Raw genomic sequence first — 193,472 nt, 5'->3', positions numbered from 1 at the left:
GAAGTCACGAACCCCCGCCAGCTGACGGACCATCAGCCGAGCACACTCCAAAACAGAGCTCTGACCAGCAGCGATAGCGAACTGCGACTGGAGTACTAGTCGTCCAGCCCCTCAGCCACCCGCTGCTCCCGGAGTTCCTTGATCGCGCGGCGCCGGGCGAGCCGGTGTGTGCGCCGGATCTGCGCCTCCTGGTAGCGGCGCCGGTCCTTCTCCGTTTCCGGGATCACCGGCGGGACGAACCGCGGCCTGCTCCCCGCCAGCCCACAGAGGCGAAACGGCCCGCAGAAGAACAGACGGATCGTCACGAATTATCGAGGCCAGCGGCCTGAGCACATGTGGAGATGCTCTCGCGACAGGCGCTGCGCCAGGTTCCGTTCGGCCCATTTTCTTTCGAGCACTAAGGGTGTCACCAGTTCCAGGAAAAGTGGCTCATTTGGCAGCAGGAAGTGAAATACTGACAGGGATCCTGCATGATGCCCGCAATGATTCACGAGTGACATTCTCAAGAGGTAGAGGTCGTGATGTCTTTCTTCATACTCGGTCCCCTGAAGGTCAAAGTCGCCGATCAGGAGCACTCTATTGACACCGCGCCCGTGCGAGCCACACTGATTGCACTCCTCCTTGAAGAAGGGCTTCCGGTGCCCATCCCTGTCCTACTGAGAAGAATATGGGAATTCCCACCAAAAACGGCGGCAAACAATCTTCGATTACACATCTCCCGCCTGCGTGGGCAGCTCAGCTTAATTGATCCGATTTTCCGAGCGAAGATCACTACTATACGCGGCGGCGGTGGCGAAAGCGGAGGGTACCGCTTGCATATCGGTCCGGATGAACTCGATTTCACCCGCTTCCAAAGGACAGCCACTCGCGGTCTACATGAGCTCCGTTCAGGCTGCACCGAAAAGGCTCGTTCTTCTCTAACTCAGGCGCTGTCCTTGTGGCGCGGCCCGATCGGTCAGGGGTGCAGCCTGTCAAGCCGGGCCAGGGCTCAGTTCGACGCCGCCGAACAATTGAGGAGCACCGCTCGAGAAAGCCTAATAGAGGCACTAATCAACCTGGGCCAGTCGGCAGAGCTCATTCCAGAAATCCGGAAGATACTTGAGCTGGAACCGCACCGGGAAAAATCCTGGGAGAATCTCATCCGCGCGTACTACTTGAGCGGAGACATCGCCAAAGCCTTGGACGCCTGGGAGATCGCCGTCTCGACCATCGGAAATCAGTATGGCCTGGATCTTTCACCAGACATCCAGAGACTTCACTTGGCTGTACTCCGCAGGGACACCGAAACGATCCGCGCATTCGGAAGTGCACTCACATAAGCAGTGAATGCCTCAGGCGCCGGCCGCTCTGGAGCGTATACGTTCCAGAGCGGCCGGCACCTGAGGGCGCACCTCTCAGAACCTGGAAAAAATAAAACAACAGGCTATGAGGCATGCGGGTGAATTTTCTGCGCTTTTCGACATTCGCCTACCTAGTACTCGCGACAGGGACGCCCGCTTATCACTTTCCCGAGGATTGCGCCGAGTGGCAGATATCCGTGGTGTCGCGAATCGACACTGTTCACTGGATTATCACCCAGCGCCACGAATGACCCCTGTGGCACTACCTCACCCTGCACTCGACTGCGGACCTGAGGCGGCACTAATTCTCCTGGCACGGCTGCGACTCTCTTAATCACCCAAGAGTCCTTGCGGACGTAGTCGGCAGTCACATGGGGTTCCCACGATACAATCTCATAAGGTCGCGCCTCAGCCTGTAGCTGAGCCAAGGTTCTAGGCTGACTGGCGAGAACCACGATATCCCCGGCCGCGATTCGCGATTGAGGCACCCGGCGGGCCAACACCCTGTCACCGGGGTGAAATGTCGGCAACATGCTGACGCCAGATATCTTGACGCTGATGAGGCGCTTACGCAACCAGAACAGTAAAGAAGCAGCACACGCTCCTGCTCCAATGGCACACCACAACAATATCATTGCTGCACCTCTGAATATTCATCCCGATATCCCTTGGCTTGGATGGCAAACATACGAGCATAGAGGCCACCGAGAGCGACAAGTTCATCATGGGTTCCTCGCTCTGCAATTTCCCCCTCTTCAAGAACCACTAAGAGGTCCGCGTCCCGCACCGCGCCAAGTCGATGCGAAATCAAGATGCTCGTCCGACCCTGGCGATGCTTCCTTAACCCTACGTGAATTTCATACTCGGTCTCAGCATCCAGACCGGAACTAGGCTCGTCGAGTATGAGAAGATCGCGAGAGCCTCGCATATAAGCTCGAGAAAGCGCAATTCGCTGCCACTGCCCACCAGAAAGTGTGACGCCGCGAGCGTTTCCTAGCACCCCACCCGCAAAAAAAATCCGGGAAAGCAGAGTATCGTAACCGTGAGGGAGGGATGAAATGAGATCGTGAGATCCCGCGCTGATTGCAGCCGCAGTCAACGCTTGTTGATCCTGTGACCGCGACAAGTCACCCAGCCCTATATTCTCGCCTGCCGAAAGATCATAGTTCATGTAGTCCTGGAAAACTGCCCCTATACGCTCCCGTAGCTCATTGGGTTCCATTTCCCGGAGATCGACACCATCCCAGCGAATCGCCCCTCTATTAGGGTCGTACATCCGACACAGCAGCTTTATCAGCGTACTTTTACCTGCTCCGTTGCGGCCGATCAGGCCCAGAGTCTGTCCGTGCGGAACGACGAGGTTCAAGCCACGTAGAATCCAGGGCTGCTCCGCAGAGTATCGGAACCATACATCACGGAATTCTATCCCCTGGGATAGCGGTGTAGTTGGAGATGGATTACTCGGCACTGGAAGATCCGGTTCACTGTCCAGGATCTCCAGGAAGTGTTTGAAAAGCAGGAGTTTCTGATGCACTTGGGCAATTTCCCGGAGCAAAGCAACACTGGCTGACTGCACCCCAGCGATCGATGAGATCAGCAGCGAGACATCCCCGATAGAGATTCGACCACCGGCCGCCGCAAGGACCGCCCACAGCAGGGATCCACCGGCGAACAAAGCCGTCGCGCAACCCGTCAGGGCCTGGACAGCAAGTTCACTTCGGTCCAGCCGGGAGGTCTCGTGGTTAGCCTTACGACGTTCTATGAGCATCCGGGTGCGAAGGTGTGTCCCGGTACCGAACAGCCGTATCTCCTTGGCTGCCTGGACACTGGTCAGCAGGTCACGGTAAAAGATCTCCCTGCGTTCCACTGGGCCAAGTTCCCACTGTAGTGCGGCGCGCCTCCTTGCCAACCACAGTTGCGCGCCGAGAGCGGGGAGCGCGGACGCGAACACAAGGATCGGCATCCACGGGGAAAGTACAAGCAATGAACCCAGGAAGCCGATAACCATGACGGTAGTACGCACGATGGATAACGCGCCGGCCACTACTGCTCCGGGGGTGGTACCGCCGTTCTGCAAGGCGAGACGCAGGCGGTCCAGGAACTCGGGTTCCTCAAATCTGGCAAGTCCTACGAACCGTTCGGTGGTCAGAAACAACTGGTCCTGGGCGAGCAGCCCTACCCGGCGCTCGGTCTCCTTGTTCACGTACACCATGACATGCGGCAGTAGTCCCGTGAGGAGGCCGATGCCGCCCAGGGCACACCCCAGGATCGCGGCCCGGTCGACGTCCGTTTCTCCGCGGCCAAGCATGTCCAGCAGGAGTTTGGTCACCCAGGCCAGAGCAAGCGGCACCATCGCACTGACGATGGTGGAGACGAGGTACAGACCGATCAGCCACTTGCCGGCCTGCCAGGTCATCCTGAGGGCACGAAGGGTGCTCCGCATTTCAGGCGGCCTTGGCGGGCATCAGGTTCAAGTCCTCCACCAGGGTGCCGGCGGCTGTCACGGCACCATCGGAGTTCAGCAGAGCGAAGGCTGGATACCCTTTCACGCCAAGCGCGGCCGTGACTGCTCCGCCGTACTCTTCCGTAACAACTCGGGCCACTGGTGTGAGCTTGTCCCGTTTCCCGGCCACGTGCTCCGAGTCGCCGACAACGACCGCGAACACCTGGTCCTTGCCCCCGGGGAAACTCCGTGCGAGCTCGAGAAATGCTGGAAGTCTCTCGTCACAGGACGAGCATCCATAAGCGAACACTCCGACCAGAGTCGCCCCCGTGGCCAGGTCCGCTTGTGATAGCGCTGTGCCGTCAACGGTCACGGCGTCGAAAGCCTCAACCGTCTCGCCCACGTCAAGCATTACTTTCGGACCGGAACCCTGTGACCGGTTCCGCTGGGACAGTAGATCGGTGTGTTCCCGGAGCCTGCGCACAACGCCGAAAGTGAAGGCCAAATTGAGGACGCCCAATGCTCCGACCAGGGCAACCAGTGGGTACAAGTAGGACATAGCAACCTCTGTTAAGTAGTGAGCTGAAAAGTTCCGCGATGTTGTCGGTGCGCAGCGCCCCCTGCTGATGACAGCCGCGCAGAGCCTCGCTGTCACAACTCCCGTCGCCCCATTGGAGCGGTCAAGCTGACTGTCATCAGCCCGCCAATGACCGCGTCGGCCAACAACTCAGGATTCGCGCGCGACGTGCGACGACCCGGCGGGGTGCCGAAGCGTTGGCAGAATACCCGGCGGCTGCGTCGAATAACTCGGCTGATTGCCACGGTGAATGCGCTCAGCAGGGAACACGCCGGAGAGAGAAGGAGCCAGCTCCGCAGCCTGCGTGCCGATGAGGGCGACCGTGGCTGCTTTCGCTACCGCCACGGCCCAAGTTGCGGCCTTGGGTAGCAGTCTGGGTAGCCGATCGCCCACGGCATCAACGAAGTCGGCGGGCCGCGGCCTCGTACGAGCTTTGCCGATGAACGAGGCGAGGACGGCGATGTCGATGGATGCCCGGCACTCGATGTGCACGTCGTCGCTGTCATCGGGCCACGTCCCGGTGCGCGAAGGCGAGGGTCAGCAATGGCGCCGGCAGCACCGACAGCCAGGCCCGGTGTATCTCGCCCCACCGGGGACTGCCGGGGTAGGGCCAGACCTCTTCCACGTAAGGCAGCGTGCTCATCGCGATGATGAGGAGTGCGGCCGCTCCGATCACCGCGGCGATCCGTTCGGGCCGTTGCCGCACGGCGACGGCGGTGCAGGCCAGGCCGATGAGCAGGCTGACGGCCGCCTCGGTCACCAGTCCCGGCGTCTGCATTTCCGTGCCGTCGGCCAGTCGGGCCGTCAGAAGGAGCAAGGTCCCGGCCCAGGCGGCGGCAGCCGCACCCGCAACGAGCAGCGTACGGATCCACTGCCTCAGCCAGCGGGGCACCGGGGCCACGGCGGTGGTCACCGCCGCTGCGTCCACCAGGGCGAAGCCGGCCGCAGCACCGAGCAGCACTCCGGCCATGCGCAAGGTGACCATGGCGTTCGCCGGTTCCACCGTGGAGCCGGGCGTCGTCACCAGCGCCAGCCCGAGCGACACCACGGCCGCGGCGCTGACGGGTACCCAGTCGATGGCCCGGATCAGCGGTGGGACGAGGACGCCGGGACGGCAGATCACTCGCATGGAGTCCCCTTCGGTGTCTCGGAAGCGGCTGAGCGGTTCAGATTCAGGAGCGGCAGAGCCTCATCGAGGGTGGTGGCAGGGGCCGTGAGAGCGGTCCAGTTGGCCCGGATACGCTCTCGGGCGCCGGACTGCGCCAACAGCCGGCGTGCGTAGGCGAGTTCGGCCGGACCGTAGTCCACCGCGCCGAGGTCGGAGGCAGGTACCACACGCTCCGTAGGCTTGCCGCTGTCCGTACGGACGGAACTGCGGGTGCTCGTGGCGGGCAGCGGCTCCTCGGTCTGGCCGATCAGCCACAGCGCCACAACGGTCCGGGCCCGGCCCCGGGCATCGCAACCGGATGGCCCTGCGCCGCGCTGAGTTCCCCGCGGGAAGCCGGTTGCCGCCGCGGCCATCTGAGCTGCCAGGGCCCGTCGGGAATCCCGCTCGGCACCGTTGCGCCCCCACGACATCGTGGTGAGGATGTTGCGGCTGGTGACCGTGGGATCGAACGTGCCGGTTCCGGCTCGCTGAGTGATACCGGGCAGGCGGTGGCGGAACGCCGTCGGTACCGCGGCCACCACCGGCCCGACCGCATCCCGCCAGAGCGGAATCCACCCGGCGTAGGAGGGAAACGCGCAGTATCTAGTGGTCTGTAGCGTTTCACAGTGATCGGCACCGGCGGTGACGGAGCGCGTCGACTGCCGGAGGTCTTCGGTGCGCGCCGCGGCGGCCGCGGCCGGGGAGTTCAGGGTCAGAGTGAGGGCGACCGCCACGGCCGCCGCGCTCCCCGCCCCGGGGAGGACAAGCCCAGGATGTCTGCTGCCATGCCGGAGCAGTGCTGCGGTTCCGACAGTCAGTGTCAGCGCGGCGGCATAGAGCAGATGCCAGGCAGGCGGCCGTACGGGGTCGATGGCGAGCTTCGGGTAGGGCACCATCGGCAGCAGCCAGGACTGGGGGAACTGCACCAGGGTCCAGAAGAACAGCAGGATGCACACGGGGGCTGCGAACAGGTGGGGGATCCATCGTCCGACGGCTGCTCCCAGCACCGCCATCAAGGCGACCGGCAGTACGCCGGCCGGGAGTTCACGCACGTCGAAGTGGCCGACCGGACGGCTGTTGATCAGCAGTCCGGCTATCTGCATCCCCATGGCCACCGCGGCGTACGCCATGGCCACCAGCGGGTACGCGACCAGTACGGCGAGCGTGCGGGTCTGCGCCCGTACCGGCAGCGGGTCCGTCAGTTCCAGGGCGTCCGCTCGCCGGTCCCGCAGGATCGCCAGGTTGGCTGCCAGCATCGCGCCGGCACCGATCACGAGCGCCGAAGTGGCCGTGTCCACCCCCTCCACGGACCAGTTCGGCATCTCGTGCCAGGTGGAGACGGTCCGCCCGGTCACCGTCAGCAGTGTCAGCAGCCACAGGAGCGGGCTGCGCAGTGCGATACGCGTCTCGGCCACGACGAGCGCGAACAGCGGTCGGCTCATGCCCCGGCCCTCGCGCCCGTGCCCAGGAACTGCAAGTACCCGTCCTCCACAGTGGGGGCGACCGGGGTCCCGTCAGGCGGGCGCTCGCCGACCACGCGGTACCGGCCGTCGGCCGTACGCCAGAAGACCTGGGCCGCCGCGGGCTGTCTGCCGCTGGCCCAGACCCGACCGCTCGCCGCGTCGGCGAGCTCCGGCGCGGTGCCGTCGAACACCACCTTGCCCTTGCTGAAGACGATGACCCTGTCGCACAGTGCGGCGATGTCCTCCGTCTGGTGCGTGGAGAGCAGCACGGTACGCCCCTGACCCAGGCGCGAGGCCAACGTGCGAAAACGCATGCGCTGTTCGGGGTCGAGACCCACTGTCGGCTCGTCGAGGATGAGGAATTTCGGGTCGCCGATGAGCGCCTGTGCGATACCGAGTCGCTGCCGCATACCGCCGGAGAGTTTGCGGACCCTGGTGTCGGCGGCTTCAGTGAGATCCACCTCCGCCAAGACGCGCTGGACCTCGTCCTTGCGTATGCGCCGGTCGGTGACTTCTTTGAGACGCGCGATGTAGTCCACCATCGCCGCTGCCGTGAAATGCGGATAGAGTCCCGGGTTCTGCGGCAGGTAGCCGATGAGCTTGCGTAATTCTGTGCGCTGCGACCGGCGCATCGGGTCGAGCCCGAGAATTTCCATCCGGCCGGAGTCCGGAGTCAGGGCGGTGGCCAGGCAACGCAGCAGCGTCGTCTTTCCTGCCCCATTGGGGCCGAGCAGGCCGATGACACCTTTCCCGAGTTCGAGATCGAGCCCCTCGATTACCACCTTGGAGCCATACCGTTTGCCCAGTTCCCGCACTTCAACGCTTGTGTTCATATCAAACTTTTCGGTAGACGGTCGTCGGATAGACTCGGGCCATGGGGTGTCGCGCCTTCTACGACGAGGCACGACACCCCATGTTTTACCTATCTAACGAGTGCTCACCGAGCATGCCTCAGCAGCCGCAGCCGCAGCACTCGTATTCGGTCCAGCTCTTGCCATCGCTACAGGTGATGTAGTGCGCACGCCGCCACCACCAGAACGGGCATTCGCCGTCGCAGTAGTTGCGGGCCTCGCTGCACGAGGCCGCCGCGGCCTCCACTTCAGGCACGACCAATGCAACCAGCCTGTCACTGAGCTTCGCGAACATTTCCCCTCCTTTAGGTTTTCTCATCTTCACGTCGAATCATTTCGACTCCGTGAAGATTAACTGGCGATTGCATAGATGTTGCATAGGTTCCGCATTCGTGCGCGCAACCAGCATTCTTCGGCTCCGGACGCTTGCGGATTCCGGTGCTGCCGAAGTTCGGCCAACCCACATTGGTACGGCCGCAGAGCCGTGCATTCCGTTTAGAGCATTACATTCCGCTTTTCGAGGAACTGCACCTCAGCGGCCCGGTCGCCGAAGTAACCCGGAGCGGAAATCACCGTGCCCGCTCCTTCGCCACCCGGAATCGCCCCCTTGATCAAGAAGACCGTGTGGCCCACGGCGACGGAGCCGTGGAGAGATGCCGCATCCACGGCTCGCCCTTCTGTCTCTTCCGTGGACCGGCTCATCGCGCATCGGCAGATCGCCGGGCAATGCCCGAGCGGCCTCGGGCCGACGCCCTCACGCCGAGCGAGGGCTGCACGATGCGACTCCCGGCCGCACCAACTGAGCCACCGCGAGATGCCGTTGCGGCGAGTGAGGGCCCACAGCCCCCCAGCGGTACCGACGGCGTGGGCGCGACCAGGATGAAGAGCATCCGCAGTAAGGCTGCGCCGTCGGCTTCGTGGGGACCGGAGAACCCGGCACCGCGCTGTCCTGGCGGCACGGCGCAGGACACGTGGTGGGCTGCGTTCCTGTTGCCGTAGCGCTCGACGAGTTCGCTGACTTCGATCACGGTGTCGATCCTGCCGGGCGCGGCCGTGTACGGCATCGGCCCGTCGGCGGCAATCCGGAGGGCGCCATTGGTCCGTGGGCGTACTCCCGGAGGTCAATGTCTCCTGAACAGGGAGTGGTTAGTCTCGCGGCATGAATGCCCATTCCGCTCACCCCGCCGTCACTGAGCACTTCGCATGGCAGCTCCGGACTTCGAGGAGGGCATCAGCGATGAAGAAGACGAATTCCCTGTCCCTTGCCGGGGGTTTCTTATACCCCGTCGCGCTGTTTCTCCTGCTGGGAGGCGCGCCGCAGGCCCCGCACGCCGTCCATGCCATCGGGGCGTTGCTGGCCATGAGCCTGCTTGTCGGGGTGCTGCGACACGCGCCGCTGGTGGCCTTGGCCCTGATGCTCATGGGTTCCACCACCGTGGTGCTGTTCACCCACGGATACCCGCACAGCTCGTCCCTCTCCTACCAGAGCCGGTTCCTGTCGTATCTGGCAGTGGACGTCGTTCTGGGCGTCGTCGTCGCCACCAGGTCCCGGCGTACCTCACTCATCGCCGTGGCCGTAACGTTCGCCGTGCAGTTCACGGCCGTCGCCGGTCTCTCGCGCGGACCGCTCGCCCTGACCGGCACCGGCGTGATCGCCCTCTTGGCAGTGGTCACCTCCTGCGCCGTCGGCCAGCTGATCCGCGAGCGCCGCGAGCACGCGACGGCGTGGCGTTCGCAGGCGCTGGCAGATGCGGTGACCGCTGAGCGGCTCCGGATCGCCCGCGAACTGCACGACATGGTCGCGCACAGCATCGGCATCATCGCGATCCAGGCCGGCATGGGCAGACGCGTCATCGACACACAGCCCGCCGAAGCCCGTAACGCACTGGACGCCATCGAGGCCACCAGCAGGGAGACGTTATCGGGACTGCGGCGCACGCTGGTCGCCTTACGCCGCACGCACCCGGACGAAGACCCGGCGCAGACGCCGCTCGTCCCCTCGCCGGGCCTCAAGGACATCGACCAGCTGGCCGCGGCAACCGCACAGGCGGGTGTCCGTGTCGATGTGCACTGGAGCGGAGAGCTTCGGCAGTTGCCGCCAGACGTCGAACTGTCCGCCTACCGCATCGTGCAGGAAGCGGTGACCAATGTCGTCCGTCATGCGAGCGCCGGGTTCTGCCAGGTGACCATCGCCTGTCGGGACGACGCGCTGTCCTTGGAGATCGTCGACAACGGCCGCGGTATGCCGGACAGCACGACGGACCGGGGTTTCGGCATCACCGGTATGCGAGAGCGGGTCCGTCTGCTGCACGGCCGCTTCAGCGCCGGGCCGCGCCCCGAGGGCGGCTTCCGGGTGGCGGCCGACCTGCCGGCGCCCCTGCCCGTCACGGACGGGGCGGCTGCCCGGTGACCATCCGAGTCCTGCTCGCCGACGATCAGCCGTTGGTACGGTCCGGCCTGCGCGTGCTCATCGACGGTACGCCCGACCTGGATACCGTCGGCGAGGCCGCGACGGGCACGGAGGCCGTCGCACTGACCAAGGACGTACGCCCCGACGTGGTCGTGATGGACATCCGGATGCCCGGCATGGACGGGATCGAGGCCACCCGCCTGATCACAGCCGACGCCGGGGCACCGCGCGTGCTGATCCTGACCACCTTCGACGAGGACGACTACGTCTACGGCGCGCTCCGCGCCGGCGCGAGCGGATTTGCCGTCAAGGACATGGCGCTGGACGACATCCTCTCAGCGATCCGCGTTGTCGCCGCCGGCGACGCCCTGATCGCACCCGGTGTCACCCGCCGCCTGATCGCGGACTTCCTCGACCGCCCCGCGCCCGGACCGAAACGCCCCCCACGGCTGGTGAAAGGCATCACCGAACGGGAGCGGGAAGTACTGACCCTGGTCGGCCTCGGCCGTTCCAACAGCGAGATCGCGGACGAACTCGTCATCACGGCAGCCACGGCCAAGTCCCACGTGGCACGGCTGCTCAGCAAGCTGAGCGCGCGGGATCGGGTGCAACTGGTGATCATCGCCTATGAGACGGGACTGGTCGCGCCGCCCCGCTGAGAACTCCGCGTAGCCACATCCCCAGACCGCCTGGACATGTCCCAGCGGCTCTCCGTCCGTCCGTCTCCGGTCAGCACCACCAACCGGGCCCGCGGCCGTCCCCTCCACGCCGTCCGGCCGGTACCGCACCACGAACGATCACGCAGCGGAATTCCCGCCTCGGCACACTAATCTTCCAGCCCCTCAGCCACCCGCTGCTCCCGGAGTTCCTTGATCGCGCGGCGGCGGGCGAGCCGGTGTGTGCGCCGGATCTGCGCCTCCTGGTAGCGGCGCCGGTCCTTCTCCGTCTCCGGGATCACCGGCGGGACGAACCGCGGCCTGCCGTCCTCGTCGACCGCCGCGAAGACCAGATACGCGGAACCGACCTGCTGCGCGGGGGTCGATTCGTTCCAGCGTTCGGCCATGACGCGTACGCCGATCTCCATGGAGGAGCGGCCGGTCCAGTTGCACTGCGCGCTCACATGGACCAGATCGCCGACCCGGACCGGCTCCAGGAACGCCATTTCGTCCATGGACGCGGTCACCGCGGGCCCGCCGGAGTGCCGGCCCGCGACGGCGCCCGCCGCATCGTCCACCAGCTTCATGATCACGCCGCCGTGCACCGTGCCGAGCAGGTTCGTGTCGCTCGCGGTCATGATGTGGCTGAGCGTCGTACGCGACGCGAATGTCGGCTTTCCGGGGAGATCGTCCCCGGGTTCGGTAACGCCCTGATCGGTCATGGCCCTAGCCTAAGCGCCCCGCGCCGGGGCCGTTCCGCCGCTCCCTCTCCGGACATCCACGCAGGTCAGCGAGGTGATGTGGAAGGGGAGCCGGCAGCGTCGGCGGAACCGCCCGCCCGTCCGCCGGAATGATCGCGTCCGATATCACGTCACGCCCCGCTATGCATCAGCTCTGCAACAGGCCCGGCCCGATCCGGTACCCGCCCTGTCGGGCCGGGCCCCGCGGCAGGCACACTCTCCCCTATGAACGAATGGCCCAATGGGTGGTCGGGCGACCAGAGCGGCAACCAGTACGGACGCGGCAGCGGCAGCTCCCAGCCGGAGGGCGCCCGCGCCATGCCGCAGGTGCGGCGGGACGCGGGCCCGGGGCGGCCGCGCTCCGAACCGCCGCTGCCGCCGCAGCTGTCCCCGAACCGGGGGTCCGTGCCTCCGCAGCAGTCGCAGGGCTACGACTCGTACAACAGCGGCTACAACACCGGCCAGGTCTACGGCGACGGCGGCGGGCGCGGTGGCCACGGCGGCGGTCCCGCCGCGACCGGCCGCGGCAGCCGGCCGGCCCCCAACTGGGGCCGCCGCATCAAGTGGACCGTGCTGACCCTGGTCACCGTCTTTCTCGTCACCTCGATCGCCACGTACTTCTGGGCCGACGGCCAGATGCGCCGCGAGGTCGACCTGAGCAAGGTCATCGACCGGCCGGCGGCCGGGGACGGTACGAACTACCTGATCGTGGGCTCGGACAGCCGCGAGGGCATGACCGACGAGCAGAAGAAGGTGCTGCACACCGGCTCCGCCGAGGGCAAGCGCACCGACTCCATGATGATCCTGCACGACGGCAGCAACGGCCCCACTCTCATCTCGCTGCCGCGTGACTCGGACGTGGTCGTCCCGTCCTTCGTCGGCTCCCAGTCGGGCAAGAAGTTCCCCGCCCAGGGCCGCCACACCAAGCTGAACGCCACGTACGCGATGGACGGCCCCGAGCTGCTGGTGCGCACCATCGAGGCCAGCACCCATCTGCGCATCGACCACTACGTCGAGATCGGCTTCGCCGGTTTCGCCAACATCGTGGACGCGATCGGCGGCGTCGAGCTGGACATCCCCAAGGCGTTCAAGGACAAGGACGCCGGCGCCGACTTCCAGGCCGGTACGCAGACCCTGGACGGCCAGCAGGCGCTCGCCTTCGTCCGGACCCGGCACGCCTTCGCGGCCAGCGACCTGGAACGCACCAAGAACCAGCAGAAGTTCCTGGCCGCCCTGGCGCACCAGACCGCCACCCCGAGCACCCTCCTCAACCCCTTCAAGCTCTACCCGACGCTGAGCGCCGGCCTGAACACGGTCATCACCGACAAGGACATGAGCCTGTGGGACCTGGGCCAGATGTTCTTCGCGATGAAGGGCGTCACCAACGGCGAGGGCAAGTCCATGAACATGCCGCTCTCCGGCAACATCGGCAACAACCTCCTGTGGAACAAGACCAAGGTCGCCCAGCTCGTACAGCAGCTGAACAACGACGAGAAGGTCACGGTCACGAGCGACTGATGGGCGGCGGGCGGGTGGCGGGCGGCGGACCGCGCCGCCACCCGGGCCCGGCTCGTGTGTGAGGCGGGGAGGTCAGGATCGCTGCGGACCGCCGTGCCCCGATGCCAGGACCGGCTTCACGGAAGTCGAGGCCGATGTCCTCGATGCCCCTGCCTCCGGCCACATCGGCACCTTTACCTTCATAAATCTGCGTGCTTTACGGCATGTACCACCCTGACCTGCACGAATAGCCCCTTCATGGGGCACTCCCCCAGCTTTTCCCCATGATCACCAGGTCACTCCAGGGACGCCACGGCATCCGCGATCAGAGAACGCGCTGCCGCTCCGCGTGCGATCCCTTGGGAGAGCCGCTCAAACGCTCGGGCATACAGCTCGACCTGACTGGGCTGTGTGAGCGTGGAAGCAGCATCCAACGTGTCCGCGTGCACCCGACCGTCATCGAAGATCGTGAAGGTTGGCATGGGCCACACGGTCCGTTGTGTCGAGAACGGGACGATGCCCACGGCGACGTTCTGAAGGTCCATGACCCCGAGCAAGTGGCCGAGCTGTGCCGCCATGGTTTCGGCGCTGCACAGCCGGTAACGCAACACCGACTCCTCCAACACGAACGAGAAACGGTGTGCACCATTGCTCAGCACCGCGTTACGCCTCATGCGGGCCGCCACGGCATCGCTCACATCATCCGGAGTTCCCCGGAAATCCGCGATGGAGGACAGCAGTGCAGCGGCGTATCCGGGTGTCTGGAGGAAGCCGGGGATCACGTCAGAGACGTAGACCCGGAAGGTCTTAGTTTGTTGGTAGAGATCCCCAGCGGATTCTTGCAGGCGCCGAAGGCCGCTCCGCTGGAGTCGTTTCCACTGCACATGCGCATCGGCGGACTGCCGGTTTGCCGCGATCAAGTCGGGGGCCTGGTCGCCAGCAGCGCAGGCGCGGCACCACGCCCGGATGTCCGCGTCAGAGGGAGGCGTCTTGGCGTTCTCGATCCGGGATGACTTCGACTCCGACCAACCGCACCTGACGGCCAGCTCCCGCCCACTGATCCCCGCGTCCTTCCGGATCTCACGCAGACGCCCCGCAAGATCCTCGCGGGCCTTCTGGACGCGTGAAGAGAGGTGTGGGGGCATGGAGCTGGCTTTCGTCAGACCTCGTACTGGTGGTGCGGGATCGCTCGCTCCCAGACTGCTTCGAAGGCGGCGGAGCACAGCTTCACGGCTTCCGGGTCCGCCGTGATCTCGTCCTCCACCACCACTCCATCACCTGAGAAGTGGTGCACTCGGAGCAGGGTGCCATCGAAGAGCCAGAAGTCATTGCCCGGCAGGGCGACACTCGTAGCCTGCCGCCGTGGCAACCACCGCACTTCCTCGCCCGCCGTGACGTTGGCGCGGGTGACGTAGTGCTCCCAGCGGATGTAGTCCGATACAGGCTCGGAGACCACCCGGGCCCGGCGAATCGCCACGCCCCGGGCCACGGTGTCTGTGATCAACTGGTCGTAGGAGTGCCACCAGGATGCGCGGTCCTCCCAATCAATCCGCTCGCCCAGCTTCCACGCCTCGAACCGGTCCGTCGGGGCGTAGGAGTCCCGCAGTTCCAGGTGAACGGCGGACCGCTCGCACTGGCCAAGCAGCTCAGCGAAGCTGGGCACGCTCGACGGCATCACACGCCTCCCTGATCATCGGAACCATCCGGGCCGGAATCCTGACGATGGCCTCACTGTCAGGCACCGAGCCATTCGCGGGGCTGGTTCCCTCACACTCCGCCTGAGTCTCGGGGTTCGGCTTCCACCCCTGCAACAAGATCTCCTGAGCTTCCGCGTCCGCCCACACGGTGGGGCAGTGGTCCCGGTCGGTGTTGGGATCGATCCCAATGAACTCTACGGCCATGGCAGGCTCCCTGGTCTAGGTACTTGCTCGGGCTTGCACCAGCCTCTTGAAGTGGAGAGATGGCGTCAATACCGCAATGAGCCAAGCGAATTGACGTGCAAGCTCGTGCAAGTTCATGGACCGGCAACTTCCCGTCTCCGTAGCTTCCTTGGCACAGCCAGTTGACAGCCGGAGGCGAGCATGGCGATGACCATCGCGGTCTATCGAGTGACGAGGGACGGCATCACGGAGCGGGTACCAAAGCACGAGGTGACACCCTCTTCTGAGCCCTCGGCCTCGAACCGATTCCCGCTGTGCCACTGCCCCATTCACGCGGACAATCCGTGTGCCCCCGAGAGCGGGCACCACACCCGGGACGGTGTCTGAGCGCAACTGGCCAATCCGCAGGCTCCACGCAACCCTTCTCCCTGGAGGTACGCACGATGAGCACAGCCGTTCAGACCCGCACCCGTGACCCGCAGATCCTCCTCAACGCACTGGCCCATCGAGTACCCCACCTGATCACCGGCACCGAGCCGACGCTGTGGGACCGAGAAATCGCTCTCCTGCTGCGCGACAACAGCGTCATGACCCGTGACACCGCTGAGCGGCTTCTGGGCCAGGCCATCGCGTACACGATCACCGCCATGGAGCGGAAGGGCGTGGACATGGGCGTCGGCTACACGGTGGACGTCGCCGTGCACGCCCTGATCCTGGACACCCCGTTGTACTTCGCGCTGTGCGACGAGTACAACGGCGGCCAGTACAAGCACCACGCACCGCTGATCGAACGGCGCTGCGACGGCACTGTGATGCGTACGGCGGAGATCCTGCGGGACAACGGATTCGCCGTGGACGATGAACTGTGGGCCATGGACGCGGCGGAGTGCTCGCCGTGCGACAACAAGGTGCCCGACAGCCACTAGCAGCGCCCTGTACGGGTGCCCCTGCCCCTCTCCTGGGGCAGGGGCACCAATCCAACCGTGAGACCGAGGACGACAGTTGCCGGCACAGCACAACATCGACTCCGAACGCGAACTCTGGGACACCTTCGCGGAGAGCACCAAGGACAAGGTGCTCGACGCCGACCCTGTGTTCTGTTGGACGCAGTACGCCGGACACGGCCCTGGCCCCGAACTCCTGGGAGACCCGGAATCCGTCCTGGAGATCGGTTGCGGTACGGGGCGGGCGCTCGCCTACCTCACACAACGGGGAGTGAAGGCAACCGGGGTGGACCTCTCCCCCGTCATGGTGGCCAACACCACTGAACGGTGGGGCCCGTTGGGGACACGGTTCATCTGCGCTGAAGTGCTGGACCACTTGAGCAGCACGAAGGAAACCTACGACGCCGTGTACTCGATCTTCGGTGCTGTGTGGTTCACCGACCCGGCCAAGCTATTTCCTTTGATTGCTGAGCGGCTGAACCCCGGCGGTGTGCTGGCCTTCTCCCAACCGCCGGCCATTCCTGGCGCGTACGGACCGCAAGGCATGTACAAGGGCGGCTTTGCAGGCAGGGCCATGTACTCGTACCGGTACAGCTACATGCCCCGGAAGTGGGAAAGTCTCCTGCTCAAGGCAGGGTTCAAGGGAGCGGACGTGCAGGTCTTGGACGCTCCAGAACAAGATCACATTGGGACTCTGATCGCCCGCGCGGTGGTGTCCTGAGTCAGAGCATGCAAGCGAACGAGGACCGCGAAGGGAAATAACGTCCGTGCTCCACGGTGAGGACCTGGCGAAAGACCTTCGGCGTGACCACGGTTTCATCCACGTCGGACGTACCAGGGACGGGGACGCCGTGGTCATGCGCAAGGGCGACAAGTGGACCGTGGTCCCCCTCCGATGGCTCACCGAAGAGGCCGTGGACACCATCAAGGCCCAGGCCGGAGTCAGCCTCGTCTGAAGCGTCGCCGCCAACAGTCGCCGCCAATGGATGAACGCCCCCTGGGTGATCCGGACAGCGTCCTGGACCGACCCGCCACAGCGGGCGGGGCGCCCGGAAACGGCCCGCCGGAGCCCACACGAACGGCCCCCGGCAGCACGCCGGGGGCCGTGTCGTCCGTACAGGTCGCCCCGTCCCCTACGGCAGGTTCCTCGCCATCACGATCCGCTGGACCTGATTCGTACCTTCGTAAATCTGCGTGATCTTGGCGTCGCGCATCATCCGCTCGACCGGGTAGTCGCGGGTGTAGCCGTAGCCGCCGAGCAGTTGGACGGCGTCCGTGGTGATTTCCATGGCGGCGTCGGAGGCGTAGCACTTGGCGGCGGCGCCGAAGAAGGTGAGGTCCTCGGGCTTGCCGCCGGCGGAGATCCGTTCGGATTTGGCGGCGGCGGCGTAGGTGAGCTGGCGGGCGGCCTCCACCTTCATGGCCATGTCGGCGAGCATGAACTGGACGCCCTGGAAGTCGCCGATCGGCTTGCCGAACTGCTTGCGCTCCTGGACGTACCCCTTGGCGTAGTCCAGGGCGCCCTGGGCGATGCCGAGCGCCTGGGCCGCGATGGTGATGCGGGTGTGGTCCAGGGTCTTCATCGCGGTGGCGAAGCCGGTGCCCTCGGCGCCGATCAGGCGGTCGGCGGGGATCCGGACGTTGTCGAGGTAGACCTCGCGGGTCGGTGAGCCCTTGATGCCGAGCTTCTTCTCCGGGGCGCCGAAGGAGACGCCCTCGTCGCCCTTCTCGACGACGAAGGCCGAGATGCCCTTGGAGCGCTTCTCGGGGTCGGTGACGGCCATCACCGTGTAGTACTCGGAGACGCCCGCGTTGGTGATCCAGCGCTTGACGCCGTTGAGGACGTAGTGGTCGCCGTCGCGGACGGCCCGGGTCTTCATACCGGCCGCGTCGGAGCCGGCGTCCGGCTCGCTCAGGCAGTACGAGAACATCGCGTCGCCCTTGGCGAGCGGGCCGAGGTACGCCTTCTTCAGCTCCTCGGAGCCGGAGAGGATCACCGGGAGCGAGCCGAGCTTGTTGACCGCCGGGATGAGGGAGGAGGAGGCGCAGACCCGGGCGACCTCCTCGATGACGATGACGGTGGCCAGCGCGTCCGCGCCGGCGCCGCCGTACGCCTCCGGTACGTGCACGGCGTGCAGGTCGTTGGCGACCAGCGCGTCGAGCGCCTCCTGCGGGAAGCGCGCTTCCTCGTCCACCGCGGCGGCGAACGGCGCGATCTTCGCCTCGGCGAGCGCACGCACCGATTCGCGGAGCATGTCGTGCTCCTCGGACGGCCGGTACAGATCGAAATCAGCGGTTCCCGCCAAGGTTTCTCACTCCCCTGAGAGCTTCTGCCAGTGCTAACTACCGTTAAGTAACCCGGTATGTATGCGGATTCTAGGCGCCGGTGCCGCATCGGGATACGTGAGGTTGCCGACAGCTCCCGGTGAGCGGCCGGGGCCGGTGGCCGGATCTCCCTCCCCGGGCCCGACTATGCTCGGTCAGCGCCGTTTCCCCGTACGCGTCTGGAGCACCCATGGCCCTCAAGATCACCGTGATCGGCACCGGCTACCTCGGCGCCACCCATGCCGCGGCCATGGCCGAGCTCGGCTTCGAGGTACTGGGGCTGGACGTGGTCCCGGAGAAGATCGAGATGCTGGGGCGCGGTGAGGTCCCGATGTACGAGCCGGGGCTGACGGAGCTGCTGCGCCGCCATGTCGCCGGTATCGAGGGCTCCAGCGGCCGGCTCCGCTTCACCACCTCCTACGAGGAGGCCGGGGAGTTCGGCGATGTGCACTTCGTCTGCGTCAACACCCCGCAGAAGCACGGTGAGTACGCCTGCGACATGTCGCATGTGGACGCCGCCTTCGACGCGCTGGCGCCGCATCTGACCCGGCCCGCCCTCGTCGTCGGCAAGTCGACGGTGCCGGTGGGCAGCGCGGTCCGGCTCGCCGCGCGGCTGGCGGAACTGGCCCCGGCGGGCGCGGAGGCCGAACTCGCCTGGAACCCGGAGTTCCTGCGCGAGGGGTTCGCCGTCCAGGACACCCTGCACCCCGACCGGATCGTCGTCGGCGTCGCCAGTGAGCGGGCCGAGCGCCTGCTGCGCGAGGTGTACGCGAAGCCGGTCGGCGCGGGGTCGCCGTTCATCGTCATGGACTACCCGACGGCCGAGCTGGTGAAGACCGCGGCCAACTCCTTCCTGGCGACGAAGATCTCCTTCATCAACGCGATGGCGGAGGTGTGCGAGGCGGCCGACGGCGATGTGGTGAAGCTGGCCGAGGCCATCGGCCACGACGAGCGGATCGGCAGGAAGTTCCTGCGGGCCGGTGTCGGCTTCGGCGGCGGCTGTCTGCCCAAGGACATCCGGGCGTTCATGGCCCGCGCGGGTGAGCTGGGCGCCGACCAGGCGCTGACGTTCCTGCGCGAGGTCGACTCGATCAACATGCGGCGCCGCGGCCACATGGTCGAGCTGACCCGTGACGCGGTGGGCGGCAGCTTCCTCGGCAAGCGGGTCGCCGTCCTCGGCGCAACGTTCAAGCCGGACTCCGACGACGTACGCGACTCCCCCGCGCTCAATGTCGCGGGCCAGATCCACCTCCAGGGCGGGCAGGTCACCGTCTACGACCCCAAGGGCATGGAGAACGCCCGCCGGGTCTTCCCGACCCTCGATTACGCGGACAGCGCGCTGGAGGCGGCGCGCGGCGCGGACGCGGTGCTGCATCTGACGGAGTGGCGGGAGTTCCGCGAGCTGGACCCGGCCGCCCTCGGCGCGGTCGTCTCCGAGCGCCGCATCCTGGACGGCCGCAACGCCCTCGACCCGGAGCTGTGGCGCGAGGCCGGCTGGACCTACCGCGCGCTGGGGCGCCCGCAGGCGTGAACCGGCGTACGGGGCGGGGCACCGGCGAGCGCACCGGTGCCCCGCCCCGCGTGCTCGTCGGCGTCCGCTCTCCGCAGGGGCGCTCCGCCGGCGGGGCGGCCGGTCCGTCGAAGGGCTCGTAGGGCAGCCGCACGGTAGTTGCAATCGCCACCGTCCGGCGGACCGGCGATACGGCGGCCCCGGGCCCGCCGGTCGGGCAGCGGCCCCGTCGGCGGGCCCGGGGCGCCGGTGTCAGCCGTCCAGTTGCTCGATCGTCGCGTGGGACGGACCGCGGCGGGTCTGCTCCTCGCGGGCGACGTCCTCGGCGGCGCGCAGGGTGCGGACCGCGTTCTGCCAGGTGAGCTTGGCGAGGTCGGCCGGTGACCAGTTGCGGTCGAGCAGCTCGCCGAGGAGGTTGGGGTAGCCCGCGACGTCGGCCAGGTCGGTCGGGGTGAAGGGGGTGCCGTCGTAGTCGCCGCCGAGGCCGAGATGGTCGATACCGGCGACCTCCCGCATATGGTCCAGGTGATCGGCGACGTGCGCGGCGGTGGCCTGCGGCATCGGGTGCCCGTCCTGGTAGGCCCGGTGTACCCGCATGGCCTCGGGGGTGGTGTCCAGGTGGTGGAAACCGTGCGCCCGCATGTTCTCGTCCGCGCCGAGGATCCACTCGCCGACCTCGGGGAGCACGAACTTCGGGACGAAGGTGGCCATCGCGATCCCGCCGTTGGCGGGCAGCTGGGCCAGTACGTCGTCGGGGATGTTGCGCGGATGGCCGCAGACCGCGCGGGCGGAGGAGTGCGAGAAGATCACCGGCGCCCGGCTGACGCGCAGCGCGTCGCGCATCGTCTCGGCGGCGACGTGCGAGAGGTCGACGAGCATGCCGACGCGGTTCATCTCCCGGACGACCTCCTCGCCGAAGGCGCTCAGGCCGCCCGCCCGCGGTTCGTCGGTCGCCGAGTCCGCCCAGGCCAGCGAGTCGTTGTGGGTGAGCGTCAGATAGCGGACGCCCAGCTGGTGCAGCGTGCGCAGCGTGGCGAGCGAGTTGTTGATGGAGTGGCCGCCCTCGGCGCCCATCAGGGAGGCGATGACACCGGCCGCGCGGGCGGCCTCCATGTCGTCGGCGGTGTACGCCAGGCGCAGCTCGTCCGGGTAGCGGGCGGCCAGCTGGCGCACCACGTCGATCTGTTCGAGGGTGGCGCTGACCGCGTCGTCGCCCGCGTAGTCGGAGCGTACGTAGACCGACCAGAACTGCGCGCCGACGCCGCCGGCTCGCAGCCGCGGCAGGTCGGTGTGCAGGTGTGCGGACTGGTCGCCGGCGATATCGCGCTGGTCGAGGTCGTAGCGGACCTGCTCGCGCAGCGCCCAGGGCAGGTCGTTGTGGCCGTCGACGACGGGGAACTCGGCGAGGATCCCGGCGACCCGGGGGTCCGGCGTGGTGGCGGTCATCGCTTGCCCCCGAAGCCGAAGCCGGCCGGGGCGGCGACCTTGTTGCGCAGCCGCTTGCCCTTCTCGGTGGCCTGGTCGTTCAGATCCTGCTGGAACTCCCGCATCCTGCCCAGGAGTTCGGGATCGTGCGCGGCGAGGATGCGGGCGGCGAGCAGACCGGCGTTACGGGCCCCGCCGACCGAGACGGTGGCGACCGGCACCCCGGCCGGCATCTGCACGATGGACAGCAGCGAGTCCATCCCGTCGAGGTACTTCAGCGGGACCGGGACGCCGATGACCGGCAGCGGGGTCACGGAGGCGAGCATGCCGGGCAGATGGGCGGCTCCGCCGGCGCCCGCGATGATCGTCTTGAGGCCGCGCTCGGCGGCCCGCTCGCCGTACGCGATCATTTCGTGCGGCATGCGGTGGGCGGAGACGACATCGACCTCGTAGGGGATCTCGAACTCGTCGAGGGCCTGGGCGGCGGCCTCCATGACGGGCCAGTCGGAGTCGGAGCCCATGACGATGCCGACGAGCGGGCCGCCGAGGGGGGTGCCGGAGCCTGAAGTCATTCGGTGATCGTTCCTCGCAGATAGCCGGCGGCGTGCGCGGCGCGCTCGCGCACGTCGGCCAGGTCGTCGCCGTAGGTGTTGACGTGTCCGACCTTGCGGCCGGGCTTCACGTCCTTTCCGTACATGTGAATCTTCAACTGCGGATCACGTGCCATGCAATGGAGGTAAGCCGCATACATGTCCGGGTAATCACCGCCGAGGACGTTGGCCATCACCGTCCAGGTGGCGCGCGGGCGCGGATCGCCGAGCGGAAGGTCGAGTACGGCGCGGACGTGGTTGGCGAACTGCGAGGTGATCGCGCCGTCCTGGGTCCAGTGGCCGGAATTGTGCGGTCGCATCGCGAGTTCGTTGACGAGGATGGCGGGCTCACCCGCGGCGTCCCGGATCTCGAACAACTCGACCGCGAGGTGGCCGACGACGTCCAGCTCGTCCGCGATCCGCAGGGCGAGCTGCTGGGCCCGCGCGGCGAGCTCGGCGGACAGGCCGGGCGCCGGGGCGATCACGGTGTCGCAGACGCCGTTGACCTGAACGGATTCCACGACCGGGTACGCGACGGCCTGGCCGTGCGGCGAGCGGACGACATTGGCGGCCAGTTCGCGGACGAAGGGGACCTTCTCCTCCGCCAGGACGGGCACTCCGGCGCGGAACGGCTCGGCCGCCTCCTTGGAGGATCGCACGAGCCAGACGCCCTTGCCGTCGTAGCCGCCGCGGACGGTCTTGAGGACCACCGGGAGGCCGCCGCCCGCGCCGTCGTCCGGCCACTGCCCCGCGTCGGGGCCCGCCGCACTCCCGGCGAGCCCGGCCGCGAAGCGCGCGACATCGGCGGGATCGGTGACGATGCGGTGCCGTGGGCAGGGCGCGCCGATCGCGTCCAGCTTCGCCCGCATCACCCCCTTGTCCTGGGCGTGCACCAGCGCCGCGGGGCCGGGCCGGACGGGGATTCCGTCGGCCTCCAGCGCCCGCAGGTGCTCGGTGGGAACGTGCTCGTGATCGAAGGTGATCACATCGCAGCCACGGGCGAAGGCGCGCAGCGTGTCCAGGTCGCGGTAGTCGCCGATGACGACCTCGCTCACCACCTGGGCCGCCGAGTCCTGCGGAGTGTCGCTGAGGAGCTTGAACTTGATGCCGAGGGGGATACCCGCCTCGTGGGTCATACGGGCGAGCTGACCGCCGCCGACCATGCCGACTACCGGGAACGTCACGCCCCCAGGGTATCCGCACGGCTGCGCGGCCCCGACCCCGGCTTGGAGGATCCTCCGAGTCCGCACGTTCGAAGATCGTCGAGAAATGACCATCAGAAGCCGTGAGGCCCGGACCGGGCGGAGGAGCCCGGCCGCCCCGCGCGGCGGAGAGGGAAGCCGGATGGAGAGCAGCGGCATACCGAAGAAATCCAGACTCCTGGCGATCGTCGTCGCGATCGCCGCACTGCTGATCGCGGTCTACTCGGTGATCGGCCAGCTGTCCGGACCGGAGGTCTTCGCCGAGGGCGACACCGAGATCGCGGTGACCGCCGGTGAGCACTTCTCGGTACGGCTCGCGGACGACCCCGCCGACGGCGGGCACTGGGTGATCGCCGAACCGCGCCCCGATCCGGCCGTTCTGCAGGCCACCGGCGGCCATTTCGACGCGGACGACCCGCCGCCGTCCGGCGCGGGCGGCTCCCGCTATCTGGACTTCACGGCGGTCCACCCGGGCCGTACGGACCTGCGGTTGCTGCGCTGCCGGCGCTGCGGCACCCCCGACGCCGACGAGGGCGCCCGGAGCCTGAACTTCCGCGTCACCGTCGGCTGACCACGGCGAGCGGCCGCTCCGGTGCGGGATTCCCGGGTGGCGGGCGGCGCCCTCCGGCGCTGGTTAGCATGAGGCAGCGGTCCAGGGTTGACGGTCCGCGGACATATACCCACGACGGGGAGCTGGACCATCGCCATGAGTGAACCGAGCGCGCTGCGGTCGAAGCTGGCGGCGCTCACCCGGGAAGTGGTGAAGTTCGGCGCCGTCGGCGGCGCCGGTGTGGTGGTGAACTTCGCGGTCTTCAACCTGGTGCGGCATCTGACCGAGGTGCCCGTCGTGCGGGCCAGCATCGTGGCCACGGTCGTGGCGACCGGCACCAACTACGTCGGCTACCGCTACTTCGCCTACCGCGACCGCGACAAGCAGGGCCGCACCAAGGAACTCACGCTCTTCCTGCTGTTCAGCGTGGTCGGCCTGGTGATCGAGAACGGTGTGCTCTACGCCGCGACGTACGGCTTCGGGTGGGACAGCCCGCTCCAGAGCAACATCTTCAAGTTCCTGGGCATCGGCATCGCCACGCTCTTCCGCTTCTGGTCCTACCGCACCTGGGTCTTCCGGGCGCTGCCCGCGCGCGAGGCCGTGGAGACCGCCGAGTCCTTCCTGGCCGACGGCGCCGTGCGCCCGCGCAGCGCCTCCCGCAAGTAGCCGCCGGGGCGCTCCGGCCGGGCGTACGCGCCGCGCTCCGCCCGCGAACGGACCCCGCCGCGTACGGCCCCGCGCGGTACGCCGTACGCCTCACACCTCGCTCGGCTCGGCCTCCCGGGCCAGGAAGAGCGCGAAGACCGGCGGATGCTGCTGGAGCAGTTCCAGCCGGCCGCCGTCAGCCTCCGCCAGATCGCGGGCGACGGCCAGGCCCAGGCCGGTGGAGTTGCGGCCGGAGACCGTCCGCTCGAAGACCCGTGAGCCGAGGTCCGGCGGCACACCCGGCCCGGCGTCGGTGACCTCGACCACCGCCTGGTTGCCGGTGACGCGGGTGCGCAGCGCGACCGTCCCGTCCCCGTGCATCAGCGAGTTCTCGATGAGGGTGGCGAGCACCTGGGCGACCGCGCCCGGGGTGCCGACGGCCCGCAGCCCCTTCTTGCCGGAGCGCACGATGGCCCGCCCGGCGCTGCGGTAGGCCGGGCGCCACTCCTCGACCTGCTGCTTGACCACCTCGTCCAGGTCGAAGGCGACCGCGGAGCCGCTGCGCGGATCGCGCGAGTTGGTCAGCAGCCGCTGGACGACGTCGGTCAGCCGCTCCACCTGCCCGAGCGCGATGGTCGCCTCTTCCTTCACGGTGTCCGGATCGTCGGTGAGGGTGATCTCCTCCAGCCGCATGGACAGCGCGGTCAGCGGCGTCCGCAGCTGGTGGGAGGCGTCCGCGGCCAGCCGGCGCTCGGCGGTGAGCATCCGGGCGATCCGCTCGGCGCTGGCGTCCAGGACATCGGCGACCCGGTCCAGCTCCTGGACGCCGTAGCGGCGGTGGCGCGGGCGCGGGTCACCGGAGCCGAGCCGCTCGGCGGTCTCCGCGAGGTCGGTGAGCGGCGCGGTCAGCCGGCGGGCCTGGCGGATGGCCAGGATGACGGCGGCGATGATCGCCAGCAGTGCGACGGCCAGGATGACCAGCAGCGTCCGGCCGATCTCCTCGCTGATCGTGGAGCGGGACTCCTGGACGGTGACGGACTCGCCCCGGTCGCCGTCGACCTTCGACTCGATGACCTCGCCCACCGGACGGTGCCCGATCTCGATCGTCGGCTTGCCGGGCACCTTGATCCGGGCGTACCGCGTGGAGGTGATCTGCTCGGAGAGGATCTCCGGGGTGATCTTCTCCCCGCTGCCCAGCCGGCTCTCCACGATCCCCACCAGCCGGACCGCCTCGGACGCCACGCTCTCCTGGGCGCCCTCCTGGATCGTGCGGGTCTCGACGATCACCAGCGAGACACCGAAGACGGCGATCACCACGAGCACCACGGCGAGCGTGGAGTTGATCAGACGGCGGCGCACGGTGTCCTCCGGGCAGGAATTCGGTGGATCGTTCGGTGCTGCCCGCCCGGTGTCCGGGCCCGGCCCGCCCCGGAGCGGGCCTCAGCTCTTCTCGAAGCGGAAGCCGACACCGCGGACGGTGGCGATGTAGCGGGGGTTGGCGGCGTCGTCGCCGAGCTTCTTGCGGAGCCAGGAGATATGCATGTCGAGCGTCTTCGTGGACGACCACCAGGTGGTGTCCCAGACCTCGCGCATCAGCTGGTCGCGGGTGACGACCCGGCCGGCGTCCCGCACCAGGACCCGCAGCAGGTCGAACTCCTTCGCCGTCAGCTGGAGTTCCTCCTCGCCCATCCACGCGCGGTGCGACTCGACGTCGATCCGTACGCCGTGGGTGGCGGGCGGCTGCTGGGGCTCGGCGGTGGAGCCGCGGCGCAGCAGCGCCCGTACCCGGGCCAGGAGTTCGGCGAGCCGGAAGGGCTTGGTCACGTAGTCGTCGGCGCCGGCGTCCAGGCCGACGACGGTGTCGACCTCGTCGGCGCGGGCGGTCAGCACCAGAATGGGGAAGGAGTGGCCCTCGTTACGCAGCCGGCGGGCGACCTCCAGGCCGTCCATACCGGGCAGTCCCAGGTCCAGGACGACCAGATCGATATTGCCCTGGAGGCCGGCGTCGAGCGCCGTGGGGCCGTCCTCGCGCACCTCGACTTCGTAACCCTCGCGGCGCAGTGCGCGGGCGAGCGGCTCCGAGATGGACGCGTCATCCTCGGCGAGCAGTACACGGGTCATGGCCCGATGGTAGTCCGCCGGGCCGGGGCCAAGTGGCGGACCTGCACAGACGGGCGACAACCGGGCAGGTGCGCGAAGCCGGCGGCCGTCAACCACGGACCCCCGCGGAGGGTTGCCCCACATCGGTGTGAGCGTTGTCTCAGGTGGCGCGCCGGTGCGCGAACCGCACGTATGGTGGGTAAACGTCCATCGCATAACCTCTGGGACCAATGACCCCACAACTGGCGTCATCGGTCCCTGTTGCGTGCAGGACTGGGACCGCCAGTCTTGACACACAGTGACCGACCTGTCGACCGGGTCCGCCGCGCGAGAGCACGGGGGAGGGCGCGGGTCCCGGTGCAGGACTGTCCAGCCGATTCCTCCTCGTGTGGTGTCGGCCCCCGGGACGTGGGGGCGGGCAGGTCTACGCAGGTGCCGGTCACCCCCGACGCGGGCGCGCAGTGCCTCATCGGCGCGTCCCGAGCAGACCAAGGAACCACCATGGCGTCCAGCCTGACGAAGGACGCGGCCCGGCAGGGAGACCCTGCGAACGGCGGCAAGACCTTCTTCGGCCACCCCCGCGGACTGGCCACTCTCTTCATGACCGAGATGTGGGAGCGCTTCAGCTTCTACGGCATGCGGGCCCTGCTCGTGCTCTACCTGATCTCCGGCGGCGGCGACGCCAAGCCCGGTGCGCAGGGCGGCGGGCTCGCCATGACGATGGCCACCGCGTCGGCGATCTACGCCGTGTACATGGCCATGGTCTACCTGCTCGCCATGCCCGGCGGCTGGTTCGGCGACCGGGTCTGGGGACCGCGCAAGACGGTCGCCATCGCCGCGAGCATCATCATGCTCGGTCATCTGACGCTGGCCGTGCCGGGCCAGGCGATGTTCTTCGTCGGTCTGGTGCTCGTCGCGCTCGGTTCCGGCCTGCTCAAGTCCAATATCTCGACGATGGTCGGCCACCTCTACGACGGTCCCGCCGACCCGCGCCGGGACGGCGGCTTCACGATCTTCTACATGGGCATCAACATCGGTGGCTTCGCCGCACCGCTGGTGATCGGCACCATCGGACAGCAGGTCAACTGGCACCTCGGCTTCGCCGTCGCGGCCGTCGGTATGGGCCTGGGCCTGGTGCAGTTCCTGATCGGCACCCGCCACCTCAGCCCGCGCAGCAGCGTGGTCCCCACCCCGCTGGAGGCCGCGGAGCGCGCCTCCTGGCTGCGCAAGGGCCTGATGTGGGCCGCCATCGCCGCGATCTTCTACGGCGTGGTCGTCGCCACCGGGCACTTCACCCTGAACTGGGCGCTCATCCCGATCACCCTGCTGGGCCTGATCATCCCGATCACCGTGCTGACCCGTATCAAGCGGGACAAGGACCTCAGCGAGCACGAGCAGACCAAGGTCAGTGGCTACATCTGGTTCTTCGTGGCCGCCGCCGCCTTCTGGATGATCTTCGACCAGGCCGGTTCGACGCTGAACGGCTTCGCCGAGAAGAACACCGCGGACACGGTCTTCGGCCTGAGCTTCCCCTCCACCTGGTTCCAGTCCGTGAACCCGCTGTGGGTGATGGCGCTGGCCCCGGTCTTCGCCTGGATGTGGATGGCACTGGCCAGGCGCGCCAAGGAGCCCAGCACCACGGTGAAGTTCGCGACGGCGATGCTGCTGATCGGCGCCTCGTACTTCGTCTTCATCGTGCCGATGCAGATGTCGGGGGACGGTACGAAGGTCAGCCCGATGTGGCTGATCAGCGTCTACATGATCCAGACCATGGGTGAGCTGTGCCTCTCCCCCGTCGGCCTCTCGGTGACCACCAAGCTGGCCCCGCAGAAGTACGCCAGCCAGATGCTGGGTGTCTGGTTCCTCGCCGTCACCGCCGGAGACTGCGTCGTCAGCATGCTCTCCATCGCCGGTGCCGATCTCAGCGGGGTGGGAGTCCTGGCGGCGGAGGCCGGACTGGCCGTACTCGCCGGCCTGGCGATCTGGCTGAACCGCCGGAAGATCGTGGGGCTGATGGGCGACGTGCGCTGACGTCACCCACGAGCACCGACCGGGCCCGGCACGCCGTTGCGTGCCGGGCCCTGTGCTGTGCCGTGCCGTGCCGTTTACGGGCTAACGCCGCAGCCGCCGCCACGGGGTGAAGGTGAAGACCGCGCCGCCGAGCAGGATGACGGTGCCGGCGACGAGGCCGAGGGCGGTCAGGCCGCCGTGGTCGCTCGCACCGGTCGCGGCGAGGCTGCCGCCGGTGCCGCCCGCGGCGCCGGACGAGCCCGCCGTACCGCCGCCGGAGACCGTGGCGCCGCCGGAGGTGCCGCCCGACGTACCGCCCTGCTGGGCCGTGGTGTCGAGGGTGAGGGAGACGCCCGGGTCCTTCTCCGGGGTGCAGGTCGTGGTCGTACCGAGGGCGTTGACGGTGAGCACGCCGGGGGTCAGCGTGGCCTTGCCGCTGCCGCCCGGCTTGTAGGTGCCCTGGAGGTCGGGGATGGTGATCGGCTGGCCGGCCTTGATGGGCTGGTCGTTCGTCGGGCCCGCCACCTTGACCGACCCCTTGTCGGCGCCGCCCACCTTGACGTCCATCGACGGTTTGACCGAGTCCTTGGGGATGTCCGCCGGGCTGTCCATGACGGACTTGCCGAACTTCACGGTCAGACCGTAACTGCCGCCCTTCTTCACGGCGTTGATCCGCACCGGCGAGGTCGCCTTCTTGTCGCCGATGGGGGTCTTGCAGGCGTACGGGACCGCCACGTCCTTGCCCTGGTAGGCGGTGCCGTCGGGGTCACCGCCGGAGGAGCCCCCGGCGGAGCCCCCGGTGGTACCGGCCGTCGTACCGCCGGTCGCCGTTCCGCCGGTCGTCCCCGCCGTCGTCGTGCCGCCCGTCGTACCGCCGTCGGTGGACCCGCCACTGGTACCGGCCGTCGTACCGCCGGTCGTCGTCCCGGCCGTGGTGCCCGTCGTCGTACCGCCGGTCGTACCGCCGCCGTCGGTCACCTTGACGGTGACCGCGGGCGGCACCTCCTCCTTGGGTGTGCACTTGGTGTCCGTGGAGATCGGTTTGCTGACGTTGATGTTGTAGAAACCGGGCGCCAGGGTGACCTCGCCCGCCTTCGTCAGCTTCAGCTTGCCCTTCATGTCCGACAGCTTCATCGGGCTGTTCTTGGGGATCGGCGGGTTCTGCCGCGGCCCCTGCATCGCCAGTTCGCCGGTCTGCGCCCCCGCCACCTTGAGCGTGCCGGTCGGCTGGACGGTGTCCGCCGCCAGGTCGAGGATGTCGGGATTCTTCGACGCCCCCTCGACCGTCTTCCACACCACCTCGATCTCGTCCCCGACCTTCGCGGTCGCGGGCGCGCTGACCTCGGCCTTCGTGGTGCCCTCGATCGGCGGCAGCCCCGAGATCGGCGGCGGCAGGCACTCCGTCTTGTACGACACTTCCGCGGCCTGGGCGGGCCCGGCCGCGGCCATGATGCCCGCCCCCGCGAGCATCAGCGCGGCCGCCGAGGCCACACCCGCTCTGCTCCGTTGCCTCATCACGTGGAACCCTTCGACGTCGGTCGTTCGGTGGATGTGGTGGTGGACGTGGTGGACGGTGCGGTGTCCGGGGTGAACCACGGCAGCGCGGCGGCGTCGTCCGGCGTACCGGATCCGGCTGCCGGACCGCCCCTCCGGGCGCCCTGCCCGGTGCCTCTCCTGGCGCCTTTCCCCGTGCGTTTCCCCGGGCCTTTCCCGGAGCTCTTCCCGGTGCGTTTCCTCGTGGCGGACGCGGCGGTACGCGGTCGGCCGGGTGCCGTACGGCGCGGGCGCAGCCGGTCCACGACCGCCATCCCGGCGCGGAACACCGCCGTCGGAACCACCAGGCACAGCAGCACCCAGAAGAGCGTCACGCCCCACGGCCTGCCGACCCCCCACGGCTGCTCCGCGAGGACCTTGCCGCCGTACTTCAGCGAGACCAGATAGTCCCCGTGCGCCCCCGCCGCCAACTCCACCGGCAGCTTGATCTCGGCTTTCTTCCCGGCGGGTACGGTCCCCCGCCACTGCTGGTCCTCCCACTTGGGCGCGAAGACGCCGTGCGCGGTGCCCACCTGGAAGACCGGGTCCCTGGCAGGCTCCGGGCCGAGATTGCCGACCGTGAAGGTCAACTGGCGCTGCGCCGGGGCGCCGAACCAGGTCAGCAGGCCGCTGCCGCCCTCCAGCCGCGGCGGCGCGAGCACCGTCAGCCGGCCGCCGGTGCTCTCCTCGGGCAGCGGCGCCACCGGGTGCCCCGCCACCGTGAACGCGGCGTCCGCGGCGGCCGCTTTGCCCGTCACGGTCGCCACATGCACCACGCAGGGGCAGGGCTTGGGCGGCTCGGCCACCGGAATGCCCGTACGGAACGCGCCGTGCGCATCGGTGGTGACGGCGCGGCCGTCGCCGTTGGCACAGGAGTTGGTGCCGCCGATCATGTTCTGCCCGCAGATCAGCAGGGTGAGCAGCGCCTTGGGCCGCCAGCCGCGCCCGGTCACGGTGACCGTGCCGCCCTTGCCCGCCTCCTTCTCGGCCAGCTGGACGGACGGCCCGGCGGGGGCGGCGAGGGCGGCGGCTGTACCGACGCCGGTGCGGCCGGCACTGTCGGCTCTGTCGGCACTGCGGACGGACACGGCCGTGTCCACGGACGCGGGTCCGGCGGCGAGCGCGGGGCCGGCGGGCAGAGCGGCGAGCGCGAGGGCCGCGCACAGCCCCGCCACGGCCCTGACCGCCCGCCCGGTACGGGCCAGGACCATACGCGCCGTCGGCCGCCCTGCGGGGCCGGGTCCGGGACTCGTCAACTGCCTTACGGTGTAGGCCACTTCAGAGGTATCGACGGTACCGACCGCTCCAGCGGCCCCGGCGATCCCCGCAGCCCCCACGGCCTCAGCGGTCCCGGCGTTCCCGACACCGCGCGCCGCTGGCGCTCCCCCGCCCCCACCACCGCGCGGCTCCGGCCCCACCGGCCCCACCCGGCGCCGATCACTCCGCCGCCGTACGATCCGCAGCCCACCCGCGCCCGCCGCCAGGACGAGCGCCGCCGCGGCTGCCGACGCCCACCACGGGACCGCGGTGTAGGTAGCCGTCGCCGAGCCGTACGCGCCACCGTCCGCCGTCGCGGTGAGCCGTACCGCCACCGAGTCCAGGGCGGGCGGATCGGGCCACTCCTCGGTGCGTTCGACGCGCTGGCCGGGCCGCAGTTCGACCGGCAGCGGGCGGGCCGCGCGGCGCAGCGCCGGGCCGAAGAGACCGTCGGCGCGGACCGCCAGCCGCGGCGTGAGCACCGTGTTGCCCCGGTTGACCAGCGCGTACCGGATGACCGCGGAGCCCTGCCGCGGTCCGCTCACCGCGACGTTCTCTACGGTCAGCGCGGCCAGCCTCGGCCCGGTGACCCGCAGCTGGATCCGTACCCGGGCCTCCTTGCCACCGCCCGCCGCGACGACCGCGCCGGGGTGGTCGCCCGGGGGCGCGTCGCGCGGCACGGTGACGGTGAACGGGACGCTCGCGCGGGTCCGCGGCGGGAGCTCGACCTTCCCGGCGGCGAATGCGATCCAGGACCCGGAGCCGTGTCCGGAGCCGCGAACCGCCCGGTCGCCGCCGTCGGCCCGGTCCGCATCCGCACCGCGCAGCCGGACGGTGACGGGCCGGGCGGAGGGGTTGCTGAGGGACAGCCGGTCCTGCACGACCGTGCCGGGCCCGCCCTCCAGATAGAAGTACGGGTACTCCCGCGCCCCCGGCCGGCCGCCACCGGACGCGGGGGCGGCGGACCACCCCGGCCCGGCGGACGCCGAGAACACGGATGAGACAGAAGAAGCAGCGGATATATACGGTGCGGCCGTCGGCCGGGCCACGGCCGCCGCGGGGCACAGCAGTACGGCGGCGGCCGCGAGGGCCCCGCCCGTGGCCACGGCGCGGGTACGGAACGGCATCGGCGGCTCCTGGCGCGAGGGGGTGCCTCCCCGGCCGTCCGGGCGGGGAGGCGTACGGAGTGCGGTGCGTGCGGTGCGGTGTGCCGGGGCGCGTTCGGCGCCGGCCCACCGCCCGGTGTCACGCCCGCTGGTGGCGGCGGGTCAGCCAGAGCGTGCCGGCCGCACCGGCCAGCAGTACGGTGCCGCCGAGGGTGCCGAGGGCGAGGACGGAGTCCGCCGGTCCGGTCTGCGGCAGCTGTCCGCCGGAGCCGCCGCCCGAACCGCCGCTGCCGCTGCCGCCCGAACCGCCGGCCCCCTTGACGTCCAGGGTGAGCGAGGGCTTGGGGTTGTTGGCGGGGGTGCAGGTCGTGGTGGTGCCCAGGGCCGTGATGGTGAGCGTGGCGGCCGTGAAGGTGACCTTCCCGCTGCCCTTGGGGGTGTAGGTACCGCTCAAGTCGCTGATCTTGATGGGGGTGTTGGCGGGTATCGCCTTGTCATTGGCGGGCCCCGCGACCGGCACCGTACCGCTGTCCGCACCGCCCAGCCGGATCAGCGCGCTCGGCTTCATCGCGCCCGTGCCCAGTTCGACGGGGCTGGACGAGACGCCCTTCTGGAAGGACATGACGAGCTTGTACGCTCCCCCGCTGGGGGTGCTCTTGATGTCGATGGGCGAGACCGCGCCCTTGTTGCCGATCGGCGTCTTGCACTGGTAGTTGACGTCGACGACCTCGGCGTGGGCGGCCGGTGCGGTGAGCAGCACCGCGGATCCCGCCGTCAGCGCCACGGCCGCGGCCAGGCCGGCCGCCCGGCGGGGGCGGGTGCCGTGCAGTTCGTGGAATGGGGTCACTCGGGGTTCCCCTCCTCGCGGGTGAGGCGCCGCCGAACGCCGAACGTTGCTGACGCCACATCAGATTTGGCGCTCAAGGTACGCCGGGGGCCTTGCCGAGGGAAGGCACAGTGCGGCCCGGATCGGCGCGGAGCACCGGACGGCCCGCCCCCGGCCGCCACACGACGGAGCGCGGGCCCGTGGACCCGCGCTCACTTCCCCTCCGGCGCCGCCTTCCGGCCCCCTCCCGCGCCGCCCCTCAGGACGGTGCGGCCAGCTCCGCCCAGACGGTCTTGCCGGCGCCGTCCGGATTACGTACGACACCCCAGTCCAGGCAGAGGCGCTGCACGATGAACATGCCGTGGCCACCGGGGCGCCCGGCGCGGTGCGGGGTGCGCGGCGCGGGCGAACCGGCGCCGAGGTCGCTGACCTCCAGCCGCAGCACCTTGGCGGTGCAGCGCAGCCGCAGCTCCTCCGGCCCTTCGGCGTGCAGACAGGCGTTGGTGACCAGTTCGGAGACAACGAGCAGCACGTCCTCGGCCGCGGCCCGCTGGTCGGCGTTGGCGGCGGGCAGCCAGCCCCAGTCGTGCAGGGCCTCCCGGGCGAAGTCGCGGGCGCGCACCACGGAGCCCCGGGTGCCCGCCAGGCGCAGCCGGCGGACCTGGCCGGCCGGGGCGGCCGGCCGGGGGGCGGCGGAAGCACCGGCGCCACCCGACTCCGGGCCGAGATCGCCCGGTGGGTACGGCCGGGTGGTGCTCATCAGCGCTTCACCTCACCGATTCGCCTTTTCACGGAAAACAGATACCTGACTGATTCGACGGATTCAGATGTCTCCTGCCCGACCGGACCGCGAGAACACCCACTTCTTGGGTACGGAAGTTGTGACGCGGAATACGTGCCCGGAGCTCGGCCCCTGGACACCCCCGGTCACCGTCAGTCGGCGAGTGCCGCTTCGAGGGAGTCGTGCACCGTGAATACCGCCTCCGCGCCCGTGATCTCGAAGACCCGGGCGACCACCGGCTGCATCCCGGCCAGATGGACTCCGCCGCCCGCGGCCTCGGCTTTCAGGCGTGCGCCGAGCAGTACGTTGAGTCCGGTGGAATCCATGAACTCCAGAGGAGCGCAATCCACCACGAGGCGGGCGTAGCCGTCGGCCACACAGCCTTCCAGTGATTCACGCAACAGATCCGCGGTGTGGTGATCCAGCTCACCCGCCGCGGTCACCACCGCGCTGGCACCGTGATGCCGGATCGCGACGTGTAGCCGCCCCCGGCTCGCACTGCCGACCGTCCCGCGGTCCATGCGCGCGCACCCCTCTTGCTGTCTCGGTGACTGTTGCTTATGACTGCGCTCAGCGAACCCTACGCCTTCGTTACGCGCGCGGGTAGCCGAACAATGCGCATATAGCACCAAATATGGACAACACGGACTTGCCATCATCGGGCAAAGCCAGGTAGGCGTAGAAAGACACATTCGAAACGGCCGGCTTTGGAGGCGCCGCACACCGCAGCTTCACATAGAGGCATCGGCAGCCATATGCCGAGAACGATGGAGGAGACCATGTCACCCCGGCTCGACGAACTGCGCACCGAAGACACCCGGCAGCCCGCATCGTCGACACCCCCGTCCGACCCGACCGGGCAGATTCCTTCCCAGCCGATACCCGCCGCAGCGGCCCCGGCGGTAATCCCCGAGCCCGACGCGCTGCCCGAGATCCCGCCCTTCGACGAGGTGGGACCGGTGGACGCGAGGGCCCTGTCCAAAACCCTCTTCGAGCGGCTGGAATCGCTGGAGGAAGGCACCCACGAATTCGCCTACGTCCGCAACACCCTGGTCGAGCTCAACCTCGCCCTGGTGAAGTTCGCGGCCTCCCGGTTCCGCTCCCGCAGCGAGCCCATGGAGGACATCGTCCAGGTCGGCACCATCGGCCTGATCAAGGCGATCGACCGCTTCGAACTGAGCCGCGGCGTCGAGTTCCCGACGTTCGCGATGCCGACGATTGTCGGTGAGATCAAGCGCTTCTTCCGCGACACCAGCTGGTCGGTGCGCGTACCGAGGCGTCTGCAGGAACTGCGCCTGGACCTCGCCAAGGCCGGCGACGAGCTGGCCCAGAAGCTGGACCGCGCGCCCACGGTGAGCGAGCTCGCCGAACGCCTCGGCATCACCAAGGACGAGGTCGTCGAAGGGATGGCCGCGAGCAACGCCTACACGGCGAGTTCGCTGGACGCCCAGCCCGAGGAGGACGACAGCGAGGGCGCGCTGGCCGATCGCATCGGCTACGAGGACCACGGCCTCGAAGGCATCGAGTACGTCGAATCGCTCAAGCCGCTGATCGCCGGACTCCCGCCGCGCGACCGCAAGATCCTCGCCCTGCGCTTCGTCGCCAACATGACGCAGTCGGAGATCGGCGAGGAGCTGGGCATCTCGCAGATGCATGTCTCCCGGCTGCTCTCCCGCACCCTGGTGCGGCTCCGCAAGGGACTGCTGGTCGAGGAGTGACCCACCGCGGTCCCTGCCGGCCCGCCGGCCGGCAGCCGCCCGCGCAGAGGAGGGCCTGCCCCGAGTACCGCTCGGGACGGGCCCTCCTCTGTACGGGCGGCGTACGGCGGCCGCCGCGCCTCAGAGGTGAACCCCCTTGTGCCAGACGTCCGTGACCAGCGGGACGCCGGGGCGGTAGGCGAGGTGGACGTGGGAGGGGGCGTCCAGGAGGACGAGATCGGCGCGGGCGCCGGGGGCCAGCCGGCCGACGTCGGTACGGCGCAGGGCACGCGCGCCGCCCGCGGTCGCCGACCAGAGGGCCTCGTCCGGTGTCATCTTCATGTCGCGGACGGCCAGGGCGATGCAGAACGGCATGGAGCTGGTGAACGACGAGCCGGGGTTGCAGTCGGTGGAGAGCGCGACGGTGGCGCCCGCGTCGAGCAGCGGGCGGGCGTCGGGCCATACGGCGCGGGTGGAGAACTCGGCGCCGGGCAGCAGCGTCGCGACGGTGTCGGAGTGCGCGAGGGCGTCGATGTCGGCGGGGGTCAGATGGGTGCAGTGGTCGGCGGAGGCGGCACCGAGTTCGACGGCGAGCTGGACGCCGGGGCCGTGGCCGAGCTGGTTGGCGTGCACGCGCGGACGCAGCCCCCTGGCCTTGCCCGCGGTGAGGATCGCGCGCGCCTGGTCCTCGTCGAAGGCGCCCCGCTCGCAGAAGACGTCGACCCAGCGGGCGTGCGGGGCGCAGGCGTCCAGCATCGGGCCGGTGACCAGGGCCACGTAGCCGGCCGGGTCGTCGGCGTACTCGGGCGGGACGATATGGGCGCCGAGGAAGGTGACCTCGTCGGTGTGCGCGGCGGCGATGCGCAGGGCGCGGGCCTCGTCCTCGACGGTGAGTCCGTAACCGGACTTGGTCTCCTGGGTGGTGGTGCCCTGCCGGAGCGCCTCGGCGAGGTAGCGGGCGACGGTGGCGTGCAGGGTGTCGTCGGTGGCGGCGCGGGTGGCGGCGACGGTGGTGCGGATACCGCCCGCGGAGTAGGCGCGGCCCGACATCCGGGCGTTGAACTCCGCGGTGCGGTCACCGGCGAAGACCAGGTGGGAGTGGGAGTCGACGAAGCCGGGGACGGCCGCCCGGCCGCCCGCGTCGAAGCCGTTGTCAGTGGCGGGTGCTTTGCTTGACGCACCGACCCAGGCGATGCGGTCGCCGTCGATGACCACGGCCGCGTCCTGGATCAGACCGAGGGGGCCTGCGCCGAGGGAGGGGTCGTTGGTGACGAGCTGGGCGATGTGGGTGATGGCGGTGGTCGGTGTGGCGGTCGTCATCGCGGGGCTGTTCTCCTTCGGCCGCGGCGGGCGCGTCAGCTGCTCGCGCCGCGGAGTGCGGCGATGGCTTCGGCGAGGGCGGTGGGGACGTCGGGCAGGAGGGTGTGCGCGCCGTCCCGGACTATCTGCCGCCCACCCACGACGGTGTGCCGCACATCCGCCGCGGAGGCGGCGAATACGGCCGTCTCGGCGCCCAGCCGGGGCAGTGGCCCCGCGGTGCGTACGGAGTCCAGCGCGATCGTGGTGAGGTCGGCGAGCGCGCCGGCCTTGATGGCGCCCGCGTCGTCCCAGCCCAGGGCGGCGTGACCGTCGGCGGTCGCGGCGCGCAGCAGGGCGGCGGCCGTCCAGTGCCCGCGGGTGCGGGTGCGCAGCCGCTCGTCGAGTTCCATGGCGCGGGCCTCTTCGAGCAGGTCGATGACGGCGTGGCTGTCGCTGCCCAGCGACAGCGGGCTGCCCTGGGCCTGGAGCCGGGCGGCCGGTCCGATGCCGTCGGCCAGATCGCGTTCGGTGGTCGGGCACATGCAGACGCCGGTGCCGGCGCCGCCGAGCAGGGCGATGTCCTCGTGGCTGAGGTGGGTGGCGTGCACGGCGGTGGTGCGGCTGCCCAGGACGCCGTGGTCGGCCAGCAGCCGGGTGGGGGTGCAGCCGTGGGCCTGGTGGCAGGCGTCGTTCTCCGCAGTCTGCTCGGAGAGGTGGACGTGCAGCGGGGCCCGGCGCGCCCGCGCCCAGTCCGCGACGGTGCTCAGCGCTCCGGCCGGTACGGCGCGTACGGAGTGCACGGCGGCGCCGATGCGGGCGTGTGCGCGGCCGTCCTTGAGGGCGTCGGCGCGCTCCGCCCAGGCGTCGGCGGTGCCGTCGGAGAAGCGCAGCTGGTGCCGGTCGGGCGGGGCGCCGAAACCGGCGGAGAGGTAGGCGGTGTCCAGGAGGGTGATGCGGATACCGGCGTCGGCGGCGGCCGCGATCAGCGCCTCGCCCATCGCGTTGGGGTCGGCGTAGCGGGTGCCGCCGGGCGCGTGGTGGAGGTAGTGGAATTCGCCGACGCAGGTGATGCCGGCCAGCGCCATCTCGGCGTAGACGGCGCGGGCGAGGGCGTAGTAGGTGTCGGGGGTGAGCCGGTCCGCGACCTGGTACATCGCCTCGCGCCAGGTCCAGAAGGTCCCGCTGCCGACCTGGACGGTGCCGCGCAAGGCGCGGTGGAAGGCGTGCGAATGGGCGTTGGCGAGGCCGGGCAGGGTCAGACCGCGCAGGACGACGGCGCCGGGCGGCGGCGCGGCGGCCCCGGTGCGGACGGCGGTGATCCGCCCGTCCGCGACGTCCACGGCGACGCCCGGCTCGACATGGGTGCCGAGCCAGGCGTGTTCCAGCCAGTAGACCGCCGGTGGCGGCTGCCGGTCCGGCGTCGGTGTGCTCTGCGGCGTCACGTGCACGCCAGCCCCTCCAGTACGTCGGCGAGTGCAGTGACCCCGGCGACGCAGTCGTCCTCGGCCGCGGTTTCGGCGGGCGAGTGCGAGACGCCGGTGGGGTTGCGTACGAACAGCATGGCGGTGGGGACGGTGCCGGAGAGGATACCGGCGTCGTGTCCGGCCCCGGTGCCGAGCACGGGCACCGGCCGCGCCCGGCCGCCGCCCTTGCCGCCCGCGCCGTCCGCGCCGCCGAGGAGGGCGCGCAGCTCGTCCCGCAGGGCGTGCCGGAACTCCACGACCGGCGAGAAGGACTCGCGGACGACCCGGACGTCCACACCGTCGCGCGCACCGCGCTCGGCCGCCGCCCGCTCGATCTCCTGGACGACCGTGTCCAGGGTGTCCTGGTCGGCGGCGCGGGAGTCGAGCCAGCCGCTGACCAGCGAGGGGATCGCGTTGACGCCGTTCGGCACCACACCGACCTTCCCGAAGGTGGCCAGCGCGCCGGCCAGCCGGGCCCGTTCGCGGGCGGCGAGCACGGTCTCGGCGTAGGTGAGCATGGGGTCGCGGCGGTCTTCGAGGCGGGTGGTGCCCGCGTGGTTGGCCTCGCCGTGGAAGTCGAACCGCCAGCGGCCGTGCGGCCAGATGGCGGAGGCGATGCCGACCGGATCGCCGGAGAGGTCCAGGGCGCGGCCCTGCTCGACGTGGAGTTCGACGAACGCGCCGATCCGGGCGAGCCGGTCCGGGTCCGGGCCGATGGCCGCCGGGTCGTGGCCCGCGCGCTCCATGGCCTGCGGCAGCGTGACGCCGTCCGCGTCGCGCAGCACGTGGGCCGCCTCGGTGGTCAGCGCCCCGGCGGTCAGCCTGGAGCCGACGCAGGCCACGCCGAAGCGGGCACCTTCCTCGTCGCCGAAGTTGACGATCGCCAGCGGTTTGCCGAACTCCGCTCCTCGGCGGCGCAGTTCGTCCAGCGCGGCGAAGGAGGAGACGACGCCCAGCGGCCCGTCGAAGGCCCCGCCGTCCGGTACGGAGTCCAGGTGCGAGCCGGTGACGACGGCGTCGCCCGCCGCCACGTCCCGGTACGTCGTCGCGCCGAGCCAGGCCCATTGGTTGCCGTTGCGGTCCAGTTCGTAGGCGAGTCCGCGGGCCTCGGCCTGGGCCCGGAACCACGCGCGGCAGTCGGTGTCCGCGCCGTTCCAGGCGTGGCGGCGGTAGCCCCCGGAGGAGGAGTCGCGGCCGATCGGCCGCAGCTCCTCCCACATCTCGTGGAACGAGGAGGTCACGCGCCCTCGCCCTCGCCGTGGCCGGCGGCGCCGGCGGTCTCGTTCTCGCCCTCGCCCTCGCGCATCGGGATGCGTACCCCGCGCTCGGCCGCGACCTCGTCGGCGCGCTCGTAGCCCGCGTCGACATGCCGGATGACGCCCATGCCCGGGTCGTTGGTGAGCACCCGGCGGATCTTCTCGCCGGCCAGCGGTGTGCCGTCGGCGACGGTGACCTGCCCGGCGTGCAGGGAGCGGCCCATGCCGACGCCGCCGCCGTGGTGGATCGAGACCCAGGAGGCGCCGGAGGCGACATTGACCATGGCGTTGAGCAGCGGCCAGTCGGCGATGGCGTCCGAACCGTCCTTCATCGCCTCGGTCTCGCGGTAGGGCGAGGCGACGGAGCCGCAGTCGAGGTGATCGCGGCCGATGGCCAGCGGTGCGCGCAGGGTGCCGTCCGCGACCATCTCGTTGAACCGCTCACCGGCCTTGTCGCGCTCGCCGTAGCCGAGCCAGCAGATCCGGGCGGGCAGGCCCTGGAAGTGCACCCGCTCACCGGCGAGCTTGATCCAGCGGGCCAGCGACTCGTTCTCCGGGAAGAGGTCGAGCATCGCCTTGTCGGTGGCCGCGATGTCCCGGGCGTCGCCGGACAGCGCCGCCCAGCGGAACGGCCCCTTGCCCTCGGCGAACAGCGGCCGGATATAAGCGGGGACGAAGCCGGGGAAGGCGAACGCCCGCTGGTATCCGGCGAGCTGGGCCTCGCCGCGGATGGAGTTGCCGTAGTCGAAGACCTCGGCGCCGGCGTCCATGAAGCCGACCATGGCCTCGACGTGCCGGGCCATCGACTCGCGGGCCCGCTGGGTGAAGTCGGCGGGCTTCTGCGCCGCGTAGGCGGCCATATCGTCGAAGTCGATGCCGACGGGCAGGTAGGCGAGCGGGTCGTGGGCGCTGGTCTGGTCGGTGACGATATCGATCGGCGCGCCCTCGGCGAGCATCTGCGGCAGCAGTTCCGCGGCGTTGCCGAGCAGCCCGATGGAGAGCGGTCTGCGCTGGTCACGGGCCTCGACGGCGAGCTGGAGGGCGTGCTGGAGGCTGTCCGCCCGTACGTCCAGGTAGCGGTGCTCGATCCGGCGCTCGATGGCCCGCGGGTCGACGTCGATGCAGATCGCGACGCCGTCGTTCATCGTGACGGCGAGCGGCTGCGCACCGCCCATGCCGCCGAGCCCGGCGGTGAGGGTGATCGTCCCGGCCAGTGTGCCGTGGAACTTCTTCGCCGCGACGGCCGCGAAGGTCTCGTACGTGCCCTGGAGGATGCCCTGGGTGCCGATGTAGATCCACGAACCGGCCGTCATCTGCCCGTACATGGTCAGCCCGAGGGCCTCCAGGCGCCGGAACTCCTCCCAGTTGGCCCAGTCGCCGACGAGGTTGGAGTTGGCGATGAGCACCCGCGGCGCCCACTCGTGGGTCTGCATCACGCCGACCGGCCGGCCGGACTGGACGAGCATCGTCTCGTCCTGCTTGAGCGTGGTGAGCGTGCGCACCATGGCGTCGAACGAGCGCCAGTCACGGGCGGCCTTGCCCGTGCCGCCGTAGACGACGAGCTGGTCCGGGTGTTCGGCCACCTCCGGGTCGAGGTTGTTCTGCAACATCCGCAGCGCGGCTTCCTGCTGCCATCCCCGAGCACTCAGCTCCGTACCGCGCGGTGCCCGCACGGGTCGCGGTCCCGACATGGGCCGTGCCTCCCTGACGTCGATTGGATCGAGCTATTCACATACTGGCCATGCTGAATACGACCAGTCAACAGGGCGCGGGCACGGACTCCCCGACTTGCCTGCCAGGAAAGCGAACGCTAACTTTCCCAGCAGGCAAGTCAAGAGTGCAACCGTCTTGGGGAGGCGATGGCCATGAGCGCACCGGTGGATGCCGAGCGGGCCTGGCAGGATCTGCAACGTATCCGGGTGCCGCAGGAGCGGGTGTACGACGAGATCGAGCGGTGCCCGTCCGGCGGGCGCCGGGCGACGTACACCACGGCCGCGATCATGTGGCTCTACCTCGCCGGCCAGGGTCTGGACCTGGGCCCGGTAGGGGTCTGGCTGGCGCTCGTCGGCTATGTCGCCCTGCTGCTCACGCTGGCCGTGCTCGCCGGCCGCCGGGTCAAGGTCCGGCTGCACCACTCGCGCTACACCTGGCGCTCCTTCGCCGTGTTCTTCGCGGCGGCGTTGCTGGCCGGCGCCACCATCGGGCTCTCGTCCTGGCTGACCACGGCGCTGGCTCTGCCCTGCCCCAGCCTGATCAAGGCCACGCTCTCGGCAGGTGCGTTCCTCCTGTTCGCCGGTCCGGCGAACCGCTGGGCGGTCGGTTCGCTGCGCGGCCACCGGGCTGGGGAACCGCCGCGCGGCCACCACGAGCGGGCGGGCCGATGAGTACCCCCAGCGGCTTCGACGAACTGATCCACCCGGCCACCCGGCTGTCGGTGGTGGCGCTGCTCGCCGCCGCCGAATGGGCCGACTTCCCGTTCGTCCGCGACAGCCTCTCGCTCAGCGACTCCGCGCTCTCCAAGCAGCTGCACACCCTGGAGGAGGCCGGCTATCTGGAGATCCGCAAGGAGGGCGGCGGCCGCAAGCGGCGGACGAGGGTGCGGCTGACGGCCCGTGGCCGGAGCGCCTTCGAGGGGCATGTGGCGGCGCTGCGGGCGATCGTCGAGAGCGCCACGCCCGCGGCGCCGGGCGGCCCGCCACCGGACGACGCCCCGCCTGCGGCCACCGGCACGCCGGCCCCGCAGTCACCGGACACCCGGACGCAGCACCACCGGCACGCGAAGGCAGGACGATGACGACGAGCCTGCGGACGAGCCCCGCAACGACCCCGGCGGCGGCCACCACGCCCCCGGCCCCGCGCCCCGCCGCATCCGCCCACCCCGTCATCCGGGTGCGCGACCTGCGGATGGCCTACGGCGCCACCGACGTCCTGCACGGCGTCGACCTGGACATCCACCACGGTGAGGTCTTCGCGCTGCTGGGCCCGAACGGCGCCGGGAAGACCACCACCGTCGAGATCCTGGAGGGCTTCCGGCAGCGGTCCGGCGGGGACGTCACCGTCCTCGGCACGGACCCGGCGCGCGGCGGCGACGCCTGGCGCGGCCGGATCGGACTGGTCCTCCAGTCCTGGCGCGACCACCGCCGCTGGCGGGTCGGCGAGTTGCTGACGCACTTCGCCACGTACTACCCCGACCCGCGCGACCCGGCCGAGCTGCTGCGCCTGGTCGGCCTCACCGAGCAGGCCGGCCAGCGGGTGGACCAGCTGTCCGGCGGGCAGCGCCGGCGGCTGGACGTCGCGCTCGGCATCGTCGGCCGCCCCGAACTCCTCTTCCTGGACGAGCCGACCACCGGGTTCGACCCGCAGGCGCGGCGCCGGTTCCACGTACTGGTCGAGCGGCTGGCCCGCGAGGAGGGCGTCACGATCCTGCTCACCACCCACGATCTGGCCGAGGCCGAACGGCTGGCCGACCGGATAGCGATGCTGGTCAACGGCCGGATCCGGGCCCTCGGCACACCCGCGGAACTGGCCCGGCAGGCCGCCGCGCGGGCCGAGGTCCGCTGGACCGCGGACGACGGTACGCCCCGCCGCGAGCGCACCGCGGACCCCTCCCGGCTGGTCTGGGAGCTGCACCGGGACGCCGACGGGCCGATCGCCGGTCTGGAGGTCCGGCGCCCGACGCTGGAGGACACCTATCTGCGCATGCTCCACCAGGAGGGCGGGGACGGGTCCGGGGCCGGGGAGAGGGACGGGGAAGACGAGGACGGCGGGCCCGGCGACGGGTCCGGAGAACGGTGCGAGAACGGGGAGGAGCGGGTCGCATGAGGCGGACGAACGTGACGGGTGAGGCCACCGCGACGGGCGGCGAGGCCCGGACAGCTGACGGGACCGGCACCACCGGTGAGATCGGCGGGCCGGGCAGAACCAGCGGCCCGCCCATAACTCCCCCACCCCACCCCGACGGCCCCGATCGGCCCGGCAATCCCGACGGCCCCAATCGGCCCGGCGAACCCGACAGCCCCGACCGACCCGGCGAACCCGACAGCCCCGGCCGGCCCGGCGAGCCCCAGCACCCCGGTCACCTCCACCACCGCAACCGCGCCAACGGCCCCAACCGCCGCTACTGGCGCGCCGGTTTTCAGCGCGGCCGTATCGAACTGGGCCATCTCGTCCACAACCCCAAGGAGATGAGCGGCCATCTGATCAATGTGGTGGTCGCGCTGGCGCTCGGCGGCTTCGTCAGCCGCACCGTGCCGGGCACGCAGGTCCCGATGACCCATCTGACCATCGCGGGCTTCGCCGCCTATCTGCTCTTCCAGGTCGGCCTGCTCAACCTCCCGCAGATCCTGGTGACCGAACGGGAGGAGGGCGCCCTGCTGCGGCTGCGGGCGACGCCCGGCGGCATCCCCGCCTACCTCGTGGCCAAGTCGGTGCTGGTGGTCGTGGTGGCGCTGGGCACCCTCGCCGTCCTGCTGGGGTCCGCCGCGCTCCTGGTGGACGGCCCGCTGCCGCACGGGCTCGGCGGCTGGCTGACCCTGCTGTGGGTCACCGCCCTCGGACTGCTCGCCGTCGTCCCGCTGGGCGCGGCCATCGGCGCCGTACTGCCCAATCCGCGCGAGGCGCTGGCGCTGATCATGCTGCCGTCGATGGCCCTGCTCATCACCTCGGGCGCCGTCTTCCCGATCACTTCGCTCCCCGTGGTGGTCCAGAAGGTGGCCACCGTCTTCCCGCTCAAGTGGATGGCGCAGGGCCTGCGGTCGGCGCTGCTGCCGGACGCCGCACGCGCCGCGGAACCGGCCGGTTCCTGGGAACTGCCGACGGTCGCGCTGGTACTGACCGCCTGGGCCGTCATCGGCTTCCTGCTCGCCGTCCCCCTCCTGCGCCGCGCCACCCGCCGCGAATCCGGCTCCCGCCTGACCGAACGCCACCGCAAGGCGGAGCAGAACGGCGCGGGCGCGGCTTAACCGGTACGGGGGCGGCGATACGGGTCGGCGGTACGGGGGTTGGTGACACGGGGCTTGCCCGCGCTGGGGCAGGCGGTACGGAGCCGAGGACAAACGCCGCCAACCCCTCACCCCCGTACCCCATGGCCCCGTTCCCCGCCCCCAAGTGGTGAAGTGGTGCCATGACTGGCCCCAAGAACGGCCCCGAGGCGGGCCCCGCAACCGGACCCTCGACCGGTTCCCCGACCGACCCGGCCACCCGCACGGACCGGGACCGTGCCGTGCGGGCAGCCGTCGCGCAACGGCTGACCGGCCCCGACGAGCCCGTCGCCGGGCTCCTCGACATCGCCGGTATCCGGCGGTCGGCGGCCGAACTCCGCGCCGCCTTCGACGAGTTCACCGCCCCCGGCACGCCCGTCCTGCACGCCTTCGCGGTGAAGGCCGCCTCGCTCGTGCCCGTCCTGCGGCTGCTCGCCCAGGAGGGGCTCGGCTGCGAGGTGGCCAGCCCCGGCGAACTCGCACTGGCCCGCGCGGCCGGGGTGCCCGCGGCGCGTACGGTCCTGGACTCCCCCGCCAAGACCCCGGCCGAACTGCGCGAGGCGCTGGCCCTGGGCATCGCGGTCAACGCCGACAACCCCGAGGAACTGGCCCGTATCGACGGGCTGGTGGCCTCCGCGCCGACCACCGCGCCCCTCGGCCTGCGGGTCAATCCGCAGATCGGCGGCGGCCGCATCGGGGCGATGAGCACCGCCACCGACACCTCCAAGTTCGGTGTCGCGCTGCGCGACGAGGGCGCCCGCGACTGGGTCGTCCGGGCCTGCCTGGACCGCCCGTGGCTCACCCGGCTGCACGCCCATGTCGGCTCCCAGGGCATGCCGCTCGCCCTGATGGCGGAGGGCGTACGGGCGTTGTACGACCTCGCCGAGGAGATCAACGAGCGGGCGGGCCGGGCGCAGATCGACACCCTCGACCTCGGCGGCGGGCTGCCGGTCAACTTCGATTCGGACACCGTCACCCCGACCTACCGCGAGTACGCCGGGCTGCTCCACTCGGCCGTCCCCGGTCTGTTCTCCGGGCGCTACGGCCTGGTCACCGAGTTCGGCCGCTCGCTACTGGCCAAGCACGGCACGGTGCTGGCCCGCGTGGAGTACGCGAAGTCGGCCGGCGGCCGGCCGATCGCGGTCACCCACGCGGGTGCCCAGGTCGCCACCCGTACGGTCTTCGTGCCGGACGCCTGGCCGATCCGGGTCGCGGCCTACGACGCCGAGGGCCGGCCCAGGACGGGCCCGCCGGTCGCCCAGGACATCGCGGGGCCGTGCTGCTTCGCCGGTGACCTCGTCGCCGAGAACCGCCCGCTGCCCCTCCTGGCGTCCGGCGACCACGTCGCCCTCCTGGACACCGGCGCCTACTACTTCTCCACCCACTTCGCCTACAACTCCCTCCCCCGCCCCGGGGTTTACGGCTATGCGACGGCCCCCGACGGCACCGTCCGCTTCGCCACCATCCGCACCCCGCAGACCCTCGAAGAGCTCACCGCGGAGAGCGGCGCCGCCCACGCCGACGCGCTGCACGGGCTCGGGGAGGGGTAGCGGGCGGCAGGCCCGGACGGGAGGGGAGACGGGGGATCCGGCCGGACCCGCAGGGGGTCAGCGCCGCTTCGCCCCGGCTCCGGAAGCGGCTGTGGCCGGGCCCGGCTCCCGGCCGGTGCCCCGCGCCGCCGGCACGGCCGGGGCACGTCGCCGCCGCGCCCCGCCCGGTGCCGCGTCCCCGGCCGCCGTACCCGTCGTGTGGTAGCCGCGGACGTCCTTGCCCGCGGCGCCACCCCGCCGGACCGGCTCCGTACGCACCCACAGCAGCGCGTCGTGCTCCTGCTCCCAGCGGCCCAGCCACAGCGCCTTGGCCCACAGTCCCAGCGCGGCACCGGCCATCAGCAGCCCGCCCGCCGCGGGCAGCGCGAACGAGGAACCGACCGCCGCCGCGAACGCGAGCAGCAGCCACCAGCGGTGCGCCCGCCGCCAGACCCGGATGGTGACCGACCGGTCCTGGAGGATGACGGCCTTCCCGGCGCGCGACGCCCCGCCCGCCAGCGCCGTGTACCGGCCGCGCCGCACCGCGAACACGGTGAACGCGGCGATCAGGAACAGCGCGGCGCCCGCCAGCACCCCGATCCTTCGCCCGGTCAGCCCCGGCACCAGTGCGCCGATCCCCGCGGCCAGCAGCCCCGGCCACCACAGCCACCCGGCCGGCGCCCGCACGAGCACCGCCACCCGGACCAGCGCGTACGCCCCGCGCCCCACGGCAGACTTCTTCACGACAGACCTCTCACGGCAGACCTCCGCACGCCGGGACAGCCCACGTCCCACGGACGTCGCGGCTGTCCGTCCTACCTGTACCGGCGGCGGAGCGTAGCCAACCGGCATGAGGATTTCCTGAGACGGCGTCGGCGGTATCGCCGGTGTTGACGTGCTGACGGGATCGCCGGCAGCGACAGCACCCCGGCGGCCGGGCGGGCCGCGTCGGCGGCGCGCCCCGGCCGCCTCCTCACTCCACGAACAGCCCCCGCTCCGCCGCCTTGGCGTCGAACTCCTCCAGGCGGGCCTGGGCGTCCGGGAGGGCGTCGCACATCGCCTCCAGGAGGACGCGGCCCAGGAGCATCGGGGCGCACACCGTGTCGAAGGCCAGGCCGGTGCCGACGGGGGCGGGCAGCAGGAGGTCGGTGTGGTGGGCGACCGGGGCGAACACGCTGTCGGCGACGGTGACGACGGTGAGACCGGCCGCGCGGGCGTACTCCAGGGCGTCGATGACCTCGCGCGGGTGGCGGGGCAGGGCGAAGCACAGGAGGGTGCTCGCACCGGCCCGCACGGCGGCGTCGATGCGGTCGGTAAGCAGGGTGCCGCCCTCGTCCAGGAGGCGGACATCGGGGTGGACCTTGCGGGCGAAGTAGACGAAGCCGGCGGCCTGGGCGGTGGCCGCGCGCAGGCCGAGGACCGGGAGCGGCCGGGAGGCGGCGAAGAGGCGGCCGGCCCGGACGACCGGCGACGGGTCGGCGAGCGCCGCGGCGAGGTGGCGGAGGTTGTCGATCTCCGTCTGGACGGCCTGCTGGTACTCGTTGTACGCGCCGGTGGCGTCCGGCTTCCCGGCGGGCGCGACCTCGCGCAGATGGCGGCGGAGCGCCGGGTAGCCGTCGAAGCCGAGCGCGACCGCGAAGCGGGTGACGGACGGCTGGCTGACACCGGCGAGTTCGGCCAGTTCGACGCTGGAGAGGAACGGCGCGTCGGCGGCCCGGCGCACCATGCAGTGCGCGATCCGGCGCTGGGTGGGCGTCAGCCGGTGCCCTTCGAAGAGCTTCTGGAGGCGGGCGGCGGTACCGGTGGAGACGGCCGCCGCCCCGGCCGGGCCGTGATCCGGTGCCGCCCCGGCCGGTTGTGGTGCGGCCGGTTCCGGTCCCGGGCTCGCCGCACCCGCCGTGTACCCGCGCACCGTGCCCGTACCCGGGCCCGTGCCCGCGTCCGCCGCCGTTCCGTCGGCCGCGCCGCCGCCGACGCTGTCCCCGTCCCCGCTCATGGCCTCGTGCCTCTGCTTCCCGGCCCGGTCGGGGCCTTGTCATCTGTCGACCGACTGTACGGAATTCCTGGCCCGCCCCGGCCCGGCGTACGCGTCGGGATCCGGCCAGGCATCCCTCCGAAGGCCCGCGGTCCCGGGACACGAGGCGGGCCACCGCCCCGTACGCACGGCGGGACCCGGGCCGTCCGCGAGGCGGGCCGAGCCGCGTGGTGCCGCCCGTGCGGCGCGCCAGAATGGGTACCGGGGAGGGATACGGGACGGGAGGCGCGATATGTGGACCTTGCCCCACCCGATACGGGCATCCGCCCACCCGATACGGGCCCTGCCCCACCCGCACACCGGAGAGGGCGCGGCGGTGCTGGGGCTGCTCACGCTGGCGCTCCTCGGGACGGTCCTGCTCGCCACCGCCCCGCTCCGGGACCGGCCGGTGGCGGGCGGCGCGCTGGCCGCCGTCGGTGTCTCGGTCTTCCTGGTGGTCGCCGCGCTCTGGCACCACTACCACCGGGCCGCCGCCCGGCGGGCCCGTCCGACGGCGCCGGCGGCGGTCGACGGGCGGTGGTTCACCGCGCAGTCCCTGGCGGGCTTCCCCGGGCAGCTCGCGGGCCCGTCGCGGGCCCCCGGTGCGCCGGACCGGGACCGGTTGTACCTGGCGTGGATCCTCGCCACCCAAGGCCACGACGCCGCCTGGATCGGGCATCGGCTGGGCCTTCCCGCCGAGGTGGTCCACCCGCTGGTCGACGCGGCCCGCGAGCGCCGGTAGCCGCCGGTCAGCACCCGCCACCCGAGCCGGAGCCCCCGGGGAATTCCGGGCCGGAGCCGGACGGCTCGGCGGACGACTGGAGGAGGGTGCGGGCGCCGGGTTCGAGGAGGAGCCGGCCGTCGTCGCGGTTGTAGTCGAACAGCTCGCCGTAGCGGCCCCAGCCGATCGCGGTCTCCAGCTGGTTGCGGGCCTGTTCGGCCGAGAAGCCGCGCCGCAGCAGGTCCAGGAAGAGGCCCTCCCGCAGCGTGCCGTCCTCGGTGGCGACCAGGCCCTGGACGATGGCGCGCACCAGGGGGGCGCGGGTGGCGGCCAGGCGGGCGAAGTGCTCCTTGCTGGTGAGGATGTCCGCGGCGGTGAACTCCCGGCCCTCCTCGGTGATGGCGATCCGGGCGTCGGCGACGGTGGCCAGGCCCAGCAGGACGGTGGCGTCGACCAGGGGCAGCAGATCGTCGATCTCGAAGTTGAGGTCGTCGGCGATCTCCGCGAGGCCGTCCTCGCCGCCGCGCGCGAGCAGGATCTCCAGCAGACCGGCCAGACCGCCCACCGACGCCTCCGGCAGCGGGAGGTCACCGGGGGTGGCCAGGGCGGGGACCGTCGGCGCGGCGGCGGCCTGGACGGCGGCCTCGCGGCCGGTGAGGATCCCGTAGACGGTGTCGACCAGGGCCTCGAAGGCGGGGTCGGTGCGGTCGCGGGGGCGGGGCAGCTCGACGGCGAGTTCGGCCTGGAGGCTCCCCGGGTTGGAGGAGAGCACCAGTACCCGGTCGGCCAGCAGCACCGCCTCCTCGATGTTGTGGGTGACGATCAGGATCGACTTCACCGGTGCGTCATGCCCCTCCCACAGGCCCACCAGCTCGCTGCGGAGGTTCTCGGCGGTGAGCACGTCCAGGGCGGAGAAGGGCTCGTCCATCAGCAGCGCGTCCGGCTCGACGACCAGACCGCGGGCGAAGCCGACCCGCTGGCGCATCCCGCCGGACAGTTCCTTCGGATAGGCGCCCTCGAAGCCGTCCAGGCCGATCAGGTCGATCGCCTTCAGCGCCCGCTCCCGCCGTTCGGCCTCGGGCACGTTGCGGGCCTGCAAGGACAGCTCGACGTTCTGCTGCACGGTCAGCCACGGCAGCAGGGCGAAGGACTGGAAGACCATCGCGACCCCGGGATTGGCGCCGGTCAGCGGGGTGTCGCGGTAGGTGACCGTACCGGCGGACGGGGCGATCAGCCCGGCGATGCACCGCAGCAGGGTGGACTTGCCCGCCCCGGACTTGCCCAGCAGCGCGACGATCTCGCCCTCCCGCAGCGCGAAGCTGATCCCGTCCAGGACCGGCAGGGCCTGGCCGTCGGGGGTGATGAACGTCTTGGTGACGTGCTCGGCCTCGATGATCACCGGGCCCGGAGACCGCGCACCGGCCGTCACCGCCGCACCTCCCGCCGGTCCCGCGCACTGCTCTTCCTCGTGTCCATATGGCCTCCGGTGCCGTCACAGGGCGTAACGCGTTTCGGCCAGCCGGTACAGGCGGCGCCACAGCAGCCGGTTGGCCGCCACGACGTACACGCTCATCACGGTGACCCCGATCAGGATCCTGGGGAAGTCGCCGGTGCCGGTGGCCTGCGCGATGTAGGCCCCCAGGCCGGTGGCGGTCAGGTGGTGGTGCCCGTATTCGACGATCTCGCCGACGATGGAGGCGTTCCACGCGCCGCCGGCGGCGGTGATCCCGCCGGTGACGTAGTACGGGAAGATCGCCGGCAGGATGAACTTCCGCCAGCGCAGCCGCCCGCCCACCCGGAACAGGGTCATCGCCTCGCGCAGGTCGGAGGGGATGGACGAGGCCCCGGCGATCACGTTGAAGAGGATGTACCACTGCGCGCCCAGCGCCATCAGCACGATCGCCCCGGCGTTCAGCGGGATGCCGGCCAGGACGAAGAAGGCGGTGGCGAAGGGGAACAGGAAGTTGGCCGGGAAACTGGCCAGCACCTGCACCACCGGCTGGGCGAACCGGGAGACCCGGGGGTTCATCCCGATCCACACGCCGACCGGCACCCACACCAGCGTCGCCACGACGAGGAGTACGACCACCCGGCCGAAGGTCGCGGCGCCCACGGCGAAGGCGTGCCCGAACTCCGCCAGGCCCGCCGTGTCCTGCACATACGCCAGGGCCTTCCACGCGCCGAAGATCACCAGGGCGGCCAGTGCACCGGCGAAGAAGACGTCCCCCGTCCGCTCGCGCTTCTGGGGGCGGAACAGCGGATGCTCGGCCGGTCCGAACGGCCGGGTCCAGCGGTCCAGCGCCCGGCCCACCGGGCGCAGCGGCCGGCCGAGCCGCTCCGGCACACTGGAGCGCCGCAGCGTGTCCAGCACCACGCTGCGCGGGTGTTCGGCGGCCTCGGACTCCTCGACCCGGAACCGTTCCGACCACGCCACCATCGGCCGCCAGAACAGCGCGTTCACCCCGATCACCAGCACCATCATCACGCCGATGGCGATACCGACCTTGCCGAGGTCGCCCCGGGCGATGGCCGCGGCGGCGTAGGAGCCCATACCGGGCAGCGCGTAGGTGCGGTTGAGCACGCTGATCGACTCGGAGGCCGCCAGGAAGAACCAGGCGCCGCCGAAGCTCATCATTCCGTTCCAGACGAGCGGGATCATCCCGCCCGGTACGTCCAGGCGCCAGAACCGCTGCCATTTGGTCAGCCGCATCACCCGGGCCGCCTCGTCGAGTTCCTGCGGCTGGGAGATGAGCGAGTAGTAGAACGCGAAGGTCATGTTCCAGGCCATCGCCGTGAAGATCGCGAAGACCGAGGCGCACTCCAGCCCCAGCGCGGAGCCGGGGAAGAGGTTGATGAACGCGGTCACCGTGACCGACAGGAACCCCAGCACCGGCACCGACTGGAGGATGTCCAGCACCGGGAGCAGCACCTTCTCCGCCCGCCGCAGCCGCGCCGCGGCGATGGCGTAGACGAAGGTGAAGAGCACCGAGGGGATCAGCGCGGCGAACATCCGCGTCAGTGACCGCACCGCGTAGTACGGCAGGTTCGAGGGGTCCGTCGAGACGAACGACGGCGCGGTGTCCGGCAGGAACGGCGCGTTCAGCGCCGGTGCGAGCCGCAGCAGTCCGTACAGCAGCCCCAGCAGCGCCGCCGCCACCAGCACGTCCACCCACCGCAGGGCCGGGCGGCGCAGCACCGCGCGGGACGGGAATCCGCCCTCACCCGCCATGCACACCAGCCCCTGCCGCGCGCCGCCGTCACATCGCCACGGCCACCCAATCACGCAGAGTCCGGAAACGATGACAGGACGTGCACGCGACCGGCGTGCCGCGGGGCGTGGGTCTCAGCCGTCGGCGCCGGGCGGGGCGAAGACCGTGGCCGAGCCACCGCCGCGTGCGACGTTGAGCAGGTGTCCCTGGCTCATCCGGCTTCCGTAGCCGATGATCCGGCCGTCCAGGACCGGCACCACCAGGTCCCGGAAGTACCGTCCGCCGGTCACCTCGACCACCGGTGTGCCGATCCGCTCCTGGACCAGCCACCCCCGGCGGTCCGCGCTCCCTACCAGCTGCTGCCATGCCTCGGGGGACGTCTCCGCGCCGACGGTCACGGACTCGCCGCGGCATCCGTACGGCGCCTTCAGTACGAACCGCGCGCGCTCCGCGACGGCTTCCGCCGTGCTGACGCCGTCGCCCAGTTTGCGGCTGAACGGTACGAACGCGTCGAGTGCCGCGAGCTGTCGCGGTGTGAACAGGCGCCGGAACCGGGGGTCGGAGAGCGCCGCCAGGCACAGCTTGTTCTCCGCGACCCAGCGTTCCGCGAGGGCATTGGGCACCAGGAGCCGCTTCTTCGTCAGCCGCGCGCAGAAGGTTTCCCAGCTTTCGACCTTCCGCACATTGAGCGGGAAGTACTTCAAGTACCCCAGGCGCAACGCGCTGTCGGAGCCGAGGTCGGCCGGCTCCAGCCCCACCGGCGTACAGCCCCGCCGGCGCAGCTGCTCACTCGCCTGCTGCATCTCGTACCCGGTGGTCGACCGGTGGTGGAACAGCCCGACGCTGCGGCGGTCCTCCTCGGCCACTCCATGGTCGCGGCCGTAGCCGATCAGCCAGTCGGCGAACCATTCGGGCCGCTCGAACGGCGCGTCGGGCACGCCCCACTCCGTCAGCAGCCCGCCCAGCGACGACTGGCGCCAGTAGCGGTTCACCGTGCCCACGGAGATCATCCCGCCGGGGCTGCTCGCGTTGAACTCCAGTACGCGCACCGTGCCCAGGGTGCCGCCGAGCAGATCCAGGCGGCAGAAGTCGACGCGCAGCCGCTCCGGCTCCGGCTCCCGCAAAATCCACCGCCGGAACTCCTGCGGCACGTCCAGGAAGTCCTGCAGCTCCGCGTCGTACGGGTACCGCTGGACCAGGCGTTCCAGGCACCGTACGGCGTTCGTGACCCGCCGCCGCAGTTCGGGTTCGGCCGGCGGATGGACCATGGCGACCCCGGGCATGGCACGGAACAGCTCGCCGCCGGTCCCGTCGGGGGGTGCCGACGCGTCCATCAGCCGGTCCGCCCGGATCCGGGCCCGCACCTCCTGGTGGGCCCGCCGGACCCGTTCCACCCCGGCCGGCGGGTGCTCCGGTGCGCCCGGCATGCCCAGCAGATCCCGTTCGGGGTCCAGCAGCGGAACGTCGTCGTCCACGGCGGCCGGGGAGTCGACCGGCGGGGAGGAGCCACTCCGCGGGGCGGCCTCGTCCCCGTGCGCACGGCGCGTCCTACGGCGGCGGGAGCGTCCCGCGCCGGGGACCGGTGGTGTTGCCGCCGCCGTCACCGTCGTCACCGTACGGCGCCGCGCAGCGGATTGGGGAAAGCTACGTAACGGGCGCTCGCACCGTCGGCGTCGAGCCAGCGCAGCAGGAGATTGGCTTTGGCGGGGATGTGCGGGGCGGCGAGCAGCCGCCGGATCTCGGGGGGATCGCCGTTCCCCGTCGCGTAGTCGGCGAACACCGACCGTGCCCGCCGCCACAGCTCACCGTCGAGTTCCGGATGGCGTTCGCTGATCGCGCCGGCGATCTCGGAGAGGTTGTTGGTCACCAGGCAGTACGTCAGCCGTTCCCAGCCGTGGGCCGCGGTCACTCCGGGGGCAGGGATCCGCGGCCCGAAGCGGCCCAGCAGATCGCGGTGTTCGTCCGCGATGAGCTTGACTCCTTCGTGGTCGCGGAAGAGCGCCTGCACCGGGAGGCCGGCCTCGTCCACGCAGACCAGGACGTTCTGGAGATGGCATTCCAGCACCACGCCGTGCCGCAGGCAGGCGTGGAGCACCGGCGGAACCACGTGGTCGAGGTACCGCTGCCACCAGGTGAGTGCCCGCTCCGGGGTCGTGCCGTCGAGCGGGTTGCCGGGGAAGCCTTCGCTGACGCCCGCCGCGACCAGCGGTGTCACCCCTGGTTCGAGGTGGGTCCACAGGCCGTCGCGCACGACCACGGCCAGCGCCTCGTAGGCGTCCTGACCGCCGGAATCGGCGGTGCGGTAGCCCCGGTCGGCGAGGACGGCCGCCGTCGGCGAGCGCGGCGGAAGGTCGTCGAAGACCGTGCCCAGAAGCTCGTCGATCACCCGCAGCCACCGCAGATCGCGCAGCCACAGCCGGCGGATGTCGTTGGTGATCCGTACGTCCAGGCTGAACTTGCAGAACAGGTCGGAGTCCGGCAGGTACACCGTGCGCAGTGAGGAGGTCGGCACGGCGGGGACGTCGGTCTCCCCCAGCCGCAGCAGGCGCCCGTCGTGGAACGCGGGCAGATCGCCGAGCAGGTCGAGTTGCCAGGGGTGCGCGGGGAGCAGCCGGTAGCCGTCCGGCGGCGGTGTGCCGAGGAGGTCCAGGGCCGAGGGGTCGCCGTCCTCGGCGACCAGGTCGGCACGGACGCCGAGCACGGCCAGCGGGAACCGGGCGTACGCCTCGGGCGCGTAGGGCAGCCAGCTGTCCGGGGCGCCCGCGCCGCGGGCCTTGGGGGCGGGGTGATACCGGTGTCCGGCGAGGAGCGCCTGTTCGGAACGGAGGTACAGGTCCTCGGGCGGACTCACGGACTCGCGTGCGTCCAGCAGGGCCGCGATGACGTCCCGGCTGTCGGTGATCTCGGTGGGGAGCGCGGTGTTGGCGATGCCCGTGTGCAGGCGGAGTTCCTCCGCGACGAGCGCCACGAGAGCCTCGAACGTCAGCGGACGCCAGCCGTCGGCGACGCGCAGGCGGGGCTCGCCGGGGCTGCGCCCGCCCCGTACCCGCAACAGGCGGCCGGTCGCCGGAAGCCGGTAGGTGAGGTGGCCGTCGAGCTCGCTCCGGCACTGTTCGGGCCGCGCCACCTCGCGGATCAGACAGTTGAGGATCGCGGTGACCGAAAGGTCGTCGGCAGAATCCCGGACATCACCCATGGCAGCGCCTTCCCGGGTGGTGCGTCAGTGTTCCTACTGCGTCAGTATCCCTACGTAGTGCCCGACAATCTCAGGCCTAGCACACCGCTATTACTGCGGCAAGGACTGGACTTTGCCACAAATCGCGATCACGAAGTCCGGCGCCTTGCGTCACGGGGTGCCATAAGCCGACGTCAAGGGGCTGTCCATAGGGACTGTCCATAGGGGCTGCCTCTTCATGAATGCCCCGTTCCACACCCCGCGCAATACGTCTTTTACGGTTCGTGACCGCGATTTGCCGCAAAGTCGGGAGGGTACCGACCTTTCGTGAATCCCGACATCGGACACGACTCGCCGCATCCGACGCCGCGCGCCCTTGAGGCGGCCTTCGCCGCCGAACTGGCCGCCGTGCGCCCCGGCCTCTCCGGCGCCTACGCCGACGCGCTGCCCCCGGCGCGCGCCGCCGTCCTCGGGCGCCTGTGGCGGGCGCTGCTGTACGAACCGCTGCCGGGCGTGGCGGTGCGTGACGGGCACCGCGGCAGCGCCGGGCTCGACGACGGCCGGGTGCTGAGCGGACCGCCCCGGCTGCCGCACGATCTCGGCACGCCCGGGGACCGGCCGACGGTGCGGCTGGACGGCCGCGCGTACGCCCATCCGGCCGAATTGCTCACCGCGATCGGGATGCCCGGTGCCGCCGCCCTCACGGCCGAACTGGACCACAGCGTCGCCTCTCTGGCGCTCTCCCTGGCCGGGGCCGCCGATGCCGAGGTGTCCGGGACGGGCGCGGCCGACCGTTCGCTCGCGTACTTCGAGCAGAGCGTCATCGACGGCCATCCGTACCACCCCTGCTGCCGCAGCCGCCCCGGCTTCTCGGTGGCCGACCAGCTGGCCTACGGGCCGGAGCACCGGCCGGTCGTCGGCGTGGATCTGGTGGCGGTCCCGGCCGACCGCTGCCGCGTCGCGGGGCCATGGCCGGCCTGGCTGCGGGACGGTGACCGGCTGCTGCTGCCCGTACACCCCTGGCAGAGCCGGCAGGTGCTGCCAGGACTCGGGCACCAGTTGTTCGCCGTCGGAGCGATCCCCGCCCGCCCGCTGATGACCGTGCGGACCTTCGCCCCGCTCGCCGGGGGACCGCACCTCAAGACGGCACTCACCATGCTGATGACCAGCCAGATCCGGGACATCTCGGCAGGTGCGGTCACGAACAGCACACCGCTGTCCGCGCTGCTGTCGGATGTCGTGGGGCGGCTGGACGGGCGGCTCGGGATCGCCCGCAACCTTGCCGCGGCCTGCGCCGTCGTGGACGGTGTGCCCAGCCCCGACCTCGCCGCCCTGCTGCGCGAGTCGCCGGCCGATGCCGCGCGCCTGCGCGCGGGCGAAACGGTGCTGCCGGTGGCGGCCCTCACCGCGCGCCCGGCCGACGGCGGACCGCCGCTGATCCGCTCGCTGCTGGCCGCCGCCGGGGCCGGCCGGAACACCGTCGACTGGCTGGCGTCCTTCGCCCGGTCGGTGCTGCCCCCGATGCTGCGCCTGCTCTCCTGGGGCGTGGCGCTGGCGGCGCACGGGCAGAATCTGCTGGTCGTCCTCGACGAGGAGGCCCGGCCGTGCCGCTTCGTCTATCGCGACCTGGCCGACATCCGCCTGAGTCCCGCCAGGCTGGCGCACCGCGGGTTCCCGGTTCCGCCCCTCGGCAACAAGGTGATCAGCGACGACCCGGCCGTGCTGCGCGGCAGGCTCTTCGGCCATCTGATCGGGACCACGCTGAGCAGCCTGGTCTCCGCGCTCGCCGAGGGCGACCGGAACACCGAGACGCGGCTGTGGGCCGCCGTCGCCGCCGAGGCGCGCCGCGCCTACGACGATCTGCCCGCCACCGGGGAGAACCGCGCCGACCGTGCGGCGCTGTTCGGCGCGGAACTGCCGGTCAAGGCGCTCACGTTGATGCGCCTGGAAGGAGCGCCGCCGGGTGACCTGTGGGCACCGCTGCCCAACCCGCTCGCGTGATACGGCGTCCGGGAAGTCTCCGGGGCCGGGATATCCCGGGGCCGGATTCCTCAGGACAGTACGCGGCGGCGGAAATTGCGGAGGCCCAGACCGAGAAAGAGCGCGCAGAGGCCCACGAGCGCCGGGTAGACGATATAGAGAGGCATGTGCGAGGTCTCGGTGAAGCCGGCCCGCATTCCCTCGGTGAGGTAGATCAAGGGGTTGACGAGCACCAGGATCTGGAGCCAGTGAAATCCGCCTATATGGACCATGGAGAGCTTGGTCCACTGGTAATAGGTGCCGCCCAGAAAGACCAGTGGCAATACCACGAACCCGAACATGACGCCGATGTTCCGGGGCTGGAAGGTGGTGCCCAGCAGCAGTCCGAGCGAGGTCATGGTGATACAGGCCAGCGGAATCAGCGTGATCACGATCCACCAGTGAATACTCAGCTCCGCGTGGACGCCCGGTGCGTGCACCACCGCCGCGATCGGCAGCACGATGACCGCGGAGATCAGCCCCTGGGCCGCGCCCGACAGCACTCTGGCGATGGCCACCAGCCAGATCGGGCACGGCGCCTGCACCCGGTCCTCGATCTCCCGGGTGTAGCCGAACTCCGTGGACATCTGAATGGCCACCGACTGAATGCCCTGGAACATGATGGCGATCGAGACCACGCCCGGTACCAGCACGGTCGCGAACGCCGATTCACCGGCCCGGCCGCCGCCCGAACCGATGCCCTGGCCGATGGTGGGGAAGACGTAAAGAAAGACGAAAACCAGCAGGAACGGCTGCATGAGGGTGCGGCCCACGAACTCGCCGAAGTTCTTGCCGAGCACCGCGAGATCCCGCCGGATGAGCGCCGCCAGCGCCGAGCGGCTCGACGCCGCCGCGGACCGGGCGGGCCGTACGGTGATACGGCCGTCGGCCGGGCGGGCCGGCACCGGAGGGGTGGCGGAGCGGGCCATCAGTCCCTCAGCTCCTTTCCGGTGAGACCGATGAACACCGTCTCCAGGCTGCTTTCGGAAATCGAGAGATCGACGAGATCGAAACCGCCGGCCTCGGCGCTCGCCACGACCCGGGAGAGAATCCGGTCGTTCCCTTTCACCTGGAGTTCGACGCCGCCGTCGACCAGGCGGGTGCGCACCACACTGCCGATGTCCCGCCGCAGCCGGTCCGCCAGTTCACCGGCGTCACCACTGGTGGCGACCGTGACGACGGTGTCGGCCCCGACGCTCTCCTTGAGCGCGCCCGGATTGTCGAGGGCCAGAATTCTGCCGTGGTCGATGATCGCCACCCGATCGCAGAGATGGTCGGCCTCTTCCATGTTGTGCGTGGTGAGCAGGATGGTCTGGCCATCGGCGATCAGCCGGTCCAGTACGTCCCAGAGCGCCAGCCGGCTCTGCGGATCGAGCCCCGCGGTCGGCTCGTCCAGAAAGAGCACGGCCGGCCGGTGGAATATCGCCCGCGCCACCAGCAGCCGCTGGGCCATACCGCCGGACAGCGCGTACACCGATGCCGCCGACCATTTGGACAGGTGAAACCGTTCGAGGAGTTCATCGGCCTGGCGGCGGGACCGGCGGCTGGGAATGCCGAAGAGCAGGCCGTGGTAATAGAGGTTCTCCCAGACGGTCAGCGCGCGGTCCAGGGTGTTCTCCTGGGTGACCACGGCACTGATCTGCTTGGCGAGCGTCGGGTGGGCGATCACATCGATGTCCCCGATGTACGCGGAGCCGCCGGTGGGCACCACCCGGGTGGTCAGCATGCCGACCGTGGTGGTCTTGCCGGCGCCGTTGGGTCCCAGCAGACCGAAGATCTCGCCCCGGTAGACCCGGAGGTCCAGCCGGTCCACCGCCGCGAAACCCGTCTTGGGGTAGACCTTCGTCAGACCTTCGGTACGGATGACCGTCTCGCGCCCGCCGGATTCCGCCGGACCGCCCCGCGATCCGGATTCCGCCGGACCGCCCCGGGGGCGGCCGCCGCCCACATCCGTTGAAGGTGTCGCCATGGCTCACCCCGCACCTGTTCGCCCCCGCGCTCCACCCATCGTCCGCCGACCGTCCGGGCCGTACAACTCGCCGGGCCCGCACCCGGCCACCGCCCCGCCCCTGCGCCACGGCGGCCGGCGACCGGCGATCGACAGCGGGGGGCCACCCATCCATTGATCACCAACTGCCCCCGGCCTATTGACCTTCCATTCACCTGCGCCGATCCTGCATGAACCCATACAGGCGGCTCGGGGAGGCGGCACCCATGGCAGGTGTGGTGGAACGGCACTCGATCGACGTCGTCCCCGACGAGGAACGGCACGGGCGCCCCTTCAGCCAGTTCACGCTCTGGCTCGGCGCCAATCTCCAGATCACCGCCGTCATCACCGGCGCGCTGGCCGTCGTCTTCGGGGCGAACGCCTTCTGGTCGCTGATCGGCCTGCTGCTCGGCAACCTCCTGGGCGGTGCGGTGATGGCCCTGCACGCGGCGCAGGGCCCCCGCCTGGGGCTGCCACAGATGATCACCTCGCGCGCCCAGTTCGGCGTCCGCGGCGCGGTGGTCCCGCTCGCGCTGGTCATCGTGATGTACCTCGGGTTCTTCGCCAGCGGCACCGTACTGGCCGGTCAGGCGGTCGGCCGGCTCACCCACCTCGGTGAGACGCCCGGCATCGTCCTCTTCGCCGTGGTCACCGCCGTCGCCGCCGCCGTCGGCTACCGCCTGGTCCACGTCCTGGGCCGGATCGCCGGCCTCGTCTGCGCGCTCGCCTTCCTCTACCTGGGCGCGCGCCTCCTCCAGCGCGCCGACCTCGCCGATCTGCTCCACGACCGCGGTTTCGGCCTGCCCGTCTTCCTGCTCGCCGTCTCCCTGTCGGCCTCCTGGCAGCTCGCGTTCGGCCCGTACGTCGCGGACTACTCGCGCTACCTCCCGCGCCACACCTCGGCGCGCGCCACCTTCTGGTGGACGCTGTCCGGCTCGGTGCTCGGCGCGCAGTGGTCGATGGCCTTCGGCGTACTGGCGGCGGCCGCCGCCCCCGCCGCCTTCGTGGGCCATGAGGTCACCTACCTCGTGGGCCTCGGCGGCACCGGTCTGACCGCCGCGTTCCTCTACTTCGTCATCGCCCTCGGCAAGCTCACCATCAACATCCTCAACACCTACGGCGGCTTCATGTCGCTGGTCACCAGCGTCAGCGGCTTCCGCCGCCCCGGGGCGGCCGGGAGCGGCACCCCCACGGTCTCGCCGCGCGCCCGGTCCCTCTACATCGCCGGAATCATGGTCGCCGGCACCGCCGTGGCCCTGCTCGGCAAGGATTCCTTCCTCTCCTCGTTCAAGGACTTCCTGCTCTTCCTGCTGACCTTCTTCACCCCGTGGTCGGCGATCAACCTCGTCGACTACTACCTCATCTCCAAGGAGCGGTACGACATCCCGGCGCTCGGCGATCCGGCCGGCCGCTACGGCGCCTGGAACGCCGGAGCCCTGTCCGTCTACGTCCTCGGCGTCCTGGCCCAGTTCCCGTTCCTCGCCACGCACTTCTACACCGGCCCCCTGGTGGCACCGCTCGGCGGCGCGGACATCTCCTGGCTGATCGGCCTCGCCGTCCCGGCCGCCCTCTACTGGGCCGTCGCCCGCCGCGACACGGCACGGGTACCGGATCCGGACGGCCCGGCGGACGGGCGGGAGGGGGCGGCGGCCCCCGCCGGATTGGGGGGTTAGCCCTACTGACCTGCCACGCTGCCGCCCGTAATCTCAGCAGCATGGCGACACACGACCCCGACCTGAGGAAAGAACTCGACGCGACCCTCCAGACACGCAAAGAGCTGGGGCCGGAGTACGAGTCGGAGCTGGTGGAGTCCTTCCTGGAGAAGCTGGACAAGTCCGTCGACCAGCGGGTGCGGCGGCAACTGGCCGAGCAGCAGATGCAGGTGGCGCGCGGTGCGTCACCGCCCCGGCGCGGCGACGGCCCGGCCGGCGGCGGGGCGGGCTTCCCCGCCGGTGGCTTCGCCGAGCGGTTCGCGGTCGCCACGGTCTCGCTGGTGCTGGCCATCCCGCTGTCCGCGATCGCCGCGGTGAACGCCGGGCTGACCGGGCTGCTCATCTCCTGGGTCGGCATCCTCGGCGTCAACGCGGTGCACAGCGTGGGGCTGCGGAACCTGCTGCGGCCCCGCGCGCCCCGCGCAGACGGCGAGTGGGACTGACCGCACCGGGAGGCCGGTGAGCGGGGGCGGAACGGAGAGAGCGCGGGGCGGCCAGTCGGTCGGGCGGGTGCCCCGGCGCGGCGGCGGGAGCCGGGAAAACAGCGGCGGGAAGGGTGTTGCGGGGACCACCGCACCCCGGCGGACCGGGGGCGGGACGACGGCGGTCCCCGCAAGGGACGCGCACCGGGTCAGGGCCGGTCCCGCGTCCCGACGACCGTGGAGTCCGGGAGCCGCTCCGGAGGTCCGTATCGCCGTGGTCTTCACTGTGCCGGACGAGTGTTAAGCCCGTGCTGCGCGCACGTGACGCTTACGTGCGCCTTGCGCCGACGGCCCGTTCCCTGACGGTTACTTGACACCGGACCGGGTACGGAAGCGCATGGCCCGAACCGGCGCTTCCCGGCGGATCCGGGCGGCGCCGGGCCGTCCGACACGCACCGCCCCGGACGGGTCCCGCTCCCGCGTCCACCGGCGGGCGGGCGACAAGATCGCCTCAGGGCCCCGGCGCCCGGGGCCACGTAAGCCCGATGACTCCATGGCCTCACGGCCCCGTAAGCCCGACGGCCCCGCCGGCCTGTCACCCCGGCCGCCCAGCCGTCCGACCCGAAGGAGACCACATGCCCACGCCCCCGCTGACCGGTGCCGAGCTGGATTCCGCGCTGGCCGGCCTGCCCGGCTGGTCCGTACGGGACGGCAGCCTGACGGCGACGTTCACGGCGGACCGGACGGCGGTGCCCGGCCTGTACGCGGCCGTCGCCGCCGCCGAGGACGACGCCAACCACCACGCCGCGATCCGGATCCTCTACGGCACGGTCTCGTTCGCCCTGAACACCCATGACGCCGGGGGCGCGATCACCGGGAAGGACACCGCCCTCGCCACCCGCATCACCGCGCTCGCCGCGCAGCACGGGGCGAGCCCGGCCCGCTGACACCCCGCCCGGTCCCGGCCGGAGCCGGGACCGGGCGACCGGCGCACCCGGCAACCCCCTACTTGGCCGCCCGCGCCAGAAAGGCCAGCAGGTCCTGGCGGCTCACCACGCCCTTCGGCTTGCCCTCGACCAGCACGACCGCCGCGTCGGCGCCCTCCAGGACCGCCATCAGATCGGCGACCGGTTCGCCCGAGCCGACCTGCGGCAGCGGCGGGCACATGTGCTTCTCCAGGGGGTCGCCGAGCGATGCGCGCTGGGTGAACAGGGCGTCCAGCAGCTCGCGCTCGACCACCGAGCCGACGACCTCGGCCGCCATCACATCGGGGTGCCCGGCGCCCGGCTTGACGATCGGCATCTGCGAGACGCCGTACTCGCGCAGCACCTCGATCGCCTCGCCGACCGTTTCCTCCGGGTGCATGTGCACGAGCGAGGGCAGGGCGCCCTCCTTGTGTTCGAGGACATCGCTCACCCGCGCCGCGGTGCCGCTCTCCTCCAGGAAGCCGTAGTCGGCCATCCACTCGTCATTGAAGATCTTGGAGAGGTAGCCACGGCCGCTGTCGGGCAGCAGGACGACCACCACATCGTCCGGGCCGAGCCGCGCGGCGACCTCCAGACCGGCCACCACCGCCATCCCGCAGGAGCCGCCGACCAGCAGCCCCTCCTCCTTGGCCAGCCGCCGGGTCATCTGGAAGGCGTCCTTGTCCGAGACCGCCACGATCTCGTCCGCGACCGTACGGTCGTACGCGGTCGGCCAGAAGTCCTCGCCGACGCCCTCGATCAGATACGGGCGCCCGGAGCCGCCGCTGTAGACCGAGCCCTCCGGGTCGGCGCCGATCACCTTGACCCGGCCCTCGCTCGCGTCCTTCAGATAGCGGCCGGTGCCGCTGATGGTGCCGCCGGTGCCGACGCCCGCCACGAAGTGGGTCAGCCGCCCGTCCGTCTGCTCCCACAGCTCGGGGCCGGTGGTCTCGTAGTGCGAGCGCGGATTGTTCGGGTTGCTGTACTGGTCGGGCTTCCAGGCGCCGGGCGTCTCGCGCACCAGGCGGTCGGAGACGTTGTAGTACGAGTCGGGGTGCTCGGGGTCCACGGCGGTCGGGCAGACCACCACTTCCGCCCCGTACGCCCGCAGCACATTGATCTTGTCCGTCGACACCTTGTCGGGGCACACGAAAATGCACTTGTAGCCCTTTTGCTGGGCCACGATCGCCAGCCCCACACCGGTGTTCCCGGAGGTCGGCTCGACAATGGTGCCGCCCGGCTGCAACTCGCCCGACTGCTCGGCGGCCTCGATCATCCGTACCGCGATCCGGTCCTTGACCGACCCGCCCGGATTGAAGTACTCGACCTTTACCAGGACGGTGGCCTGGATTCCTTTGGTGACGCTGTTGAGCCGCACCAGCGGGGTATTGCCGACAAGCTCAATCATCGATTCGTAAAACTGCACGGTGGTCTCCGCGGTCGGGGGCACGCTGTCCTGCGCCCATCCGACCAGCCTATTGCCCGTGTCCGGAAGAGGTCCGGTGCGTTGCGTTCCGTGCCCGACGGGGCAACAACCTGTTGTACGGATGCGGAGCACGGAATCCGGGCGCGGAACCGGCGGAGATCCGCCGGGTACGGCTGCCGCGCACGGGCCCCGGGCAAAGGCATCGCGTACGGCCTCCGGGGACGGGCCCGGCTCCGGAGTTCCCGTCGACCGGAGAGCGCCGCGGCCGGCCCGGCCGCGGCGCACGCACTGCACGGGAAGGTGCCCGGCCTATGCCGATGACGATGTCCAGGGCGAGGGTGGCACGGCGGATCGCGACCGCCGCCGCGGTCGGCGGCGGCGGGGTCGGGCTGCTCGGGGTCGCCGCCGCCGGGGTGCTGCTGACCGAGGTCCGGCTGGCCCGCCGCACGGTCGGCAACTCCAGCGACACCCCGCCCTGCGCCGACGGCCGCTACGGCGCCGCCTTCGGCCACCGCACCGACCGGCCGCCGCTGCGGCTCGGCTTCCTCGGCGACTCCACCGCCGCCGGCCAGGGCGTGCACCGCGCCCACCAGACCCCGGGCGCGCTGCTCGCCTCCGGCCTGGCCGCGCTCGCCGAACTGCCGGTGGACTTCCGCAACGTGGCGCTGCCCGGCGCCCGGTCCGACGATCTGGAGCGCCAGGTGGCGCTGCTGCTGGCGGACGGTGACACGGTCCCGGACGTCTGCGTCATCATGATCGGCGCGAACGACGTCACCCGCCGGATGCCGCCCGCGCGGTCCGTACACCATCTGTCCGAGGCGGTGAGCGCCCTGCGCGCGGCGGGCTGCGAGGTCGTCGTCGGCACCTGTCCCGACCTGGGCACCATCGAGCCGGTCTACCAGCCGCTGCGCTGGGTGGCCCGCCGGCTCTCCCGGCAGCTCGCGGCCGCCCAGACGATCGGCGTGGTGGAGAGCGGCGGCCGGACGGTCTCGCTCGGCGCGCTGCTCGGCCCCGAGTTCGAGGCGCGGCCGCGGGAGCTGTTCGGCCCGGACAACTACCATCCGTCGGCGGAGGGTTACGCCACCGCCGCGATGGCCCTGCTGCCGACGCTGGGCGCGGCGCTCGGCCTGTGGCCGGAGGACGAACGGCCGGAGCCTGCCCGCCACGAGGGCATCCTGCCGGTCGAGCAGGCGGCCGCGGAGGCCGCCGCCGAGGGCGGTACGGAGGTCGCCGCCACCCGTACCCCCTGGGCGCTGCTCAAGCACCGCAGGCGCCGTCAGCTGCCGGCCCCGGAGACGGCCCCGGGTCCACCGGTGACGCAGTAGGCGCCCCGCACCCACCGTCCGCCCCCGCCCACGCACCCGCCCCCGCACCCACCGTCCGCCCCGCCGCACACCTACATAAGCGCCCGCTTAGAAAAGAGTCCCGCATCACAGCGCGCACCCCGTGACCTCGGCACTACGTACGGGTAACTTCCCTCACAGTCCGCCCTCTTCCCGCCCTCAGGAGCCGTGATGCCCGAAGCCGTGATCGTCTCAGCCGCCCGCTCCCCGATCGGCCGCGCCTTCAAGGGCTCGCTCAAGGAGCTGCGTCCCGACGACCTGACCGCGAAGATCATCGAGACCGCCCTCGCCAAGGTCCCCGAGCTGGACCCCGCCGACATCGACGACCTGATGCTCGGCTGCGGACTGCCCGGCGGCGAGCAGGGCCACAACCTCGGCCGCATCGTGGCCGTCCAGATGGGGATGGACCACCTCCCCGGCTGCACGGTCACCCGCTACTGCTCGTCCTCCCTCCAGACCTCCCGGATGGCGATGCACGCCATCAAGGCGGGCGAGGGCGATGTCTTCATCTCGGCCGGCGTCGAGATGGTCTCCCGCTCGGTCAAGGGCACCTCCGACGGTATGCCGGAGACCCACAACCCGCTCTTCGCCGACGCCGAGGCCCGCACCGCCGCCCGCGCCGAGCAGGGGGGCAGCGACTGGCACGACCCGCGCGCCGACGGCCTGGTCCCGGATGCGTACATCGCGATGGGCCAGACCGCGGAGAACCTCGCCCGCCTCAAGGGCATCACCCGCCAGGACATGGACGAGTTCGGCGTACGGTCCCAGAACCTCGCCGAGCAAGCGATCAAGAACGGGTTCTGGGAGCGGGAGATCACCCCCGTCACGCTCCCCGACGGCACGGTCGTCAGCAAGGACGACGGTCCGCGGGCGGGGGTCAGCATGGAGGGCGTCCAGGGCCTCAAGCCGGTCTTCCGCCCCGACGGTCTGGTGACGGCCGGCAACTGCTGCCCGCTGAACGACGGCGCCGCGGCGCTGGTGATCATGTCCGACACCAAGGCGCGCGAGCTGGGCCTGACCCCGCTGGCCCGCATCGTCTCCACCGGCGTCTCCGCCCTCTCCCCCGAGATCATGGGGTACGGCCCGGTCGAGGCGTCCAAGCAGGCGCTGGCCCGCGCCGGCCTGTCGGTCTCCGACATCGACCTGGTCGAGATCAACGAGGCGTTCGCCGCCCAGGTGATCCCCTCCTACCGCGCCCTGGGCATCGACCTGGACCGCCTGAACGTCAACGGCGGCGCCATCGCCGTCGGCCACCCCTTCGGCATGACCGGCGCCCGCATCACCACCACCCTGATCAACTCCCTCCAGTGGCACGACAAGCAGTTCGCTCTGGAGACGATGTGCGTGGGCGGCGGCCAGGGCATGGCGATGGTGCTGGAGAGGATGAGCTGAGCCGTAGCGGAGGGTAGGGGCCGGGTGCGAGGAACGAGTGCCCGGCACCTGCCCGCAGCGGAGGCGAAGCGAAGCCCGACCGACAAACCCGTGCGGCTGAGCTGAGCCGTAGCGGAGGGTAGGGGTCGGGTGCGAGGAACGAGTACCCGGCACCTGCCCGCAGCGCAGGCGAAGCGAAGCGCGACCGACAAGCCCGCGAGGATGAGCTGAGCCGCAGCGGAGGGTAGGGGTCGGGGAGAGAAGAGCGGCCGGGCGCACCACACGGCCCCAACTCCCCCTCCGCACACACCCTTCGCTCCCGTCCAGGCACGCACAGCGACCCCGCGTGATGCGCGTCACCCAAGTAACAAGATCGCGACCGAATCTCCCCCAGGATTGTGACCAATCACCTGGGGGAGTCGTGTTCTCGCAGGTCAAAAGGGGGACCCCGGGGCGCACCGGGCCCAAAGCCCCCCTCATTTCAGGACAAAGCGCACTGTGAACGGTCGCCGTCGACCGTCAGGCTGAGGTAGGAAGTCGGGGGACATTCTGCTATCAGGAGTACGCCAGTGAGCGAGCGCGTCGAGGGAACCACAAACAGGTGCGCGCCCCGCGCCTACGGGGCAGTCGAGCGAAGCGGGGAGGACGCATGAGCCTCATCACCCTCGTCCTGCTGGTGGCCGCGGCCCTCGCCGTGGCACTGGGCGCGGCGGCCCTGCACACCGTCCGCGCGCTGCGCCGCCAGCTCACCGACCTGCACGCCGAGCTGATCGCCGCCCGCACGGACACCACCACCGCCACCGCCGGTGCGGCCATCCCGGCCGCCCGCGCCACCCCGGTCGCCGAGACGCCGCTCGCCGATATACGTGCCGCCGTCGCGGACGCGCTGGCCGAGGAGCGGGAGCGCGAACTGGCCGAGGCCCGCGCGTTCTGGGCCGCCCAGGAGGCCCGGGACGCCGCCGACGCGCCGTCCCTGCTCGGCGGGCTGATCGGCATCGGCGAGGAGGGCCCGCTGGACGCCCGCGCGGACGGGCGCGAACTGTCCGAGCGGCTCGACCTGGACCGGCTCGACGGCCAGCCGTTCCTGCCCCGGCAGGCGGACCTGGCCGGTCTGGAACCGCTGCTGGGCCCGGACGCCCTGGAGCCGATGGGCGCGCTGGAGTCCGTCGAGGCCCTGGAGGCCCTGGACGGACCGGAGTTCGGGCCCGTCGAGGAGGCCGAGTCCGCGGAACTGGCCGCCGCCCGCCGGCGCCACCCCTCGCACCCGGAGTTCTCCCCCACCCCCGTCATCGGCGACCACGAGCGCACCGTCGCGCGCCTGGAGGAGCTGTCCCGGCAGGGCACCCCGCTCGCGGACGTGCGCCCCGGCCCGCTGGGCACGCTGGACGTCTATGTCTTCACCGACGGCACCACGCTCTGTCTGACCCCCGGGCACCGCGAGACCGCCGAGAGCGTCGCCGCCGCACTGCGCGCGGGCCACCACCCGGTGCTGCTGGGCGGCTCCGGTGTCTCCGGCGCGTACGCCCTGACCTTCGCCTGGGGCGAGGGCCGCCAGGAGAGCGTCTACATCCTGGCCGACCGCGTCATCGCCTCGCTCTGACCCGGCCGACCGCGGCGCACGGAGCGGAATCCGGCCGTACCGGGCACGCCCGGCCCGCGCTGCCGTACCGGGCCCCGCGGTACGGGCGCCGCGTCGACGACACGCCCTAGCAGCGCTCCGCCGCCTCCCGCACCCGCCGCACGGCCTGGGCCAGTTCCTCGGCGGGGGCCCATTTCGCGTCCTCGGCGGGGGTCGCGTCCGCGTCCCGCAGCGCCTCGACGAGGTCGTGGCCGGCCACCGCGAGCTGGTCGCCGACCGCGAACATGCCGGCGTCCGGCAGCGTGTACAGCGCCCGTCCCGGGGACTCGATCCGCTGCGCGCGTACCGCCAGTTCCCGTGCCAGCGCGAGCCCTTCGGCCGCGGCGCCGCGGCCGAGCGTGCTCTGCGGCAGCGCCCGGAGGCGGTCGGCCAGGGCGTCCACGGCATTCTGCAAAGGCATCACGTCAAGCACCTGGCGAGCCTATGCGCCACCGCGGGGTGGTTGCCAACGCCCGAACGCTCGGGCACGGTGGGCTGAAGGACCCGCACCGACCGCGTCCGGAGGCGCCGATGTCCCAGCTCTTCTCCGAAGAGACCCACCGGAACCTGCTCTCCCGTATCCCCCAGTGCACCGGCCGGGAAGTCGCCGACTGGCTCCGCACCGTTGACGAAGGCCCCGCCCTCCTCCGTTTCGACGAGAGGGTCAGCTGGCTGCGCGGCGCGCACAACCTGGCGTACGGACACGCCAAGGCGATCGTCCACGAGCACGACCTCAGGCGCGCCGCCCGCAAGCGCTGACCGCGCGATGCCGGGCCGGGACGCCGAAGGGTCCGCGGGCGCTCTGCCCGCGGACCCTTCTTACGACCGCTCGCGTGCGGTCTCTCCCGACTCGGCTCGGACGACCCGGTGCCGCCCGGTTCGTCAGTCGCGCAGGATCGAGATCAGCCGCAGCATCTCCATGTAGATCCACACCAGCGTCAGGGTCAGGCCGAACGCCGCCAGCCAGGACTCCTCACGCGGCGCGCCGTAGGCGATACCGTCCTCGACCTGCTTGAAGTCCAGCGCCAGGAAGAGCGCGCCGAGGACCACGCCCACGATGCCGAAGAGGATGCCGAGGCCACCGCTGCGGAAGCCGAGGCCGTCACCCCCGCCGAACACCATGAACAGCACGTTGACCAGCGACAGCAGCACGAAGCCGAGGGCGGCGATCATCACGAAGCGGGTGAAGCGGGCGGTGACCCGGACGATGCCGGTCTTGTAGGCGATGAGCATGGCGACGAACACCGCCATGGTGCCCAGCACCGCCTGCATGGGGGCGCCGTTCATCTTCGGCAGATCGTTGATGAACCCGCTGAGCGCGCCGAGGAAGAGGCCCTCCAGCGCCGCGTAGGTCAGGATCAGCGCCGGCGACGGCTTGCGCTTGAAGGACTGGACGAAGCCCAGCACCATCGCGACAAGGCCCGCGCCGATCGCGAAGCCGAGGTTCTCGGTCAGGAAGAGCCAGCCGACGGTCGCGCCCGCGATCACCGTGCCGAGCGTCATGCCCGTGCGCGCGACGACATCGTCCATCGTCATCGGACGCGTCTGCGGCGTGTACTGCGGCGGTGCCTGGGTGGCGCTCTGCTGGCCCTGGGCGTAGGGATTGGTCGCGTACGGGTTCGCACCGGCGTACGGGGTCGCGGTGGGGCCCCCGGCCTGCGGCGGCGCGTTGAAGCCCGCGTAGCCGGTGTCGCGGCTGAACCCCCGACGCGAGAAGACCGGGTTGCTGCTCCTCATCTCACTCCTCCATGGCCGCCCTGCGCGGCCTTGACGCAAGCGTAATGGCTTGGCAAAGACGCGTCCCTACTTCTCCAGCAGGATCTTCCCCTGACTTCCCGGAACCGCGGAGCGCGAATCAGCTACGTGGAGTACGTACGGGAACGCGCAGAGGTGCCCGGCCGGTCAACCCGCACGGAAAAGCCGGCGAGCCGGCATGAAAAAGCCCACAAATGGCCCATCAGTTGTCCGGAACGCAACCGAAACGCGGCCCGGTCCGTCCTCTCTCCCAGCCGGGCGCATCTCCGGCGGCCGGAGCCGTCGGCGGCCGACGCCGCGGTCGTGAACCGCGCACCGGCACCCCGCCCCCACCTCACTCTTCCGTCACCACGGGTGGCGATCCGGGCGCGAATGATCCACGGGTCGCAGGGCGGGATAAGGCTATTCTGGCGGGATACCAGCAGCGAGAAGAGGGTTGAGGTGCCTGTGCCTGACGTCTCAGTAGTCGTCATTGTCTACAACGACGCCGACCGGTTGCCGACCGCTGTCCGGTCCGTACTGGACCAGACACTCCGGGACGTCGAGGTGGTGATCGTCGACGATTGCAGCACCGACAGTTCCTTCGACGTCGCGCAGCGCCTGGCCGCCGAGCACTCCGGGCGGGTACGGGCCTTCCAGCTCCCGGAGAACAGCGGTGCCGGCGGTGAGCCCCGCAACCTCGGTATCCAGCACACCACGGGGCAGTACGTGATGTTCCTGGACAGCGATGACGTCCTGGAGGTCAACGCCTGCCGGAACATGCTGGAGGCCGCCGAGGAGACCGGTTCGGACATCGTTTCCGGGCTGTGCGTGCGGCTGCACAAGGACACCCGCAACCAGAAGCGCGACGAGTGGTACTCCTGGCTGTACTCCACCACCCGCACCCTGGAGTCCGTCACCGAGCTGCCGGACCTGTTCGTCTGGGACACCCTGTCGACGAACAAGTGCTATCGCCGGGAATTCCTCATCGAGAACGATCTCCGCTTTCCCAAGGGGATGTTCTACGAGGACCTGATGTTCATCGCCGACGCGTATCTCGCGGCGAAGCGCATCACGCTGATCCCCAATCAGGTGTACTTCTGGCACGTCTTCGCCAAGTCCGCCGTGAAGTCGGTGACGAACCGACGGCACGAGATGACGAACTACACGCACCGGCTGGAGATCCACCGGCGCATCGACGCGCTGCTGGAAGAGCGCGGGCTGACCGAGATGAAGCTCGCCAAGGACGTCAAGTTCCTCAAGCACGACCTGGTGCTGCACCTGCGCGATCTGCCCTTCCGGGACGAGGCGTACCGCCGCGAGTTCGCCGAGCTCTCCCGCGAGTACCTCGCGAGCATCGCGCCCGAGGCGTACGAGCGGGTCCAGCCGATCCAGGCCATCTGCGCGTACCTGCTCCAGCAGGGCGACTGGGACAACCTGATCCCGGCGGTCGACACCCTCATCAACCGCGACAAGGTCTCCTCGCCGCTCGCGGAGCACGACGGCCGGATCTACTGGTGCGACGGCCACTTCGACGACGCCTTCGGCCGCTCCGTGCTGGACGTCACCGAGGTCGGCTACCACGAGAAGCCGGTCAACCGGCTCTTCCTGCGCAACCAGCTCACCTCGTTCGCCGAGTCCGGCACCACGCTGTCGCTGGCCGGCCGGATCACCAACCCGCTCGGGGTCATCCCGCCCGGTGCGAAGCTCAAGGGCGAGCTGGAGTTCAGCGCCCGCCGGCGCAGCCTCCAGTCCTTCCGCTTCCCGGTCCGCACGCTGCGGCACGAGGGCGACACCGTCCACTGGGAGACCGCGGCGGACATCACCGCGCGGCTGCGCCCGCTGGGCATCGTCGACACCATCTGGGACGTCCGCCTGGCGCTGGACGTCGACGGGGTGCGCACCACCACCCGGCTCACGGTCGCCGACACCGATCTGTCCGGTGACCCGGTGCAGGTGCGGCCGCGGCTGACCCGGATGGTCGCCGACCACTTCGCGCCGCACGTCTCGGCCAAGGGCCATCTCGCGTTCCGGCTGGTGAGCGAGAACCCCAACAGCGAGCGCGTCCAGGAACTGATCACCCGCGGTGTGCAGGGCAAGCCCGGTGCGCTGGCCAAGACCGGCTACCGCAAGGCGAAGGCACTGCGGAAGACCCTCACCTCCGGCGACAACAAGCTCCGGCTGTACCACGAGGTGTTCAGCCGGCTGCCCGTCAAGAAGCGCACCGTCGTCTTCGAGAGCCACCTGGGCAAGCAGTACAGCGACAGCCCGCGCGCCCTCTACGAGGAGATGCGCCGTCAGGGTCTGGACTTCGAGGCGATCTGGTCCTACAGCGGCTCCCCGAAGGAGTTCCCCAAGGACGCCACCCTCGTGAAGCGGTGGTCACTGCCGTACCTCAAAGCGCTCGCGCAGGCCGAGTTCTGGGTGGACAACCAGAGCTACCCGCTCAAGCTGACCAAGCGCCCGGAGACGACCTATATCCAGACCTGGCACGGCTCGGCCCTCAAGAAGATGGGCTTCGACCAGCCGTCGCTGAAGGCCACGACGCGCGGCCAGCAGGCGGAGCAGCAGCGTTCCCTGGACCGCTTCGACCGCTTCCTGATCCGGTCCGAGCACGATGTACGGACCCTGGCCAAGGCGTTCCGGCTCCAGGAGAAGACGCTGCTGCGGGTGGGCTACCCGCGCAACGACGCCCTGGTCCGGGCCCGGCAGAAGGAAGAGTCCCTCGGCCACCGGGAGCGCTCGGCGCTCGCCGCCAAGCTGGGGATTCCGGACGACAAGACCGTGCTGCTGTACGCGCCGACCTTCCGCAAGGCCGGCGGCCGGCACGGCCGTTTCGAGCTGCCCTTCGACGTGGAGCGCTTCGCCGACGAATTCGGTGACCGCTATGTCCTGCTCGTACGGTCGCATTACCTGAATCACGTCGTCCTGCCGCCGACCGTGCAGGGCCGGGTCATCGACGTATCGGCCCACCACGATGTGACGCCGCTGCTGGAACTCGCCGACGCCCTCGTCACGGACTACTCCTCGGTGATGTTCGACTACGCGCTTCTCGACCGGCCGCTGGTGTTCTTCACCTACGACTACGACGAATATGTGCACGAGGGCCGCGGTACGTACTTCGATCTGCTGGCGCATGCGCCCGGTCCGGTGGTCCGCACCGAAGACGATTTCTGCGAGGCCGTCAAGTCTCTGGATACCCAGGCCCTGGAATACGCGACGGCCCGCCAGGAATTCGTCGCGAAGTTCGGTGAATTCGACCGGGGTGACGCTGCGCAGAGCATCGTCAATCAGTTCTTCGCGCAGTGGAGCCGTTGATGAGCAAGCCGAACGCCGCCGAGCCGCGGGACATCTTCTTCGTCTCCAACAGCCTGAACGAAATGGGCGGCATCACCAGTTGGTCGCACCAGATGGCGCGCCTGTTCAGTGAGCGGGGCCACCGGGTGCACGTCATCGGTGTGGTGCCGGCGCCCGCGGGACGGGTGCACGAACTGGGCGACGACCTGCCGTACCGGACCACCACGCTCTACGCCGCGCATCCGCCGAGCGTCCGGCCGGTGCGCGGGCTGAAGGACAAGCTCAACCTCGTCGAGCAGCGCCGCCGCGCCGCCCGGGAGGCCGGGATGCACGAGCAGGCGGCGAAGCTCAGCGCGCTGTTCCGCGCGGCCGGGCCGGGCGGCGTGCTGATCGTCACCCAGGTGTGGGCGATGGAGTGGGTGGCGCTCGCCGACACCGCCGATCTGACGGTGATCGGTATGAGCCACGAGTCGTTCGCCACCTGCCGCAAGTCGTCCCGCTTCCAGCGTGTCAAGAGGTTCTACAAGAACACCGACCGGATGCTGACGCTCACCCGGGAGGATGCCGATCACTGGATCCGCCAGCGGATGGACAATGTCGGATTCATGCCGAATCCGCTGCCGTTCTTCCCCGAGGTCCCGTCCGACCGGTCCAAGAAGCGCGTGGTGAGCATCGGCCGGCTGCACGAGGAGAAGGGCGTCGACCTGCTCCTGGAAGCCTGGGCGCAGACCGCGCCGCGCCACCCGGACTGGACGTTGCGCCTCTACGGTTCCGGCGAGGAGGAGGCGGCGCTGCGCAAGCAGGCCGCCGAGCTGGGGATCACCGGCAGCGTCGAGTGGATGGGCCGTACCGGCGATGTCCCCGGGGCGCTGCGCGAGGGGTCGGTGTTCGTGCTGAGCTCGCGCGGTGAGGGCTTCCCGCTGGCGCCCATGGAGGCCATGGCCTCCGGCCTGCCGTGTGTGGCCTTCGATGTCGCGCCGGGTGTCCACGAGATCATCACGGACGGCGAGGACGGCTTCCTGGCACCGCCCGGCAACATCGCCGAGCTCGCCCGCCATCTCGACACCCTGATGTCCGACAAGGACCTCCGGGACACGATGGGGCAGGCGGCGCGCGAGAACATCCAGCGGTTCTCCACCGACGAGATCGTCGGCCGCTGGGAGGGTCTGTTCGCGCTCGTGGACCGCTGACCGGACACCGTCCGGTGAGGAGGAGGGGCCCCGGCTTTCGCCGGGGCCCCTCCGCGTATGTCCGGGGGGGCGCGCGCCCGCGGCGCCCGGCCGGCGTGCGGCGCGGGGGCACACCCCGGTGCGGGATTCAATAGAAAATGGTCGTCATATGCCCGCAATGCCCGCGACCGGGCAGGAATTCGGGATTCCGCCGAACTCACGCGCACGTTTGCCATCGATCTGTGCCCGGAGCCGGACTTGAACCGGCACGGCCCGTAGGCCAGCGAGGTTTAAGCTCGCCGTGTCTGCATCCCACCATCCGGGCCAGGGACTCCCAGGCCACCCCAATGAGGGCAGCACGAGCGTAGCCCGCAGCGCACCACGCGGTTCGGCCGCGCATCCCGAGGTTGTCTTATTTTATTGGCAACTGAGGGTGCATCAGCGACCGGTGCAGGCCCCCGACACATGCCTTTCGCTCACCTCCCCGGCGGCGCCCGGGACGAAATACGTGCCCGAATTGACGGAAAGTCGCCGTACGCCCCGCATCCCCGCCGGGCTCCCCGCGGATCCTGCGCCGCGGCCCGCGCGGCCGGTCCGGGCATCAGGGTTCCTCTCCTCCCCAGGGATGACCACGCGGCATGCGGATACGCCCCAGGGATAGCGCAGGACGGGCACAGGGTCTGACGTCCGTGCCGCCTTTCCTGACCCACGATGGGAACAGTCCTTTTCCCGGCCCGCGCGGCCACCCCGGATCGGCTGATCCCTCGTCCGACAGGAGTCCTCCCCCGTGACCACCATCCCCTCCGGCGTCTACACCGCCCCCCGCACCACCGCGGTGGCCGCCCGCGCCACGGATCTCTCCAAGGTCTACGGACAGGGTGAGACCCAGGTGGTCGCCCTGGACGCCGTCTCCGTCGACTTCCGGCAGGCCGAATTCACCGCGATCATGGGCCCCTCCGGGTCCGGCAAGTCCACCCTGATGCACTGCATGGCGGGTCTGGACTCGATCTCCGGCGGCTCGGCCCGGATAGGCGAGGTCGAACTGACCGGTCTGAAGGACAAGAAGCTCACCCAGCTGCGGCGCGACAAGATCGGCTTCATCTTCCAGGCGTTCAACCTGCTGCCCACGCTGACCGCCCTGGAGAACATCACGCTGCCGATGGACATCGCCGGCCGCAAGCCGGACCGCGCCTGGCTGGACCGCGTCGTGGAGACCGTCGGCCTGGCCGGCCGCCTCAAGCACCGCCCCAGCCAGCTCTCCGGCGGCCAGCAGCAGCGCGTCGCGGTCGCCCGCGCACTGGCCTCCCGGCCCGAGATCATCTTCGCCGACGAGCCCACCGGCAATCTCGACTCCCGCTCCGGCGCCGAGGTGCTCGGCTTCCTGCGCAACTCCGTGCGCGAGCTGGGCCAGACCGTGGTGATGGTGACGCACGACCCGGTCGCCGCCTCCTACGCCGACCGCGTGATCTTCCTCGCCGACGGCCGGATCGTCGACGACATGCCCAACCCGACCGCCGACCAGGTGCTGGAGCGGATGAAGGGCTTCGACGCCAAGGGACGCACGAGCTGACCGGCAGCAGCCACCCGCACTTCGGACCTCTCCTCCAGGACTGACTGACTCATGTTCCGTACCGCCTTGCGCAATGTCCTCGCGCACAAGGCCAGGCTGCTGATGACCGTGCTCGCCGTGATGCTCGGCGTGGCTTTCGTCTCCGGCACCCTCGTCTTCACCTCGACCCTCTCCGACGCCCTCAAGAACAGCGCCCAAAAGGGCTACGACCACGTCGACGTCGTCATCCAGCCGCACAAGTCGGACAAGACCTCCGGCAACCCCGGCGCCGCCGCCCTGCTCGACCAGCGGCTGCTCGACCAGGCCGCCCGGGTGCCCGGCGCCGCCTCCGCCACCGGCACCGTCTCCGGCTTCACCGCCATCGCCGACAAGGACGGCAAGCTGATCGGCGGCGGCTTCTCGACCCGCGGCGGCAACTACTTCCCCGGCCAGGACGGCAAGGACGCCCGCTACCCGCTGCGCGACGGCGTCGCCCCGCACGGCACCGGCCAGCTCGCGCTGGACGCGCACACCGCGGACCGGGCCGGCTACAAGGTCGGCGACACCGTCCGGATCTCCGTCGACGGACCGGTCCGCGAGGTCAAGCTGACCGGCGTCTTCACCACCGACGACGGCGCCGTCGCGGCCGGCGGCAGCCTCGCGCTGTTCGACACCGCGAGTGCCCAGAAACTGTTCGCCGCGCCCGGTGAGTTCAGCGAGATCGATGTCCGGGCCGCGCCGGGCACCTCCCAGGACGCGCTGAAGACCGCGGTCGACAAGGTGCTGCCCAAGGACGGCGCCGAGGCCACCACCGGCAAGCAGCTCGCCGACGAGCAGGCCACCAGCATCGCCCGGAGCATGGACAGCATGACGACCGCCCTGCTGGCCTTCGCCGGTATCGCGCTCTTCGTCGGCATCTTCATCATCGCCAACACCTTCACCATGCTGGTCGCCCAGCGCACCAAGGAGCTGGCGCTGATGCGCGCGGTCGGCGCCAGCCGCCGCCAGGTCACCCGCTCGGTGCTGGCCGAGGCGTTCTTCGTCGGCGCCATCGCCGCGGTCGCGGGGCTGGCCGTCGGCATCGGCATCGGCGCCGGCATGCGCACGCTGATGAACGCCACCGGCGCGAAGATCCCCGACGGCCCGCTGGTGGTCTCCCCGACCACCGTCCTCGTCTCGCTGGGCGTCGGCATCGTCGTGACCGTGCTGGCCGCCTGGCTGCCGGGCCGCCGCGCCGCGCGGATCCCGCCGGTCGCCGCGATGAGCAGCGTGCACGCCACCGCCACCACCAAGTCGCTGGTGGTCCGCAACACCATCGGCGCGGTCTTCGCCGGCGCCGGTATCGCCGCCGTGCTGGTCGCCACCGGTATGGCCGACGGCAAGGCGACGATGGCGCTGGGCGCGGCACTGCTGGTGATCGGCGTGTTCATCCTGACGCCGCTGCTCTCCCGCCCGCTGATCGCCCTCGCCGCCCCCGTGCTGCGCGCGTTCGGCATCTCCGGCACCCTCGCCCGGCAGAACGCGGTCCGCAATCCGCGCCGTACGGCCGCCACGGCCTCCGCGCTGATGATCGGGCTCACCCTGATCACCGGCCTGACGGTGATCGCGGGCAGCATGCAGAAGAGCATCGACAAGATGGCGACGTCCGCGCTGAAGGCCGACTACGTCGTCTCGATGGCGAGCATGACGCCGCTCTCCCCCGAGGTGGCGAAGACGCTGAGCGGCCTGCCCGAGGTGACCGCGTCCAGCCCGCTGAGCTACTCCCCGTCCCGTATCGGCACCGACCAGCAGTCCCTGACCGGCGTCAACGGCAAGGACATCGGCAAGCTGACCCAGCTCGACTTCTCCCAGGGCTCCCTGACCGGCCTGGGCGGCGACAAGGCCGTCGTGGACGAGACCACCGCCAAGGAGAAGGGCTGGCGGACCGGCTCCACCTTCCCGGTGACCTTCCAGGACGGCAAGCAGGGCAAGCTGACCGTCTCGGGTGTCTACACGGGCAACCAGATGTTCAGCGGCATCATCGTGGACAACACCGTCCTGGCGCCGCATCAGAAGACCAGCTTCGACAACCAGGTGCTGGTCAAGACGGCGGACGGCGCCACCGACGCCACCAAGGACGCGCTGGCCAAGGCGCTCGGCAAGAACCCGGCCATCGCCATCCAGGACAAGAAGGACGTGTCCGACGGTCTGGCCCAGATGTTCAGCACGCTGCTGAACATGCTCTACGGTCTGCTGGCCATGGCCGTGATCGTCGCGGTGCTCGGTGTCGTCAACACCCTGGCGATGTCGGTCTTCGAACGCTCGCAGGAGATCGGCATGCTGCGCGCGATCGGCCTGGACCGGCGCGGGATCAAGCGCATGGTGCGCCTGGAATCGCTGGTGATCTCGCTCTTCGGCGGAGTGCTGGGCATCGGCCTCGGCGTGTTCTTCGGCTGGGCCGCCGGTGAGCTGGTCAGCGGTTCGCTCGCCACGTACGAGCTGGTCCTGCCCTGGGGCCGGATGGGCCTCTTCCTCGCGCTGGCCGCGGTGGTCGGGGTGCTGGCCGCCCTGTGGCCGGCCCGCCGTGCGGCGCGGCTGAACGTGCTGGCGTCGATCAAGGCCGAGTAACCGGCCGGGGGCGGCGGACGCGGTACGCCCGTCGCTCCCGCCCGTACCGCCAAAGGGCCCCGGGACCACGAACGTGTCGTGGTCCCGGGGCCCTCCGCCGTACGGGTCCGCCCTCAGCCCTGCCAGGCGCGCGCCCGCAGCGGCAGACCGGCCGCACCGCTCTGCGGGGTGCGCACCGCGAGGACCTGGTTGACCCCTATCCGGTTGCGCTCGAAGGAGAGCGCGGACGCGGCCATGTAGAGCCGCCACACCCGGGCCCGTCCGCGCGAGGTCAGCCGGACCGCCTGCTGCCAGTGCTGCTCCAGATTGGCGACCCAACGGCGCAGCGTCAGCGCGTAGTGCTCCCGGATCGCCTCCACGTCGCGCACCTCGAAACCGGCGTCCTCCAGCGCGCTCGTGGTCCGGCCGACCGGCGCCAGCTCACCGTCGGGGAAGACATAGCGGTCGATGAACTCGTCGACCTGGTAGGCGTCCTCGTCCGCCAGCGGCCGGCGGGCGATCTGGTGGTTGAGCAGCCGTCCGCCGGGCTTGAGCAGGGCGTAGAGATCGGCGGCGTACTCGGCGTAGCGGGCCCGGCCGACGTGCTCGGCCATGCCGATCGAGGAGATTGCGTCGAACGGCTCGTCGTGGATCTCTCGGTAGTCCTGGACCCGGATCTCGATCCGGTCGGTGAGCCCGGCCTCGGCGACGCGCTTACGGGCGTAGGCCGCCTGCTCCTCGGAGAGGGTGATGCCGACGGCCCGTACGCCGTATTCGCGGGCGGCGTGCAGCACCATCGAGCCCCAGCCGCAGCCCACGTCCAGCAGCCGCTGGCCCTCCTGGAGGCCGAGCTTGCGGCAGATCAGGTCGAGCTTGTCGCGCTGGGCGTCCTCCAGGGTGGCGTCGCCGCCTTCGCCGGTCGCCCAGTACGCGCAGGAGTAGACCATCGACGGGCCGAGCACCAGCGCGTAGAAGTCGTTGCCGACGTCGTAGTGGTGGCTGATGGCCGCCCGGTCGCGCAGCAGGGTGTGCAGCGGGCCGCGCCGGGGCCGGGCCTCCTCGGCGGGCGGCGCCGGCGGGATCGGGAGGCCGCCCAGGGACAGCAGTTCCTTGGCGGCGGCGCGGATCTCGGGCCGGGCCAGGGCGCGCAGCACAGCGGCGCGCGGCGGCTTCGGGGCGGCGGTGCCGCGCTCCCAGATCAGTCCGGCGAGCAGGTCGAGGGCTTCGTAGAGGTCGCCTTCGACGTCGATGTCGCCGGCGACCCAGGCGCGGGCCAGGCCCAGCTCGCCCGGTTTGAAGACCAGCCGGCGCAGCGCCCGGCGATTGCGGATCACCAGAGTGGGTGCCCCCGGAGGGCCGGACTCGCTGCGGTCCCAGGCGCGGATACGGACCGGGAGCGGGGCTCCCAGTACCTCCTCAGCGAGCTTGGTGAGCCGTCCAGCGGCGTCGGCCATGTCGCACACCTCCGTGTTGACGAGTGGGGCAAAGAAGTTTCACCCACCACGTAACGCCAATTGGGCGCCGATATAGTCCCGTTCGCACGTAAGAGAACAACAAACCCACGGTGGCGCGCCAGAGCGGACACGCCAAAGGGCGCCCGCCCCACGGATGGCGGACGCCCTTCGGGCTGGTCGGAGTACCCGACCGGAGTTTCGGGCCGCGGATAACGGCCGGAAAGTCAGGAAGCCTTGGCCTTCGGCTTGTCACCGGAACCGGCCGCGGCCGCCGGGGCGGGGGCCGGCTTGGCCGCCTCGTAGAACTCCTCGCGGGGGTTCTCCATGGCGCCGAGCGAGACGACCTCGCGCTTGAGGAACATGGCGAGGGTCCAGTCGGCGAAGACCCGGATCTTGCGGTTGAACGTCGGCATCGCCATACCGTGGTACGCGCGGTGCATGTACCAGGCGAGCCGGCCCTTGAGCTTGATCTTGGACTTGCCCACGACGATCATCGCGACGCCCTTGTGCAGGCCCAGACCGGCGACCGCGCCCTTGTTGGCGTGGCTGTAGTCCTTCTGCGGGAAGCCGCGCATCCCGGAGATCACGTTGTCGCCGAGGACCTTGGCCTGACGCAGCGCGTGCTGGGCGTTCGGCGGGCACCAGGCGTTCTCGTTGCCGGCCTTGCGGCCGACCAGGTCCGGCACCTGCGCGTTGTCGCCGGCCGCCCAGATGTAGTCGGTGCCCTGCACCTGGAGGGTGGTGCCGGTGTCCACGTGGCCGCGCGGGCCCAGCGGCAGACCGAAGCGGGAGAGCGCCGGGTTCGGCTTGACGCCCGCGGTCCACACGATGGTGTTGGAGTCGACCTCAAGGCCGTTGTTGAGCACGACATGGCCGTCGACGCAGGAGTCCATACCGGTCTTGAGGTAGATCTCGACGCCGCGGCCCTCAAGGTGCTCCTTGCCGTAGGCACCGAGCTTCGGGCCAACCTCGGGGAGGATCTTGTCGGCGACATCGACCAGCAGGAAGCGCATGTCTTCGCGCTTGACGTTGTTGTAGTACTTCGCGGCGTCGCGGGCCATGTCCTCGACCTCGCCGACGGTCTCCGCGCCCGCGAAGCCGCCGCCCACGAAGACGAAGGTCAGCGCCTTGCGGCGGACGTCCTCGTCGGTCGTGGAGTCGGCCTTGTCCAGCTGCTCCAGGACGTGGTTGCGCAGGCCGATGGCCTCTTCCACGCCCTTCATGCCGATGCCGTTCTCGGCCAGGCCGGGAATCGGGAAGGTCCGGGAGACCGCGCCCATCGCGATGACCAGGTAGTCGAAGGGCAGCTCGTACGCGTCACCGACCAGCGGGGCGACCGTGGCGACCTTGCGGTCCTGGTCGATGGTGGTCACCCGACCGGTGAGCACCTCCGCCTTCGGGAGCACGCGCCGTAGCGGTACCACGACATGGCGGGGGGAGATGCTGCCGGCCGCAGCTTCAGGGAGGAAGGGCTGGTACGTCATGTACGAGCGCGGGTCGACGACCGTGACAGTCGCCTCGCCGTACCGCATCTTCTTGAGGATGCGGCGCGCCGCGTACAGGCCAACGTACCCACCGCCTACAACGAGGATCCTGGGACGCTCCGTGGTGCTCATGCAATCGAGTATCCACCCCCACATGGAGGGTCGCTCGTGAGCCCCTTCACAAGGATCGGAGAGGCATCTGCTACACTCCGCCGCCGCCGTGACCGACGCCATAGCGCCTATGGGGAACCACCTGATCACGCGAGGCGTTGGTGACCCCCGTTGATCAGGGATTGCGGGTGCGCCGACCACTGGACCACTGGCCGGGTAGGGTCGCTCTTAACACGCCCGAAACCACACTTTTCCCGCTCGGACGGGACCTAGGACCTTCGAATGAGGGCCGGAAGGCTGGTTTCTTCGCTCATCCGGCGCCTTTTTCATGTGAAGGATTTCACGAACTTTCTTCCCGGAAGCCGTCTGCCGGGCCCGGGAGCGGCTTCGCACCCGGACCCGGCAGCGGCGTGGACCCCGTGAAAACCCCTAGCCGACGCGGGCGTACATGTTGGGGTTGTAGTACGAGAAGGACGAGACCCGGACGTTCTTCCCCGGCCGCGGTGCCTCCAGGTACTGGCCGTTGCCGAGGTAGATGGCGACGTGGTGGATCCCGTAGGACGAGCCGCTGGACGACCAGAAGACGAGGTCGCCGCGGCGCAGCTGCGAGCGGGAGATCGGCGTCCCGGCGCGGTACTGGGCGTCGGCGACCCGCGGCACCGAGATGCCGGCCCGCCGGTACGCCTGCTGGACCAGACCGGAACAGTCGTAGGAGTTCGGCCCGTTGCCGCCCCAGGAGTACGGCTTGCCGAGCTGGCTCATCGCCCACCCGATGGCGGACTCGGTGCCGTGCCGCGACGGCGTGCCCTTGCCGCTGGAGCCGGAGCCGGCGGAACTGCCCGAGCTGCCCGAGCTGGCGGAGCCCCCACCGGTCGCGCCGGACTTACCGGTCCGGGCCTCGTAGACGTTCCGGTGGCTGGTCCACCACCACTGGCCGTTGCGCTGGTACCAGTACACCCGGTCGGTGGCGTCCCAGCCGGACCGGCCGCGGAAGGTCGGTGAGGTGTTGTGACCGGAGGACGAAGAAGAAGAGGCAGACGAAGACGACGACCCCGACGAGCTGGGGCGGGAGGCGCTGCTGTTGCCGGTGTAGCGGTCGTACTTCGACTTGTAGCTGGTCCAGCGCCATTCGCCGGCGCTGTTCTTGAACCAGTACTTCGTGCCGTCCCAGCCCGCGTGGCTCGGCGCCGGTTCCGCGCTCGCCGTGCCCGCGCCCGTACCGACCAGCACCGCCGCGCCCACCGCCGCGACGACGGCACCGCGTACGGTGCACCGCGGCCGGTGGCCGCCGTACTTGTCGGCGACCCGGGCCCCTGTACAGAAGCCGCACGAGCAGTCGGTCGGCGCCTCCTCGGTGAATTCCGGTATCCGCATGCGTGACCTGTCTTTCCCTGAGCGCTGGCTCAGCTTTCGGATGTCGCGCTGCCGCGCGCCGTATAGAAGGCCACCGTCAAGTCCTTGACCAGGGCCTTCCGTTCGTAGTCGTCGAGTTCGACGAGTCCCCGTGTGGTCAGCCTGCGTACGGTGTCGTCCACCGCGTCGACGACCGAGGTCAGCACGCTGTCCCGGTGCTTGGCGTCGATCGCCGCGATCTGGCGGCGCTGCATGGCGCCCGCCACCTCAGGCGCGTACTCGATGCGGGTGGGCTGCGCGGAGAAGACCTCGATACCGACCGGCCGGCAGTCGGCGGAGAGCATCCGGGTCAGCGCGTCACCGACCGCCTCCGCGTCCCGCAGGGTGGGGGTGGTGGCCGGACCGGGGCGGACGGGCTCGTGGAAGGCGTCCGCCGGGGCCTGCGAAAGCACCCGCGCCATCGCGGCTTCCACCTGTTCGCGCAGGTAGTCGGCGTGGTCCTCGACGGCGAGCAGCGCCCGCGCGGTGTCCTTGACCCGCCAGACGACCATCACGACGGCGCGCAGCTGCGCACCGTCCGCGTCCACGGCCGGCATCGGCTCGCTGCGCCAGTGCCGCAGCCGGACGTCCACCCGGCGGCGCAGCAGCATCGGGCTGATCCACAGCAGGCCGGTGCGCCGCACGCTGCCCCGGTAGCGGCCGAACAAGCTCAGTACCCAAGCGCTGCCGACCCGTCCGCGGGTCAGCCCGCCGAAGGCGAGCAGCGCCAGCGCGGCCGCGCCGCCGACCAGCCCCCACTCCCAGCCGCGCAGCCGGCCCGGTCCCATGACGGGCAGGCCCAGACCGCGCACGAGCTGCTCGGGCATCACGCCGCGCCGCCACAGCAGCGCCGCACCGCCCACGAGCGCCAGCAGGCCGATGGCGATGGCGAGCCAGCCGGACAGCGAGGGGCCGCGCCGCTCGGTCAGGGCGGGGTCCGCCGACGGGGACCGGCGGACCGTTGTCCGCGTTTCGCCGCCGCCCGCCGCTGCCCCGCCGCCTCCGGCCGGCCGTCCGGTGTCCCGGTTCGCGGGCCGGGACGGCTCCCGCCGCGCCCGCTCCGCGGTGCCCCCTTTCGCGCCCGTCCGTCCGGTGCGCGGCGCCGGTTCCTCGGCGCGGCCGCCGTCCACGGGTCCGGGTGCGCCGCGGCCGGTCCGCTCCGCCGTGTCCAGCAGTCCGTTGGCGGCCGCGATGCCCGCCACCGCGACGTCCGCGGCCGCCGGGCCGGCGCCCCGCGCCGCCACCCCGGCCGGCTGGGCCACCGCGCTCCGGACCTGGGTCTCGTCGTCGAACTCGTCCCGGAAGGGCAGCCCGGTGTCCACGTCCAGCAGCGGCACGAGCACCCGCGGCTGCTCCGCGGTGTGGTCCTCCGTCCCGGGGGCGCGCCGCGCCCCCGCTCCCCCGCCGTCCGCTGACCCCTGCGCCGCTCCCTCGCGGAAGAGCTTGTCCATCGGGATGCCGTCACCGCGCCATACGTTGTACGGCCGCGTCGGCTTGGCGGGTGCGGGCGCCGACTCACCCTCGTGCTGCTCGTCGTCGGGTATCGATGCCATCGTCCGCTCCGTCGTCGCAAGAACCGCGGCGAGGCCGTGGGGGCCGGGTAACCGTGCGCAGCCGGGCCGGACGGGACCGGACGGCAGGATGCCCGTGCCCTTCCGGGGCGCTCGGCTCCCGATTGCCTCCACGACCGCGCTGCCCTCTCAACTGCCTTTAGATGTCGCCTTTTGACTGCTCAAAAGATGACTAGAAGTCACTAACGAGATCTTTACAGAGCAAACCGGGCACGCAAGCTGCCAAAGGTCCCGAGATGAAGGGACTTTCGGCCCGAGAAATCGCGCGTTGTCATGCGCTAGGCAGCCGCGGGCCCCACCGCCCGCACGCGCACGCAAAACGCCCCCGGCGTGGCGGCAATCTCCGTCACACCGGGGGCGTTACCCTTCGTCCCGCATTCCGGCCACCGTGCCCCCACGGCGCACCGGACGAACTGCTACGAACTACAGAGACGCAGGTCAGTCCTGCTCTTTACGATCAGCCCGCGCTGCCGCCGCGCCCGGGGCGGCCGACTCCTCCGCCGCTTTGTGGGCGATGCCGTCCACCATCGCCTCCGAGGCGCCACTCGCGTCACGCGCCAGCTCCCACGTGTACACGCCGGCGCGTACATTGCCTGCATGGCTGAGAGCACCGTGACCGTACGGGAAGCCCGCGCGCACCTGGCGGACCACATCAACCGTGCCGAGCAGGGCACGCCTACGGTGATCACGCGCAACGGCGTGCCGGTGGCCGCCGTGGTTCCGATCGCGGACTTCGACGCGCTGGAAGAGGCGGCCGATGTGTTGCTGGCCCGGGAGGCGGAAGCCGTCCTCGCCGAGGACGGCCCGACCGTGACCATGGCCGAGCTGCTGGCAGACCTGTTCGCCGAGCGCGCCGAAGACGCGGCGTGAAGTACGCCTTCCGGTGCACCACCGCGGCCCAGCGACAACTGCGAGCCATCGACCGGCCCGCCGCCATGCGCATCCTCGCCGCACTGACCGCGCTCGGCGACGATCCCTACCGCGAGGACGCCGACGTCAAGAAGCTCACCGGCCCCTCGGGGCTCGACCGGCTCCGGGTCGGCAACCACCGGATCGCCTACCAGGCCGAGGGCGGCGAACTCATCATCCTCGTCGTCAAGGCCGGCGATCGGCGCGACGCCCACCACAACATCTGAGAAGCCGGCCGCCGATGCCCGAAGGCTCCGGGCCTCGGCGGCCGGTGGGTCACGCCTCGTCCAGTGCCGCGTGCCAAGCGATCCCGTCAAGAATGTCGTGCTCGCTGACGACGACCTCCTCGGCGCCTACCCGTTCCATGATCGACAGCAGGACGAGCGCGCCGGCGGCGATCACATCGACCCGGCCCGGGTGCATCACCGGGTTCGCGGCCCGCTCGGCGTGTGTGGAGGTCAGCAGGTCGCCGGTGATCTCCCGGACCTTCGCCAGGGAGATCCGGGAGTGGTGGATGGCCGCGGAGTCGTAGTGGCCGAGGCCCAGCGCGATGGCGGCGACGGTGGTGACGGACCCGGCGAGACCGACCAGGGTGGCGGCCTCGCTCAGCGGGACCGTCTCCTCGGCCTGGTCCAGCGCCGCGCCGATATCGGCCTTGATGGCGGTGATCTGGCCGGGCGTCGGCGGGTCGCTGATCTCGCCGTCCCGCAGCAGATGCCGCTCGGTCATCCGTACACAGCCGACGTCCACCGAGCGCGCGGCCCGTACGGAGCGTCCGCCCAGCACGAATTCGGTCGAGCCGCCGCCGATGTCCACCACCAGGTAGGGCAGCTTCAGGTCGGTGCGGCCGGCCAGTTCCTTGGTGGCGCCGGTGAAGGAGAACTCCGCCTCCTGGCCACCGGTGATCACCTCGGGCTCGACGCCCAGGATCTCCAGGACCCCGTCGACGAACTCCGCGCGGTTCTCCGCGTCCCGGGAGGCGGAGGTCGCCACGAAGCGGATCTTCTCGGCGCCCAGGCCCTTGATCACCGCGGCGTACTCCCGGCAGGCCGCGAAGGTCCGCTCCAGCGCCTCGGGCGCCAGCCGACCGGTCCGGTCCACGCCCTGGCCCAGCCGGACGATCTCCATCCGGCGGTCCAGCTCCCGGAGCTCACCGGTACCCGGATCGACGTCCGCGACCAGCAGCCGGATGGAGTTCGTACCGCAGTCGATGGCGGCGACCCGCTTCACCTGACGTCTCCTTCGGGGGTGTCCTGGCCTTCCGGTGTGTCCCGGCCTTCGGCGGTGTCCCGGCAGGGGGACACGCACGGCCCCTTCTTCCACCACTCCGGCAGCATCGCGAGGGCCTCGTCGCCGAGCGGGTTGACGCCCGGCCCGGCCGCGAGCGAGTGACCGACCAGGACGTGCAGGCACTTGACCCGGTCGGGCATCCCGCCCGCGCTCGGGAAGCCCTGGAGCACCTCGATGGCGTCCCGCCGCCGGACGTAGTCCTCGTGGGCCGCGCGGTAGGCGGCGGCCAGCTCCGGGTCGCTCGCCAGCCGCTCGGTCATCTCCTTCATCACGCCGTTGGCCTCCAGCGTGCCGATCGCGGAGGCCGCGCGCGGGCAGGTGAGGTAGTAGAGCGTGGGGAAGGGCGTGCCGTCCTCCAGGCGCGGCGCCGTCTCGACGACATCCGGCTGCCCGCAGGGGCAGCGGTGCGCGATGGCGCGCAGTCCGCGCGGCGGGCGGCCGAGCTGCTCCTTGAAGGCGGCGATGTCCGCGGCGGTGGGCTCGGTGGGCTCGGTCTGGGGAGGGGGGGTGTCCATGTGCGCTTTCGGTGAGGTCGGTGGGGCGGCGGCGGGCGTTTCGGGCGGGTGGGACGGGCGCTGCGGTCGGGACCGTACTCATGCCACGGTACGCAGGTGACGGTACGGGCTACCCCTTGTCGGCGGTGTCGGTGCCTTCCCACAGATTCTCGTACCAGGGACGCCGCGCCGCCTCCGGCCCCTTGTGCGCCGTGGCGGAGCGGGAACCGTCCTGGACGATATAGCCGGTCTCCCCCGGCATGACGTAGTGCAGATGCCGGCGGGCCTGCTGCCGGACGTACTCCGGGTCCTGCCAGCGGGCCTTCTGGTCCCGCAGCCGGTCCAGCGCCTCGCCCGCCTCCTGGGCCTTGCGGCGCTGTTCGGTGATGTCCGAGCGCTGCGAGATGTACTGCCTTATGGGGTAGGCGAGGACGACGACCAGCGAGCACATCACCAGGGCCAGCAGCGCGGCGCGGCCGGTGAGGCGGTTGCGGCGGGGCGGCCGGGCGCGCTGGACGCGGGCCGCGGCCTGCTCACCGAGCGCCTTGAGCCGGATCGCGGTCGAGAACCGGTCCGCGGGCACATCGCCTCCCCTGGATCGCCGGGCCTCGGGACGGCCGGCTTCCTGACACCTACGCGCCGGTCCGCTTCCGTGCCGAGGTGCCGAACCGTCCGGAAACAGAGCCGTCCCCGGCAACGGTACGGGACCGTCGCCGGGGACGCTTCGAGGTGCCGCGCCGCGGCTCCCTCAATTGGCTCCGGCCGTGCTGAGCCGATCAGCTCGCGGGGCGCGTGCCTACTCGGTTCGCGGGGCGCGCTGTACTGATTCGGTTCGCGGAGCGCTGTGCCCAATCAGTTCGCGGAGCGCTGTACTGCTTCAGTTCGCGGAGCGCTGTACTAATTCAGTTCGCGGAGCGCAGTACCCAATCAGTTCGCAGAGCGAAACCGGGGGAAGGCGGAGCGGCCGGCGTAGACCGCGGCGTCGTCGAGGATCTCCTCGATGCGCAGCAGCTGGTTGTACTTGGCGACGCGCTCGGAGCGGGCCGGGGCGCCGGTCTTGATCTGGCCGCAGTTGGTGGCGACGGCGAGGTCGGCGATGGTGACGTCCTCGGTCTCACCGGAGCGGTGCGACATCATGCACTTGAAGCCGTTGCGCTGGGCCATCTCGACGGCGTCCAGGGTCTCGGTCAGCGAGCCGATCTGGTTGACCTTCACCAGCAGCGCGTTGGCGGAGTTCTCCTCGATGCCACGGGCCAGCCGCTCGGGGTTGGTGACGAACAGGTCGTCACCGACGAGCTGCACCTTGGCGCCGAGCTTCTCGGTGATGACGTGCCAGCCGGCCCAGTCGTCCTCGAACAGCGGGTCCTCGATGGAGACGAGCGGGTAGTCCGCCACGAGCCCCTCGTAGTACTCCGTCATCTCGGCGGCCGAGCGCTCCTTGCCCTCGAACTGGTACTTGCCGTCCTTGTAGAACTCGGAGGCGGCGACGTCCAGCGCGAGCGCGATGTCCTGGCCGGGGGCGTAACCGGCTTCCTTGATGGCCTCAAGGATGAGGTCCAGGGCGGCGCGGTTGGAGTCCAGGTTCGGGGCGAAGCCGCCCTCGTCACCGAGGCCGGTGGACAGGCCGCGGGACTTCAGGACCTTCTTGAGGGTGTGGTAGACCTCGGTGCCCCAGCGCAGCGCCTCGGAGAAGGACTCCGCGCCGATCGGGGCGATCATGAACTCCTGGATGTCCACATTGGAGTCGGCGTGCGAGCCGCCGTTCAGGATGTTCATCATCGGGACGGGCAGGACGTGCGCGTTCGGGCCACCGAGGTAGCGGAACAGCGGGAGGTCACTGGCCTCGGAGGCGGCGTGCGCGACGGCGAGCGAGACGCCGAGGATCGCGTTGGCGCCGAGGGAGCCCTTGTTGTCGGTGGCGTCCAGGTCGAACATCGCCTGGTCGATCAGCCGCTGCTCGGTCGCGTCGTAGCCGACGAGCTCCGGGCCGATCTGCTCGATGACGGCCAGTACGGCCTTCTCCACGCCCTTGCCCTGGTAGCGGTTCGGGTCACCGTCGCGGAGCTCGATGGCCTCGAAGGCACCGGTCGAGGCGCCGGACGGGACGGCGGCCCGGCCCGTGCTGCCGTCGTCGAGGCCGACCTCGACCTCGACCGTGGGATTACCTCGCGAGTCGAGAATTTCGCGGGCTACGACGACGTCGATGGACGGCACGTTGTCTCCTTCATGAGTGTCTGGAGTTCTCCGGCACGAGCCTAACGGCCTCCGGCGCCTTCACTCGCCGTCGGCCCGCTCAGTGGGACGAAAACCCGCGAAAAGAGGCCCAAAGGCCCAGTTCACAGGACGTATGGGCGCAATGTTCGCTGAGCGGGGAAAAGCCGGGAGATGCCGAGGTCGGCGCGGGCCCAAGGGGCGGCCCGGCGGCGGGGACGGGAGCGGGCCGGGCGGACGGCCCCCGGGTACGGCGAAGCCCCGCCGCGGCGCGTGGGGGGGGATGGCGCGCCGGACGGGGCGGTCTCGCGGAAGGGTGGTCCCAGGGACTCCCGGACGGGCGGCTCGTGCGTACCGCCGTACGCACGGACCGCCGCGGTCATCACGAGCCGGTGGGGTCCTCGGAGTTCCCGGTGCGGGGAACGGCTCAGATGCTGAGCTGCTGGCCCGGGAAGATCAGGTTCGGGTTGCCGCCGATGACCGACTTGTTCGCGGCGTAGACGGACTTCCAGTTGGTGCCGTGCGCCTTGGCGATCTTGGCCAGGGTGTCGCCCGACTTCACGGTGTAGTTACCGGTGCTGTTGGACGTCTTCGGGGCCGTCCAGGTCCGCTGCTGCTGCGGGGCGGGGGTGCTCTTCGCCGTGCCCTGCGACTGCTTGCGGGTCTCGGACTTGGTGGTGCTCTGCTTCTTGCTCTTGTACTGCTTGTGCTGGGTGTTGCTGGAGGTGTCGACGTTGGCGGCCGCGCCACCGGAGCGCAGGTTGCCGGCGCCGGCGCAGCCCCAGGCACCCGGGCCCTGCATGGCGAGCAGCTTCTCGGCGACGGCGATCTGCTGGCTCTTGGTGGCCAGGTCGGCGCGCGGGGCGTACTTGGTGCCACCCGCGGCGGCCCAGCTGGAGTTCGAGAACTGGAGGCCACCGTAGTAGCCGTTACCGGTGTTGATCGACCAGTTGCCGCTCGACTCGCACTGGGCGACCTTCTCCCAGGTGGCGACCGAGGCGGCCGAGGCGGAGGTGGCGCCCATCATCGGGACGGCCACCGCGGCACCGGCGACGCCGGCGAGCGTGGCGACGCGGACGGCCTTGGACGGGCGACGGTGCTTGGCCTTGTTCAGCATTCGATCGTTTCCTCACCGACGCCTACGAGGTGAGCTGTCGGGTTCGGGCCATGTGAGTTGCCCGGCCGTGTGTGCTTCACACATGGCTTCACCCCAAGCCGGTTGACCCGCTTTCACGGGCGGGGCCGGCGCTTACCTTGGTTCCCCCGCTCCTGCCTTCGGCGCTTGCGCGTCGACTGTCCTTCGGCCACCGGCAGGATTCGGCGTGTGATCGAAGAGCCCGCTTTGGCGAGCGGTCCTGACCGTAATCAGGAAACCCCGGATGGATCAAACCCCACCTTCTGAGCCAAGTTGACCATTTTTGATCACGACTTGCTTACGTTCTCGCAGGTGGGGCCCGGTATGGAATCTGTGGCCGAGTCAGACGCCGCGCCTCGAAACGAGAGCCATGTCTCACTTTCGCCAAAAGGGGCAAAGTCGCCCTAACTACCTGCTCCATGCCCGAGATCGAGGTGCTGGCCGGGCTGGATGAGGTCCGCGTCGGCGCCGATGACGTGCTCATTGCGGTCGTAGAGGGCGGGCCATCCGCCGGGCAGCTCCTGGTGCTCGGCGATGGCTGACAGGCTGTCACCCGGGCGCACGGTGTAGTCGCCGGCCACCGGGGCCGCACGGTGCGCGTCACCACCGCGCGAGGCATGCCGCCCGGCCGACCTGCCGCCGTCATCCACCTCCCCCGCGACGCCCGTACCCAGTTCCGCCCCGGCATCGCCCGTACCGCCGCGGTGCTTGCCCGTACCGGTCGTCCCGGACGACGGCGCACCGGCCTCCTCCGCACCCCCGCCGCCCGACGGGCCGGTGGAGTGGGACGGTCCGCCCGGCTTCGCCGAACCGGTGGGCTTCGGCGCCTTCGGGGCGTCCGACGGGCCGGCGGAGTCCGGCGCACCGGGGGCCGACGACGACGACGAGGGCGACGTGTCGGAAGTGCCACTGGAAGGCCCGTGGGAGGAACCTCCGGCGGATCCACCGGAGGAGCCCGGAGAACCCGCAGACCCCGAAGAACCCGCAGTATCCGACGAACCGGTTGAACCAGATGTTTCAGACTTTCCGGATTTACCGGATTTACCGGAAGAGTCCGACGTACCCGACGGTGCGGGCCGTGACGGGCTCGCGCTGCCCGGGTCGACGCCCGGCGCGCGGCCGTCCTTCTTCAGTCCGGCCTCCGCGGCACAGTGCGACCAGACGCCCGGCCCGCGGGCGTCCAGGATCGTCTCGGCCACCGCTATCTGCTGGGCGCGGCTGGCGAGGTCGGGGCTGGAGGCGTACGCCGTGCCGCCGTACTCCTCCCACAGGTCCTGGGTCAGCCCGAGGCCGCCGTAGTGGCTGCTGCCCACGGCGCTCCACACCCCGCCGCTCGCGCACTGCGCGACGCGGTCCCAGGTAGCGGTGTCGGCGGCGTGCGCGCCGCTCGCGGCGAACAGGGGCAGCGCGATCCCCGCGCCGGTCACCCCCGCCGTGACAAAGATGGCCGGTGCCTGACGGGGGCGACGGTGTCGGCCGTTCCCGGAGCGCATGCGGTTGCCTTTCGAGCGACGGTGGAGTTGTCCGGCCGGCCGCGGCGGTCGACTGCCGGTACGGCAATTCACCGGTTCGTCGCTTCGGCCGATCGGGTGGTGCGGTCGATCGGTGAAAGGTAGCCGGGGTCACGGGCCGTCACAAGTCGGTTTGACTTCCGCTCCCCGCCCTAAAGGGCGGGGATTCCTGCCACGGTCGTTTGACCGTCTCGGTGGGTTCCTGCTTCACCGCGCTGAGCCGGTACGAGCACCGGTCTTATCCGCGCTCCACAGGCTGACACCGCCAGTCCGGCGGCCTTGGCGACGTTGACCGCCGCGTTGATGTCCCGGTCGAGGACGGCTCCGCATGCCCTGCACACCCAGACGCGGATGTGCAGGGGCTTGGGGCCGTCCTTGACGCCGCATTGCGAGCAGACTTGAGAGGTTGGCTCGAACCGGCCGATGCGTACGAAGGTGCGCCCGTACCGTGCGGCCTTGTACTCGAGCATCCCTACGAACGCCGACCATCCGGCGTCGTGGACGGACTTGGCCAGGCGCGTACGGGCAAGCCCCTTGACCGCCAGGTCCTCAACGGCAACCGCTTGGTTCTCACGGATGATCGTCGTTGAGAGCTGGTGGTGGAACTCCCGCCGTGCGTCGGCCACCCGTGCGTGAGCGCGGGCGACCTTCAGCCGGGCCTTGGTCCTGTTGTTGCTGCCCTTGGTTTTGCGGGACAGGCGTCGCTGTTCCTTCTTGAGCTTCTTCTCGGCGCGGCGCAGGAAACGAGGAGCGTCGATCTTCGTTCCGTCCGAGAGGATCGCGAAGTGCGACAGGCCCAGGTCGATACCAACCTGGGCATCCGTCTCGGGCAGGGCCTCGTCAGGGTCGGTCTCCACGACGAAGCTCGCGAAATACCTGTTGGCGGCGTCCTTGACCACGGTGACCGTGGACGGCACGGAGGGAAGGGCGCGGGACCACTTGACCCGCACATCGCCGATCTTCGGCAACGACAGACGCCCGCCCGTGGTGATCTTCCACCGTGCGTTCGCGGTGAACCTGACGGCCTGCCGGTTGTCCTTGCGGCTCTTGAACCGTGGTGCGCCCATGAGCGGTCGCTTGCCCTTGAGCCCGTCGAAGAAGTTCCGGTATGCGGTATCCAGATCCCGCAGAGACTGTTGCAATACCACAGCCGATACCTCACCGAGCCAACCACGCTCGTCGGTCTTCTTCGCGTCGGTGATCAGCAGCTTCGACAGGTCCCCGGTCTTCGGGAACGGCGCACCCTCCGCACGGGCGGTCTCACGAGCGCGAAGCGCATCGTTGTAGACCACCCGCGAGCACCCGAACGCCCGCGCCAGCGCGGAACGCTGAGGACCGTTCGGGTACACGCGGAAGCTGTACCTGAGCTGCATGATCAGCACCGTACCAAGTTGGCTTATGGCCGAGTATCAGAACATCTGCACTGGCAGATACCGTGTTTTCGTCCTCCATGCCCATTTGGTTTTCGTGACGAAGTACCGGCACAAGGACTTCAAGGACGCGCGCCGCGTGCGAGGATTTTGAGTGCGAGCTGGTGGAGTTCAACGGCGAGAACAACCACGTGCATCTGCTGGCGAACTTCACGCCGAAGGTGACCCTGTCCAAGCTGGTCAACAGCCTCAAGGGCGTGTCCTCTCGCAGGCTCCGCCAGGAATACCCGGAACTGGTCCGGCATTACTGGCGGGCACAGAGTCTGTGGTCCGGCTCGCACTTCGCCGGGCCGGCGGGCGGCGCCCCGCTGTCGATCGTCCGCCAGTACATCGAGCAGCAGAACCACCCACTCCGACCCGCGGGTCAGAGCACTTCTCAGAATCGCTTCACCACCGGACTAAAGCCCGGTGCACTGCGAATAGCCCCGGTAGCGGGGATCACGCGAAGGTCACATCACTGACGGGCCGTCATATGTCTTCCCGCTACGGCCGGGTCGGCTCCGTCGCGGAGCGCGCTCCCTCGGCCGCCTCCGGGGTGAACGCCACCGGCAGGGTCCGCAGCCCGCGCATGATGAGGCCGCCCCGCCACCGCAGGTCGTCCGGGTCCGCGGCGAGCCGGATGTCCGGCAGCCGGGTCAGCAGGGTCGCGAGGGCGGTCTGCCCTTCGAGCCGGGCCAGCGGCGCGCCCAGGCAGTAGTGGATGCCGTGCCCGTAGCCGAGGTGCGGATTGTCACGCCGGGCGAGGTCGAGGGTGTCGGGGCCGGTGAACCGGGCGGGGTCGCGATCGGCGGCCGCGAGGACGACGAGAACGGGGTCGCCCGCCGGAATGGTCCGCCCGCCGATCTCCACGGGTTCGGTCGCGTACCGCCAGGTCGCCAGCTCCACGGCACCGTCGTAGCGCAGCAGCTCCTCGATTCCGGTGGTGAGCAGACCGGTGTCGCCGGCCGCCAGCGACTTCTGGAGCAGTTCTCGCTGGTCGGGCCGGCGGAGCAGCGTGTGGAGGCTGTTGCCTATCAGGTTGACGGTGGTCTCGAAACCCGCGAACAGCAGCACGAAGCACATGGCCGCGGCCTCGTCCTCGGTCAGGTGCTCACCGTGGTCGCTCGCCCGTATCAGCCCGGAGATCAGGTCGTCGCCGAGGTCCGCGCGCTTGCGGTGGATCAGCTCGGCCAGGTACGTCCGTATCTTCTTCACGGAACGGGCGACCCCGCCGCGCGGCCCGCCGCCGTGCCGGATCATCATCCCGGCCCAGTCCCGGAAGTCGTCCTGGTCCTCGCGCGGGACGCCGAGCAGATCGCAGATCGCGTAGATGGGCAGCGGGAACGCGAACTCGTGGATGAGGTCCACCTCGCCCCGCGCCGCGAAACCGTCGATCAGGCCGTCGGTCAGCTCCTGGACGCGCGGCGCGAAGGCGGCGACCCGGCGCGGGGTGAACGCCTTCGACACCAGGCGGCGCAGCCGGGTGTGGTCCGGCGGGTCGATGTTGAGCAGATGCGTCATCAGGTTGGCGCTGCGCTCGCCCGGAATGCCGGTCTTGCTCTTACCGCGGGCGCCCTCGGCGTGGTGCAGCGGATTCTTGGAGAGCCGGGCGTCGGCCAGCGCCTGCCGCGCGTCGCCGTAGCGGGTCACCAGCCATGCCTCGACGCCGCTGGGCAGGGCGGTCTTGTGGACCGGTGCGTGCTCGCGCAGCCAGGCGTACGCGGGGTACGGATCGGCGGCGAACTCCCAGGTGAAGAGCGGGGGCGCGGGCGGCGGCGCCGGGGCGGCGGGGCAGCCTCGGGGGGCGGCGGCGGGGGTGGTGTCGGGCGTGTCGTGCACCTCTCGACCGTAACCGGTGACCGCGGCGGGGCACGTCCGCACCAGGGCGGGGGACGTCCACCCGGCGGGCGGCACCGCACGGCGGCGGGCTCGCGGACCCCTCGGAAGCGCCCCGCCGTCGCATTACCCCGCGTCCACCCCCAGCCCCGCCAGGAAGGCGGCGGCCGGCGGGGACGGGCCGAGGCCGCTCCACACCAGCCGCTCGACGCGCTCGGGGGCCGGCCGGACCCGTACGACGTGCAGCCCGGTCAGCTCGGCGGCGATGGACTCGGGCACCATGCCGACCCCCAGCCCGGCGCGCACCAGCTTCGCCAGGAACTCGACGGTGGTCACCTCGAACGCCACGTCCGCGGCGGCCAGCCCCGCGGCACGGAACGCGTCGTCGCGCTGGCGCCGGGCCGCCGACCCCGCGGTGAAGTCGACAAAGGTCTCCCGGGCCAGCCGCGACAGCCTCGTCCACGCCCGCCCGGCCAGCGGGTGCCCCGGCGGTACGACGGCGACCAGTTCGCCCCGCGACAGCTCCTTCTGCCGTACCCCGGCGGTGCGCGCGCCCGGTGCCAGGCCGATGAAGGCGACGTCCAGCGCGCCCTGTCTGACCTGCTCGATGAGCTGGTCGCTCATCTCCGTCCGCAGGCTGATCCGCACCTGGGGGCAGCGGGTGCGGAAGGCGCCCAGTTCGCGGGCGAGGTCGACGGCGGCGACGGTCGAGATGGCGCCCACCGCGAGCCGGCCGCGCACCTCGCCGGACGCCGCCTCCACCTCGGCGCGGGCCCGCTCGGCGGCCTGGAGCGTCTGCCGGGCGACCGGGACGAAGGCCGCGCCCGCGGCGGTCAGCCGGACGCTGCGGCTGGTCCGGTCGAAGAGCCGCGCGCCGAGCTCCTTCTCCAGCCGGGCGATCTGGTGGCTGAGCGCGGACTGCACCACATGGCAGCGCTCGGCGGCCCGGGTGAACCCGCCCGTCTCGGCGACCGCGACCACGTACCGCATCTGCTGGAGCTCCATCCGCCGATCGTAACCAGGGATCGATCGTGTTCCGCGATGGATGCGATGACAACGATGTGTTGGACTCATCGATCGCCCCGGGCGCAGGCTGGGTGCCGCCCGGCGCCGCGGCGGCGCGGGCGGCACCAGGGAGGACAGATGAGAGAGCCCGAGCGGAATCCGGGAGCGGAGCCGGGTACGCGAGCGGAGGCGGGGACGGGGCCCGGCGGCGGCCCCGGTCGGCTGGGGCGCGGTTTGCTGCTGCTGATGTCCGTGGCCACCGGCCTGTCCGTCGCCGGCAACTACTTCGCCCAGCCGCTGCTGGATGTCATGGGCCAGGATCTGCGGCTGTCCGCCGGCACCGCCGCGCTGGTGGTGACGGTCGCCCAGACCGGCTACGGGCTGGGTCTGCTGCTGCTCGTCCCGCTCGGCGATCTGCTGGAGCGGCGCCGCCTCGCGGTCGCGCTGACGCTGGCGACCGCGGTCTTCCTGACCGTCACCGCGAGCGCGCCGAACGCCGCCCTGCTGCTGACCGGCACCGCGCTCACCGGGCTGACCTCGGTCATGGCCCAGGTCGTCGTGGGGTACGCGGCGACCCTCGCGGCGCCCGCCGAGCGCGGCCGGACCATCGGCACCGTCATGACCGGGCTGCTGCTGGGCATCCTGCTGGCCCGTACGGCCGCCGGGCTGCTCGCCGAGCTCGGCGGCTGGCGCACCGTCTACTGGGTCAACGCGGCGCTGATGCTGCTGATGGCGGTGCTGCTGCGGCTCCGGCTGCCGGCCCTGCGCACCACGGTCGGGCTGCGCTATCCGGCGCTGCTCCGTTCGACGCTGGGGCTCTTCGCGCGGGAGCCGGTGCTGCGGTGGCGGGCCGCGCTGGGCGCGCTCTGCTTCGCGGGGTTCAGCGTGCTGTGGACGGCGCTGGCGTTCTTGATGTCCGGTCCGGTCTACGGCTGGCAGGAGTCGGCGATCGGGCTGCTGGGGCTGGTGGGGGCGGCCGGTTCGCTCTCCGCTTCGGTGGCCGGGCGGCTGGCGGACCGGGGGCTGGCGCACCGGGTCACCGGCGGCGCGGCGCTGCTGCTCCTGGGGTCCTGGGGGCTGCTGGCGGCCGGCGGCGCGGGCGGCGGGTGGTCGCTGGCGGCGCTGCTGGCCGGGGTGGTCGTGCTGGACCTGGCCGTACAGGCGGTGCACATCAGCAACCAGAACCTGATCAACGGGGTCCGCCCCGAGGCCCGTAACCGCCTCAACTCCGCCTATATGACCAGCTACTTCGTCGGCGGCGCGGCGGGTTCGGCGCTCACCTCGGTGGTCTGGAGCGCCGCCGGCTGGGGCGGGGTGTGCGTACTGGGCGCGGGGCTGGCGGCCGCCGTGGTGCTGGTCTGGCTCGCGGAGCGGCTGCGCCACCGGCCCCCGGCCGGGCGGCCCCGCCCGCACTCCGCCCGGCCCGCCGGGCGCGCTCAGCCCTCCCGGCTCCCGGACGCGCAGCTACCGCCCCAGGCTCCGCCCGCTTCCCCTTCTTCGTCCTCTTCATCCACGGCCGTTTCCGTGACGGGCTCCGGCGGCAGCCCCTCCGCCACCCGGATCGCCTCCCGGTAGGTGCGGGCCGCGGCGCGCAGCGCGGTCTCCGGGTCGGTGCCCGCGGCCTGCGCGCGGACGGCCAGCGCCAGCAGTTCGTAGCCGATGCCGTCGCCCGCCGGGACCGCCTCGATCCCGGCCGTACGGGCCCGCGAGGCGAGCTTCGCCGCCAGCGCCAGACCGGGCTGGGCCAGCGGCACCCCGTCGGTCACCGACTCGCGCTTCTTCTCGGCCGCCTTGGTCCGCAGCCAGTGCGCCTTGACGTCCTCCGGGGTCTCGGCGGTCTCGTCCCCGAAGACATGCGGATGACGGTGGATCAGCTTCTCGACGATCCCGCCCGCCACATCGTCGACGGAGAACGGCGCGTCGGGGTCGTCCTGCGCGATCCGGGCGTGGAAGACGACCTGGAGGAGGACATCGCCCAGCTCCTCGCGCAGCGCCGCGCGGTCACCCGCCTCGATGGCCTCGACCAGCTCGTAGGTCTCCTCCAGGGCGTACTTGGCGAGGTCCTCGTGCGTACGGATACCGGTCCACGGGCAGGCGGCGCGGACGCGGTCCATGACCTGGACGAGGTCCAGCAGCCGGGCGCCGGGCAGATCGTAGGAGCCGGGCAGCAGCTCCAGGTCGGGCATGGTCTGCCGGCCGGAGCCGGCCAGCCGGGCCAGGCCGTCGGTCAGTTCGCTCTCGCCGTCCGCCGAGGTCAGCACCACTGCGGTGCGGGCGCCGGACGGGGCCGCCGACGGCGCCGGAGAGGCCGCGGGGAGGCAGTAGTCGACCAGCTCGCGGGCGGTGGGGGTGGCCGCTTCGACCTCGATACCGGCCTCCCGCAGATAGGGCAGCTGCGGATTGTCCGGGTCGGCGCAGAGCACCCGGTCGGCCGTGCGCAGCGCCTGCCACGCGGGCCAGGACAGCAGACCGGGGGCGACCCGGTGGCTGGTGGTCAGCAGGATCAGGCGGCCGGTGGCGGCGCCCTCGGGGCGGGCCGCGGCGCCGGCGTCGGCGGCGTGGGAAGCGTCAGCGTTCACACGTCGAACGTAACGCACCCCACTGACACACCGCCGGGCGCCGGCCGGACCGCGGCCCCGGCCCCGCCGCGGTACGGGCGCCGGCGCGTACGTACGTCGCGGTGGTCACCGGGCGCCGCGGCCCGCCGGGTTCAGAGCTGCTGCGGCTTCGGCGCGGGCGCGGTGGTGATCCACGGGTCCTTGGCCTCGGCGAGGATGACCTGCTTGTCGTCCCATGTGCCGTACCGCGGGTTGACCTCGATGCCCATCGCGCGGGAGGTCTTGGCCAGCGAGGCGGCGAGCTGCTGCTGGCCCTGCGGCTGACGGCGGTCGGCGCCGAGGTGCTTGGCGAGGCCGTCCAGCAGCAGCTGGTTGCGGACCGTGGCGTCGATCCGGTCCGGCGCGACCCCCTGCTGGAGCCACATCACCTTCAGGCGCGCGGGGCCGCCCGTCTGCTCCTCGGCGGCGGCCCGCCACTGCTCCACGTCGCGCCGGCCGACCGTCACCCCGGCGTCCTTCGCCCCGCGCGCCAGCACCTGCTCGAAGATCATGCCGTTGAGGGTGGCCAGGCTCAGCCGGCCGGTGCTCATGATGAGCCGGTCGCCCTGCGGGGACTCGCCCTGGGCGGTACGGACGTCCCGCACCTTCGCCTGCAACTGCGAGACGGTGATCCGTTTGCCGTCCACGATGGCCGCGGCACCGGGGCGCGCGTCGCTGCCGCAGGCGGTCAGCAGCGGGGTCGCGGCCAGCAGGGCGACGGTGGCGGATACGGAGAGCGCTGTCCTACGGCGGAACACTGGGCCTCCCGGCGAAGATCGTGAACAATGCGGCGCGGCGCGGCGCGCCCTGCGGGGTGGTGGTCGGTGCGGACACCCCCAGCGGTGGCTGGAGGCGGGCGGGCTCATCGATCTGGCGTTGATCGATGGTAAGGAGTCCACGTGATCCCGGCCACCTGTTTGGCCAACGAATGCCCACGTGTTGGGGCACGTCGCGCGGTCCGGTCAGGTGGGGACAACAGGCGACGGACGGCCGGCCCCGTGCGGGCGGGCCGCGGTCCGCCGGGTACGCGGCGGACCGCCCCGCGTCCGGCCGGGCTCGTTCAGCCCTCGACCCGGCCGAGCCAGTAGAGGGTGCGCCGGACCTCCGCCGGGAACGCGTGGTGCGGGCCGTGCAACCGCTCGGCGTCGTACAGCAGCCGGGAGAGGGTCTCCTGCGCGGCGCCGCGCTCGCCCTGGGCGAGCAGCAAGTGGCCTATGGAGCGGCGGATTTCGAGCGGGCGTACGGGGTCGTCGGCATAGCGCTCGAAGTGCGGCAGCAGCGCGCGGTACTCGGCCAGCGCCTGCGCGACCTCGCCGAGCTGCTCCAGGCACTGCGCCGCCTCGTGGTGGAACTGGAGCGCCTGGCGGGCCGCGCCCGGACCGGACTCCTTGGCGAACTCCTCGGCCAGCAGCCGCAGTTCGGGCAGGGCGCGGCGGTACTGGCCGTCGTCCATGAGGGTGGCGGCGTACTGCTTGCGCAGGGAGCGGACGACCGGGGAGCTTGCGCCGTGCCGGGCGGCGGCGGCCGGCAGGATGCCGCCGAGGATGTCCACGGCGCGGGTGATGCGGCCCTGGTCGAGCAGGTTCCTGACCTCGTCGACGGCGGCCGCGATGTCCGGTCCGGCGGGTGCGGCGGTACGCGGGTCCGACTCCGGGGGCCGGCGCCCGGAGCCGGTACCGAGGACGGAGGTGCGGGGGTCGGCGAACGGGTGCCCGGTGCCGGAGGTCCGGAAGACCGGGGCGGCGGCCGGGGCGGGCATCGGCGCCTGCCCCGGCACCGGCGTCGCGGCCGGGGGCGGGACCGGCGCCGTCGGCGGCGTCGCGGCGCGCACCGGCCAGGGGGCGTGCGGCTGCCGGAAGGGACGGGTCGGGTCCATCGGGGCGAGGGGGGTCCGCGGGGCCTGCGCGGCGTCCGCGACCGCGGCGGCGGGGAGCAGCGGGGCGAGCGCCTGGTAGACCTCCTGCGCGCCGGCGGGGCGGCCCTGCGGGTCCTTGTGCAGCAGGCGCAGCACCAGCGTTTCGAGGGCCTCGGGGACGTCCGGGCGCAGCCGGCGCACCGGGACGGGCTCCTCGTGCAGATGGCGGTGGAGCACCCCGAGCGCCGTCGGGCCCGCGAACGGGACCTCTCCGCTGAGGAGTTCGTGGAGCAGCACCCCGAGGGCGTACAGGTCGGTGTGCGGGCCGACGGCGCCGCCCATGGCCTGTTCCGGTGCCATGTAGGCGGGGCTGCCGATGGGTGAGCCGGTGTGGGTGAGGCGGGTGGTGTCGGTGTCCAGGGCGGAGGCGATGCCGAGGTCGAGGACGACCAGCGAACCGTCGGGCCGGACCATGACATTGCGTGGTTTGAGGTCGCGGTGCACGATCGGCACCGCGTGCACGGCGGCCAGTACCCCGCACAGCTGGGCGGCGACGCTGACCGCCCACGGCCAGGGGTAGGGGTCGTGCTCGGCGAGGTGGTCGGCGAGGTCGGCGCCCGCCACGTACTGCATGACCAGGTAGAGGTCCTCGCCGTCGCTCCCGGCGTCGTGCACGGTGACGAGTCCGGGGTGGTCGACCTGGGCGGTGACCCGGCACTCGCGGACGAACCGGCGGCGCATCTCCTCGCCGTCGGGGGTGCCCGCCACCCGGTCCGGGCGCAGCAGTTTGACGCCGACCCGGCGGTCCAGGCGGCGGTCGTAGCCGATCCAGACCTGGCCCATACCGCCCTGGCCGAGCAGCGCGGAGAGTTCGTAGCGCTCGGCGATGACCCGGCCGTTCACCGCCCCTCCTCCTTGCGGAGGTAGTCGCTCAGCTCATCGAGCTCGGCCCGTACCCGGTCGATCCGCTGCGGCTGCGGCCGCTCCCGGGCGCCGTCCTGCGGCGGGCCGGACGGGTCCTGGGGAGGGGTGTACGGGTGGCCGGGGGCGGCCGGGCGGTTCGGCCGCGGCGGCGCGGGCGGCCGGGTCTCGGTCCGGGCGTAGGGAAGATCCGCGGCGTACGGCGGCGGGTAGGGCCGGGCACCCCGCCCGTACGACGGGCCGTCACCCCCGTACGACGGGCCGTCACCCCCGTACGACGGGTCGGCACGCCCGTACGGGCGGGGGCCGGGCCCGTACGGCGGGCCGTCCGGCGCGGGCCCCCGGGACGGCGCGGGCGGTTGCGGCGGGCCGTACGGATGCGGGGCGGCGCCGGTGGCGGGCGGCCCGCCCGGATACGCCGCCGCCCCCTGCGGGTACCCGTAGCCGGGGGCGTACGCGTTCCCCTGCCCGGCGGTCCGCACCGCGCGGATGTCGACGACCAGGTAGCGGACGACGGCGGCGGCCAGTTGGGCCAGCAGCACCGCCACCGCGGCATCCGTCCGCCAGTCCTCCTGGGGAAAGCCGCCCGCGACCGCGCTCGTGCCGAGGATCAGGGCCAGGTCGATGCCGAGCAGCCACCAGCCGAGCGGCCGCCGTTCCACGACCGCGGCCCGCAGCAGCGCGACCCAGGCCAGGAACCCCATGGAGAGCACGGCGACCCCCACGAACACCACCCGCAGCAGGACGACCGTCCCCTGCGCCGGGGGGCGGTGCGGCGGATGAGCCGGGGCGGGGCCGTGCATTGCTGCTCCTGGTGGATCGGTCAGGACCGGTGCAGCGGTGTTGCCGCACCGGCCTCGCGCGCGGCCGGCGGGGCGGGCGCATACGTTTGTGAGCGTATATACGACACCGGCGGAGTGCCCGGGGTTGTACGGGACGGGCTGCGCTTTACGCGGACACGGCAACACCCGGCAAGGGGGCCCGGCGAGCGGACCCGGTGAACGGGCACGGCGGACACGGACACGGCAGGGCGGCCGCCGCCTACTCCGGCGCCACCGAACCGTCCGTGAGGCCGTCGTGCAGCGCCTGGACGAGTTGTCCGCCGAGGCGGGCGGCGTGGCGGAGGCTCTCCTCGAACGCGGCGAGGTCGCGGAACCGGCGGCCGTAGCGGGCCTGGTCGGCGAGGGGCAGGCGGGGCAGCTGGAGGCGGCGGACGTCGAGCCGGGTGGCGGTGGAGGCGTAGCTGCTGGCCTGGCGGGTGTTGGCGGTGCCGCGCAGGAACCCGGCGAGGAACCAGGGGTCGACGGCGGCCGGGGCGGGCCGCAGGAGGGTGAGGTTGCGGCCGAGGGCAGCGCCCGCGGTGGCGTCGTCGATGACCCGGGCGACCGCGCCGCCGCCGAGGACCGGGACGACGACATCGCCCGCCCGCACGAGTACGGGTTCCTCCGCGCCGGCGGAGGCGGCTTCCGGGAGCGTGCCGGAGGGCGCGTCGCCGCCGAGCACGTCGTGGTCGGTGAGCACAGCGGGCGCGCCACCGGGAGGCGCGGTGCCCGCACCGCCCGCGCGCATCACCAGGGCGCCGGAGCGGGCGAGTTCACCGACGGTGGTGAGCGGCCAGCGGGCCGGCCCCGGCTCGCCGGTCGCCTCACCCTCCCCGGACCGCCGGGCGCCGTCGGCCGGGCCGGCCTGGGTGGCCGTGTCCGCGAGCGCGGTCGTGCGGGCGAGGGTGGTCGCCAGCTCCTCGCGCACCCGGGCCAGTTCCGCGGGCCCGCCGGCCGCGGCGGGCGGCGGGAGATGCCGGGCCGGGGCGAGATCGACGTCGTCGTCGAGGAGATCGATGGCGGCCAGCGACCGCCGCACTCCCGGCTCTTGGGTGAGGGCGTCGTCGCGGTCGAAGGCCCGCCAGGCGTCCACGGCGACGGCGCGGACCGCCGGCCAGTCGATCTTGTCGCGGCCGGTGGTGGCGGGGGTGGTGGCGAGGCCCGCGGTGTCCACGACGAGGAGACGGGGCGAGGCGGGCGCGCCGCCGCCGGGTTTGCGCAGCACCCACAGGTGCAGGGGAACGCCGTTGGGCGGTGCGGCGCCCGCGGGCAGCGCGATGACCGCGCGCAGCGCGCCGCGGCGCAGCAGGTCGGCGCGGATCCGGCGGCCGGAGCGGCGGGAGGCGGCGGCGGGCGGCATCAGGAGGACGGCGGTACCGCCCGCGCGCAGCCGGGCCAGCGCGTGCTGGACCCAGGCCAGTTCGGATTCGGTACGGGCCGGGAAGCCGTACTCCCAGCGGGGGTCGTAGGCGAGTTCGTCGTGGCCCCAGTTGCGTTCGTTGAACGGCGGGTGGAGCAGGACGGCGTCGGCGGCCGCCGCCGGGAAGGCGTCGGCGCGCAGGGTGTCGCCGGCCCGTACCCGCACCCGGGCGTCGGGGGCGAGCAGCGCGAGGCGGAGCGCGGTGAGCGCGGCGAGGTCGGGGTCGGCCTCCTGGCCGTGGAGGGTGAGGGAGGCGGCGGTCCCCTTCTGCTCCCCGCCCTGCTCCCCGGTCGCCTCCGCGGCCCGCTCCCGGGCGGCGGTCAGCAGTCCGCCGGTGCCGCAGGCCGGATCGAGAACGGTACGCAACGGGCTCGCCAGGGAGGCGAGTTCGGCCATCAGCGCGGCAGGGCCCGGCGGGGTGAGGGTGTAGTGCCGGGGGTTGGCGTCCAGATGGCGGCCCAGCAGGAAGGCGTACGCCTGCGGGGCGCCGTCCGCGGCGGCGAGGTCGGCGGTCGCGCGCACCAGGGCGGCGGAGGGGGCGAGCGCCTGGGGGGTCAGACCGTGGACGGGGTGCCGGGCGCCGAGCCGGGCGGTGAGCACGGAGTCCAGCGCCACGGCGAGCGCGCCGGTCAGTTCGGCGTCGTCGGCGGCGCCGCGCAGCTGCCGCCAGGCGGCCGGCCGGTCACGGACCAGCAGCAGGACGGCACCGGCCTGCCGCAGTGCGGCCGCGGCACCGGCCGGATGTCCGACGAGCTGCTGCCAGACCCGCTCGCGCAGCGGCACCTCGGCGAGTTTCCCCTGGTCGCGCAGCCACTGCTCGACCTCGCCGAGGGCGAAGGCGGGGCTGGTCTCGGTGCCGCCGACCGGCTGGGGGAAATCGGCGTGCCGGCGCCGCCAGTTGCTGACCGCGGCCCGGCCGACCCCGGCCAGCCGCGCGATCCCGGCGGCGGTCACCTCGGTCGCCCGCCCGGCCGGAGTGCCGCCCGCCGCGTCAGCGCCGGCTGCACTGTCAGCGCCGTCAGCGCCGTTCACCACGCGATCGTCCGGCGCGCCGCCGCTCGGCGCGCTGTCCGGTGAGGTGTTGCCCGGTGATGTGCTGTCCGGCACTTGGCTGGCTCCCGTCGCGATGCCCCCGTGGCCGCTGTGCCGCCGAGCATACCCATCGACACACCACCACCCCCTTCACGCCGTGAACAACCAAACCCCGTGAACTCGTGTTGACTCGATTCACAGCCTCTGCTGTTATTGACCCATCGCTTCGACAGGATCGCTTCGCAGGATCCGCTTTCAGCGCCCGGAAGGGGCACCTCGTATGTCTCAGCAGATGCACTACCAGCCCGGCCCGCAGGGACCGATGGGTGCGCCGGGCCACCAGGTGGCCCGTAACGGTCTCGGCATCGCCGCCCTGATCCTCGGCATCATCGGCGCGCTCAGCGGACTCATCCCGCTGCTGTTCTGGCTGGCCGGAATCCTCGGCATCATGGCGCTGATCTTCGGCCTGGTCGGCACCGGCCGCGCCAAGCGCGGACAGGCCACCAACAAGGGCATGGCGATCACCGGCACGGTGCTGGGCGCCGTCTCGCTGATCCTGTCGATCGTCGGCGTGGTGATCACGGTGAACGCGGTGGGCGACGCGGTCAACGAGATCAACAAGACGGTGGAGCAGTCCTCGGTGCAGCCGAAGTAGCCGCTGCCTCCAACACCGCCCGGACGGCCGTCGGCCCGGTACCGCATTCGCGCGGTACCGGGCCGACGGCCGTCCGTCCTTCGTGCGCCCGCCCCTCGACGGGCGCACCTGCGCGGTCAGTTCGCGCACTGCTCCAGCATGGTCTGCTTGTCCGCGGAGGTCACCGGCAGGCTGTACTTGAGGGAGACCTGGGCGAACCGGACCGCGTACGAGCAGCGGATCTGCTTGTTGGGCGGCAGCCAGGTCGCCGGGCCCGAGTCGCTCTTGGACGCGTTGGCCGGACCGTCGGAGGGCAGCAGGTTCAGCGGGTCGTTCGCTATCTGCTTGCGCTTGTCCTCCTTCCAGTGGGCGGCCCCCATCTGCCAGTCGTAGGAGAGCGGCATGACGTGGTCGATCTGCACCGCGGTGGCCTTCTGCTTCCGCCACTCGATGGTCTTGCCCGTATAGGGCTCGTCCAGGGTCATGGATTCGACGACGCAGGTGGAGCCGGCGCGGTAGCGCAGCTCGCGGCCGTCCCTGGCCAGGATGTCGTTGCGGGTGTCGCAGCCGTTGCGCGCCATCGGCACTCCGTCGGCCGTGTCCATCCAGGCGTAGCCGAACTTGTCCCGGGCGTACCCGGTCTTCGGTCCGCGGTTGGCGGTCCGCACCTTCCCGATGAGCTGCCGCGCCTCTTCCTTCTCCGCCTTCGAGGTGATCGGGGCGATACCGGGCTTCGTCCCGTCGGGGTTCTTCAGCGGGCTGACGCCCTGGCCCCCCTTGGCCGCCGCCGGACCGGGCTTCTTGGCGTCGGCCGTGGTCTTGTCCGTACAGCCGGCGAGCACCGCCGCCGAGACGGCCACGGCCACCACGCCGACGCCCGCCCTGCGTACCCGCCGGGCGACGGAGGAGGCGGCGGTGGCGGTGGTGTCCGCGGTGGTGGCGGTGGTCACGGGAAGCGCTGCGCGGCGGGCGGTGGGCGCGGTCCGTATCAAGTCGGTTGTCCAATCCGGGAGCTGATGTCGCGATACCGGGGCGCGACGGCGCGACCGCCGGCCCCGGCGAGCGAGCGTACGTGTGTGCGTTCGAATATCCCGGTATGCGGCCCGGCCGGGCGTGGCGGCGCGGGCGACGGACTCCCTTTCCGGCATGTCCCGGAATGCCCCCGGCGCCGCGTCGGACCGGTCCTCGGCGCCCTCAGCCTTCGAGTATCTTTTCGGAAGTTGAGAGTGAGGACCCTCATGGACACGGCCGCAGCAACGGCGGCGGACGGCAACGCCGGCCCACCCACCGGAACCGCGGCCCCGGTCGGCCCCGCATCCCCGGCCACCGCGGGACCGCAGACCCACCCCCGCATCCCCGGCCCCGCGCGCCGCGCCGCGGACCGGCTGCGCGGCATCCCGCACAGCCGCAACGGCACGGACGGGGACGCCCCCGGCGGCGACCGGCGGCCCGGCCGGTTCGCCGCGCTCCGCGCCCCCCGCCTCGACCCTTACTGGACGGCCGCGTTCTTCTTCGTCGCGTTCGCCACCCTGTCCCTGTGCCGCTTCCGGGCGATGTCACCCATGTCCTGGGACCTGGGGATCTTCGAACAGGCCGTCCGCGGCTACGCCCACCTCCAGGCGCCGATCGTCGACCTCAAGGGCCCCGGCAGCAACGTCCTCGGCGACCACTTCAGCCCCGTGCTGATCCTCCTGGCCCCCTTCTACCGCCTCTTCCCCTCCCCGGCGACGCTGCTGACCGCGCAGGCCGCGCTCTTCGCGCTCTCCACCCTCCCGGTCACCCGCGCCGCCGCCCGCCTCCTGGGCCGCGGCAAGGGGCTGGCCATCGGCATCGCGTACGGCCTGTCCTGGGGTGTGCAGAAGGCCGTCGACTTCGACTTCCACGAGATCGCCTTCGCGGTGCCGCTGATCGCCTTCGCGCTCGAAGCGGTGCTGCGCAAACGCTGGACCGCCGCGGTGTGCTGGGCCGCGCCGCTGGTCCTGGTCAAGGAGGACCTGGGGGTGACCGCGGCCGCCATCGGCGCGGTCATCCTGATCCGCACCCGCCGGGCCACCCCGCTCGCCATCGGCCTGGTCGCCTTCGGCATCACCGCCACCGCGGTCACCCTCGCCGTGATCATTCCCGGCTTCAACGGCGCCGCCTCGTACGACTACTGGAGCAAACTCAGCGGCGACGGCGGGCCGACCGCCGCCATCCCCCTGGCCACCGCCGTCCGCACCACCCTGTGGATCCTGCTGCCCACCACCGGTCTGCTCGCGCTGCGCTCCCCGCTGCTGCTGGTCGCGCTGCCCACCTTCGGCTGGCGGTTCCTCTCCCACGACCCGCACTACTGGGGCACCGACTGGCACTACAACGCCGTCCTGATGCCGATGGTCTTCCTCGCCCTGGCCGACGCGCTGGCGCACACCCGGCTCTCGGCGCGCCCCTGGCTCCGTACGTACGCGCTGCATCTGCCGGCCGCGGTGCTCGCCGCCGCGCTCGCGCTGACCACCACGCTCCCGATGTCCCGTCTCACCGAGGCCGCCGCCTACCGCAAACCGTCCGTCATCGCCGACGCCGAACGGTTGCTGGAGAAGATCCCCGACGGGGCCACCGTGGAGGCCGACATCCGGCCGCTGAGCCGCCTCACCGGACGCGCCCGGGTCTTCTGGATCGGCGACAACCGCATCCCGGCGCCCGAGTACGTCGCGGTCCAGCTGCGCGACAACCGCACCCCGCAGCAGGCCCTCGCCGACACCGCGGCCCGCCACCCCAACGCCACCTACGTACCCCTCGGCGGCGCCGCCGACATCGTCGTATTCCGGCGGACATCCGTCCGCTGACCACCTACGGTGGCGCGATGACCACCGATGTGATCGTCCTCAACGGCGGCTCCAGCTCCGGCACCTCGTCGGTCGCCCGCGCGTTGCAGGACGTACTCGACCGCCCCTGGCTGACGTTCGGCGTCGACAGCTTCATCGACGCGCTGCCGCCCGCCCTGATGTCCTCACCCGACGGGCTCGTCCTGGCGCCCGACGGCGGGGTCACGGCCGGCCCGGTGTTCCGCACGCTGAACAACGCCTGGGCCCGCGGCGTCGCGGCGGTGGCCCGCGCCGGCACCGGCGTCATCCTCGACGAGGTCTTCCTCGGCGGCCGCGCGGAACAGGACCGCTGGCGCACCGCGCTGGACGGGCTGGAGGTGCTGTGGGTGGGCGTGCGCTGCGCCCCGGAGATCGCCAGGGACCGCGAACTGGCCCGCGGGGACCGGGTGGCGGGGATGGCCGAATCCCAGGCCCACGCCGTCCACCGGGGCGTCCGCTACGACCTGGAGGTGGACACCGGCCGCGCCGGCCCGGCCGACTGCGCCCGCGAGATCGCGGCGCGGGTGCGCTGAGCGCGGGGCCGGGCGGCGGGCCCGGGGTTACTGCCAGTGGGGGCGGCCGCTCTGCATCTCGCAGTGCAGGGTGGCGCCGTGCGCGTCGCGGGTGGTCAGCCCGAGGTGGATCTTCTTGCAGAACTGGCCGCGCTGGTAGTGGTTTCCGGACGGCGCGAGGATCACGTCACCGGACGCTTCGGAGCCGGAGCCCGAATCCGAGCCGGCGCCCGAGCCGCTTCGTGCGCCGGACCCTCCGGAAGTGCCGGCCGGGGCCTCATGGGCCGGCTTCGGTGCGGCCGGCCGCACCGGCTCCGCGGCCGGGGTCTTCGCGGCCGGGGCCTTCGCGGGCGGTTCCGCGTCTGGTGAGAAACGTGGCAGGCCGGGCGGGTATCCGCCCCGCCCGCCAGTAAGGGGGCATCTCTCCCCGGTCACCGGCCGAAGGTCCTGACACGGACATGCCGACCGGTCGGGCCACCTGCCGCCCGGCCCGCCGCCCCGGCTACGACCCCAGGATCGTCGTCAGGAACTCCCCCACCCACGCCAGCAGTTCACGCCCGACCAGCGGTTTGCCGCCGATCTTGCCGGTCGCCGGGCGCGGCACCAGGATCTGCCTGGTGGCCGCCTTGAGGACGGTGCGCGGGTACAGCCGCTTGAGCCGCAGCTCCTGCGACTCCCGCAACTCCACCGGTCCGAAGCGGACGTTGGAGCCCTGGAGGGTGATGTCCGCGACGCCGCAGGCGCGCGCCAGCATCCGCAGCCCGGCGACCAGCAGGAGGTTCTCCACCGGCTCCGGCAGCTTGCCGTAGCGGTCGGTCAGTTCCTCGCGGACCGCGGCGATGTCCTGCTCCGTCGACGCGGAGGCGATCGCGCGGTACGCCTGGAGGCGCAGCCGCTCACCGGGCGCGTAGTCGTGCGGGACATGCGCGTCGACCGGCAGCTCGATCTTGACCTCCAGCGGCGGCTCCTCCTCCACCCCGCCGGCCAGCGACGCCCGGTAGTCCGCGACGGCCTCGCCCACCATCCGTACGTACAGGTCGAAGCCGACGCCCGCGATATGCCCGGACTGCTCGCCGCCGAGGAGGTTGCCCGCGCCGCGGATCTCCAGGTCCTTCATCGCGACGTACATGCCCGCGCCCATCTCGGTGTGCTGGGCGATGGTCGCGAGCCGCTCGTGGGCGGTCTCGGTCAGCGGCTTCTCCGGCGGGTAGAGGAAGTAGGCGTAACCGCGGTCGCGGCCCCGGCCCACCCGGCCGCGCAGCTGGTGGAGCTGGGAGAGGCCGAAGTTGTCGCCCCGCTCGACGATGAGGGTGTTGGCGTTGGAGATGTCGATCCCGGACTCGACGATCGTCGTGGAGACCAGCACATCGAACTTCTTCTCCCAGAAGTCGACCACGACCTGTTCCAGGGCCGACTCCCCCATCTGGCCGTGCGCGGTCTGGATGCGCGCCTCGGGCACGATCTCGCGCAGCCGGGCCGCCGCCCGGTCGATGGACTCCACCCGGTTGTGGATGTAGAAGACCTGGCCCTCGCGGAGCAGTTCCCGCCGGATGGCCGCGCCGATCTGCTTCTGCTCGTACGGCCCGACGAAGGTGAGGACCGGGTGGCGCTCCTCGGGCGGGGTGGTGATGGTGGACATCTCGCGGATGCCGGTCACCGCCATCTCCAGCGTCCGCGGAATCGGCGTCGCGGACATCGTCAGCACGTCCACATTGGCGCGCAGCTTCTTCAGCTGCTCCTTGTGCTCGACGCCGAATCGCTGCTCCTCGTCCACGATGACCAGGCCCAGGTCCTTGAACTTGGTCTGGTCGGAGAAGAGCCGGTGGGTGCCGATGACGAGATCGACGGAGCCCTCCCGGAGCCCTTCGAGGACGGCCTTGGCCTCGGTGTCGCTCTGGAAGCGGGAGAGCGCCTTGACGTTGACCGGGAACTGGCCGTACCGCTCGGTGAAGGTCCCGTAGTGCTGCTGGACCAGGAGGGTGGTCGGCACCAGCACGGCGACCTGCTTACCGTCCTGGACGGCCTTGAAGGCCGCGCGGACCGCGATCTCGGTCTTGCCGTAGCCGACGTCGCCGCAGATCAGCCGGTCCATCGGGACGGACTTCTCCATGTCCTCCTTGACCTCGGCGATGGTGCTGAGCTGGTCGGGCGTCTCCGCGTACGGGAACGCGTCCTCCAGTTCGCGCTGCCAGGGGGTGTCCGGGCCGAAGGTGTGGCCGGGGGCCGCCATCCGCGCGGAGTACAGCTTGATCAGGTCGGCGGCGATCTCCTTGACCGCCTTCTTCGCGCGCGCCTTGGTCTTGGTCCAGTCGGCGCCGCCCAGGCGGTGCAGCGTCGGGGCCTCGCCGCCGACGTACTTGGTGACCTGCTCCAGCTGGTCGGTGGGGATGTAGAGGCGGTCGCCGGGCTGGCCGCGCTTGGCGGGCGCGTACTCGACGAGGAGGTACTCGCGGGTGGCGCCCTGGACCGTGCGCTGCACCATCTCGATATAGCGGCCGACACCGTGCTGCTCGTGCACGATGAAGTCACCGGCCTGGAGGGTCAGCGGATCGATCGTCTTACGGCGCCGGGCCGGCATCCGGCCCAGTTCCTTGGCCGCGGCCTTCTGCCCGGTCAGATCGGTCTCGGTGAGTACGGCGATCTTGAGCGCCGGATCGATGAAACCGTTGTCGACGGAGCCGCAGGCGACATGGACGACCGAGGGGCTGATCCGGCTCAGTTCGGCGTCCAGCCGGGCGGCGATGCCCTCGCCGCCGAGCACCTCGACGGTACGGGCCGCGGGGCCGTGCGCCTCGGTGACGAAGACGGTGCGCCAGCCGTCGGCCAGCCACTGCTTGGTGTCGGCGAGCGCCCGCGCGGTGTCGCCGCGGTAGGCGTCGGGGGCGTGCATCCCCAGCTTGAGGGTGTCATCGGCGCCGTCCGCGAGCGCGGCCCCGGCCGCCCCCGTGCCGCCGGGGTCGCCCACGTCACCGGAGGTGAACTGGCTGACCGACCACCACATCACCCCCAGCTCGCGCGCCCGCTCCCGGACGTCCGCGATGCCCCACAGGGAGGCCGCGCCCACATCGATCGGCGCCTCTCCGCCGCCCGCGCTCGCCGCCCACGACGCCTGGAGGAACTCCTGCGAGGTCGCCACCAGGTCGGCGGCGCGCGTCCGCACCCGCTCCGGGTCGCACACCACCGCCATGCTGCCGGCCGGCAGCACGTCCAGCAGCAGTTCCATATCGTCGACGAGGACCGGTGCGAGGGACTCCATGCCCTCGACGGCGATCCCCTCGGCGATCTTGCCGAGCAGTTCGCCCAGTTCGGGGTGGGCCTCGGCGAGCGCCGCGGCCCGCGCGCGCACGTCCGCGGTGAGCAGCAGCTCCCGGCACGGCGGCGCCCACAGACCGTGCTCGGCAACCTCCAGGGACCGCTGGTCGGCGACCTTGAAGTACCGGATCTCCTCGACGTCGTCGCCCCAGAACTCGACCCGCAGCGGGTGTTCCTCGGTCGGCGGGAAGACGTCCAGGATGCCGCCGCGGACCGCGAACTCGCCGCGCTTCTCGACCAGTTCGACGCGCGCGTAGGCAGCCGCCGCCAGCCCGTCGACGATCTCTTCGAGGTCCGCGCTCTGCCCCGTCCGCAGGCTGACCGGCTCCAGGTCCCCCAGCCCCTTGACCTGCGGCTGGAGTACGGAGCGGATGGGCGCGACGACGACCGAGACCGGTCCGGCCGCCGGGTCGTCCGCGCGGGGGTGGGCGAGCCGGCGAAGCACCGCGAGGCGGCGGCCGACGGTGTCCGAGCGCGGTGAGAGCCGCTCGTGCGGCAGCGTCTCCCAGGACGGGAACTCCACGACGGAGCCGTCCTCGCCGGCCGGCATCAGCGTGCGCAGCGCGGCGGCCAGGTCCTCGGCCTCGCGTCCGGTGGCGGTCACCGCGAGCACCGGCCGCCCGGCCTCCCGGGCCAGCGCGGCCACCGCGAACGGGCGGGCGGCGGGCGGTCCCACCAGATCCACATGCTGGCGGTGCCCGGCCTTCGCGGCCTGCACCGCCTCGGCGAGCGCCGGGTCCTGTACGACGGCGTCGAGCAGACCAGTCAGGCTCATGAAAAGGCTTCCGTCCCTGGGGGTGGACAACGCACGGCGCCCGACACGTCCAACGTGCCGGGGTTCTCCAGCGTACGACGGCGCACCGACACTCACCGACGGTGCGCGGAGTCTCACTGGTGGTACATCGACACTCATCGGCGGTGCGCCTGCGCCCACCGGGGGTGCGCCGGCACTCCCGGGGCACGCCGACGCCCGTGGCCGCCCGGACACCCGCCCGGCGAGGACCGGCGCCGACGGCGCACCGCACCCCCGGCCTCCGGCAACCGGCAACCGGCAACCGGACGGAGTCCAGGGGCACTTCGCCGCCCGCGCCCGCTCGGCGGAGCGCCTCGCCCCCTCCCGCGGCGGCACTGCGGGTGAGACCCTGAGGCCCGAACTACGTGCATAGGGAAAGGAACTCAGGTGAGCGGCACCTCCGGTTGCGCGGACGCGGACGGACCACGAATACCCCACCCACCCGGACCGGCCGCACCTCTGCCAGCCACCACGACGAGAGCCACCGCACCCGGCGCCCGCACACCGGGCACCGGCGCCGGGGCGCCCCCCGCCCGGGGCCGTGGACCCGTCGTCGCCGCCCTGATGCTCGGGATGGCGCTGGCCGCCCTCGACTCCACGATCATCGCGACCGCCATCCCGCAGATCGTCGGCGACCTCGGCGGCTTCGCCGTCTTCTCCTGGCTCTTCTCCGGCTATCTGCTCGCCGTCACCGTCACCCTGCCCGTCTACGGCAAGCTCTCCGACACCTTCGGCCGCAAGCCCATCCTGATCACCGGCATCGTGCTCTTCGTCGTCGGCTCACTGGCCTGCGCGGGCGCCTGGAACATGGCCTCGCTCATCGCCTTCCGGGTGCTTCAGGGGCTGGGCGGCGGCGCCCTCCAGGGCACCGTCCAGACCGTCGCCGCCGACCTCTACCCGATGGCGGAGCGCCCCAAGATCCAGGCCAAGCTCTCCAGCGTCTGGGCCACCGCGTCGGTCGCCGGGCCCGCCTTGGGCGGACTGATCGCCACCTACGCCGACTGGCGCTGGATCTTCCTGGTCAATCTGCCGGTGGGCACGATCGCCCTCTGGCTGGTCGTCCGGCACTTCTTCGAGGACCGCGGACGGCGCGGCGCCGCGGACCTCCGGAGCCCGGCGGCCGCCCGGCCGCCCCGGCCCCGCATCGACTGGCCCGGCGCGCTCGCGATCTTCGCCTGCGGCGGTCTGCTGCTGACCGCCCTCGTCCAGGGCGGCGTCGCCTGGCCCTGGTTCTCCCCGCCGTCCCTGCTGTTCTTCGCCGGCAGCGCGGTGTGCGCGGCGGCCACCGTGCTGATCGAACGGCGCGCCGCGGAACCGATCATCCCCGGCTGGGTCTGGCGCCGCCGCACCATCTCGGCCGTCAACCTCTCCCTCGGCGCCCTGGGCCTGATGATGGTCGCCCCGACCGTCTTCCTGCCCACCTACGCCCAGTCGGTGCTGGGCCTCGGCCCGATCGCGGCCGGGTTCGTGCTCTCCGTGATGACCCTGAGCTGGCCCATCTCGGCCGCGCTGAGCAACCGCGTCTACAACCGCATCGGCATCCGCAACTGCGCCCTCCTCGGCATCGGCGCGGCCACCCTGATCCTGCTCGCCTTCCCCCTGCTCCCCTACCCGGGCGCCGCCTGGCAGCCCGCCCTGATCATGCTGGCGCTCGGCGCGGCCCTCGGGCTCTTCCAACTGCCGCTGATCATCGGCGTCCAGTCCTCGGTCGGCTACGCGGAGCGCGGCACCGCCACCGCCTCGATCCTCTTCTGCCGCCAGGTCGGCCAGTCCATCGGCGCGGCCCTCTTCGGCGCCGTCGCCAACTCCACCCTCAACGACCGTCTGGCGCACGCCCCTTCGGACATCCGCCCCGGGCTGCCCGGCGACCTCGACGCCGTCTCGCACGCCCTGGAACACGCGGGCACCCTCACCGCGCACACCGCCGACTATCTGCGCCGCGCCGTCGCCACCACCGTCGGCCACGTCTACCTCGGCGCCGCCGCGGCCGCCGCCCTCTCCCTGCTCCTCCTCCTGCTGCTCGCCCCACGCCGCTTCCCGGTGCACGCCGACGCCCGTACGGCGCCGGAAACGGAAGCGGCAGAAGCAGCAGGAGAAGCAGCAGCGGAAACAACGGACGCCGGGGCGGAGGCGGCGGCCCCCGGCCCGGCGGAGAAGTGAGGGGCGGCCGCACCGGCCGCCCCGCAACCACTACGGCCTTACGGCCGTACGGCCGCCCGGCCTCGGATCAACTCTGCACCCGGGGCAGCTTCGTCTCCAGGGTCTCCTCCTTGTCGGGGTCCACGGGGGCCCGCCGGTCGACGGGGGCGGAGTCCGGTACGGAGTCCGGTCCGCCGCTCGCCGTGCCGTCCGCCGTCCCGCTCCCGTCACCCTTGCGAACCGCCTTCTTCTCCCCGTCCTCGTCCACCACCGGGGCCTTGCCGGTGAGCGCGGCCAGGGTGTTGCGCACGTACGCCATATGGGCCCGCAGCTCGTCGCGCTCCTCGTCGTGCTCGCGCAGCACCCGCTCGGTGGCCCGCTCGATGCGTTCGGCCGCGACCCTGGCCTGCGCCAGCACCTCCGCCCCGGTGTCCTCCGCCTCCTCCTGGCGGTGCCGGGCGGCCTCCTCGGCCTCGGCGAGGGCCCGCTGCCGCTCGGCGAGCTTCGCCTCGCTGTGCGCCTCCAGCTCCGTGATCCGCTGCTCCAGGGCCGCCTCCTGGCCCGCCAGTTCGCGGCCGGCCGCGTCCCACTCCTCAGCCTGCTGCTTCTCCTGCTCCTGCACCAGCTGCGTGGTACGCCGGCGCATCTCCTGGAACGCCGCGGCCGCCGCACCGCGCCACTCCTCGGCGTCCTCGGCCGCCGCGGCCAGCTGCCCGGCGCCCTCGATGCGCGCCTCGTCATCGGTCCGCCGCCCGTACTCCGCCGCCGCACCGCGCTGCTGCTGGGCCGCCTTGTCCGCCGCGTCCCGGACCTGGTCCGCGTACGCCGCGGCCTCGTCGCGCGCCTGCTCGGCCGCCTCCTCGGCCTCGGCCCGCAGCCGGGCCGCCTCGGACTCCGCCGTCGTCAGGATCAGCCGCGCCTGCTGCCCCAGGGACTCATACGTCTGCGGCGGCAGCTGTGCCAGATACGCCCGCAGCTCCGTCAGCTCCGCGTCCATCTCGTTGGCGAGGACGGTGAGCCGCGCGGCCCGCTCCCAGCACGAGTCGCGGTCTATGGAGAGTCCCTCCACCCGGCGGTCCACATCGTCCGGCCGGTAGCCACGCCCTCGTACGGTCTCGAACCCGTGAGGCGAAACCGATGCACTCATCCCTCAAGCCCCTCTCCGCCGCGCACAGCAGCCATGCGGTCCCGCACAGTTCCGCACACATCTTGCTCGATCGGTCCGAAGTGGCCCTATCGCGGCACTCCGCCCCTCTCATCCCACCAGGATGCGTCAATTGTTGCCGGAAGTCGGAATTGGATCATCGTTGCGCAAGGCGTCGAACAGCCGCTTCGCTCCCTGTTCGTCCCACAGCAGCACCTCCCCCGCCCCGCCGGCCATCACACCGGGGTTCGCGACCGGAACGGTGGTCGCCGTCCCCCCGCCCCCGGCGATCTCCTTCATCGACCATCCCATGCCCGTCAGCGCGGCCATCCCCGACCGGTCGTCCACGGTCAGCGCCGACAGCGCGGCGGTCAGCACCGTCCGCAGCCGGAAGGGGTCGAGGCACACCGCCGGGGCGAGCGTCTCGTCCGCGACCGCGCCGAGCAGCTGCCGCTGGCGTTTCACCCGTCCGAGATCACCCTTCGGGTCCGCGTAACGGGCCCGTACGTACGCCAGCGCCTGCGTACCGTCCATCCGCTGGCAGCCGGCCCGGAAGTCCGCCCCCGACCGGGTGTCCCTCAGCGGCGTTTCCGGACAGAGCCGCACCCCGCCCACCGCGTCCACGACCTGCACGAACCCCAGAAAACTCACCTCGGCGTAACGGTCGATGCGCAGCCCGGTGGCCTGCTCCACCGTCCGGGTCAGCAGCTTCGGGCCGCCCTCGGCGAACGCCGCGTTCACCTTCTGCCTGCCGTGGCCGGGCACCGATACGTAGCTGTCGCGGGGCAGGCTGACCAGATAGGGGCCGTGCTCGCCGGAGTGCAGCACCATGATCGTGTCGGTGTTCTGCACCACGTCATTGCCGACGTGCAGCTCCCTGCGCTGCTCGGGGGTCAGCCGGCCGCGGCTGTCCGAGCCGATGAGCAGCCAGTTCGTCCCCTTGCCCGCGGCCGGCCGCCCGGCGTAGTCCGCCAGCGCGTCCACATGCCGCACCTGCTTCCCCGCCCAGAGGAACAACGTGGCCCCACCCGCCACCGCCAGCACCACGAGGACCAGCAGCGCCAGCAGAATCCGCTTCCACCAGGTCCACCCTGCCCGCCACAGCCGCTCCGGCCACCCGCGCCCGCCGGGAGTCCCTCCCGGCCCGTGCACCGCCCGCGCCGCCGGCCGGCGCCAGGGCAGCCGCCCGGCGCGGCGCCGGACCGGCGACGGCTGCCGCGGCGACGGGGGCGGCTGCGACGACGGTGCTTGCGGCGGCTGGCCCATATACGCATCGTCGGGGCACCCGCCCCGTCCCGCAGCTCGAACACCGGCGCACCGGCGCGGACGGTGCGCGTGGCGACCGGCAGCCGGCCGCGACCGCCCGTAACCGGTGCGGACCGTCACCCGAACCGGCCGGTCGGGGCAGATCAGACCGGCGGGCGGCCCGACCGAACCGTCTGCTCGGACCGGCCGGCGAGCGCGTCCAGCCGCCGACCGGTATACGGGACCGGCCGGTGGGCGCGTCCAGCTGCCGACGGGCATACGGGACCGGCCGACCGGTACGCACATCCGCCCGGCCGATGGAGGGAGCCACCCGACCGACGGGCGAGGCCCTCTACAGCAACCCGTCCCACATCTGTTCCAGCAGCACCGACCACCACGTCTCCGGTGAGCCCAGCGCGGGCGGGTCCAGGGCGACCAGCTGCGCCTGGAAGTCGACGGTCCAGCGGCCCGCCTGCTCGGGCGTCAGCCCGTACCGCAGCCGCCACATCCGCCCCAGCATCGCCAGGCAGCGCACGAACTCCGGCAGCCCGGTGTTCACGAACTGCGGCGCCGCCGTCCGGCCGCCGTTCGGGGCATCCGCCTCCAGCGGCACCGCCACGATGTTCGCGGTCCCGTACTGCACACACAGCTGACGGCCGAAGTCGTTGCCCATCACCAGATACGAGCCCGCGTCCGGCTCCGGCTGCACCCTGCGCTCCGCCGCCAGCTCTGCCAGCGTCGGCACCGGACGGCCCGGCTGCGCCTGCGCCCAGAAGAATGGCCCGAAGTCGACCGGCAGCCCTGCCCACACCAGCGTCTGCGCGACCGCGTCCGGTACGCCCTGCCGGGAGACCGCCCGCTGGTCGAAGCGGAAGATCCCCTGCGGCCCGAACGACTGCTCCAGCTCCTGTCCGAGGGCCTGGGGCGGCACCGGTGGCGCCGGCGGCACCTGGGACGGGTGCGGCAGCGGCACCCGTACCGGCGCCGGGCGCGCCGGACCGTCCGCGACCTGGTGCAACTCCCCCTGGTGCGCGACGAGACGGCGGACGCCCTGCTGCCGTGCGGCATGGTCCCCGCCGTACGCGGCGGTGTGGCTGATCCGCACCTGCGGCCAGGTCTCACGGATCATCCGGGCGCAGTAGCCACCCGGCAGATCGCAGCACTCCAGCTCGGTGTGGAGCTCCAGCACCTGCTGCGGCGGAATGTTCAGCCCGCGCAGCTCGTGCAGCAGCTGCCACTCCGGATGCGGGGTGCCGGGCGCCGAGCGGCGCACGATCTTCTGCTCCGAACCGTCCGGCGCGCGATAGCTCAGCACCGCCATATAGCCGGGGCCGACGGTCGGCAGGCCGCCGGACGCCTGCGGATAACCGTACGCACCCGGGCCGCCCGGCCCACCGGGGCCGCTCGGACCCGGTGCGCCGGGCGGGCCCTGCACGGGACCGGACGGACCGGGGGGACCTGTCGGGGCACCCGGGGTCGGACCGGCGGGGCCGCCGGACGGCGGCATACCGGGTCCGGGCGGCCCCGGCACACCGGGACCACCGGGACCACCGGCACCGACCGGTCCACCGGGGCCACCGGTTACGGCCGCACCACCGGCGAGCATCGTCGCCGCGGCGTGCACTCCGCCGCCAGGGGCACCCTCCGGGGCGGGCGGCGGCGGGGGCGGACCGCCCTGGCCGCCGGAGCCACGGCCGCCCACGGCCGCGTCGGGCGGTACTCCGGGCACCCCGGGAGGCTTGGGCGCACCAGGGGGCGCGGGCGGCGGAGGCACCCCCGGTCCCGCATCGGCCCCGGCACCACCGGGGCCCGCCACATTGCCCGGCAGCGAAGCGCCGTCGGCGAACATCGTCGCGGCGGCGTGCACCCCGCCGGCGGGGGCGCCACCGCCAACGGGGGCTGCACCGCCCGCACTCGGAGCACCGTCCAGACCACCGGCGCCGACCGCATCGGCCCCGTGGGAAGCAGGCGAACTGCTGACGCCATCGACGCCACCGGCACCGCTGACACCGCTGACGCCACTGACGTTGTCGACACCGTCGGCGTCATGAGCACTACGAGAACCATGGGAGCCATCGGAACCACCGGGAGCCCCTGGCCCCCCGGAACCACCGGACTCCCCGGCGTCCCCCTCAACAGGCCCCGCACCCGGCGCACTTACCGCACCGGGCCCGTCCACCGCGCCGAGGTCCAGGTCCGCCGCGTCCACCTGCGAGACCAGCTGCGTCGGTACGTAGCCACCGGCCGCCGCACCGGAACCACCGGGGCCCGCCGCGGCCGGACCGGGAACATCAGAAGCGTCGGCCGGCCCGGCAGCACCAGGCACACCCGGACCACCCGGACCACCCGGACCACCCGGACCACCCAAACCATGGGGCACACCAGGCGGACCGGGCACGCCAGGAGGCGGCGGCGGTCCGTCGGGACGACCGGGTACGGCCGCGCCATCGGCCATCATCGTCGCCGCGGCGTGCACACCCCCACCGGACGGTGGCGGCAACCCAGGACCGGGGCCTTGACCGACGCCGGAACCGGGACCGGAACCGGGAGGTACTCCAGGGCCGGGACCACCCGGCGCACCGGCGCCCGCCGGCCGCGCCACCCCCTCGGGCGGCGGCACATCGAGGACCGGCGGACCGGACGGCGGCGGCAGATCCGCCAGCCCCCGCGCACCGGGCGGCGCAACCGGCATCGGCGGCACGGCCGGCGCACCGGACCCCGGCCACCCACCGGGCCCACCGGGCCCACCGGCAACCAACACCTCCGGCGCGGGCACACCCGGCTCCTCCACCGCTGCCGCGCCCTCCGTACGCGGCAGCTGACCGCCGCCCCGCAACAGCGCCGTCTTCGCCTCCGGCAGCGCCTGCGGCGTGCTGCCGTCCGTACCGTCGAGGCCGGTGAGCGGCGGCGCGAAGACCGTGGCGGGCAGTCCCACCGACCGGTCCTCGTCCCCCGCTTCCCCGGTGGTGTCCGCCGCGGCCCACGGCGTCGTATCCGCCGGCCCGGCGTCCCCCGCGGCGGCCGCGGGCGCGGGAGCCGGTGCCGCGGGCGGCCCCGGGGCCGCGGCCCCCTCCCCCGGCCGGTCCGGGGTGCCGATCGCGTCCGCCACCTCCTGCAACCACTCCGGCGGCGTCAGCAGGAACGACGTGGCCTCCAGATCGATCCGCTGCGGCGGCTCCGCCGCGCCGTGACCGCCGTCCGGCACCGCGCCGTACTCCTCCTCGTACCGGCGGATCACCTCGCCCACCGGCAGTCCGGGCCACAGCGTCGTCTCACCGCTGTCCCGTGCGATCACCAGCCGGCTGCGGCCCCCGTCGGCATGCGGGCCGTCCGCCCGGTCCTCCGCCCAGACCACGAAGCCCAGGTCGAACTCCCGCACCCGCACCTCGCGGTGGAACGTCGCCGGGACATCGCCGTTGACCCACTGCTCCGCGCGCTCCTGCGCCTGCGCGAATGTCACCATCGCGCTCACCCCTCCGCCGGGACGGCGTACGCGAAGCCACCGTCCACCATCAGGTTCGCCACGGTCTCCAGCTCCGGCGGATTGCCCGCCAGCCGCTGGAGGAAGTCGTCGAAGTCCGCGCCGCAGGGCAACAGCAGCCGCTCGACCCGCTCCTGCACCGTCCAGCCGTCCCGGTCGCGCGCGTCGTCGTACGGGCAGAACCACACCGAGCCGGTCTCCGCGCCGCGCACCTTCACCGCGAGCACCCCGCCCTGTACGAACGCCACGCCCAGGTAGTCCTTGGTGAAGTGGTCCCGCAGGCATTTGTTCACATAGACCAGGTCGTTCAGCGCGGCGTCATCGCGCACCGTGAAGAACGGCTGGTCGAGCAGGAGCCCCAACTCCGCGTCCAGCGCCGCGCCCACCGGGGCGCACCCGCCCGCCGCCTTCAGGAACGCGCGGTACGCGCCGGGCAGCCGGTAGCCCAGCGACTCCTCGGCCTGCGCCACCTGCTCCTCGCTCACCGACAGGTCCCGGTGCGGCAGCCCGAAGTGCACCGGCCGGGTCTCCTGCAACGGCCGGGTGCCGCGCTTGTCGTGTGCCACGGCGGTCGTCGCCAGTCCGCTGTGATGGCGCAGCAGCGCCTTCACCTCGGCGGGCACCAGTTCCAGCCGCCGGGTGCCCGCGACGTGATGCCAGGTCCAGCCGTGCGGCGTCGCCACCGAGGGGACGTCCACCCACAGCTCGTGGCCCTGCGCGTGCAGCGCGGCGTTCGCGGACACGTAGTCCGTCAACCGCAGTTCGTCGACGCCGAATCCCGCCGGGGGTTCGGCGATCTCCACCGCGGCCCGCGCGTACGGCGAGAAACGCGGATGGCCGTTCCCGTCCATCCGCACACCCGCGGGATAGCGGGCGGCGCGGACCGGGTCCGGAAAGTGCACGACCTGCCCGGCGTACGCCGTGTTCGGCGGTGCGGCGATTGCCCCGGTCCGAGGGTTGGGAGGCGCGCCCAGCCCTTGCCGACCTGTCGTCATCGCGGTTGCCCCCATGCTGGATCCGGCTACTGCGGACAGCCTAAGCGGTGCCGCAATACCGCCCGCCGCCCCGTGCGCGCACCCCGCCACTCCGTCTCCGTACGCGTCAACTCTCCGCGGCCGGACCCGCCGCCGCACATCAGTCCCCTTCGCCCGCGCGGGCCGTACGCCCCTCTCTTCGCGATCCTCCGGCGTCGGTTTCCGGACATCCCCTTCGCGGCGGCCCTCGTCAAGCCCTGCCCACGGCCTACGGGCCCGCCGCCGCCACGCCCCCTTCGTCCCCTTATCGCCGTCCGCGAACCCCCGTACGCCACCCCTCCGATCGGCCCCGGCGCGCCCCGTCCGACGGACCGTCACGCATCAGTGACATCTCCGACAGCACGCCCGACTTCCACAACACCCGGCACATTTGGCAGGCTGACCCCGCAACCGGGGGATTGCAGGGAGGGAAAGCACGTCAATGAGCACCACCGCACACGACCACAGCGCCACCGGCGACCCCCGCATCGGCTGGAGCGGCACCGCCGACAGCGATCGCGCGCCCGCGCTCCGGCACCGCCGCGACGGCATCCTCCCCACCGTCGGAGCCGCCCTCTCCGTACGCGGCCACACCCTCACCTGCACCGCGAGCAAGGCCGAGCAGCCCCCCGCCCTGCACCACCTCGTCCAGGACTTCCTCGACACCCTCACCACCGCACAGCGCGAACGTTTCACCGGGCGCTGCCCCGAGGCCGTCCTGCTCTCCCGCCACCTCACCTCCGTCGAGGCGAACCGCGGCAAACGCGCCTCCCGCAAACCCCTCACCAACGGGGAGGCCCGCCGCTCCCTCAAGCACTCCAAGATCACCGCACGTCATATCCGCGAGGACGGCGACCCCCGGCACGGCAGCTACGCCCCGCCCTGCCGCTCCTGTGACGCGCTCCTCGCCTATTTCGGCGTCATGCCCATCGGCAGCACGCCCACAGGAAGCTGACCGCCGCCATGCCCCACGCGTCCGCGCCGACACCCACCCACGACCGCGCCGGGTCCACCCGTTTCCCCGCCGCCGTCGACATCGCCCTCAAGGAAGCCGGCTGGCAGCCCGGCCGCCGGGACATAAAACAGGCCGAGCACTGGGCCGACACCCTGCGCGCCCACGCCTCACCCGCGGCCCACCGCCATACGGTCTTCCCCGCCGCCGTCGAAGCCTGGGCCGAGTTCGGCGGACTCCACCTCACCGGGCCGGGGCCCGGCCGGCACATCGCCCCCACCCCGTTCGCCATCGACCCCCTGCACGGCCTCCACCTCGCCCGCACCCTCGGCGACCTCGGCCGCGCGCTGGGCACCGGGGTCGCCCCGCTCGGCCAGGAAGAACTCACCACGTCCGGCGGCACCGCCTTCGGCCAGGCCGTCCTCGCCATCGACACCGAAGGCCGGGTCTACAGCCTCGACCACACCGGCGACTGGTACCTCGGCGCGGACATCGACCAGGCGCTCGGGACGCTGGTACTCGGTACGCGGCCCAGCCGGCTCAGCGCGTCGGGCGGCTGACCGCACGCCGTCGGCCACGGCGCGGCGGCGCCTCCGCCGGGGAGAGCGGGGATCCGGCCGCGGGGGCTGCGGAGAGCCGGTTCAGCCGGTGGCGGGGGCCGGGGAGAGCCGGTTCAGCCGGTGGCAGGGGCGGGTGCCACCGCCGGTACGACCGCCGAGACGCGGAAGCCGCCCGCGTCCGTGGGGCCCGAGACGAAGGCGCCGCCCAGCGCCGTCACTCGCTCCCGCATCCCCACCAGGCCGTTGCCCCCACTGGGCAGTCCCGCGTCCGTCGCGCCGCGCGCCGACGGGCCGTTCTCCACCTGGACCGCCACCTCGCCGGCCCGGTGCGCCAGCCGCACCCGCGCCCGCGCACCCGGCGCGTGCTTGTGCACATTCGTCAGCGCTTCCTGCACCACCCGGAAGACCGTCTGCTCCACCCCCGGCCCGTAATCGGGGCCGGTCCCGTCGGCGTCGTCCCCGGCCGGGCCCTCCACCGACAGTTCGACCGTCATCCCGGCCGCCCGGGACTGCCCCACCAGTTCCGCCAGCTCCGCCAGACACGGCCCTTCGCCGTCCGGCTCGGCGGCTGCCTGCGCCGGCGCCCCGGCAGCCGGACCGCCCGGCGCCGCCGCCGGCGTCTTCGCCTTGGCCTGCGCCGCCACCGCCGCCAGCCGCTCGGGCGCGTCCGACGCCGGGGCGCGCCGCACCGACGAACCCTCGGCGGTCCGCAGCACCCCCAGCATCTCCCGCAGCTCCGTCAGCGCCTGCCGCCCCATGTCACCGACGAGCCCCGCGTTCTTCGACGCCTTCTCCGGATCCTTCAGTGCGATCGCCTGCAACGCCGCCGAGTGCACCACCATCAGGCTCACCCGGTGCGCGACCACGTCGTGCATCTCCCGCGCGATCCGCGTCCGCTCCTCGTTACGGGCCCACTCCGCCCGCTCCTCGGCCCGGTCCGCCAGCAGCGACAGCTCGCGCTCCAGACCGTCCGCCCGCTCCCGCAGGCTCTCCACCAGCCGCCGCCGGGCCCCGACATACAGGCCCCACAGCACCGGCGGCGCCGTCATCACCAGGCACACCGCCATCGTCATCACCGGCAGGAACCAGGCCGGCGGATGGAACGCGGGCTCCGACACCACGTCCTGGCGCATGGCGAAGAAGGCGGTGAGCACCCCGCCCACCATCGTCATCCCGGTCAGCAGCGCGATGATCCGGCGCGGCACGTCCGACGCGGCGAGCGTGTACAGCCCCACCATGCCCAGCAGTCCGCCCATCTCCGCCGGCAGCACCGCGATCGCGACCAGCACCACCGCGACCGGCCACCGCCGGCGCACCAGCAGCACCGCACCCACGACCAGTCCGAGCAGCAGCCCCAGGGCCTCCGGCAGCTGCGCGTTGGCGGCGAAACGCCCGCCCTCCACCGCGCACTCCAGCCCCGAGACGACGGCGAGGGACACATCCAGTACGGCACTTCGCCGCCGGGCCCACCACCACGGCCCCGCCGTGGGCGCGCCTCTCACGCCCGCTCCCTCACTTGCCCCCGTTGCGGTCATACCGCCCAGCCTAAGGGCGGCCACACCTGTTCCCCCGACATGCGCCCGAGCGCGCCCCGGCCCCGCTACCCGCCTCTACCAGCGGTTTTCCCCTGAACTGTTGAATCGCCCACACTTTCGCCACTTCGTACACACATACCCGACAGCCCGTCCGCAGCCTCCCCACACATCCGGACCACGCACCCTCGCGACCGGATCCGGCGGCGGCTGACGGAGCGGACCATGGCCACTCCCTGGTCCGTGTTCCGCGAAGTGCGGAGCTATACCGTCGCGTCGAGGGCTGGTGGTACGGCATAGTGTTGGGGGCTGAGTAACCCCCTTAACGGCTTGTCTGTTTTGGGCCGGCTTACCGTCCCCCGTGGTGTAATCGGCAACACTGCTCACTTTGGATGAGTTATTCCAGGTTCGAGTCCTGGCGGGGGAGCAAAGCCACATTCGGGTCCCCGCCACCAGGCCGGGACCCGCCCGCGTTTCGGCCGCAATACGCACCGGTATCCTTCGGTTGACCACCACCCGAAGTAGCCAAGAAGCCGAAGGGCATCCCCGTGAGCGCCAACCGCCCGGCAGCCGTCGTCGTTCTCGCAGCGGGTGAGGGCACCCGCATGAAGTCGGCGACCCCCAAGGTCCTGCACGCGATCTGTGGCCGGTCCCTCGTCGGACATGTCGTAGCCGCCTCCCGCGAGCTGGACCCCGAGCACCTCGTCGTGGTCGTCGGCCACGCCCGTGAACAGGTACAGGCGCATCTCGTCGGCACCGACCCGGCCGTCCGCACCGCGGTGCAGCACGAGCAGAACGGCACCGGCCACGCCGTACGCATGGGCCTGGAGGAGCTGAGCGGCCAGGGCGTCACGCTGGCCGGCACCGTCGTCGTCGTCTGCGGTGACACCCCGCTGCTGACCGGCGAGACGCTCCGGATGCTGAGCGAGACGCACGCCGCCGACGGGAACGCCGTCACCGTCCTGTCGGCCGAGGTGCCGGACTCCACCGGTTACGGCCGGATCGTCCGGGACGAGGCGAGCGGCGCGGTCACCGCCATCGTCGAGCACAAGGACGCGAGCGAGGCCCAGCGGGCGATCCGGGAGATCAACTCCGGGGTGTTCGCGTTCGACGCCCAGTTGCTGACCGACGCGCTGGGCAAGGTGCGTACGGACAACAGCCAGGGCGAGGAGTACCTCACCGATGTGCTGGGGATTCTGCGGGAGGCCGGCCACCGGGTCGGTGCCGCGGTCGCCGGCGATCACCGCGAGATCCTCGGGATCAACAACCGGGTGCAGCTCGCCGAGGCCCGCCGGCTGCTCAACGAGCGGCTGCTGCACGCGGCGATGCTGGCCGGGGTGACGGTCGTCGATCCGGCCACGACCTGGGTGGACGTGACCGTGGACTTCGAGCCGGACACCGTGGTGCACCCGGGCACCCAGCTGATGGGGACGACGCGGCTGGCGGCGGGCGCCGAGGTGGGCCCGCACTCCCAGCTGACGGACACGGCGGTCGGGCCGGGCGCGGTGGTGTCGTTCACCGTCGCGGACGGTGCGCACATCGGCGCGGGCGCGACGGTGGGTCCGTACGCATATCTGCGTCCCGGTACGGATCTCGGTCCCAAGTCGAAGGCCGGGGCCTATGTGGAGATGAAGAACGCCACGGTGGGCGAGGGCACGAAGGTGCCGCATCTCTCCTATGTCGGCGATGCGACGATCGGTGAGTACACCAATATCGGCGCCGCGAGTGTTTTCGTGAATTACGACGGTGAAGCCAAACACCACACCACGGTCGGGTCGCATTGCCGGACCGGCTCGGACAACATGTTTGTGGCTCCTGTCACGATCGGGGACGGCGCTTACACCGCGGCCGGCTCGGTCATCACCAAGGATGTGCCCCCGGGTTCGCTGGCGGTCGCGCGTGGCCAGCAGCGGAATATCGAGGGCTGGGTCGCGCGCAAGCGGCCCGGAAGCGCCGCCGCGCAGGCCGCTTCGGCCGCTGGCCAGGAGTCCGAAGGCGAGCGGTGACCGTGCAACGGGTGCGCCGTACGGGGCGTACCGTGATGAGCGCACGCACACAGGATTCGAGGAGATTTGCTGTGACCGGGATCAAGACGACCGGCGAGAAGAAGATGATGCTCTTCTCCGGCCGCGCCCACCCCGAGCTGGCCGAGGAGGTCGCGCACCAGCTGGGTGTCGGCCTGGTCCCGACGAAGGCGTTCGACTTCGCCAACGGTGAGATCTATGTCCGCTATCAGGAGTCGGCGCGTGGCGCGGACTGCTTTCTGATTCAGAGCCACACGGCTCCGATCAATAAGTGGATCATGGAACAGCTGATCATGATTGATGCGCTGAAGCGGGCTTCGGCCCGGAGCATCACCGTGGTCGTGCCGTTCTACGGCTATGCCCGCCAGGACAAGAAGCACCGTGGCCGTGAGCCGATTTCGGCGCGGCTGATCGCGGATCTGATGAAGACGGCGGGCGCGGACCGCATTGTCACGATCGATCTGCACACGGATCAGATCATGGGCTTCTTCGACGGTCCGGTGGACCATTTGTTCGCGCTGCCGGTGCTGGCGGACTACGTCGGCGCGAAGGTGGACCGGGACAAGCTGACGGTCGTGTCGCCGGACGCCGGCCGGGTACGGGTCGCGGACCGCTGGTGCGACCGGCTGGGCGCGCCGCTGGCGATCGTGCACAAGCGGCGCGACAAGGACGTGGCGAACCAGGTCACGGTCCACGAGGTCGTCGGTGAGGTGAAGGACCGGGTGTGTGTCCTGGTCGACGACATGATCGACACCGGCGGCACGATCTGTGCGGCGGCGGACGCGCTGTTCGCGAACGGCGCCTCGGACGTGATCGTGACGGCGACGCACGGTGTCCTGTCGGGCCCCGCCGCGGACCGGCTGAAGAACTCGAAGGTGAGCGAGTTCATCTTCACGAACACGCTGCCGACGCCGGGCGAGCTGGAGCTGGACAAGATCACGGTGCTGTCGATGGCGCCGACGGTGGCGCGGGCGATCCGTGAGGTCTTCGAGGACGGTTCGGTGACGAGCCTCTTCGAGGAGCAGTGACCGGGCGGTGAACCGGGGCCCGCGGGCCGTGGTTTCCGCCGGTGTGTAGATCGACTTTGGGGCGGCCTTCCCGCCGGGTAGACTCATGGAGTTGCTCGGCGAGGGAGGCCGCACTTTTCTGTGTGGCTGGTCCGTAATCGACGCGCTCTTCGTAGCAGGTCTGTCGTGGGCCGGGTAACGGTCAGCAGTTTCCTGAGATACGAGGAGTGCAGCCATGGCTGAGGTCAAGATCGCCGCTGAGGTCCGTACCGACTTCGGTAAGGGCGCGGCCCGCCGTACGCGTCGCGAGAACAAGGTTCCGGGTGTGGTCTACGGCCACGGCGCCGAGCCGCAGCACATCTCCGTGGACAGCCACGCGCTGATGATGGCCCTGAAGACCCCGAACGTGCTGATCCGCCTCGAGGTGGACGGCAAGGACGCGCTGGTCATCCCGAAGGCCGTGCAGCGCGAGGCCATCCGCGGCTTCCTGGTCCACGTCGACTTCCTGGCCGTGCGCAAGGGCGAGAAGGTCACCGTCGAGATCCCGATCCTGACCGAGGGCGACCTGGCGCCGGGTTCCGGTCTGCTGGAGCACCTGCTCAACACCCTGCCGGTCGAGGCCGAGGCCACCCACATCCCGGAGTCGGTCACCGTCTCCATCGAGGGTCTGAACACCGGCGACACGGTCGTGGCGAAGGACATCAAGCTGCCCGCCGGTTCGACGCTGGCCGTCGAGGACGACATCGTCGTGCTCCAGGTCGTCGCGGCGCAGGCCGAGGCTGCGGCCGAGGAGTCCGCGGGCGCGGGCGACGAGGCCGCTTCCGCCTGATCCGCTCACTCGGAGCGCTTTCCAACCGCTGCCGCGCGCCTTCTGGGTGCGGGGTGGCGGTTGGGCTGTTTCATGGGGAGTCGCTCTGCGGCCGGCGGTATGACGGCTGGCCAAGTGGTGGCCGGCCGTACGCGGACCGTGGTACCGCAAGGGGTCGTATCGCAGCCGGTTGTCCGGCAATTGGCCGTACCGCGGCCGCTTGTTTCGTGAGCGGTTGTTTCGCAAGCGGTTGTTCTGTTTCGGAACTGGCGCAGGTGCCAGGTGGATGTGGGAGATACAGAGATGACGGACACAGACCCCTGGCTCGTGGTGGGGCTGGGCAATCCGGGCCCGGAGTACGCGGCGAATCGCCACAATGTGGGTTTCATGGTGGCGGATTTGCTGGCGGAGCGGACGGGCGGCCGGTTCAAGGCGCACAAGGCGCGGGCTCAGGTGGTGGAGGGCCGTATCGGTGCGCCGGGTCCCGGAAGTCGCCGGGTGGTGGTGGCGAAGCCGTTGTCGTTCATGAATCTGTCGGGTGGTCCGACGACGGCGCTGCGGGATTTCTACAAGGTTCCGCTCGCCAACATCATTGCGGTGCACGATGAGCTGGACATCGATTTCGGTGCGCTGCGGCTGAAACTGGGCGGCGGTGACAACGGCCACAACGGCCTGAAATCCATCACGAAGTCATTGGGCCCGGACTATCACCGGGTGCGGTTCGGGATCGGGCGGCCGCCGGGCCGTATGCCGGTGGCGGATTTCGTGCTGAAGGATTTCTCGTCGGTGGAGCGCAAGGAACTGGATTACTTCGTGGACCGTGCGGCGGATGCGGTGGAGGCATTGGTCGCAGACGGTTTGGAACGGGCGCAGAGCACGTACAACACATGAAATGGACAGTGTGTGCCAGGGCCTGACGAATAGTCGGCCGGAGGTTGACCCGGTGCCGCCGGATGGCCAAGGATCGCCGCCATGCCCAGAAGCCGTACGCATTCCCCTTCGGTGAAACGCAGTCGTGCCCGGAGAGCCGGTGAGAGCGCCTATGGGGCGCTGCTTGTCGTCCGGACCGGACTGATGGGTGCACTGGCACTGCTGCTGCTGACCGCCGGGGTGTGGACGTCGTGGCGTACGGCGCAGTACGCGATGCTCGTGGAGGGGCGCGAGCACGGCACGATGACGGTGGCGGCCTGCCATGACGACCGGTGCACGGGCCCGTACGTACCGGCCGGGGGGACCGGCGAGCGGCGGGCGGAGGTGTCGATCGTGCAGGCCGCGGTGCCGGACCGGGGCAAGCCGGTCGAGGTGACGGTCAAGCCGGGTACCGAGCGTGCGGTGCGGACGGGGGCGGCCGGGGTGCTGCACGCGTGGGTGCCGTTCGCCGGGTCGTTGCTGCTGGCGGCGCTGGTGGTGGCGGGGGGCATGCGGCTGCGGCGTACGGCGTGGGCGATGGGGTTCTTCGGCGCGGTGCTGCTGGGGGCGGCGTTCGCGGCGCTGTAGGCAGGTGTGGCACGGCGGACGGCCCGCCCTCTTCGGGTGAAGGGGGCGGGCCGTGGTGTGTGGTGCGGGCCGGTCAGCCGGTGTTGCGGAGGCCGGCGGCGACGCCGTTGACGGTGAGCAGCAGCGCGCGGGCGAGGACCGGGTCGGCCTCCTCACCGCGGGCGGCGGCCTCGCGCTGGCGGTGCAGCAGGGAGACCTGGAGGTAGGAGATCGGGTCGAGGTAGGCGTCGCGGATGTGGAAGGTCTGGCGCAGGACCGGGTTGGAGTCGAGGAGTTCGTCCTCGCCGGTGATGCGCAGGACTTCCCGGACGGTGAGCGCGTGCTCGGTCTCGATGACGTCGAAGACGTGCTTGAGGTCGTCGGGGACGAGGGTGTCGACGTAGTGCCGGGCGATCCGCAGGTCGGTCTTGGCCAGGGTCATGGCGACGTTGGACAGGAAGTTGCGGAAGAAGTGCCAGTGCTCGTGCATCTCGTCCAGGACGCTGCCGAGTCCGGCTTCGCGGGCGGCCTTGAGGCCGGTGCCGACGCCGTACCAGCCGGGGACGATCTGGCGGGACTGGGTCCAGCCGAAGACCCAGGGGATGGCGCGAAGGCCGTCGAGTCCGGCGCCGCTGTCGGGGCGGCGGGAGGGCCGGGAGCCGAGGTGGAGTTCGGCGAGCTGGTCGACGGGGGTGGAGGCGAAGAAGTAGGCGGGCAGGTCGGGGTCTTCGACGAGGCGGCGGTAGGAGCCGTGCGCCGCGTCGGAGACGGTCTCCATGGTGGCGTCCCAGCGGGCCAGCGCCTCGTCGGACTGGCGCGGGGCGGTGTGCAGGGCGGACGCCTGGAGGGTGGCCGCGACGGTCAGTTCGAGGTTCTCCCGGGCGAGGGAAGGGATGAGGTACTTGTCGGAGATGACCTCGCCCTGTTCGGTGACCTTGATCTCGCCTTCGAGGGTGCCGTAGGGCTGGGCGAGGATCGCGTCGTGGGAGGGGCCGCCGCCGCGGCCGACGGTGCCACCGCGGCCGTGGAAGAGGCGCAGCCGTACGCCGTGCCGGTGGGCGACATCGCGCAGCAGGCGCTGGGCGCGGTGGATCTCCCACTGGCTGGTGGTGATGCCGCCGAACTTGGAGGAGTCGGAGTAGCCGAGCATGACCTCCTGGACATCGCCGCGGAGGGCCACCAGGCGCCGGTAGGAGGGGTCGGCGAGCATTTCGTCGAGGAGCTGGTCGGCGATCTTGAGCTCGTCGGTGGTCTCCAGCAGCGGGACGATGCCGACCTTGGCCCAGCCGGCGTGCAGATCGATCAGTCCGGCCTCACGGGCGAGGACGGCGGCGGCGAAGACGTCGTCGGAGCCCTGGCACATGGAGATGATGTACGACTCGATGACCTCGGGCCCGAAGGTCTCCTTGGCCTTGTGGATGGTGCGGAAGACGCCGAGGGTCTTGGCACCGGCCTCGTCGAGGGGCGCGGGGGTGGGCGCCAGCGGGCGACGGGAGCGCAGTTCCTTGGCCAGGAGCTTGCGGCGGTAGTCGCGCGGCATGTCGACGTAGCGCCAGGATTCCTCGCCGAGACGGTCGAAGAGCTGGCCGAGGGCGTGGTGGTGGGCGTCGGCGTGCTCGCGGATGTCCATGGTGGCGAGCTGGAGGCCGAAGGCGGCGATGGTGCGCAGGGTGCGCTCCAGGCGGCCGTCGGCGACCAGGCCGCCGCGGTGTTCGCGCAGGGAGTCCTGGATGAGGGCGAGGTCGTCGAGGAGTCCGGCGGTGCCGAGGTAGTCGCGGCCGGGGACGTGCGGGGTGTCGGCGGCGAGGCGGTCGCGGGTGTTGACGAGCTTCTGGCGGATGCAGGTGGCCTTGAGCCGGTAGGGCTCCTCGGCGTTGAGCCGCTTGTAGCGGGGGCTGATCTCCGGGAGGAGGTCGAGGTCGCCCCGGAGGGAGGTCAGGAGGGCATCGGTGGCACCGCAGTTGCGGATGGAGTTGGAGAGGGCGCCGCGCAGCTCGTCGACGTGTTCGAGGGCGTCGGTGATGCCGTGTTCGTGCTGGAGGATCAGAACGTCCCAGGTGACCTGGGGGGTGACGTTGGGGTTGCCGTCGCGGTCGCCGCCGATCCAGGTGCCGAAGGTGAGCGGGCGGGTGCCGGCGGGGAGCTGGGTGCCGGCGCGCTCCAGTTCGGCGGCGAGGTCCTCCAGGACGTCGCCGACGGCGCCGCGGCCGAGCTCGTCGAGGTAGTAGATGGCGTTGCGGGCCTCGTCGGTGGGCTCCGGACGGGCGACGCGCAGCTCGTCGGTCTGCCAGATGAGGTCGATGTTCTCGGCCAGGCGGAGGTCGGTGCGGCGGCGCTCGGTGGCGTCGGTGCGGTCGAGGAGTTCGGCGACCTTGCGGAGCTTGGTGAGGACGGAGCGGCGGGCGGCCTCGGTGGGGTGCGCGGTGAAGACGGGGCGCACGCCGAGGTGGGCGGCGGTCTCGCGCAGATGCTCGGGGTCGGCGTCCTTGAGCATGTCGGCGGTGCGGGCGAGGATGCTGCCCTCGGCGGCGCGCTTGGCGCGGAGTTCGCGGCCGCGGTGGACCTGCTCGGTGACGTTGGCGAGATGGAAGTAGGTGGAGAAGGCGCGGACGAGCTTGGCGGCGGTGGCCAGGTCGGTGTCGCCCAGGAGCCGCGCGGCGGCCTCGCCGTCGGAGCGGGTCAGCGCGCGGACCCGCTCGACGAGGTCCAGGAGTTCTTGCCCCTCTTGGCGGACGAGGGTTTCGCCGAGGAGATCGCCGAGGCGGCGGATGTCGGCGCGCAGTGCGAGGGTGTCGCTCGCGGCACCGGGCTCGTCGGCCTGCGTGTTCTCGGTGGCGGCGCTCTCGGCGGAGGTGTTGTCGGCACTGCTCACAGGTGCGGCTCCTTGCAGTGATTGAGCACGTCAGGGCTTGCGGGCGGGTTGCGGACCGCGCTGTCCGACGTCCCCAGGATAGGTCTCCCCATTCCGCGCGGATCACACCGTCCGCTGGGTGGGCATCTGTGTGGTGGGTGTGGCGCGAGGGCCTGTCATGGCCTTGTCCGCGAGGGTGTCGCTGCCATACTTACGAAACCGTAGGTTACGGAACCGTAGCCGTGGCCTTACCCCCAGAGCCTCCCGACGAGGGACACCACATGACCGCTGGTCCGGAAACCGTCGAAGAGTCACCGATTCCCGCCGATGCTCCGCTGCCGTCCGCGACGCTGGGCGGGGACAGCAAGCGTTCGCTGGAACAGATCACGCTGCTGCTGTTCATCACGGTGCCGTTCGTGGCACTGCTGGCGGCGGTGCCGCTGGCCTGGGGGTGGGGGGTGAGCTGGCTGGACCTGGGGCTGATGACGGCGATGTATTTCATCGGCTGCCACGGCATCACGATCGGCTTCCACCGCTATTTCACGCACGGCGCGTTCAAGGCGAGGCGCCCGCTGCGCATCGCGCTGGCCGTGATGGGGTCACTGGCGGTGGAGGGGCCGCTGGTGCGCTGGGTGGCGGATCACCGTAAGCATCACAAGTTCTCGGACGCGGCGGGTGACCCGCATTCGCCGTGGCGGTTCGGTGAGACGGTGCCGGCGCTGATGAAGGGGCTGTGGTGGGCGCATATCGGCTGGATGTTCGATGAGGAGCAGACCCCGCAGCACAAGTACGCGCCCGACCTGATCAAGGACCCCGCGATCCGTACCGTCTCGCGCCAGTTCGTTCTGTGGACGGCGGTCTCGCTGCTCTTCCCGCCGCTGGTGGGCGGGCTGGCCACCTGGTCCTGGCAGGGGGCGCTGAGCGCCTTCTTCTGGGGTTCGCTGGTCCGGGTGGCGCTGCTCCATCACGTCACCTGGTCGATCAACTCCATCTGCCATGCGGTCGGCAAGCGGCCGTTCAAGTCCCGGGACCGCTCCGGGAACGTGTGGTGGCTGGCGGTGCTCTCCTGCGGCGAGTCCTGGCACAACCTGCACCACGCGGACCCGACCTGTGCCCGGCACGGTGTGCTGAAGGGGCAGCTGGACTCCAGCGCCCGGCTGATCCGCTGGTTCGAGAAGGTGGGCTGGGCGTACGACGTCCGCTGGCCCCAGGCGTCCCGCCTCGACGCCCGGCGCGAGGGCGGCGCCGTGCCGGGGGTACCTCCCGGTGTCTGACCGGGGAAGGCATGATTGACGAGTGGCGATCGACGGCAGCAGCGCGAGCAAGAGCAAGGACAAACCCTCTTCCGGCGCGGGCGCCAGACGGACCCGCCGGGTCCGGATGACGGGTGCCGAGCGCCGTGAGCAGCTGCTCGACATCGGTCGCACCCTCTTCGCCGAGCGCGGTTTCGAGGCCACGTCGGTGGAGGAGATCGCGGCGAAGGCCGGGGTGTCCAAGCCGGTGGTCTACGAGCACTTCGGCGGCAAGGAGGGCCTGTACGCGGTGGTGGTGGACCGCGAGATGCGGCAGCTGCTGGACATGGTGACCGGCGCGCTGACCGCCGGCCACCCGCGCGAACTGCTCGAACAGGCCGCGTTCGCGCTGCTCGACTACATCGAGACCTACACCGACGGTTTCCGCATCCTGGTCCGCGACTCCCCCGTGGCCCAGTCGACCGGCACCTTCGCCTCCCTGATCAGCGATATCGCCACCCAGGTCGAGGACATCCTCGGCCTGGAATTCAAGGCCCGCGGCTTCGACCCGAAACTGGCCCCCCTCTACGCCCAGGCACTCGTCGGCATGGTCGCCCTGACCGGCCAGTGGTGGCTGAACGTCCGCAAACCGAAAAAGGCCGAGGTCGCCGCCCACCTGGTGAACCTGGCCTGGCACGGCCTGGACGGCCTGGAACCGAAACCACGGCTGATCGGGCATCGGCGGGCTTGATCGGGGGGTGGGGGCGGCGAGTCGGGGGGCTGGCCGGTGCGTCGGGGCTGATTCGCGTGTCGGGGGTTGGTCGCTATCGGCGAGCTCGGGGCGGCGGTGCTACGGGGCGGCTGCTGGCACGGCGGTACGCGTCGGCGGGGCGGCGGGCCTGGTCGCGGATCGGCGGGCTCAGGCGGCGGATCGGCGGGTGCGGTGCTACGGGGGCGGCGGGCACGGTGGTACGTGTGGGCGGGGTGGTCCCGTCGCTGTTCCGCTCGGCTGCCCTTTACCGTTTCGCCGTTTCACCGATTCGCCGTGCGCGGACCGGGCCGACGCCCGCCCGTACGCGCCGTCGCCTCCCGCGGGAGGCGACGGTCAGCGCCCGACTCTCCGTACCCCCTCGACGAACGCCGCGAACGCCGCCGCCGGGAAAGCCAGCACCGGACCTCGCGGATTCTTGGAGTCACGGACGGCAATCAGGCCACGGAGGTTTGCGACCTCTACGCACTCGTTTTCGGACGCGCTGTAACTGCTCTTGAACCACACCGGATCCGGCAGTTCGATCCCGGACAGCACGCGACCAGTCATGGGGACAGCTCCTGTCGTACCGTGGCCAGCATCCTCAACGACGCTGACGTGTCGACCGCTTGCGAACGAAGATATTCGAAGGAGATACGGGCCACGACGGCCATCACGCGCCGTCGCCTCACACGGGACGCGACGGTCAGCGCCCGAGGCCCCGTACCCCCTCGACGAACGCCGCGAACGCTGCCGCCGGAAAGGCCAGCACCGGACCTCGCGGATTCTTGGAGTCACGGACGGCAACCAGACCACGGAGGTCTGCGACCTCTACGCACTCGTTGCCTTCGCCTCCGCTGTAGCTGCTCTTGAACCACACCAGGTCCGGCAGTTCGATCCCGGACAGCACGCGATCAATCATGGGGACAGCTCCTGTCGTGCCGTGGCCAGCATCTTCAACGACGCTGACGTGTCGACCGCTTGCGAACGAAGGTAGTCGAAGGTCAACTTATAGTCACCCACGTCTTCGGCGTCATCGAGATACAGGCCACGGCGTCGCATCTCGATATAGACCACGGCCATGGAGTTGAGCGGGTTCCGTTCATCGTTCCTGCCCAGGATGACGAAGTGACCGGCGCCAGCGGCATGGGCTCCCGCGCTGAACGGCAGGATCTGAATATCGATCGTAGGACTCTGGGCCAGTTCGTGAAGATGCTCCAGCTGCTGGGTCATCACCGCCGCGTTGCCGACCGTCCTGCGAAGCACCGCTTCGTCCAGCACCACCCACAGGTGCAGTGGAGGCTTCCGCTTGAGGATGCTCTGCCGCTGGATCCGGGCATCCACCATCCGTTCGATCGCGCCGTTCGGGCTGCGAACCTCGCGCGCTTGGTGGACGGAAAGGGCATAGTCCCGCGTCTGTAGCAGGCCGGGAATGGCGGTGTTGGCGTAGAGGTGCTCGTACTCGGCTTCATGCTCGAAGGAAACCAGCGGGTCTATCCATTCCGGTACCGCGCTGTTGCCGACCCACCAGCCGTCGGCCTGGGACTTCGCTACCCGCACCAGAGCGTCACGCTCACTTACAGACGCGTCACATGCATCGGCGATCGCCTTCACTGTGGCCCACCGGATCCGGGCCCGGTCCTGCCACGTCTCGTAGCGGCTCACCGTTGCCTTGCTGACACCGGCGCGCTCGGCGACCTGCAACTGGGTCAACCCGCACCGCTCGCGGAGCGAAATGAGACCACGGGCGATCTGCATGCGCCCCGCAGGTCCCGTGAGTGTCGCGGTCATCCCCGCTCCTTCCTGTTCACGCCACCGTTCACCGGCACGCTCGCCGACGTCCCAACACGGGGAGCGTACGCAGCGGTTGACCGAAAGCGTCGCTCCTGCGCCATCTGTCACCCACATCAGTGAAGTTCACTCACGGATAGGCCATTCATTGGAGTCCAATGAAATGCTTCCCATGAGGCACCGACATCCGCCTCACCAAAGGGAGTTGAGGACATGCCCCATCCCGTCATCCGAGTGATCGGCCACCTGCTGCGCCCCCTCTGCACGCCACGCGGCCGACACCGCGCCGGAAGCCCGGCTCTCCCGGTCCCCCCGCGCCACCCGGTTACCCCCGCCTCCACGCGCCCGCCGCAGCCGGGGCCGTACGCCACCGACACCCCCATCGACGGCCGAGCCACCGCCATGGTCCGTCCCTACCTGCTCACCCACGAGCAGCATCAACGTCACCGGCACCGGACGTTCGGGGCGACGTGGCGCGACAGGGATATGGGCACGGGCATCTGCGCGGGCACGGGCGCTGCGCCGGGCCACTGCCACGGAATGGCGGCGGCACGGTGAACCGCGAGGGCCCTTCGGTACGGCTGCTGCCCTGGACCAACGCGGACGGCCGGCCCTGCTATCTCTCCTCTGACGGAACAGGCCCCGTGTCCCGGCTTGCCGACCGGGTCGAGGCCGTACAGCTCGGCCTCGCGGCCAGGCTGCTCGGCCACGCCCGGGACGCGCTCGCCGCACCCGGGCTGCCCCCGACCCCGGAACTCGGCTTTCTGGCCGCCAAGTTGGCGGACGCCCTCCACGACACGCTGCTCATCGCCGAAAGCCGGGGCACACGCCTCGCCCCGGCGGACGACGACGCGAACCGCTGAGGGGGCGTTCACGTATGCCGACACTCGTTAAGGCAGTCCACGACGCGCTGGAGCACAGTCCCGCCGCCCCGCACGCATGGGGCCTGCTTTCCCTGCCCGGCGACGCCCTCGCCTCCGCGGGCGCCGCCCGCCGTTTCGTACGGGCCATGGCCCGATCGTGCGGACTTCCTACGGATATGGCGGAGCCGTTGGAAATGATCACCGGAGAACTCGCCGCCAACGCTCTGGAGCACAGCGAAAGCCGCTCCGTCACCGTCGTCTTCTTCCGCACAGCCCGTACCGCGACCGTCAGCGTGACCGATGAGGGCCACGGCTGCGCGTCCGTACCGGACCTGCCGGGAGCCGAGCAGGAGAACGGGCGCGGACTGCTGATCATCGACACACTGGCCGGCCGGTGGGGGCAGCGGAAGACGGACGGCGGATTCACCGTCTGGGCCGAGATCGCCGTACGCAGCGCCCCGGGACCGGCCGGACAGCCCACCGGACCGGCCAAATAGAAACGCGCCACGGCGGGCCGCCTCGAAGCTCGTGCGGCAGAGGCCGACGGGGTCCGCGGGGTCCGGCGGTGCGGGGCGGCGGAACAGCGCGGGACCGCACCCTTCGTCGCATCATGCCTTCTCGCGCCTTCGCGTACCTACCTTCCGCGCGACGCTGCATCGATATCCAGAAATTGCCGAGATCTCGACAATATTGACCATTCTCCGGAATATCCCCCTCTGCCGCAGTTGCCCGCCAAACATTTCAGGCCAGATACCGCATCGCATTTTACTCTTGGCATACGAGTTATTTGCGATACGGTGCATGCTCCGGGTAACGTACCCAAAAAAGGCGTTCGCTTGGGGGACCGGGGCGTGTCGACAGATTTCAAGATCGATGTGCAGCGCGTACAGGGAATGCTGCACAAACTCGCGAATGCCGACGAGCGCATGCGGGACGCCACCGGGCGACTGAAAAAAGTGGGCCCGAAGGCACTGGGTACCGAAGGTCTCGACGATGCATGCGAAGAGTTCCAGTCGCAGTGGGGTGATGGCATCAAGCGTATCGCCGGTGCCGCCAAAGAAATCCACGAAAAGCTCAAGATGACGTTGGACGCCTATCAGGCCGGCGAGGAAGAGAACGCCAAGATGCTCGGCAAGAAGTAAGCGGCGCAAAATCGAGCGGCGGGAAAGAAGCCCGGAGAAGGAAGCGCCGCACCGAGAAAGCTTTTCGCACGAGGGGGAATCGCATGTCCTGGCGGAGCATGTTCATCGAGGATGACTCGGCATGGCCCGGCGTCGGCTTCAATCCGGCCAAGGGGGATCTGCATGCCATCCAGGCACTCGCCTCCGATGTGAAGTCCGTCGGCGACGAACTGGATGAGCTCGATCACCTGCTCAAATCGGTCGGCAAGAGCGATGGCGCTTGGGAGGGCGAGGCGGCACAGAACTTCGCGAAGAAGCTCGGCGAGCTGCCCAAGTATCTCCGGCAGGACACCGAGTCCATGCACGACTGCGCCAAGGCGTTGAGCGGCTGGCACACCCATTTACAGGGGTTCCAGGATAAAGCCGGGAAGATCGAGGCGGAGGCCGCGACGGCCCGCAAGCAGGCCGAGGCCGACGAAGGCGCTTACAAGGATCTCTACCGCGGGTACCAGCCGTACTTCGGACAGTCGATGGACGCGGCGGACGCCAAGAGGATCAACGACGAGTTGGGCGCGGCCTCGGACAAGGCCAAGAATTCCAAGGAAAAACTCGAAGATCTCATCCGCGAGGCCGAACGCATCCGGTCCCAGTGGAAGGACCGCGCCGGCGAGGCCGAACGCGCGATCCTCAAGGCGTCGGAGAATCACCCACCGGATCTGCATTGGTGGAACCGGGCCATCGACGGGCTGAAGAGCGCGTGGCGCGGTTTCAAGGACTGGCTCGTCGAGCATGCGGATTTGTTGTCGACGATTTCCGCGGGCCTCGCGGCGGCGGCGCTGGCGTGCCAGGTCTTTCCCATCGGCGGGCAGGTCGTCGGCGCCCTTCTCGGCGGCGCTTCGGCAGTGTGCGCGGCCGGTGCCATGGCGGGGCACTGGATGGGCAATGCGCGGGGCAACGGTACGCCCGGTTGGAAGATCGGCCTTGACGCGCTGGGGGTTCTCCCCGGCGTCGGAGGAGTGATCAAGGTAGCCACCTCGGGCTTCAAGGGCGCCACCGTCCTGGCGAAAGCCGGCGGGTCGGTCAAGGCGCTCGGCAAGGTGGGAGAAATCGCCAGTGAGACCCCCGGAGCGATCCGTGAGGGACTGGGCAATCCGCTCAGCATGAAAATTCTCAACAGTGGTCTGAAAAAGGCGTTCGGCGAAGGCGCGGTACTTTCCGACAAGGCCAAGGCAGCCACGCAGTTCGCCATGAAGTCGGGCTCCGCGCTCAATGGTGCCTTCCATGAGGTCAAGGACCGCATCGGTGGCGACGACACCAAACTGGTCCGCGCCCCGTCCGGCCAGAAATTCCACGCGGCCCTGGCTGCCTGATAGACACAGGGAGCGAAGGGTGACGTTCGGAGTATCCGGAGACGACGGGACGACCGCTGTGCCGGCACCGCACCGGCAACCGTCCGCATTGCATATCGGCTGGATCATGCCGCCATTCGTCCGGGAGCTTCCGGTGGGTGCTCCCGACGCGGATTCCGCAGCCGGAGACCTGCACACGCTGGCCACGGAATTCCTGCCGAACCACTCGACAGAAGACCAGTACCTCTTCGCGCTCGGGCTCGGGGCACAGCTGGAACCCATGGCTGAGGCTGACGTGATCTACGCCGGTCTCTGCTTCCTCGAAACGGAGGGCCGCCCCAGCGCCTCAACCATCATCGTCAGCCAGGTCCGGCACGAGAGCGACGACGATGAGGAGTTGCTGACTTCGGCACGCGAGGCGCTGGAGCGCAGATACCCCGACGACGACTACCAGCGGGTGGAGCTGCCGTGCGGACCCTCCCTCACCCGGGTCGGCGCCGCCGGCTTCACCATCGCTGCGGAGTTTTCCCCCACGGGACAGGACCTTCCGTTCCCCCTGTCGCAGATCCGTGTGTACATCCCGCTGCCCGGGACGAACGAAATGCTGATCTTCGGACTCGATTCGCCGTCCCAAGAAGCATGGGACCTGCACTCCGAACTCTTCGCCGAAGTCCTCAAAACGGTTGACTGGGGTACCGATCAGGAAATTGAGGATTACCGGGCCATGAGTCAGCGCACCCCCGTGGCAGCGGTCGAGCCGGACGAGGAGGTCAGGCGGGAGGTGCACTGGCACTCCAGCCGTCTGCTGGAAGCCGTCGCATTACGCGGCCACACGACCGGCGGCCAGGAAATCAACTCGGTGACCTGTACGCCATGTTGGGGAAAGGGTCTGCGGTCCCCTTGTTCGGCCCGGCACAGTTGGCGCGTCACGGGAGTGGCGGCCGATGACCTCCCGGCCTCCTTGTCCAGGATCGCCTCGGTCGTCTCCGCCCACGGGTGGCGCGCGGAGATGACAGGCGGCGGTGACGGGCTTCGCGCATGGGCCACGGAAACCGCCGAACAGCGGTCGGCGGGCTATTCGTTCGCCGCCTCCGTCGACAGCGCGGCGGGCGTTTTCTCGGCCGAGGTGACGTCCCCGTGCGTCCGCACCTCCGCCGCCAGTGATTCCGTGTTCGGCTGATCAAGGAGCTGAGGAGTGCGGCCCGAATTGCAGGAAAGAGTCTTCACGGTATTGCCCGGGAACGAGCAGTTCCTGGGCGGGGTCGACGTCTATCGCGCCATGTCCTCCGGCAAGGAGGACGATGCCGACATGCCGCTCACCAGGCGGCCGGAGGTATTGGGCGGACACAGCATGCCGGGCGACAAACTGGGCGGATTGCTGTCCGCCTTCTTCAGCGCGGCGAGCTATAACGAGCCCAGGGCGGACAAGGTCAATGCCACCGGCGACCCGGCGGTACGGGGGCAGCGGCAGAAGAAGAACGGCCTGTTCTTCGGGGAGTGGGAGAGTCTCGCGGGCCAGTGGCTGGCCGCCGGTCAGCCACGTTCCCGGTGTGGCGTGATCACTGTGCTGGCCCTCACCAGCAGCCACCTGCGGTTCGTATACGTACAGCGCCGCCGCGGCGGGTCACGGCTCGGTGACGCGGTGGAACCGGGCGCGGCTTTCCACCGCTCCCTGCTCTCCTGGACCCGGCGGACCCACAACAGGTCCGACAGTTTCCAGTTCGGGTTCACCGATGCCTCATGGGGGACGCTGACGATCCCCAGCAGCAAGGAATTCCTCCAGCTTTTCCCCGGAACCCTCACCCACAAGGACCCGATCCCGTAACCCACCCGCAATAGGCCCCCGCCTCATCCCTCCCCCGTCAGGAATTCCAGCCGGTTCCCCACCGGGTCGACCGAGAAGAAGCGGCGGTGTCCCGGCAGGTTGTCGTCCCAGGTGACGGGGGCGCCTCCGGCTGCGAGGGCGGCGGCGAAGGTGTCGATTTCATCCCCCATAGCCTCAACGGCATGGGAGGTGCCCCCAACGCGGATGCCGGGGTGGGACTTCTTCGAGGGGTGGTGGTCGGGGTCGATGCCGAGGTGGATGCGGGCCGTACCGGCCTCGAACCAGCAGCCGCCGCGGGCGGCGAGTGCCGGGGGCTTGGGGCGCTCCGTCATGCCGAGGAGGTCCACGTAGTAGGCCCGCAGGGCGTCCTCCGTGCCGGGGGGCGCGGCGAGCTGGATGTGGTCGAGGCCGGTGATCACGGCGGTCACCTCTTTCGGGGGCAGAAAGGCAGGGGCGGGCGGCGGGACCGGGGGGCTAGTCGGGCCGGGGACCGCCTGCCGCCGGCCCGTCGGGCAGGGGCTTGCGGGCGATCGCGAAGATGCGGCGGAAGGGGAAGACCGTGCCGTGCCGGCCGGTGGGATATGCCTTGCGCAGCAGGTCGCGGTATTCGGCGAGGAATTCGTCACGGGTCGCCAGGTCGTCCTCAAGGGCGGTGAGGACGGGGCGCAGGGCGGTCCCCTTGACCCAGTCCAGGACCGGGTCGTCGCCCTGGAGCAGCTGGACGTACGTGGTCTCCCAGACGTCGGTGACACACCCGAGGTCGGAGAGGCGCTCCAGATAGTCGGCCGGTTCGAGGATGTGGATAAAGCGGCGCCCGTGGTCGTTGAGGCGTTCGCGCCACTGCGGGGCGTCACACAGTTCGCCGAGCAGGGCGTGGCTGGGCGAGGTGAAGTTGCCGGGGACCTGGAAGGCGAAGGTGCCGCCGGGCGTGAGGGCCTCGATCCAGCGGGCGAAGGAGTCGGGGTGGTTGGGCACCCACTGGAGAGCCGCGTTGGAGACGATCAGGTCGTACCGCTCGCCCGGGTCCCAGTCGGCGGCGTCGGCCGGGGCGAAGTCGAGGTAGCCGCCGCCCGGGGTGGGCCCGGCATGGATCTCGGCCTCCTTGAGCATCTCCGCGGAGTTGTCGAGGCCGGTGATGTGCGCGTCGGGCCAGCGGACGGCCAGCTCGGCGGTGACGTTTCCCGGACCGCAGCCGAGGTCGGCGATACGTGCGGGGGTCCCCTGGCGCGGCAGCTCCGGTATCCGGGCGAGCAGATCGTGGAAGGGCCGGGTGCGGTGCCCGGAATGACGGAGGTACTGCTGCGGATCCCAGGTAGGTGCGTCGTGCATATTCGAAACCCCTCTGCTGGTACAGGGCTGACACCGGACGTCCACAGGGCTGGTTCGCGCCAACCCGAGTGGTGCTTCCCGCCGACGATGCCCAATAGTCCAGCCAAATATATCTTGATGTCAAGAGACTTCATATCGACAGACCCTCTACACTGATCGTCATGGAGGACGAGGTCGACCGACTGGTCGCAGCATGGCGCCGAGAGCGCCCGGACCTCGACGTGGAACCACTTGAGGTCCTCAGCCGGGTCTCCAGGCTGGCCAGGCACCTCGACCGGGCCCGCCGCCTCGCCTTCTCCGAGGTGGGTCTCGAACCCTGGGAGTTCGATGTGCTCACCGCGCTGCGCCGCGCCGGAGCGCCGTATCAGCTCTCCCCCGGTGCGCTGCTGACCCAGACCCTGGTCACCTCCGGGACGATGACCAACCGCATCGACAGGCTCGCCAAGAAGGACCTGGTCGAACGGCTGCCCGACCCCAGCGACCGGCGCGGTGTGCTGGTACGGCTGACCGCCGAGGGCCGCGACAAGGCCGATGAATCGCTGGCCGCGCTGCTGACACAGGAACGCGCCATCCTCGCCGAACTCTCCCGCCAGCAGCGCGGCGAACTGGCCGGCCTGCTGCGCCGGTTGACCGGCCCGTTCGACAACACCCCCAGCTGACGGCAGCGCACCCGGCCGAGCGGTGACCTCCCCGGCCGACGGCAGCGCACCCGGCCGAGCGGCGAGATCCCGGGCCGACGGCAACGTTGCGGACCGGCGGCCACACTTCCGGCTGACGGCCCGGATCCCTGGCTGACGTCCGCCCTTTCGACGCTTCATTCCGGACGGTACGGCGGAGCGCCGGCGGACGGCGGGACGGGCGGGCGAGTGGACGGGCGGACCGCCCGCATCGGTGCGCCGTCCCCCTGCGCCTCCTGGGCCGGGGTTCGCCCGCCCGCCCCGCCTCGCGCCCGTCCGCACGCCCGGCGCACCGGAGGACGTCCTCTTGCCCGCGGCCTCCCGGTGGGCTTGGATCGCGCCATGAGCCCGCAGTACGAACCGCGTCCGACGCCCGGCGGCCCCTACGGCAGGCGGTTTCCCGGCCGTACGGTCCTGGTGACCGGCGCCGCCGCCGGAATCGGCGCGGCCACCGCCGACCGGCTGGCGGCCGAAGGTGCCGGGGTCCTGCTGCTGGACATCGACGACGCGCGCGGCGAGCACACCGCGCGGCGCATCCGGGCGGCCGGCGGCCGGGCCTCGTACGAGCACTGCGATGTGGCGCGGGAGGACGACTGGCAGCGCGCCGTCGAGGCCGCGCGGCAGCGCTACGGACCGGTCGACGCGCTGGTCAGCAACGCCTACCTGCCGGGCGCCGCGGCCGTCGACCGGACGCCGCTCGCCGACTGGGAGCGGCAGCTCGCGGTCAATCTCACCGGGTCCTTCCTCGGCGTGCGCGCCGCTCTGGAGGACCTGCGCACCCGGCACGGCGCGGTGGTGCTGACCTCGTCCGTGCACGCCCTGATCGGACTGCCGGGGCGCCCCGCGTACGCCGCGTCCAAGGCCGGACTGACCGGACTTGCCCGGCAGTTGGCGGTCGAGTACGGGCCGGAGGTGCGGGTCAACAGCGTGCTGCCGGGGCCGGTCCTGACGGCCGCCTGGGACGGTATCGGCGACGCGGAGCGGCAGGCCAGCGCCGCCCAGACCGCGGCGCGGCGGCTGGGGCGGCCCGAGGAGGTCGCCGCGGCCATCGCGTTCCTGCTGTCCCCCGAGGCGTCCTTCGTGACCGGTGCGAGCCTGGTCGTGGACGGCGGCTGGAGCGTGTTCAAGAACTCGTCCTGACCCGGCGGCGGGAGCGGCGTGCCGACGGCATGCGCATGCCGGTAACACGGATACCGGTGACACGGATGCCGGTGACACGGATGCCGGTGAGATGCGTACCGGTGACCTGCCGTGGTGCGTCCCGCGCGGCGCGCCGCCCGCTCGCGGGAGCGCCGTTCCGACCGGCCCCGGCAGCCGGACCGGGCCGGACGAACAGCCGGGAACCGGACGCGTGTCGGCGCGCGGCCGGGCCCCCGCGTCCGTCAGGGCACCGAGAGCGAGGCAGTGACCGCCGCCAGGTCGGCCGGGCCCACACCGGCCCGGCGGGCCAGCGCCACCGCCGCGAGGGTGGAGTGCACGCCGAGCTTGCCGAGCACGTTCTGCATATGCGTACGGACGGTGTGCGGGGAGAGGAACAGCCGCTCGGCGACCGCCTTGCGGCCCAGCCCCGCCACCATGCAGCGCAGCACCTCCAGTTCGCGCGGCGTCAGCGACTCCACCAGCCGTTCGCTCTCCGTACGGTGCTTGCGGGCCGCGGTCAGCTCGCGCAGGACGCCGGTGAGCAGGGCGGGCGGCAGATGCGTCTCGTCGCGCAGCACGCCGCGGATGACGGCGAGCAGCCGGGAGAGCGAGCAGTCCTTGGCGACCCAGCCCGAGGCACCGGCCTGGAGGGCGGCGGCCGCGCGGCGCGGGTCGTCGCGCTCGGCGAGGACGACGGTGCGCAGATACGGATGGCTGGTGCGGACGCCGGAGACCAGCGCGATGCCGTCCACGGGGCCGCGCGGGGTGCCGTCGCGGGCCGGCAACGCCTGTGGGGGCACCGTCGTCAGCGGCTGCGCGAGGGTGCCGAGGTCGGCGTCGGCGAGCAGCACGTCGAAGCGGCGGCCGTCGGCGGCGGCCCGCTCCAGACTGCGCAGGGCCATGGGGCCGCTGCCCACGGCCGCCACGTCCACGTCCTGTTCCGCCGCCAGCGCGGCGGCCAGGGATTCGGCGAAGATGCGGTGGCCGTCGACCACCAGAACCCGGATGCGTTGCACACAGACCCCCTGTCTCGGGGAACGGACCCTAGCGGGCGCGACGCCAGGATTGAACATCGCCTCGGGGGTCCGGCCGCCGCCGCGCCGCGGAGCGGCCCGCGCGGTCGTCGCGCCCGTCCCCTCGCCCGCCCTGCGGCGCGGAGCGGCCCGGCTCACCCGTGATCGCGGCGGCCCCCATCGGCGCTGGTCTCAGCCTACGGACGGGGTGCGGCGGGGGAAGGCGAATGGCGAAACTGTTCCGCACGGATGGGGCCGGCGGGGCCCATGGCCTCTTGTGGTGCGGGATCCGGGGGTTTTCGTCTCGATCCGTTCGCCGGGGGCCATATGTCGTCGGTCCGTTGGGCCGCCGGTCCGGATGCCGTCGGTCCGGATGGCCGCTGTCTCCATGCCCCTGCCGCGATACGGGCGGTCCACATGCCGGCCAGCTGCTTGCCGTCGGCCCGCATGTCCTCGTCCGCGCCGCCACGTCCACCGGGCCACGTCCACCGGGCCGACGGTCCCCCTGCCGTCGGCCCGTCGGTCCGCCCGCCCGCCGGTCCGCGCGCTCACGCCAGGCGGTGGGCGCCCGCGCTCGGTACGGCCGGGAAGATCCGCGGTGCGGTGTGGCCGGCCGCCGCGAACGCGTCGGTGACCGCCGCGCCGACGGCCGCCGCGGCCGCCGCCTCGACCAGGACGATGGCCGAGCCGCCGAAGCCGCCGCCGGTCATCCGGGCGCCCAGCGCGCCCGCCGCGCGGGCGGTGTCGACGGCGAGGTCCAGTTCGGCGCAGGAGACCGTGAAGTCGTCGCGGAGCGAGGCGTGACCCGCGGTCAGCAGCGGGCCGATGGCGCGGGTGTCGCCCGCGTCCAGGCGCGCGATGACCTCTTCGACGCGGTGGTTCTCGGTGACGACGTGCCGCACCAGCGCCTGGACGGCCGGTTCGCCGGCGAGGGCGTCCAGGGTCTCGGGCAGCCGCGCGTACGGCACTTCGCGCAGGGTGTGCACGCCGAGCGCCCGCGCACCGCGCTCACAGCCGGCGCGCCGCTGCGCATACGCGCCGTCGGCCAGGGCGTGCCGTACGCGGGTGTCCACGACCAGCAGCCGCAGTCCGTCCGCCGCCAGGTCGAACGGGACCTGCCGCCGGGTGAGGTCGCGGGTGTCCAGGAGGAGGGCGTGGCCCGCGGTGCAGCAGGCGGCGGCGGTCTGGTCCATGATTCCGCAGGGCACGCCGACGAACGCGTTCTCGGCGCGCTGGGCGAGCGTGGCCAGCCGCTGCCGGTCGAGGCCCAGTCCGTACAGGTCGTTGAGGGCGAGCGCGGTGACGACCTCCAGGGCGGCGGAGGAGGACAGTCCGGCGCCGGTGGGCACCGTGCTGTCGTAGTGCAGGTCCGCGCCGCCGACCGGCAGTCCGGCCGCCCGCATCGCCCAGACGATGCCCGCCGGGTAGGCGGCCCAGCCGCCCGCGCCCGGGGGCCGCAGATCGTCGGCGCGCAGTTCGACGGGGCCGCCGTCGGCGTCGCTGGAGTGCAGCCGCAGCACCCCGTCGGTGCGGGCCGTGGCGGCGGCGACGATGGTGTGCGGGAGGGCCAGCGGCAGCACGAATCCGCCGTTGTAGTCGGTGTGTTCACCGATCAGGTTGACCCGGCCGGGCGCCGCCCAGAGACCGGTGGGGGCGGCGCCGTACACCGCCCGGAAGGCCGCCGCGGTCCGCCGGGCGCCGTGTTCGTGCGCGGGGGCCGGGGTGGGGACGGCGGCGCTGTGCAGGCTCATGCGCGCTCCCGGGTCCGTTCGAGGTACTGGGTGAACTGCCAGGCGTCGGCGACGATACCGGCGAGGTCGGCGCGGCGGGGCCGCCAGCCGAGCCGGTCGGCGGCCGTCTGCGCGGCGGCCACCAGGACGGCCGGGTCGCCGCCGCGGCGCGGGGCGAGGATCTCGGGAACGGGGTGCCCGGTGACCTTGCGGACGGTGTCGATGACCTCGCGTACGGAGAAGCCGTTGCCGTTGCCGAGGTTGCAGATGAGGTGTTCGCCGGGACGTACACGGCGGTGCGCGGCGTCTCCTGCCGGGGCGGTGGCGGGGGACGGGAGGGCCGCGTCGAGGGCGAGGAGGTGGGCCTCGGCGAGGTCGGCGACATGGAGGTAGTCGCGGACGCAGGTGCCGTCGGGGGTGGGGTAGTCGTCGCCGTAGACCTGTATCGCCGCGCGCTTGCCCTGGGCGACCTGGAGGAGGAGCGGGATGAGGTGCGATTCGGGGTCGTGGCGCTCGCCGTAACCGCCGTAGGCGCCCGCGACGTTGAAGTAGCGCAGCGAGACGGCGGCCAGGCCGTGGGCGGCGGCCGCGCCGCCGATCAGATGGTCGACGGCGAGTTTGCTCGCGCCGTACGGGCTGGTCGGCGCGGTGGCGGCCGACTCGGTGAGGGGGGCGCCGGCGGAGTCGCCGCCGCGGGCGGTGGGGTCGCCGTAGGTGGCGGCGGTGGAGGAGAAGACCAGGGTGCGGATATCGGCCGCGCGCATCGCGGCGAGCAGGTCCATGGTGCCGCCGACGTTGTTGCGCCAGTACTTCTCGGGGTCCGCGACGGACTCGCCGACCTGGGAGAAGGCGGCGAAGTGCAGCACCGCGTCGTAACCGGGGCCGATGTGGCGGGCGGCGTCCTGGATGCGGCCCTCGATGAAGCGGGCGCCGTCGGGAACGCCCGCGCGGTGGCCGGTGGACAGGTCGTCCAGCACGGTCACGTCGTGGCCCGCTTCCAGCAGGTGCGCGGTGACCACGCTGCCGATATACCCCGCCCCGCCGGTCACCAGGTAGTTCCGGATTGCTCGCTCGCTCACTCGCTCGCTACCTCTCGCAGTCGCTCGGCCGCGGCCTCCGGCGGCACGTCGTTGATGAACACGTTCATGCCGGATTCGGAACCCGCGAGAAATTTCAGCTTGCCGGGACTCCTGCGGATGGTGAAAAGCTCAAGGTGGAGCGCGAACTCGGCGCGGTCCGCGGCGTGTACGGGCGCCTGGTGCCAGGCGGCGATGTACGGCGTGCGGGCGGCGCCGGCCGTGCCCTTCCCCCGGCCGTTCCCCTCGTCGAAGATCCGGTCGAAGCGCCGCAAGAGTTCCAGGTAGAGCTGTGGGAATTCTGTGCGTGCGGCGTCGTCCAGGGCGGTCAGGTCGGGCACCCGGCGCCGGGGGTAGAGGTGCACCTCGTACGGCCAGTGGGCGGCGTAGGGGACGAAGGCGGTCCAGTGCTCGCCCGACAGCACGATGCGGCGGCCGTCGGCCCGTTCCTCGGCGAGGACGTCGTCGAAGAGGTTGCGGCCGCCGGTGGCGGCGCGGTGCGCGGCGAGCGAGTCGAGCATCCGGGCGGTGCGCGGGGTGGTGAAGGGGTACGCGTAGATCTGGCCGTGCGGATGGCCGAGGGTGACGCCGATCTCGGCGCCGCGGTTCTCGAAGCAGAAGACCTGGGTGACGCCCGGGAGCCGGGACAGTTCCGCGGTGCGGTCGGTCCAGGCCGCCAGGACCAGGGCGGCCTGGTCCTCGGTGAGGTCGGCGAAGGACGCGTCGTGGTCGGGGGTGAAGCAGACCACCTCGCAGCGGCCGCTGTCGCCGGCGAGGGAGGGGAAGCGGTTCTCGAAGACGGCCACGTCGTAGTCGGCGGCGGGGATCTCGGAGAGCCGGCCGTCGCGGGAGGGGCAGAGCGGGCAGGCGTCGGCCGGCGGATGGTAGGTGCGGGCCTGGCGGTGCGAGGCGATCGCGACCCGGTCGCCGAGCAGCCGGTCGTGGCGGATCTCGGCGGCGGTGGCCACGGGTTCGAGCGGGCGGCGGTCGGCGGCGTCGCGGACCGCGTCGTCGCGTGCGTCGTAGTAGATGAGCTCCCGGCCGTCCGCGAGCCGGGTCGTCGTCTTCTTCACGGGAGCTCCTCAGCACTCCGACCAAACACAAACAAACACAATGAAGCACAAGCAAACAGCGGCGTCAACGCCCGGCACCCCAGCGGACATTGCACAACAAAGCGGACGCATGACGGACGATTCAGCAAACAAAATCAACAAAACTGTTCAGTTTCGGGTGCCCCAGGCGTAGCTTTTTGTTCGTTCCGATTGCGCGATGCGGCGTCCTCCGGAAGGCGCCGCGGCCACCGGCCCCGCTGCGTCCCCCCGAAACGAGTGCCCCATGATCACCCTGGCCGAAGGGCTACGGCTCCCCACCAACTGGCTCGACTACACCATCCTGGCCCTCTACTTCGCCGTCGTCCTCGGCATCGGCCTCGCGGCCAGACGGAGCGTCCGTACGAGCCTGGACTTCTTCCTCTCCGGCCGGGCGCTGCCCGCCTGGGTCACCGGACTGGCCTTCGTCGCCGCCAACCTCGGCGCCACCGAGATCCTCGGCATGGCCGCCAACGGCGCGCAGTACGGGGCGTACACCGTCCACTGGTACTGGATCGGCGCGATCCCGGCAATGGTCTTCCTCGGCCTGGTGATGATGCCGTTCTACTACGGCTCCAAGGTCCGCTCCGTACCGGAGTTCCTGCTGCACCGCTTCGGACCGTCCTCGCACCTGCTGTCCTCGGTCATCTTCGCGGTCTCCTCGGTGCTGATCGCGGGCGTCAACCTGTACGCGATGGCCATCGTGCTGCAGGCGCTGCTCGGCTGGCCCCAGTGGGTGGCGATCGTGGTCGCCGGCTTCTTCGTCCTGGCGTACATCACCATCGGCGGCCTCACCTCGGCGATCTACAACGAGGTGCTCCAGTTCTTCGTCATTCTGGCCGCGCTGATCCCGCTGACCATCGTCGGCCTCAAGCGCGTCGGCGGCTGGGGCGGTCTGACCGACTCGCTCACCGCCGCGCACGGTGACGCGTTCCTGAGCGCCTGGAAGGGCACCGGCATCGGCGAGGCCAATCCGCTCGGCGCGAACTGGCTGACCATCGTCCTCGGCCTCGGCTTCGTGATGAGCTTCGGCTACTGGACGACGAACTTCGCCGAGGTGCAGCGCGCGCTGTCCGCGAAGAACCTCTCCGCCGCCCGGCGCACCCCGCTGATCGCCGCGTTCCCCAAGATATTCATCCCGCTGGTGGTGGTCGTCCCCGGCCTGATCGCGGTGGTCATGGAGCCGGCCCTCGGCAAGGGCGACCCCGCGAAGGGCGGCCTCCAGTACAACGACGCGATCCCGGTGCTGATGCGCGATCTGCTGCCCAACGGCGTGCTCGGCATCGCCGTCACCGGTCTGCTCGCCGCGTTCATGGCCGGAATGGCGGCGAACGTGTCGTCCTTCAACACCGTCTTCACCAACGACATCTGGGGCGCGTACCTCAAGAAGGGCCGCTCCGACGGCTATTACCTCACCACCGGGCGCGTGGTCACCGCGATCGGCGTGCTGATCGGCATGGGCACCGCCTTCATCGCCTCATCCTTCAGCAACATCATGAACTACCTCCAGACGCTGTTCTCCTTCTTCAACGTCCCGCTGTTCGTGGTCTTCATCATCGGCATGTTCTGGAAGCGGACCAGCGCCGCGGCCGGCTTCTGGGGACTGCTCTCCGGCACGGTCGCCGCGATGGTGAACTACTTCTGGCTCTACAAGCAGGGCATCATCGCCATCCCCTCCGAGCAGGGCGCCAACTTCGTCTCCTCGATCGTCGCGTTCGTCGTCGGCGCCCTGGTGATGGTGGCGGTCACCCTGGTCACCGAGCCCCGGCCGGCCGCGTCCCTGGCGGGCCTGGTCTACGGCACCGCCGCCCCCGGCGGGCCGGACGGCGCCGCGGAGCTGCAGGCCGCCGGCGACGACGCCTGGTACCGCAAACCGGCCGTGCTCGGCTGGGGCGCCGTCGCCCTCGCCGCCCTGTGCTACATCCCCTTCTCCTTCTGAGCCCGCCAGGAGCGCACCATGAGCGACCACGACCACCAGCACCGGACCGGTGAACCGGCACCCGAGTCCGCGACCGCCGCCCGGCTCTTCGACGTCCGGCGCATCATCGGCGGCCTCTTCGTCGTCTACGGGGTGATCGTCACCCTCGCCGGGTTCACCGCCTCGGACGCGGACCTGGCGAAGGCCCAGGGCATCAACATCAACCTCTGGACGGGCCTGGGCATGCTCGCGCTCGGGCTGTTCTTCCTCGTCTGGCTGAAGCTGCGCCCTGCGGTCCCCCCGACGGCGGCGGAGCTCGACGAGGCTGCCCCGACGGGCACTTCGGACGGCTCCGCGCACTGACCGGCGCGCCCGCCGTCCCGCGCGGACGCTACGGCGGCGGGCCCGCCCCGTCCGCTTCCGCCGCCCCGCCGAGCGCCGCCCGCTCCAGCAGCCCGGTGCGCGCGGCCAGCGCGGCGGCCTCCAGCCGGGAGCCCACCTCCAGCTTCATCAGCACCCGCTGGACGTGCGTACGCGCGGTGCTCGGCGCGATGGCCATACCGGCCGCGATGAGCCGGGTGTCCTCACCGTCCGCGACCCGCATCAGCACCTCGACCTCGCGCGGGGTGAGCAGCTGAAGCAGCCGCGCGCCCTCGTCGTCCGGCTGGGGCACGGGGTGCAGCAGCTCCTCGAACGCCTGCCGCAGCAGTTGCGGGGCGATGGCCGCCTCACCCGCCCGCGCCTTCATCATGGCGCGTTCCACCCCCTCGATCCGCTCGTCGTTGCGGACATATCCGGAGGCCCCGGCGGCGAAGGCGGCGGCGATCCCGCGCGGGCTGGGGACCGGGCCCAGCACGACGACCGCGACCTGCGGCCGTTCCCGTTTGATCCGTACGACCGGGTCGAAGGTGCCCGGCTCGGCGGGCGCGGCGGTGCCCAGCAGGCACACCTCGGGCGCCCGGCTCACCACCAGGTCAGCAGCCCCGGCGCTCGGCGCGGCGGCGGCCAGTACGCGGTGGCCGCGTAATTTCAGGGCCGAGGCGAGCGCCTCGGCGAGCAGACGGTGATCGTCGACCACCATGAGCCGCACGCCCATGGACCAACCCCTTCTCCCCGGCGGAGCCGCCCCGGTCCCCCGCCGGGCCCGTTGTCCCCGGGAAGCTACACGCTCGCCCGCAGAAGCGCGCCCCCTACCGGGGAGAAGACCACCGGAACGCGGGAATCCCGGCCATTCGGGGCCGGTTGCCGCCCTCCCGGGGCGCCCGCGGGCGGCCCGGGAGGTGCCGCGCGCGGTACGCGCCTCCCCACCGCCCGGCCGTCGGCGGGGCTACGCGTCGTCGGCCAGCTCCAGCCAGCGCATCTCCAACTCGTCCCGCTCATCCGCGAGTTCGCGCAGCTGGGCGTCGAGTCCGGCGACCTTCTCGAAGTCGGTGGCGTGCTCGGCGATCTGCGCGTGCAGCTTCTTCTCCTTGTCGCCGACCTTGTCCAGCTGCCGCTCGATCCGCTGGAGTTCCTTCTGCGCCGCGCGGTTGACGGCGGCGGCCTTCTTGGGCGCCACCGTCTGCTGGGCGGGCACCGGCGCCGCGGCGTCGATGACCTGCTGACGGCGCTCCAGATACTCGTCCAGACCGCGCGGCAGCATCCGTAGCGCGGCGTCGCCCAGCAGCGCGAAGACCCGGTCCGTGGTGCGCTCGACGAAGTACCGGTCGTGGCTGATGACGATCAGCGAACCGGGCCAGCCGTCGAGCAGGTCCTCCAGCTGGGTGAGGGTCTCGATGTCCAGGTCGTTGGTGGGCTCGTCGAGGAAGAGCACATTGGGCTCGTCCATCAGCAGCCGCAGGATCTGCAGCCGGCGCCGCTCACCGCCGGACAGGTCGCCGACCGGCGTCCACTGCTTCTCCTTGCCGAACCCGAACCGCTCGCACAGCTGCCCGGCGGTCATCTCCCGGCCCTTGCCGAGATCGACCCGCTCGCGGATCTGCTGGACGGCCTCCAGCACCCGCAGCGCGGGGTCGAGTTCGGCGACCTCCTGGGAGAGATGGGCCAGTTTGACGGTCTTGCCGACGACGACCCGGCCGGCCACCGGCTGCGCCTCGCCCTGCGTACACGCCGCCTCGGCCAGCGCCCGCAGCAGCGAGGTCTTGCCGGCGCCGTTCACGCCCACCAGGCCGATCCGGTCGCCCGGACCGAGCTGCCAGGTCAGATGCTTGAGCAGTACCTTCGGCCCGGCCTGGACGGTGACGTCGGTGAGCTCGAAGACGGTCTTGCCCAGCCGGGAGCTGGCGAAGTTCATCAGCTCGGCGGTGTCCCGCGGCGGCGGTACGTCCGCGATCAGCTCGTTGGCGGCCTCGATGCGGAACCGCGGCTTGCTCGTCCGGGCCGGGGCGCCGCGCCGCAGCCACGCCAGCTCCTTGCGCATCAGGTTCTGCCGCTTGACCTCCTCGGTGGCCGCGATCCGCTCGCGTTCGGCCCGCGCGAAGACGTAGTCGCTGTAGCCGCCCTCGTACTCGTGCACATCGCCGCGCTGGACGTCCCACATCCGGGTGCAGACCTGGTCCAGGAACCACCGGTCGTGGGTGACGACCACCAGCGCGGAGCGGCGGGCCCGCAGATGCCCGGCCAGCCACGAGATGCCCTCCACGTCGAGGTGGTTGGTGGGCTCGTCCAGCACGATCAGGTCCTGCTCGGCGATCAGCAGCTTGGCCAGTGCGATCCGCCGCCGCTCGCCACCGGACAGCGGGCCGATGACGGTGTCCAGGCCCTGTCCGAAGCCCGGCAGGTCCAGTCCGCCGAACAGTCCGGTCAGCACATCCCTGATCTTGGCGTTGCCCGCCCACTCGTGGTCGGCGAGGTCGCCGATGACCTCGTGCCGGACGGTGGCGGCCGGGTCGAGGGAGTCGTGCTGGGTGAGCACGCCCAGCCGCAGGCCGCCGGAGTGCGTGACGCGGCCGTCGTCCGCGCCCTCCAGCTTGGCGAGGATCCGGATCAGGGTGGTCTTGCCGTCCCCGTTGCGCCCGACGACGCCGATCCGGTCCCCCTCGTTGACGCCGAGCGAGACACCGTCGAGCAGGGCACGGGTCCCGTAGACCTTGCCGACGGCTTCCAGATTCACGAGGTTGGTGGCCATTGCGCTCCTTGCTGCCTGCTGCCCGCGGCTCCGGTCGGCGCACGCTCCTGGGCCTTTCCAGGATCCCATGACGCCGCCGGAGCCCGGCCGCCACCGGGGTACGGGACCCCGGGGCTGCGTACGCCGGTGGCAGCCGGGCCCCGGCCCCGCCGCCGCCCTACCGCAGCGTCGCGCCCGGTGCCGGGGAGGCGGCGACCCGCGTCCGGCGGCAGGTGCCGGAGGCCGGCAGTTCCTTCGCCACCCGCTCCGCCGCCGCGGCGTCCGGCACCAGGAACGCGGTGGTCGGCCCCGATCCGGAGACCAGCGCGGCCAGGGCGCCGGCCGCGGTGCCCGCGTCGAGCGTCGCGGCCAGCTCGGGCCGGAGCGAGAGCGCCGCCGCCTGGAGGTCGTTGCCGAGCGCCGCGGCGAGCCCGGTGGCGTCGCCGGCGGCCAGCGCGGCCAGCAGCGCGGGGTCCGCCTCGGGGGCGGGCACCTCCCGGCCCTGCGTCAGCCGGTCGAACTCGCGGTAGACGGCCGGGGTGGACAGTCCGCCGTCGGCGACCGCGAAGACCCAGTGGAAGGCGCCGCCGACGGGCAGCGGCGTCAGCAGCTCGCCCCGGCCCCGTCCCAGCGCCGCCCCGCCGACCAGGCTGAACGGCACATCGCTGCCCAACTCGGCGCAGATGTCCAGGAGTTCACCGCGGCTCGCACCGGTGGACCACAGTGCGTCGCAGGCCAGCAGGGCGCCCGCGGCGTCCGCGCTGCCGCCCGCCATCCCGCCCGCGACGGGGATGTCCTTGGCGATGTGCAGATGGACGTGGGGCGCGATGCCGTGGCGGGCCGCGAGCAGTTCGGCGGCGCGGGCCGCCAGGTTCGTCCGGTCCAGCGGGATCCGGTCGACGTCGTGGCCCTCGGCGGTGATCCGCAGGGTGTCCGCGGGGGCGGCGGTGACCTCGTCGTAGAGGCCGACGGCGAGGAAGACGTTCGCCAGGTCGTGGAAGCCGTCCGGGCGGGCGGCGCCGACGGCCAGCTGGACGTTGACCTTGGCCGGTACGCGGACGGTGACCGGGGCGCTCATACCGTCTCCCCCGCCTGCCGGATGCCCGGGGCCCCGCCGGGACCCTTGTGCTCGGCGATCCGCGCGAACTCCTCGACGGTCAGCGATTCGCCGCGGGCCTGCGGCGAGACACCCGCCGCGAGCAGCGCGGCCTCCGCCGCGGCGGCGCTGCCGGCCCACCCCGACAGTGCGGCCCGCAGTGTCTTGCGGCGCTGGGCGAAGGCGGCGTCCACCACCGCGAAGACCTCCGCGCGGCTCGCGGTGGTCTGCGGCGGCGCGGCCCGCCGGACCAGCGAGACCAGCCCGGAGTCGACGTTCGGCGCGGGCCAGAAGACGTTGCGGCCGATCGAACCGGCCCGCTTGACCTCGGCGTACCAGTTCGCCTTGACCGACGGCACGCCGTAGACCTTGTTGCCGGGGCGGGCGGCCAGCCGGTCGGCGACCTCGGCCTGGACCATGACCAGGGTGCGGTCGATGGTGGGGAACGTCGCGAGCATGTGCAGCAGCACCGGCACCGCGACGTTGTACGGGAGGTTGGCGACCAGCGCGGTGGGGGCGGCGCCGGGCAGCTCGGTGACCTGCATCGCGTCGCGGTGGACCAGCGCGAAGCGGTCGGCGCGGTCGGGCATCCGGGCCGCGATGGTGGCCGGCAGCGCGGCCGCCAGCACCTCGTCGATCTCGACGGCGGTGACCCGGTCGGCGCACTCCAGCAGCCCCAGGGTCAGCGAGCCGAGGCCGGGGCCGATCTCCACCACGACGTCATCGGGGCGCACGCCCGCGGTCCGCACGATCCGGCGGACGGTGTTGGCGTCGATGACGAAGTTCTGGCCGCGCTGCTTGGTGGGGCGCACGCCCAGCGCGGCGGCCAGCTCGCGGACCTCGGCGGGCCCCAGCAGAGGGCCGGTCTCGTCGGTGGTGCTGCTGCTGTCAGTCATGCCGAAGCCTCGCCGCGCGCCGCCGTGGTCACCCACGGTGCGCGCCTTTCCGTTGTTCGCTCGCTGCGCTCGTTCACCGGTGAAGCTTACGGCCGCACACCGGCCACGGGCTCGCGCCCCGGATGATGTAGAGCTTCTTGGCGCGGAAGGTCTGCTCCGCGGCGGAGGCGTCCTGCGGGCGCCCGCTGCCGCCGAGCCGGTGCCAGGTCCTGATGTCGAACTGGTAGAGGCCGCCGAAGGTGCCCGATACATCCACGGCGTCCACCCGGCCGCCCGCCTCGCACCGCGCGAGCGCGCCCCAGGCCAGGTGGTCGGCGCCCCGGACGGAGGCCGGCAGCGTCTTGGTGCCGATGTGCACGATCTGCTCGCGCGGCTCCCGGACGGTCTCGGCGCCGAGCGACTGCGGCTTCTGCCGGACGCCGTTGACGGTGCGCAGCCGGAAGGTGACGCGCCGCACGCCGGGCCGCCCCTGCTGGACCACCGCCTCGGTGCCGCGGGCCAGCCCGGGGTCGTTGCGCCGGACCGTACGGAACGGGATGAGCTCCTCGCGGACCTCCTTGATGCCGGTGATCCGCAGCACGGAGACGGTCTGGCCCTCGCGCGGGAAGCTGTCCGCCGGCACCGAGGTGGTGTCCTCGTCGCGCAGCGCGAGACCGGCCTGCGCCAGGGCCTCGCGGACGGTGGCGGCGTTGGTGCGGACGCGGTGCTCACGGCCGTCGGCGACGAAGACCACCGTGCGTTCGGTGCGGACGGCCAGTTCCAGACCGTGCCGGCCGATGCGCTGCGAGCGGGAGCTGGAGAGATAGGCGCCCTCGGCGCGGACACCGAGCTGGTGCAGCGCGCCGCCGACGGTGTCGGCGGTGGTCCACACCTGGCGGCGCTGCCCGTCGAGGGTCAGGACGAGCGGCCGGCCGTGCCGGACGGCCACCTCGTCACCGCTGGTCAGGGGGGTCCCGGGGGCGGGCGCGACAAGGTCGTGCCGGCCGATGTCGAGATGCTCGTCGGCCAGCAGGTCATCGACGTCGTCGGCGAAGGTGTGCAGGGTGCGGGGGGTGCCGTCGACGCTGAGCCGGATCGCCTTGTCATGGGCGACGAAGGCGGTGGTGCCCCCGGCGAGGAAGGCGACGACCAGCGCCTGGGGCAGCAGCCGGCGCAGCGATTCGGGGCGCTCCACCAGGCGCCGTCGGCGGCCCGCGGCGCGCCGGGCGGCGGCCCGGCCCCCCGTAGCGCCCGGGGCGCCCGGAGCGGGCGCCGCGCTCGGAGCGGACGGGGCCTTCGGGGCGGACGGGGCCTTCGCGGCCTCGGGGAGGACGGAGGCGTACGGGTTGGCCGAGGGGTACGGGTTGGCCGACGGGTACGGGGCGGCCGGGCGACGCGGGGCGGCCGGGGGGTACGGGCGGTAAGGAGGGGCCGGGGCCTGGGGTGCGGCCTGGGCGTAGGGATTCGCCGGGGGGTACGGGGTGCCCGGGACGTACGGGCCGGGCGGGACGTACGGGCCGGGCGGGACGTACGGGCCGGGCGGGACATAGGGACCGGCGGGGGCGTACGGGGCGTAGGGAGGGGCCGGGGCGGCTGCCGTACCCGTGGCCCCCGGGGCGGCTGCCGTACGCGGCGCCCCCGGGGCGGCTGCCACACCCTGTGCCCCTGGGGCGGCTGGCATCCCCTGCGCCCCTTGGGCCGCTGTCATCCCCTGTGCCCCCGGCGCCCCGGGGGTCTCCGTGGCCGCCGGCTGGCGGGGCAGCAGACCGCGCCGGCCGGCGGCCTGGGGATCGTACGGGGCGTACGGACCGGACGGGGCGTCGTACGGCGGTCGGTAGGGCGGCGGGCCGGCGGCGCCCGGACTCCGGCTGTGACGGCCGCGCGCGGCGCGGTGGCTGCTCTGCGAATGACTCACGACGCTCCACATGCCACAGATGCGGTTGACTGCCGGAATGTAGCGGAGCGGAGGTGACTCTCCAAAGTTGGCCCGCTACGGAACGTCGTCGCCCCGGAGTGCGCCGGGCGCGCGCGGCGGCCTCAGTAGCCGAAGGCGCGCGCCGTGTTCACCGCGACGGCCGCCGCCAGCGCGTCCTCCGTCTCCTCCTTGACCTGGGCCATCGCCCGCAGCGTGACGGGGATGAGGTACGGCGCGTTCGGCCGTCCGCGGTACGGCGCGGGGGTGAGGAACGGGGCGTCGGTCTCGACGAGCACCAGTTCGGACGGGGTGACCGCGAGCGCATCGCGCAGCGGCTGGGCGTTCTTGAAGGTGACGTTGCCCGCGAAGGACAGGTAGTAGCCGGCGGCCGCGCAGGTCTTCGCCATCTCGGCGTCGCCGGAGAAGCAGTGGAAGACGACCCGCTCGGGCGCCCCCTCCTCGCGCAGGATCCGCAGCACGTCCTCGTGTGCCTCCCGGTCGTGGATGACCAGGGTCTTGCCGTGCCGCTTGGCGATCTCGATATGGGCGCGGAAGGACCGCTGCTGGGCGGCCATGCCCTCGGGACCGGTACGGAAGTGGTCCAGGCCCGTCTCGCCGACGCCGCGGACGTGCGCCAGGGCGGCCAGCGCGTCGATACCGTCCAGCGCGGCGTCCAGGGCGGCGTCGCCACCGGGCCGGCGGGCGCCCTGCCGGGACCAGCCGTCGGGGTCGCCGAGGACGATCCGGGGCGCTTCGTTGGGGTGCAGCGCGACCGTGGCGTGCACGGCGTCGTGCGCGGCGGCGGTGTCCGCGGCCCACTGCGATCCGGCCAGGTCACAGCCGACCTGCACCACCGTGGTGACGCCGACCGAGGCGGCCTTGGCGAGCGCTTCGGCCACCGTGCCGTCCTGCATGTCCAGGTGGGTGTGCGAGTCCGCGACCGGGACCCGAAGCGGTTCGGGCAGCGGCGGCGGCGCGTCCTTGGCGGCCTTGGTGGTGCTGGCGGTGCTGGCGGTGCTGGCAGTGGTGGCGGCCTTGGCCGCCGGGCCGGCTGCGGGTTGGGGGGCTTGCTGTGCCATGGCCGCGATCCTACGAGGACCGCGGCCGACGCCTCAGCCGCGGTGGTGGAAGGGGTGCAGCAGGTCGGAGAGGTGCCAGTGGTGGCGTTCGCCCTCCGCGGCGGTGCTGCCGGCGGCGGTGTCGCCCGCGGCGGCGGAGCCGCGCCGGCCGCCGTTCTTGGTGCCGTGCTGGCGCTGGTGCATGCTGGCGATCGCGTTCGAGACCATCGAGACCTGACCGGCGCGCATGATGCGTACGACGTTGCCGCCGCAGTTCAGGCAGGTGGGCCGGGTGAGCGGGGACGGCACGCGCTCGCCGTCCGCGTAGTAGACGACGTGCGTCTGACCGCCGGCGTCCACCTGGTGCTGTATCTCGTACGCCTGCTCCCAGCCGTGGCCGCACCGCATGCACGCGAAGGCGTACGCCTCGCGGGCGGCGGGCTCGGACCGGGGGGTGGGCCGGGCCGCACCCGTGGCAGGGGTCTGTGCGATCTCGCTCATTGCCGCTCCTCTTGTCCGCTGGACAAGGTCTTGGGGACGAGCGTCCCGCCTCCCAGTGGACGCCTTTCCCGACCGCGGCGCAGCTGAGCTTCTACCTATTGGCCCAGATTTGGCAGGTTGTAGGAAAAGCGCCCCGCTACCCGGCCCCGCGCTTTACCTTTGCAGGCCATTCGTTTACCTCATGAAGTCATTTGCCCGGTGCGGATCCGGCGCGGGCCGCGTTCTTCGCCGCGACCACCGCGTCGAAGACCTCGCGCTTGGGCAGTCCGGCGTCCGCGGCGACGGCGGCGATGGCCTCCTTGCGCCGCTCCCCCGCCTCCTCGCGGACCTGCACCCGGCGCACCAGCTCGGCGGCGTCCAGCTCCTGCGGCCCGGTGTCCGGGGCGCCCTCGACGACGACGGTGATCTCGCCGCGTACGCCCTCGGCCGCCCAGGGGGCCAGCTCGCCGAGCGGTCCGCGCTTGACCTCTTCATAGGTCTTGGTCAGCTCGCGGCAGACCGCGGCCCGCCGGTCCGCGCCGAAGACCTCGGCCATCGCGGCGAGGGTGTCGTCCAGCCGGTGCGGCGCCTCGAAGTAGACCAGCGTGCGCCGCTCGTCCGCGACCTCGCGCAGCCGGGAGAGCCGTTCGCCCGCCTTGCGCGGCAGGAAACCCTCGAAACAGAACCGGTCGACCGGCAGCCCGGAGACGGCCAGCGCGGTGAGCACCGCGCTGGGGCCCGGGACGGCGGTGACCTTGATACCGCGTTCGACGGCGGCGGCGACCAGGCGGTAGCCGGGGTCGGAGACGGACGGCATACCGGCGTCGGTGACCAGCAGCACCCGCGCGCCGCCCGCCAGCGCGTCGGCCAGCTCGGGCGTCCTGGCCGCCTCGTTGCCCTCGAAGTACGACACGACCCGGCCCGTCGGGTGCACGTCCAGCGCCTGGGTCAGCCGGCGCAGCCGCCGGGTGTCCTCGGCGGCGATCACATCGGCGGCGGCCAGCTCGGTGGCGAGCCGCGGCGGGGCGTCCGCCACCTCGCCGATGGGTGTCCCTGCAAGTACCAGCGTTCCAGTCACCCCTCCATCCTCCCAGCCCGGCGCCGCGCCCCACCCCGCCGGCCGCCGCGTCGCCGGCCACCGCCCCGCGCCGTGGCACGCCGGTCCGGCGGCGGCTTCCCTACGATGGGCCGGGTGACGAGTGACACCGCGACCGACGCAGCCGCCCCGCTCGCCCACGAGCCGGCCACCGAGCCCCCCGTGTGGCAGCAGCGGCTGCGCCGCTTCGGGTACGTGGGCCGCCCACGGGGCGATGTCCGCGCCCGGCTGGTGCCCCCCTTCCCGGATCCGGGCACCCGGCTGTGGGCGATGTGCGGCCTGGGCCCGGCCGCCGCGGGGCGGCTCGCCCGCTGGTCGGGCTGGGGCGGCCCGCTGCTGGTGACGCTCTTCGCCGGGGTGCTGCGGTTCTGGCAGCTCGGCAGCCCGCGGAAGGTGATATTCGACGAGACGTACTACCCCAAGGACGCCTGGGCGCTCCTCCAGTACGGCTACGAGGGCACCTGGGCCAAGAACGCCAACGACGCGCTGCTGGCGCACCCGCCGCAGATCCTGCTGTCGCCCGAGCACTCCTATGTCGTCCACCCGCCGCTGGGCAAGTGGCTGATCGCGGCCGGTGAGTGGGCGTTCGGCATGAACCCCTTCGGCTGGCGGTTCACGGTCGCGCTGCTCGGCACCCTGTCGGTGCTGCTGGTCTGCCGGATCGGCCGCCGGCTGCTGCGCTCCACGGCGCTGGGCTGCCTGGCGGGCGCGCTGCTGGCCGTCGACGGGCTGCACTTCGTGATGAGCCGCACCGCGCTGCTGGACCTGATCGTGATGTTCTGGGTGGTGGCGGCGTTCGGCTGCCTGCTGGTGGACCGGGACCGCACCCGGGCCCGGCTCGCGGCGGCCCTGCCGGTCGGGCCCGACGGCCTCGCACGGCCGGACGCGGACATCGGCGGCCGGCTGCGGCTGGGGTGGCGGCCCTGGCGGATCGCGGCCGGGCTCTGCCTGGGCCTGTCCGCCGCCACCAAGTGGAACGGCCTGTACTACCTCGCCGCGTTCGCCCTGATGGCCGTGGTGTGGGACCTCGCGGCGCGCCGTACGGCCGGTGCCCCGCGGCCGCTGCGCGCGGTGCTGCGCCGCGATGTGCTGCCCGCCTTCGGCGCCACCGTCGTCGTCGCGCTCGCCGCCTACCTCGCCTCTTGGTCGGGCTGGCTGGCGACCAAGGGCGGCTACTACCGCGACTGGGCGACCACCCCGGAGGGCCGGGACAGCGCCTGGACCTGGCTGCCGGACTGGCTGCGCAGCCTGTGGCACTACCAGACCGAGGTCTACGCCTTCCACACCGGACTGACCACCCCGCACACCTACCAGTCCAACCCGTGGAGCTGGCTGGTCCTGGGCCGCCCGGTCTCGTACTTCTACGAGTCCCCCAAGGCCGGCCAGGACGGCTGCACGGCGGCGGAGGGCTGTGCCCGCGAGGTGCTGGCGCTGGGCACCCCGCTGCTGTGGTGGGCGGCCTGCTTCGCGCTGCTGTACGTCCTCTACCGCTGGCTGTTCAAGCGGGACTGGCGGGCCGGCGCCATCGCCTGCGGCGTCGCGGCCGGCTATCTGCCGTGGTTCCTGTATCAGGAACGCACCATCTTCCTCTTCTACGCGGTGGTGTTCGTCCCGTTCCTGTGTCTGGCGGTGGCCATGCTGATCGGCGCGATCATCGGCCCGCCGGGCTCGTCGGAACGGCGGCGCACGGTCGGCGCGGTGGGCGCCGGCGTCCTCGTCCTGCTCATCGTGTGGAACTTCATCTACTTCTATCCGCTCTATACGGGCCTGCCGCTGCCCAAATCCGCGTGGAACAACCGGATGTGGTTCGACACCTGGATCTAGCGGGAGGGACGGCGGCGAGGCTCAACGGTGCGGAACGGCACGCACCCGGGGGACGGCCCCGCCGAGGAGCCGGGGGTTGTCCCCACAGTGCATGGGCGTGCTGACCGGCTGGTCCGGTGGATCTTGGGCACGCGGGCTGGACGCGACCGGTTTTCCGATGCAGCCAGCCGGTTGCACAGAGGGAGTTCGCCCATGTCCGACCGTTCTCAGAAGCCCCGGCGCGCTCGTACGGCATCACTGCGCAGGACGCGGCGGACCGTCACGGCGGTGGCGGCGCTGGCCGCCGCCCTGGCCGTGGCCGGTACGTTGCCCGCGGCGGCGGAGTCCCACGGCTCCCGTGAGGTCGTACGCAAGGGCCTGGCGCGGCTGGTGACCGACGACCGGTTCCCCGCCGCGCTGGCCGCCACCGTCGACCGCGACGGGCGCACCCGCAACTACACCGCCGGTGTGGCGGACGTGAAGACCAGGGCGAAGGTGCCGGTGAACGGGCAGGTGCGGGCGGGCAGCAACACCAAGGCGTTCACCGCCACGGTCGTGCTGCAACTGGTCGGCGAGGGCAAGGTCCGTCTTGATGCCCCCATCGAGACGTACCTGCCGGACCTGGTGCGCGGCGAGGGCATCGACGGCCGCAGGATCACGGTGCGCCAGTTGCTCCAGCACACCAGCGGACTGCCCGAGTACACCAACTTCCTGGGTGAGGAGGCCATCCTCGGCAAGGGCCGGCACACCTACCACCAGCCCCGTGAGCTGCTCGACATCGCGCTGGCCCACAAGGCTGACTTCCCTCCCGGCACCAGCTGGTCGTACAGCAACACCAACTACGTCCTGGCCGGACTGCTCATCGAGAAGGTCACCCACCGCCCGGTCGCCGAGCAGATCACCCGGCGGGTCATCGACCGCATCGGCCTGCGGCACACCTACTTCCCCGGTGTGGGCGACGAGGGCATCCGCGGAGCCCACCCCCGGGGCTACTTCGCGGCGAAGCCCGGGGCGCCGCTGGAGGACATCACGGAGCTGGACCCGTCCTGGACCTGGTCCGCGGGGCAGTTGGTCTCCACCCCCGGCGATCTGAACCGCTTCTTCTCCGCCCTGCTCGGCGGCGAACTCCTGCGGCCCGCCGAGCTCGCCCAGATGCGTACCACCGTCAAGGTCCCCGAAGAATTCGATGCGGGGTCCGGTATCCGGTTCGGGCTGGGGCTGACGAGCACGCCGCTGAGCTGCGGCGGCCTGATGTGGGGGCACCGCGGTGACACCCCCGGCTACCACACGCGCACCGGTGTCACCGAGGACGGCCGCGCCGTCACGACCGCCGTCACCGCCAGCCCGGCGCCCACACCGAAGGGCCTCAACCACGCCGACGCCCTCCTCGGCGCCACCTTGTGCGCGAAGTGACGGCCGGCCCGCCGCGGTGACGGCGCGAGCGGCCCGGTGGCGGGCGTCGCCCTCATGACGACGGCCAGGTGCTCCGCGTACGACGTCCGGTACGGACTCTCCGAGTGCTCCCGCCGGGGGCCACGTCGCCAGGGGCGCTCTGGGGCGCCGGTTCGCGAGGTGCGGAAATCGCCGTCCGGGGCTGTCGGGCTGTCGATTTCCGGTCTTCGCATTCGTCCTTAAGCTGGACAATCCCGACCGGACCACGACAGGAGTGATCATGACCGGCTCTTCCACCCAGGGCATCAAGACCGTGCTGCATCCCGTTTCCGACCTGGCGGCGGCCAAGGCGGTGTACACCGCGCTGCTCGGCGTACCGCCGCAGGCCGACGAGTCCTACTACGTCGGCTTCGAGGCCGGGGGCCAGCACATCGGGCTGGTGCCGGGCGGCGGGCCCCAGGGCATGACCGCGCCGGTGGCCTACTGGCACGTGCCGGACATCGCGGCGAAGCTCGCCGAGGTGACCGCCGCGGGGGCCACCGTGAAGGAGCCCGCGCACGATGTCGGCGGCGGCCGCCTGGTGGCCACCGTCACCGACCCCGACGGCAACGTCCTCGGGCTGCTCCAGGACAGCTGAGCACCGGCGCCCGGCTCCCGCGCCGGGCGCCGGGCCGGTTTCCCTTCCCCTCGCGCCGGGCCCGGCGCGAGGGGAACGGGCCGCCCGGCCGGTCCGGCGCACGGCCGCCGGCCGAGAGGCGCCAAGGGCCGGAGCGAAGAAAACAGGGGCGCGGAAGAACCGGACGTACCCTTCGAAGCCGGTCGGACCGGGAGCCGGGCGACGCCGACGGAGTCCACACGGGCGGCCCCGCCCCACACGAGGGAGAGACGATGAGCACAGCCACGAGGACGGACCCGCAGGCGCCCGCGCCGCACGTCGCCGACAGCCACGGTCTGATCCGCGTGCACGGCGCGCGCGTGAACAACCTCAAGGATGTCAGCGTCGAGATACCCAAGCGCCGGCTGACGGTGTTCACCGGCGTCTCCGGATCGGGCAAGAGCTCGCTGGTGTTCCACACCATCGCCGCGGAGTCGCAGCGTCTGATCAACGAGACCTACAGCGCCTTCGTCCAGGGCTTCATGCCGACGCTGGCGCGGCCCGAGGTCGATGTGCTCGACGGGCTGACGACCGCGATCATCGTCGACCAGCAGCGGCTGGGTGCCGACCCCCGCTCCACCGTCGGCACCGCCACCGACGCCAACGCGATGCTGCGCATCCTCTTCAGCCGGCTCGGGCGGCCGCACATCGGCCCGCCCGGCGCGTACGCCTTCAACGTCCCCTCGGTCCGGGCGAGCGGCGCGATCACCGTCGAGCGCGGTACCGCCAAGGCCGTGAAGGCGACCTTCCACCGCACCGGCGGCATGTGTCCGCGCTGCGAAGGCCGCGGCACGGTCTCCGACCTCGACCTCACCCAGCTCTACGACGACACCAAATCGCTCGCCGAGGGCGCGCTCACCGTCCCCGGCTACAAGGCGGGCGGCTGGAACTACCGGCTCTACGGCGAATCGGGCTTCTACGACCCGGACAAGCCGATCCGCAAGTACACGAAGAAGGAGCTGCACGACTTCCTCCACCGCGAGCCGACCAGGATGAAGATCGCGGGCATCAACATGACCTACGAGGGTCTGCTCCCGCGGATACAGAAGTCGCTGCTCGCCAAGGACCGGGAGGGCATGCAGCCGCACATCCGGGAGTTCGTCGACCGGGCGGTCACCTTCACGTCCTGCCCCGACTGCGGCGGCACCCGCCTCAGCGAGGCCGCCCGCTCGTCGAAGATCCAGGAGATCGGTATCGCGGACGCCTGCGCGATGCAGATCAGCGACCTGGCCGCATGGGTCCGCGGTCTCGCCGAGCCGTCGGTGGCGCCGCTGCTCACCGCGCTGCGGCAGACCCTCGACTCGTTCGTGGAGATCGGGCTGGGCTACCTCTCCCTCGACCGGCCGGCGGGCACGCTCTCGGGTGGCGAGGCACAGCGCGTCAAGATGATCCGCCACCTCGGCTCCTCGCTCACCGACACCACCTATGTCTTCGACGAGCCGACCATCGGTCTGCACCCCCATGACATCCAGCGGATGCACAGTCTGCTGCTGCGGCTGCGCGACAAGGGCAACACGGTGCTCGTCGTGGAGCACAAGCCGGAGACGATCGCGATCGCCGACCACGTCGTCGACCTCGGCCCCGGCGCGGGGACGGCGGGCGGCACCGTCTGCTTCGAGGGCACCGTCGCGGGTCTGCGGGCCGGCGGCACTCTCACCGGCCGTCATTTCGACGACCGGGCCGCCCTCAAGGAGACGGTGCGGACACCCACCGGCCACCTTCCGGTCCGCGGCGCGACGGCGCACAACCTGCGGGATGTCGACGTCGACATCCCGCTCGGGGTGCTGACCGTCGTCACGGGCGTCGCCGGCTCCGGCAAGAGTTCGCTCGTGCACGGGTCGCTGGGCCGGCGATCGGGGGCCGCCGGTGCGGACGTGGTGTCGGTCGACCAGAGCCCGATCCGCGGTTCGCGGCGGAGCAACCCGGCGACGTACACCGGGCTGCTCGACCCGGTCCGCAAGGCGTTCGCGAAGGCCAACGGCGTGAAACCGGCGCTGTTCAGCGCCAACTCCGAGGGCGCCTGCCCCGGTTGCAACGGCGTCGGCGTCGTCCACACCGACCTGGCGATGATGGCGGGTACCGCCACCACCTGCGAGGAGTGCGAGGGGAAGCGGTTCCAGGAGGCGGTGCTGGAGTACCGCCTCGGCGGCCGCGACATCAGCGAGGTGCTCGCGATGCCGGTGACCGAGGCCGCGGAGTTCTTCGGCGCCGGTGAGGCACGGATACCGGCCGCGCACCGCATCCTGGCCCGGCTCACCGATGTCGGGCTCGGCTACCTCGGCCTCGGCCAGCCGCTCACCACGCTGTCCGGCGGCGAGCGGCAGCGGCTCAAACTGGCCACGCACCTGGCCGAGAAGGGCGGGGTCTACGTCCTCGACGAGCCGACCGCCGGTCTGCATCTCGCCGATGTCGAGCAGCTGCTCGGCCTGCTCGACCGGCTCGTCGACGCCGGCAAGTCGGTCATCGTCGTCGAGCACCACCAGGCGGTGATGGCACACGCCGACTGGATCATCGACCTCGGTCCCGGCGCCGGCCACGACGGCGGCCGGATCGTCTTCGAGGGCACCCCCGCCGACCTCGTGGCCGCCCGCTCCACCCTCACCGGTGAGCACCTCGCGGCGTACGTCGGCGCCTGACGGGGGCCCCGCGTACGGCGGTCGGGGGCGCGCGCACGCGGGCCCGGGACGGCTCCGGCCGGGGCGCGAGGCGGCCCGCACCCCGGCCGGTGTCACGTCACTCCGGGCGACAGTACGTCACCGGACCGTGCCCGGATCGAGACGCACGGCTTCCCCCCTGTCCCATAGAGTGCGACACACGCTCTTGTGTACGTATCCGAGGGCGAGGATCTGGGAGGGGATCGGTGCCATGCGCCGTGAGGTGAAGTACGGGCTGATCGGCGGATCGGCGGCCCTGGTCGCGGGAGTTGTCGGCGGAATCACCCTGTTCGGCGGCTCGGACGACACATCGCCGCAGGCGGTCCGGGCGGCGGACACCAAGGCGGGCGACCAGGTGCCCCAGGTGCCGACCGGCCCGCTGACCGCCGACGAAGTCCACACGACGGCGCAGCAGTTCCTCACCGCCTGGCAGTCCGGCGACACCGCGAAGGCCGCCGGGCTGACCGACAGCCCCGACACCGCCAAGGGCGCGCTGGCGGACTTCGCCAAGCAGGCGCGGTTCTCGAAGGTGCGGCTGACCCCCGGCGCGCCGGCCGGCGACAAGGTGCCGTACACCGTCGCCGCCGAGATCGGCTTCAAGGGCGCCAAGGCACCGTTCTCGTACGGCACTTCGGTGCGCGTACAGCGCGACAAGACCACCGGTGAGCCGCGGGTCGCCTGGCAGCCGGCGGCCCTGTACCCCGGTCTGGGCAAGGGCGACACGCTCCGTACCGGCGAGGCCGAGGCGCCGCCGATCAAGGCCGTGGACCGCAACGGCACCGAGCTGACCCCCGAGGCGCATCCGGCGCTGGCCGGGGTGCTGGAGAGCCTGCGGAGCAAGTACGGCGACAAGACCGACGGCAAACCGGGCGTGGAGCTGTACATCCACCGGGCCAAGAGCGCCGAGGCGAACGGGCAGCAGCCGGACAAGACGCTGAAGGTGCTCGCCAAGGGCACCCCCGGCGTCCTCAAGACGACCCTGGACGCCCGGCTCCAGGCGGCGGCCGAGAAGGCCGTCAAGGGCAAGAGTTCGGCGTCCGCGGCGGCGGTCAGACCCAGCACCGGGGAGATCCTGGCGCTCGCCAACTCCCCCGAGAAGGGCTTCAACGTCGCCGCCCAGGGATCGCTGGCCCCCGGCTCGACGATGAAGGTCGTGACGGCGGCGCTGCTGCTGGACAAGGGCCTGACCGCGCCGGACAAGCCGCACCCGTGCCCCCAGTACGTCACGGTCGGCGGCTGGAAGTTCCAGAACCTCAACAAGTCCGAGATCAAGAGCGGCACCTTCGCGCAGAGCTTCGCCGCGTCCTGCAACAACGCCTTCATCTCGCAGGCCGAGAAGCTCGCCGACGACGATCTGACGAAGGAGGCGCGGGACGTCTTCGGCATCGGCCTGAACTGGCAGACCGGCATCCCCACCTTCGACGGCGCGGTGCCGGTGCAGCACGACGCGCAGATGGCGGCCTCGCTGATCGGCCAGGGCGGGGTGCGGATGAACCCGCTGACGGTCGCCTCGCTCGCCGCGACGGTCCGCGCGGGCTCCTTCCACCAGCCGTACCTCGTCGCACCGTCGCTGGACAACCGGACGCTCGCCAAGGCCCCGGGCGCCATGAAGCCGGAGACGGCGGCCGGGCTGAAGTCGCTGATGCGGCTGACCGCGACGTCCGGTACGGGCGCCGAGGCGATGGCCGGGATCGGTGGTGACATCGGCGCCAAGACGGGTTCCGCGGAGGTCGACAACCAGGACAAGCCCAACGCCTGGTTCACCGCCTACCGCGACGATGTCGCCGCGGCGGCCGTCGTCCCGGCGAGCGGCCACGGCGGCTCCAACGCGGGCCCGGTGGTCCGCGCCATCCTCACCGCGAGCTGACGAGGGCGGACCGGCGGCGGACCGACCGCGGCGGGCGGGCGGGTGCGCGGGCACCCGCCCCGGTCCCACCCCGGTCCCGACCCGGCCCGGACTTCGGCCCGCCCCGGACGGATTCCGGTCGCATGGCCCGTACAACTTTCGCTAGCGTGCGGGCCATGAGCGATTCCGCGTCCGACGCCGCCACCCCGCAGCCCCCGGCCTCCGCGGCCCATCCCCGCTTCGCCGAGGCGCTCGCGGACCTGGGGCTGACCGTCGAGGTCCGGCGTTTCCCCGAAGCCACCCGCACCGCCGCCGAGGCCGCCGCCGCGATCGGCTGCGACCTCGCCCAGATCGTCAAGTCGCTGATCTTCGCGGCGGACGGCGAACCGGTGCTGGTCCTGATGGACGGCGCCTCCCGGGTCGATGTGGCACGGGTCCGCGCCGAGCTGGGCGCCACGAAGGTCGGCCGGGCGAACGCCGAGGTCGTACGGGAGACCACCGGTTACGCCATCGGCGGCGTACCGCCCTTCGGCCACCGCACCCGCACCCGCGTCCTGGCCGACCGGGGGCTCCTGGCGCACGGCACGGTCTGGGCCGCCGCCGGCACCCCGCACACCGTCTTCCCGCTCGCCCCCAAGTCCCTGATCACGTACGCCGAGGGCCGTGTGGTGGACGTGCGCGAGCGCACCGCGTGACGCCCCTCGTCGTCGCGGCGGTCCTGATCGCCGCGCTCACCCACGCCAGCTGGAACGCGATCGCCCACGGCATACGCGACCAGCTCCTCGCCTTCACCCTCGTCGGCGGCGGCGGTGCGGTCTGCGGCGCCCTGCTGGCCGGTTTCGTCCCGCTGCCGGCCGCCGCGGCCTGGCCCTATCTGCTGGGCTCCGCCGTGCTGCACGTCGTCTACCAGGTGCTGCTGATGCAGTCCTTCCGGCTGGGCGAGTTCGGCCAGATGTACCCGATCGCCCGCGGCACCGCGCCACTGGCCGTCACGGTCCTCGCCGCCGTCTTCGTCCACGAGATCCCGGACGCCTGGGCGCTGTCCGGCGTCGCGCTGGCCTCGGCGGGTCTGCTCGGCGTCGCCCTGTGGGGCATCCGCGGCTCCGCCGCCCGCCCCGACGCCCCGTCCCGCTGGCCGGCCATCGCCGCCGCCGTCGCCACCGGCCTGTCGATCGCCTCGTACACCACCGTGGACGGCCTCGGGGTACGCGCCTCGGGTACCTCGCTCGGCTATATCGCCTGGCTGATGATCCTCGAAGGCGTGGCGATCCCCGTGTACGCCCTCGCCACCCGGCGCCGCGAACTGGCCGCCCAGCTCCGCCCGGTCGCGCTGCGCGGCCTGGCCGGTGGCGCCCTGTCGGTCTTCGCCTACGGTCTGGTGCTGTGGGCCCAGACCCGCGCCCCGCTCGCCCCCATCGCGGCGCTCCGCGAGTCCTCGATCATCGTCGGCGCCGCCATCGGAGCCCTCTTCTTCAAGGAACGCTTCGGCGCGCCACGGATCGCCGCCGCGGGCCTGATGGTGGTGGGCATCGGGCTGATGCTGCACACGGGGTGAGACGGGCGGGGCGGCCGAGAAAGCGAACAGCCCGGGGCGACCGAGGACGCGCGGAGTACGCGGGGCGCCCGGTGCGTGAGCGCCCCGTGTACGGCCGCCGCTCCCCTCACCCGCCCCGCAGCGACTTGCGCAGCTCCGTGTTGGCGACCAGCACCCCGCCGTCCACCGGCAGGGTGATCCCGGTGACCCAGGCCGCGTCCGTGGAGGCCAGATAGGCGACCGCCGCGGCGATGTCCGCCGGCCGCCCGACCCGGCCCAGCGGATAGGCGTCCGCCGCCCGCCGCAACTCGTCCTCCCGGCCGTCCCAGTTGGGGGTGGCGACCGTGCCCGGTGCGACGAGGTTGACCCGTACGCCGCGCGGCGCGGCCCGGCCGGAGAGCGTCCGGGTCAGGCTGGCCAGGCCCGCCTTGGCCGCGCTGTAGGCGTGGTTGCCGAAGTCCTGGATGCCGTTGACCGAACCGATGTTGACGATCGCGCCCCGGCCGCCCGCGGCGGCCAGATGCGGCAGCGCGGCCCGCGCGCAGCGGAAGGCGCCGCCCAGCGTGATGTCCAGATCCGCCGCCCAGTCCTCGTCCGACTCGTCCTCGAACAGCGGGGTGTCGGGATGGCAGCTGAAGGCGTTGTTGACCAGCACGTCCAGTCCGCCGAACCGCCGCACCGCATGGCCGACGGCCGCCTCCACGGCGGCCCGGTCCCCCACATCGCAGGCCATCGCCTCGGCGTCGCCGCCCGCCGCCCGGATCCCCGCGGCCGCGTGCTCGGCCCGCGCCCCGTCCACATCGGTGACGAGTACCCGGGCCCCTTCCTCGGCCAGCCGCCGCGCGGTGGCCTTCCCTATCCCCCGCCCCGCACCGGTGATCAGTACGCCGTATCCCTCGAACCGCCGCATGACTCCGCCCCTTCGCCGTGGTTTCCGGGTGACCCCGCCTGCCTCATCCGTTGCAGTCTGCCCCGCCCACGGCGGCCGCAACGGGCGTGCGGGGTGTTTACGGAACGGTTCGCGGGGCGCCGCCCGCGGGGCGGCACAGTGCGTTGCCGAACGGGCCGGAACATGACGGAACGTGCGCGCGGGCCGCGCGGCGGCCGGACGGCCACCCGGTCCGCGGGCCGCTCGGTCCGCGGGCCGCTCGGTCCGCGGACCAGCGGTGGTCCTCCGGATGGCCCTGCGTCCAGGAGTTGATCCGGTCACGGGTGCCGATGAGCGCCCGCCGGCGCTTCCCCGGATTGCCGAACGACCGGTCCGGGACCGGCTCCTGCCCTCGTTCCCGCCGAGTCCCACCGGCCGAGACCAGGACCGCCCACCCGGGCGGACGAGGCGAGCGGAAGACGGCCCGCGGCGTCACCCGGCGGCGTGGCAAGCGGCGGCCAGGGCCCGTACCACCGCCTGCGGCCGCGGGTCGGCCGTCACATTGCGCTGCATGCCGTTGGTGAGGTAGCCGAAGGCGATCCCGCTCTCCGGGTCGGCGAAGGCGAGGGCGCCACCGCGTCCCGGGTGCCCGAAGGAGCCCGGGGCCAGCAGCGGCGAGGACGGTCCGTGCAGCATGAAGCCCAGGCCGAAACGGGTGTTGACGACGAGGGTGCGGTCGGGCCCGGCGGACTCCTCGGTGCGGGCGAGCGTCAGCGTCGCGGGCGCGAAGAGGCGCGGCCGGCCGTCGACGGGGCCGATCAGGGCGGCGTAACAGCGGGCCAGGGAACGGGCCGTGGCGATACCGGCCGAGGCGGGGAGTTCGGCGGCGCGGTAGGCGGGGTCGTTCTCGTCGGGGGGCGGGGCGATGGCGCCGAAGGCGCGGTTGGTGAGCGAGGCCGGGTCGCGGTACGCGTCGGCGACCGCGCGCTTGGGCCGTACCCGCAGGCCGGAGGCGGCGGGCGGAACCGGTGTCGCGATCTCGGCGAGCCGGCCGACGCGGGACCGGAGCGCCGCCGGGAGCCCGATCCACAGGTCGAGGCCGAGCGGGCCCGCGATCTCGTCGGCGAACCAGGTGCCGAGGGTGCGCCCGGTGACCCGCCGCACCAGTTCGCCGAGCAGCCAGCTGTAGGTCTGCGCGTGGTAGCCGTGGTCGGCGCCGGGGGTCCAGGCGGGGGCCTGGGCGGCGAGCGCGGCCGGGCCGCTGACCCCGTCGATGGCCTGGGCGGGGGTGAGCGGGGTGTCCAGGACGGGCAGTCCGGCGCGGTGCGAGAGGAGGTGGCGGACCAGGACGCGGTCCTTGCCCGCGGCCTTGAACTCGGGCCAGTACGTGCCGACCGGCGCGTCCAGGTCGAGCAGCCCGCGCTGGTGCAGCAGGAGCGGGACGACCGCCGCGACGCCCTTGGTCGCGGAGCGGATCACCTGCGCGGTGTCCGCCTCCCAGGGCGCGGGCACCGCGTGGGCGCCGCCCGTCACGGGACCGCCGGGGTAGGCGTCACCGCCGCCGTCCCCGTGCTTGGTGCCGCCCCACAGATCGACGACCTTCCGCCCGTGCCGGTACACGGCGACGGCCGCGCCCCGTTCACCGCGCTGCGCGAAGTTGGCCGCGAAGGCGTCCCGGACCGGCTCGAAGCCGTCCTCCACCGTGCCCTGGACGTCCACCACTGATTCCTGCTTCCCACTCATCCGTCGCGTTCGATGACCCATCAATGGTGCATCGCGCGGATCAGTGCTGGTGACCAGGTCCACGGCCCGTGGGGTTCATCACAGCGTCCCGGCCGGCGGCCCCGCAGCGGGGCGTCAGCCGACGGCGGGCGGTTCCCGTTACGCGTCACCCGGGTCATCGACGGTCCGGGGCCGGAGTGCGAATAAGTAATCGAGGGAACGTCAGGACCGGCATACGCTAACGGAGGTTTTTTAGCCCTTCCTTATGAAAAGCAGGTGTTGCGCATGAAGTTGTCCCGTATTTCCGCCGCCGTCGCGGCCGCCGCGATCGCACCGGCCGTGCTGTTCTCCTCCCCGGCGGTCGCCGCCGACGGCGACCGGTCCCCCGCCCACTCCGCGCCCGACCGGGCACCGGACGCGAAGCCGGACAAGGCCGCGCAGGGAACGGCCTCGTCGGTGGTCGATGACCGGGTAGCCGTCTCGCAGATACTCTCCGACAAGAACAGCGGCCCGGGAGTCCGGGAAGCGGCGGAGAAGGCACTCGACGGCACCGCGGAGGACGTCCGCCACTTCCTGGAAGTCGGCCAGTACGAGGCACGCGCGATCGACAACCGGGTACGCGTGGCCCAGATCATCAACTTCGGCGGCCCCGAGGTGCGAGCGGCCGGTATCAAGGCGCTGAGGGGCACCCGCGAAGACATCCGGAACTTCCTCGAAGCCGGCCAGTACGAGGCCCGCGCCAAGGACAAGGCCGCCGAGGAAGCCGCCAAGAACAAGCCCGCCCCGGTCAAGAGCCACGACGGCGGCACGGACAAGAAGACCGAGCAGGGCCAGAAGGGCGAGACGGGCCAGAAGAGCGAGCAGGACCGGCCGGACCGGAAGGACGAGCGGGACAAGGACGGCCGCACGGGCGAGAAGCCGGCCGCCGGCGGTGACCGGCGGGGGTCCGGCGGTGCGGACGCCGCCGAGCCCGCCGCCGTGGCCTCCCCGAACGCCGTCGCCCCCGCCGGCGGCAGCACCGAACTCGCCTCGACCGGCGCCGGATCCGCCACCCCGTGGGTGATCGGCGGCGCCGCCGTGGCCCTCGGCGCCGGTGCGGGCCTGGTCGTCGCGGCCCGCCGCCGCTCCGCCACCGGGCGCTGACCGCCGCTACGGCGACGTCTCTGCGGGCCGGCGGTCGGCCGTAGGGGGCCGGCCACCGGCCGCACGAGAAGCGGCACACGCCGCCGGGCGCGAGGTGCGCACCGCCGTGGAGCAAACGGACCGGCCGTGCCATCGGCGATCCGGACCCCGTTCGCCCCCGCGGTGCCGCCCGTCCTGACTCAGGCGGTGGTCCGGCCGGCCGACGGGTCCTCGTCGGGGAGGGCCGCGGGTTCGGCGGCGGGCCGCAGGGCCGGTCCGCCGCGCAGGATCAGCAGGGCCCCGGTGGCGAAGACCACCAGGAACAGCAGGATCGCCGCCACGGCGATCAGTACGGCAGGGGCGTGGATCGCCTGGTTGGCCAGGGTGAGCAGTACGCCCGGGATGCTGCTGCCGAGGGCGAGCAGCAGCATTCCGATGCCGATGGCGGACGGTGAGGTCGGGTGGGTCTCGGTGGTGGCGCTGCCCTTGCCTTTGACAGGGCCGATCGACCATTCGAAGGTGAGCCCGGTGCTTTCCCGCAGGACGAGCGCCTCCGCGCGGTTGCTGGGCCGTTCATCGCTGAGGTTGAGGTGCCTGGTCGTCCCCATGAAACGACGTTATCGGTCACCGTTCGGCGCTCCAACCAGGTTGTTTCAAAGCGCACATGACTGTTACCCAACCCTGACACGGCAGGTACGGAACGAGGGTGCGAGCCGCGCTTCGTATGGGCATCATGCATACGTTAGCTGCTATCGATACATACGTCTGATTGACATCGCAGGGCGGATCCGCCAGACTTAGAAGTCCTGGGGCTCTGGTCGTGCCAGATCGCCCGGATGGACCAGTTCAAGGGGGGACCTCAGATGTCCACTTCTCACTCGGGGGCGACCGCCCGCGTCGGGCAGAGCGCCGGACCGGTGCGCGTCACCGTCAACCTGGCGCCCAAGGCAGCCGCGGCCCTCGACCAGGCCGTCAAGCTCACCGGCGACACCAAGACCGACACCATCAATCGGTCTCTTCAGATCTACGCCTACCTGGAGAAGGTCATACAGGAGGGCGGCACCCTGTACACGAGGTCGGCGGACAGCGACGAGCTCGAACGCCTCTACTTCGTCTGATCGCTGCACCGCGCCTCACCTGAACGGCGCTTCACTTCCTTTGCGCGGCACCTCGTCCGAGCGCGCCGCCACACCTTTACTTGAGCGGCGCAGCGTTCGCACGCTCACCTCGCGGCCCCGGCTGGATCTCATCGGCCGGGGCCGCGGCATGTTCGGACGCTTCCCGTGGGGGTGCGAGACCGGCGACCTCGCGTTATCGGCCGTCGGGTATTCGCCGGGCGGGTCCGGCGCTCCTTCACCGTGCGTGGCCACCGGGAGCGCGGTGGCGCCAGGTCCCTCCGCCCTCGGCGGCGCGCCGGACCGTAGAGCCGAACGGCGGAAAGCGTCCCTCCGCCCTTGATGGCGAGCCCGGTTGACGGGCCGGGCGGCCGACGAGGCCCGGGGCATCCGCGATACCCGGCACCGCCCCGGATGTCCGGAAACCCGCTGTGCGTCATTGGGTGGCGGATACAGACTGTTTCCCTGAGCCTCGGAACAGGCCGCCGTGAACGGCCGTTCCCGGCCATGCAGTTGGGGCGGCGAGCCGCGCGGGTGGCGTGATCGCGTCGCTGTGGCGATATCGACGAGGTACGGGGGTTTTCATGACGGAGCCGGCGCGCCCGGACGGCCAGTGGCCACCACAAGGACCGCCGCCAGGAGGCCCGCAAGGACCGCCGGGGGCCGGCCCGTTCGGTCCGCCTCCGGGCGCGTTCGGCCCGCCTCCGAGCGACTTCGGGCCGCCCCCGAGTGACTTCGGGCCGCCCCCGAGTGACTTCGGGCCGCCACCGCAGCCCCGGTACGCACCCCCGGACGGCCTCCCGTACGGGCCCCCTCCCCCGGCACCGGCCGGTGGCGGGGCGGGGCCGCTGCCCTCGGGGCGGCGCGGGCGGTTCCTCCTCTTCGGCGGGGTCGGAGCGCTGCTCCTGGCGCTGGTGGCCGGGCTGCTGGTCTGGAACAGCGGCTCCGGCCCGGACGAGCCGGTGGCGAAGCAGAACCTGGAGCCGTTCCAGCAGGCCCTGGCCGAGCTCGCCACGGCCCCCGGTCTGCGCTACCAGGACTCCGCCGGCGCCGGCCGCACGAAGCAGGACATCACCGTCACCGCCGCCGGCAGCCGCTACGGCACCACGGGCGACGGCGGGACGCCCGACCGCGAGATCCTGCACGTGGGCGGCAAGACCTTCACCCGCCGGCCGGCCGGGCCCGGGGAGAGCGGTGCGCGCACCTGGGCCGCCGGGGACGAGGGCGCCGCCGGCCCGGCGGCGGAGGCGGCCGCGCGCAGACCGTCCCCGGCCGTGCTGGCGATGCAGCTCTCGGACGCCTTGGACGAGGCGTCCGACGCACCGGCGCCCGGCGCATCGGCCCAGCACCCCCTCATGGTGAACGGCACCCCGGCCCTCGCGGCGGACACCTCGGCGGGCCGTCTGCTCATCACCCGGCAGAAGCCCTACCGCGTGCTGCGCCTGGAGCCCTCCGGGCCGTCCCGGTCGGCCGGACCCTCCGCCGGATCGGCACGGCCGGTCTCGGCGCGGATGAGGCCGGCGGCGGCGCGGAGTTCCCGTGCGGCTCCGTCAGCGGTCCCCGCGGTGGCCGAAGGCCCTCTCCTGGGCGGCGATTCCCCGGGCATGGACCTGACCCCGGTCACCGGCGGCGCCGTCGAGCCGATGTTCAGCACCCTGGAGAAGCAGACGGCGGAACTCGGCAACGCCACCGACAGCGGCGTATCCCTCGCCCTCAGCGGCTCCGGAACCGTGCAGTGCGGCTCGGGCGGGTGCACCGCCAGCAGCGGCGTCGCCGGTCAGCTCACCACCGGTGCGAAGAGCCGCCTGACGGGCGGCACCGTCACCGCCGTGATGACCGCCTCCTTCCGGATCGACGGCAGACCCGCAGGTCAGTGCACCAGCCCGCCCGGCTCCTTCGCCGTCACCGGCACCAGCGTCTCCGGCAACCTGTCGTGCTCCAATCCGGGCGCCGGCCCGGTCTTCACCTCGATCGACGCCCAGAAGAAGGCCGATGCCCAGGCCCGCTCCCGGGCGAATGGCGGCCGCCCGGTCCAGTACCGCATCCCGTATGACGCCCGCTGGCTGATAACGGCGCGCGCACTGGCGACGACCGAGGTCGAGAAGCTCGTGGAGAAGGTGAAGCGGGAACGCGACAACACGGGCTGTCCGAAGTCTCAGGGCTCACCCTCCGGCGCCCGCCTCCCGGTCGGCGGATTCCACGCGTCCTATGCGCTGGCGCGCGGTGCGTCAGCCCTCGTCCTCGACGGCGATGACGACCCGGGCTCCTTCCCGAACCGGATTCCGGAGGACAAGCCCGACTGGTTCAAACCGATTCCGCCCGACTTCGCGCTGGCCCGGTCCGGGAACTACCTGTACGTGGTGCTGGAGAACGGCGACCTCGTCATCGGCAAGCGGACGGCGGGGCATGTGAACCTCGCCGGAGGCAAGCCGGTGCTGGCCGCGGGCGAGTTCAAGACCAAGGGCGGCCAGGTGGTGTATCTCGACAACAAGTCCGGGCACTACCGGCCCTACGGAGCCCGCGCACAGAAGGCCGCCGTCGACGCATTCAACAGAAATGGTCTCCACGCCGATGGGAAGTACAACGCCGCCTGGGGAAAGCCCGGCTGCTGACCCGGTCACACGCTTTCGGGGCATCGTTCACGATGTCCTGGATACCGCCGAGAATTCCTGCGGGGTCGAGGCCCTTGAACAGGACCTGGAGCGTGCGCTCGCGCTGCTGCAACGGAATCCCGGCCTGCGGCCGCAATGCGAGACGGAACTCGTCGCCCTGCTCGATTCGATGCGGGAAGGCGTCGTCGAATTGATCTCCTTCACCATGCACGAACTGCGGTGGCCCGCGGTGGCGGAAGCGATCGCGAGCCGGATCTCCGCCCCCGGGGGAAACGTCAGCCACCTCCGGCTCCACGAAGCGATGCTGGACGCGTTCTCCGACTCCTGGCGCGACCGCGATCTGTACGCGAGGTTCCGGGCCGGGGAGTGAACCGGCGGGACGGCTCCCCCCGTTCTCCGCACCCTGCGGGGAGCCGTGCGCCCGGGGTCACTGCGCGGGGAGCCGTACGGAGTAGATGGACGGGGTGTCGAGTCTGCGGGAGACGAGCATGGCGCCGGTGACCGCGAAGAGCAGCGGGACCATCAGGGCGTCGACGGTGCGGGTGAGTTCCAGCATCAGGACGATGGCTGCGACGGGCGCCTGCATGGCGGCGGCGAGGACGGCGGCGGCGCCGATGACCGCGAAGCCGGCGGCCGGTCCCGGCCAGGCGTGGGTCCAGCCCTGCCCGGCGAGGGAGCCGAGCAGGGCGCCGACGGCGAGGGTGGGCGTGAAGAGCCCGCCGCTGGCCCCGCTGCCCAGGCTCCCGGCGGTGGCGATCGGTTTGAGGAAGAGCAGCGCCACCAGTGCCGGGGCGGCGAGCTGTGCGCCGAGGGTGAGCTGGACGATGTCCTTGCCGTTGCCGAGCAGTTGCGGATACGGGACGGCCAGCGCGCCGACCGCGGTGAACACCAGCACGGGCGCGACCACCAGCCGCCACCCCGTCGGCCGGTGCTCGTGCGCGATCCGGATCATCCGCACCCAGCCGACCGAGACCAGCCCGGCGAGCGGGCCGAGCAGTACGGCGAACACGGTCAGCGAGGCGGAGAGCGGCACTTCGGGCAGCTGGTAGGTGGGCCCGGTCGGCAGCACGGTCCAGGAGACCGCGGTGGCGATACCGGACGTGGCCAGGGCGGGCAGGGCCAGCCGCAGCGACAGGACGCCGAGCATCACCTCCAGGGTCAGCAGCGCCCCGCCCAGCGGGACGTTGTACACACAGGCCATCCCGGCGCCGGCACCGCAGGCGGCCAGCAGTCTGCGGTGCGCGGTGTCGATCCGGGCCCAGTCGCACAGCCGGGAGGCGAGCGCCGCACCGGCCAGCCGCGGCGCCGCCTCCCGCCCCAGCGACGCCCCCATGCCCACGATCACCACGGACAACACCGCGGTGCCCAGACTCCGCCGCAGCGGCAGGCGTCCCTCGTCCCGCCACAGCGCCGTGCTCACCTCCGAACCACCGGGCCCCGTCCACCACCGCAGCAGCCACCAGCCGATCCCGGCCACCGCCCCGGCGGCGGCCAGCGCCACCACCCGGCGCACCGCACCGGCCTGTTCGACCGCGGCCAGGAAACTCCCCGACCGGTAGGCGTACGTGAGGTGGGCCGACGCGTACAGCAGCGCCATCAGGGCGGCGCCCGCGAGCCCCGCCAGCACCCCCGTGGCCACCACCAGCGCCCAGAACCGCGCGGACAGCGCGGGGACGTCCGCCGGTGCGAGCAGGTTCGGCTGCCCCACCGCCCCGGCCGTGCCCCTGCCACGGTCACCGCTCCGTCCACCGCCCATCGCTCGCCTCTCCCGGGAAGTCGGCCGCCACTGGGTCCTCGCCGGGCATCGTCTCCCGGCCCGGCCGCCCGCGGCGGCGCCCGGCTTGCGTGTCGCGCCACCGCGCGATCCGGGCACCAGAGGCTGTCCGGGGAGCCCGTACCGCCATCCGCCTGCACCTCGCACCACGCGCCCACCGGATCGGCCCGGCCGTCGTTGTACCGGCGGGGCACCGAACGTGAGGGCGCGGCGATGGACCGGAAGGCGCAGTGGGTACGGGATGCCTCGGTGACCGCCGTGGACCTCGTGGTCACCGCCGCGCTGCTCACCGGCGCCGCGCTGCTGCACGCCCGCTGGCTCGCGGCGGTCGGCGGTCTGTGGGCGCTGCTGACCCTGCGGCAGGGCTACCTGGCCGCACGGATAAGCAGACGTCCGGCGCGGGCGGACGGGACACGGCACAGCCCACGCGGCTGAGCATGCGCGACGGGGCCCGGCGTCGGCCCCCGTTCCCACGGAGGCCGTCGCCGGGCCCGTTTCGCGCGCCGCTCCGTCCCCACGGGCGGGCGCCGGCTCCGGGGCGCCGCTCCGCTCGCTCGGCGGGCCCGGAGGTCTGGGAGGTCGTCAGCGGTCGGCCGACGGCCTCGATGGCGGAAGGAAGGGGCGCCGGGGTCAGACGCCGAGGGCGGGGAAGACCACGGCGTCCACATAGGCGGAGAGGAACGCGGCGTCGGCGCTGCGGCCCTCGATGAGCTGCCGGGCGAGGAACGCGCCGGTCAGCAGGTGCGGGGCGAACTCCAGCGCGGGGCGGTCCGGGGCGATCTCGCCGCGGTCGATGCCACGGCGCAGCATCGCTCGCAGCCCGGTCACCTCGGGGTCGAAGAGGACCTCGCGGAGCGCCTGGTGCAGATCGGGGTTGCGGTGCACGGCCTGGCCGAGTCCCCGCATCAGCGCGGAGTCCCGGGCCAGCTGGCGGTCGTCGGCGCGCCGCACCCACTCGGCGAAGTCGCCGCGCACGCTGCCGGTGTCGATGTCCTGGGTGGTGACCGGCTTGGTCTGCCGCAGCGCGGTGGCGACCAGTTCCGGTTTGCCCTGCCACTGGCGGTAGAGGGTGGCCTTGCTGGCGTGCGTACGGGCCGCGACGGCGTCCATGGTCAGCGCGTCGTAGCCGACCTCGCGCAGCAGATCGAGTACGGCGCCGTAGAGCTCGGCGGCCCGCTCGGGCGTCAGCCGGCTGCGACCCATGACGCATACCTCCTGGAGGGACAACGGGGGGCGGCGCCGCGCGAGGCGGCCCGGCGCGGCGACGAACGACGGGGACCGTTAACGGGAGCGACGGGGCGGTAGCGGACGAAACGGTTTCGTACCGCCGCGAACCATATGAATCCCGCGAACCCCACGAACGTACCCCCGCCCCCAGCGAAACGACAACGTTTCGATAGGGCTCCGGTGCGTGGTGTGCGTCACTCGGTACGTGACCTGCGTCACGAGGCCGAGTTGCCGCGGGGTGCCCGTCCCGAAACGATGGGGGGTGTGAGCGACGCACGCGAGACCGCCGGGCAGCCCCCGGAGCCGCACCCCACCGCACACCGTGGACGGCTGCGCAGAATGCCCGCTCCGCCGGGCCCGCCGCCCGCCTCCTATCTGCGTTTCCCGCATCTGCACGGCGACAGCCTCTGCTTCGCGGCCGAGGACGACCTCTGGGTGGCCCCGATCGCCCCCGCCGGCGAGGAACCCGGCCGCGCCTGGCGGCTGACCGTGGACCGTACCCGCGTCGGCCACCCCCGCTTCTCCCCCGACGGCCGGCAGATCGCCTTCACGACCTGGCGCAGCCTGGACCCGGAGGTCCATCTCACGCCGGTCGACGGCGGACCGGCCCGGCGGCTGACCTACTGGGGCAGCTCGGACGCCCGGGTCTGCGGCTGGACGCCGCCCGGCGAGGACGGCACCGCGCAGATCCTCGCCGTCTCCTCGCACGGCCAGCCGTTCTCCTATTACTCCTGGGCCTACAGCCTGCCGACGGACGGCAGCCCCGGCCGCCGGCTGCCCTGGGGCCCGGTCGCCGATATCGCCGTCGCGGACTTCGAGGGCGGCACCTTCGACATGGGCACCCTCGCCGAAAGCGCCGAAAGCGCCGAGGGCGCCGGGGGCACCGCGGACACCCTCGCGGCGGGCCACGGCCCCGCGTCCGGTCACCCGGGCGAACACCGCACCCTGCTGCTGGCCGGCAAACCGCCGCACGAACCCGCCGCCTGGAAGCGCTACCGGGGCGGCGCGATGGGCCGGCTGTGGCTGCACGGCACCCGGCTGCTGCCGGATCTGTACGGGCATCTCGATGCGGTGATGTTCGTCGGCGGCCGGATCGCGTTCCTCTCCGACCACGAGGGCGTCGGCAACGTCTACTCCTGCCTGCCGGACGGCACGGATCTGCGGCGGCACACCGACCACGCCGACTTCTACGCCCGGCACGCCTCGACCGACGGCTCCCGCATCGTCTACCAGTGCGCCGGTGACCTCTGGCTGGTCGAGGACCTGGGCGCGCAGGCCCGGCCGCGCAAGCTGGCGGTGCGGCTGGGCGGTCCGCGGGCCGGCCGCCGTACCTACCAGGTCCCGGCGGCCTCGCACGTCACCTCGCTCGCGGTGGACGCCACCGGCCGGGCCAGCGCGGTGGGCGTCCGCGGCAGCCTGTACTGGCTCACCCACCGCGACGGCCCGGCCCGTACGATCCACGACATCCCCGGCGTCCGGGTCCGGCTGCCCGAGATGCTCGGCTCCACCGGCCGGATCGCGTACATCACCGACGCCGAGGGCGACGACACGATCGAGATCGCCGATCTGCCCCGGGCCGGCAGTGCGGGCGAACCGCGCCGGCTGGCGGCCGGGAAGCTGGGCCGGGTCCACGAGATGGTCTCCTCACCGGACGGCGAACGGCTCGCGGTGGCCTCGCACGACGGCCGGCTGCTGCTGGTGGACGTGACCCGCCCGGAGGACGCGCCCACCGTGGCGGAGTTGGCGGCGGCGGAGGAGCCGGCCGCCCAGGAGGCCATGGCGGACGCGGAGATGGCCGGCGCGGCCACGGCGCGCACCACCACGGCGGACGGCCCCGGGACCGAGGCGACCACCGCCGACCCGGACGAAGGCCAGGTCACCGAGCTGATCCGGTCCGTCAACGGCCCGGTCCGCGACCTCGCCTTCTCCCCCGACTCGCACTGGCTGACCTGGTCGCACCCCGGCATCGGCCGCTCGCTGCGGGAGATCAAGATGGCCCGGCTGGCGGACCGCGCCATCGTCGATGTCACCAACGGCCGCTTCGAGGACGAGCAGCCGGTCTTCACCCGGGACGGCCGCTATCTGGCGTTCCTGTCCTGGCGCGGTTTCGACCCGGTCTACGACGTGCACACCGGCGACCTGTCCTTCCCGCTGGGCTGCCGCCCGTATCTCGTACCGCTGTCCTCCGCGACGCCGTCCCCCTTCGCACTGTCGCCGGAGGGGCGGCCCGCGGCGGGCGGGCTGGACCCGGCGGAGAACCCGCCGGCCGGTGAGGGTCCGGTGCTGGTGGAGGTGGAGGGGCTGCCCGACCGGGTCACCCCGTTCCCCGTCGCGGCGTCCAAGTACTCCTCCCTGTGCCCGGTCAGCGGCGGCGGTCTGGTCTGGCTGCGCTGGCCGATCTCCGGTGCGCTGGGCGAGACGTTCGCCAACCCCGACAACACCTCGGGCAAGCCGACCCTCGAACACTTCGATCTGACCAAGGCCCGGCGCACCGAACTCACCAGCTCCCTCGACGGGTTCTCGCCGAGCGGCGACGGCACCCGGCTGGTCGTCAACGACGAGGGCGAGCTGCGCGCGGTACCGGCGACCGAACCGCCGGACAGCGATTCGACGGTCTACCTGGACCTGCGGCGCATCCTGCACGATGTGCACCCCGAGGCCGAGTGGCACCAGGCGTACGACGAGGCCGGCCGGATCGTCCGGGCGTACTTCTGGGAGCCGGGGATGTGCGGTATCGACTGGGACGCGGTGCTGGCGCAGTACCGCCCGCTGCTCGACCGGATCGCCTCCCCCGACGAGTTCGCCGATCTGCTGCGCGAGGTCCTGGGCGAACTCGGCACCTCGCACGCCTACGTCACCGGCGCCCGGCGCAACGAGGGCCCGCCGCACTACCAGCGCGCGATGGGCCTGCTCGGCGCCAACTTCGTCTGCCGGGACGGCCGTTGGGTGGTGCGGCGGATCCTGCCCGGCGACTCCTCGGACTCCCGGGCGCGCTCCCCGCTGGCCGGTACGGGCATCCGCGAGGGCGCCGCGCTCACCCATGTGGACGGCCGCCGGGTCGATCCGGTGGCCGGGCCGTACCCGCTGCTGGCGGCGGCGGGCGGCACCACCGTGGAGCTGACCTTCGCACCGGCCGACGGCGGCCCGCCGGCCCGCCGGGTCGCGGTGGTCCCGCTGATCGACGAACGGCCGCTGCGCTACCAGGACTGGGTGGCCAAACGCCGGGCCGTCGTCCGGGAGTTGAGCGGCGGCCGCTGCGGCTATCTGCACATCCCGGACATGGGCGGCTCCGGTTGGGCCCAGTTCAACCGCGATCTGCGGATGGAGGTCTCCCGGCCCGCACTGATCGTGGACGTACGGGGCAACGCGGGCGGCAACATCTCCGAGCTGGTGATCGAGAAGCTGACCCGGACGATCCTGGGCTGGGACCTGACCCGCGACGCCCAGCCGGTGTCGTACGCGAGCAACGCGCCGCGCGGCCCGGTCGTCGCGGTCGCCGACGAGATGACGTCCTCCGACGGCGACATGATCACCGCGGCCTTCAAGCTCCAGGGCATCGGCCCGGTGGTCGGCATGCGCACCTGGGGCGGGGTGGTCGGGATGACCGGCCGGCACCGGCTCGGGGACGGCACCACGATCACCGTGCCGATGAACGCCGCCTGGTTCCGGCTCTACGGCTGGGGCGTGGAGAACCACGGCGTCGAGGCCGACATCGAGGCGCTGCGCTCCCCGCTGCACTGGGCCGAGGGGCGCCACCCCCAGCTCGGCGTCGCCGTCCGCACCGCCCTGGACCTGCTGGAACGCCATCCGGCCGCGACCCCGCCGGACCTCTCGGACGTCCCCGACCGCCACCGGCCGCCGCTCCCGCCGCGCGGCGCCTGAGCCACAGCGGCACCCCCGGCCCGTACGCAGGAGTCACGGGCCGGGCCCGCACATACTGAGGGGCGCACCCGGATCACCGGATGCGCCCCTCGCTCACGCGCCGCGCACTGTGAGCGCGTGAGGTTCAGGACATGCCGCGCCATGTGTCAGTCCTTGGGGTGGTCCTGGGCATCGTCCAACGTCTCCTGACCCTTGTCGCGGTCCTGCCCGCCACGGTCCTTGGACGCGTCCTGGCCGCCCTTCTCGGCGTCGTCCTTCTTCTTCTGCGCCTCGCTCTTGAGCTTGTCGGCCTTGTCCTTGAACTGGTCGGAGATGCCCATGCTGATCACTCCTCGTGGGTGGGGGGAGATCCCGCTTCGGAACGCGGGGGATCGAGCCTCGACCAGCCTGACACGAACAGACATCCGTCGCACTTCGATCACGGACCGGCACGCTCCGTGACGATCCGAGGTCCGGACGGCGTGTGGCGGGGTGCGGACAGGGGCGCGATGGGGGTGTGGCGGGGGTGTGCAGGGGGCGGGCGGCGGAGGGACACGCCGCCCCGTCCACCCGCCCGCCGCCCCGCCCGCCGGGGTCCGGCTACCGCGCCGCCCGCGCCTTCTCGTCCGCCGCCCCGCCCGCGCCGACCAGCCCGACGCGCAGCCCGTCGACCCGGTCACCGAACCGCCGCATCTCGCGCCGCCCCACCGTCCCGATGACCGCCGGCAGACCGCCGCGGAACGACTGCATCCCGCGCAGCCACCACTGCCCGTAGACATGTGCGGAACGGCGCTCGATGCCCGCCGCGATCCGGTCGACGGCCGGGCCCAGCGGATAGGTCTTGTTGGACGGCCAGGGCAGCCGCGCGCGCAGTTCGCGCATGATGTCCTCCTGGTCGGCGCCGCGCACCATATCGGTGTCGGTCCAGCTCAGATAGCCGACGCCGACCCGTACGCCCTTGTGGCCGACCTCGGCGCGCAGGCTGTGCGCGAACGCCTCGACGCCGGACTTGGACGCGCAGTACGCGGTCATCATCGGGGCCGGGGTGATCGCGGCCAGCGAGGCGATCTGGAGGAAGTAGCCGCGGGACGCCATCAGTGCGGGCAGGAAGGCGCGGCCGGTGACCGCGCCGCCGATGAGATTGACCTCGATGACCCGCCGCCAGGCGACCGGGTCGGAGCCCATGAAGGGGCCGCCGGTCGCCACTCCGGCGTTGGCGACCACCACATCGACCTTCCCGAAGCGGTCCTTGACCTCGTCCGCGACCCGCGCCATCGCCTCGTGGTCGGTGACATCGGCGTGCCAGTGGTGCGCCGGGCCGTGCAACGAGGCCGCGACGGCGGCCAGTTCGGCCGGCTCCAGGCCGACCAGCGCCAGTGTGGCCCCGCGCGCCGACAGCTTGCGGGCCAGCAGTGCGCCGACCCCGCGGGCCGCGCCGGTGACGACCACGACCTGTCCGTCCAGGCTCCGGTGTCCGCTCATGCCGCCTTCTCCTTCTTCTGCCGCTCCGACGGCTCCGACTGCTGTGACTGCTTCTGCTGCTTGTGCTGCTTCTGCTGGGGGGTCCGCTCACCCTGCGGGGCCGGGACCTCGGCGCGGGGGGCCAGATGCTCCTGGACGAGTTCGCGCAGGAGGCCGGCGACCGCGCCCGGATCCTCCAGCGGTGTCATATGCCCCAGGCCGGGCAGCACGGTCAGCCCGCGGCAGTCGGGGAGTACGGAGACCAGCCGGCGGGCGTGCACGAGGGGGGTGAGCCGGTCGGCGGTGCCCGCGAGGACGGCGGTCGGCACGTCCAACCGGGCGGCACCGCCGGTCAGTTCGAGACGGTACAGCACCTTGCCCCAGTGGGACCGGACGACGGGCGGGCAGGCGTGCACGATCCGCGCGCAGGCTTCGAGCTGCTCGGCGGTGGCACCGGCGCCCATCGTGACGTACCGCAGGATCCGCTTGCCCAACGGTGTGACCGGTCCGAGCGGGGCCCGCGAGCCGAGCATCGCCCGGTGCACCCGGCGGCGGAGGCCGGGATGGCTCAGCGGGACCACCCGCGATTCGGTGGCAAGTCCGGCGCTGCCGGTGCTGCACAGCAGCGCGGCGGCGGCCCGCGCGCGCAGCTGCGGCCGGCCGGCGGCGGCCATCAGCGTCATCCCGCCCAGGGAGTGGCCGCCCAGGACGGCGCGCTCACCGGTCCCCAGCGTCGCCTCCAGGACGGCGACCAGGTCGTCGGCGAGCGCGCCGGTGCCGTAGCCGCCGGGCCGTACGGCCGGGGTGCGGCCGTGGCCGCGCTGGTCGTAGAGGATCACCCGGTGGTCGGCGGCGAGGTCGCGGACGACCGGCGCCCAGAAGGCGGTGGAGCAGGTCCAGCCGTGCGCCAGGACGACGGCGGGGGCGCCCTGGGGCCCGTGGATCTCGGCATACAGCCGGGCCCCGTCGGCGGAGGTCACCATCAGCTTCTCGCGCGGCACCGGCGGCACGTACGCCCCGCCCGCCCTATGCGTCAACCGGCTCATACGGCCACCTCCTCGCTCTGGCCCGCGGCCTTCCCCGCGGACCCCTCAGCGGGCCCGCCTCCGGGCCCGTCCACCTTCACGCCGGGGTTCCCGTCCGCGGTTCCGCCGGTAGTCCGCTCGGGCGTCCCCCCGCCGGTCCGGGCGGCCGGGACCCGCAGCACCTCGTACTCGGCGAGATCGACCTGCCGGGTCACCTTCCGGAACTCCGAGGTCGTCCCCGGCCAGGCGGTGGTGTTGCGCCCGTGGGCGTCCAGGTACCAGCTGTCGCAGCCGCCGGTGGTCCACACCGCGCGCGCCATCCGCCGCTGAATGCGGCGGGTCCACTCCTGTACGGCGGACGGGCGGGCACTGAGCGCCATCCGGCCGCCGAGGACGTCGAGTTGACGCATGAAGTCGGCCAGGTAGTTCAGCTGGGACTCGATCATCAGGATCATCGAGCTGTTCCCGAGACCGGTGTTGGGGCCGATGATGGTGAGGAAGTTGGGGAATCCGGCCGCGGTGGCGCCGCGCAGCGATTCCATCCCGTCCCGCCACTCCTCGGCCAGCGTCGTACCGTGGGCGCCGGTGACGCGGTGCGCGATCGGCAGGTCCGTGACCCGGAAACCGGTGCCGAAGACGATGGCGTCGGCCTCGGTCTCGCTCCCGTCGGAGCCGATCAGCACATTCCCCCGCACCTCGGCCAGCCCCGCCGCGACCACGTCCACATTGGGCTGGACGAGCGCCGGATAGTAGGTGTTGGAGAGCAGGATGCGCTTGCAGCCGATGCGGTAGTCGGGGGTGAGCCGGGCGCGCAGCCCCGGGTCCTTGACGGCCTTCTTCAGATGGCTCTTGGCCACGAACTCGACCAGGCCCAGCTCGTCGGGGCGCTTGGTGAAGGCGCTGACCTGGAGTTCCCGGATGCCCCACAGCAGACCGCGGCGCGCGGCGCGGGTGGCCGGGACATGGGTGTGCAGCCAGCGCTCGGCCGCGCTGATCTCCCGGTCGGCGCGCGGCAGCACCCAGGCGGGGGTGCGCTGGAAGAGGGTGAGCCGGCCCACCTCCGGCTGGATGGCCGGCACGATCTGTATCGCCGAGGCGCCGGTGCCTATCATCGCGACCCGCTTGCCGCGCAGGTCGAAGTCGTGGTCCCAGCGCGCGGAGTGGAAGACCTTGCCGGGGAAGGTGTCCAAACCCGGCACGTCGGGGATCTTGGGGTCGGACAGCGGTCCGGTCGCGGAGACCACCACCTCCGCGGTCAGCGGACCGCGCGCGGTGTCGATCTCCCAGTGCAGCGCGTCGTTGCACCACCGCAGACCGCGCACCTCGGCGTGGAAGCGCAGATGCGGGCGGAGCCCGAAGGTGTCGGTGACCCGCTCCAGGTACGCGCGGATGTGCGGCTGCCCGGAGAAGTTGCGCGGCCAGTCCGGGTTGGGCGCGAAGGAGAACGAGTAGAGGTGCGAGGGCACATCGCATGCGCACCCCGGATAGTCGTTGTCCCGCCAGGTGCCGCCCACCGAACCGGCCCGCTCCAGGATCACGAAGTCGGTGATGCCCTGGCGGCGCAGGCGTACGGCCGCCCCCAGGCCGCCGAACCCCGATCCGATCACCGCCACCCGCACATGCTCGCGCTCGGTCATGCCGCTGCCTCCCGGACGACTCGCCCCAATCGCGCCAGCAATCACTGGCACGGTGGGAGCGTAGGGCAGCTCCGTACCCAGCGGTAGGGGGCGTGCGCCGGGAAGTTACCCGCCCGTCCCGCCTCCCCGTCCTGCCCCATGCCCCCGGCATAGGGTGAGCGGGTGGCAGCGAACGAGCACGCGAACGACGAACCCGGAAAGCGTGAGTTCCGGATGGCCGAACTGGCCGCGGAAGCCGGCATCACGGTCCGTACGCTGCGCTTCTACCGCGAGCGCAAACTCATCGCCGCACCGCGCCGCGAGGGCCGGATCGCCTGGTACAACGAGCACCATCTCGCCCGGCTGCGCACCATCGCCGGCCTCCTGGAGCGCGGTCACAACCTCGGCGGCATCGCCGAACTCCTCGCCGCCTTCGAGAGCGGCCGGGACGTCGGCGAACTGCTCGGCCTGGACAGCACGATCGTCCCGCCCTGGTCGGAGGAGACCCCGGTCCGCCTGACCCCCGAGGAACTCGCCGACCACTTCCGTGACGAGATCACCGCCGAGAACCTCGCCACCTCCCTGGACATCGGCTATCTCGGCGTCGACGGCAACGAGTTCGTCCACATCAGCCGCCGCCTGCTGGACGCCTCCACCGACCTCATCGCCCAGGGCGTCCCGCTCACCGCCGTCCTGGAGGCGGGCCGCGCGGTCCGCTCCCACGCCGACGCCCTCGCCGACATCTTCACCACCCTCATCCGCACCCACGTCCTGCCCGACGTCCTCCAGCGCACCGCCGCCGACGCGCCCCCCTGCGCCGACGCGGTCGACCGCATCACCGAAACCATCGAGAACCTCCGCCCCCTCGCCAAGGGAGTCGTCGAGGCGGAACTCTCGATGGCCATGGACCGCCGCGTACGCGCGGAACTCGACGACTGGCTGGGGACGCGCTCCGCCGCGGGGGCCGAACCGGGTCCGGATCTGGGCCCGGATCTGGGACCGAACCTGGGACCGGCGGCGGGATCGGACCCGGGCGCCGGACTGGAACCGGACGCCGGCCTGGGCCCGGACGCTGGCCTGGGCCGGGACGCGGCCCCGGACGGCCGCGCGTAGGCCCCCGCCCGCCCTCGGTGACAAGCGGGCCGAGGGTGACCAGGGGTCGGTCTCCGTACCGCCCGCGATCCAACGACCGGTCCGGAGGGGAAGTCCTGTCCGACGACCGGTCCGGACCGGAAGACCTGTCCGAAGACCGGCCCGGACCAGGGGAACAACACCGCGCCGAGCACGGCGGAGTACACCGGCTGACGTACCGCCGGGATATGGGGCGGGTGCGTATGCGGGGCGGACGCGGGGCGGGTGCGGGGCAGGTGCGTATGCAGGGCGGGTGCGTATGCGGGGCGGATACGGGGCGGATACGGGTGCCATCGCCGCCGCACCGGAAGGTGCCTACTCTGGAAGGGAACGAGCGGCCCTGGGACGGGTTCCCGGCCCGTCTCGCCGCGCCACGGCGGCCCGACCGGACCAGGTCATCGAAGCCCTTCCCAGCGCCCTCAGGCGTGGACGCGCAGCCGTTCGACGGTATCGGCCACCCTGGCGGGAAGGAGCTGACCGTCATGGCGACGATCGCGGCGGTGTACCGGCCGGTCCGGCTCGAAGGAGAACTGGACGAGCCCCTGTCCCGCTGGCTCTGGCTGGTGAAATGGCTGCTGCTCTTCCCCCACCACATCGCACTGGTCCTCCTGTGGATCTCCTTCCTTGTCGCCAGCGTGATCGCGTCCTTCGCGGTCTTCTGCACCGGGCGCTATCCACCCGTACTGTTCCGCTTCACCACCGGCGTACTGCGCTGGACCTGGCGGGTGGCCTTCTACTCGTACGCGGCACTGGCCACCGACCGCTATCCGCCCTTCAGCCTCGGCGCCGTACCCGACTACCCGGCCCGCCTGTACATCCCCTACCCGCAGTGGCTGCCGCGCGGCCCGGCGCTGGTGGTGTCATGGCTGCGCGCGGCCCCGCACTACACCCTGATCGTCCTCTTCTTCCTCGCCTTCCGGCTCCTGTGGTGGCTCGGCGGGCTCTCGGCGTTCCTGACGCTGGTGGTCGCAGTGATCGTGCTCTTCACCTGCCCCGCCGGAATCCTGGCGTTCACCGGCCGCTATCCCCGGCGCCAGTTCAACGCGCTCATGACCTTCCACCGCTGGGTGGCGGAAGTCATCACCTACATGTTCCTGCTGCACGTCGCCCACCCACCGATCCGCCCGAACCCGGCCCGCTATCCCGCCCCCTGTCCGGACCCACCGGACGTGCCGAAGTCCCCCGCGTAACTGGACATCCCGGGGATCCGGACACCCGCCCGGCCACGCCCCACCACAGGAACGGGGCGCCCCGTCCGCGTGCACACGGAAGGAGGCGCGCCGGCTGCCGCCGATACCGAGACCGGCACCGACTCCCCCCACCGGCTCGCCTCCACCCCGGCACGGGCGGAGGAAACCGTCAACGCCGGCCGACCGCCCGAGGCATGATCCGGCGGCCCGCCTCAGGGCGCCCCGGGAGGCACGGAAACCGACCAGCACCGGCCCTGAGAACAGGGTCACTTCCGCCAGAACAGGTGGTGCGTCACCGCCCCGCTCGGGCTGGGCACGACCTCCAGATGGAACCGGTCGAGCAGCTCATCGGGGGACTCCCAGAGGCGCAGTCCGGTACCGAGCTTCACCGGTGAGACCGCTATATGCATGGTGTCGACGAGGTCGGCGTCGAGGAACTGCCGGACGGTGCTCACCCCGCCGCCGAGCCGGACGTCCTTGCCCTGCGCCGCCTCCCGGGCCTGTTCGAGGACCGTGGCCGGGTCGCCGTCGACGAAGTGGAACGTGGTGTCGGAGAGCGTGAGCGAAGGCCGCTTGTGGTGGGTCAGGACGAACACCGGGGTACGGAACGGGGGCTCGTCACCCCACCAGCCCTGCCACTCGTGGTCCTGCCACGGCCCGCGCTGGGGCCCGAACTTGTTGCGGCCCATGATCTCGGCGCCGATGTTGTGTGCGTAGTCCCGCGTGAGGTAGTCGTCGAGGCCCCGGCTGCCCCCGGGGTCGGTGCGCATGGGCCAGCTCGCCGTGGCGCCGGCCCAGGCGAACAGTCTCTCGGGCTCGACATGACCGAACGGCCTCTCCAGGCTCTGGTCCTCACCGGCACCGATGCCGTCACTTGAGACATTGAAATTCTGGACTCTCAGCAGCTGAGCCACGTGTTTCTCCTGTGCAGTCGATAACGGTGGTGAGACTTCCGGGCCGGGCGCACTCATCGCCACGTCCGCGACCGGCCGGCAAATGGGCTGCCAGGACGAGCAGTTCCGCTGTGTTCGGTGACCGAATGCAGAATGCAGTCAGTTGCGCCCGGAAGAGCGCAGTCGTCGCCACTTCGCGGGGATACCCGGCGCCGCGGAAAGCCGGTGCGAAAGCTAGTGCACGCAAAATTCACCGCCCTCCGGGTCCGTCATGACCATCCACTCGCCGGACGGCTCCTTGACGTGGTTCTCGACC

Annotated in this window: 162 protein-coding genes, 2 tRNA genes, 4 pseudogenes and 1 riboswitch (1 of these 169 only partly in view); of the genes and pseudogenes, 73 read left to right on the top strand and 95 right to left on the bottom strand. The window is 71.7% G+C overall.

Annotated features, from left to right (window positions below):
* Positions 1 to 95 precede the first annotated feature (95 nt).
* Positions 96 to 257 (bottom strand): annotated as a pseudogene (locus IH09_RS37340) (acyl-CoA thioesterase); the annotation flags it as partial.
* 264 nt (positions 258 to 521) lie between these two features.
* Here IH09_RS37340 and IH09_RS37335 point away from each other — a divergent pair.
* Positions 522 to 1,319 (top strand): AfsR/SARP family transcriptional regulator, encoded by a 798-nt coding sequence (locus IH09_RS37335; protein ID WP_190233321.1) that lies wholly within the window; start codon positions 522 to 524, stop codon positions 1,317 to 1,319.
* Positions 1,320 to 1,471: 152 nt separating this feature from the next.
* Here the strand turns inward: IH09_RS37335 and IH09_RS40670 are convergent, their stop codons facing one another.
* From IH09_RS40670 to IH09_RS17080, 8 genes are all read right to left on the bottom strand, one after another.
* Positions 1,472 to 1,975, bottom strand: a complete 504-nt coding sequence (locus IH09_RS40670) for a S26 family signal peptidase (RefSeq protein ID WP_110952364.1) — start codon at positions 1,973 to 1,975, stop codon at positions 1,472 to 1,474.
* Positions 1,972 to 3,756, bottom strand: a complete 1,785-nt coding sequence (locus IH09_RS37325) for an ABC transporter ATP-binding protein (RefSeq protein WP_205379818.1) — start codon at positions 3,754 to 3,756, stop codon at positions 1,972 to 1,974. Before IH09_RS37325 ends, IH09_RS40670 begins: the two co-directional genes overlap by 4 nt.
* A gap of 28 nt (positions 3,757 to 3,784) precedes the next feature.
* Positions 3,785 to 4,342 (bottom strand): TlpA family protein disulfide reductase, encoded by a 558-nt coding sequence (locus IH09_RS17100; RefSeq protein WP_052857119.1) that lies wholly within the window; start codon positions 4,340 to 4,342, stop codon positions 3,785 to 3,787.
* Between the two features lie 168 nt (positions 4,343 to 4,510).
* Entirely contained in the window at positions 4,511 to 4,852 is a 342-nt protein-coding gene (locus tag IH09_RS39095) for a hypothetical protein (RefSeq protein WP_143682228.1), read from the bottom strand.
* Between the two features lie 10 nt (positions 4,853 to 4,862).
* Positions 4,863 to 5,489 (bottom strand): hypothetical protein, encoded by a 627-nt coding sequence (locus IH09_RS17095; RefSeq protein ID WP_190233319.1) that lies wholly within the window; start codon positions 5,487 to 5,489, stop codon positions 4,863 to 4,865.
* Positions 5,480 to 6,949, bottom strand: coding sequence for a hypothetical protein (locus IH09_RS17090; RefSeq protein ID WP_052857117.1), 1,470 nt, complete (start codon positions 6,947 to 6,949; stop codon positions 5,480 to 5,482). Before IH09_RS17090 ends, IH09_RS17095 begins: the two co-directional genes overlap by 10 nt.
* Positions 6,946 to 7,803, bottom strand: coding sequence for an ABC transporter ATP-binding protein (locus IH09_RS17085; RefSeq protein ID WP_052857116.1), 858 nt, complete (start codon positions 7,801 to 7,803; stop codon positions 6,946 to 6,948). Before IH09_RS17085 ends, IH09_RS17090 begins: the two co-directional genes overlap by 4 nt.
* Positions 7,804 to 7,921: 118 nt before the next feature.
* Positions 7,922 to 8,116 (bottom strand): hypothetical protein, encoded by a 195-nt coding sequence (locus IH09_RS17080; RefSeq protein WP_052857115.1) that lies wholly within the window; start codon positions 8,114 to 8,116, stop codon positions 7,922 to 7,924.
* 942 nt (positions 8,117 to 9,058) lie between these two features.
* Between IH09_RS17080 and IH09_RS17075 the strand changes: the two genes are divergently transcribed.
* Positions 9,059 to 10,231, top strand: coding sequence for a sensor histidine kinase (locus tag IH09_RS17075; RefSeq protein ID WP_052857114.1), 1,173 nt, complete (start codon positions 9,059 to 9,061; stop codon positions 10,229 to 10,231).
* Positions 10,228 to 10,890: a response regulator gene (locus IH09_RS17070; RefSeq protein ID WP_052857113.1), complete on the top strand. Its 663-nt coding sequence runs from the start codon at positions 10,228 to 10,230 to the stop codon at positions 10,888 to 10,890. Before IH09_RS17075 ends, IH09_RS17070 begins: the two co-directional genes overlap by 4 nt.
* Positions 10,891 to 11,057: 167 nt before the next feature.
* Here IH09_RS17070 and IH09_RS17065 read toward each other — a convergent pair whose 3' ends face one another.
* Complete coding sequence (locus IH09_RS17065) at positions 11,058 to 11,609, bottom strand: acyl-CoA thioesterase (RefSeq protein WP_052857112.1); 552 nt, start codon at positions 11,607 to 11,609, stop codon at positions 11,058 to 11,060.
* A gap of 243 nt (positions 11,610 to 11,852) precedes the next feature.
* Here IH09_RS17065 and IH09_RS17060 point away from each other — a divergent pair, with 243 nt between their 5' ends.
* Positions 11,853 to 13,145, top strand: coding sequence for an LCP family protein (locus IH09_RS17060; protein ID WP_052857111.1), 1,293 nt, complete (start codon positions 11,853 to 11,855; stop codon positions 13,143 to 13,145).
* Positions 13,146 to 13,420: 275 nt separating this feature from the next.
* On the opposite strand, the gene IH09_RS17055 is transcribed toward IH09_RS17060, so the two are convergent.
* The 3 genes from IH09_RS17055 to IH09_RS17045 are packed head-to-tail and all read right to left on the bottom strand — an operon-like array spanning position 13,421 to position 15,025.
* The gene (locus IH09_RS17055) at positions 13,421 to 14,269 is read right to left on the bottom strand and encodes a helix-turn-helix domain-containing protein (RefSeq protein WP_052857110.1); all 849 of its coding nucleotides are present in this window, start codon (positions 14,267 to 14,269) and stop codon (positions 13,421 to 13,423) included.
* A 14-nt stretch (positions 14,270 to 14,283) separates the two neighbouring features.
* Positions 14,284 to 14,799 (bottom strand): DUF6879 family protein, encoded by a 516-nt coding sequence (locus tag IH09_RS17050; RefSeq protein ID WP_052857109.1) that lies wholly within the window; start codon positions 14,797 to 14,799, stop codon positions 14,284 to 14,286.
* Positions 14,771 to 15,025 carry a hypothetical protein gene (locus IH09_RS17045; protein ID WP_052857108.1) on the bottom strand — a complete coding sequence of 85 codons (255 nt, stop codon included), beginning with the start codon at positions 15,023 to 15,025 and terminating at the stop codon, positions 14,771 to 14,773. The genes IH09_RS17050 and IH09_RS17045 overlap by 29 nt, the downstream gene beginning before the upstream one ends.
* A 422-nt stretch (positions 15,026 to 15,447) precedes the next feature.
* On the opposite strand from IH09_RS17045, the gene IH09_RS17040 reads away from it, so the two are divergent.
* The 3 genes from IH09_RS17040 to IH09_RS17030 all read left to right on the top strand — a co-directional run bounded on the left by IH09_RS17040 (position 15,448) and on the right by IH09_RS17030 (position 16,904).
* A complete protein-coding gene (locus IH09_RS17040; protein ID WP_052857107.1) occupies positions 15,448 to 15,930 on the top strand; it encodes a hypothetical protein in 483 nt (160 codons plus the stop codon).
* A gap of 76 nt (positions 15,931 to 16,006) precedes the next feature.
* Positions 16,007 to 16,669, top strand: a complete 663-nt coding sequence (locus IH09_RS17035) for a class I SAM-dependent methyltransferase (protein ID WP_052857106.1) — start codon at positions 16,007 to 16,009, stop codon at positions 16,667 to 16,669.
* Between the two features lie 46 nt (positions 16,670 to 16,715).
* Positions 16,716 to 16,904, top strand: coding sequence for a hypothetical protein (locus IH09_RS17030; protein ID WP_052857105.1), 189 nt, complete (start codon positions 16,716 to 16,718; stop codon positions 16,902 to 16,904).
* Between the two features lie 177 nt (positions 16,905 to 17,081).
* Here the strand turns inward: IH09_RS17030 and IH09_RS17025 are convergent, their stop codons facing one another.
* Positions 17,082 to 18,254 carry an acyl-CoA dehydrogenase family protein gene (locus IH09_RS17025; protein WP_052857104.1) on the bottom strand — a complete coding sequence of 391 codons (1,173 nt, stop codon included), beginning with the start codon at positions 18,252 to 18,254 and terminating at the stop codon, positions 17,082 to 17,084.
* A 209-nt stretch (positions 18,255 to 18,463) separates the two neighbouring features.
* Between IH09_RS17025 and IH09_RS17020 the strand changes: the two genes are divergently transcribed.
* A complete protein-coding gene (locus tag IH09_RS17020; RefSeq protein ID WP_052857103.1) occupies positions 18,464 to 19,804 on the top strand; it encodes a UDP-glucose dehydrogenase family protein in 1,341 nt (446 codons plus the stop codon).
* A 231-nt stretch (positions 19,805 to 20,035) separates the two neighbouring features.
* On the opposite strand, the gene IH09_RS17015 is transcribed toward IH09_RS17020, so the two are convergent.
* The 3 genes from IH09_RS17015 to IH09_RS17005 are packed head-to-tail and all read right to left on the bottom strand — an operon-like array spanning position 20,036 to position 22,982.
* The gene (locus tag IH09_RS17015) at positions 20,036 to 21,229 is read right to left on the bottom strand and encodes a dipeptidase (protein ID WP_052857102.1); all 1,194 of its coding nucleotides are present in this window, start codon (positions 21,227 to 21,229) and stop codon (positions 20,036 to 20,038) included.
* Entirely contained in the window at positions 21,226 to 21,780 is a 555-nt protein-coding gene (gene purE, locus IH09_RS17010) for a 5-(carboxyamino)imidazole ribonucleotide mutase (protein WP_052857101.1), read from the bottom strand. Before purE ends, IH09_RS17015 begins: the two co-directional genes overlap by 4 nt.
* Positions 21,777 to 22,982: a 5-(carboxyamino)imidazole ribonucleotide synthase gene (locus tag IH09_RS17005; RefSeq protein WP_280530323.1), complete on the bottom strand. Its 1,206-nt coding sequence runs from the start codon at positions 22,980 to 22,982 to the stop codon at positions 21,777 to 21,779. The genes purE and IH09_RS17005 overlap by 4 nt, the downstream gene beginning before the upstream one ends.
* 160 nt (positions 22,983 to 23,142) lie before the next feature.
* On the opposite strand from IH09_RS17005, the gene IH09_RS17000 reads away from it, so the two are divergent.
* Both IH09_RS17000 and IH09_RS16995 read left to right on the top strand, forming a co-directional pair.
* Positions 23,143 to 23,571, top strand: a complete 429-nt coding sequence (locus IH09_RS17000) for a protease inhibitor I42 family protein (protein ID WP_052857100.1) — start codon at positions 23,143 to 23,145, stop codon at positions 23,569 to 23,571.
* Between the two features lie 135 nt (positions 23,572 to 23,706).
* Positions 23,707 to 24,216 carry a GtrA family protein gene (locus IH09_RS16995; protein ID WP_052857099.1) on the top strand — a complete coding sequence of 170 codons (510 nt, stop codon included), beginning with the start codon at positions 23,707 to 23,709 and terminating at the stop codon, positions 24,214 to 24,216.
* 90 nt (positions 24,217 to 24,306) lie between these two features.
* Here the strand turns inward: IH09_RS16995 and IH09_RS16990 are convergent, their stop codons facing one another.
* Positions 24,307 to 25,554, bottom strand: a complete 1,248-nt coding sequence (locus IH09_RS16990) for an ATP-binding protein (protein ID WP_052857098.1) — start codon at positions 25,552 to 25,554, stop codon at positions 24,307 to 24,309.
* Positions 25,555 to 25,635: 81 nt separating this feature from the next.
* Entirely contained in the window at positions 25,636 to 26,316 is a 681-nt protein-coding gene (locus tag IH09_RS16985; RefSeq protein WP_033266590.1) for a response regulator transcription factor, read from the bottom strand.
* A 480-nt stretch (positions 26,317 to 26,796) separates the two neighbouring features.
* On the opposite strand from IH09_RS16985, the gene IH09_RS16980 reads away from it, so the two are divergent.
* A complete protein-coding gene (locus tag IH09_RS16980; protein WP_052857097.1) occupies positions 26,797 to 28,326 on the top strand; it encodes a peptide MFS transporter in 1,530 nt (509 codons plus the stop codon).
* 81 nt (positions 28,327 to 28,407) lie between these two features.
* On the opposite strand, the gene IH09_RS16975 is transcribed toward IH09_RS16980, so the two are convergent.
* The 5 genes from IH09_RS16975 to IH09_RS16955 form a co-directional block, all read right to left on the bottom strand.
* Positions 28,408 to 29,820, bottom strand: a complete 1,413-nt coding sequence (locus IH09_RS16975; RefSeq protein WP_052857096.1) for a hypothetical protein — start codon at positions 29,818 to 29,820, stop codon at positions 28,408 to 28,410.
* Positions 29,820 to 31,049: a hypothetical protein gene (locus IH09_RS16970; protein WP_052857150.1), complete on the bottom strand. Its 1,230-nt coding sequence runs from the start codon at positions 31,047 to 31,049 to the stop codon at positions 29,820 to 29,822. Before IH09_RS16970 ends, IH09_RS16975 begins: the two co-directional genes overlap by 1 nt.
* Positions 31,050 to 32,340: 1,291 nt before the next feature.
* Entirely contained in the window at positions 32,341 to 33,048 is a 708-nt protein-coding gene (locus IH09_RS16965; RefSeq protein ID WP_052857095.1) for an LPXTG cell wall anchor domain-containing protein, read from the bottom strand.
* Between the two features lie 238 nt (positions 33,049 to 33,286).
* Entirely contained in the window at positions 33,287 to 33,787 is a 501-nt protein-coding gene (locus IH09_RS16960) for an ATP-binding protein (protein WP_052857094.1), read from the bottom strand.
* A 173-nt stretch (positions 33,788 to 33,960) separates the two neighbouring features.
* Positions 33,961 to 34,329, bottom strand: a complete 369-nt coding sequence (locus tag IH09_RS16955) for an STAS domain-containing protein (RefSeq protein WP_052857093.1) — start codon at positions 34,327 to 34,329, stop codon at positions 33,961 to 33,963.
* A 246-nt stretch (positions 34,330 to 34,575) separates the two neighbouring features.
* Between IH09_RS16955 and IH09_RS16950 the strand changes: the two genes are divergently transcribed.
* Positions 34,576 to 35,526: an RNA polymerase sigma factor SigF gene (locus IH09_RS16950; RefSeq protein WP_052857092.1), complete on the top strand. Its 951-nt coding sequence runs from the start codon at positions 34,576 to 34,578 to the stop codon at positions 35,524 to 35,526.
* Between the two features lie 120 nt (positions 35,527 to 35,646).
* Here the strand turns inward: IH09_RS16950 and hutI are convergent, their stop codons facing one another.
* From hutI to hutU, 4 genes are read right to left on the bottom strand one after another with little or no spacing between them, the layout of a single operon-like run.
* Positions 35,647 to 36,825, bottom strand: coding sequence for an imidazolonepropionase (gene hutI / locus IH09_RS16945; protein ID WP_052857091.1), 1,179 nt, complete (start codon positions 36,823 to 36,825; stop codon positions 35,647 to 35,649).
* Positions 36,826 to 36,860: 35 nt separating this feature from the next.
* On the bottom strand, positions 36,861 to 38,252 hold the full coding sequence (locus IH09_RS16940; protein WP_052857090.1) for a formimidoylglutamate deiminase: 1,392 nt from the start codon (positions 38,250 to 38,252) through the stop codon (positions 36,861 to 36,863).
* The gene (locus IH09_RS16935) at positions 38,243 to 39,508 is read right to left on the bottom strand and encodes an allantoate amidohydrolase (RefSeq protein WP_052857089.1); all 1,266 of its coding nucleotides are present in this window, start codon (positions 39,506 to 39,508) and stop codon (positions 38,243 to 38,245) included. The genes IH09_RS16940 and IH09_RS16935 overlap by 10 nt, the downstream gene beginning before the upstream one ends.
* Complete coding sequence (gene hutU, locus IH09_RS16930) at positions 39,505 to 41,214, bottom strand: urocanate hydratase (RefSeq protein ID WP_110952363.1); 1,710 nt, start codon at positions 41,212 to 41,214, stop codon at positions 39,505 to 39,507. The genes IH09_RS16935 and hutU overlap by 4 nt, the downstream gene beginning before the upstream one ends.
* A gap of 174 nt (positions 41,215 to 41,388) precedes the next feature.
* On the opposite strand from hutU, the gene IH09_RS16925 reads away from it, so the two are divergent.
* From IH09_RS16925 to IH09_RS16905, 5 genes are all read left to right on the top strand, one after another.
* Positions 41,389 to 41,907 (top strand): hypothetical protein, encoded by a 519-nt coding sequence (locus IH09_RS16925; RefSeq protein WP_094794451.1) that lies wholly within the window; start codon positions 41,389 to 41,391, stop codon positions 41,905 to 41,907.
* Positions 41,904 to 42,317 (top strand): transcriptional regulator, encoded by a 414-nt coding sequence (locus IH09_RS16920; protein ID WP_052857087.1) that lies wholly within the window; start codon positions 41,904 to 41,906, stop codon positions 42,315 to 42,317. Before IH09_RS16925 ends, IH09_RS16920 begins: the two co-directional genes overlap by 4 nt.
* The gene (locus IH09_RS16915) at positions 42,314 to 43,345 is read left to right on the top strand and encodes an ABC transporter ATP-binding protein (protein WP_110952362.1); all 1,032 of its coding nucleotides are present in this window, start codon (positions 42,314 to 42,316) and stop codon (positions 43,343 to 43,345) included. The genes IH09_RS16920 and IH09_RS16915 overlap by 4 nt, the downstream gene beginning before the upstream one ends.
* Positions 43,342 to 44,484: an ABC transporter permease gene (locus IH09_RS16910; protein ID WP_404827264.1), complete on the top strand. Its 1,143-nt coding sequence runs from the start codon at positions 43,342 to 43,344 to the stop codon at positions 44,482 to 44,484. The genes IH09_RS16915 and IH09_RS16910 overlap by 4 nt, the downstream gene beginning before the upstream one ends.
* 161 nt (positions 44,485 to 44,645) lie before the next feature.
* Positions 44,646 to 46,052: a type III PLP-dependent enzyme domain-containing protein gene (locus tag IH09_RS16905; protein ID WP_240150817.1), complete on the top strand. Its 1,407-nt coding sequence runs from the start codon at positions 44,646 to 44,648 to the stop codon at positions 46,050 to 46,052.
* A 57-nt stretch (positions 46,053 to 46,109) separates the two neighbouring features.
* Here IH09_RS16905 and IH09_RS16900 read toward each other — a convergent pair whose 3' ends face one another.
* Positions 46,110 to 46,760 (bottom strand): hypothetical protein, encoded by a 651-nt coding sequence (locus IH09_RS16900; protein WP_052857086.1) that lies wholly within the window; start codon positions 46,758 to 46,760, stop codon positions 46,110 to 46,112.
* Between the two features lie 244 nt (positions 46,761 to 47,004).
* Positions 47,005 to 48,027, bottom strand: coding sequence for a MurR/RpiR family transcriptional regulator (locus tag IH09_RS16895; protein WP_052857085.1), 1,023 nt, complete (start codon positions 48,025 to 48,027; stop codon positions 47,005 to 47,007).
* A gap of 271 nt (positions 48,028 to 48,298) precedes the next feature.
* Here IH09_RS16895 and IH09_RS16890 point away from each other — a divergent pair, with 271 nt between their 5' ends.
* A complete protein-coding gene (locus IH09_RS16890) occupies positions 48,299 to 48,787 on the top strand; it encodes a hypothetical protein (protein ID WP_052857084.1) in 489 nt (162 codons plus the stop codon).
* A 7-nt stretch (positions 48,788 to 48,794) separates the two neighbouring features.
* On the opposite strand, the gene IH09_RS16885 is transcribed toward IH09_RS16890, so the two are convergent.
* The 4 genes from IH09_RS16885 to IH09_RS16870 form a co-directional block, all read right to left on the bottom strand.
* Complete coding sequence (locus tag IH09_RS16885) at positions 48,795 to 50,195, bottom strand: AAA-associated domain-containing protein (protein WP_052857083.1); 1,401 nt, start codon at positions 50,193 to 50,195, stop codon at positions 48,795 to 48,797.
* A gap of 63 nt (positions 50,196 to 50,258) precedes the next feature.
* Positions 50,259 to 51,995 (bottom strand): ABC transporter permease, encoded by a 1,737-nt coding sequence (locus IH09_RS16880; RefSeq protein WP_052857082.1) that lies wholly within the window; start codon positions 51,993 to 51,995, stop codon positions 50,259 to 50,261.
* Between the two features lie 114 nt (positions 51,996 to 52,109).
* Positions 52,110 to 53,450 carry a hypothetical protein gene (locus tag IH09_RS16875; RefSeq protein ID WP_052857081.1) on the bottom strand — a complete coding sequence of 447 codons (1,341 nt, stop codon included), beginning with the start codon at positions 53,448 to 53,450 and terminating at the stop codon, positions 52,110 to 52,112.
* Positions 53,451 to 53,584: 134 nt separating this feature from the next.
* Complete coding sequence (locus tag IH09_RS16870; protein ID WP_052857080.1) at positions 53,585 to 55,171, bottom strand: IucA/IucC family protein; 1,587 nt, start codon at positions 55,169 to 55,171, stop codon at positions 53,585 to 53,587.
* A 306-nt stretch (positions 55,172 to 55,477) separates the two neighbouring features.
* Here IH09_RS16870 and IH09_RS16865 point away from each other — a divergent pair, with 306 nt between their 5' ends.
* Positions 55,478 to 57,151, top strand: coding sequence for an IucA/IucC family protein (locus IH09_RS16865; RefSeq protein ID WP_318279476.1), 1,674 nt, complete (start codon positions 55,478 to 55,480; stop codon positions 57,149 to 57,151).
* Between the two features lie 50 nt (positions 57,152 to 57,201).
* Here the strand turns inward: IH09_RS16865 and IH09_RS16860 are convergent, their stop codons facing one another.
* A complete protein-coding gene (locus tag IH09_RS16860) occupies positions 57,202 to 58,098 on the bottom strand; it encodes an ABC transporter permease (RefSeq protein ID WP_052857079.1) in 897 nt (298 codons plus the stop codon).
* Positions 58,098 to 59,138, bottom strand: a complete 1,041-nt coding sequence (locus IH09_RS16855; RefSeq protein ID WP_110952361.1) for an ATP-binding cassette domain-containing protein — start codon at positions 59,136 to 59,138, stop codon at positions 58,098 to 58,100. Before IH09_RS16855 ends, IH09_RS16860 begins: the two co-directional genes overlap by 1 nt.
* Before the next feature lie 245 nt (positions 59,139 to 59,383).
* Here IH09_RS16855 and IH09_RS16850 point away from each other — a divergent pair, with 245 nt between their 5' ends.
* The 3 genes from IH09_RS16850 to IH09_RS16840 all read left to right on the top strand — a co-directional run bounded on the left by IH09_RS16850 (position 59,384) and on the right by IH09_RS16840 (position 62,237).
* Positions 59,384 to 60,829 carry a purine-cytosine permease family protein gene (locus IH09_RS16850; protein WP_052857078.1) on the top strand — a complete coding sequence of 482 codons (1,446 nt, stop codon included), beginning with the start codon at positions 59,384 to 59,386 and terminating at the stop codon, positions 60,827 to 60,829.
* Positions 60,830 to 60,870: 41 nt separating this feature from the next.
* Positions 60,871 to 61,311 carry a hypothetical protein gene (locus IH09_RS16845; RefSeq protein ID WP_052857077.1) on the top strand — a complete coding sequence of 147 codons (441 nt, stop codon included), beginning with the start codon at positions 60,871 to 60,873 and terminating at the stop codon, positions 61,309 to 61,311.
* A 614-nt stretch (positions 61,312 to 61,925) separates the two neighbouring features.
* Entirely contained in the window at positions 61,926 to 62,237 is a 312-nt protein-coding gene (locus tag IH09_RS16840; RefSeq protein ID WP_052857076.1) for a 4a-hydroxytetrahydrobiopterin dehydratase, read from the top strand.
* Between the two features lie 58 nt (positions 62,238 to 62,295).
* Here IH09_RS16840 and IH09_RS16835 read toward each other — a convergent pair whose 3' ends face one another.
* Positions 62,296 to 63,681: a cystathionine beta-synthase gene (locus IH09_RS16835; RefSeq protein ID WP_052857143.1), complete on the bottom strand. Its 1,386-nt coding sequence runs from the start codon at positions 63,679 to 63,681 to the stop codon at positions 62,296 to 62,298.
* Positions 63,682 to 63,992: 311 nt separating this feature from the next.
* Between IH09_RS16835 and IH09_RS16830 the strand changes: the two genes are divergently transcribed.
* The 3 genes from IH09_RS16830 to IH09_RS16820 all read left to right on the top strand — a co-directional run bounded on the left by IH09_RS16830 (position 63,993) and on the right by IH09_RS16820 (position 67,995).
* Entirely contained in the window at positions 63,993 to 65,006 is a 1,014-nt protein-coding gene (locus tag IH09_RS16830; protein WP_052857075.1) for an SGNH/GDSL hydrolase family protein, read from the top strand.
* A gap of 189 nt (positions 65,007 to 65,195) precedes the next feature.
* Positions 65,196 to 66,416: an acetyl-CoA C-acetyltransferase gene (locus IH09_RS16825; RefSeq protein ID WP_052857074.1), complete on the top strand. Its 1,221-nt coding sequence runs from the start codon at positions 65,196 to 65,198 to the stop codon at positions 66,414 to 66,416.
* 628 nt (positions 66,417 to 67,044) lie between these two features.
* Positions 67,045 to 67,995 carry a hypothetical protein gene (locus tag IH09_RS16820; protein ID WP_052857073.1) on the top strand — a complete coding sequence of 317 codons (951 nt, stop codon included), beginning with the start codon at positions 67,045 to 67,047 and terminating at the stop codon, positions 67,993 to 67,995.
* 106 nt (positions 67,996 to 68,101) lie between these two features.
* Here the strand turns inward: IH09_RS16820 and IH09_RS16815 are convergent, their stop codons facing one another.
* The gene (locus tag IH09_RS16815) at positions 68,102 to 68,434 is read right to left on the bottom strand and encodes a hypothetical protein (RefSeq protein WP_094794264.1); all 333 of its coding nucleotides are present in this window, start codon (positions 68,432 to 68,434) and stop codon (positions 68,102 to 68,104) included.
* 110 nt (positions 68,435 to 68,544) lie between these two features.
* On the opposite strand from IH09_RS16815, the gene IH09_RS16810 reads away from it, so the two are divergent.
* Entirely contained in the window at positions 68,545 to 68,772 is a 228-nt protein-coding gene (locus tag IH09_RS16810; RefSeq protein WP_052857071.1) for a DUF4287 domain-containing protein, read from the top strand.
* A gap of 123 nt (positions 68,773 to 68,895) precedes the next feature.
* Here the strand turns inward: IH09_RS16810 and IH09_RS16805 are convergent, their stop codons facing one another.
* Positions 68,896 to 69,750, bottom strand: coding sequence for a Bax inhibitor-1/YccA family protein (locus IH09_RS16805; protein WP_052857070.1), 855 nt, complete (start codon positions 69,748 to 69,750; stop codon positions 68,896 to 68,898).
* A 465-nt stretch (positions 69,751 to 70,215) separates the two neighbouring features.
* Here IH09_RS16805 and IH09_RS16800 point away from each other — a divergent pair, with 465 nt between their 5' ends.
* Both IH09_RS16800 and IH09_RS16795 read left to right on the top strand, forming a co-directional pair.
* Positions 70,216 to 73,065 (top strand): CDP-glycerol glycerophosphotransferase family protein, encoded by a 2,850-nt coding sequence (locus tag IH09_RS16800; RefSeq protein ID WP_190233322.1) that lies wholly within the window; start codon positions 70,216 to 70,218, stop codon positions 73,063 to 73,065.
* On the top strand, positions 73,065 to 74,234 hold the full coding sequence (locus tag IH09_RS16795) for a glycosyltransferase family 4 protein (protein WP_052857068.1): 1,170 nt from the start codon (positions 73,065 to 73,067) through the stop codon (positions 74,232 to 74,234). The genes IH09_RS16800 and IH09_RS16795 overlap by 1 nt, the downstream gene beginning before the upstream one ends.
* Positions 74,235 to 74,456: 222 nt before the next feature.
* On the opposite strand, the gene IH09_RS39090 is transcribed toward IH09_RS16795, so the two are convergent.
* Positions 74,457 to 74,538 (bottom strand) — tRNA-Leu (locus tag IH09_RS39090).
* Between the two features lie 462 nt (positions 74,539 to 75,000).
* On the opposite strand from IH09_RS39090, the gene IH09_RS16790 reads away from it, so the two are divergent.
* Both IH09_RS16790 and IH09_RS16785 read left to right on the top strand, forming a co-directional pair.
* Positions 75,001 to 75,783 carry an ABC transporter ATP-binding protein gene (locus IH09_RS16790; protein WP_052857067.1) on the top strand — a complete coding sequence of 261 codons (783 nt, stop codon included), beginning with the start codon at positions 75,001 to 75,003 and terminating at the stop codon, positions 75,781 to 75,783.
* A 51-nt stretch (positions 75,784 to 75,834) separates the two neighbouring features.
* On the top strand, positions 75,835 to 78,369 hold the full coding sequence (locus tag IH09_RS16785) for an ABC transporter permease (RefSeq protein ID WP_052857066.1): 2,535 nt from the start codon (positions 75,835 to 75,837) through the stop codon (positions 78,367 to 78,369).
* A gap of 113 nt (positions 78,370 to 78,482) precedes the next feature.
* Here IH09_RS16785 and IH09_RS16780 read toward each other — a convergent pair whose 3' ends face one another.
* From IH09_RS16780 to IH09_RS40665, 4 genes are all read right to left on the bottom strand, one after another.
* Entirely contained in the window at positions 78,483 to 79,802 is a 1,320-nt protein-coding gene (locus IH09_RS16780) for an SAM-dependent methyltransferase (protein WP_052857065.1), read from the bottom strand.
* A 224-nt stretch (positions 79,803 to 80,026) separates the two neighbouring features.
* Positions 80,027 to 81,418 (bottom strand): NAD(P)/FAD-dependent oxidoreductase, encoded by a 1,392-nt coding sequence (locus IH09_RS16775; protein ID WP_052857064.1) that lies wholly within the window; start codon positions 81,416 to 81,418, stop codon positions 80,027 to 80,029.
* Between the two features lie 408 nt (positions 81,419 to 81,826).
* Positions 81,827 to 82,771, bottom strand: a complete 945-nt coding sequence (locus IH09_RS16770) for a C40 family peptidase (RefSeq protein WP_052857063.1) — start codon at positions 82,769 to 82,771, stop codon at positions 81,827 to 81,829.
* Positions 82,772 to 82,800: 29 nt separating this feature from the next.
* Positions 82,801 to 84,342: an SPFH domain-containing protein gene (locus tag IH09_RS40665; RefSeq protein ID WP_052857062.1), complete on the bottom strand. Its 1,542-nt coding sequence runs from the start codon at positions 84,340 to 84,342 to the stop codon at positions 82,801 to 82,803.
* Positions 84,343 to 84,957: 615 nt separating this feature from the next.
* Between IH09_RS40665 and IH09_RS16760 the strand changes: the two genes are divergently transcribed.
* Both IH09_RS16760 and IH09_RS16755 read left to right on the top strand, forming a co-directional pair.
* Positions 84,958 to 85,230, top strand: coding sequence for a type II toxin-antitoxin system Phd/YefM family antitoxin (locus IH09_RS16760; protein WP_052857061.1), 273 nt, complete (start codon positions 84,958 to 84,960; stop codon positions 85,228 to 85,230).
* Positions 85,227 to 85,496 carry a type II toxin-antitoxin system RelE/ParE family toxin gene (locus IH09_RS16755; RefSeq protein ID WP_052857060.1) on the top strand — a complete coding sequence of 90 codons (270 nt, stop codon included), beginning with the start codon at positions 85,227 to 85,229 and terminating at the stop codon, positions 85,494 to 85,496. The genes IH09_RS16760 and IH09_RS16755 overlap by 4 nt, the downstream gene beginning before the upstream one ends.
* Positions 85,497 to 85,545: 49 nt before the next feature.
* Here IH09_RS16755 and IH09_RS16750 read toward each other — a convergent pair whose 3' ends face one another.
* The 7 genes from IH09_RS16750 to IH09_RS16720 form a co-directional block, all read right to left on the bottom strand.
* A complete protein-coding gene (locus tag IH09_RS16750; protein WP_052857059.1) occupies positions 85,546 to 86,499 on the bottom strand; it encodes a Ppx/GppA phosphatase family protein in 954 nt (317 codons plus the stop codon).
* Positions 86,496 to 87,074, bottom strand: coding sequence for a DUF501 domain-containing protein (locus IH09_RS16745; RefSeq protein WP_052857058.1), 579 nt, complete (start codon positions 87,072 to 87,074; stop codon positions 86,496 to 86,498). The genes IH09_RS16750 and IH09_RS16745 overlap by 4 nt, the downstream gene beginning before the upstream one ends.
* A gap of 109 nt (positions 87,075 to 87,183) precedes the next feature.
* The gene (locus IH09_RS16740; RefSeq protein WP_052857057.1) at positions 87,184 to 87,636 is read right to left on the bottom strand and encodes an FtsB family cell division protein; all 453 of its coding nucleotides are present in this window, start codon (positions 87,634 to 87,636) and stop codon (positions 87,184 to 87,186) included.
* Positions 87,637 to 87,980: 344 nt separating this feature from the next.
* Complete coding sequence (eno, locus tag IH09_RS16735; protein ID WP_052857056.1) at positions 87,981 to 89,267, bottom strand: phosphopyruvate hydratase; 1,287 nt, start codon at positions 89,265 to 89,267, stop codon at positions 87,981 to 87,983.
* A gap of 424 nt (positions 89,268 to 89,691) precedes the next feature.
* Complete coding sequence (locus IH09_RS16730; RefSeq protein WP_052857055.1) at positions 89,692 to 90,381, bottom strand: LysM peptidoglycan-binding domain-containing protein; 690 nt, start codon at positions 90,379 to 90,381, stop codon at positions 89,692 to 89,694.
* Positions 90,382 to 90,385: 4 nt separating this feature from the next.
* Positions 90,386 to 90,555, bottom strand: a riboswitch (cyclic di-AMP (ydaO/yuaA leader).
* Positions 90,556 to 90,803: 248 nt separating this feature from the next.
* Positions 90,804 to 91,826, bottom strand: a complete 1,023-nt coding sequence (locus IH09_RS16725) for a LysM peptidoglycan-binding domain-containing protein (protein ID WP_318279475.1) — start codon at positions 91,824 to 91,826, stop codon at positions 90,804 to 90,806.
* A gap of 236 nt (positions 91,827 to 92,062) precedes the next feature.
* Positions 92,063 to 93,283 carry an RNA-guided endonuclease InsQ/TnpB family protein gene (locus tag IH09_RS16720; protein WP_052857142.1) on the bottom strand — a complete coding sequence of 407 codons (1,221 nt, stop codon included), beginning with the start codon at positions 93,281 to 93,283 and terminating at the stop codon, positions 92,063 to 92,065.
* 25 nt (positions 93,284 to 93,308) lie between these two features.
* Between IH09_RS16720 and tnpA the strand changes: the two are divergent.
* A pseudogene (tnpA, locus tag IH09_RS16715) lies at positions 93,309 to 93,690 on the top strand (IS200/IS605 family transposase); the annotation flags it as partial.
* 133 nt (positions 93,691 to 93,823) lie between these two features.
* On the opposite strand, the gene IH09_RS16710 reads toward tnpA, so the two are convergent.
* Positions 93,824 to 95,158: a cytochrome P450 gene (locus IH09_RS16710; protein ID WP_052857053.1), complete on the bottom strand. Its 1,335-nt coding sequence runs from the start codon at positions 95,156 to 95,158 to the stop codon at positions 93,824 to 93,826.
* Between the two features lie 123 nt (positions 95,159 to 95,281).
* Positions 95,282 to 96,160, bottom strand: a complete 879-nt coding sequence (locus IH09_RS16705) for a LysR family transcriptional regulator (protein ID WP_052857052.1) — start codon at positions 96,158 to 96,160, stop codon at positions 95,282 to 95,284.
* A 138-nt stretch (positions 96,161 to 96,298) separates the two neighbouring features.
* Between IH09_RS16705 and IH09_RS16700 the strand changes: the two are divergent.
* A pseudogene (locus tag IH09_RS16700) lies at positions 96,299 to 97,552 on the top strand (MFS transporter); the annotation flags it as partial.
* A gap of 44 nt (positions 97,553 to 97,596) precedes the next feature.
* On the opposite strand, the gene IH09_RS16695 reads toward IH09_RS16700, so the two are convergent.
* The 5 genes from IH09_RS16695 to IH09_RS16675 all read right to left on the bottom strand — a co-directional run bounded on the left by IH09_RS16695 (position 97,597) and on the right by IH09_RS16675 (position 104,728).
* The gene (locus IH09_RS16695; RefSeq protein WP_110952360.1) at positions 97,597 to 98,739 is read right to left on the bottom strand and encodes a nucleoside triphosphate pyrophosphohydrolase; all 1,143 of its coding nucleotides are present in this window, start codon (positions 98,737 to 98,739) and stop codon (positions 97,597 to 97,599) included.
* Between the two features lie 131 nt (positions 98,740 to 98,870).
* Positions 98,871 to 99,515 (bottom strand): SurA N-terminal domain-containing protein, encoded by a 645-nt coding sequence (locus tag IH09_RS16690; RefSeq protein ID WP_052857051.1) that lies wholly within the window; start codon positions 99,513 to 99,515, stop codon positions 98,871 to 98,873.
* A 302-nt stretch (positions 99,516 to 99,817) separates the two neighbouring features.
* Complete coding sequence (locus tag IH09_RS16685) at positions 99,818 to 101,515, bottom strand: protein kinase domain-containing protein (protein ID WP_052857050.1); 1,698 nt, start codon at positions 101,513 to 101,515, stop codon at positions 99,818 to 99,820.
* The gene (locus IH09_RS16680) at positions 101,512 to 102,336 is read right to left on the bottom strand and encodes a hypothetical protein (RefSeq protein ID WP_052857049.1); all 825 of its coding nucleotides are present in this window, start codon (positions 102,334 to 102,336) and stop codon (positions 101,512 to 101,514) included. The genes IH09_RS16685 and IH09_RS16680 overlap by 4 nt, the downstream gene beginning before the upstream one ends.
* Before the next feature lie 238 nt (positions 102,337 to 102,574).
* Complete coding sequence (locus tag IH09_RS16675) at positions 102,575 to 104,728, bottom strand: N-6 DNA methylase (RefSeq protein WP_052857141.1); 2,154 nt, start codon at positions 104,726 to 104,728, stop codon at positions 102,575 to 102,577.
* 358 nt (positions 104,729 to 105,086) lie between these two features.
* On the opposite strand from IH09_RS16675, the pseudogene IH09_RS16670 reads away from it, so the two are divergent.
* A pseudogene (locus tag IH09_RS16670) lies at positions 105,087 to 105,458 on the top strand (DUF4190 domain-containing protein); the annotation flags it as partial.
* 119 nt (positions 105,459 to 105,577) lie between these two features.
* Here the strand turns inward: IH09_RS16670 and IH09_RS16665 are convergent.
* Positions 105,578 to 106,309, bottom strand: a complete 732-nt coding sequence (locus IH09_RS16665) for an HNH endonuclease family protein (RefSeq protein ID WP_052857140.1) — start codon at positions 106,307 to 106,309, stop codon at positions 105,578 to 105,580.
* A 369-nt stretch (positions 106,310 to 106,678) separates the two neighbouring features.
* On the opposite strand from IH09_RS16665, the gene IH09_RS16660 reads away from it, so the two are divergent.
* Together IH09_RS16660 and cpt are read left to right on the top strand one after the other, a co-directional pair.
* Entirely contained in the window at positions 106,679 to 108,262 is a 1,584-nt protein-coding gene (locus IH09_RS16660; protein WP_052857048.1) for a DUF2079 domain-containing protein, read from the top strand.
* Between the two features lie 17 nt (positions 108,263 to 108,279).
* On the top strand, positions 108,280 to 108,813 hold the full coding sequence (gene cpt / locus IH09_RS16655; protein ID WP_052857047.1) for a chloramphenicol phosphotransferase CPT: 534 nt from the start codon (positions 108,280 to 108,282) through the stop codon (positions 108,811 to 108,813).
* 27 nt (positions 108,814 to 108,840) lie between these two features.
* Here cpt and IH09_RS39085 read toward each other — a convergent pair whose 3' ends face one another.
* Complete coding sequence (locus IH09_RS39085; protein WP_165484993.1) at positions 108,841 to 108,978, bottom strand: hypothetical protein; 138 nt, start codon at positions 108,976 to 108,978, stop codon at positions 108,841 to 108,843.
* A gap of 316 nt (positions 108,979 to 109,294) precedes the next feature.
* Entirely contained in the window at positions 109,295 to 112,879 is a 3,585-nt protein-coding gene (mfd, locus tag IH09_RS16645; RefSeq protein ID WP_052857045.1) for a transcription-repair coupling factor, read from the bottom strand.
* A gap of 582 nt (positions 112,880 to 113,461) precedes the next feature.
* Between mfd and IH09_RS16640 the strand changes: the two genes are divergently transcribed.
* A complete protein-coding gene (locus tag IH09_RS16640; protein WP_110952358.1) occupies positions 113,462 to 115,057 on the top strand; it encodes an MFS transporter in 1,596 nt (531 codons plus the stop codon).
* Positions 115,058 to 115,124: 67 nt separating this feature from the next.
* Here IH09_RS16640 and IH09_RS16635 read toward each other — a convergent pair whose 3' ends face one another.
* The 4 genes from IH09_RS16635 to IH09_RS16620 all read right to left on the bottom strand — a co-directional run bounded on the left by IH09_RS16635 (position 115,125) and on the right by IH09_RS16620 (position 121,901).
* On the bottom strand, positions 115,125 to 116,183 hold the full coding sequence (locus IH09_RS16635) for a coiled-coil domain-containing protein (RefSeq protein ID WP_052857044.1): 1,059 nt from the start codon (positions 116,181 to 116,183) through the stop codon (positions 115,125 to 115,127).
* A 126-nt stretch (positions 116,184 to 116,309) separates the two neighbouring features.
* Positions 116,310 to 117,245, bottom strand: coding sequence for an LCP family protein (locus tag IH09_RS16630; RefSeq protein ID WP_240150827.1), 936 nt, complete (start codon positions 117,243 to 117,245; stop codon positions 116,310 to 116,312).
* A 532-nt stretch (positions 117,246 to 117,777) separates the two neighbouring features.
* The gene (locus IH09_RS16625) at positions 117,778 to 120,888 is read right to left on the bottom strand and encodes an SUKH-4 family immunity protein (RefSeq protein ID WP_110952355.1); all 3,111 of its coding nucleotides are present in this window, start codon (positions 120,886 to 120,888) and stop codon (positions 117,778 to 117,780) included.
* 5 nt (positions 120,889 to 120,893) lie between these two features.
* A complete protein-coding gene (locus IH09_RS16620) occupies positions 120,894 to 121,901 on the bottom strand; it encodes an SMI1/KNR4 family protein (RefSeq protein ID WP_052857043.1) in 1,008 nt (335 codons plus the stop codon).
* Between the two features lie 460 nt (positions 121,902 to 122,361).
* On the opposite strand from IH09_RS16620, the gene IH09_RS16615 reads away from it, so the two are divergent.
* Positions 122,362 to 122,874, top strand: coding sequence for a YwqJ-related putative deaminase (locus IH09_RS16615; RefSeq protein ID WP_052857042.1), 513 nt, complete (start codon positions 122,362 to 122,364; stop codon positions 122,872 to 122,874).
* Between the two features lie 8 nt (positions 122,875 to 122,882).
* Complete coding sequence (locus IH09_RS16610) at positions 122,883 to 123,431, top strand: SUKH-3 domain-containing protein (RefSeq protein ID WP_052857041.1); 549 nt, start codon at positions 122,883 to 122,885, stop codon at positions 123,429 to 123,431.
* Between the two features lie 113 nt (positions 123,432 to 123,544).
* Here IH09_RS16610 and IH09_RS16605 read toward each other — a convergent pair whose 3' ends face one another.
* The gene (locus IH09_RS16605) at positions 123,545 to 124,966 is read right to left on the bottom strand and encodes a sensor histidine kinase (protein ID WP_110952354.1); all 1,422 of its coding nucleotides are present in this window, start codon (positions 124,964 to 124,966) and stop codon (positions 123,545 to 123,547) included.
* Between the two features lie 352 nt (positions 124,967 to 125,318).
* On the opposite strand from IH09_RS16605, the gene IH09_RS16600 reads away from it, so the two are divergent.
* From IH09_RS16600 to IH09_RS16575, 6 genes are all read left to right on the top strand, one after another.
* Positions 125,319 to 125,390, top strand: a tRNA-Gln gene (locus tag IH09_RS16600).
* Between the two features lie 121 nt (positions 125,391 to 125,511).
* Positions 125,512 to 126,969: a bifunctional UDP-N-acetylglucosamine diphosphorylase/glucosamine-1-phosphate N-acetyltransferase GlmU gene (glmU, locus tag IH09_RS16595; RefSeq protein ID WP_110952353.1), complete on the top strand. Its 1,458-nt coding sequence runs from the start codon at positions 125,512 to 125,514 to the stop codon at positions 126,967 to 126,969.
* Positions 126,970 to 127,040: 71 nt separating this feature from the next.
* Positions 127,041 to 128,015, top strand: coding sequence for a ribose-phosphate diphosphokinase (locus IH09_RS16590; RefSeq protein ID WP_052857038.1), 975 nt, complete (start codon positions 127,041 to 127,043; stop codon positions 128,013 to 128,015).
* Positions 128,016 to 128,229: 214 nt separating this feature from the next.
* Positions 128,230 to 128,823, top strand: a complete 594-nt coding sequence (locus IH09_RS16585; RefSeq protein WP_052857037.1) for a 50S ribosomal protein L25/general stress protein Ctc — start codon at positions 128,230 to 128,232, stop codon at positions 128,821 to 128,823.
* 282 nt (positions 128,824 to 129,105) lie between these two features.
* Positions 129,106 to 129,693, top strand: coding sequence for an aminoacyl-tRNA hydrolase (gene pth, locus IH09_RS16580; RefSeq protein WP_052857036.1), 588 nt, complete (start codon positions 129,106 to 129,108; stop codon positions 129,691 to 129,693).
* 81 nt (positions 129,694 to 129,774) lie between these two features.
* On the top strand, positions 129,775 to 130,299 hold the full coding sequence (locus IH09_RS16575) for a hypothetical protein (protein WP_052857035.1): 525 nt from the start codon (positions 129,775 to 129,777) through the stop codon (positions 130,297 to 130,299).
* A gap of 73 nt (positions 130,300 to 130,372) precedes the next feature.
* Here the strand turns inward: IH09_RS16575 and ppc are convergent, their stop codons facing one another.
* Positions 130,373 to 133,150 (bottom strand): phosphoenolpyruvate carboxylase, encoded by a 2,778-nt coding sequence (ppc, locus tag IH09_RS16570; protein WP_052857034.1) that lies wholly within the window; start codon positions 133,148 to 133,150, stop codon positions 130,373 to 130,375.
* 260 nt (positions 133,151 to 133,410) lie between these two features.
* Between ppc and IH09_RS16565 the strand changes: the two genes are divergently transcribed.
* Both IH09_RS16565 and IH09_RS16560 read left to right on the top strand, forming a co-directional pair.
* On the top strand, positions 133,411 to 134,403 hold the full coding sequence (locus IH09_RS16565; protein ID WP_052857033.1) for an acyl-CoA desaturase: 993 nt from the start codon (positions 133,411 to 133,413) through the stop codon (positions 134,401 to 134,403).
* Positions 134,404 to 134,425: 22 nt separating this feature from the next.
* Positions 134,426 to 135,112, top strand: coding sequence for a TetR/AcrR family transcriptional regulator (locus IH09_RS16560; RefSeq protein ID WP_052857032.1), 687 nt, complete (start codon positions 134,426 to 134,428; stop codon positions 135,110 to 135,112).
* Between the two features lie 354 nt (positions 135,113 to 135,466).
* Here IH09_RS16560 and IH09_RS16555 read toward each other — a convergent pair whose 3' ends face one another.
* The 3 genes from IH09_RS16555 to IH09_RS16545 all read right to left on the bottom strand — a co-directional run bounded on the left by IH09_RS16555 (position 135,467) and on the right by IH09_RS16545 (position 136,900).
* Positions 135,467 to 135,679 (bottom strand): DUF397 domain-containing protein, encoded by a 213-nt coding sequence (locus IH09_RS16555; RefSeq protein ID WP_052857031.1) that lies wholly within the window; start codon positions 135,677 to 135,679, stop codon positions 135,467 to 135,469.
* A gap of 136 nt (positions 135,680 to 135,815) precedes the next feature.
* Positions 135,816 to 136,031: a DUF397 domain-containing protein gene (locus IH09_RS16550; RefSeq protein WP_052857030.1), complete on the bottom strand. Its 216-nt coding sequence runs from the start codon at positions 136,029 to 136,031 to the stop codon at positions 135,816 to 135,818.
* Positions 136,028 to 136,900 (bottom strand): helix-turn-helix domain-containing protein, encoded by an 873-nt coding sequence (locus tag IH09_RS16545; RefSeq protein ID WP_052857029.1) that lies wholly within the window; start codon positions 136,898 to 136,900, stop codon positions 136,028 to 136,030. The genes IH09_RS16550 and IH09_RS16545 overlap by 4 nt, the downstream gene beginning before the upstream one ends.
* A gap of 554 nt (positions 136,901 to 137,454) precedes the next feature.
* Here IH09_RS16545 and IH09_RS16535 point away from each other — a divergent pair.
* The 6 genes from IH09_RS16535 (at position 137,455) to IH09_RS16510 (ending at position 142,058) form a co-directional block, all read left to right on the top strand.
* On the top strand, positions 137,455 to 137,763 hold the full coding sequence (locus tag IH09_RS16535) for a hypothetical protein (protein WP_052857027.1): 309 nt from the start codon (positions 137,455 to 137,457) through the stop codon (positions 137,761 to 137,763).
* A gap of 14 nt (positions 137,764 to 137,777) precedes the next feature.
* Entirely contained in the window at positions 137,778 to 138,260 is a 483-nt protein-coding gene (locus IH09_RS37315) for an ATP-binding protein (RefSeq protein WP_110952352.1), read from the top strand.
* 354 nt (positions 138,261 to 138,614) lie between these two features.
* The gene (locus IH09_RS16525; RefSeq protein WP_094794233.1) at positions 138,615 to 138,905 is read left to right on the top strand and encodes a WXG100 family type VII secretion target; all 291 of its coding nucleotides are present in this window, start codon (positions 138,615 to 138,617) and stop codon (positions 138,903 to 138,905) included.
* 98 nt (positions 138,906 to 139,003) lie between these two features.
* Complete coding sequence (locus tag IH09_RS16520) at positions 139,004 to 140,254, top strand: WXG100 family type VII secretion target (RefSeq protein ID WP_240150815.1); 1,251 nt, start codon at positions 139,004 to 139,006, stop codon at positions 140,252 to 140,254.
* 19 nt (positions 140,255 to 140,273) lie between these two features.
* Positions 140,274 to 141,413 carry a hypothetical protein gene (locus IH09_RS16515; RefSeq protein WP_052857024.1) on the top strand — a complete coding sequence of 380 codons (1,140 nt, stop codon included), beginning with the start codon at positions 140,274 to 140,276 and terminating at the stop codon, positions 141,411 to 141,413.
* 15 nt (positions 141,414 to 141,428) lie between these two features.
* Positions 141,429 to 142,058 carry a hypothetical protein gene (locus tag IH09_RS16510; protein WP_190233318.1) on the top strand — a complete coding sequence of 210 codons (630 nt, stop codon included), beginning with the start codon at positions 141,429 to 141,431 and terminating at the stop codon, positions 142,056 to 142,058.
* Between the two features lie 23 nt (positions 142,059 to 142,081).
* On the opposite strand, the gene IH09_RS16505 is transcribed toward IH09_RS16510, so the two are convergent.
* Together IH09_RS16505 and IH09_RS16500 are read right to left on the bottom strand one after the other, a co-directional pair.
* Positions 142,082 to 142,477: a VOC family protein gene (locus tag IH09_RS16505; protein ID WP_052857136.1), complete on the bottom strand. Its 396-nt coding sequence runs from the start codon at positions 142,475 to 142,477 to the stop codon at positions 142,082 to 142,084.
* A gap of 55 nt (positions 142,478 to 142,532) precedes the next feature.
* On the bottom strand, positions 142,533 to 143,387 hold the full coding sequence (locus tag IH09_RS16500; RefSeq protein ID WP_052857022.1) for a trans-aconitate 2-methyltransferase: 855 nt from the start codon (positions 143,385 to 143,387) through the stop codon (positions 142,533 to 142,535).
* Positions 143,388 to 143,548: 161 nt separating this feature from the next.
* On the opposite strand from IH09_RS16500, the gene IH09_RS16495 reads away from it, so the two are divergent.
* Positions 143,549 to 144,046 (top strand): MarR family winged helix-turn-helix transcriptional regulator, encoded by a 498-nt coding sequence (locus IH09_RS16495; protein ID WP_052857021.1) that lies wholly within the window; start codon positions 143,549 to 143,551, stop codon positions 144,044 to 144,046.
* A 360-nt stretch (positions 144,047 to 144,406) separates the two neighbouring features.
* Positions 144,407 to 145,204, top strand: a complete 798-nt coding sequence (locus tag IH09_RS16490; protein ID WP_052857020.1) for an SDR family NAD(P)-dependent oxidoreductase — start codon at positions 144,407 to 144,409, stop codon at positions 145,202 to 145,204.
* 242 nt (positions 145,205 to 145,446) lie between these two features.
* Here IH09_RS16490 and IH09_RS16485 read toward each other — a convergent pair whose 3' ends face one another.
* The 4 genes from IH09_RS16485 to galT form a co-directional block, all read right to left on the bottom strand.
* A complete protein-coding gene (locus IH09_RS16485; RefSeq protein WP_052857019.1) occupies positions 145,447 to 146,220 on the bottom strand; it encodes a LuxR C-terminal-related transcriptional regulator in 774 nt (257 codons plus the stop codon).
* A 545-nt stretch (positions 146,221 to 146,765) separates the two neighbouring features.
* Positions 146,766 to 147,968, bottom strand: coding sequence for a galactokinase (gene galK, locus IH09_RS16480; RefSeq protein ID WP_052857018.1), 1,203 nt, complete (start codon positions 147,966 to 147,968; stop codon positions 146,766 to 146,768).
* Positions 147,965 to 149,026, bottom strand: coding sequence for a UDP-glucose 4-epimerase GalE (galE, locus tag IH09_RS16475; protein WP_052857017.1), 1,062 nt, complete (start codon positions 149,024 to 149,026; stop codon positions 147,965 to 147,967). Before galE ends, galK begins: the two co-directional genes overlap by 4 nt.
* A complete protein-coding gene (galT, locus tag IH09_RS16470) occupies positions 149,023 to 150,096 on the bottom strand; it encodes a galactose-1-phosphate uridylyltransferase (RefSeq protein ID WP_052857016.1) in 1,074 nt (357 codons plus the stop codon). The genes galE and galT overlap by 4 nt, the downstream gene beginning before the upstream one ends.
* Before the next feature lie 262 nt (positions 150,097 to 150,358).
* Between galT and IH09_RS16465 the strand changes: the two genes are divergently transcribed.
* Together IH09_RS16465 and IH09_RS16460 are read left to right on the top strand one after the other, a co-directional pair.
* Positions 150,359 to 152,050 carry a sodium:solute symporter family protein gene (locus IH09_RS16465; RefSeq protein ID WP_052857015.1) on the top strand — a complete coding sequence of 564 codons (1,692 nt, stop codon included), beginning with the start codon at positions 150,359 to 150,361 and terminating at the stop codon, positions 152,048 to 152,050.
* Positions 152,051 to 152,068: 18 nt separating this feature from the next.
* Entirely contained in the window at positions 152,069 to 152,392 is a 324-nt protein-coding gene (locus tag IH09_RS16460; RefSeq protein WP_052857014.1) for a hypothetical protein, read from the top strand.
* Positions 152,393 to 152,420: 28 nt separating this feature from the next.
* Here the strand turns inward: IH09_RS16460 and IH09_RS16455 are convergent, their stop codons facing one another.
* The 8 genes from IH09_RS16455 to rsmI form a co-directional block, all read right to left on the bottom strand.
* On the bottom strand, positions 152,421 to 153,125 hold the full coding sequence (locus IH09_RS16455) for a response regulator transcription factor (protein ID WP_052857013.1): 705 nt from the start codon (positions 153,123 to 153,125) through the stop codon (positions 152,421 to 152,423).
* A 231-nt stretch (positions 153,126 to 153,356) separates the two neighbouring features.
* Complete coding sequence (locus IH09_RS16450; protein ID WP_052857012.1) at positions 153,357 to 155,156, bottom strand: ABC-F family ATP-binding cassette domain-containing protein; 1,800 nt, start codon at positions 155,154 to 155,156, stop codon at positions 153,357 to 153,359.
* 157 nt (positions 155,157 to 155,313) lie between these two features.
* Positions 155,314 to 156,213: a 4-(cytidine 5'-diphospho)-2-C-methyl-D-erythritol kinase gene (locus IH09_RS16445; RefSeq protein WP_052857011.1), complete on the bottom strand. Its 900-nt coding sequence runs from the start codon at positions 156,211 to 156,213 to the stop codon at positions 155,314 to 155,316.
* Complete coding sequence (rsmA, locus tag IH09_RS16440) at positions 156,210 to 157,127, bottom strand: 16S rRNA (adenine(1518)-N(6)/adenine(1519)-N(6))-dimethyltransferase RsmA (protein WP_052857135.1); 918 nt, start codon at positions 157,125 to 157,127, stop codon at positions 156,210 to 156,212. Before rsmA ends, IH09_RS16445 begins: the two co-directional genes overlap by 4 nt.
* A gap of 73 nt (positions 157,128 to 157,200) precedes the next feature.
* A complete protein-coding gene (locus IH09_RS16435) occupies positions 157,201 to 158,787 on the bottom strand; it encodes a ubiquitin-like domain-containing protein (RefSeq protein ID WP_110952351.1) in 1,587 nt (528 codons plus the stop codon).
* 356 nt (positions 158,788 to 159,143) lie between these two features.
* Positions 159,144 to 160,100, bottom strand: coding sequence for a TatD family hydrolase (locus IH09_RS16430; RefSeq protein ID WP_110952350.1), 957 nt, complete (start codon positions 160,098 to 160,100; stop codon positions 159,144 to 159,146).
* A 33-nt stretch (positions 160,101 to 160,133) separates the two neighbouring features.
* The gene (locus IH09_RS16425; protein ID WP_190233316.1) at positions 160,134 to 160,580 is read right to left on the bottom strand and encodes a hypothetical protein; all 447 of its coding nucleotides are present in this window, start codon (positions 160,578 to 160,580) and stop codon (positions 160,134 to 160,136) included.
* A gap of 187 nt (positions 160,581 to 160,767) precedes the next feature.
* A complete protein-coding gene (rsmI, locus tag IH09_RS16420) occupies positions 160,768 to 161,637 on the bottom strand; it encodes a 16S rRNA (cytidine(1402)-2'-O)-methyltransferase (protein WP_052857010.1) in 870 nt (289 codons plus the stop codon).
* A 105-nt stretch (positions 161,638 to 161,742) separates the two neighbouring features.
* On the opposite strand from rsmI, the gene IH09_RS16415 reads away from it, so the two are divergent.
* The 7 genes from IH09_RS16415 to IH09_RS16385 all read left to right on the top strand — a co-directional run bounded on the left by IH09_RS16415 (position 161,743) and on the right by IH09_RS16385 (position 171,560).
* The gene (locus IH09_RS16415) at positions 161,743 to 163,479 is read left to right on the top strand and encodes a dolichyl-phosphate-mannose--protein mannosyltransferase (RefSeq protein ID WP_052857009.1); all 1,737 of its coding nucleotides are present in this window, start codon (positions 161,743 to 161,745) and stop codon (positions 163,477 to 163,479) included.
* Positions 163,480 to 163,671: 192 nt separating this feature from the next.
* The gene (locus IH09_RS16410) at positions 163,672 to 164,871 is read left to right on the top strand and encodes a serine hydrolase domain-containing protein (protein WP_052857008.1); all 1,200 of its coding nucleotides are present in this window, start codon (positions 163,672 to 163,674) and stop codon (positions 164,869 to 164,871) included.
* A 259-nt stretch (positions 164,872 to 165,130) separates the two neighbouring features.
* Entirely contained in the window at positions 165,131 to 165,487 is a 357-nt protein-coding gene (locus tag IH09_RS16405) for a VOC family protein (RefSeq protein ID WP_052857007.1), read from the top strand.
* Between the two features lie 251 nt (positions 165,488 to 165,738).
* Positions 165,739 to 168,141, top strand: a complete 2,403-nt coding sequence (locus tag IH09_RS16400; protein WP_052857006.1) for an ATP-binding cassette domain-containing protein — start codon at positions 165,739 to 165,741, stop codon at positions 168,139 to 168,141.
* 229 nt (positions 168,142 to 168,370) lie between these two features.
* The gene (locus tag IH09_RS16395; RefSeq protein ID WP_052857005.1) at positions 168,371 to 170,026 is read left to right on the top strand and encodes a penicillin-binding transpeptidase domain-containing protein; all 1,656 of its coding nucleotides are present in this window, start codon (positions 168,371 to 168,373) and stop codon (positions 170,024 to 170,026) included.
* A gap of 155 nt (positions 170,027 to 170,181) precedes the next feature.
* The gene (locus tag IH09_RS16390; protein ID WP_052857131.1) at positions 170,182 to 170,700 is read left to right on the top strand and encodes a YbaK/EbsC family protein; all 519 of its coding nucleotides are present in this window, start codon (positions 170,182 to 170,184) and stop codon (positions 170,698 to 170,700) included.
* Positions 170,697 to 171,560, top strand: a complete 864-nt coding sequence (locus IH09_RS16385; RefSeq protein ID WP_052857004.1) for a DMT family transporter — start codon at positions 170,697 to 170,699, stop codon at positions 171,558 to 171,560. Before IH09_RS16390 ends, IH09_RS16385 begins: the two co-directional genes overlap by 4 nt.
* Positions 171,561 to 171,666: 106 nt before the next feature.
* On the opposite strand, the gene IH09_RS16380 is transcribed toward IH09_RS16385, so the two are convergent.
* Both IH09_RS16380 and IH09_RS16375 read right to left on the bottom strand, forming a co-directional pair.
* Positions 171,667 to 172,449 carry an SDR family NAD(P)-dependent oxidoreductase gene (locus IH09_RS16380; protein WP_052857003.1) on the bottom strand — a complete coding sequence of 261 codons (783 nt, stop codon included), beginning with the start codon at positions 172,447 to 172,449 and terminating at the stop codon, positions 171,667 to 171,669.
* A gap of 450 nt (positions 172,450 to 172,899) precedes the next feature.
* Entirely contained in the window at positions 172,900 to 174,150 is a 1,251-nt protein-coding gene (locus IH09_RS16375; protein ID WP_131125680.1) for a serine hydrolase domain-containing protein, read from the bottom strand.
* Positions 174,151 to 174,414: 264 nt separating this feature from the next.
* Between IH09_RS16375 and IH09_RS16370 the strand changes: the two genes are divergently transcribed.
* Positions 174,415 to 175,272, top strand: coding sequence for an ALF repeat-containing protein (locus IH09_RS16370; protein ID WP_052857001.1), 858 nt, complete (start codon positions 174,415 to 174,417; stop codon positions 175,270 to 175,272).
* Between the two features lie 179 nt (positions 175,273 to 175,451).
* Here the strand turns inward: IH09_RS16370 and IH09_RS16365 are convergent, their stop codons facing one another.
* Complete coding sequence (locus tag IH09_RS16365; protein WP_052857000.1) at positions 175,452 to 175,859, bottom strand: hypothetical protein; 408 nt, start codon at positions 175,857 to 175,859, stop codon at positions 175,452 to 175,454.
* Between the two features lie 255 nt (positions 175,860 to 176,114).
* On the opposite strand from IH09_RS16365, the gene IH09_RS16360 reads away from it, so the two are divergent.
* The 3 genes from IH09_RS16360 (at position 176,115) to IH09_RS39075 (ending at position 179,348) form a co-directional block, all read left to right on the top strand.
* Positions 176,115 to 176,369, top strand: coding sequence for a hypothetical protein (locus tag IH09_RS16360; protein ID WP_052856999.1), 255 nt, complete (start codon positions 176,115 to 176,117; stop codon positions 176,367 to 176,369).
* Between the two features lie 581 nt (positions 176,370 to 176,950).
* Entirely contained in the window at positions 176,951 to 178,978 is a 2,028-nt protein-coding gene (locus tag IH09_RS39080) for a hypothetical protein (protein WP_275126255.1), read from the top strand.
* Entirely contained in the window at positions 178,923 to 179,348 is a 426-nt protein-coding gene (locus IH09_RS39075; RefSeq protein ID WP_190233314.1) for a hypothetical protein, read from the top strand. Before IH09_RS39080 ends, IH09_RS39075 begins: the two co-directional genes overlap by 56 nt.
* Positions 179,349 to 179,405: 57 nt before the next feature.
* Here the strand turns inward: IH09_RS39075 and IH09_RS16345 are convergent, their stop codons facing one another.
* On the bottom strand, positions 179,406 to 180,686 hold the full coding sequence (locus IH09_RS16345; protein WP_318279473.1) for a chloride channel protein: 1,281 nt from the start codon (positions 180,684 to 180,686) through the stop codon (positions 179,406 to 179,408).
* A gap of 279 nt (positions 180,687 to 180,965) precedes the next feature.
* Here IH09_RS16345 and IH09_RS16340 point away from each other — a divergent pair, with 279 nt between their 5' ends.
* Positions 180,966 to 181,187, top strand: coding sequence for a hypothetical protein (locus IH09_RS16340; RefSeq protein WP_052857130.1), 222 nt, complete (start codon positions 180,966 to 180,968; stop codon positions 181,185 to 181,187).
* Positions 181,188 to 181,382: 195 nt separating this feature from the next.
* Here IH09_RS16340 and IH09_RS16335 read toward each other — a convergent pair whose 3' ends face one another.
* Entirely contained in the window at positions 181,383 to 181,955 is a 573-nt protein-coding gene (locus tag IH09_RS16335; protein ID WP_052856995.1) for a TetR/AcrR family transcriptional regulator, read from the bottom strand.
* Positions 181,956 to 182,318: 363 nt separating this feature from the next.
* Between IH09_RS16335 and IH09_RS16330 the strand changes: the two genes are divergently transcribed.
* Entirely contained in the window at positions 182,319 to 185,861 is a 3,543-nt protein-coding gene (locus IH09_RS16330; protein WP_052856994.1) for a S41 family peptidase, read from the top strand.
* Positions 185,862 to 186,007: 146 nt separating this feature from the next.
* Here IH09_RS16330 and IH09_RS39070 read toward each other — a convergent pair whose 3' ends face one another.
* The 4 genes from IH09_RS39070 to IH09_RS16315 form a co-directional block, all read right to left on the bottom strand.
* A complete protein-coding gene (locus tag IH09_RS39070) occupies positions 186,008 to 186,181 on the bottom strand; it encodes a hypothetical protein (protein ID WP_165484913.1) in 174 nt (57 codons plus the stop codon).
* Between the two features lie 259 nt (positions 186,182 to 186,440).
* Entirely contained in the window at positions 186,441 to 187,322 is an 882-nt protein-coding gene (locus IH09_RS16325) for an SDR family oxidoreductase (RefSeq protein WP_052856993.1), read from the bottom strand.
* Positions 187,319 to 188,347, bottom strand: coding sequence for an alpha/beta fold hydrolase (locus tag IH09_RS16320; RefSeq protein ID WP_052856992.1), 1,029 nt, complete (start codon positions 188,345 to 188,347; stop codon positions 187,319 to 187,321). Before IH09_RS16320 ends, IH09_RS16325 begins: the two co-directional genes overlap by 4 nt.
* Positions 188,344 to 189,963, bottom strand: coding sequence for a flavin-containing monooxygenase (locus tag IH09_RS16315; RefSeq protein ID WP_110952348.1), 1,620 nt, complete (start codon positions 189,961 to 189,963; stop codon positions 188,344 to 188,346). Before IH09_RS16315 ends, IH09_RS16320 begins: the two co-directional genes overlap by 4 nt.
* A 213-nt stretch (positions 189,964 to 190,176) precedes the next feature.
* Here IH09_RS16315 and IH09_RS16310 point away from each other — a divergent pair, with 213 nt between their 5' ends.
* Together IH09_RS16310 and IH09_RS16305 are read left to right on the top strand one after the other, a co-directional pair.
* A complete protein-coding gene (locus IH09_RS16310) occupies positions 190,177 to 191,055 on the top strand; it encodes a MerR family transcriptional regulator (protein WP_094794443.1) in 879 nt (292 codons plus the stop codon).
* 500 nt (positions 191,056 to 191,555) lie between these two features.
* On the top strand, positions 191,556 to 192,263 hold the full coding sequence (locus IH09_RS16305; RefSeq protein ID WP_052857129.1) for a DUF4389 domain-containing protein: 708 nt from the start codon (positions 191,556 to 191,558) through the stop codon (positions 192,261 to 192,263).
* A gap of 266 nt (positions 192,264 to 192,529) precedes the next feature.
* Here IH09_RS16305 and IH09_RS16300 read toward each other — a convergent pair whose 3' ends face one another.
* The gene (locus IH09_RS16300) at positions 192,530 to 193,177 is read right to left on the bottom strand and encodes a dihydrofolate reductase family protein (RefSeq protein WP_052856991.1); all 648 of its coding nucleotides are present in this window, start codon (positions 193,175 to 193,177) and stop codon (positions 192,530 to 192,532) included.
* Between the two features lie 213 nt (positions 193,178 to 193,390).
* Positions 193,391 to 193,472: the 3' portion of a VOC family protein gene (locus tag IH09_RS16295; RefSeq protein WP_052856990.1), read on the bottom strand. It continues 383 nt past the right edge of the window; 82 of the gene's 465 nt are visible here — the last part of the coding sequence; the start codon falls outside the window, past its right edge — the gene reads right to left on this strand; its stop codon occupies positions 193,391 to 193,393.

The organism is Streptomyces celluloflavus (genome assembly GCA_000720995.1).
Taxonomy (GTDB): Bacteria; Actinomycetota; Actinomycetes; order Streptomycetales; family Streptomycetaceae; genus Streptomyces; species Streptomyces celluloflavus.
This window is presented reverse-complemented; position numbering and strand designations above follow the sequence as displayed.

Bases quoted from the DNA above. Each gene is read 5' to 3' on its own strand.
- IH09_RS37335 (WP_190233321.1), top strand. From the start codon at position 522: ATGTCTTTCTTCATACTCGGTCCCCTGAAGGTCAAAGTCGCCGATCAG.
- IH09_RS40670 (WP_110952364.1), bottom strand. From the start codon at position 1,975: ATGATATTGTTGTGGTGTGCCATTGGAGCAGGAGCGTGTGCTGCTTCT.
- IH09_RS37325 (WP_205379818.1), bottom strand. From the start codon at position 3,756: ATGACCTGGCAGGCCGGCAAGTGGCTGATCGGTCTGTACCTCGTCTCC.
- IH09_RS17100 (WP_052857119.1), bottom strand. From the start codon at position 4,342: ATGTCCTACTTGTACCCACTGGTTGCCCTGGTCGGAGCATTGGGCGTC.
- IH09_RS17095 (WP_190233319.1), bottom strand. From the start codon at position 5,489: ATGCGAGTGATCTGCCGTCCCGGCGTCCTCGTCCCACCGCTGATCCGG.
- IH09_RS17090 (WP_052857117.1), bottom strand. From the start codon at position 6,949: ATGAGCCGACCGCTGTTCGCGCTCGTCGTGGCCGAGACGCGTATCGCA.
- IH09_RS17085 (WP_052857116.1), bottom strand. From the start codon at position 7,803: ATGAACACAAGCGTTGAAGTGCGGGAACTGGGCAAACGGTATGGCTCC.
- IH09_RS17080 (WP_052857115.1), bottom strand. From the start codon at position 8,116: ATGTTCGCGAAGCTCAGTGACAGGCTGGTTGCATTGGTCGTGCCTGAA.
- IH09_RS17075 (WP_052857114.1), top strand. From the start codon at position 9,059: ATGAAGAAGACGAATTCCCTGTCCCTTGCCGGGGGTTTCTTATACCCC.
- IH09_RS17065 (WP_052857112.1), bottom strand. From the start codon at position 11,609: ATGACCGATCAGGGCGTTACCGAACCCGGGGACGATCTCCCCGGAAAG.
- IH09_RS17060 (WP_052857111.1), top strand. From the start codon at position 11,853: ATGAACGAATGGCCCAATGGGTGGTCGGGCGACCAGAGCGGCAACCAG.
- IH09_RS17055 (WP_052857110.1), bottom strand. From the start codon at position 14,269: ATGCCCCCACACCTCTCTTCACGCGTCCAGAAGGCCCGCGAGGATCTT.
- IH09_RS17050 (WP_052857109.1), bottom strand. From the start codon at position 14,799: ATGCCGTCGAGCGTGCCCAGCTTCGCTGAGCTGCTTGGCCAGTGCGAG.
- IH09_RS17045 (WP_052857108.1), bottom strand. From the start codon at position 15,025: ATGGCCGTAGAGTTCATTGGGATCGATCCCAACACCGACCGGGACCAC.
- IH09_RS17040 (WP_052857107.1), top strand. From the start codon at position 15,448: ATGAGCACAGCCGTTCAGACCCGCACCCGTGACCCGCAGATCCTCCTC.
- IH09_RS17020 (WP_052857103.1), top strand. From the start codon at position 18,464: ATGGCCCTCAAGATCACCGTGATCGGCACCGGCTACCTCGGCGCCACC.
- IH09_RS17015 (WP_052857102.1), bottom strand. From the start codon at position 21,229: ATGACCGCCACCACGCCGGACCCCCGGGTCGCCGGGATCCTCGCCGAG.
- purE (WP_052857101.1), bottom strand. From the start codon at position 21,780: ATGACTTCAGGCTCCGGCACCCCCCTCGGCGGCCCGCTCGTCGGCATC.
- IH09_RS17000 (WP_052857100.1), top strand. From the start codon at position 23,143: ATGGAGAGCAGCGGCATACCGAAGAAATCCAGACTCCTGGCGATCGTC.
- IH09_RS16995 (WP_052857099.1), top strand. From the start codon at position 23,707: ATGAGTGAACCGAGCGCGCTGCGGTCGAAGCTGGCGGCGCTCACCCGG.
- IH09_RS16985 (WP_033266590.1), bottom strand. From the start codon at position 26,316: ATGACCCGTGTACTGCTCGCCGAGGATGACGCGTCCATCTCGGAGCCG.
- IH09_RS16980 (WP_052857097.1), top strand. From the start codon at position 26,797: ATGGCGTCCAGCCTGACGAAGGACGCGGCCCGGCAGGGAGACCCTGCG.
- IH09_RS16975 (WP_052857096.1), bottom strand. From the start codon at position 29,820: ATGAGGCAACGGAGCAGAGCGGGTGTGGCCTCGGCGGCCGCGCTGATG.
- IH09_RS16970 (WP_052857150.1), bottom strand. From the start codon at position 31,049: ATGGTCCTGGCCCGTACCGGGCGGGCGGTCAGGGCCGTGGCGGGGCTG.
- IH09_RS16960 (WP_052857094.1), bottom strand. From the start codon at position 33,787: ATGAGCACCACCCGGCCGTACCCACCGGGCGATCTCGGCCCGGAGTCG.
- IH09_RS16955 (WP_052857093.1), bottom strand. From the start codon at position 34,329: ATGGACCGCGGGACGGTCGGCAGTGCGAGCCGGGGGCGGCTACACGTC.
- IH09_RS16950 (WP_052857092.1), top strand. From the start codon at position 34,576: ATGGAGGAGACCATGTCACCCCGGCTCGACGAACTGCGCACCGAAGAC.
- hutI (WP_052857091.1), bottom strand. From the start codon at position 36,825: ATGACGACCGCCACACCGACCACCGCCATCACCCACATCGCCCAGCTC.
- hutU (WP_110952363.1), bottom strand. From the start codon at position 41,214: ATGTCGGGACCGCGACCCGTGCGGGCACCGCGCGGTACGGAGCTGAGT.
- IH09_RS16925 (WP_094794451.1), top strand. From the start codon at position 41,389: ATGAGCGCACCGGTGGATGCCGAGCGGGCCTGGCAGGATCTGCAACGT.
- IH09_RS16920 (WP_052857087.1), top strand. From the start codon at position 41,904: ATGAGTACCCCCAGCGGCTTCGACGAACTGATCCACCCGGCCACCCGG.
- IH09_RS16915 (WP_110952362.1), top strand. From the start codon at position 42,314: ATGACGACGAGCCTGCGGACGAGCCCCGCAACGACCCCGGCGGCGGCC.
- IH09_RS16910 (WP_404827264.1), top strand. From the start codon at position 43,342: ATGAGGCGGACGAACGTGACGGGTGAGGCCACCGCGACGGGCGGCGAG.
- IH09_RS16905 (WP_240150817.1), top strand. From the start codon at position 44,646: ATGACTGGCCCCAAGAACGGCCCCGAGGCGGGCCCCGCAACCGGACCC.
- IH09_RS16895 (WP_052857085.1), bottom strand. From the start codon at position 48,027: ATGAGCGGGGACGGGGACAGCGTCGGCGGCGGCGCGGCCGACGGAACG.
- IH09_RS16890 (WP_052857084.1), top strand. From the start codon at position 48,299: ATGTGGACCTTGCCCCACCCGATACGGGCATCCGCCCACCCGATACGG.
- IH09_RS16880 (WP_052857082.1), bottom strand. From the start codon at position 51,995: ATGGCGGGTGAGGGCGGATTCCCGTCCCGCGCGGTGCTGCGCCGCCCG.
- IH09_RS16870 (WP_052857080.1), bottom strand. From the start codon at position 55,171: ATGGGTGATGTCCGGGATTCTGCCGACGACCTTTCGGTCACCGCGATC.
- IH09_RS16860 (WP_052857079.1), bottom strand. From the start codon at position 58,098: ATGGCCCGCTCCGCCACCCCTCCGGTGCCGGCCCGCCCGGCCGACGGC.
- IH09_RS16855 (WP_110952361.1), bottom strand. From the start codon at position 59,138: ATGGCGACACCTTCAACGGATGTGGGCGGCGGCCGCCCCCGGGGCGGT.
- IH09_RS16850 (WP_052857078.1), top strand. From the start codon at position 59,384: ATGGCAGGTGTGGTGGAACGGCACTCGATCGACGTCGTCCCCGACGAG.
- IH09_RS16845 (WP_052857077.1), top strand. From the start codon at position 60,871: ATGGCGACACACGACCCCGACCTGAGGAAAGAACTCGACGCGACCCTC.
- IH09_RS16840 (WP_052857076.1), top strand. From the start codon at position 61,926: ATGCCCACGCCCCCGCTGACCGGTGCCGAGCTGGATTCCGCGCTGGCC.
- IH09_RS16830 (WP_052857075.1), top strand. From the start codon at position 63,993: ATGCCGATGACGATGTCCAGGGCGAGGGTGGCACGGCGGATCGCGACC.
- IH09_RS16825 (WP_052857074.1), top strand. From the start codon at position 65,196: ATGCCCGAAGCCGTGATCGTCTCAGCCGCCCGCTCCCCGATCGGCCGC.
- IH09_RS16820 (WP_052857073.1), top strand. From the start codon at position 67,045: ATGAGCCTCATCACCCTCGTCCTGCTGGTGGCCGCGGCCCTCGCCGTG.
- IH09_RS16815 (WP_094794264.1), bottom strand. From the start codon at position 68,434: ATGCCTTTGCAGAATGCCGTGGACGCCCTGGCCGACCGCCTCCGGGCG.
- IH09_RS16810 (WP_052857071.1), top strand. From the start codon at position 68,545: ATGTCCCAGCTCTTCTCCGAAGAGACCCACCGGAACCTGCTCTCCCGT.
- IH09_RS16805 (WP_052857070.1), bottom strand. From the start codon at position 69,750: ATGAGGAGCAGCAACCCGGTCTTCTCGCGTCGGGGGTTCAGCCGCGAC.
- IH09_RS16795 (WP_052857068.1), top strand. From the start codon at position 73,065: ATGAGCAAGCCGAACGCCGCCGAGCCGCGGGACATCTTCTTCGTCTCC.
- IH09_RS16785 (WP_052857066.1), top strand. From the start codon at position 75,835: ATGTTCCGTACCGCCTTGCGCAATGTCCTCGCGCACAAGGCCAGGCTG.
- IH09_RS16780 (WP_052857065.1), bottom strand. From the start codon at position 79,802: ATGGCCGACGCCGCTGGACGGCTCACCAAGCTCGCTGAGGAGGTACTG.
- IH09_RS16775 (WP_052857064.1), bottom strand. From the start codon at position 81,418: ATGAGCACCACGGAGCGTCCCAGGATCCTCGTTGTAGGCGGTGGGTAC.
- IH09_RS16770 (WP_052857063.1), bottom strand. From the start codon at position 82,771: ATGCGGATACCGGAATTCACCGAGGAGGCGCCGACCGACTGCTCGTGC.
- IH09_RS40665 (WP_052857062.1), bottom strand. From the start codon at position 84,342: ATGGCATCGATACCCGACGACGAGCAGCACGAGGGTGAGTCGGCGCCC.
- IH09_RS16760 (WP_052857061.1), top strand. From the start codon at position 84,958: ATGGCTGAGAGCACCGTGACCGTACGGGAAGCCCGCGCGCACCTGGCG.
- IH09_RS16745 (WP_052857058.1), bottom strand. From the start codon at position 87,074: ATGGACACCCCCCCTCCCCAGACCGAGCCCACCGAGCCCACCGCCGCG.
- IH09_RS16730 (WP_052857055.1), bottom strand. From the start codon at position 90,381: ATGCTGAACAAGGCCAAGCACCGTCGCCCGTCCAAGGCCGTCCGCGTC.
- IH09_RS16720 (WP_052857142.1), bottom strand. From the start codon at position 93,283: ATGCAGCTCAGGTACAGCTTCCGCGTGTACCCGAACGGTCCTCAGCGT.
- IH09_RS16705 (WP_052857052.1), bottom strand. From the start codon at position 96,160: ATGGAGCTCCAGCAGATGCGGTACGTGGTCGCGGTCGCCGAGACGGGC.
- IH09_RS16680 (WP_052857049.1), bottom strand. From the start codon at position 102,336: ATGCACGGCCCCGCCCCGGCTCATCCGCCGCACCGCCCCCCGGCGCAG.
- IH09_RS16660 (WP_052857048.1), top strand. From the start codon at position 106,679: ATGGACACGGCCGCAGCAACGGCGGCGGACGGCAACGCCGGCCCACCC.
- cpt (WP_052857047.1), top strand. From the start codon at position 108,280: ATGACCACCGATGTGATCGTCCTCAACGGCGGCTCCAGCTCCGGCACC.
- mfd (WP_052857045.1), bottom strand. From the start codon at position 112,879: ATGAGCCTGACTGGTCTGCTCGACGCCGTCGTACAGGACCCGGCGCTC.
- IH09_RS16640 (WP_110952358.1), top strand. From the start codon at position 113,462: ATGCTCGGGATGGCGCTGGCCGCCCTCGACTCCACGATCATCGCGACC.
- IH09_RS16635 (WP_052857044.1), bottom strand. From the start codon at position 116,183: ATGAGTGCATCGGTTTCGCCTCACGGGTTCGAGACCGTACGAGGGCGT.
- IH09_RS16625 (WP_110952355.1), bottom strand. From the start codon at position 120,888: ATGGTGACATTCGCGCAGGCGCAGGAGCGCGCGGAGCAGTGGGTCAAC.
- IH09_RS16620 (WP_052857043.1), bottom strand. From the start codon at position 121,901: ATGACGACAGGTCGGCAAGGGCTGGGCGCGCCTCCCAACCCTCGGACC.
- IH09_RS16615 (WP_052857042.1), top strand. From the start codon at position 122,362: ATGAGCACCACCGCACACGACCACAGCGCCACCGGCGACCCCCGCATC.
- IH09_RS16610 (WP_052857041.1), top strand. From the start codon at position 122,883: ATGCCCCACGCGTCCGCGCCGACACCCACCCACGACCGCGCCGGGTCC.
- IH09_RS16605 (WP_110952354.1), bottom strand. From the start codon at position 124,966: ATGACCGCAACGGGGGCAAGTGAGGGAGCGGGCGTGAGAGGCGCGCCC.
- IH09_RS16585 (WP_052857037.1), top strand. From the start codon at position 128,230: ATGGCTGAGGTCAAGATCGCCGCTGAGGTCCGTACCGACTTCGGTAAG.
- pth (WP_052857036.1), top strand. From the start codon at position 129,106: ATGACGGACACAGACCCCTGGCTCGTGGTGGGGCTGGGCAATCCGGGC.
- IH09_RS16575 (WP_052857035.1), top strand. From the start codon at position 129,775: ATGCCCAGAAGCCGTACGCATTCCCCTTCGGTGAAACGCAGTCGTGCC.
- IH09_RS16565 (WP_052857033.1), top strand. From the start codon at position 133,411: ATGACCGCTGGTCCGGAAACCGTCGAAGAGTCACCGATTCCCGCCGAT.
- IH09_RS16555 (WP_052857031.1), bottom strand. From the start codon at position 135,679: ATGACTGGTCGCGTGCTGTCCGGGATCGAACTGCCGGATCCGGTGTGG.
- IH09_RS16550 (WP_052857030.1), bottom strand. From the start codon at position 136,031: ATGATTGATCGCGTGCTGTCCGGGATCGAACTGCCGGACCTGGTGTGG.
- IH09_RS16545 (WP_052857029.1), bottom strand. From the start codon at position 136,900: ATGACCGCGACACTCACGGGACCTGCGGGGCGCATGCAGATCGCCCGT.
- IH09_RS37315 (WP_110952352.1), top strand. From the start codon at position 137,778: ATGCCGACACTCGTTAAGGCAGTCCACGACGCGCTGGAGCACAGTCCC.
- IH09_RS16520 (WP_240150815.1), top strand. From the start codon at position 139,004: ATGTTCATCGAGGATGACTCGGCATGGCCCGGCGTCGGCTTCAATCCG.
- IH09_RS16500 (WP_052857022.1), bottom strand. From the start codon at position 143,387: ATGCACGACGCACCTACCTGGGATCCGCAGCAGTACCTCCGTCATTCC.
- IH09_RS16495 (WP_052857021.1), top strand. From the start codon at position 143,549: ATGGAGGACGAGGTCGACCGACTGGTCGCAGCATGGCGCCGAGAGCGC.
- IH09_RS16490 (WP_052857020.1), top strand. From the start codon at position 144,407: ATGAGCCCGCAGTACGAACCGCGTCCGACGCCCGGCGGCCCCTACGGC.
- galK (WP_052857018.1), bottom strand. From the start codon at position 147,968: ATGAGCCTGCACAGCGCCGCCGTCCCCACCCCGGCCCCCGCGCACGAA.
- IH09_RS16465 (WP_052857015.1), top strand. From the start codon at position 150,359: ATGATCACCCTGGCCGAAGGGCTACGGCTCCCCACCAACTGGCTCGAC.
- IH09_RS16460 (WP_052857014.1), top strand. From the start codon at position 152,069: ATGAGCGACCACGACCACCAGCACCGGACCGGTGAACCGGCACCCGAG.
- IH09_RS16455 (WP_052857013.1), bottom strand. From the start codon at position 153,125: ATGGGCGTGCGGCTCATGGTGGTCGACGATCACCGTCTGCTCGCCGAG.
- IH09_RS16450 (WP_052857012.1), bottom strand. From the start codon at position 155,156: ATGGCCACCAACCTCGTGAATCTGGAAGCCGTCGGCAAGGTCTACGGG.
- IH09_RS16445 (WP_052857011.1), bottom strand. From the start codon at position 156,213: ATGAGCGCCCCGGTCACCGTCCGCGTACCGGCCAAGGTCAACGTCCAG.
- rsmA (WP_052857135.1), bottom strand. From the start codon at position 157,127: ATGACTGACAGCAGCAGCACCACCGACGAGACCGGCCCTCTGCTGGGG.
- IH09_RS16435 (WP_110952351.1), bottom strand. From the start codon at position 158,787: ATGCCAGCCGCCCCAGGGGCACAGGGTGTGGCAGCCGCCCCGGGGGCG.
- IH09_RS16430 (WP_110952350.1), bottom strand. From the start codon at position 160,100: ATGGCACAGCAAGCCCCCCAACCCGCAGCCGGCCCGGCGGCCAAGGCC.
- IH09_RS16425 (WP_190233316.1), bottom strand. From the start codon at position 160,580: ATGAGCGAGATCGCACAGACCCCTGCCACGGGTGCGGCCCGGCCCACC.
- IH09_RS16415 (WP_052857009.1), top strand. From the start codon at position 161,743: ATGGGCCGGGTGACGAGTGACACCGCGACCGACGCAGCCGCCCCGCTC.
- IH09_RS16410 (WP_052857008.1), top strand. From the start codon at position 163,672: ATGTCCGACCGTTCTCAGAAGCCCCGGCGCGCTCGTACGGCATCACTG.
- IH09_RS16405 (WP_052857007.1), top strand. From the start codon at position 165,131: ATGACCGGCTCTTCCACCCAGGGCATCAAGACCGTGCTGCATCCCGTT.
- IH09_RS16400 (WP_052857006.1), top strand. From the start codon at position 165,739: ATGAGCACAGCCACGAGGACGGACCCGCAGGCGCCCGCGCCGCACGTC.
- IH09_RS16395 (WP_052857005.1), top strand. From the start codon at position 168,371: ATGCGCCGTGAGGTGAAGTACGGGCTGATCGGCGGATCGGCGGCCCTG.
- IH09_RS16390 (WP_052857131.1), top strand. From the start codon at position 170,182: ATGAGCGATTCCGCGTCCGACGCCGCCACCCCGCAGCCCCCGGCCTCC.
- IH09_RS16380 (WP_052857003.1), bottom strand. From the start codon at position 172,449: ATGCGGCGGTTCGAGGGATACGGCGTACTGATCACCGGTGCGGGGCGG.
- IH09_RS16375 (WP_131125680.1), bottom strand. From the start codon at position 174,150: ATGAGTGGGAAGCAGGAATCAGTGGTGGACGTCCAGGGCACGGTGGAG.
- IH09_RS16370 (WP_052857001.1), top strand. From the start codon at position 174,415: ATGAAGTTGTCCCGTATTTCCGCCGCCGTCGCGGCCGCCGCGATCGCA.
- IH09_RS16365 (WP_052857000.1), bottom strand. From the start codon at position 175,859: ATGGGGACGACCAGGCACCTCAACCTCAGCGATGAACGGCCCAGCAAC.
- IH09_RS16360 (WP_052856999.1), top strand. From the start codon at position 176,115: ATGTCCACTTCTCACTCGGGGGCGACCGCCCGCGTCGGGCAGAGCGCC.
- IH09_RS39080 (WP_275126255.1), top strand. From the start codon at position 176,951: ATGACGGAGCCGGCGCGCCCGGACGGCCAGTGGCCACCACAAGGACCG.
- IH09_RS39075 (WP_190233314.1), top strand. From the start codon at position 178,923: ATGGTCTCCACGCCGATGGGAAGTACAACGCCGCCTGGGGAAAGCCCG.
- IH09_RS16340 (WP_052857130.1), top strand. From the start codon at position 180,966: ATGGACCGGAAGGCGCAGTGGGTACGGGATGCCTCGGTGACCGCCGTG.
- IH09_RS16335 (WP_052856995.1), bottom strand. From the start codon at position 181,955: ATGGGTCGCAGCCGGCTGACGCCCGAGCGGGCCGCCGAGCTCTACGGC.
- IH09_RS16330 (WP_052856994.1), top strand. From the start codon at position 182,319: ATGCCCGCTCCGCCGGGCCCGCCGCCCGCCTCCTATCTGCGTTTCCCG.
- IH09_RS39070 (WP_165484913.1), bottom strand. From the start codon at position 186,181: ATGGGCATCTCCGACCAGTTCAAGGACAAGGCCGACAAGCTCAAGAGC.
- IH09_RS16325 (WP_052856993.1), bottom strand. From the start codon at position 187,322: ATGAGCGGACACCGGAGCCTGGACGGACAGGTCGTGGTCGTCACCGGC.
- IH09_RS16320 (WP_052856992.1), bottom strand. From the start codon at position 188,347: ATGAGCCGGTTGACGCATAGGGCGGGCGGGGCGTACGTGCCGCCGGTG.
- IH09_RS16315 (WP_110952348.1), bottom strand. From the start codon at position 189,963: ATGACCGAGCGCGAGCATGTGCGGGTGGCGGTGATCGGATCGGGGTTC.
- IH09_RS16310 (WP_094794443.1), top strand. From the start codon at position 190,177: ATGGCCGAACTGGCCGCGGAAGCCGGCATCACGGTCCGTACGCTGCGC.
- IH09_RS16305 (WP_052857129.1), top strand. From the start codon at position 191,556: ATGGCGACGATCGCGGCGGTGTACCGGCCGGTCCGGCTCGAAGGAGAA.